This window comes from Vibrio sp. GJ43-1 (genome assembly GCF_055808835.1).
In genome coordinates, this window is sequence record NZ_CM147884.1 from 173,014 (window position 1) to 403,699 (window position 230,686).

The 230,686-nt window shown below is 45.5% G+C and carries 155 protein-coding genes, 11 tRNA genes, 9 rRNA genes, 49 pseudogenes and 1 riboswitch (1 of these 225 cut by a window edge); of the genes and pseudogenes, 136 read left to right on the top strand and 88 right to left on the bottom strand.

Annotated features, from left to right (window positions below; all coding sequences use genetic code 11):
- Positions 1–1,078: pseudogene (gene dnaA, locus AC0L66_RS00895) on the bottom strand (chromosomal replication initiator protein DnaA); it reaches 330 nt to the left of the window's first position.
- A 390-nt stretch (positions 1,079–1,468) separates the two neighbouring features.
- Between dnaA and AC0L66_RS00900 the strand changes: the two are divergent.
- From AC0L66_RS00900 to glmU, 23 genes and pseudogenes are all read left to right on the top strand, one after another.
- Positions 1,469–2,233, top strand: a complete 765-nt coding sequence (locus AC0L66_RS00900; protein WP_265676800.1) for an amino acid ABC transporter substrate-binding protein — start codon at positions 1,469–1,471, stop codon at positions 2,231–2,233.
- A gap of 71 nt (positions 2,234–2,304) precedes the next feature.
- Positions 2,305–2,976: an amino acid ABC transporter permease gene (locus AC0L66_RS00905; protein ID WP_250619306.1), complete on the top strand. Its 672-nt coding sequence runs from the start codon at positions 2,305–2,307 to the stop codon at positions 2,974–2,976.
- Positions 2,973–3,710: an amino acid ABC transporter ATP-binding protein gene (locus AC0L66_RS00910; RefSeq protein WP_473568100.1), complete on the top strand. Its 738-nt coding sequence runs from the start codon at positions 2,973–2,975 to the stop codon at positions 3,708–3,710. Before AC0L66_RS00905 ends, AC0L66_RS00910 begins: the two co-directional genes overlap by 4 nt.
- Positions 3,711–3,917: 207 nt before the next feature.
- The gene (rpmH, locus tag AC0L66_RS00915; RefSeq protein WP_102470009.1) at positions 3,918–4,055 is read left to right on the top strand and encodes a 50S ribosomal protein L34; all 138 of its coding nucleotides are present in this window, start codon (positions 3,918–3,920) and stop codon (positions 4,053–4,055) included.
- Complete coding sequence (gene rnpA, locus AC0L66_RS00920; RefSeq protein WP_473568101.1) at positions 4,056–4,424, top strand: ribonuclease P protein component; 369 nt, start codon at positions 4,056–4,058, stop codon at positions 4,422–4,424.
- Positions 4,391–4,648: a membrane protein insertion efficiency factor YidD gene (gene yidD, locus AC0L66_RS00925; RefSeq protein ID WP_265676797.1), complete on the top strand. Its 258-nt coding sequence runs from the start codon at positions 4,391–4,393 to the stop codon at positions 4,646–4,648. The genes rnpA and yidD overlap by 34 nt, the downstream gene beginning before the upstream one ends.
- A 2-nt stretch (positions 4,649–4,650) precedes the next feature.
- Positions 4,651–6,271: pseudogene (gene yidC, locus AC0L66_RS00930) on the top strand (membrane protein insertase YidC).
- A gap of 101 nt (positions 6,272–6,372) precedes the next feature.
- Positions 6,373–7,735, top strand: a pseudogene (gene mnmE / locus AC0L66_RS00935) (tRNA uridine-5-carboxymethylaminomethyl(34) synthesis GTPase MnmE).
- 10 nt (positions 7,736–7,745) lie between these two features.
- Complete coding sequence (mioC, locus tag AC0L66_RS00940) at positions 7,746–8,183, top strand: FMN-binding protein MioC (protein WP_265676794.1); 438 nt, start codon at positions 7,746–7,748, stop codon at positions 8,181–8,183.
- A 457-nt stretch (positions 8,184–8,640) separates the two neighbouring features.
- Positions 8,641–10,538 (top strand): annotated as a pseudogene (mnmG, locus tag AC0L66_RS00945) (tRNA uridine-5-carboxymethylaminomethyl(34) synthesis enzyme MnmG).
- On the top strand, positions 10,535–11,167 hold the full coding sequence (gene rsmG / locus AC0L66_RS00950; RefSeq protein ID WP_473568103.1) for a 16S rRNA (guanine(527)-N(7))-methyltransferase RsmG: 633 nt from the start codon (positions 10,535–10,537) through the stop codon (positions 11,165–11,167). The pseudogene mnmG and the gene rsmG overlap by 4 nt, the downstream one beginning before the upstream one ends.
- A 13-nt stretch (positions 11,168–11,180) precedes the next feature.
- Entirely contained in the window at positions 11,181–11,954 is a 774-nt protein-coding gene (locus AC0L66_RS00955; protein WP_265676791.1) for a ParA family protein, read from the top strand.
- Positions 11,955–11,975: 21 nt separating this feature from the next.
- Positions 11,976–12,857: a ParB/RepB/Spo0J family partition protein gene (locus tag AC0L66_RS00960; RefSeq protein WP_265676790.1), complete on the top strand. Its 882-nt coding sequence runs from the start codon at positions 11,976–11,978 to the stop codon at positions 12,855–12,857.
- Between the two features lie 189 nt (positions 12,858–13,046).
- Complete coding sequence (locus tag AC0L66_RS00965) at positions 13,047–13,436, top strand: F0F1 ATP synthase subunit I (protein WP_102470062.1); 390 nt, start codon at positions 13,047–13,049, stop codon at positions 13,434–13,436.
- An 8-nt stretch (positions 13,437–13,444) separates the two neighbouring features.
- The gene (gene atpB / locus AC0L66_RS00970; RefSeq protein WP_250619295.1) at positions 13,445–14,248 is read left to right on the top strand and encodes a F0F1 ATP synthase subunit A; all 804 of its coding nucleotides are present in this window, start codon (positions 13,445–13,447) and stop codon (positions 14,246–14,248) included.
- Positions 14,249–14,311: 63 nt separating this feature from the next.
- Complete coding sequence (gene atpE, locus AC0L66_RS00975) at positions 14,312–14,566, top strand: F0F1 ATP synthase subunit C (protein ID WP_102470019.1); 255 nt, start codon at positions 14,312–14,314, stop codon at positions 14,564–14,566.
- An 80-nt stretch (positions 14,567–14,646) separates the two neighbouring features.
- Positions 14,647–15,117, top strand: coding sequence for a F0F1 ATP synthase subunit B (gene atpF, locus AC0L66_RS00980; protein WP_250619294.1), 471 nt, complete (start codon positions 14,647–14,649; stop codon positions 15,115–15,117).
- Positions 15,118–15,131: 14 nt separating this feature from the next.
- Positions 15,132–15,665, top strand: a complete 534-nt coding sequence (atpH, locus tag AC0L66_RS00985; protein WP_265676789.1) for a F0F1 ATP synthase subunit delta — start codon at positions 15,132–15,134, stop codon at positions 15,663–15,665.
- A 13-nt stretch (positions 15,666–15,678) separates the two neighbouring features.
- Positions 15,679–17,221, top strand: a pseudogene (gene atpA / locus AC0L66_RS00990) (F0F1 ATP synthase subunit alpha).
- Between the two features lie 60 nt (positions 17,222–17,281).
- Positions 17,282–18,130 carry a F0F1 ATP synthase subunit gamma gene (gene atpG / locus AC0L66_RS00995; RefSeq protein ID WP_473569162.1) on the top strand — a complete coding sequence of 283 codons (849 nt, stop codon included), beginning with the start codon at positions 17,282–17,284 and terminating at the stop codon, positions 18,128–18,130.
- 34 nt (positions 18,131–18,164) lie between these two features.
- The gene (gene atpD, locus AC0L66_RS01000) at positions 18,165–19,568 is read left to right on the top strand and encodes a F0F1 ATP synthase subunit beta (protein WP_265676786.1); all 1,404 of its coding nucleotides are present in this window, start codon (positions 18,165–18,167) and stop codon (positions 19,566–19,568) included.
- Positions 19,569–19,586: 18 nt separating this feature from the next.
- A pseudogene (locus tag AC0L66_RS01005) lies at positions 19,587–20,008 on the top strand (F0F1 ATP synthase subunit epsilon).
- Between the two features lie 162 nt (positions 20,009–20,170).
- Positions 20,171–21,534, top strand: a pseudogene (glmU, locus tag AC0L66_RS01010) (bifunctional UDP-N-acetylglucosamine diphosphorylase/glucosamine-1-phosphate N-acetyltransferase GlmU).
- 73 nt (positions 21,535–21,607) lie between these two features.
- Here the strand turns inward: glmU and AC0L66_RS01015 are convergent.
- Positions 21,608–22,326, bottom strand: a pseudogene (locus AC0L66_RS01015) (amino acid ABC transporter permease).
- Between the two features lie 116 nt (positions 22,327–22,442).
- Here AC0L66_RS01015 and AC0L66_RS01020 point away from each other — a divergent pair.
- Entirely contained in the window at positions 22,443–23,219 is a 777-nt protein-coding gene (locus tag AC0L66_RS01020; protein WP_265676782.1) for a transporter substrate-binding domain-containing protein, read from the top strand.
- A 76-nt stretch (positions 23,220–23,295) separates the two neighbouring features.
- Here AC0L66_RS01020 and punC read toward each other — a convergent pair whose 3' ends face one another.
- The gene (gene punC / locus AC0L66_RS01025; protein WP_265676781.1) at positions 23,296–24,501 is read right to left on the bottom strand and encodes a purine nucleoside transporter PunC; all 1,206 of its coding nucleotides are present in this window, start codon (positions 24,499–24,501) and stop codon (positions 23,296–23,298) included.
- 140 nt (positions 24,502–24,641) lie between these two features.
- Between punC and punR the strand changes: the two genes are divergently transcribed.
- Together punR and AC0L66_RS01035 are read left to right on the top strand one after the other, a co-directional pair.
- Positions 24,642–25,544: a DNA-binding transcriptional activator PunR gene (gene punR / locus AC0L66_RS01030; RefSeq protein WP_265676780.1), complete on the top strand. Its 903-nt coding sequence runs from the start codon at positions 24,642–24,644 to the stop codon at positions 25,542–25,544.
- Between the two features lie 86 nt (positions 25,545–25,630).
- The gene (locus AC0L66_RS01035) at positions 25,631–27,298 is read left to right on the top strand and encodes a sensor domain-containing diguanylate cyclase (protein ID WP_265676779.1); all 1,668 of its coding nucleotides are present in this window, start codon (positions 25,631–25,633) and stop codon (positions 27,296–27,298) included.
- 108 nt (positions 27,299–27,406) lie between these two features.
- Here the strand turns inward: AC0L66_RS01035 and ilvA are convergent.
- From ilvA to ilvG, 5 genes and pseudogenes are all read right to left on the bottom strand, one after another.
- Positions 27,407–28,912 (bottom strand): annotated as a pseudogene (gene ilvA / locus AC0L66_RS01040) (threonine ammonia-lyase, biosynthetic); the annotation flags it as partial.
- 36 nt (positions 28,913–28,948) lie between these two features.
- Positions 28,949–30,792, bottom strand: a pseudogene (gene ilvD, locus AC0L66_RS01045) (dihydroxy-acid dehydratase).
- 12 nt (positions 30,793–30,804) lie between these two features.
- Positions 30,805–31,769 (bottom strand): annotated as a pseudogene (locus AC0L66_RS01050) (branched-chain amino acid transaminase).
- Positions 31,770–31,782: 13 nt separating this feature from the next.
- Positions 31,783–32,064: an acetolactate synthase 2 small subunit gene (ilvM, locus tag AC0L66_RS01055; protein ID WP_265676775.1), complete on the bottom strand. Its 282-nt coding sequence runs from the start codon at positions 32,062–32,064 to the stop codon at positions 31,783–31,785.
- Positions 32,064–33,713: pseudogene (gene ilvG, locus AC0L66_RS01060) on the bottom strand (acetolactate synthase 2 catalytic subunit). Before ilvG ends, ilvM begins: the two are co-directional and overlap by 1 nt.
- Before the next feature lie 489 nt (positions 33,714–34,202).
- Between ilvG and AC0L66_RS01065 the strand changes: the two are divergent.
- The gene (locus AC0L66_RS01065) at positions 34,203–35,726 is read left to right on the top strand and encodes a YifB family Mg chelatase-like AAA ATPase (protein ID WP_473568108.1); all 1,524 of its coding nucleotides are present in this window, start codon (positions 34,203–34,205) and stop codon (positions 35,724–35,726) included.
- Here the strand turns inward: AC0L66_RS01065 and AC0L66_RS01070 are convergent.
- From AC0L66_RS01070 to AC0L66_RS01100, 7 genes and pseudogenes are all read right to left on the bottom strand, one after another.
- Positions 35,723–36,700 (bottom strand): DUF2860 family protein, encoded by a 978-nt coding sequence (locus AC0L66_RS01070; protein WP_265676772.1) that lies wholly within the window; start codon positions 36,698–36,700, stop codon positions 35,723–35,725. The two genes, AC0L66_RS01065 and AC0L66_RS01070, sit on opposite strands and share 4 nt — an antisense overlap.
- A 144-nt stretch (positions 36,701–36,844) precedes the next feature.
- A pseudogene (locus AC0L66_RS01075) lies at positions 36,845–37,839 on the bottom strand (DUF2860 family protein).
- A gap of 183 nt (positions 37,840–38,022) precedes the next feature.
- Entirely contained in the window at positions 38,023–38,622 is a 600-nt protein-coding gene (locus AC0L66_RS01080) for a thiol:disulfide interchange protein DsbA/DsbL (protein ID WP_265676770.1), read from the bottom strand.
- 52 nt (positions 38,623–38,674) lie between these two features.
- A complete protein-coding gene (locus tag AC0L66_RS01085; protein ID WP_473569164.1) occupies positions 38,675–39,658 on the bottom strand; it encodes a serine/threonine protein kinase in 984 nt (327 codons plus the stop codon).
- A gap of 63 nt (positions 39,659–39,721) precedes the next feature.
- A complete protein-coding gene (ccoG, locus tag AC0L66_RS01090; protein ID WP_473568110.1) occupies positions 39,722–41,140 on the bottom strand; it encodes a cytochrome c oxidase accessory protein CcoG in 1,419 nt (472 codons plus the stop codon).
- A 268-nt stretch (positions 41,141–41,408) separates the two neighbouring features.
- Positions 41,409–41,675 carry a YihD family protein gene (locus AC0L66_RS01095; RefSeq protein ID WP_265676768.1) on the bottom strand — a complete coding sequence of 89 codons (267 nt, stop codon included), beginning with the start codon at positions 41,673–41,675 and terminating at the stop codon, positions 41,409–41,411.
- A 116-nt stretch (positions 41,676–41,791) separates the two neighbouring features.
- A complete protein-coding gene (locus AC0L66_RS01100) occupies positions 41,792–41,959 on the bottom strand; it encodes a hypothetical protein (protein ID WP_250619274.1) in 168 nt (55 codons plus the stop codon).
- Positions 41,960–42,244: 285 nt separating this feature from the next.
- Between AC0L66_RS01100 and AC0L66_RS01105 the strand changes: the two genes are divergently transcribed.
- The 3 genes from AC0L66_RS01105 (at position 42,245) to AC0L66_RS01115 (ending at position 43,777) form a co-directional block, all read left to right on the top strand.
- Positions 42,245–43,045 (top strand): sporulation protein, encoded by an 801-nt coding sequence (locus AC0L66_RS01105; protein ID WP_265676767.1) that lies wholly within the window; start codon positions 42,245–42,247, stop codon positions 43,043–43,045.
- 82 nt (positions 43,046–43,127) lie between these two features.
- On the top strand, positions 43,128–43,646 hold the full coding sequence (gene trhA / locus AC0L66_RS01110; RefSeq protein ID WP_473568113.1) for a PAQR family membrane homeostasis protein TrhA: 519 nt from the start codon (positions 43,128–43,130) through the stop codon (positions 43,644–43,646).
- Positions 43,622–43,777: a hemolysin III family protein gene (locus AC0L66_RS01115; RefSeq protein WP_473568115.1), complete on the top strand. Its 156-nt coding sequence runs from the start codon at positions 43,622–43,624 to the stop codon at positions 43,775–43,777. Before trhA ends, AC0L66_RS01115 begins: the two co-directional genes overlap by 25 nt.
- A gap of 18 nt (positions 43,778–43,795) precedes the next feature.
- On the opposite strand, the pseudogene AC0L66_RS01120 reads toward AC0L66_RS01115, so the two are convergent.
- The 5 genes and pseudogenes from AC0L66_RS01120 to def all read right to left on the bottom strand — a co-directional run bounded on the left by AC0L66_RS01120 (position 43,796) and on the right by def (position 49,544).
- Positions 43,796–45,242, bottom strand: a pseudogene (locus AC0L66_RS01120) (TrkH family potassium uptake protein).
- Between the two features lie 9 nt (positions 45,243–45,251).
- Complete coding sequence (trkA, locus tag AC0L66_RS01125) at positions 45,252–46,628, bottom strand: Trk system potassium transporter TrkA (RefSeq protein WP_265676764.1); 1,377 nt, start codon at positions 46,626–46,628, stop codon at positions 45,252–45,254.
- Positions 46,629–46,695: 67 nt separating this feature from the next.
- Positions 46,696–47,974: pseudogene (rsmB, locus tag AC0L66_RS01130) on the bottom strand (16S rRNA (cytosine(967)-C(5))-methyltransferase RsmB).
- Positions 47,975–48,064: 90 nt separating this feature from the next.
- Positions 48,065–49,015, bottom strand: a pseudogene (gene fmt, locus AC0L66_RS01135) (methionyl-tRNA formyltransferase).
- Positions 49,016–49,034: 19 nt separating this feature from the next.
- Positions 49,035–49,544 (bottom strand): peptide deformylase, encoded by a 510-nt coding sequence (gene def, locus AC0L66_RS01140; RefSeq protein ID WP_265676760.1) that lies wholly within the window; start codon positions 49,542–49,544, stop codon positions 49,035–49,037.
- 88 nt (positions 49,545–49,632) lie between these two features.
- On the opposite strand from def, the gene AC0L66_RS01145 reads away from it, so the two are divergent.
- From AC0L66_RS01145 to AC0L66_RS01160, 4 genes and pseudogenes are all read left to right on the top strand, one after another.
- On the top strand, positions 49,633–50,724 hold the full coding sequence (locus tag AC0L66_RS01145; protein ID WP_473568117.1) for a LysM peptidoglycan-binding domain-containing protein: 1,092 nt from the start codon (positions 49,633–49,635) through the stop codon (positions 50,722–50,724).
- An 8-nt stretch (positions 50,725–50,732) separates the two neighbouring features.
- Positions 50,733–51,871: pseudogene (gene dprA, locus AC0L66_RS01150) on the top strand (DNA-processing protein DprA).
- Entirely contained in the window at positions 51,868–52,344 is a 477-nt protein-coding gene (locus AC0L66_RS01155) for a DUF494 family protein (protein ID WP_279348332.1), read from the top strand. The pseudogene dprA and the gene AC0L66_RS01155 overlap by 4 nt, the downstream one beginning before the upstream one ends.
- Before the next feature lie 35 nt (positions 52,345–52,379).
- Positions 52,380–52,964 (top strand): topoisomerase DNA-binding C4 zinc finger domain-containing protein, encoded by a 585-nt coding sequence (locus tag AC0L66_RS01160; protein WP_265676758.1) that lies wholly within the window; start codon positions 52,380–52,382, stop codon positions 52,962–52,964.
- A gap of 56 nt (positions 52,965–53,020) precedes the next feature.
- Here AC0L66_RS01160 and AC0L66_RS01165 read toward each other — a convergent pair.
- Positions 53,021–54,152: pseudogene (locus AC0L66_RS01165) on the bottom strand (5-(carboxyamino)imidazole ribonucleotide synthase).
- 2 nt (positions 54,153–54,154) lie between these two features.
- On the bottom strand, positions 54,155–54,643 hold the full coding sequence (gene purE, locus AC0L66_RS01170) for a 5-(carboxyamino)imidazole ribonucleotide mutase (protein WP_473568119.1): 489 nt from the start codon (positions 54,641–54,643) through the stop codon (positions 54,155–54,157).
- Positions 54,644–54,824: 181 nt separating this feature from the next.
- Here purE and tsaC point away from each other — a divergent pair, with 181 nt between their 5' ends.
- The 4 genes from tsaC (at position 54,825) to AC0L66_RS01190 (ending at position 57,464) form a co-directional block, all read left to right on the top strand.
- Positions 54,825–55,382 (top strand): L-threonylcarbamoyladenylate synthase type 1 TsaC, encoded by a 558-nt coding sequence (gene tsaC / locus AC0L66_RS01175; RefSeq protein WP_473568121.1) that lies wholly within the window; start codon positions 54,825–54,827, stop codon positions 55,380–55,382.
- 15 nt (positions 55,383–55,397) lie between these two features.
- The gene (hemF, locus tag AC0L66_RS01180) at positions 55,398–56,303 is read left to right on the top strand and encodes an oxygen-dependent coproporphyrinogen oxidase (protein ID WP_473568123.1); all 906 of its coding nucleotides are present in this window, start codon (positions 55,398–55,400) and stop codon (positions 56,301–56,303) included.
- A gap of 65 nt (positions 56,304–56,368) precedes the next feature.
- Entirely contained in the window at positions 56,369–57,196 is an 828-nt protein-coding gene (gene aroE, locus AC0L66_RS01185; protein ID WP_265677962.1) for a shikimate dehydrogenase, read from the top strand.
- A gap of 4 nt (positions 57,197–57,200) precedes the next feature.
- On the top strand, positions 57,201–57,464 hold the full coding sequence (locus AC0L66_RS01190; protein ID WP_265677960.1) for a DUF1488 family protein: 264 nt from the start codon (positions 57,201–57,203) through the stop codon (positions 57,462–57,464).
- Here AC0L66_RS01190 and AC0L66_RS01195 read toward each other — a convergent pair.
- A complete protein-coding gene (locus AC0L66_RS01195; protein WP_265677959.1) occupies positions 57,461–58,009 on the bottom strand; it encodes a gamma carbonic anhydrase family protein in 549 nt (182 codons plus the stop codon). The two genes, AC0L66_RS01190 and AC0L66_RS01195, sit on opposite strands and share 4 nt — an antisense overlap.
- Before the next feature lie 579 nt (positions 58,010–58,588).
- Between AC0L66_RS01195 and AC0L66_RS01200 the strand changes: the two genes are divergently transcribed.
- The 14 genes and pseudogenes from AC0L66_RS01200 to thiH all read left to right on the top strand — a co-directional run bounded on the left by AC0L66_RS01200 (position 58,589) and on the right by thiH (position 71,321).
- Positions 58,589–60,142, top strand: a 16S ribosomal RNA gene (locus tag AC0L66_RS01200).
- 122 nt (positions 60,143–60,264) lie between these two features.
- A tRNA-Glu gene (locus AC0L66_RS01205) sits at positions 60,265–60,340 on the top strand.
- A 2-nt stretch (positions 60,341–60,342) separates the two neighbouring features.
- A tRNA-Lys gene (locus AC0L66_RS01210) sits at positions 60,343–60,418 on the top strand.
- A gap of 68 nt (positions 60,419–60,486) precedes the next feature.
- Positions 60,487–60,562: transfer RNA gene (locus AC0L66_RS01215), tRNA-Val, on the top strand.
- A 361-nt stretch (positions 60,563–60,923) separates the two neighbouring features.
- A 23S ribosomal RNA gene (locus AC0L66_RS01220) occupies positions 60,924–63,813 on the top strand.
- A gap of 93 nt (positions 63,814–63,906) precedes the next feature.
- Positions 63,907–64,022: ribosomal RNA gene (gene rrf, locus AC0L66_RS01225) — 5S ribosomal RNA — on the top strand.
- The 16S, 23S and 5S rRNA genes sit together here with 4 tRNA genes alongside, the layout of an rRNA operon.
- Positions 64,023–64,080: 58 nt before the next feature.
- A tRNA-Asp gene (locus AC0L66_RS01230) sits at positions 64,081–64,158 on the top strand.
- A gap of 479 nt (positions 64,159–64,637) precedes the next feature.
- Positions 64,638–65,021, top strand: a complete 384-nt coding sequence (gene crcB / locus AC0L66_RS01235; RefSeq protein ID WP_265677449.1) for a fluoride efflux transporter CrcB — start codon at positions 64,638–64,640, stop codon at positions 65,019–65,021.
- Positions 65,022–65,075: 54 nt separating this feature from the next.
- A riboswitch (TPP riboswitch) is annotated at positions 65,076–65,176 on the top strand.
- Positions 65,177–65,298: 122 nt separating this feature from the next.
- Positions 65,299–67,218, top strand: a complete 1,920-nt coding sequence (gene thiC / locus AC0L66_RS01240) for a phosphomethylpyrimidine synthase ThiC (protein WP_473568126.1) — start codon at positions 65,299–65,301, stop codon at positions 67,216–67,218.
- Positions 67,219–67,294: 76 nt separating this feature from the next.
- A complete protein-coding gene (locus tag AC0L66_RS01245) occupies positions 67,295–68,464 on the top strand; it encodes a thiamine phosphate synthase (protein ID WP_473568128.1) in 1,170 nt (389 codons plus the stop codon).
- The gene (locus AC0L66_RS01250) at positions 68,455–69,228 is read left to right on the top strand and encodes a HesA/MoeB/ThiF family protein (protein ID WP_265677446.1); all 774 of its coding nucleotides are present in this window, start codon (positions 68,455–68,457) and stop codon (positions 69,226–69,228) included. Before AC0L66_RS01245 ends, AC0L66_RS01250 begins: the two co-directional genes overlap by 10 nt.
- A complete protein-coding gene (thiS, locus tag AC0L66_RS01255) occupies positions 69,225–69,428 on the top strand; it encodes a sulfur carrier protein ThiS (protein WP_265677445.1) in 204 nt (67 codons plus the stop codon). The genes AC0L66_RS01250 and thiS overlap by 4 nt, the downstream gene beginning before the upstream one ends.
- Position 69,429: 1 nt before the next feature.
- Entirely contained in the window at positions 69,430–70,197 is a 768-nt protein-coding gene (locus AC0L66_RS01260; protein WP_473568130.1) for a thiazole synthase, read from the top strand.
- 9 nt (positions 70,198–70,206) lie between these two features.
- Positions 70,207–71,321: pseudogene (thiH, locus tag AC0L66_RS01265) on the top strand (2-iminoacetate synthase ThiH).
- Positions 71,322–71,407: 86 nt separating this feature from the next.
- Here thiH and AC0L66_RS01270 read toward each other — a convergent pair.
- Entirely contained in the window at positions 71,408–73,201 is a 1,794-nt protein-coding gene (locus AC0L66_RS01270; protein WP_473568132.1) for an aminopeptidase P family protein, read from the bottom strand.
- Between the two features lie 165 nt (positions 73,202–73,366).
- A pseudogene (locus tag AC0L66_RS01275) lies at positions 73,367–74,310 on the bottom strand (LysR family transcriptional regulator).
- Positions 74,311–74,458: 148 nt separating this feature from the next.
- On the opposite strand from AC0L66_RS01275, the gene AC0L66_RS01280 reads away from it, so the two are divergent.
- Together AC0L66_RS01280 and tsrA are read left to right on the top strand one after the other, a co-directional pair.
- Positions 74,459–75,607, top strand: a complete 1,149-nt coding sequence (locus AC0L66_RS01280) for a multidrug effflux MFS transporter (protein WP_473569165.1) — start codon at positions 74,459–74,461, stop codon at positions 75,605–75,607.
- Positions 75,608–75,708: 101 nt separating this feature from the next.
- Complete coding sequence (gene tsrA / locus AC0L66_RS01285; protein WP_265677440.1) at positions 75,709–75,993, top strand: H-NS-like global regulator TsrA; 285 nt, start codon at positions 75,709–75,711, stop codon at positions 75,991–75,993.
- Between the two features lie 98 nt (positions 75,994–76,091).
- Here the strand turns inward: tsrA and AC0L66_RS01290 are convergent, their stop codons facing one another.
- The 4 genes from AC0L66_RS01290 to AC0L66_RS01305 form a co-directional block, all read right to left on the bottom strand.
- Positions 76,092–76,544: a DoxX family protein gene (locus AC0L66_RS01290; protein ID WP_265677439.1), complete on the bottom strand. Its 453-nt coding sequence runs from the start codon at positions 76,542–76,544 to the stop codon at positions 76,092–76,094.
- Positions 76,545–76,556: 12 nt separating this feature from the next.
- Entirely contained in the window at positions 76,557–77,324 is a 768-nt protein-coding gene (locus AC0L66_RS01295) for an HvfC/BufC N-terminal domain-containing protein (RefSeq protein WP_473568134.1), read from the bottom strand.
- Positions 77,325–77,326: 2 nt separating this feature from the next.
- Positions 77,327–78,184: an MNIO family bufferin maturase gene (bufB, locus tag AC0L66_RS01300; RefSeq protein ID WP_473568136.1), complete on the bottom strand. Its 858-nt coding sequence runs from the start codon at positions 78,182–78,184 to the stop codon at positions 77,327–77,329.
- A gap of 161 nt (positions 78,185–78,345) precedes the next feature.
- Positions 78,346–78,606 carry a BufA1 family periplasmic bufferin-type metallophore gene (locus AC0L66_RS01305; protein WP_265677436.1) on the bottom strand — a complete coding sequence of 87 codons (261 nt, stop codon included), beginning with the start codon at positions 78,604–78,606 and terminating at the stop codon, positions 78,346–78,348.
- Positions 78,607–78,864: 258 nt separating this feature from the next.
- On the opposite strand from AC0L66_RS01305, the gene uvrD reads away from it, so the two are divergent.
- The gene (uvrD, locus tag AC0L66_RS01310) at positions 78,865–81,036 is read left to right on the top strand and encodes a DNA helicase II (protein ID WP_265677435.1); all 2,172 of its coding nucleotides are present in this window, start codon (positions 78,865–78,867) and stop codon (positions 81,034–81,036) included.
- A 759-nt stretch (positions 81,037–81,795) separates the two neighbouring features.
- Here the strand turns inward: uvrD and AC0L66_RS01315 are convergent.
- Both AC0L66_RS01315 and rarD read right to left on the bottom strand, forming a co-directional pair.
- The gene (locus AC0L66_RS01315; protein WP_473568138.1) at positions 81,796–82,452 is read right to left on the bottom strand and encodes a LysE family translocator; all 657 of its coding nucleotides are present in this window, start codon (positions 82,450–82,452) and stop codon (positions 81,796–81,798) included.
- 17 nt (positions 82,453–82,469) lie between these two features.
- A pseudogene (gene rarD, locus AC0L66_RS01320) lies at positions 82,470–83,365 on the bottom strand (EamA family transporter RarD).
- A gap of 202 nt (positions 83,366–83,567) precedes the next feature.
- On the opposite strand from rarD, the pseudogene recQ reads away from it, so the two are divergent.
- The 3 genes and pseudogenes from recQ to AC0L66_RS01335 form a co-directional block, all read left to right on the top strand.
- Positions 83,568–85,404, top strand: a pseudogene (recQ, locus tag AC0L66_RS01325) (ATP-dependent DNA helicase RecQ).
- Positions 85,397–85,699: a DUF3630 family protein gene (locus AC0L66_RS01330; RefSeq protein ID WP_265677431.1), complete on the top strand. Its 303-nt coding sequence runs from the start codon at positions 85,397–85,399 to the stop codon at positions 85,697–85,699. Before recQ ends, AC0L66_RS01330 begins: the two are co-directional and overlap by 8 nt.
- 191 nt (positions 85,700–85,890) lie before the next feature.
- A pseudogene (locus AC0L66_RS01335) lies at positions 85,891–86,559 on the top strand (7-cyano-7-deazaguanine/7-aminomethyl-7-deazaguanine transporter); the annotation flags it as partial.
- Between the two features lie 64 nt (positions 86,560–86,623).
- Here AC0L66_RS01335 and gppA read toward each other — a convergent pair.
- Positions 86,624–88,120: a guanosine-5'-triphosphate,3'-diphosphate diphosphatase gene (gene gppA, locus AC0L66_RS01340; RefSeq protein ID WP_473568139.1), complete on the bottom strand. Its 1,497-nt coding sequence runs from the start codon at positions 88,118–88,120 to the stop codon at positions 86,624–86,626.
- Between the two features lie 20 nt (positions 88,121–88,140).
- A pseudogene (rhlB, locus tag AC0L66_RS01345) lies at positions 88,141–89,438 on the bottom strand (ATP-dependent RNA helicase RhlB).
- A gap of 108 nt (positions 89,439–89,546) precedes the next feature.
- On the opposite strand from rhlB, the gene trxA reads away from it, so the two are divergent.
- From trxA to AC0L66_RS01425, 16 genes and pseudogenes are all read left to right on the top strand, one after another.
- The gene (gene trxA, locus AC0L66_RS01350; protein WP_102469969.1) at positions 89,547–89,873 is read left to right on the top strand and encodes a thioredoxin TrxA; all 327 of its coding nucleotides are present in this window, start codon (positions 89,547–89,549) and stop codon (positions 89,871–89,873) included.
- A 193-nt stretch (positions 89,874–90,066) separates the two neighbouring features.
- Positions 90,067–91,327, top strand: a pseudogene (gene rho, locus AC0L66_RS01355) (transcription termination factor Rho).
- Positions 91,328–91,436: 109 nt separating this feature from the next.
- Positions 91,437–92,435 (top strand): hypothetical protein, encoded by a 999-nt coding sequence (locus AC0L66_RS01360; RefSeq protein WP_473568141.1) that lies wholly within the window; start codon positions 91,437–91,439, stop codon positions 92,433–92,435.
- Positions 92,436–92,536: 101 nt separating this feature from the next.
- Positions 92,537–94,402 (top strand): 4-hydroxy-3-polyprenylbenzoate decarboxylase, encoded by a 1,866-nt coding sequence (gene ubiD / locus AC0L66_RS01365; RefSeq protein WP_473568142.1) that lies wholly within the window; start codon positions 92,537–92,539, stop codon positions 94,400–94,402.
- Positions 94,399–94,671 carry a 2Fe-2S iron-sulfur cluster-binding protein gene (locus AC0L66_RS01370; RefSeq protein WP_265677426.1) on the top strand — a complete coding sequence of 91 codons (273 nt, stop codon included), beginning with the start codon at positions 94,399–94,401 and terminating at the stop codon, positions 94,669–94,671. Before ubiD ends, AC0L66_RS01370 begins: the two co-directional genes overlap by 4 nt.
- Positions 94,672–94,683: 12 nt before the next feature.
- Entirely contained in the window at positions 94,684–95,397 is a 714-nt protein-coding gene (fre, locus tag AC0L66_RS01375; RefSeq protein ID WP_265677425.1) for an NAD(P)H-flavin reductase, read from the top strand.
- 586 nt (positions 95,398–95,983) lie between these two features.
- Positions 95,984–97,537: ribosomal RNA gene (locus AC0L66_RS01380) — 16S ribosomal RNA — on the top strand.
- A gap of 355 nt (positions 97,538–97,892) precedes the next feature.
- Positions 97,893–100,782, top strand: a 23S ribosomal RNA gene (locus AC0L66_RS01385).
- Positions 100,783–100,914: 132 nt separating this feature from the next.
- Positions 100,915–101,030, top strand: a 5S ribosomal RNA gene (gene rrf / locus AC0L66_RS01390).
- 408 nt (positions 101,031–101,438) lie between these two features.
- Positions 101,439–102,993 (top strand): 16S ribosomal RNA (locus AC0L66_RS01395).
- A 68-nt stretch (positions 102,994–103,061) separates the two neighbouring features.
- Positions 103,062–103,138, top strand: a tRNA-Ile gene (locus AC0L66_RS01400).
- 39 nt (positions 103,139–103,177) lie between these two features.
- A tRNA-Ala gene (locus AC0L66_RS01405) sits at positions 103,178–103,253 on the top strand.
- Positions 103,254–103,570: 317 nt separating this feature from the next.
- A 23S ribosomal RNA gene (locus AC0L66_RS01410) occupies positions 103,571–106,460 on the top strand.
- A 132-nt stretch (positions 106,461–106,592) separates the two neighbouring features.
- A 5S ribosomal RNA gene (gene rrf / locus AC0L66_RS01415) occupies positions 106,593–106,708 on the top strand.
- A 58-nt stretch (positions 106,709–106,766) separates the two neighbouring features.
- A tRNA-Ser gene (locus tag AC0L66_RS01420) sits at positions 106,767–106,859 on the top strand.
- Between the two features lie 176 nt (positions 106,860–107,035).
- A complete protein-coding gene (locus AC0L66_RS01425) occupies positions 107,036–108,031 on the top strand; it encodes a phosphotransferase (RefSeq protein WP_473568143.1) in 996 nt (331 codons plus the stop codon).
- A gap of 58 nt (positions 108,032–108,089) precedes the next feature.
- Here AC0L66_RS01425 and AC0L66_RS01430 read toward each other — a convergent pair whose 3' ends face one another.
- From AC0L66_RS01430 to hemC, 4 genes and pseudogenes are all read right to left on the bottom strand, one after another.
- On the bottom strand, positions 108,090–109,268 hold the full coding sequence (locus tag AC0L66_RS01430; protein WP_473568145.1) for a heme biosynthesis HemY N-terminal domain-containing protein: 1,179 nt from the start codon (positions 109,266–109,268) through the stop codon (positions 108,090–108,092).
- Positions 109,268–110,455 carry a uroporphyrinogen-III C-methyltransferase gene (locus AC0L66_RS01435; RefSeq protein ID WP_265676935.1) on the bottom strand — a complete coding sequence of 396 codons (1,188 nt, stop codon included), beginning with the start codon at positions 110,453–110,455 and terminating at the stop codon, positions 109,268–109,270. The genes AC0L66_RS01430 and AC0L66_RS01435 overlap by 1 nt, the downstream gene beginning before the upstream one ends.
- Entirely contained in the window at positions 110,439–111,197 is a 759-nt protein-coding gene (locus tag AC0L66_RS01440) for a uroporphyrinogen-III synthase (RefSeq protein WP_265676936.1), read from the bottom strand. The genes AC0L66_RS01435 and AC0L66_RS01440 overlap by 17 nt, the downstream gene beginning before the upstream one ends.
- A 6-nt stretch (positions 111,198–111,203) precedes the next feature.
- Positions 111,204–112,143: pseudogene (gene hemC, locus AC0L66_RS01445) on the bottom strand (hydroxymethylbilane synthase).
- A 343-nt stretch (positions 112,144–112,486) separates the two neighbouring features.
- Between hemC and AC0L66_RS01450 the strand changes: the two are divergent.
- Complete coding sequence (locus tag AC0L66_RS01450; protein WP_473568147.1) at positions 112,487–115,018, top strand: class I adenylate cyclase; 2,532 nt, start codon at positions 112,487–112,489, stop codon at positions 115,016–115,018.
- Here AC0L66_RS01450 and cyaY read toward each other — a convergent pair.
- Entirely contained in the window at positions 115,015–115,329 is a 315-nt protein-coding gene (gene cyaY, locus AC0L66_RS01455; protein ID WP_265676939.1) for an iron donor protein CyaY, read from the bottom strand. The two genes, AC0L66_RS01450 and cyaY, sit on opposite strands and share 4 nt — an antisense overlap.
- Positions 115,330–115,403: 74 nt before the next feature.
- Here cyaY and lptM point away from each other — a divergent pair, with 74 nt between their 5' ends.
- From lptM to yigB, 6 genes and pseudogenes are all read left to right on the top strand, one after another.
- On the top strand, positions 115,404–115,523 hold the full coding sequence (gene lptM / locus AC0L66_RS01460) for an LPS translocon maturation chaperone LptM (RefSeq protein WP_473568149.1): 120 nt from the start codon (positions 115,404–115,406) through the stop codon (positions 115,521–115,523).
- Between the two features lie 30 nt (positions 115,524–115,553).
- Positions 115,554–116,808 (top strand): annotated as a pseudogene (gene lysA, locus AC0L66_RS01465) (diaminopimelate decarboxylase).
- 10 nt (positions 116,809–116,818) lie between these two features.
- Positions 116,819–117,649 (top strand): diaminopimelate epimerase, encoded by an 831-nt coding sequence (gene dapF, locus AC0L66_RS01470; protein WP_265676941.1) that lies wholly within the window; start codon positions 116,819–116,821, stop codon positions 117,647–117,649.
- A gap of 122 nt (positions 117,650–117,771) precedes the next feature.
- A complete protein-coding gene (locus AC0L66_RS01475; RefSeq protein WP_428754848.1) occupies positions 117,772–118,473 on the top strand; it encodes a DUF484 family protein in 702 nt (233 codons plus the stop codon).
- A complete protein-coding gene (xerC, locus tag AC0L66_RS01480) occupies positions 118,451–119,368 on the top strand; it encodes a tyrosine recombinase XerC (RefSeq protein ID WP_473568150.1) in 918 nt (305 codons plus the stop codon). The genes AC0L66_RS01475 and xerC overlap by 23 nt, the downstream gene beginning before the upstream one ends.
- Before the next feature lie 10 nt (positions 119,369–119,378).
- A pseudogene (gene yigB, locus AC0L66_RS01485) lies at positions 119,379–120,094 on the top strand (5-amino-6-(5-phospho-D-ribitylamino)uracil phosphatase YigB).
- A 109-nt stretch (positions 120,095–120,203) separates the two neighbouring features.
- Here yigB and AC0L66_RS01490 read toward each other — a convergent pair.
- Genes AC0L66_RS01490 through AC0L66_RS01500 form a run of 3 tightly spaced genes read right to left on the bottom strand, consistent with a single transcriptional unit; the run spans position 120,204 to position 121,866 of the window.
- Entirely contained in the window at positions 120,204–120,344 is a 141-nt protein-coding gene (locus tag AC0L66_RS01490) for a hypothetical protein (protein ID WP_473569167.1), read from the bottom strand.
- Complete coding sequence (locus tag AC0L66_RS01495; protein ID WP_473568151.1) at positions 120,314–120,835, bottom strand: DTW domain-containing protein; 522 nt, start codon at positions 120,833–120,835, stop codon at positions 120,314–120,316. The genes AC0L66_RS01490 and AC0L66_RS01495 overlap by 31 nt, the downstream gene beginning before the upstream one ends.
- Positions 120,836–120,837: 2 nt before the next feature.
- The gene (locus AC0L66_RS01500) at positions 120,838–121,866 is read right to left on the bottom strand and encodes a COG3650 family protein (RefSeq protein WP_473568153.1); all 1,029 of its coding nucleotides are present in this window, start codon (positions 121,864–121,866) and stop codon (positions 120,838–120,840) included.
- 41 nt (positions 121,867–121,907) lie between these two features.
- Here AC0L66_RS01500 and AC0L66_RS01505 point away from each other — a divergent pair.
- A pseudogene (locus tag AC0L66_RS01505) lies at positions 121,908–122,367 on the top strand (EVE domain-containing protein).
- A gap of 178 nt (positions 122,368–122,545) precedes the next feature.
- On the opposite strand, the gene AC0L66_RS01510 reads toward AC0L66_RS01505, so the two are convergent.
- On the bottom strand, positions 122,546–123,376 hold the full coding sequence (locus tag AC0L66_RS01510; RefSeq protein WP_473568155.1) for a Cof-type HAD-IIB family hydrolase: 831 nt from the start codon (positions 123,374–123,376) through the stop codon (positions 122,546–122,548).
- 151 nt (positions 123,377–123,527) lie between these two features.
- Positions 123,528–124,529, bottom strand: coding sequence for an alpha/beta fold hydrolase (locus AC0L66_RS01515; protein ID WP_473568156.1), 1,002 nt, complete (start codon positions 124,527–124,529; stop codon positions 123,528–123,530).
- Positions 124,530–124,642: 113 nt separating this feature from the next.
- Between AC0L66_RS01515 and rhtB the strand changes: the two genes are divergently transcribed.
- Both rhtB and AC0L66_RS01525 read left to right on the top strand, forming a co-directional pair.
- Positions 124,643–125,260, top strand: coding sequence for a homoserine/homoserine lactone efflux protein (gene rhtB / locus AC0L66_RS01520; protein ID WP_265676949.1), 618 nt, complete (start codon positions 124,643–124,645; stop codon positions 125,258–125,260).
- A gap of 18 nt (positions 125,261–125,278) precedes the next feature.
- Positions 125,279–126,507 (top strand): annotated as a pseudogene (locus AC0L66_RS01525) (EAL and HDOD domain-containing protein).
- Here the strand turns inward: AC0L66_RS01525 and AC0L66_RS01530 are convergent.
- Positions 126,460–127,563 (bottom strand): amidohydrolase family protein, encoded by a 1,104-nt coding sequence (locus AC0L66_RS01530; RefSeq protein ID WP_473568158.1) that lies wholly within the window; start codon positions 127,561–127,563, stop codon positions 126,460–126,462. The pseudogene AC0L66_RS01525 and the gene AC0L66_RS01530 overlap by 48 nt on opposite strands.
- Positions 127,564–127,632: 69 nt before the next feature.
- Positions 127,633–127,953: a DUF2500 domain-containing protein gene (locus tag AC0L66_RS01535; RefSeq protein ID WP_265676951.1), complete on the bottom strand. Its 321-nt coding sequence runs from the start codon at positions 127,951–127,953 to the stop codon at positions 127,633–127,635.
- 260 nt (positions 127,954–128,213) lie between these two features.
- On the opposite strand from AC0L66_RS01535, the gene AC0L66_RS01540 reads away from it, so the two are divergent.
- The 4 genes from AC0L66_RS01540 to AC0L66_RS01555 all read left to right on the top strand — a co-directional run bounded on the left by AC0L66_RS01540 (position 128,214) and on the right by AC0L66_RS01555 (position 131,081).
- Positions 128,214–128,585 (top strand): DUF4145 domain-containing protein, encoded by a 372-nt coding sequence (locus AC0L66_RS01540; protein ID WP_250619609.1) that lies wholly within the window; start codon positions 128,214–128,216, stop codon positions 128,583–128,585.
- Between the two features lie 897 nt (positions 128,586–129,482).
- The gene (locus AC0L66_RS01545) at positions 129,483–130,112 is read left to right on the top strand and encodes a lysoplasmalogenase (RefSeq protein ID WP_265676952.1); all 630 of its coding nucleotides are present in this window, start codon (positions 129,483–129,485) and stop codon (positions 130,110–130,112) included.
- Positions 130,113–130,200: 88 nt separating this feature from the next.
- The gene (locus AC0L66_RS01550) at positions 130,201–130,437 is read left to right on the top strand and encodes a YecH family metal-binding protein (RefSeq protein WP_265676954.1); all 237 of its coding nucleotides are present in this window, start codon (positions 130,201–130,203) and stop codon (positions 130,435–130,437) included.
- Between the two features lie 59 nt (positions 130,438–130,496).
- Positions 130,497–131,081, top strand: coding sequence for a YhgN family NAAT transporter (locus AC0L66_RS01555; RefSeq protein ID WP_265676956.1), 585 nt, complete (start codon positions 130,497–130,499; stop codon positions 131,079–131,081).
- Between the two features lie 98 nt (positions 131,082–131,179).
- Here AC0L66_RS01555 and AC0L66_RS01560 read toward each other — a convergent pair whose 3' ends face one another.
- Together AC0L66_RS01560 and rsmD are read right to left on the bottom strand one after the other, a co-directional pair.
- The gene (locus AC0L66_RS01560) at positions 131,180–131,458 is read right to left on the bottom strand and encodes a DUF1145 domain-containing protein (RefSeq protein ID WP_102470760.1); all 279 of its coding nucleotides are present in this window, start codon (positions 131,456–131,458) and stop codon (positions 131,180–131,182) included.
- A complete protein-coding gene (rsmD, locus tag AC0L66_RS01565; protein ID WP_265676957.1) occupies positions 131,455–132,054 on the bottom strand; it encodes a 16S rRNA (guanine(966)-N(2))-methyltransferase RsmD in 600 nt (199 codons plus the stop codon). Before rsmD ends, AC0L66_RS01560 begins: the two co-directional genes overlap by 4 nt.
- 211 nt (positions 132,055–132,265) lie before the next feature.
- Here rsmD and ftsY point away from each other — a divergent pair.
- The 6 genes and pseudogenes from ftsY (at position 132,266) to glpG (ending at position 137,960) form a co-directional block, all read left to right on the top strand.
- Positions 132,266–133,512: pseudogene (gene ftsY / locus AC0L66_RS01570) on the top strand (signal recognition particle-docking protein FtsY).
- A 105-nt stretch (positions 133,513–133,617) separates the two neighbouring features.
- Positions 133,618–134,289 (top strand): cell division ATP-binding protein FtsE, encoded by a 672-nt coding sequence (ftsE, locus tag AC0L66_RS01575; RefSeq protein WP_265676960.1) that lies wholly within the window; start codon positions 133,618–133,620, stop codon positions 134,287–134,289.
- A pseudogene (gene ftsX / locus AC0L66_RS01580) lies at positions 134,279–135,245 on the top strand (permease-like cell division protein FtsX). The gene ftsE and the pseudogene ftsX overlap by 11 nt, the downstream one beginning before the upstream one ends.
- Positions 135,246–135,504: 259 nt before the next feature.
- Positions 135,505–136,362, top strand: coding sequence for an RNA polymerase sigma factor RpoH (gene rpoH, locus AC0L66_RS01585; RefSeq protein WP_265676965.1), 858 nt, complete (start codon positions 135,505–135,507; stop codon positions 136,360–136,362).
- A 441-nt stretch (positions 136,363–136,803) separates the two neighbouring features.
- The gene (glpE, locus tag AC0L66_RS01590; protein ID WP_473568163.1) at positions 136,804–137,130 is read left to right on the top strand and encodes a thiosulfate sulfurtransferase GlpE; all 327 of its coding nucleotides are present in this window, start codon (positions 136,804–136,806) and stop codon (positions 137,128–137,130) included.
- A complete protein-coding gene (gene glpG / locus AC0L66_RS01595; RefSeq protein ID WP_265676969.1) occupies positions 137,127–137,960 on the top strand; it encodes a rhomboid family intramembrane serine protease GlpG in 834 nt (277 codons plus the stop codon). The genes glpE and glpG overlap by 4 nt, the downstream gene beginning before the upstream one ends.
- 45 nt (positions 137,961–138,005) lie before the next feature.
- On the opposite strand, the gene AC0L66_RS01600 is transcribed toward glpG, so the two are convergent.
- The gene (locus AC0L66_RS01600) at positions 138,006–138,413 is read right to left on the bottom strand and encodes a flagellar basal body-associated protein FliL (RefSeq protein WP_265676970.1); all 408 of its coding nucleotides are present in this window, start codon (positions 138,411–138,413) and stop codon (positions 138,006–138,008) included.
- 160 nt (positions 138,414–138,573) lie between these two features.
- On the opposite strand from AC0L66_RS01600, the gene AC0L66_RS01605 reads away from it, so the two are divergent.
- A complete protein-coding gene (locus tag AC0L66_RS01605; RefSeq protein WP_265676971.1) occupies positions 138,574–139,113 on the top strand; it encodes a chorismate lyase in 540 nt (179 codons plus the stop codon).
- Positions 139,113–139,967 carry a 4-hydroxybenzoate octaprenyltransferase gene (ubiA, locus tag AC0L66_RS01610; RefSeq protein ID WP_473568165.1) on the top strand — a complete coding sequence of 285 codons (855 nt, stop codon included), beginning with the start codon at positions 139,113–139,115 and terminating at the stop codon, positions 139,965–139,967. Before AC0L66_RS01605 ends, ubiA begins: the two co-directional genes overlap by 1 nt.
- Before the next feature lie 112 nt (positions 139,968–140,079).
- Here ubiA and plsB read toward each other — a convergent pair.
- Positions 140,080–142,546: pseudogene (plsB, locus tag AC0L66_RS01615) on the bottom strand (glycerol-3-phosphate 1-O-acyltransferase PlsB).
- 283 nt (positions 142,547–142,829) lie between these two features.
- On the opposite strand from plsB, the gene lexA reads away from it, so the two are divergent.
- The 5 genes and pseudogenes from lexA to hemN all read left to right on the top strand — a co-directional run bounded on the left by lexA (position 142,830) and on the right by hemN (position 146,869).
- The gene (gene lexA / locus AC0L66_RS01620; protein ID WP_265676974.1) at positions 142,830–143,453 is read left to right on the top strand and encodes a transcriptional repressor LexA; all 624 of its coding nucleotides are present in this window, start codon (positions 142,830–142,832) and stop codon (positions 143,451–143,453) included.
- A gap of 146 nt (positions 143,454–143,599) precedes the next feature.
- Positions 143,600–144,238, top strand: a complete 639-nt coding sequence (locus AC0L66_RS01625) for a class I SAM-dependent methyltransferase (protein WP_265676975.1) — start codon at positions 143,600–143,602, stop codon at positions 144,236–144,238.
- Positions 144,238–144,799: pseudogene (gene yihI / locus AC0L66_RS01630) on the top strand (Der GTPase-activating protein YihI). Before AC0L66_RS01625 ends, yihI begins: the two are co-directional and overlap by 1 nt.
- A 15-nt stretch (positions 144,800–144,814) precedes the next feature.
- Entirely contained in the window at positions 144,815–145,309 is a 495-nt protein-coding gene (locus AC0L66_RS01635) for a DUF2489 domain-containing protein (RefSeq protein WP_265676977.1), read from the top strand.
- A gap of 168 nt (positions 145,310–145,477) precedes the next feature.
- The gene (hemN, locus tag AC0L66_RS01640) at positions 145,478–146,869 is read left to right on the top strand and encodes an oxygen-independent coproporphyrinogen III oxidase (RefSeq protein ID WP_473568167.1); all 1,392 of its coding nucleotides are present in this window, start codon (positions 145,478–145,480) and stop codon (positions 146,867–146,869) included.
- Positions 146,870–146,921: 52 nt separating this feature from the next.
- Here the strand turns inward: hemN and AC0L66_RS01645 are convergent, their stop codons facing one another.
- From AC0L66_RS01645 to glnA, 6 genes and pseudogenes are all read right to left on the bottom strand, one after another.
- Positions 146,922–147,218, bottom strand: a complete 297-nt coding sequence (locus AC0L66_RS01645; RefSeq protein ID WP_473569168.1) for an EAL domain-containing protein — start codon at positions 147,216–147,218, stop codon at positions 146,922–146,924.
- Positions 147,175–149,457 (bottom strand): EAL domain-containing protein, encoded by a 2,283-nt coding sequence (locus AC0L66_RS01650; protein ID WP_473568169.1) that lies wholly within the window; start codon positions 149,455–149,457, stop codon positions 147,175–147,177. Before AC0L66_RS01650 ends, AC0L66_RS01645 begins: the two co-directional genes overlap by 44 nt.
- Positions 149,458–149,630: 173 nt before the next feature.
- Positions 149,631–151,036: pseudogene (glnG, locus tag AC0L66_RS01655) on the bottom strand (nitrogen regulation protein NR(I)).
- 35 nt (positions 151,037–151,071) lie between these two features.
- Positions 151,072–152,121: a nitrogen regulation protein NR(II) gene (glnL, locus tag AC0L66_RS01660; RefSeq protein WP_265676981.1), complete on the bottom strand. Its 1,050-nt coding sequence runs from the start codon at positions 152,119–152,121 to the stop codon at positions 151,072–151,074.
- Positions 152,122–152,254: 133 nt separating this feature from the next.
- Positions 152,255–152,791, bottom strand: a complete 537-nt coding sequence (locus tag AC0L66_RS01665) for a DUF4124 domain-containing protein (protein ID WP_473568171.1) — start codon at positions 152,789–152,791, stop codon at positions 152,255–152,257.
- A 147-nt stretch (positions 152,792–152,938) separates the two neighbouring features.
- A complete protein-coding gene (gene glnA / locus AC0L66_RS01670; RefSeq protein ID WP_265676983.1) occupies positions 152,939–154,348 on the bottom strand; it encodes a glutamate--ammonia ligase in 1,410 nt (469 codons plus the stop codon).
- A 496-nt stretch (positions 154,349–154,844) separates the two neighbouring features.
- Between glnA and typA the strand changes: the two genes are divergently transcribed.
- Positions 154,845–156,677 carry a translational GTPase TypA gene (gene typA / locus AC0L66_RS01675; RefSeq protein ID WP_265676984.1) on the top strand — a complete coding sequence of 611 codons (1,833 nt, stop codon included), beginning with the start codon at positions 154,845–154,847 and terminating at the stop codon, positions 156,675–156,677.
- A gap of 93 nt (positions 156,678–156,770) precedes the next feature.
- On the opposite strand, the gene pssA is transcribed toward typA, so the two are convergent.
- Entirely contained in the window at positions 156,771–158,111 is a 1,341-nt protein-coding gene (gene pssA, locus AC0L66_RS01680) for a CDP-diacylglycerol--serine O-phosphatidyltransferase (protein ID WP_473568174.1), read from the bottom strand.
- A gap of 91 nt (positions 158,112–158,202) precedes the next feature.
- The gene (locus AC0L66_RS01685; protein WP_265677941.1) at positions 158,203–158,634 is read right to left on the bottom strand and encodes a GNAT family N-acetyltransferase; all 432 of its coding nucleotides are present in this window, start codon (positions 158,632–158,634) and stop codon (positions 158,203–158,205) included.
- A gap of 59 nt (positions 158,635–158,693) precedes the next feature.
- Between AC0L66_RS01685 and murB the strand changes: the two are divergent.
- Together murB and birA are read left to right on the top strand one after the other, a co-directional pair.
- A pseudogene (gene murB, locus AC0L66_RS01690) lies at positions 158,694–159,730 on the top strand (UDP-N-acetylmuramate dehydrogenase).
- Positions 159,727–160,687: pseudogene (gene birA / locus AC0L66_RS01695) on the top strand (bifunctional biotin--[acetyl-CoA-carboxylase] ligase/biotin operon repressor BirA). Before murB ends, birA begins: the two co-directional pseudogenes overlap by 4 nt.
- A gap of 123 nt (positions 160,688–160,810) precedes the next feature.
- Here the strand turns inward: birA and coaA are convergent.
- Positions 160,811–161,734 carry a type I pantothenate kinase gene (gene coaA / locus AC0L66_RS01700; protein WP_265677944.1) on the bottom strand — a complete coding sequence of 308 codons (924 nt, stop codon included), beginning with the start codon at positions 161,732–161,734 and terminating at the stop codon, positions 160,811–160,813.
- A gap of 211 nt (positions 161,735–161,945) precedes the next feature.
- On the opposite strand from coaA, the gene AC0L66_RS01705 reads away from it, so the two are divergent.
- The 13 genes and pseudogenes from AC0L66_RS01705 (at position 161,946) to rpoC (ending at position 175,888) form a co-directional block, all read left to right on the top strand.
- Positions 161,946–162,021, top strand: a tRNA-Thr gene (locus AC0L66_RS01705).
- Between the two features lie 50 nt (positions 162,022–162,071).
- Positions 162,072–162,156: transfer RNA gene (locus AC0L66_RS01710), tRNA-Tyr, on the top strand.
- A 36-nt stretch (positions 162,157–162,192) separates the two neighbouring features.
- Positions 162,193–162,267: transfer RNA gene (locus AC0L66_RS01715), tRNA-Gly, on the top strand.
- Positions 162,268–162,278: 11 nt separating this feature from the next.
- A tRNA-Thr gene (locus AC0L66_RS01720) sits at positions 162,279–162,354 on the top strand.
- Between the two features lie 102 nt (positions 162,355–162,456).
- Positions 162,457–163,641 carry an elongation factor Tu gene (gene tuf / locus AC0L66_RS01725; RefSeq protein WP_473568175.1) on the top strand — a complete coding sequence of 395 codons (1,185 nt, stop codon included), beginning with the start codon at positions 162,457–162,459 and terminating at the stop codon, positions 163,639–163,641.
- A gap of 258 nt (positions 163,642–163,899) precedes the next feature.
- Positions 163,900–164,277 carry a preprotein translocase subunit SecE gene (gene secE, locus AC0L66_RS01730; RefSeq protein ID WP_265676573.1) on the top strand — a complete coding sequence of 126 codons (378 nt, stop codon included), beginning with the start codon at positions 163,900–163,902 and terminating at the stop codon, positions 164,275–164,277.
- A 13-nt stretch (positions 164,278–164,290) separates the two neighbouring features.
- The gene (gene nusG / locus AC0L66_RS01735; RefSeq protein ID WP_250619767.1) at positions 164,291–164,839 is read left to right on the top strand and encodes a transcription termination/antitermination protein NusG; all 549 of its coding nucleotides are present in this window, start codon (positions 164,291–164,293) and stop codon (positions 164,837–164,839) included.
- 145 nt (positions 164,840–164,984) lie between these two features.
- Positions 164,985–165,413, top strand: coding sequence for a 50S ribosomal protein L11 (gene rplK, locus AC0L66_RS01740; protein WP_102471020.1), 429 nt, complete (start codon positions 164,985–164,987; stop codon positions 165,411–165,413).
- A 4-nt stretch (positions 165,414–165,417) separates the two neighbouring features.
- A complete protein-coding gene (gene rplA / locus AC0L66_RS01745) occupies positions 165,418–166,119 on the top strand; it encodes a 50S ribosomal protein L1 (RefSeq protein WP_250619766.1) in 702 nt (233 codons plus the stop codon).
- Between the two features lie 285 nt (positions 166,120–166,404).
- A complete protein-coding gene (rplJ, locus tag AC0L66_RS01750) occupies positions 166,405–166,899 on the top strand; it encodes a 50S ribosomal protein L10 (RefSeq protein ID WP_017077558.1) in 495 nt (164 codons plus the stop codon).
- A 57-nt stretch (positions 166,900–166,956) separates the two neighbouring features.
- Positions 166,957–167,325: a 50S ribosomal protein L7/L12 gene (rplL, locus tag AC0L66_RS01755; RefSeq protein ID WP_265676586.1), complete on the top strand. Its 369-nt coding sequence runs from the start codon at positions 166,957–166,959 to the stop codon at positions 167,323–167,325.
- A gap of 249 nt (positions 167,326–167,574) precedes the next feature.
- Positions 167,575–171,600 (top strand): DNA-directed RNA polymerase subunit beta, encoded by a 4,026-nt coding sequence (gene rpoB, locus AC0L66_RS01760; RefSeq protein ID WP_473568178.1) that lies wholly within the window; start codon positions 167,575–167,577, stop codon positions 171,598–171,600.
- 84 nt (positions 171,601–171,684) lie between these two features.
- A pseudogene (gene rpoC / locus AC0L66_RS01765) lies at positions 171,685–175,888 on the top strand (DNA-directed RNA polymerase subunit beta').
- Between the two features lie 188 nt (positions 175,889–176,076).
- On the opposite strand, the gene rsd reads toward rpoC, so the two are convergent.
- Positions 176,077–176,571 (bottom strand): sigma D regulator, encoded by a 495-nt coding sequence (gene rsd / locus AC0L66_RS01770; protein WP_428754555.1) that lies wholly within the window; start codon positions 176,569–176,571, stop codon positions 176,077–176,079.
- Between the two features lie 152 nt (positions 176,572–176,723).
- On the opposite strand from rsd, the gene nudC reads away from it, so the two are divergent.
- From nudC to AC0L66_RS01785, 3 genes are all read left to right on the top strand, one after another.
- Complete coding sequence (gene nudC, locus AC0L66_RS01775) at positions 176,724–177,551, top strand: NAD(+) diphosphatase (RefSeq protein WP_473568180.1); 828 nt, start codon at positions 176,724–176,726, stop codon at positions 177,549–177,551.
- A 307-nt stretch (positions 177,552–177,858) separates the two neighbouring features.
- Positions 177,859–178,926, top strand: coding sequence for a uroporphyrinogen decarboxylase (gene hemE / locus AC0L66_RS01780; RefSeq protein ID WP_265676590.1), 1,068 nt, complete (start codon positions 177,859–177,861; stop codon positions 178,924–178,926).
- A 173-nt stretch (positions 178,927–179,099) separates the two neighbouring features.
- A complete protein-coding gene (locus tag AC0L66_RS01785; RefSeq protein WP_473568182.1) occupies positions 179,100–179,633 on the top strand; it encodes a DUF4136 domain-containing protein in 534 nt (177 codons plus the stop codon).
- 186 nt (positions 179,634–179,819) lie between these two features.
- Here AC0L66_RS01785 and AC0L66_RS01790 read toward each other — a convergent pair whose 3' ends face one another.
- The gene (locus tag AC0L66_RS01790; RefSeq protein WP_473568185.1) at positions 179,820–180,746 is read right to left on the bottom strand and encodes a D-2-hydroxyacid dehydrogenase; all 927 of its coding nucleotides are present in this window, start codon (positions 180,744–180,746) and stop codon (positions 179,820–179,822) included.
- Positions 180,747–180,811: 65 nt separating this feature from the next.
- Here AC0L66_RS01790 and AC0L66_RS01795 point away from each other — a divergent pair, with 65 nt between their 5' ends.
- Positions 180,812–181,399, top strand: coding sequence for a YjaG family protein (locus AC0L66_RS01795; protein ID WP_473568187.1), 588 nt, complete (start codon positions 180,812–180,814; stop codon positions 181,397–181,399).
- A gap of 91 nt (positions 181,400–181,490) precedes the next feature.
- Here the strand turns inward: AC0L66_RS01795 and AC0L66_RS01800 are convergent, their stop codons facing one another.
- From AC0L66_RS01800 to AC0L66_RS01825, 6 genes and pseudogenes are all read right to left on the bottom strand, one after another.
- Positions 181,491–181,970, bottom strand: a complete 480-nt coding sequence (locus AC0L66_RS01800; RefSeq protein ID WP_265676594.1) for a hypothetical protein — start codon at positions 181,968–181,970, stop codon at positions 181,491–181,493.
- 36 nt (positions 181,971–182,006) lie between these two features.
- On the bottom strand, positions 182,007–182,714 hold the full coding sequence (locus AC0L66_RS01805; RefSeq protein ID WP_473568190.1) for a winged helix-turn-helix domain-containing protein: 708 nt from the start codon (positions 182,712–182,714) through the stop codon (positions 182,007–182,009).
- A gap of 3 nt (positions 182,715–182,717) precedes the next feature.
- Positions 182,718–185,049: pseudogene (locus AC0L66_RS01810) on the bottom strand (fimbria/pilus outer membrane usher protein).
- Positions 185,050–185,060: 11 nt separating this feature from the next.
- Entirely contained in the window at positions 185,061–185,720 is a 660-nt protein-coding gene (locus AC0L66_RS01815) for a fimbrial biogenesis chaperone (protein WP_265676598.1), read from the bottom strand.
- Positions 185,721–185,780: 60 nt separating this feature from the next.
- A complete protein-coding gene (locus AC0L66_RS01820) occupies positions 185,781–186,515 on the bottom strand; it encodes a hypothetical protein (RefSeq protein ID WP_473568191.1) in 735 nt (244 codons plus the stop codon).
- A 469-nt stretch (positions 186,516–186,984) separates the two neighbouring features.
- A complete protein-coding gene (locus tag AC0L66_RS01825) occupies positions 186,985–187,533 on the bottom strand; it encodes a hypothetical protein (protein ID WP_265676600.1) in 549 nt (182 codons plus the stop codon).
- Positions 187,534–187,815: 282 nt separating this feature from the next.
- On the opposite strand from AC0L66_RS01825, the gene greB reads away from it, so the two are divergent.
- Positions 187,816–188,301: a transcription elongation factor GreB gene (gene greB / locus AC0L66_RS01830; protein ID WP_006071280.1), complete on the top strand. Its 486-nt coding sequence runs from the start codon at positions 187,816–187,818 to the stop codon at positions 188,299–188,301.
- 61 nt (positions 188,302–188,362) lie between these two features.
- On the opposite strand, the gene AC0L66_RS01835 is transcribed toward greB, so the two are convergent.
- The gene (locus tag AC0L66_RS01835; RefSeq protein ID WP_265676602.1) at positions 188,363–189,226 is read right to left on the bottom strand and encodes a helix-turn-helix domain-containing protein; all 864 of its coding nucleotides are present in this window, start codon (positions 189,224–189,226) and stop codon (positions 188,363–188,365) included.
- 351 nt (positions 189,227–189,577) lie between these two features.
- On the opposite strand from AC0L66_RS01835, the gene ompR reads away from it, so the two are divergent.
- Together ompR and envZ are read left to right on the top strand one after the other, a co-directional pair.
- Positions 189,578–190,297 carry an osmolarity response regulator transcription factor OmpR gene (gene ompR / locus AC0L66_RS01840; RefSeq protein ID WP_265676603.1) on the top strand — a complete coding sequence of 240 codons (720 nt, stop codon included), beginning with the start codon at positions 189,578–189,580 and terminating at the stop codon, positions 190,295–190,297.
- A 92-nt stretch (positions 190,298–190,389) separates the two neighbouring features.
- Positions 190,390–191,710 (top strand): annotated as a pseudogene (envZ, locus tag AC0L66_RS01845) (two-component system sensor histidine kinase EnvZ).
- 191 nt (positions 191,711–191,901) lie between these two features.
- Here envZ and recG read toward each other — a convergent pair.
- From recG to gmk, 5 genes and pseudogenes are all read right to left on the bottom strand, one after another.
- Positions 191,902–193,982: pseudogene (gene recG, locus AC0L66_RS01850) on the bottom strand (ATP-dependent DNA helicase RecG).
- Between the two features lie 131 nt (positions 193,983–194,113).
- Positions 194,114–194,800 carry a tRNA (guanosine(18)-2'-O)-methyltransferase TrmH gene (trmH, locus tag AC0L66_RS01855; protein ID WP_473568194.1) on the bottom strand — a complete coding sequence of 229 codons (687 nt, stop codon included), beginning with the start codon at positions 194,798–194,800 and terminating at the stop codon, positions 194,114–194,116.
- Between the two features lie 65 nt (positions 194,801–194,865).
- A complete protein-coding gene (gene spoT / locus AC0L66_RS01860) occupies positions 194,866–196,983 on the bottom strand; it encodes a bifunctional GTP diphosphokinase/guanosine-3',5'-bis pyrophosphate 3'-pyrophosphohydrolase (protein ID WP_265676610.1) in 2,118 nt (705 codons plus the stop codon).
- A 106-nt stretch (positions 196,984–197,089) separates the two neighbouring features.
- Positions 197,090–197,362 carry a DNA-directed RNA polymerase subunit omega gene (gene rpoZ, locus AC0L66_RS01865; protein WP_250619773.1) on the bottom strand — a complete coding sequence of 91 codons (273 nt, stop codon included), beginning with the start codon at positions 197,360–197,362 and terminating at the stop codon, positions 197,090–197,092.
- Between the two features lie 222 nt (positions 197,363–197,584).
- On the bottom strand, positions 197,585–198,205 hold the full coding sequence (gene gmk / locus AC0L66_RS01870; RefSeq protein ID WP_265676614.1) for a guanylate kinase: 621 nt from the start codon (positions 198,203–198,205) through the stop codon (positions 197,585–197,587).
- 405 nt (positions 198,206–198,610) lie between these two features.
- Between gmk and AC0L66_RS01875 the strand changes: the two are divergent.
- A pseudogene (locus AC0L66_RS01875) lies at positions 198,611–199,982 on the top strand (NCS2 family permease).
- A gap of 163 nt (positions 199,983–200,145) precedes the next feature.
- The gene (locus AC0L66_RS01880; RefSeq protein WP_473568196.1) at positions 200,146–201,120 is read left to right on the top strand and encodes a WaaS/CpsH family glycosyltransferase; all 975 of its coding nucleotides are present in this window, start codon (positions 200,146–200,148) and stop codon (positions 201,118–201,120) included.
- 70 nt (positions 201,121–201,190) lie between these two features.
- On the opposite strand, the gene AC0L66_RS01885 is transcribed toward AC0L66_RS01880, so the two are convergent.
- Complete coding sequence (locus tag AC0L66_RS01885; RefSeq protein WP_473568198.1) at positions 201,191–202,057, bottom strand: YicC/YloC family endoribonuclease; 867 nt, start codon at positions 202,055–202,057, stop codon at positions 201,191–201,193.
- A 281-nt stretch (positions 202,058–202,338) separates the two neighbouring features.
- Between AC0L66_RS01885 and rph the strand changes: the two genes are divergently transcribed.
- Complete coding sequence (rph, locus tag AC0L66_RS01890; protein ID WP_265676618.1) at positions 202,339–203,055, top strand: ribonuclease PH; 717 nt, start codon at positions 202,339–202,341, stop codon at positions 203,053–203,055.
- Between the two features lie 171 nt (positions 203,056–203,226).
- Positions 203,227–203,869, top strand: a pseudogene (pyrE, locus tag AC0L66_RS01895) (orotate phosphoribosyltransferase).
- A gap of 157 nt (positions 203,870–204,026) precedes the next feature.
- Here pyrE and AC0L66_RS01900 read toward each other — a convergent pair.
- Complete coding sequence (locus AC0L66_RS01900) at positions 204,027–205,394, bottom strand: ArnT family glycosyltransferase (protein ID WP_473568200.1); 1,368 nt, start codon at positions 205,392–205,394, stop codon at positions 204,027–204,029.
- A 173-nt stretch (positions 205,395–205,567) separates the two neighbouring features.
- Positions 205,568–206,062 (bottom strand): pantetheine-phosphate adenylyltransferase, encoded by a 495-nt coding sequence (gene coaD / locus AC0L66_RS01905; protein WP_265676621.1) that lies wholly within the window; start codon positions 206,060–206,062, stop codon positions 205,568–205,570.
- A gap of 241 nt (positions 206,063–206,303) precedes the next feature.
- On the opposite strand from coaD, the pseudogene AC0L66_RS01910 reads away from it, so the two are divergent.
- Positions 206,304–207,341: pseudogene (locus tag AC0L66_RS01910) on the top strand (glycosyltransferase family 9 protein).
- A 161-nt stretch (positions 207,342–207,502) separates the two neighbouring features.
- Here the strand turns inward: AC0L66_RS01910 and AC0L66_RS01915 are convergent.
- From AC0L66_RS01915 to AC0L66_RS01930, 4 genes are all read right to left on the bottom strand, one after another.
- Positions 207,503–207,814, bottom strand: a complete 312-nt coding sequence (locus AC0L66_RS01915) for a hypothetical protein (protein ID WP_473568202.1) — start codon at positions 207,812–207,814, stop codon at positions 207,503–207,505.
- A complete protein-coding gene (locus AC0L66_RS01920) occupies positions 207,781–209,424 on the bottom strand; it encodes an LTA synthase family protein (protein WP_473568204.1) in 1,644 nt (547 codons plus the stop codon). Before AC0L66_RS01920 ends, AC0L66_RS01915 begins: the two co-directional genes overlap by 34 nt.
- Positions 209,425–209,447: 23 nt before the next feature.
- Positions 209,448–210,251 (bottom strand): glycosyltransferase family 2 protein, encoded by an 804-nt coding sequence (locus AC0L66_RS01925; RefSeq protein ID WP_473569169.1) that lies wholly within the window; start codon positions 210,249–210,251, stop codon positions 209,448–209,450.
- A gap of 270 nt (positions 210,252–210,521) precedes the next feature.
- Positions 210,522–211,574 carry a glycosyltransferase family 9 protein gene (locus AC0L66_RS01930; protein WP_473568205.1) on the bottom strand — a complete coding sequence of 351 codons (1,053 nt, stop codon included), beginning with the start codon at positions 211,572–211,574 and terminating at the stop codon, positions 210,522–210,524.
- Between the two features lie 132 nt (positions 211,575–211,706).
- Here AC0L66_RS01930 and AC0L66_RS01935 point away from each other — a divergent pair.
- The 3 genes and pseudogenes from AC0L66_RS01935 (at position 211,707) to AC0L66_RS01945 (ending at position 214,664) form a co-directional block, all read left to right on the top strand.
- Positions 211,707–212,412, top strand: a pseudogene (locus AC0L66_RS01935) (3-deoxy-D-manno-octulosonic acid kinase).
- Between the two features lie 292 nt (positions 212,413–212,704).
- Positions 212,705–213,841, top strand: coding sequence for an O-antigen ligase family protein (locus AC0L66_RS01940; RefSeq protein WP_473568207.1), 1,137 nt, complete (start codon positions 212,705–212,707; stop codon positions 213,839–213,841).
- On the top strand, positions 213,825–214,664 hold the full coding sequence (locus AC0L66_RS01945) for a glycosyltransferase (protein ID WP_473568208.1): 840 nt from the start codon (positions 213,825–213,827) through the stop codon (positions 214,662–214,664). The genes AC0L66_RS01940 and AC0L66_RS01945 overlap by 17 nt, the downstream gene beginning before the upstream one ends.
- A 60-nt stretch (positions 214,665–214,724) precedes the next feature.
- Here the strand turns inward: AC0L66_RS01945 and AC0L66_RS01950 are convergent, their stop codons facing one another.
- The 9 genes and pseudogenes from AC0L66_RS01950 to rfaD all read right to left on the bottom strand — a co-directional run bounded on the left by AC0L66_RS01950 (position 214,725) and on the right by rfaD (position 224,240).
- Complete coding sequence (locus AC0L66_RS01950) at positions 214,725–215,813, bottom strand: phosphoethanolamine transferase (protein ID WP_473568210.1); 1,089 nt, start codon at positions 215,811–215,813, stop codon at positions 214,725–214,727.
- Positions 215,704–216,342, bottom strand: a complete 639-nt coding sequence (locus tag AC0L66_RS01955) for a hypothetical protein (protein ID WP_473569294.1) — start codon at positions 216,340–216,342, stop codon at positions 215,704–215,706. The genes AC0L66_RS01950 and AC0L66_RS01955 overlap by 110 nt, the downstream gene beginning before the upstream one ends.
- 116 nt (positions 216,343–216,458) lie before the next feature.
- A pseudogene (gene waaA, locus AC0L66_RS01960) lies at positions 216,459–217,631 on the bottom strand (lipid IV(A) 3-deoxy-D-manno-octulosonic acid transferase); the annotation flags it as partial.
- A gap of 156 nt (positions 217,632–217,787) precedes the next feature.
- Positions 217,788–218,192 carry a GtrA family protein gene (locus tag AC0L66_RS01965; RefSeq protein WP_473568212.1) on the bottom strand — a complete coding sequence of 135 codons (405 nt, stop codon included), beginning with the start codon at positions 218,190–218,192 and terminating at the stop codon, positions 217,788–217,790.
- Complete coding sequence (locus AC0L66_RS01970) at positions 218,192–219,151, bottom strand: glycosyltransferase family 2 protein (protein ID WP_473568214.1); 960 nt, start codon at positions 219,149–219,151, stop codon at positions 218,192–218,194. Before AC0L66_RS01970 ends, AC0L66_RS01965 begins: the two co-directional genes overlap by 1 nt.
- Before the next feature lie 84 nt (positions 219,152–219,235).
- A complete protein-coding gene (waaF, locus tag AC0L66_RS01975; RefSeq protein ID WP_473568216.1) occupies positions 219,236–220,261 on the bottom strand; it encodes a lipopolysaccharide heptosyltransferase II in 1,026 nt (341 codons plus the stop codon).
- Positions 220,262–220,263: 2 nt separating this feature from the next.
- Positions 220,264–221,352, bottom strand: a complete 1,089-nt coding sequence (locus AC0L66_RS01980; RefSeq protein ID WP_473568217.1) for a glycosyltransferase family 9 protein — start codon at positions 221,350–221,352, stop codon at positions 220,264–220,266.
- A pseudogene (locus AC0L66_RS01985) lies at positions 221,352–223,123 on the bottom strand (bifunctional glycosyltransferase family 4 protein/polysaccharide deacetylase). The gene AC0L66_RS01980 and the pseudogene AC0L66_RS01985 overlap by 1 nt, the downstream one beginning before the upstream one ends.
- Positions 223,124–223,297: 174 nt before the next feature.
- Positions 223,298–224,240 (bottom strand): annotated as a pseudogene (gene rfaD / locus AC0L66_RS01990) (ADP-glyceromanno-heptose 6-epimerase).
- 443 nt (positions 224,241–224,683) lie between these two features.
- Between rfaD and AC0L66_RS01995 the strand changes: the two are divergent.
- From AC0L66_RS01995 to AC0L66_RS02010, 4 genes and pseudogenes are all read left to right on the top strand, one after another.
- Positions 224,684–224,908, top strand: a complete 225-nt coding sequence (locus tag AC0L66_RS01995; RefSeq protein WP_372076823.1) for a hypothetical protein — start codon at positions 224,684–224,686, stop codon at positions 224,906–224,908.
- A 328-nt stretch (positions 224,909–225,236) separates the two neighbouring features.
- Positions 225,237–225,878 (top strand): YjbF family lipoprotein, encoded by a 642-nt coding sequence (locus AC0L66_RS02000; RefSeq protein WP_473568219.1) that lies wholly within the window; start codon positions 225,237–225,239, stop codon positions 225,876–225,878.
- 459 nt (positions 225,879–226,337) lie between these two features.
- Complete coding sequence (locus AC0L66_RS02005; protein WP_473568221.1) at positions 226,338–227,111, top strand: capsule biosynthesis GfcC family protein; 774 nt, start codon at positions 226,338–226,340, stop codon at positions 227,109–227,111.
- Positions 227,104–229,342 (top strand): annotated as a pseudogene (locus tag AC0L66_RS02010) (YjbH domain-containing protein). The gene AC0L66_RS02005 and the pseudogene AC0L66_RS02010 overlap by 8 nt, the downstream one beginning before the upstream one ends.
- Positions 229,343–230,686 lie beyond the last annotated feature (1,344 nt).

Here is a 230,686-nt window from a genome sequence, read left to right on the forward strand (position 1 = left end):
AAAATCAATGGTGATAGGACGACCGGTAGAAATTCGCGTTCGCGATGACACGGTTAAGTGCCCCTTCCAGCTCACGCACATTTGAACGAAGACGCTTAGCAATAAAGAAGGCTACTTCATCAGCGAGATGAATTTGATGATCTTCTGCCTTTTTCATTAAAATCGCGACGCGAGTTTCTAATTCAGGAGGCTCTATGGCAACCGTCAGCCCCCAGCCAAAACGAGATTTAAGGCGATCTTCAACACCATTAATTTCTTTTGGATAGCGATCAGAGGTCAAAATAATCTGCTGGTTACCTTCAAGCAAAGCATTAAAGGTGTGAAAGAACTCTTCTTGAGAGCGTTCTTTGTTAGCAAAGAACTGAATATCATCGATAAGCAACGCATCAACACTACGGTAATAACGCTTAAACTCTTCAATCGCGTTGTTTTGTAGCGCTTTCACCATATCTTGCACAAAGCGTTCAGAGTGCATGTAAATCACTTTCGCATTGGGCTTATTATCGATAATAGCGTTACCAACGGCATGCAATAAGTGCGTTTTACCTAAGCCTGTACCGCCATATAAGAATAACGGGTTGTAGGCCGCTCCGGGATTATCCGCCACTTGGCGAGCAGCCGCTAAACCTAATTGGTTCGACTTACCTTCCACGAAGTTATTGAACTTATGCTTAATATTAACGTTGGAACGGTGATTGATGTCCGCTACTTCCACTTCATTATCCCACGTCTTATGCACTGGCTGTCTTGCTTGTAATCTTGCTGGTGCTGAAGATTCTGCTGCGACATCGGCCGCGCTCTTCACGGGTTTAGGTGGGGGCGGTGCCGATACTCGTCGGCTACCCACTTCAAGACGCAGGCTTGGGACATCGTTACCACAATATTCTTGCAGTAAGCGGTTAATACTATTGAGATAACGATCTCGAACCCAATCGAGTACAAAGCGATTCGGCGCAAATAGAGTTAGGGTATTGTCATTAAGCTCAGCTTGCAGTGGTCTTACCCACATGCTGAATTCGGTAGCTGGTAGCTCTTCTTGTAGTTGTTGCATGCATTGCAACCAAAGCGAAGATGACACGTTGCGCTCACTCTATTATTGAATTGGGGAAAGACTGCTAATTTTACCTGTTGATAACCAAGATCGCCAGCAAATGATCTCGCTTACGGTGAATAAGATCGAAGTTATTCACAATTTTTATGGCCATTTTACTTGGATCCACACAATTTGCCCTTATTTTACTCACACAGTCATACACAAAATGGCGATCTACTCACAATTACCACGATTGATCTAACTTGTGTATAGATCAGTGATTAATCTGTCACCGAATGATGGCAACTGATCAAAGCAGTGGTGAAAGCTTCATCATTCAACCGCGAGTTTGTTATGGTTAATAACAACTAGTTATTTAACTTATCGACAAGTTTGCCAGTAACATTCCTCCCTATAAACATAAGGAGTAGTAAAATGAAAAACTGGATTAAAGGCGCATTAACAGCCTTAGCACTTTCTGCAACCGTATCTCAAGCAGCATATGCTGCAGTCGCACAAGACGTGAAAGTGGGTATGTCTGGTCGCTACTTCCCATTTACGTTTGTGAAACAAGACAAACTACAAGGTTTTGAAGTCGATTTATGGGACGAGATTGGACGTCGTAATGACTACAATGTCGAATACGTGACGGCGAGCTTTTCAGGCCTGTTTGGGTTACTTGAAACGGGACGAATTGATACGATTTCAAATCAAATAACCATTACTGACGAGCGTAAAGCAAAATATCTCTTCGCTGACCCTTATGTCATCGATGGCGCGCAAATTACCGTCCGTAAAGGCAATGACAGTATTCAAGGTATTGATGACCTCGCCGGAAAAAATGTCGCGGTGAACTTAGGTTCGAACTTTGAACAGTTGCTGCGTCACTACGATAAAGATGGCAAAATCAATATCAAAACCTATGACACCGGTATTGAACATGATGTCGCACTGGGTCGCTCTGATGCATTTGTTATGGATCGCTTATCTGCCCTTGAACTGATTAAAAAGACAGGTCTTCCACTGCAGTTAGCTGGCGAACCATTTGAAACCATTGAAAACGCGTGGCCATTTGTTAATAACGACAAAGGCCAAAAATTACAGCAAGAGGTTAACACAGCACTAGCTGCAATGCGTGCAGACGGCACTTTAGCCGATATTTCTGAAAAGTGGTTTGGTGCTGATATCACTAAAAAGTAAGTGAACACTATGCATACGCCCACTACTCTTATCAGTAGTGGGCGTTTATTTTTCTAAGTTTTGGATGCGTTATGGGATTTGATTTTCAATACATGCTCGATCTATTGCCAATACTATTTAAGTACCTTGGAACCACAATGGAGATGGCAATATGGGGGCTGTTTTTCTCACTGATCCTATCAGTGATATTAGCCAATATTCGAGTATTCAAAATCCCGGTATTGGACCAGCTCAGCCAACTGTATATTAGCTTCTTCCGTGGCACGCCGCTGCTAGTGCAACTCTTTCTGCTCTATTACGGGTTACCGCAAGTTTTTCCGTGGATGGTAGGATTGAATGCCTTTAGCGCTGCGGTTATTGGTCTTACCTTGCACTTCGCCGCCTATATGGCAGAAAGTATTCGAGCCGCCATTATTGGTATTGATCGCAGTCAGATGGAAGCCAGTCTGTCTGTCGGCATGACGAAAAGTCAGGCCATGCGCCGTATTATTTTACCGCAAGCGACACGAGTCGCACTGCCATCATTAATGAACTACTTCATTGATATGATCAAATCGACATCACTTGCTTTTACCCTTGGTGTCGCCGAAATCATGGCCAAAGCTCAAATGGAAGCTTCTTCAAGCTTTCGATTTTTTGAAGCGTTTTTAGCCGTCGCTCTTATTTATTGGGGAGTTGTGTTAGTGCTCACTCGCGTTCAAGTATGGGCGGAACAAAGATTGAATAAGGCGTACCAACGATGATCAAATTACATAATATTCATAAACGCTTTGGGGATACCGAGGTCTTGAAAGGCATCGATATCGATATAAAACAAGGCGAAATCGTGGTGGTCATTGGTTCAAGTGGTACCGTAGAATCCACGCTGCTTCGTTGTGTTAATTTCCTCGAAGAAGCCAACCAAGGCACAATCTCTATTGATGATGTGACGGTTGATTGCCAAAATCACACCAAAGCAGAAGTATTGGCACTGCGCAGAAAAACAGGCTTTGTGTTCCAAAACTACGCCTTATTTGCCCATATGACGGCAAAACAAAACATTGCTGAAGGTTTAATTACCGTAAAAGGCTGGAAAAAGCCGCAAGCATTGGCACGAGCTCAACAGATTCTTGATGATATCGGTCTAGGGGACAAAGCGCAGCAATACCCAGCGTCACTTTCTGGTGGTCAACAACAACGAGTTGGAATTGGACGCGCCATGGCTCTGCAACCTGAATTATTGCTATTTGATGAGCCAACTTCCGCTCTTGATCCTGAATGGGTCGGTGAAGTATTAAATTTAATGAAAAAATTAGCCACGCAACATCAAACCATGTTAGTGGTTACTCACGAAATGCAATTTGCCCGCGAAGTCGCTGATAAAGTGATCTTTATGGCCAATGGTCACATCGTGGAACAAGGTCCACCAGAGCAAATTTTTAACGATCCACAGGATATACAGTTAAAAAAGTTCCTAAATCAGGTCGGGATCGAATAAGGATCCTTGCGCTCTGGCTCACAAAACGTATAATCCGCCGACCGGAATTGAAATTGAACTGATTATTGACTCTTTGAGCCACAGTGATTACAATTCCGCCTCTTTGTTGAGAGGCGTCGGATTTCCTCTTTATTTATAGAGAAGGGTATTTCTCCCACGCCGGGTTCAACGAGAACCTAAAACTACTGATCAGTAAAGGTAATAACCATGTCTAAACGCACTTTTCAACCTTCAGTTCTAAAGCGCAAGCGTACTCACGGCTTCCGTGCACGCATGGCGACTAAGAACGGTCGTAAAACAATTAATGCACGTCGTGCAAAAGGCCGTGCGCGTCTTTCAAAATAATTGACTATTTTGAATAAGAAGCACGCCTTTATTCGGGAGTTACGTTTGTTAACTCCCGAGCATTATCAAAACGTATTTAAGCAAGCTCATCGAGCTTACTCCCCTCATTTCACCATCATTGCTCGTAAAAACTCTCTTTCACACCCACGTCTCGGTCTTGCGGTTCCTAAAAAGCAGATAAAAACAGCTGTCGCTAGAAATCACTTTAAACGACTTACTCGTGAAAGCTTTCGTAACAAACAACATGAACTTCCAAACAAAGATTTTGTTGTTATTGCAAAGAAGAGCGCACAAACTCTTAGCAATGATGAAATGTTCCAACTTCTCGATAAACTATGGCATCGCCTGTCTCGCCCTTCGCGTGGTTAGCAATCGGACTTGTCTATCTTTATAGATGGACCATTAGTCCCCTAATCGGACCTCGCTGTCGGTTTACCCCAACTTGCTCCCGTTACGCTATAGAAGCCTTACAAGCTCACGGTTTTGTAAAAGGGTGTTGGCTATCTGGCAAACGTCTATTAAGATGTCATCCTTTGAATGAAGGGGGATACGACCCCATTCCACCAGTCCAAAAACAAGACAGAGATAAATAACGATGGATTCTCAACGTAATATTCTGTTAATCGGCTTGGCGTTAGTTTCTTTTTTGCTATTTAACCAATGGCAATCGTACAAGAATCCAGCACCAGTACCGACACAACAGGCTCAAGGTAGTACCCTACCTGCACCATCTTTCGCTGATGAACATGATCCAGCTCCTGGTCATACTTCAGCTGCAGAGAAAATCATCACAGTGAAAACTGATGTGCTAACGCTTGGCATCAATACGATCGGTGGCGATGTAGTAACAGCAGATCTTAACGAATACGCGATTGAGCAAGATTCAGCAGACCCTTTTGAACTTCTTAAAGATTCACAAGGTCATCAGTTTATTGCACAAAGTGGTCTTGTTGGCCCTCAAGGTATTGATTTAAGCAGTACCGACCGTCCGGCTTACCAAGTTTCAACAGAAAACTTGACGCTACAAGATGGTCAGGATGAACTTCGTATCCCTATGACGTTTACTGCGAATGGCATTAACTATGTTAAAACCTTCGTTCTTAAGCGTGGCAGCTATGCCGTTGATGTTGAATACAACATCGACAACCAATCTGGGCAAAACGCGACGTTTGGTATGTACGCTCACCTGAGACAAAATGTTCAGGATAAGGGCGGCAGCATCACGATGCCAACTTATAATGGCGGTGCTTACTCAACTCAAGACACGCGTTATAAAAAATACAGCTTTGAAGACATGCAAGATCGCAACCTGTCTCTTAACCTGACTGATGGTCAAGGTTGGGCAGCAATGATCCAACACTACTTTGCAGCCGCATGGATCCCACGCGAAGCACCGGGTACCAATCTCTATACCCGTGTTATTGGCAACCTTGCTGATATTGGTGTTCGCATGCCAAATCAGACCATTGGTAATGGCCAAACCGCTGAACTTAAAGCGACGCTTTGGGCGGGTCCTAAGCTACAAGACCAAATGGCCGCTACAGCGCCAAACCTTGACCTTGTAGTGGATTACGGTTGGTTATGGTTTATTGCAAAACCACTTCACACGCTATTGTCGTTTATTCAAGGCATTGTCGTGAACTGGGGTCTAGCGATTATCTGTTTAACCTTCATCGTACGTGGTGCTATGTACCCACTGACGAAGGCTCAATACACATCGATGGCAAAAATGCGCATGCTACAGCCTAAGCTGCAAGCAATGCGTGAACGTATTGGTGATGACCGCCAACGTATGAGCCAAGAAATGATGGAACTGTATAAGAAAGAGAAAGTGAACCCACTGGGTGGCTGTCTTCCAATTATCTTACAAATGCCAATCTTCATTTCGCTTTATTGGGCACTCATGGAATCTGTTGAACTGCGTCACTCGCCATTCTTTGGCTGGATCACTGACCTTTCAGCACAAGACCCTTACTACATCCTTCCATTATTGATGGGTGCGAGTATGTTCTTGATTCAAAAAATGAGCCCAACAACTGTGACGGATCCAATGCAGCAGAAGATCATGACCTTTATGCCTAGTTATGTTTACTTTCTTCTTCCTTTGGTTCCCATCTGGCCTAGTTCTATACTGGTTGGTTTCAAACATCGTGACTCTGATTCAACAAACTCTAATCTACCGAGCGTTGGAAAAGAAAGGATTGCACTCTAAGTAATCCAAAACGAGTAAATAACAATAAAAGGCGACCTTAAGGGTCGCCTTTTTTAGTCTCCATGATTACAATTTGGCTAACGTATTGCGATTAAGGCAAACCCCATGACAACAGACACTATTGTGGCACAAGCCACCGCACCTGGCCGTGGTGGCGTCGGTATTATCCGCGTCTCAGGCCCTGCGGCATCTCAGGTTGCGCTTGCCGTCACCGGACGTGAACTTAAACCGCGTTATGCAGAATACCTTGCCTTTAAATCTGACGATGATTCAGAAATTGACCAAGGCATCGCCCTGTATTTCCCAAACCCACATTCCTTTACGGGTGAAGATGTCCTAGAACTGCAGGGCCATGGTGGCCCGGTGGTCATGGATATGCTGATTAAGCGTATTTTGCTTATTCCAGGCGTTCGTCCAGCACGACCGGGAGAATTTTCCGAACGTGCCTTCATGAACGACAAAATGGATTTAACACAAGCAGAAGCGATTGCCGATCTTATTGATGCCAGTTCAGAAGAGGCGGCAAAATCGGCGCTTCAATCACTGCAAGGTGAATTCTCTAAACGTATACACGTGCTGGTGGAATCCCTAATTTACCTACGAATCTACGTAGAAGCCGCCATTGACTTTCCCGAAGAAGAAATTGACTTCTTAGCCGACGGTAAGGTCTCTAATGACTTACAGTCGATAATCGATAACCTTGAAGCCGTTAGAAAAGAGGCCAACCAGGGATCGATCATGCGTGAAGGCATGAAGGTCGTCATAGCCTAGTCGTCCAAATGCAGGTAAATCAAGCCTACTCAATGCCTTATCCGGTAAAGAGTCTGCCATCGTAACGGATATCGCAGGCACTACGCGAGATGTACTACGTGAGCATATCCACATTGATGGCATGCCACTGCATATAATCGATACCGCAGGTCTACGCGAAGCATCCGACGAAGTAGAAAAAATAGGCATTGAACGTGCTTGGGAAGAAATTAATCAAGCTGATCGTGTTCTCTTTATGGTTGATGGCACCACGACAGATGCCACGGATCCAAAAGAAATATGGCCTGATTTTATGGATCGTCTTCCAGAATCTATTGGCATCACCGTAATTCGCAATAAGGTGGATGAAACCAATGAGGCGCTTGGCATTTGTCACGTCAATGCACCAACACTGATTCGCCTATCGGCACGAACCGTTGAAGGTATCGATGCCCTTCGCGAACATTTAAAGTCTATCATGGGCTTTTCTGGTGCGAATGAAGGCGGCTTTATGGCTCGAAGACGCCACCTTGATGCATTGGAGCGTGCTGCCGAACACCTCAGTATTGGCCAACAACAGCTTGAAGGCTACATGGCAGGAGAAATTTTAGCAGAAGAGCTAAGAATAACTCAGCAGCATCTCAATGAAATTACGGGTGAGTTTAGCTCTGATGATCTACTAGGTCGTATTTTCTCATCGTTTTGTATCGGTAAATAAAGGAATGAGCATGATTCATATCATTACAGGTAGCACACTAGGTGGTGCGGAGTATGTGGGTGACCATCTAAGCGATCTACTCATAGAGCAAGGGTTCACCACAACAATTCATAATCAACCTCAACTCGCAGACATTGAAGCCGATGGTATCTGGTTCATAATCACCTCTACTCACGGTGCGGGCGATTATCCAGATAACATTCAACCGTTCATTGCAGACCTACAAAACACCCCACCCCGAATGTCGACAGTAAAATATGCCGTCATTGCGATTGGTGACTCAAGCTACGATACATTTTGTGCCGCAGGAAAACATGCCTTCGATCTTCTCGAAGACATAGGCGCAACACCAATCGCAGAAGGCCTAGAGATAGACATTCTTAATGATCAAGTCCCGGAGGATGCCGCTGAAGCTTGGCTTAACGAAAACATCAGCAAATTCCAATAAAGAAAAAGCGGCGAAAGCCGCTTTTTTTACAATTGTGCATAACTTCCCTCTAAATTTCCTTCCCAGAAACTAAAAAAATCACCAATCTTATGTGGATAAGTCATGCTATTTCCAGTGTAAAAGCTATATTTATCCAAATAGTAACTTTTTCTTGTTTTGCCCCCTGTGCATAAGTAGCCTTTTTGATCCCAGCTAATACAAGATTAGATCAAAGCAAGATCACAAGAACTGATCATAAAAAGATCCATGGTTTTGTTGATCATTTTTTAGTTATCCACAGAAATGGTCGATCCTAATAATAGATCTAATAAAAGATCATATATATAGATCCCTATTTAATAGTTCTTTTTAACAAGATCCAAAAGTTGCGAAAAGCGATGTTCTCGCTACAAGAAAAGCGGTAGAATACGTCTCCTTTTGGTTAGTCCATTTTGTCGATTGAATACGAGGTCGGTTCATGCTTTATCACGAAACATTTGATGTCATCATAGTCGGTGGCGGACATGCAGGAACGGAAGCCGCACTCGCATCTGCCCGCACCGGGCAAAAAACACTTTTACTGACACACAACATTGATACGTTGGGACAGATGTCATGTAACCCAGCAATAGGTGGTATTGGTAAGGGTCATCTGGTTAAAGAAGTCGATGCTCTGGGTGGTTTGATGGCCAAGGCAATCGATCATTCTGGTATTCAATTTCGAACATTAAACGCCTCTAAAGGACCAGCAGTAAGAGCAACACGAGCTCAAGCGGATCGAGCCCTATACAAGGCTTATGTTCGTAATGTGCTTGAGAACACACCTAACCTAACGTTATTTCAGCAATCTGTGGATGATTTGATCGTAGATAATGATCAAATTCGCGGCGTGGTGACAGAGATGGGTTTGAAGTTCCATGCACAAGCTGTCGTGTTAACGGTAGGGACATTCCTTGGCGGAAAGATCCATATTGGAATGGAAAGTTCATCTGGTGGACGTATGGGCGATCAACCGTCTATCGCGCTTGCGCATCGACTGCGTGATTTACCATTTAGAGTCGATCGTCTAAAAACAGGTACACCACCTCGTATCGATGCACGCAGTGTCGACTTCTCTGTGCTAGAAGCTCAACATGGCGACAATCCAACACCGGCTTTTTCTTTTGTTGGTAAGCGTGAACAGCATCCAACTCAAATCCCGTGTTTTATTACTCACACCAATGAGCAAACTCATGATGTGATTCGAGCAAACCTCGATCGTAGCCCAATGTATGCCTAGGTGTAATTGAAGGCATTGGTCCTCGATACTGTCCATCGATCGAAGACAAAGTCATGCGCTTTGCTGATAAAAATAGCCATCAGATATTTATTGAACCTGAAGGCCTAACAACACACGAATTATACCCAAATGGAATTTCGACCAGTCTTCCATTTGATGTACAGATCCAAATTGTTCGTTCCATGAAAGGGTTCGAAAATGCCCATATCGTTCGTCCTGGGTATGCGATTGAATATGATTTCTTTGATCCACGCGATTTGAAGCAAACGTATGAAACAAAATTTATCCAAGGCTTGTTCTTTGCCGGACAAATTAATGGAACAACTGGTTATGAGGAAGCCGCGGCCCAAGGGTTGATGGCTGGCTTAAACGCGAGTTTGTTCAGCCAAGGAAAAGAAGGGTGGAGCCCACGTCGTGATCAAGCCTACATGGGCGTATTGATTGATGATTTATCGACGATGGGAACGAAAGAACCTTATCGAATGTTTACTTCTCGTGCAGAGTATCGTTTGCTGCTGCGTGAAGATAATGCTGATATGCGATTAACAGAACAAGCGAGAACACTTGGGCTGATTGATGATCACCGTTGGCAACGTTTTAACGAAAAAATGGACAATCTAACGGCTGAGCGTCAACGCCTAAAAGAAACGTGGGTTAATCCAAAGTCGGACGGTATCGATGCGCTAAACGCATTGTTGAAAACCCCAATTTCTCGCGAAGCAAGCGGTGAAGATCTATTAAGACGTCCAGAGATCACTTATCAAACGCTGACTTCTTTGGATGCATTTTCACCTGCGATCGAAGATCAACAGGCGGCTGAGCAAGTTGAGATACAAGTAAAATACGAAGGTTATATTCAAAGGCAGCAAGACGAAATTGCCAAAGCAATGCGTCATGAAAATACCGCGATTCCTGAAAATATTCGTTATAGCGATGTAAGCGGTTTATCCAATGAGGTGGTCGCTAAATTGACAGAAGCTAAACCAGAAACGGTGGGCATTGCTTCTCGTATTTCCGGTATTACCCCTGCGGCTATTTCGATTATTCTTGTTTACCTCAAGAAGCAAGGTTTACTTAAAAAAGGTGAAGCAGCGTGAGCGCTCTACGAGAAAAATTAGATCTATTACTGTCAGAGACGTCACTGCAAGTGTCTGATCTTCAAAAAGAGCAGCTCGTCGGGTATGTTGAGTTGCTGCATAAGTGGAATAAGGCCTATAACCTGACTTCCGTTAGAAACCCTGAAGATATGTTAGTGAAACATATTCTTGATAGCATTGTGGTTGGTGAGCATATTATCGGTGAGCGGTTTATTGATGTGGGGACGGGGCCTGGTTTACCTGGGATTCCGTTGGCCATAATGCATCCAAATAAAACCTTTGTATTACTGGATAGCTTGGGAAAACGAATTCGTTTCATTAAGCAAGTTGTTCATGAGCTAGGCATTGAGAACGTTACGGCTGTTCAGTCTCGCGTTGAAGAATTTGACCCTAAAGGTGGATTTGATGGCGTCTTAAGTCGAGCTTTTGCATCGATGACAGATATGGTGAATTGGTGTAAACATTTACCCAAAGAATCAACAGGATGCTTCTACGCACTGAAAGGTCAGGTTCATGAACAAGAAGTTTCTGACTTACCTGAGTGGTGTTCTGTGACCGATATCAAACCTTTGCAAGTTCCTGAGTTGGAAGGTGACCGTCATCTTGTAATCTTGTCCAAACAGGGATGATGGAGAAGTTGTCGTGGGAAAAATTGTCGCTATCGCCAACCAGAAAGGTGGCGTAGGAAAAACAACTACATGTATTAATTTGGCGGCATCAATGGCTGCGACTAAACGTAAGGTTTTGGTGATCGATTTAGATCCTCAAGGCAATGCGACAATGGCCAGTGGCGTCGACAAGTATCAAATCGAAACAACTGCTTACGATTTGCTGGTTGATGAGCTTCCTTTTGAACAAGTAGTCTGTACGCACACATCTGGCCAGTATGATTTGATTGCGGCTAATGGTGATGTAACTGCTGCTGAAATCAAACTAATGGAAGTGTTTGCACGCGAAGTTCGCTTAAAACATGCTCTTGCGCCAATCCGCGATAACTATGATTTCATCTTTATCGATTGTCCTCCCTCTCTCAACCTACTTACAATTAACGCGATGGCTGCTGCAGATTCTGTATTAGTGCCAATGCAATGTGAGTATTTTGCATTAGAAGGACTTACGGCGTTAATGGATACCATTAGCAAATTGGCGGCAGTCGTGAATGATAATCTCAAAATCGAAGGCTTACTCCGAACCATGTACGACCCTCGCAATCGACTTTCGAATGAGGTGTCTGATCAGTTAAAGAAACATTTTGGTGACAAAGTTTACCGAACTGTCATTCCTAGGAATGTTCGTCTAGCAGAAGCACCGAGTCATGGTAAACCAGCAATGTATTACGATAAGTACTCTGCTGGTGCCAAGGCTTATCTTGCCCTTGCAGGTGAGATGCTTCGACGCGAAGAAACACTGGTATAACACTCTTAAGGAATTGATTGAATGTCTAAACGTGGTTTAGGAAAAGGACTCGATGCACTGCTGTCAACGAGCTCTATGGCAAGAGAGAAGCAGCAGGTTGCCACTCATAGCCAATCGCTTTCTTCGGACGGTGACTTAACCGATTTATCGATTAATAGCTTACGTCCAGGTGTCTATCAGCCTCGTAAGGATATGGCTCCTGAGGCGCTTGAAGAACTGTCTGCGTCAATCCAATCTCAAGGTATTATCCAGCCTATCGTGGTTCGACAGGTTGATCATGAGCAATATGAGATAATTGCAGGTGAGAGACGTTGGCGCGCAGCAAGACAAGCAGGCTTAAAACAGGTTCCGTGCATTATTAAAAATGTACAAGATAAAGCGGCCATTGCGATGGCGTTGATAGAAAATATTCAACGTGAAGACTTAAACGCCATCGAAGAAGCCCAAGCGTTAGAGCGCCTACAAGACGAATTTGAACTCACGCATCAGCAAGTTGCCGACGTGATTGGAAAGTCGCGAACCGCGGTGAGTAACTTACTTCGTCTTAATCAGCTTGAGTTGCCTGTTAAGGCGCTTGTCGAAAATAAAAAGATAGATATGGGACACGCAAGAGCATTACTTGCTCTTGAGGGTGAGCTTCAATGTGATATCGCCGCCAGCGTAGCTAAGAAGAGTCTCACAGTCCGTCAGACCGAAGATTTAGTGAAAAAGTGCTTAAAACCGAACTCTTCTGATAAAAAACAGTCAGAAGATAGCGCAGCACAAGAAATTTCACTGCGTTTGAGTGAAAAGTTAGGGGCTAAAGTATCTTTAACTCGAAATGCAAGCGGAAAAGCAAAACTTACTATAAGTCTTGATGAGGCTCACAAATTAGAGCAACTTATTGCCAAGCTTGAAAGCTAAATGAGATAATTGATGTAGGTCAATTATCTATAAATTGATTTTTTGTGCGAAAGTTATGGTTTTGTGAATAAAAGTGCACCTTTTTGATGTGCTTTGATTGCAAATACTTTGGTGAAACGTATAATTTTCGCAAATCTCTTTGCACAGTAGTAATAGGTGCGTAGTGGATATAAACAAAGGTAAGAATACATGGTAGCAGTGCTAGCTAAACCAGGACGAGAGCTCGCAAAGCGATTGTTGCTGATTCAAGTGTGCGCGGTTACGTTTGTAGCTGTTGGAATGACAGTTGCCGTAAATGCTGAGTGGGGAATTTCAGCGCTAATTGGAGGTGGCATTTTTGTTATCGCCAATGCAACATTTGCGTTTTGTGCATTTCTGTTTAGTGGGGCTCGTGCTGCTCAAAAGGTAGCCGCGTCGTTCTATGCAGGAGCTGCATTGAAAATCCTCATTACGGCGGCTCTATTTTCAATCGCTTACATGTATATTCAGGTGGAAGTACTTCCCTTGAATTTCACATTTTTACTGGCTCTCTTAATTAACCTTATGGCGCCAGTAATTGTCGTTAACAACAAAAAATAGGATGAGTTATGGCTGCGCCAGGTGAAGCGCTTACATCGGCCGGATACATCTCTCACCACTTAACTAACCTTTCTTTAGGAAGTTTAGGTCTAGTGGAGGAGACGAGTTTCTGGAACGTACATATCGATAGCCTGTTTTTTTCTGTGTTGACTGGTCTTATATTCCTAGGAGTATTTCGTTCAGTTGCTAAGAAAGCAACAGCTGGTGTGCCGGGCAAGCTGCAGTGTTTTGTTGAAATGGTCGTTGAATTCGTTGACGAAAACGTCAAAGAAACGTTTCATGGACGCAATGCATTAATAGCCCCCTTAGCACTAACTATCTTCTGTTGGGTATTTTTAATGAACGTCATGGATTTAGTTCCAATTGACTTCATTCCTTACTCTGCAGAGCAGATAGGCATCCCTTATATGAAAGTGGTTCCTTCTGCAGATGTTAATATCACCATGGCTATGGCGTTAGGTGTTTTTGCTCTGATGATTTACTACAGCATCAAAGTGAAAGGACCAGTAACGTTCATCAAGGAGTTGACACTCCACCCATTTAACAATCCAATCATGATTCCATTTAACATGCTTATCGAGGTTGTGTCTTTGCTTTCGAAGCCACTATCACTAGGTATGCGTTTGTTTGGTAACATGTTTGCGGGTGAAGTTGTCTTTATTCTTTGTGCTGCAATGCTACCGTGGTATTTACAATGGATGGGCTCATTACCATGGGCAATATTCCATATTCTAGTTATTTTGATCCAAGCTTTCGTGTTCATGATGTTAACAATTGTTTATCTATCAATGGCTCACGAAGACGATCACTAATTATTTAATTAACGCTTTTTATTTGGGCAACTTTAAGCCAACAACTATAAATTGGAGATAGTAATGGAAACTTTACTGAGCTTTTCTGCAATCGCCGTAGGTATCATGATCGGTATGGCAGCATTTGGTACGGCGATCGGCTTCGGTCTTTTAGGTGGTAAATTCCTTGAGGGCGCAGCTCGTCAACCTGAAATGGCTCCGATGCTTCAAGTTAAGATGTTTATCATCGCTGGTCTACTTGATGCGGTTCCTATGATCGGTGTGGTTATCGCACTGCTATTCACATTCGCGAACCCATTCGTTGGTCAGCTAGGTTAATCAGCTTTTCTCTGACAGGTTTTGGACTTGTCATCTGATTAATTTTAGCTAATCAATGAAATATTAGAGGGGTAGCTGTTGTGAATATGAACGCAACTCTGCTAGGTCAAGCAATCTCATTTGCTATGTTTGTTTGGTTCTGCATGAAATATGTATGGCCACCAATCATGAATGCGATTGAAGAACGTCAGAAAAAAATTGCTGACGGTCTTATGGCAGCTGAACGAGCTGCAAAGGACTTGGATCTAGCACAAGCCAACGCTTCTGACCAAATGAAAGAAGCGAAGCGCACTGCAACTGAGATCATTGAGCAGGCAAACAAGCGTAAAGCACAAATTGTTGACGAAGCACGTGAAGAAGCTCTGACTGAACGTCAGAACATCCTAACGCAAGCGGAAGCAGAAATTGAAGCTGAACGTAACCGTGCCCGCGATGAGCTGCGCAAACAAGTTGCAACTCTGGCTGTAGCTGGTGCTGAGAAAATCCTTGAGCGTAGTATCGATAAAGATGCGCAAAAAGATATTCTTGATAACATTACTGCAAAACTTTAAAGCGAGGGGCGCCCATGTCTGAACTGACAACAATTGCACGCCCCTATGCTAAAGCAGCTTTTGACTTTGCGGTTGAAAAGAACGCATTAGACCAGTGGGTCGACATGCTAACTTTCGCCGCGGAAATCGCCAGCAATGAAAATATCGCAGACCTGCTTTCAGGTTCTGTGACTGCAGATAAAATTGCAGAGATTTTCATTACGGTTGGCGGTGAACAGTTTGATGCTTTTGGTCATAACTTAATAAAAGTAATGGCTGAAAATGGTCGATTAGCGGTATTGCCTACCGTGTTAGTTGAGTTTGTTGCGCTGAAAAAACAGCACGAGAAACTCATCGATGTAGACGTCATGTCTGCAAGCGAGCTAACCGATGAGCAAATTGCTGAGATCAGTAGCAAACTTGAAACACGCTTTGAGCGTAAAGTTAAGCTGAATTGCAGTGTAGATGAGACCCTACTTGGTGGGGTTATTATTCGAGCCGGAGATCTTGTAATTGATAACTCAGCACGCGGTCGTTTGAACCGCCTGAGTGATGCAATGCAGTCTTGATGGGGATTGGAGCATGCAACTTAATTCCACAGAAATAAGCGACCTAATCAAGCAGCGTATCGAATCTTTCGATGTTGTGAGTGAAGCTCGTAATGAAGGTACAATCGTTTCGGTAAGCGACGGTATCATTCGCATTCACGGCCTAGCGGACGTGATGCAAGGTGAAATGATTGAATTACCGGGTGGCCGTTATGCACTCGCACTTAACCTCGAGCGTGACTCGGTTGGTGCAGTTGTAATGGGACCATATGCCGACCTTAGAGAAGGCATGAAAGTAACAGGTACTGGTCGTATTCTTGAAGTACCAGTTGGTCCTGAAATGCTTGGTCGTGTAGTAAACACACTAGGTGAGCCTATTGATGGCAAAGGCCCAATTGAAGCTAAGCTTACTTCACCAGTAGAAGTGATTGCACCTGGTGTAATCGACCGTAAATCGGTAGATCAACCAGTACAAACCTGACTATAAGTCTGTCGACTCAATGATCCCAATCGGTCGTGGTCAACGTGAACTTATCATCGGTGACCGTCAGATTGGTAAAACAGCACTGGCGATCGACTCAATCATTAACCAGAAAGATTCTGGTATCTTCTCTATCTACGTAGCGATTGGCCAAAAGGCATCAACAATTGCCAACGTAGTGCGTAAACTGGAAGAGCATGGTGCACTAGCGAATACTATCGTTGTTGTTGCATCAGCTTCTGAATCTGCTGCACTGCAATACCTAGCACCATATGCTGGTTGTGCAATGGGTGAATACTTCCGTGATCGTGGTGAAGATGCACTAATTGTTTATGATGACTTGTCTAAGCAAGCGGTAGCTTACCGTCAGATCTCTCTACTATTGAAGCGTCCACCTGGCCGTGAGGCTTTCCCTGGTGACGTATTCTACCTTCACTCTCGTCTTCTAGAGCGTGCAGCTCGTGTAAGCGAAGAGTACGTAGAGCGTTTCACTAATGGTGAAGTAAAAGGTAAGACTGGTTCTTTAACTGCTCTTCCTATTATCGAAACTCAAGCTGGTGACGTATCTGCATTCGTACCGACGAACGTAATCTCGATTACTGATGGTCAAATCTTCCTACAAACTGAAGCATTCAACTCGGGCGTACGCCCAGCGGTTGACCCTGGTATTTCAGTATCTCGTGTAGGTGGTGCAGCTCAGACTAAGATTATCAAGAAGCTATCTGGTGGTATTCGTACTGCACTAGCGGCTTATCGTGAGCTAGCAGCGTTTGCTCAGTTCTCATCGGATCTAGACGAAGCGACCAAGCGTCAGCTAAGTCATGGTCAGAAAGTGACTGAGTTGATGAAGCAGAAGCAATACGCTCCTATGTCAGTATTTGACCAAGCGCTTGTGATCTTTGCGGCGGAACGTGGTTACTTAGAAGATGTAGCAATCAATAAGATTCTAGACTTCGAAGCAGCTTTACTATCGTACGCTCAAATCCAGTATGCTGATCTTATTAAAGAGATCAACACAACGGGTGCTTACAACAAAGAAATCGAAGCTCAGTTGAAAAAGCTGACGGACGATTTCAAAGCAACCCAGACTTGGTAATTAGTGGGTGACCTTTAGGTCACCACTTATGGAGAGTAACGATGGCTTGACGCAAAAGAGATACGTAATAAAATCGGTAGTGTGAAGAGCACTCAGAAAATTACGAAAGCGATGGAAATGGTAGCAGCTTCAAAAATGCGTCGTTCGCAAGACTCGCGTGAAGCTTCTCGTCCATACGCTGAAACTATGCGTAAAGTGATCGGTCATTTGGCAAATGCAAATCTAGAGTACCAACATCCGTACCTAGAAGAGCGTGAAGCCAAGCGTGTTGGTTACGTCATTGTTTCTACCGACCGAGGCTTATGTGGCGGTTTGAACATTAACTTGTTCAAGAAGACTGTCCTTGAGCTTAAGGATTGGAAAGAAAAAGGTGCTGAAATTGAGTTGGCTGTTATCGGCTCAAAAGCAACGGCATTTTTTAATAATAGCGGCGCTAAAGTAGCGGCACAGGTTTCTGGTTTAGGCGATAGCCCAAGCTTAGAAGACCTTATCGGTACAGTTGGCGTTATGCTAAAGAAATATGACGACGGCGAATTGGATCGCCTGTACGTAGTGTATAACCACTTTGTGAACACTATGGTACAGGAACCAACGATCGATCAATTGCTACCTTTGCCTAAATCAGAAAGCGAAGAAATGCAGCGCAATCATTCTTGGGGTTACATTTATGAGCCTGAGCCAAAACCATTACTAGATGCACTATTGCTTCGTTATATCGAATCTCAAGTGTATCAGGGTGTGGTAGAGAACCTTGCTTGTGAGCAAGCGGCTCGAATGATTGCAATGAAAGCTGCAACAGATAACGCGAGCAACCTGATTGATGATTTAGAACTTGTGTACAACAAAGCGCGTCAAGCGGCTATTACACAAGAGCTATCAGAAATCGTTTCAGGTGCGGCTGCAGTTTAAGCTTAGGTAAAACGAAATAGATAGAGGATTAACGATGGCTACAGGTAAGATCGTACAGATCATCGGTGCGGTAGTCGACGTAGAGTTCCCACAGAGCGATGTACCTAGTATATACGACGCTCTAAACGTTACAGAATCTAAAGAGCGTCTCGTTCTTGAAGTTCAACAACAACTAGGCGGTGGCGTAGTTCGTTGTATCGTAATGGGTAGCTCTGATGGTTTACGTCGTGGTTTGACAGTAGAAAACACTGGCGCTCCAATCTCAGTACCAGTAGGTACTAAGACTCTTGGTCGTATCATGAATGTTCTTGGTGATGCGATTGATGAGTGTGGTGAGATCGGTGCGGAAGAAAGTTATGCGATTCACCGTGAAGCGCCAAGCTATGAAGAGCAATCTAGCGAGACATCTCTTCTAGAAACAGGTGTTAAAGTAATCGACTTGATTTGCCCATTCGCTAAGGGTGGTAAAATTGGTCTATTCGGTGGTGCTGGTGTAGGTAAGACCGTCAACATGATGGAACTTATTAACAACATCGCACTACAACACTCTGGTTTGTCTGTATTCGCAGGTGTTGGTGAGCGTACTCGTGAAGGTAACGATTTCTACTTTGAGATGCAGGAAGCTGGCGTTGTAAACGTTAAAAACCCTGAAGAATCAAAAGTAGCAATGGTTTACGGTCAGATGAACGAGCCACCGGGCAACCGTCTACGTGTTGCACTGACTGGTCTAACGATGGCAGAACGTTTCCGTGACGAAGGTCGTGACGTACTACTGTTCATCGATAACATCTACCGTTATACCCTAGCGGGAACAGAGGTATCGGCACTTCTAGGTCGTATGCCATCTGCGGTAGGTTACCAGCCAACTCTTGCAGAAGAGATGGGTGTACTACAGGAGCGTATCACGTCAACTAAGTCAGGATCGATTACGTCGATTCAAGCGGTATACGTACCTGCGGATGACTTGACGGATCCATCTCCAGCAACGACGTTCGCGCACTTGGATGCAACGGTTACACTAAACCGTAGTATTGCTGCAATGGGTCTATACCCTGCGATCGACCCACTGGATTCTACATCTCGTCAACTTGATCCACTTGTAGTAGGTCAAGAGCACTATGATGTGGCTCGTGGTGTTCAGCAAACGCTTCAGCGCTATAAAGAGCTGAAAGATATCATTGCGATTCTAGGTATGGATGAGCTGTCTGAAGAAGATAAGCAACTTGTATCTCGTGCTCGTAAGATTGAACGTTTCCTAACTCAGCCTTATCACGTAGCTGAAGTATTTACTGGCGACCCTGGCATCTATGTATCTCTTAAAGAGACACTACGTGGCTTTAAAGGTCTACTAGCTGGTGACTACGACGACATTCCAGAGCAAGCGTTTATGTACTGCGGTACTATCGACGATGCTATCGAGAATGCTAAGAAGCTATAAGGCTAAATAGGAGGCGATATGGCAGCAATAACCTTTCACCTAGACGTAGTAAGTGCTGAGAAAAAGCTTTTTCAGGTCTTGTTGAGACGTTTCAGGTGTCCGGTAGCGAAGGTGAACTTGGTATTTTCCATGGTCACACACCGCTGCTGACCGCTATTCAGCCTGGTATGGTGCGTATCGTTAAACAGCACGGCCACGAAGAGTTCATTTATGTCTCGGGTGGTATTGTTGAAGTTCAGCCTGGTACAGCGACTGTACTGGCTGATACAGCAATTCGTGCTGAAGAGCTAGACGCAGCAAAGGCAGAAGAAGCCAAACGCAAAGCTGAAGAGAATATTTCGAATCAGCATGGCGACATGGACTTCGCGCAAGCGGCCAGTGAACTGGCTAAAGCCATTGCTCAGCTTCGAGTAATTGAGCTGACAAAAAAACGTCGCTAATCTCGATTAGCAGCGATGAGAAAGGCGGCCTTATGGTCGCCTTTTTGCTTTCTGTCGATCATTTGTCTATTTAAAGAAAAAATATAGCGTTACCGAATTAACATCCTACTCAATCATCGCTAGAATGGTTGCAGCTTAAATAAACGTCAGTGGTTAATAATAATGAAATTTAGTGCAGTTGTGCTTGCCGCGGGTAAAGGTACTCGCATGTATTCCAATAAACCGAAAGTGTTACATACGCTTGCTGGAAAGCCGATGGTTAAGCATGTTATTGACACATGTGAAGGCTTAGGTTCGCAAAATATCCACTTGGTCTACGGCCATGGTGGAGAAATGATGCAATCAGAATTACAACAAGAGCGTGTTAACTGGGTATTGCAAGCCGATCAGCTAGGCACAGGTCATGCTGTTGACCAAGCCTCTCCCCACTTTGCTGATGATGAAAAGGTGTTGGTTCTTTACGGTGATGTGCCACTTATCTCAGAGCAGACCATTGAAAATTTATTAGATGCTCAACCAAATGGTGGAATTGCGTTGTTAACCGTGGTTCTGGATAACCCGATGGGCTATGGCCGTATCGTGCGTAAGAATGGCCCGGTAGTGGCGATTGTGGAGCAAAAAGATGCGACAGAAGAGCAGAAGCTAATTAAAGAGATCAATACGGGTGTGATGGTGGCGATCGTAGTGGTGATCTTAAACGTTGGTTGTCAGGCCTTAGTAATGATAATGCGCAAGGTGAATATTACCTGACGGATGTTATCGCGGCAGCACACAATGAAGGTCGCGCGGTAGAGGCGGTTCATCCCGCGAACCCGATTGAAGTGGAAGGGGTGAATGACCGAGCTCAACTGGCTCGTCTTGAACGTGCCTTCCAATCTATGCAAGCTCAAAAACTGCTGGAGCAGGGCGTGATGTTACGCGATCCAAGCCGTTTTGATCTGCGTGGTCAGTTGCAGTGTGGTATGGACGTAGAGATTGATGTGAACGTGGTAATTGAAGGGTCAGTTTCTTTGGGTGATAACGTGGTGATCGGTGCGGGTAGTGTACTGAAAGACTGTGAAATTGATGACAACACGATTGTTCGTCCATACAGTGTGATTGAAGGTGCCACAGTTGGTGAGGCGTGTACAGTTGGACCATTTACCCGTCTTCGTCCTGGCGCGGATCTTCGCAATGACTCACATGTGGGTAACTTTGTTGAAGTGAAGAATACTCGTTTGGGTGAAGGCTCTAAAGCCAACCATCTTACTTACCTTGGTGACGCAGAAATTGGTCAGCGAGTGAACGTTGGCGCCGGTGTGATTACGTGTAACTACGATGGTGCGAATAAATTCAAGACGTTAATTGGCGATGATGTTTTTGTTGGTTCTGACGCTCAGTTAATTGCACCTGTTGCGATTGCCGATGGGGCAACGGTAGGCGCTGGCGCAACCGTTACAAAAGACGTGGCAGCGGGTGAGTTAGTGATTACTCGCGCTAAAGAACGCCGCATCGCTGGCTGGGTACGCCCAGTAAAGAAAAAGTAGTCATCGCATTTTAATGGGTGGCTAGGTGACTCTCGGTATTTAGCAAAAGGCCTCTTTGAGGCCTTTTTTATTGTCAGTGGCTTGGGATAGCAATACGCTTTTCTACCCAGCGTACCCCTTGTGATACCACAAGAATAAGTACTAAATACTCCAGTACTAAAAAGCTATAGATCTCCAATGGTAAGTACTCATTGACCACTAACTCATTGGCACGTCGTGTGAGATCGCTTAAGCCTATCACACTAACGAGTGATGACATCTTGAGGATGTAGACAAACTGATTCCCAAGAGGGGCAATATTTGCCTAAAAGCTTGAGGTAAAATGACCAGTCGCATTTTTTGCCAATAGTTTAACCCTAAGGATTCGGATGCTTCATGCTGCCCTCTGGAGATCGCCTGAATCCCACCTCGAAAGACTTCAGCCATAAAGGCACTTTCTGCAATCGTCAAAGCAATCACGCCAGCCCAAAAATGATTGAGAGAAATATCCAGCAGGGTTGGCATGCCGTAGTACACCCAGAGCAATAGCACCAAAACAGGAATAGAGCGGATCACCTCAACATAGATTCGGTTTATGGCTTTGAGCCAGTTGTTATTGGAGAGAGCAGGAAAGGCCACCAGCAACCCAATGGACATTGCTAACAACATGCTGAGCAAAGAGACATAAATCGTGTCTTTGAAACCCGCAAGAAGAAATTTAAGATTGATTTGACCTTGTTCGGTGGCTGGATTTAACACATACCACCCCCACTCGTAGTCAGAGCAGCCTGATAATATGGGTAAGCACAGCATGATAGTTAGTATTCGGTAGCTCACAAACGTCCCTAATTTTCCCTGAAAATTCCATCTGTTACTGCTATGTTATCAAGGTTGTATTATAAATGTTTAATAATTTTAGGGACGCATCAATGAAGAAGTGGATTCTTGGTTTTATCATTGCGGCTTTGTCAATTGGACAGGCTGTGGCAGAGACAAGTCGATTACAAGCAATACTGGACGCTGGGGTGCTCAGAGTGGGGACCACTGGTGATTGGAATCCGATGACGATGAAAGATCCGGCAACCAACTCATATCGTGGTTTTGATATTGATGTAACGACCGAGCTAGCCAAGGATCTTGGCGTTAAGGTCGAGTATGTTGCGACGGATTGGAAAACACTGGTTAATGGGATCACCGCAAATAAATATGATATTACAGGAAGTGCTTCATTGAACATGTCGCGAGCGAAAGTTGCCGGATATAGTCAACCATATTTTTATTTAGCGTTTGTCCCCGTGGTACAGAAAAAAGATCTGCAGAAATTCTCCGATTGGTCAGACTTTAACAAGCCTGATGTAAAAGTGGCCGCGACACTTGGTACTGTGCAAGAAAAAATGGTTAAGGCCTTCTTTCCAGATGCAAAACACATTGTTATTGAAGCGCCAGCGCGAGATTTTCAAGAGCTGTTAGCTCGTCGTGCTGATGTGTCAGTCACCTCGAATGTTGAAGCGGCGACGTTGGTGACGAAATTTAAGCAGTTGGCGATAGTGCCGGTAAAAGCGCCACGCAAGCCTACGCCTATTTCCATGCTATTACCGCAAAAAGACCAGGTCTGGATTAACTACGTTAACCACTGGGTCGAATTGAAAAAGACTCAGGGCTTCTTTGATGAAACAGCGGCAAAGTGGGGGCTAAAAAGTCTTTGAGTAAAAAAGGGCGACATTGTCGCCCTTTTTTACTTTGTATGTTGCTTGTCTCAGGAGTGATAACACGCGTTATGGTTTACTCATCATTGGCCACACGTGAGTTATCAGGAATGGTCAGTTCGCTTGTTAATGCAGGGTTCGAAATGACATACCCTAGCCACATCAATACTAAACATCCTAAAATGACATAACCTACGGCCGTTTGCGCAATCACTGCGAATGTGGCGACGAGAGCACTGGCCAAGCTACTGACTCCTATCTGAATACTGTTTTGTAGTCCCGCTGCAGTGGCAGAGCAGTGTGGTGCGCTAGATAGCGCACGATTAACCACGATAGGATAGATTGCTCCGTTTGCTACCGCGAGTAAACAGAATGGCGCCAATATTGGCCAAACTGAGGTTAATTGCCATTGGCAAGCCGCAAACACCAGCAGAATAGCAACCGTTTCTAATCCGAGCAGTTGCTTAAGAACGGCTTCATCACCGAGTTTAGCCACTAACTTCTTACCCATGTAACCGCCGACCATAAAGGCGATAGTTTGCGGGATAAAGCTGAGTCCAATATCTTTCGCGGAGTAGCCTAGCTGGTTCATTATTTCTGGCATACCGGTTAAGTAAGCAAAAAATGCGGCCGAAGCGACGGCGTAAATAATGACATTACCGATATAGTCTCGTGATCCTAACAAGCTTTTTAGATCGGCAGAGACGGATGTTGTTTTGACCTTACTCGTGCTGCTATCTTTCATCGATAAAGTGATGAGCGCTAGCAATGCACCTGTCATCGCAAGGACGACAAAAATACTGTGCCAACCCCAAAATTCAGTGAGCAGTACGCCAAGTTGAGGTGCAAGTGCTGGAGATAGTGCCACTAACGGCATGATAGTCGCAAAGATTTGTTGGCTGGTCTTTTTATCAAACTTGTCGATAACCATCGATTGCCAAATGACCGCGGGAGCACAAACGCCAATGGCCTGAAGCATTCGTAATGTCAGCAATTGCCATACTTCTTGGCTCCAGGCGAGACCAATCGATGCGATGGTAAATACGACTAAGCCAGTAAAAAGGGTTTTTCTGTGGCCAAAACGGTCACTGGCTAAGCCCCAAACAAATTGTCCTAGTCCCATACCCACTAAAAAGACTGTCAGCGATAACGCGATCTGTTCTGGTCCAGTAGCAAAATCTTGCTCAATTAATTTGAACGCAGGCAAGTACATGTCTGTGGCAATAAAGCCAAGCATGGACAAGATGGAAAGATAGATAAGTTGCAGTTTTGAGATTTTCATTGTTATTCCTTTGAATTTTTTCACAGGAATGAGTTGGCGCCAGCCCATGCTGTTAGTGTGGTGTATTCTATTTTTGGAATTAGAAAAAATAAAACGCTATATTTTGTAGTTATAAATCAAAAAATTTGAAAGGTAAGGTTATGTACTCACGTCCGTCACTCGAAATGTTAGATATGATTGCACGACTCGGCAGTTTCAGTGCGGCAGCAGAAGCATTGCATAAAGTCCCGTCTGCAATCAGTTATAGCGTACGCCAGATAGAGCAAGAGATTGGTACTCCTTTATTTAGGCGATTGCCTCGTCGTGTGGAACTAACACCTGCGGGCGAGGTGTTTATTGCTGAGGCGAGGCGCTTGCTTCGTCAAATGGATGAATTGACACGCCATACTCGGCGTGCGGCTTCAGGGTGGCAGAAGCGACTCAAGTTGACCTTAGATAATATTGTAAAAGTCGATAAATTATCGGTGTTGATCGAAGACTTTTACGCAGAGTTTGAGTCGGCAGAATTGCAGATCAATATGGAAGTGTATAACGGATCCTGGGAAGCAATTTCAGAACAGCGAGCGGATATTGTGATTGGTGCGACATCGGCGATTCCGGTGAGTGGAGAGTATGGGGTGAGGCCGATGGGGGAGCTACAGTGGACCTTAGTGATGTCACCCCTCCATCCTTGTGCGCAAGTGGCTGAGTTAGATGAAGAGTTTGCCAGTCAGTTTCCAGCTATTTGCTTAGACGACACGTCACGTGTGTTGCCAAAGCGTCATACACAGCACAGCCCTAGACAGCGGCGACTATTGTTGCCCAATTGGTATTCGGCAATAGAGTGTTTGAAAAGTGGTGTCGGTATTGGCTATATGCCTCGCCATATAGCAGAGCCCCTTATTGATAGCGGCTCGCTGGTGGCGCGTTCGCTTAATAATGACACCATAGATAGCCAATGCTGTTTAGTTTGGCGTAAGGATGACAGTAATAAGTTGATTCACTGGATGCTTAACTATCTTGGTTCATCAAGCCAATTGCATTCGGACTGGTTAAAACACTGAGTGGCGCCATATTCTGATTGCCCTTGATTAAAAAGAACGCTATTTTGTTTATTGTTAATACGCTGTTCGGTAAAGGGTGTTTAAGAATGTCGAAGTTAATTGATAGGAAGTGGCAGCTGCTACCAGTAATGGCGCTTTCTGTGGTTATGATAGGTGGTTTATATGGATTTAATATTACCTTAGAACGCCTCGTTCATGGGTCAGTAAAGCGGACAACGGACTCTCTGTTGACCGATGTAATTTACGAAATTCACGAAGATAATCCGAGTTTTACCAGTCGCCTACAAATAGATGATTATATTGGCGATCTGACTCAGGCTGATGCAGACGCCAGAATTCAGGTGATCAATAGTAACGGGGTCGTGGTGGGCGATACCGCGCTATCTGACCGAGCGCTAGTGGATCTGGACAGTCATGCAAACCGACCCGAATTTATTCAAGCTTGGGAAAGCGGAGAAGGCGGAGATGTTCGTTTTAGTTCCGTGTTATCTGTCGACTTGTTGTATTCCTCCCGAAGGGTGACGATTGATCAGCAAGATTATGTCGTGGTTTTAGCCGTTCCAATGCATCATTTGGAGAATATGACCTTTCAGTTAATGAGCATCTTAGTGGGCTTAGCGCTGTTAAGTATCGCGATGCTGATTGCAACGTCTTTGCTTAGTCATCGCCAGATAGAAGCGAGCGTTACGGCGGAAAAGAATAAACAAGATGAACGGATTCATCAGCGAACTCTTGAAATAGAGCTGATGCATCGTTTAGCGAATATGCTAGCAGCGTGTCAAAACCTTGTAGAAGCCCAGCGTGTCGTTGAGGATATTGTGCCGCGCATTCTGGGCCAAGTGAATGGCAGTATTTCATTGATGCGTTCATCCAGAAACCAACTGGTTAATCAATTGGATTGGGGGGATAAGTGGCCTGGGAGCAAAAGTTTTGCTCCTGATGAATGCTGGTCACTACGTACAGGGCGTAGCCATTTATCTATTGAAGCGTTTCACCATTTATCGTGTGAGCATATGTCGTCGATTGATAACAATCAGACCTTGTGCATCCCGTTAACCGCACATGGTAATACCATCGGTATTATGCACTTATATTTTGGGCAGGGAGAGATAGAGGTCGAGGAACTCACCACACAACTGGCTTACAGTGTCGCGGAGCATCTTGGCCTAGCTCTGGCGAATTTAAGTTTACAAGAAAAATTACGTTCACAGGCACTAAGCGACCCATTAACGGGTCTATACAATCGTCGCTTCTTTGAACAAAAGCTGACAGAGCATACTAATAACTCAGCAACGAGCAGCGAGTCATTGTCACTACTCATGCTTGACCTCGACCACTTTAAGCGTTTTAACGACAATTTCGGCCATGATGCTGGAGATTATGTGCTAAAAGAGATCAGTTCTTTACTCAAAAGAACCGTCGCTGATGATGAAATAGCGTGCCGATTAGGGGGAGAAGAGCTCGCGGTGATCTTACCGCACTGCAATATGGCAGATGCCACGGAATACGCTAATAACATTGTTAACCTAATCCGAACCTTGCACCTAGAGCATAAGGGGTTATCTTTGGGGCAGTTGAGTGTGTCAATTGGTGTCGCGACGTACCCTGATCCGGCTTCCGATATTGAAGCGTTGGTTAAGATGGCAGATAAAGCCTTGTATCTAGCAAAAGATCAAGGGCGAGACAGAGTGGTAAACTACCAGCAGTACAATGAATTTAAATCTCCGGAGCTTGGACTGGTTGAAAACCAGTAAGAGGGGATTACTGAGAAACTTGCCATCAAAAAACGCCTCATCAGAGGCGTTTTTATTAGGTAAAGCGTCGATTCTAAATAGAAACTGAGCGCCCGTTACTGCAGCGTGTTAAGACAAGAAAAATTGATACGATGGGTTATCCGTTTCATCTTTACACTGGTAGCCTAGTTCACGCAGATGTGAAGAAAACTCGGCGAGATCACTGTCTTGTAGCTCAAAACCACACAGCACCCGACCGTAGTCAGCGCCATGGTTACGGTAGTTGAATAAGCTGATATTCCAATGCGTCCCCAGCGTGCTCAGGAACTTCAGTAGAGCACCTGGATATTCTGGGAACTCAAAGCTATACAAACGCTCTTGAAGTGGCTTAGAAGGCTTGCCACCAATCATATAACGGATATGTAGTTTGGCCATCTCATCATCTGACAGATCGACAACCGGGTAGCCACCAGCACGTAAATCTTTAATGATACCCTCGAGCTCTTCCTGACCACCAGCGAGACGCACACCGACAAAAATATTCGCCAGTTTGTCATCATTGTAGCGGTAGTTAAACTCAGTAACGGCTCGCCCACCAATGATATTACAGAACTCAAAGAATGCGCCCTGATGTTCCGGAATAGTCACGGCCAACAAACCTTCACGCTTTTCACCAAGCTCACAACGTTCGGAAACATAACGCAAGCCATGGAAATTAGTGTTGGCTCCAGAAAGCACGGTGCCTAGCTGTTTGTTCTGCAGTGCGTGTTTTTCGGCAAACTTTTTAAGTCCAGCCAGAGCAAGCGCGCCAGAAGGCTCAGCGATGGCGCGCGTGTCTTCGAAAATATCTTTTACAGCAGAGCAGATTTCATCACTGGAGACGGTAATATGCCCATCAATATATTCTTGGCATAGACGGAAGGTTTCTTGACCGATAATTTTAACCGCAACCCCATCAGCAAACATACTTACTTGATCTAAAGCGACGGGTTTTCCAGCGTCCAGCGCGGCTTTTAGACAGGCAGAATCTTCCGGTTCCACTGCAATCACTTTGATTTCTGGCATCAGTTGTTTAACTAATACCGCGACGCCAGCGGCTAACCCGCCGCCGCCGACTGGAACAAAAATATAGTCGAGGTGACCATTTTGCTGCAGCATTTCCATGCCGATAGTGCCTTGTCCTGCAATGACAAGGGGGTGATCAAAGGGCGGAACAAAAGTATAGCCATGTAAAGCCGATAAACGCTCTGCTTCGGCTTTTGCTTCATCAAAGTTGTTGCCGTGTAATACAACGTGACCGCCAAAGCTGCGTACCGCATCCACTTTAATGTCTGGCGTGGTCTTAGGCATCACGATAGTTGTACTAATACCCAGTTTGGTGCCAGACAACGCCATGCCCTGTGCGTGGTTGCCCGCGGAGGCTGCGATAACCCCTGCTTTTTTCTGCGCTTCAGTAAGGTTGGATACCATATTATAGGCACCACGTAGCTTAAATGAATGCACGGGCTGGCGATCTTCACGTTTGATTTGCACGTTATTATGAATACGAGCAGATAAGCGAGGCATATCTTGCAGTGGCGTTAATGTCGCCACTTCGTAAACAGGAGCGCGCAATACCTGGCGCAGGTACTCTGCGCTCGGCTTTTGGGATAACTTTCGCTACTCATTAGACTATCCCTCGAGTTTAGACTTATCTCGTACCGCACCTTTATCAGCACTCGTTGCCATGCTCGCATACGCTTTCAGCGCTAAAGAAACCACACGTTCACGATTGGCTGGTTTCCAACCAAGCTGATCTTGTGCTTCACGTCGAGCCGCCAATTCTTCCTCTGGGACGTCCAGTGAGATGGAGCGGGCTGGGATATTAATATCAATAATATCGCCATTGTTCACAAGGCCAATGGTGCCACCGTTAGCGGCTTCTGGGGACGCGTGGCCAATAGATAGGCCAGAAGTACCGCCAGAGAAGCGACCGTCGGTGAGTAGTGCACATTCTTTACCTAGACCCATAGATTTCAGGTACGTGGTTGGGTAAAGCATTTCCTGCATACCAGGACCACCTTTAGGCCCCTCATAACGGATGATGACCACATCGCCCGCTTTGACTTTGCCGCCTAAAATGCCATCTACCGCGTCTTCTTGGCTTTCGAAAACGACCGCTGGACCACGGAAGACTAGGCTACCTTCATCGACGCCAGCTGTTTTAACAATACAACCGTCGACGGCGATATTTCCGCTCAGTACCGCCAGTCCGCCTTCTTGGCTAAAGGCATTTTCCTTGGTACGAATACAGCCATCTTTGCGATCGTCATCAAGGCGATCCCAGCGACAATCTTGAGAGAAAGCTTTCGTCGTACGGATACCTGCAGGGCCCGCTCTGAAGAATTTTAATACTTCCTCATCCTCGGTTTGCATGATGTCGTATTGCGCTAGCTGCTCTTTCATAGAAAGACCCAGTACAGTACGTGTATCGCTATTGAGTAATCCTGCGCGATCAAGCTCACCAAGAATCGCCATCACGCCACCAGCACGGTGCACGTCTTCCATGTGATATTTTGGTGTCGATGGTGCCACTTTACATAAGTGTGGTACTCGGCGTGACATTTCATCGATATCATTCATGTCGAAGTCAATCTCACCTTCTTGTGCAGAGGCTAAAAGGTGTAAAACGGTATTACTTGAACCGCCCATAGCAATATCCAACGCCATGGCATTTTCAAATGCGGCACGGTTAGCGATATTACGTGGCAGCGCGGACTCGTCGTCTTGCTCATAGTAACGCTTGGTTAATTCGATAATGCGTTTACCTAAGCATTTAGGAATAACTGTTCACGGTCAGCGTGTGTTGCGAGCATAGAACCGTTGCCTGGTTGAGAAAGCCCCAGCGCTTCTGTTAGACAGTTCATTGAGTTGGCTGTAAACATGCCAGAACATGATCCACAAGTCGGGCAAGCGGAACGCTCCACTTGCTCACTTTGCTCATCAGAAATAGTTGGATCAGCCCCTTGGATCATGGCATCGACCAGATCCAGTTTGATGATCTGATCGGAAAGCTTGGTTTTACCCGCTTCCATTGGACCGCCAGAGACAAAGATTACGGGAATATTGAGGCGCATTGCCGCCATCATCATTCCAGGGGTGATTTTGTCACAGTTGGAGATACATACCATGGCGTCCGCGCAGTGCGCGTTAACCATGTATTCAACAGAGTCGGCAATTAGCTCACGTGATGGCAATGAATACAGCATGCCACCGTGTCCCATTGCGATACCATCATCAACGGCAATGGTGTTGAACTCTTTGGCAATACCGCCTGCTTTTTCAATTTCACCCGCCACCAGTTGACCCATATCTTTAAGATGGACGTGACCTGGGACAAATTGGGTGAACGAGTTTACGACGGCAATGATAGGCTTACCAAAGTCTTCGTCTTTCACACCCGTTGCTCGCCAAAGTGCACGAGCACCCGCCATGTTACGACCATGTGTTGAGGTCGCGGATTTGTAGATAGGCATTGTACTCGTTCCTTATTTTACTGATGCAGTGTTCTTGTCGGCGTCTTGTGGGTAGACATAATCGAGCCAACCCCATTTATCTTCGGTGGTACCGTTGAAAAGACCAAAGTAAGCATCCTGCATGACTTTAGTGATAGGGCCTCGTTTTCCTTCGCCCACTTCAATTTTATCAACCGAACGAACGGGTACGATTTCAGCAGCGGTACCCGTCATGAAAATTTCATCGGCAAGGTAGAGTGCTTCACGAGCAATGTTGGTCTCACGAACGTCGTAGCCCATATCTTTGGCCATGGTCATGATGCTGTCACGAGTGATGCCTGGAAGAATCGCGCTGGTGGCTGGTGGCGTCATGATAATGCCATCTTTAATGACAAAAATGTTTTCACCTAAGCACCTTCGGAGAGATAGCCATCAACACTCAGAGCGATACCTTCGTCATAGCCGTGACGACGCGCTTCACCACCCACAAGTAAAGATGATAGGTAGTTACCGCCTGCTTTTGCGGCTGTTGGGATAGTGTTAGGGGCAGCGCGATTCCAGCTAGATATCATAGCATCGACACCATTTGCGAGCGCTTCTTCACCCAGGTAAGAACCCCATGGGAAGGCCGCAATAATTAATTCCATGACAGAATCTTCAGGTGGGCAAACACCTAGCCCGACATTACCAACAAAACCTAGAGGACGAATGTACGCCGACTCGAGTTTATTTTGGCGAACCGTTTCACGTGTCGCTTCCATGATTTCTTCTTCCGTATAAGGAATAGGAAAGCGATAGATTTTTGCCGAGTTCTTTAGACGTTTGGCGTGCTCTGGGTGACGGAAGATCACCGGACCGTTCGGAGTATTGTAACAACGAACGCCTTCAAAAACCGACGTACCATAGTGCATAGCATGAGTAAGGACATGAACATTTGCCTCAGCCCATGGAACCATTTCACCATTAAACCAAATAAAATCTGCTGTACTTGTAGCCATTTAGCGTTCTTCCTTATGCACTTTGTTCTTGTAGGTTGTGATTGGTCAGCTGGTTAGTTTTGAGTTCAGTGACGTCAACAGTACGAATATCCCAGAGTTTTTCAATCTGATTGGTCAGCGTAGAAATCGGACGATCACTATCAACGATTATCTCTACACTGGCAATCTTGCTTTCATGATTTTGTGTCGCGGCAACTTGCTTGATGATAAATCCACGGTGGCGGATCACGCGCAATACTCGCTCAAGTAACACGCTTTTATCATCGGCTTTTATATCTAATAGGTATCGGTTCATTAGGTATTCTCCAACATGTCGCTGTTTGAGGCACCAGGTGGTACCAATGGCCATACGTTCTCTTCTTCGTCGATCAATACATGCAAGAGGTAAGCTGTTTTACTTTCTAGCATCTCTTTTAAAGCGGGTTCGACTTCTTCTTTTCGAGTAATGGTTTTGCCTGGAATATCGAACGCTTTCGCTAGCATGACGAAGTCAGGATTGTCATCCAAAATGGTTTCACTGTGGCGACCATCAAAAAATAGGGACTGCCATTGTCTAACCATACCTAACCGTTGGTTGTTCAGTAATACCATTTTGACGGGGATCTGGCGGCGCTTGAGCGTACCCAGCTCTTGTACATTCATCATAAACGAACCATCACCAGAAATGAGGATAGATTGGTCGTCAGGTCGCCCTACGGCGGCGCCCATTGAGGCTGGTAGGCCAAAGCCCATCGTGCCCAACCCTGCCGACGTAATAAAGTTTTCTGGCGATCGCGGTTGAATGTGTTGTGCTGCCCACATTTGGTGTTGCCCGACGTCCGTTGAGACGATAGAAGACTCAGGCATCATGTCAGACAGTTGCTTCAGTAGCAGTGGAGCAAAGATAAGATCGCCCGGATGGTCATAGCGCCATTTGAAGCCACTTCTTAGGCTTTCACTATGATGAGCCCAAGGGGAGATGTCTTTAGAGAGCTCTAGCTGGGATAAAATGACATTAATGTCACCGCGTAAAGCGGCATTCGCCGTTCTTAACTTGTTAAATTCCGCTGCATCGATATCAATATGAATCACTTTAGCGTGAGGAGCAAAGGTATCGAGCTTAATGGTGACTCGGTCATCAAATCGTGCCCCGACGACAATCAGCAGGTCACATTCCTGTACGACTAAGTTAGCCGCTTTAGTGCCATGCATGCCTAACATGCCCAAATAGTGCGGGTCGTTACGCTCAATCGTTCCAAGGCCTTTTAAGGTGCTGACTGATGGCATAGGGTTTAAACGTAGAAACTCGCGCACAGAGTCCGTGGCATGAGCAAGTTGTACTCCACCACCTACGTAGAGAACTGGACGGGAGCTTTGGTTGAGAAGTTGTTGTGCTAGCTGTATTTGCTCTGGGTTTGCTACCGAGCATTGCTGGTGGCGTAAATGGAGGTAAAACATCAACAGGGGTTTGAGCAAGTTGAACGTCTTTAGCAATATCGACGATAACAGGGCCAGGACGACCGAGCCTTCGCAACTTCAAACGCTTCCGCTAAGGTAGGCGCAAGGTCATTGATATCGGTAACTAAGTAGCTGTGTTTAGTACAAGACAATGACATACCAATCACATCCATTTCTTGGAAGGCATCGGTACCAATGTGGGAGCTGGCGACTTGACCAGTGATTGCGACGAGGGGGATGGAATCAAGAAAAGCATCGGCAAGGCCGAGTAACAAGGTTGGTGGCGCCGGGACCTGAGGTTGCCATACAGACGGCGACATCTTTGGTCGCTCTTGCCATACCGATAGCCGCCATTGCTGCCCCTTGCTCGTGTCGGCAGAGAATATGTTCTACCCCGCCATCATAGAGTGCATCGTAGATGGGCATGATGGCTCCACCGGGGTAACCAAACACAGTCTTAATACCTTGTTGCGCTAACGCAGCAACAACTAACTCAGCACCTGTCATTGCTTTCTCCTTGTTGACCGCATTGTGACTTGCGGTTTTCTATCGTTCGACTGCACATTGTGTGCTCCCATATCTTGCGTTTTGTCATTATAACGAAGTGACTCTCGTTTTCGTGACCGTCATCAAATTTGCGGTTTAGAGTTTGTAAAAAAACCCCGGACTTTTCAGTGCGGGGGTTTTTTTGAATCTTGCGGCTATTTTCTGCCCACATTCCCCCGTGTGTTCCTAATCAGGACCACAATAATCAGAGTAATCAGAGTGTGAGCATAAGCACTAAAAGTCATTTCAAATATCTAATCGTTTGCTTTGTGTTGAACAAAAGTATCTATGTCCTTAGTGGTATCACATATTTCTGTTACCTGACAAGCAAAACCTCATTCTTTTTTCACATTTTATCAGCATCAAATCAGGCTATATAACAAGGACTATTTATAAAACTCTGCATTTTTGAGGGTTTATCGAATGAATTTAGTTGGAAAAAGGAATGACATGGGATTATCGATTATTTATAGCCGAGCAAGTGTTGGCGTCGAAGCACCGCTCGTTACAGTGGAAGTACATATCAGTAATGGTATGCCTGGTTTTACCTTAGTTGGGTTGCCAGAAACGACTGTGAAGGAATCAAAGGACCGAGTTCGCAGCGCCATTATTAATTCACGATTTGAGTTTCCTGCTAAGCGCATCACGGTCAACCTAGCGCCTGCTGATTTACCTAAGGAAGGCGGGCGGTTTGATCTTCCTATTGCTTTAGGCATTTTAGCGGCCTCTGAACAGTTGCCCAAGAGTCTGTTGTTGCAGCATGAATTTATCGGGGAACTGGCTTTATCGGGATCATTACGAACGGTCAAAGGGGTACTGCCTGCTGCGCTAGCTGCGGATAAATCAGCACGCCAACTTATTGTGCCTGAAGGGAATGCTAATCAGGCAGCGCTTGTGGGCAAAGATAAGCATAAATCCGCCTCGGGATTACTGGAAGTGTGTGCCTATTTGATGGGGCAGCAGGCGTTGGGTTTGGTGACGTCACCAGCTATTAAAACAGTGAAACAAGACGTTAGAGATCTGCAAGATATCATAGGGCAGCAGCAAGGAAAGCGCGCGCTAGAGATAGCGGCGGCAGGCAATCATAATTTGCTGTTTTTGGGCCCTCCGGGTACTGGAAAAACAATGTTAGCGTCACGTTTGTGTGACTTATTACCGATTATGAGTGATATGGAAGCGATTGAAACCGCTTCGGTTGGCTCACTCACCCAGTTAGAGATTAATGAAGACAACTGGAAGCAAAGACCTTTTCGAGCTCCGCATCATTCAAGCTCTATGGCAGCGTTAGTTGGGGGAGGGAGTATTCCTAGACCGGGAGAGATTTCCTTAGCACACAACGGGCTACTGTTTTTAGATGAAATGCCTGAGTTTGAGCGTAAAGTCCTCGATTCATTGCGTGAGCCGCTAGAATCAGGGGAAATTGTGATTTCTCGTGCACAAGGAAAAACCCGCTTTCCAGCGCGCTTTCAATTAGTCGGTGCTCTGAATCCGAGTCCAACAGGTTACTATGATGAGAGTCAAGCTCGCGTTGCACCTCAGGCGATTCTGCGTTATCTAAGCCGTCTATCGGGTCCTCTGTTAGATCGGTTTGATATGTCGATTGAAATCCCCTTACTTCCTAAAGGCGTACTTGCTGAAGGGGGGGACCGAGGAGAATCGACAGCGGACGTGAAATTACGGGTTATTGAAGCTAGAGAGAAAATGTTAGCACGTTCAGGTAAAGCTAACGCGCTATTGCAAAGCCGCGAGATTGAACAGTATTGTCCGTTGGAGAAGTCAGATGCGGAATTTTTAGAAAGCGCTTTGCATCGACTCGGCTTATCCATTCGAGCCTATCACCGCATTATTAAAGTGGCGCGAACCATTGCAGATTTGTCTAATGAGCCCGAGATTCAACGAGCTCATTTAGCGGAAGCGTTAGGGTATCGCGCTATGGATCGCTTGCTAAAGCAGCTTACGGCGCAGTCGGTTTAAAAGGCGAAGTTCATACCAATCGAGGTGATCCAGTCTGCTGAATCATAAAAAGTGATACTTGAGTCAGTGGCATTGTATCCCGACAAAGAGATCAGTGAGAGTGACTCTATGTTCCATAAAGAAAGATACTCATAGGCTAAGAAAGCACTGTATTTGTCATCGATTCTGCCAGCATGGTCAAAAATGACATTGTAACCCTGATACTCATGGTTCATGTAACTTAGCGTCGCAGCAAAGCTGTGTTGGTTATGTGCAAACAGCGTGGTGAGCTCTGCGCCTGCGCCTTGGTTATTGACCGCGACCCCTTTGGTGTCATCCAGTATGTAGATAAGCGAAGGGAAAAGTACCCACGAGTCATTGACGGCTAAGGTGTAAGAACCTTTCGCATAGTAAAAATCACTGTTGCGATCATATTGCGTGGCGTGGGCTACTGGACTTTGGGTCGCGGATGCTTCTGCTGCAACAACCCGTGTCCCATAGGCCATATCTATAGTAAAGAGTGAGCCTGCAATGTTTTCTACTTGCAATCGAAACGCGTCGCCAGTGGCTTCTGCTTGCTCAAGTTGGTCTGCTGCCACGTATGGATTTTTCCAGATCGGCTCACCGACGACAGTTGGCAGATAGGAAAAACTCCAAATTGAGTTGTCAGCAAATTGCTGTCGGTATCCACCTTCAAGTACGAAGGTACCGACGGCGATATCATTACGTGATGTACCGATAAACCATTGCTTGTTTAGGGTAGGGCCATAGGTATAGTTTAAGGTGCCAAGCGGTAGCCAAAAATCATCGTATGCTTCTTCTGTCGTGCTAATGTTGGGGTTTTCACTAGCGATAAGGTTAGACTTGTCACCTATTTTGGCGCTACTTATTGAGACTTCTCCGCTAAATCCTTGTGTTGGAGCTAGAGTTGCAAATGCTGTTGGGGTACAAGCAATCGAAGTGAGGAGCGTAAGGAGAAGCAGCCGTGCAGTCATGAACCATCCATTGATTAGTGAATTGGATGATTGTGATTCACCCAATTAAACATTTAGGGTGGTACTGTAGCGATAAAAAATGGCTTAACAAAATGCCTTGTTAAGCCAACTATCACTCAAGTTAATGGGTCGTCAGGTAACCTATTAAAAGGCCCAGTTTAGACCAACGGCAGTAATCCAATTCTTTTCATCGTAAAACGCAATATTGGAAGTACTGTTGGTGACACCTCCGAAGGCAACAAGCGAAAGATTATTAGAATAAAAGATGCCAGGGTACTCATAAGCCAGGAAAGCTTTCCATTCATCGTCGCTGCGAGTGGTATCGTAGAGGGGTTGGTGGCGTCATAGTCTCGTCTTAAGTACCCCAAAGTAAAGGCCAACTTGTGGTTCCCAAGCGAGGCAAAAGAAGACACTTCCGCTCCGTAGGTGTTGTGCTTCATTGCACTGCCTTTGGCGTCTTGTTGGGTGTAGATCAAGGCTGGGTAGAGTAATACTTCTCGGCTGATTGGCAGCATCATTTTAAATTTACCGTAGAGAATGTCTGCATTACGGTTGAGTGTTTTCGCCTGTTCAGGTGTGATAGCAGCGTTAACGTTATTGCCTAAGCCAGATTTTTCTTCATCCAGCTCTCGCTTACCATAGGCGAGATCAAGGCTGAATAATGAGCCTGCAATATTGTCGAATTGCACTCGGTAGGCTGTGCCTTTTTCGTTGGTGGTGGTTCGAGCATCGCTGGTATATGGGTCTTGCCATACCTCACCTTCAAGAATGGTGGGCAAAATAGATAAACTGACCTTTGTGCGGTCTTTAAATAAGTATTTGTAGCCCGCTTCTAGTGCGACGGTACCGACGGCAATATCCGCTCTTGATGTGCCGAGAAACACCTGATGATTTGAACGGGAACCAAACGTGTATTGCACGTTACCCAGAGGTAAAACGAGGGCAGAACTGTTGTTTTGTTGGCCGCCATTATAAAGACGAAATTCATCGTCAGTGTTGGTTAAGTTAGAGGTGCTGCTGCTATAGGCAGCATTAATAGCAATCTCACCACTAAAGCCGTTACTTTCTCCAAGCTTGGCAATAGAAGGCGCTGAAACGCAGCTGACGGCAATTGCTATGACAGTCCATGTCAGATTCATACCTTTCCTTTTTTGTTTAAAGACGTTGTTAATCTAATTATATGTTTCTGTTAGCTTATTGGATCAGAATAAGTGTATTTTGTGTGACTAACAAGACAATAAATTCATCGGTTTGTGGTGAGGATTACTCTTGAGGTGAAAAAAAGCCGAGCGTAGTCGCTCGGCTTTATGTGTATGTCGTGGCTATTTTTTCAGTAGGAAGTTCACCAACGCAAAGTACTCATCGAGTGACTGAATGCCGCCTGCTTCGACAAGGTATTTGTTGTTGACGATGACCGCTGGAACGCCAGAAAGGCCGCTGTCTTTGAATTGTTTATCAAAACGACGAACCATGGAGTCGACGGCAAAACCGTTGAATGTCGCGTCGAATTTCTTCGCATCAACGCCTTCATCTAAGAAAATTTGGCGCAGCTCTTCGTCGTTACGAGGCGCTTGTTGCATGGTGTGAATGCGATTAAATAGTACTGGAACCATTTTATCTTCGACTTTCAAAGCAATCATGGTGGCGTACGCTTTGCTCATCGACATGCCCATGTTGCCACCCATGAATGACACATGGTTCTTTTGGAATTTGGCGTCAGCCGGAATTTTTGTTTTTAGCTGCTCTATGATTGGCTCAAAACTATGACAGTGTGGGCAATAAAAAGAGAAAAATTCAGTCACTGTCGGCTTAGTAGTTGGTTCTGTGTCTAGCACTTTATAATGAGTGCCTTCTTCAAATTGTGCAGCGCTTACACCTACACTCACAAGAAGCGTAGCAAATAATGCGATAAATCTTTTCATTGTTGTCTCCATGTACAATTTAAATCCTTAAAAACGGATAGTCGTTAGTTTGTCACCACTGTGGCTGTAATGAAAGTGGCTTTTCATTGAGTGCGGCCATTTGTTCTTTAAAGCCAAGCACTTGCCCTTCCCAATATTTAGGGTCATTGAACCAAGGAAAAGCCAAGGGGAAGGCAGGGTCATTCCAGCGCTTCGCAAGCCAAGCCATGTAATACACCATACGTAGACCGCGCAGAGGCTCAATTAGTTTCAGCTGGCTAGAAGGAAAGTCATTAAACTCTTGGTAGCCTTCAAGAATAATGTCTAACTGCATCATTTTATCTTGTCTGTCGCCACTTAATAACATCCATAAATCTTGTACGGCTGGACCATTTCTAGCGTCATCTAAATCGACAAACATCGGGCCATCGCGCCACAGAATATTACCTGGGTGGCAATCGCCGTGTAAGCGAATGATGCTGCTCGGCTCCCAATGCGTTTCAATTTGAGCAATGAGCATATCGAGGTCATTGAAGAAAGCGTTCTCGAGATGCATAGGGATAAAATTAGACGATTGCAGCAGCTTTCTCGGTTGATAGAGGTACTCTTCCAAACCAATGGTTGGGCGGTGCTCAAAAGGCTGTGCCGCCCCTACTTTGTGCATTCGACCCAGAAAGCGACCCACCCACTCTAGTTGCTCTAAGTTGTCGACTTCAAATTGTAAGCCTCCCTCGCTAATGAAGAGGGTAAAAAAGTAGCCTTCATATTGATGAATGGTTGTGCCATTTAGAACAAGAGGTGCTGAAATAGGCACATCATGCGCGACCAGTTCATGGGCGAAGTCGTGCTCTTCTTGAATCTGAGCAAGTGACCAACGCTGTGGACGATAAAACTTGACGACATACCGCTTTTTGTCTTCATCGGTAAACTGATAGACCCGGTTTTCGTAGCTGTTAAGTGGAAGAAGTCCGGATTCGGCTCTTATACCAATACTCTCTAGTGCATACCACATAAAGTCTGGTGTTAGAGCGTCAAAATTGAACGCTTGGTCTGTCATTATCCAACTAAAAAGGCTCATTACTGAGCCTTTTCCTATTATTGATGGTGAAGGGGTACTCGGCTAGAGTTTCTTAAGAAACCGGCTTTCCACTTCGATAGAAAAGTCATTATTGTCACTCAGTATAAACTGAATTGTGGCAACGGGTGAACTGAGTTGTTCTGGGTCAACGCCAAGGCTCATTGGCAGGTTTAACACTTCGCCAGGTTCAACCGTAATCATTTGTTTTCCATACCAAATAACGGACTCTAAGCCAGAAACAGAAAGAGTGTATTGTTGTTCTTGCTGTGTTTTGTTAATGATTTTTAGGGTGTAGGTATTTTCAACGAGACCATCACTGTTAGTCCGGGATAGCTGGCTGCGATCTCTTAACACGCTTAATCCGGCAGGGTCCACTGCGGATATTTGCACAAAGAATAGAGCAATCATCACAAGAAGAATGGCACCGTAACCTAGCAGTTTTGGTCGCATGACTTTCGTATGTTTACCCGATAGACGATGCTCTGTGGTGTAGTTAATCAAACCTTTTTCGTACCCCATGCGATCCATCGTTTTATCACAGGCGTCAATACAGGCACCACAGTTAATACATTCGTATTGCAGTCCGTCACGGATATCAATGCCGGTTGGACACACCTGAACGCACAAGTCGCAGTCAATGCAGTCGCCTAATCCGAGTGCTTTGTGGTCGGCTTTTCTAGGGCGTGGACCACGCTGTTCCCCGCGCTTAGGGTTGTAGCCGACAATAAACGTATCTTTATCAAACATCGCGGATTGGAAGCGTGCATAGGGGCACATGTGAATACACATGATAGAGCGCATCCAGCCAGCATTGCCATAGGTACAACCAGCAAAAAACAATACCCAAAAGGCGGGCCAAAAACTGGCGTTGAAACTAAAGAAATCGACCACTAAATCACTAATAGGAACGAAATACCCAGTGAAGGTAAAGCCAGTGGCGAGTGCGATAGCTAACCAGGCTATATGTTTTAGGGCTTTTCTTGCTGCGAGGTTTGTAGTGAGTTTATTTGAATCTTGTTTTCGTCTTTTGTTGGCGCTGCCTTCCAGTTTTTCTTCAAACCAGATGTACATAAAGGTCCAAACGGTTTGGGGACATAAGTACCCACACCATACGCGCCCTAAAAAGGTGGTAATAAAGAACAGTCCGAAGGCGGCGACCATAAACAACAGTGCAAGTAATGTTAAGTCTTGCGGATAAAGGGTGGTGCCAAAAAAGTTAAACTGCTGGTTGCCAATATCGAGGAGAATGGCTTGCCTTTCACCATATGGGATCCAAGGAACAATAGCGAATAGAACGAGTAGAAACCAACCGCCGTAGCGTCTTAGTTTTTGAAATGTCCCTTTACTTTCACGTACATAAATACGATTGCTAGGGTTAAAGCGATCTCCATTGCCTTTGTGTGTTTTAGGATTGAACGTTTTTGGCGTCACGTCCTTTATGTCAATCTTATCCTGACTCATGTGAAGCGGTCCTTCTTAGGCTGACGGCATGTTTTGACATGCTCTATTTTTCCGACATTGCGAGGTAACCTTTACCCATGAGCAGCGCTAAGAGCTAGCAATCATTGATAAAGTATAAGTTTCTACGTAAATAGAAAACGCGCCGATTATAACCTCGATAACAAACTCTTTTCTTTAAGGCTATCAACCTTTAACAAGAAATATGAAATCAATGGATATAAAAACGCTCCTACTAAGTGAGGAGCGTTTTGACAAAAGGTGAGTATGACTACTTGATAATACCGCGAGCTTTCAATAATGCGGTTTTAAAATCATCTTCTTGGTCTTTGGCAAGGCCAGGGATCATGTCGTCCTTTTGGCTATTACGCATCTTGAGATGATAAATGAGTACATCGTCAGTCAGTTCAGCAAGTTCGCCGTTATAGCCCGCTTCATTGGCGAGTTTAGCGATGAACTCCATTAGGTTGAGATCTGGCTCTTTTTGCCATTCCGGCTGCATAAGTTCGATGAGCTCGTTGAGGCGATGACACTTCATAAATTTCTCCACAATTCTTATAGTGATTTTTGCATCAAAATATCAAAGTTCATGACAATAACCAATATGAGAAAGCGCTAGGCATAAAAAAAGCGCAGGGTGTCTGCGCTTTTTTATTATGCTGCTTTAACGACTTTTGTTGGAGTCGGTGCCAAAAGAGCACTTTTTTCAACAAGCGTCATAGAAGGAGCGGCCTGTTTTGCGACAAAAGCAGGGGCAAAACCACTGCGACGACGCGACGCACCACGATTTGAGTGCGAAAACCTGACAGGAGTAGGGCGCATTGCTATACCTAACAGTCAGGCAATTCCATTGCCAATCTAATGGCCTGATTATTTATGAGTCATTGAAATACAATGGCTCTTTTTTGGCGGATGCCAGTCCTAATAAATAATCAGGAATAACGATATGCATGCATATCACGTATAGAATATCACCAAGTGTTATTTGGTTCGATAGCCTAGATAAAATTAATTGCTGCTTTTTTGCACATGTGGTTTTTTTTGCTATGTATATTTGTTTTATCGTATCAATTGCGATAAAACGGTGAGTAGTGAATGGAGGTGCGTATGTCTTTTTTTAAGAAAACCTTAGCAAGCTTTGGGATTGGTGCGGCGCGAGTGGACTCTGTATTGCACCAGGAGTTCCTTTATCCTGGCGAGAACGTCAAAGTGACGGTTCATGTTTATGGCGGCAAAACCGCCCAAACGGTCGATAATATTAATATGCGTTTATGCTGCCGTTATATTGATGAAGTCGCTCGTAGTCATCATGATAATCAGAATCAGCCAGGCAGTCCTAAGAAGCGTGTAGCGAAAACCTATGAATTGGAAACGTGGACGTTACCTTACGCGTTTACGATTGAGCCCGGTGAAACGCGAGATTTTGAAGTAGAATTGGCGGTTCCTTGGAATACTCCCGTCACGTTGGGTGATTCTAAAGTGTGGCTCGAGACAGGGCTTGATATCGCACTAGCCGCCGATCCCACAGATAAAGATTTACTTACCGTGAGACCCGATCCTTTGCTTGATGGAATTTTTTCTACGTTAGAGCATGAAGGGTTGCGAATTCGACAAGTTGAATGCGAAGCGGCAAAAGGGTTTGCGATGCCGTTTGTGCAAGAGTTTGAATTTGTGCCGACCACCGGGCCTTACCATGGTCGTTGGAGAGAGCTAGAAATCGTAGCTTACCGGGATGAAAGCGAACTTAAATTGTGGTTTGAAATTGATAGAAATAGAGATGGCATTGGCGGAATGCTTTCTAGCTTGATTGGGTTGGGGCAGTTAAAGCGTGAACTAACCCTACCAAGCTCAATGACCGCAGAAGAAGCGGGTAAGAAAGTGCTCGATTATCTCGATCAAACCTCTTAGAAAAGGAATGCTCAATCATTCAGCTTACATTTGTAAGCTGAATGTGTCATGCTGCAAACAAGTCCTATCTTGAGTATGTACCATGTCATCAGCTTCATTGTATAGTTTGCACGAAGAGCGCGCGAATAGTGTTACCCACGCACTTGGTGTCGCTTTGTCTGCCGTTGGCTTAGTGTTACTTGTATTGAAATCGATTCAAGCTAATGCCGATGCGCTCACATTCATTAGTATGAGTGTTTATGGCTGCAGCATGGTGACATTATTTCTGGCTTCGACACTCTACCATTCTATTGATGACCCCCACGCAAAACGTCGCCTGAAAACTTTTGACCATTGTGCTATCTACCTGTTGATCGCAGGGAGTTATACACCGTTTATGCTGGTGTGTTTGCGAACACCTCTTGCGGTGTCAGTTATGGTCATTGTTTGGTTGTTGGCAGTAGTGGGTGTTGTCATGAAGCTTTTTTATGCCCACCGTATTAAGCGTTTTTTCATTGCTGACTTATTTAACCATGGGTTGGCTATCGCTTATTCCGTTGTATCAGTTATCTCAAAGCTTAAGATCCGTCAGGTGTTATGTTGTTGGCGCTGGGCGGGGTGACGTATACCTTGGGTGCGGTATTTTATGCGTGTGAGCGCATTCCATTCAATCATGCTATTTGGCATGTGTTTGTTTTGGCAGGCGCGGCTTGTCACTTTTTCGCTATTTATTGGTATGTACAGCCTCGTTAAGTCATGAGGTTTCCCATGTTAACGACGCCAAAACGCAGGGAAAAAGAGCACAAGTAGTGTCAGAATTTCGAGGCGCCCCATTAACATGCCAAGGCTTAATAACCATTTAGCGGCATCGGGCAGTGATGAGAAATTGCTAGGTAGGGCCGATGATGGTCCCCATTCCTGGCCCGACGTTAGCCACGGCCGTAATTGCCCCTGAAATGCTGGTGACTGGGTCAAGTCCCATCGCGCTCAGTGATGCCGCAAGCACTATAATAGTAACAAAGAACATCAATACAAACGCGACAACAGAGCGAACAATATCATCATTGACGGGGCGATGGTTGTAGCGTTGTACGAAGACACCTGATGGATGGATAAGCTTCATCATCTGTTTGTTTAAGAGCGTAATGGCAATCTGAATACGGAATATTTTGATGCCACCAGACGTAGAACCAGAGCAAGCGCCTACCATCATTATAAATACAAAAATAACGCTGGGTAAGGCTCCCCACGCGGTAAAGTCTTCTAAACCAAAGCCAGTGGTTGTCACGACAGAGACGATGTTAAACATCGCGACTCGAAACGCATCACTCAATGCGTAATCGTTTTTGATAATGAGCCACAGTGCAACGATGGTGCTGGATACTAAGAACAAATAGGTGAAACCGCGAACTTGCGCGTCATTGATGATGACACGAAGATTACGTTTAGTGAGCGCAGAGACAAAGAGTAGGAAAGGCAACCCACCCAAAAACATAAAAATGGTGCCTACCCAATGGGCACCATTGGAGAAGTGGTTCATCGAACCATCGGAGGTGGAATAGCCTCCTGTAGACAGTGTTGTAAAGGCATGATTAATGCCATCAAACAATGACATTCCAGTTGCTAGGTATCCAAGCAGACACAGCGCGGTCAATACCAAATAGACTAAGACAATATTCTTTGCGACGGTTTTTGCTCTTGGGCTGCTTTTATCTGACCAATCGGACGATTCGGTTTGGAATAAGCGCATTCCCCCGACATTAAGCATCGGCAATACCGCTACCGCCATAACAATAAAGCCAATACCACCAAGCCATTGCAAAATAGAACGCCATAGCAAAATACTTGGTGCCATATTGTCGAGCCCGCTGAGAACGGTTGAGCCTGTCGTAGTAATGCCTGACATGGTTTCAAAGTACGCATCGGTAAAGCTGATATGGTTGATGAACACAAAAGGTAGTGCGGCAAATGCGCTGGTAATCATCCAGACGAGGCTGGTAATCAGGAACATATCACGCACACTTAGGTGAAAATTCTTGGTGCGACCTATTGATAGGCATAAAAATGCCACAAGATGGGTAATTGCTACCGCTAAGCCAAAATCAAGAAAACCATCGGTACCCGTGAAAAAGGCGACTAATGTCGGGACGTACATAAATAGGGCCAGTTTTGAAAGAACTAACCCAATAACGAACGCGACTGGACGAGCATTGACCATAAATGTGCCTTATAAGAAGAATGCACTTGGTTGGAATAGTGCTTCTACATCGGGAACATACTTTTTGTCCACAAGGAACATGACCACGTGGTCATCTTGCTCAATGACGGTACGATCGTGAGCAATCAGCACTTCTTCGCCACGGACAATAGCGCCAATGGTGGTGCCTGGTGGTAACTTGATCTCACCAATGGCTTTGCCTACCACTTTGGATGTGGTTTCATCACCACGAGCGACGGCTTCAATGGCTTCAGCAGCGCCGCGTCTTAATGACGATACATTAACGATGTCAGCACGTCTTACATGGGTTAGCAGCGCGGAAATAGTGGCTTGCTGGGGTGATATTGCTACGTCAATGGTGCCACCTTGAACGAGATCAACGTACGCGCCTCGTTGAATGAGCACCATCACTTTTTTAGCGCCCATCTTTTTCGCTAACATTGCAGACATGATGTTAGTTTCATCTTCATTGGTTAGCGCAATAAAGACGTCTACTTGGTCGATATTTTCTTCGGCAAGTAATTCTTGATCCGCCGCGTCACCGCAGAACACGATGGTGTTTTCGAGTTGCTCAGAAAGCTTCTCAGCTCGTTGATAGCTGCGTTCGATGAGCTTAACGCTGTAGTTTTGTTCTAGGCGTTTCGACAGGCTTGAACCGATGTTACCCCCACCAACAATCATGATGCGACGATAAGGTTTTTCGAGGCGTTGAAGCTCACTCATGACCGAACGAATATGGTTACTGGCCGCAACAAAAAACACCTCGTCATCAGCTTCAATAATGGTGGTGCCTTGGGGGCGAATAGGGCGACCTTGTCGAAAGATGGCAGCGACTCGCGTGTCGATGTGCGGCATGTGTTCACGCAATGTTGATAGGGCATTGCCTACCAGTGGACCGCCATAATAGGCCTTCACCGCTACTAGGCTGACCTTCTCATCGGCAAAACTGACCACTTGCAGCGCACCGGGATATTGAATTAAGCGCTCGATATAACTGGTGACCAGTTCCTCTGGCGCAATTAAGTGATCAACGGGTACAGCCCCTGAATTAAACAGTGTTTCTTTTTCAATGAGGTATTCACGTGAGCGAATACGAGCAACACGGTTTGGGGTGTTAAAGAGCGAGAACGCCACCTGACAGGCTGCCATATTGGTTTCGTCCATATTAGTGACGGCAACCAACATATCGGCGTCTTGGGCGCCAGCCTCACGCAATACGTCAGGGTGGCTGGCATAGCCGTTGACCACCCGTAAATCATACTTATCTTGTAGTTCACGCAGACGGTCACTGTTTTTATCTACAATGGTAATATCATTGTTTTCACCCACGAGGTTTTCTGCGAGTGTGCCACCGACTTGCCCTGCACCAAGAATGATGATTTTCATAACGTTTCGCTCTTTTGATTATGTCGACTCAACGAGTCGCTAGAATAACTATCAATACCTTAGCATTCTATGCTTTTTTTAATACTGCGTAATAGAAGCCATCCATATCTTCTTCTCCAGGCAAAATCTGACGTCCTGGGTGGTTGATATCTGAATCTACTAGCTGGGCATTGCTGGTTCGCGCCAAGAATGCTTTCACTTGTTCTACGTTTTCTTGCGGTGTAATTGAGCATGTTGCGTACACCATGGTGCCGCCAGTTTTGAGCTGTTGCCACATTGCATCAAATATTTCACGTTGCAGCTCAGCAAGAGCCGCAATGTCTTCAGCTCGACGCAGCCATTTGATATCAGGGTGGCGACGAATAACGCCCGTTGCAGAGCAAGGCGCATCCAACAAGATGCGGTCGAATTGTTCACCTTGCCACCACTCTTGCGGTGTTCTTGCATCACCACAAACGACGGTCGCTTGAAGTTGTAAACGCTGCAGGTTGTCGTGAACGCGCTTTAGGCGAGTTTCATCACAATCAATGGCAACGACTTTGCTGCCTGTTGTGCGCTCAAGAATATGAGCCGTTTTGCCACCTGGCGCGGCGCAGCAATCTAGAATTAACTCACCATCTTGAGGCTGGAGATAATTAAGAGAGAGTTGCGCTGCGGCATCTTGTACCGATACCCAGCCTTTATCAAAGCCTGGCAAGTTGTTGACGTCGCAAGGTGCGGCCAATTTTAGAGCATCTTGCGCTTCTGAGTGTGCTGTGCAATCAATGCCTTCATTTTTGAGCAGTTCTAAGTATTCATCTCTTGTGTGATGCTGGTGATTAACACGTAACCACATCGGTGCTTTGGTGTTGTTCGCTTCTAGAATATCCGCCCACTGCTCTGGGTAACTATTTTGGAGCAGTTTTAGCAGCCAGCCTGGGTGACCATATTTGCCGACATTGTGACTCATGGATATTTCATCGAGCTGTTCTTGATTACGTTGATAATTTCGCAATACCGCATTGATGAGTCCACGCAATTTCGGGCCTTTTAGCGTTTTCGTTGCTTCAACCGTTTCACCTACTGCGGCGTGTGCTGGGATGCGCATATTGCCAATTTGGTAAATGCCAACAAGGATCAGGTGATGAAAAACACGCTGTTTGCCTTTAAGCGGTTTTTCCATGAGTTCAGAAGCAATGGATTCCAAGCGAGGTAGGATTCGCAGGGCGCCAAAACAAATTTCTTGCAGTAAAGCTTGGTCACGTGGTTTGACCTGCTGTTGACGCTACAGGAAGCGCATTGGATAGGGATTGACCTTTATCAACCACTTGAAACAGGATGTTGGCCGCAACAGCGCGAACGTTCATGTTAGTTACCTAAAATTGTGTTGTTATTAAAACAAACTAGGGCCTGCACTGGTCAGTACTGGCCCTAAAGATTGTATGTAGGGAGTATCGTTAACCTAGGATACTGCCGACTTCAAACCAGCTGGCTTTGGAGTTTAGTACATCACTGACTAAGCATGGCTTTCTTTCCTGGGATCTGGATCTGCTCCAGAACTAAGGTGCCCTTTCCAGTAGCAATGTAAATTCCTGTTTTATCAGCCTTAAGGATAGTGCCTACTGCCATTTCTGTCGTACTTGCCTCTACACGAGATTGCCAAACTTTGATGTTGTTCTCTTCCACCGAGAAGAAACTCATTGGCCACGGGTTAAAGGCTCGCACGCAGCGCTCGATAAACTCCGCGTCTAGCGACCAGTCAATCTTCGCTTCGTCTTTGCTCAACTTACTGGCGTAATTGGCTTGCTCGTCGTCTTGCTTTACTGGTTTTGTATTGCCAGCAGCAATGTCACCTAAGCAGTCAACTAAAGCCTGCGGACCTAGCTCGGCGAGCTTGTCATACATAGTGGCACTAGTGTCGGTGGCTTCGATAGGAAGTGTCGCGATTTTTAGCATGTCACCAGTATCAAGACCGATATCCATCTGCATGATAGTCACGCCTGTTTCTGCATCGCCCGCCCAAATAGAGCGCTGGATTGGCGCTGCGCCACGCCAGCGAGGCAAAATAGAACCGTGAACATTGATGCAACCCAATTTAGGGGTATCAAGGACTGCTTGTGGGAGCAATAAACCATACGCAACGACGATCATAAGATCGGCGTTCAAATCTTTCAGCGTTTGTTTGGCTTCATCTGATTTAAAATTCACTGGCTGGTAGACAGGAATATCATGCTCAATCGCCATCGTTTTTACTGGGCTAGCGGTTAGCTTTTTGCCGCGCCCCAGCTGGTCGATCTGGTTGGGTGTAAACGGCAATAATGTCGTGCTCCGAAGACAATAACGCCGCCAAGTGACGGGCGGCGAAGTCTGGAGTACACGGCAAACACAATGCGTAATGATTGGCTCACAGAAACCTCACTTAAGTTATTATTGTTTCGCGTTGAAGCGCTGAATCTTTTCTAATTTATCTTTGATACGCTTACGCTTTAGAGGGGAAAGATAATCGACAAAAAGTTTGCCCTCTAAATGGTCCAATTCGTGCTGAACACAAATGGCGAGTAAGTCATCGGCTTCAAAGGAGAACGCTTCACCATCGCGGTTAAGCGCAGTGACGCTGACTTCTGCTGCGCGAGCAACGAGTGCGCGTGCGCCAGGCACGGACAAGCAACCCTCTTCAATACCGTCTTCACCGCGTTTTTCGGTGATTTCTGGATTGATAAGGACCATCGGTTCATCGCGTGTGTCGGAAATATCGATCACAACAATACGCTGGTGGAAGTCTACTTGCGTTGCCGCAAGACCAATTCCTTCTTCGTCGTACATGGTTTCAATCATGTCATCAACGACTTTTTGAATCTCCGGAGTGACTTCAGTGACAGGCTTTGCGACTGTTCTTAGGCGCTCATCCGGGAAAGTTAATACTTGTAATACAGACATATACACTCAAAATATTGAACTGTGCCGAATAGGCACGGACTTCGTTGGTTCAATTCTAGACATTTTCGCACCTAAATGACAGCATCCCATGAAACAAAGCAAGGGAATGCTGACGATGAAACAACAAATATTGAGATCGAAGTGGCATTTTATTCTGCTCACACTCTCTGTATTTCTTTGCTTTCCTGTGGATTCCGATGAATTAAAGATCAAACCTAATGTCCCTAGGTCTTATGTGGTTGTGGCAGGAGATACGTTGTGGGACATCTCTACATTATATCTGCAGTCACCATGGCGATGGCCTGAACTTTGGGGGCAAAACCAGCACATCGATAACCCACACCTCATCTACCCTGGCGATCGACTCTCGCTCATCTGGATTGATGGCAAGCCTCGTCTGACAAAGAAGGCCTTTGAAAAGTTATCACCTCGTATTCGTATTAACCAAAAAGTTGCCATTTCGGGCGCGGAGCGCGCTACGGTGACTCGTTATCTAGAAAAAGAAGGGCTTGTCGAATCCTCTCGATTAGAGACATTCCCGGTTGTTGCTGGGTCAAGTCGTGGCCTGGACTATGTGACGGATCGTGATGAGCTCTACATTCAATATGAAGGGGCAGAGCGTGAGTGGGGGATTTATCGGGTTGGCAAAGCGTATATATCGAGCGATGAGAAGGCTGAAATGACGGAAATTCGCCTATTGGCGGAAGCCCATACCGTTGATCAGAAAGAGGGAATGACGACGTTAATGATAACCAGCCTTAAAAGAGAGCTTAAAAAAGGTGATCTCGTTATTCCGTTTAGCGTCCATCAGGATATGTCTCTAGCCGCCAGTTTTTATCCTCAACCTGGACCTGATATTACGTCTAAGCCAGTTCAGCTTCTAGGTTCGCTAAATTCGTTGAACTATGCCGTGCAAGGACAGACAGTGGTGCTAAATGTGGGTGTATTGGATAGCGTGAAGCAGGGAAGTACTTACCTTATCAAGCGGCGTTCGGAAGGTTTTCGCTTTTCATCAGGGGAGAAAGGACTCACCAAAGCCACCAAGGTATCCACATTCCCTAAAGTTGAAATTGGGCAATTGATGGTGATTCGTCCGTATGCGCATTTTAGTATCGCCGTGATCACGACATCGACAGAACCAGTATCAATGATGGCAATCATTGAAGCGCCAGAACGGTAATGACACTGATGGTTGAGCGTAAATCGTTAGAAGACGAACTAGCCGCATGGCTGACGTTGGCCTTGTGTCCGGGTATTGGTTCGGTGACGTTTCATAAGTTATGCGCGATTGCGGCACCCTCAACGCTGATTGATTTTGATGAACTTCAGCTACGTGCCATTGGTCTAAAAGAAAAACAAATTCGTTTTATTCGCCATGATGCCACGAACGTCGTGCAAGCTTGCTTAGAATGGCAGAATCGCCCATACCACCATATATTGTTGTCGATAAACCCTCATTACCCTGCTTTACTTAAAGAAACAAAGGGGTATCCACCGATACTGTTCGTTATTGGTCATCCACAAGTATTGAGTGCTCCGCAAATTGCGATGGTTGGCAGCCGCAATGCCACAATAGAAGGGCTAGAGACAGCATCGAGTTATGCGCATACTTTTTCTGAACAAGGGTTTGTTGTCACGAGTGGCTTGGCGCTGGGTGTGGATGGACACGCTCATCAGGGGGCGTTGAATGCTTGGTGGTAAAACGGTGGCGGTATTGGGCTCTGGTTTAGAACATATTTATCCCCATCGACATAAAGGGCTTGCGAGCCGAATTCAGGAGCAGGGTGCACTAATTAGCGAACACCCTCCTTACAGCAAACCGAGACCGGAGTTTTTCCCACGTCGAAATCGTATTATTAGTGGCTTGGCGGCTGGTGTTGTTGTGGTTGAGGCAACAGAAAAAAGTGGCTCGTTAATTACAGCGCGATATGCTGCTGAGCAAGGCCGAGATGTGTTCGCTATTCCGGGCTCAATCCGACACCCTTTTCATAACGGGTGCCACTCATTGATAAAAAACGGTGCTTGTCTCGTACAATCACCAAAGGATGTGTTGGATGAAATAGAATCGCTGACAAATTGGTCTAAAGATCATCAACCGAGTTTTTTTGACTCACCACCTGAGAGGCAAGTGTCTGATAAAGAAGCATTGCCATATCCAGAACTGTTGGCTAACGTAGGAATAGAGCCGACACCTGTTGATATTTTGGCTCAAAAGACCCATATTCCTGTGCATGAGGTCATGCAACAGCTCCTTGAGCTTGAATTACTTGGCCATATTGTTGCCGTTACCGAGTGGTTATATTCTTAGTGGGAGAGGCAAGCTATGATGATGGACATACTGATGTACCTGTTTGAAACCTATATCCATAGCGATGCGGAACTACAGGTAGACCAAGACGAACTGGAAGATGAATTGCTTCGAGCAGGCTTTCAGCAAAAAGATATTTACAAAGCACTGCAATGGTTAGAAGACTTAGCGGAACTGCAAGATACCGATAAGCACTCTGCTATCTCGATGAGTGCATCCACCTCAACTCGTATTTACACCGCCAAAGAAATGTCTCGTATTGACGTTAAGAGCCGAGGCTTTTTGATGTTTTTAGAGCAAGTGGGTGTCTTGACGACAGAAACTCGTGAGATGGTGATAGATCGAGTGATGGGACTGGAAACAAGTGAATTTGAATTGGATGATCTAAAGTGGATTATCTTAATGGTATTGTTCAATGTTCCCGGTAATGAAAATGAATATACGCTTATGGAAGAGCTGATCTACACTACGGAACAAGGCATGGTTCATTAGAAATCCGGCCCCTAACGTTTATAGAAGAGAGTTTCATGAGCGGTAAAATTGATCATCAACTGTTTTCGGCTCATGAACATGCACTCGATAAAGAGTCATGTCCGCAATGCCAGCGCGGTACGTTACAGCTAAAGAATGGTAAGCACGGCCCTTTTCTAGGTTGCAGTGATTACCCTAGCTGTGAATTTATTAAGCCACTGCATCAAAATGATGGCCATATCATTAAATCATTAGGGGTGTCATGCCCGGACTGTGGTTGTGAGCTATTGCTTCGCCAAGGTCGTTACGGAATGTTTATTGGTTGTAGCGGGTACCCTGAATGTCACTTTATTCAATCGCCCAACAAACCAGAAGATAATGAACAGAATCGTGTTGCTGATGTTTCTTGTCCCGAGTGCCGGAAAGGGCACTTAATTGAGAGAAAATCACGATTTGGTAAAGCTTTTTACGCTTGCGATGCCTATCCTAAATGCAAGTTTGCGGTAAACCACCCGCCTGTGGTTGGCAACTGTGATGGTTGTGGTTATCCGTTATTGACGGAAAAGAAACGAGCGTCTGGAGCGGTACTTGAATGTGCTTCTCGCTCATGTCATAAAATTCAAAATGAAAACGGCTCTTAATGAGCCGTTTTTTATTGGAGTGAGATAATCACTGACCGGAGAGTATGCTTGGGCGCCTACAAAGCGTGCGCCGCAGGCTTTAGTGCCGGAAAGGCTGCAGGGTCTAGAACATCAGCGAGCTTAATGAGCGTCGCTTTCAGTTCTGTGTTGTCAGAGGCTGATACATTAATATGCCCCATCTTACGCCCAGCTCGTTTTTCTTTGCCATACCAATGTACATGACAGCCTGGTAACTGATGCACCGCTTCTGGGACGCAATCTTCGCCTAAGATGTTGACCATTGACGTTGTGCGGGTGAGCTGTGTTGAACCAAGTGGCATGTTACATACTGCACGTAAATGGTTTTCAAATTGGCAAGTATCGGCGCCTTGTTGTGTCCAGTGTCCAGAATTGTGCACGCGCGGGGCAATTTCATTGACGAGTAGAGCACCATTGACGTCAAAGAACTCTAATGCCAGCACGCCGACATAATCGAGAGACTCTGCAACGGCGGTGAACATTTTGGCTGCTTGTTGCTGTAGCTCAGTTTCATCAATCGCGGTTGATAGCGTTAATACGCCGTCGGTATGCACGTTTTCCGCCAAAGGATAAATCGCAATATCACCTTGTTGATTACGAGCGCCAATCAGTGAGACCTCACGCTGAAAAGGGACAAATTCTTCCGCGACAATCGCTTGGTTCTCTGACTGCTCGATACACGCTAGCATTTCCGCCCAAATTGATTCGACGTTATCGAGGGATTTAAGCCGCCATTGACCTTTACCGTCGTAGCCACCAAGCGCACTTTTTAGCACCATCGGCAAGCCGACATGAGAAATGGCCGTATCGAAATCTTGTCGTGAGCGGATAATGGTGTACTTGGCATTTTTTACACCTGCTTGATCAAGCAGGGCTTTTTCAATGCGTCGATCACCACTAAGCTTTGATCGCCTGCGTCGAAGGGAGAAACTTGCCACTTTTTTCACAGATGTCTAAAACTGCAAGCGGGATGTGCTCAAACTCAGCCGTAATCACGTCAGCAAGGTCGATAGCTTGCTGTAAACCGTTACCCAGCACTTCAAGTGTTAAGGGGTGGACGATGTCTTCGCTGTTTACGTCAAACGCCGATATCTTGATATTGAGAGGTGCGCCAGCCAGAGCCATCATTCGTGCTAACTGACCAGCTCCTAAAACCAATACGTGCTTCATGATCAATCCTCTGATGGATCAGGGTTTGCGAGTACAGTATCCGTTTGTGTTTGGCGGAATGCTTCGACCTTTTCCATCACCGCATGCGGTTGGTGAATGCCGATGATTTGGGCCGCTAGGATGCCCGCATTAGCAGCACCAGCTTCACCAATGGCTAAAGTACCGACTGCAATGCCTTTTGGCATTTGAACGATAGAGAGCAGTGAGTCCATTCCTTTTAGTGCACGACTTTGCACTGGCACACCTAATACAGGAATGCTCGTGAATGCTGCAGCCATACCTGGAAGGTGTGCCGCACCGCCAGCTCCTGCGATGATAACGGAAATACCGCGCTCTTTGGCAGAAGTCGCGTAGTCTGCTAGTAGTTGTGGTGTGCGGTGAGCGGAAACAACTTTCGTTTCATATTCCACACCAAATTGGTCTAGCATATCAGCAGCCAGTTGCATTGTTGGCCAGTCTGATTTTGAACCCATAATAATACCGACTTTCATCCGAAGCTCCTTCAAAGCATGTTCAAATGGACTAAATTGCGCGCATTATACGAGTATTTTTTTCATAGGAAAACGTTTGCGTGAGTTAAAGTTGGGTTTTTTTCTGGATTCTAGACTGGCTTTTGAGCATAGTGCGGTGAATTGTAAAAAAAATGTTTAGATTTAAGGGAAGGAAGGCGCAGTGAATAACGTTCTCGCTATTGTCGATACGCTCAAGTCGGGTGAGGTGATTGCTTATCCAACAGAAGGTGTGTTTGGTGTCGGTTGTGATCCGGACAACATAGAAGCGATTAAAAAGCTATTGGCGGTAAAAGAAAGACCTGTAGAGAAAGGTCTGATTTTAATTGCGAGTAGCTATGAACAGCTGCGTCCCTATATTGACGAGACTCAACTCAGCAAGACGCAACTTGAACGTGTGTTCTCTACTTGGCCAGGCCCTTATACTTGGGTGATGCCAGCCAGTAGAAAGGTATCTCCTTGGTTGAGTGGTCAGTTTGATACGATTGCAGTAAGGGTGACCGACCATGCTCTTGTTCAAGCGTTATGCCAAGAATTTGGTAAGCCAGTGACATCGACGAGCGCTAACTTAGCCGGCATGCCTTCATGTATGACGGTAAATGAAGTGAAGGTTCAACTTGGAGAGCGACTAGCGGGTATTCTTAATGGTGAAGTGGGTGGGCGTGAAAACCCGAGCGAAATTCGTGACGCAAGAACTGGGAAAATGATTAGGCAAGGGTAGAGAGGTCGATAGACAATGTCAGGTGTAGATAAACATCAAGTGAAAGCATTCTTGTTGCAATTACAAGATGCCATTTGTGAACAACTAACCAGCGTAGACGGTGTAGCGCAATTTGTTGAAGATGAATGGCAAAGAGAACTTGGCGGCGGCGGGCGAAGTCGCGTGCTTAAAGATGGCGGGGTGTTTGAACAAGGTGGCGTAAACTTTTCCCATGTCTTTGGAGATAAAATGCCAGCGTCTGCTACCGCTCACCGCCCAGAATTGGCGGGACGCAATTTCGAAGCCATGGGAGTCTCTTTAGTGTTGCACCCCAAAAATCCTTATGTGCCCACATCGCACGCCAATGTGCGCTTTTTTGTGGCAGAAAAAGAGGGTGAAGCACCCATCTGGTGGTTTGGTGGTGGCTTTGATTTAACACCGTTTTACCCTTTTGAGGAAGACGGTCAGCATTGGCATCAGGTAGCTAAGGATTTATGTGCGCCATTTGGCGATGACGTCTATGCCGAACACAAAAAGTGGTGTGATGACTACTTCTTCTTACCGCACCGAAATGAAACCCGCGGTATTGGGGGCTTGTTCTTTGATGATCTAAATCAGTGGGGCTTTGATAAGTCGTTTCAGTATATGCAGGCGGTTGGTAATGGTTACCTCGATGCGTACTTGCCGATAGTGAATAAACGTAAGAGTTTAGAGTTTGGCTCACGTGAACGTGACTTTCAACTCTATCGCCGTGGTCGATATGTCGAGTTCAACCTCGTTTATGACCGTGGAACTCTGTTCGGTTTGCAAAGTGGCGGACGGACAGAGTCGATACTAATGTCAATGCCACCATTAGCGCGCTGGGAATATAGTTATCAGCCTGAAGAAAATACACCAGAAGCGACGCTGTACTCGGACTATTTGAAGCCAAGAGACTGGTAACTTGGCGAAAGCATGCTGAAGTGATAGTGTCTTTAATATCACTTTAGTATGCAGCAGGCAGGGACATGAGCAAGCCAGATCAGTATGTTGTTTTCGGAAATCCTATCACTCAAAGTAAATCGCCTTTTATTCATACCTTGTTTGCTAAGCAAACTGCGCAAAATATGGAGTATGGCCGTCAGCAGCCGGATAACACAGAGTTTATATCTGCAGTTGAAGTGTTTTTTAATGAGGGTGGTAAAGGGTGCAACATCACCGCCCCCTTTAAAGAAGAAGCTTATCAATTTGCAAGCCGCCTAACAGAAAGAGCGCAATTGGCTGGAGCGGTTAACACGTTAAAGAAAGTCGATGATGGTGAGATCATTGGAGACAATACTGATGGTGAAGGATTAGTTCAGGACTTATTACAGCATCAAGTGATGCTCGAGGGCGCATCAATTCTTGTCATAGGGGCTGGTGGAGCCGCTCGTGGTGTGCTGAAACCGCTTTTAGATCAAAAACCGTCCTCAATCACCTTGACCAACCGCACTTTTGGAAAAGCAGAAGACTTAGTGGGTATTTTTTCCAGCTTTGGGGCTATCAATGCCATCGAAATGTCGAGTGTTTCGAAAAGCTATGATGTTGTTATCAACTCTACATCTGCAAGTCTGTACAACGAACGTCCAAGTATAAGTCACGCAATTTTTGGTCCGCAGACGGTGAGTTATGATATGGCCTACGGTCAAGGACTAACGACATTCAATCAGTGGGCCAGTCAATCAGGTGCTGCGGTCACTTATGACGGACTGGGTATGTTAGTGGGGCAAGCCGCTGAAAGCTTCATGCTATGGCGTGGGCTACGCCCGGGCTCTCGACAAATCTTGCGCGAACTTCGTAGAAATCTGGAAAGTTAGTAAAATGAATCAATCAATATTGTTTTCTGATGACATTGTATGGAATTCCCTCACGCAGACATTAGCATTTCATGCCAATCAGTCCGGCATGCTAATTACTTGTACTATTGATGCTGAAAAGCTAGGTCAGTTAGCCTCTATGCGAGTGAATAATGAAGAAGAGGCTATCGAAGCATATAAAAAAGCGCAGTTTGATATTGAAGAGTGCGCAGAAGCCCTCATTGAAGATGAGGACTTCGATGACCAAGGTAATATTAAAGTGGGCTAGCGAATAACGTCAACATGATTAATGTAGTCATTTTTGTTCTGTACATAATTGTTTGATGACGTCTGTAAAAATGTGGTTTCTTTTTCTGTTAGTGGACGAATTTGTTTTACCGGGCTTCCCACGTATAGGTAGCCCCTTTCGAGGCGCTTATTTGGTGGAACTAAACTTCCCGCACCAATCATTACATCGGATTCAATGATGGCACCATCTAATACGATGCTAGCCATTCCAATCAACACGCGGTCGTGAATGGTGCAGCCGTGAAGCATAACCTGATGACCAATAGTGACATCACTACCAATTAATAATGGATAACCCTCAGGGTTATCCATATTTCTGTGGGTAACATGTAAGACGGAGTTGTCTTGAATATTCGTTCTGTCTCCAATCTCAATACGATTGACATCGCCACGTGCAGAGACGAATGGCCAAATGCTCACATCCTTACCAAGGTGAACATCTCCTACGATAACGCTAGTCATATCTATATAGACAGAAGAGTCGAATTGCGGGCAAATTCCTTTGAAACTACGAACTGAAGTCATATTTATCTCTTAGTTGAGAGTTTGTAATGTGATTTATGCTGATTTTAAGCGGTTTTTTAACCATTAAGAATAAAAAACAATCAGACAGATAAAAAAAGTTGAAAAAGTGACTTTTAGGGCTTGCCAATGTGATTCGGATCTCTATAATGCACCCTCGCTGACACGGGAACGGTTCAACAAAAACCGAGAACGAGTCAGAAGGTTATTAAGCTCAATGAGCTTAGCAAAATAAGTTTTAAAAAGTGTTTGACACTGAAGCTTATCTAGCTAAAATGGCCGTCCGTTTTGAGCAAGCCTCGAAACAAGCTCTTTAACAATATAGACCTATATCAATCTGTGTGGACACTTGTTGATGATAATCATTATGTCTGCTTCTGCTGCAAAGTAGAAGCGAACCACTTCTTCGGAAGTAAAATGGTTTTCAATGAACACGTGACCTAAGGGTAGTAAGTTCGCTTACTGTCACACAGTCAAAATTCATTATCGTTCTGTTGGAACGATAATAGCTTTAAAATTACTTCTTACTTTTTAAGTAAGGGACAGTTTTGAAGTCAGTATTCATTGAGCCGACAAAATCTTAAATTGAAGAGTTTGATCATGGCTCAGATTGAACGCTGGCGGCAGGCCTAACACATGCAAGTCGAGCGGAAACGACAACATTGACCCTTCGGGTGATTTGTTGGGCGTCGAGCGGCGGACGGGTGAGTAATGCCTGGGAAATTGCCCTGATGTGGGGGATAACCATTGGAAACGATGGCTAATACCGCATAATGCCTTCGGGCCAAAGAGGGGGACCTTCGGGCCTCTCGCGTCAGGATATGCCCAGGTGGGATTAGCTAGTTGGTGAGGTAATGGCTCACCAAGGCGACGATCCCTAGCTGGTCTGAGAGGATGATCAGCCACACTGGAACTGAGACACGGTCCAGACTCCTACGGGAGGCAGCAGTGGGGAATATTGCACAATGGGCGCAAGCCTGATGCAGCCATGCCGCGTGTATGAAGAAGGCCTTCGGGTTGTAAAGTACTTTCAGCAGTGAGGAAGGTTCATACGTTAATAGCGTATGGATTTGACGTTAGCTGCAGAAGAAGCACCTAGCTAACTCCGTGCCAGCAGCCGCGGTAATACGGAGGGTGCGAGCGTTAATCGGAATTACTGGGCGTAAAGCGCATGCAGGTGGTTCGTTAAGTCAGATGTGAAAGCCCGAGGCTCAACCTCGGAACTGCATTTGAAACTGGCGGACTAGAGTACTGTAGAGGGGGTAGAATTTCAGGTGTAGCGGTGAAATGCGTAGAGATCTGAAGGAATACCAGTGGCGAAGGCGGCCCCCTGGACAGATACTGACACTCAGATGCGAAAGCGTGGGGAGCAAACAGGATTAGATACCCTGGTAGTCCACGCCGTAAACGATGTCTACTTGGAGGTTGTGGCCTTGAGCCGTGGCTTTCGGAGCTAACGCGTTAAGTAGACCGCCTGGGGAGTACGGTCGCAAGATTAAAACTCAAATGAATTGACGGGGGCCCGCACAAGCGGTGGAGCATGTGGTTTAATTCGATGCAACGCGAAGAACCTTACCTACTCTTGACATCTAGAGAAGCCAGCGGAGACGCAGGTGTGCCTTCGGGAACTCTAAGACAGGTGCTGCATGGCTGTCGTCAGCTCGTGTTGTGAAATGTTGGGTTAAGTCCCGCAACGAGCGCAACCCTTATCCTTGTTTGCCAGCACGTAATGGTGGGAACTCCAGGGAGACTGCTCGGTGATAAACCGGAGGAAGGTGGGGACGACGTCAAGTCATCATGGCCCTTACGAGTAGGGCTACACACGTGCTACAATGGCGCATACAGAGGGCAGCAAGCTAGCGATAGTGAGCGAATCCCAAAAAGTGCGTCGTAGTCCGGATTGGAGTCTGCAACTCGACTCCATGAAGTCGGAATCGCTAGTAATCGTGGATCAGAATGCCACGGTGAATACGTTCCCGGGCCTTGTACACACCGCCCGTCACACCATGGGAGTGGGCTGCAAAAGAAGTGGGTAGTTTAACCTTCGGGAGGACGCTCACCACTTTGTGGTTCATGACTGGGGTGAAGTCGTAACAAGGTAGCCCTAGGGGAACCTGGGGCTGGATCACCTCCTTATACGAAGATTGTCTTGATGAGTGTTCACACAGATTGATTAGGTTTATGATGTAAAAGAGTGTTTGTTTTTACTTGTTAAGTGAAAACAACAAACAGTAAGTGCCCAACACTTACTACTTAGTGTCCCGTTCGTCTAGAGGCCTAGGACACCGCCCTTTCACGGCGGTAACAGGGGTTCGACTCCCCTACGGGATACCATTGGGTCGTTAGCTCAGTTGGTAGAGCAGTTGACTTTTAATCAATTGGTCGCAGGTTCGAATCCTGCACGACCCACCATTCTTACTCACGAAGAATGGCTTTTATTTTCACTTTTTTGAAAGGTGAAGACAAAAGAAACTAAATGTGGGCGATTAGCTCAGTTGGGAGAGCACCTCCCTTACAAGGAGGGGGTCACTGGTTCGAGCCCGGTATCGCCCACCACTCTCTAAATATTTTTGGAAGTATCAATCCAAACCACTACTCTTGTTGTTGGTTTGCATTTTTGACTCTGAAAGTCGTTAGAAAGTGCTTTTTAGCACGCGTTTCGAAAGAAACTAGCTCTTTAACAATTTGGAAAGCTGACGAACAACATTTGATTTAATGTTGTTCAAATAAAAGTTCTCAAATCCTATGTCTTTAAGATGTAGGTACCAACACACATTCAAGTGTTCTTGGAAACAGCACAACTTCGGTTGTGAGGTTTATATTTGAGTCCGGCAAAATCGAATGCTATCTCGCTCATTCAAATAATGAGATAGCGACTTTGGTTGTTTGCCATACATAAGACCTTTTGGGGTTGTATGGTTAAGTGACTAAGCGTACACGGTGGATGCCTTGGCAGTCAGAGGCGATGAAGGACGTAATAACTTGCGATAAGCCCAGATTAGGTAGTAATAACCTGTGAGTCTGGGATTTCCGAATGGGGAAACCCACGTGCATAAGCACGTATCATTAACTGAATACATAGGTTAATGAAGCAAACCGGGGGAACTGAAACATCTAAGTACCCCGAGGAAGAGAAATCAACCGAGATTCCGAAAGTAGCGGCGAGCGAAATTGGACTAGCCCTTAAGCTTTTAATGATGCAGGTGAAGGCTCTGGAAAGTGCCGCAGTAAAGGGTGATAGCCCCGTAACCGACACATCATAATCAGTGAAAACGAGTAAGGCGGGACACGTGATATCCTGTTTGAATATGGGGGGACCATCCTCCAAGGCTAAATACTACTGACTGACCGATAGTGAACCAGTACCGTGAGGGAAAGGCGAAAAGAACCCCTGTGAGGGGAGTGAAATAGAACCTGAAACCGTGTACGTACAAGCAGTAGGAGCCCACTTGTTGGGTGACTGCGTACCTTTTGTATAATGGGTCAGCGACTTATATTCAGTGGCAAGGTTAACCGTTTAGGGGAGCCGTAGGGAAACCGAGTCTTAACTGGGCGTTCAGTCTCTGGATATAGACCCGAAACCAGGTGATCTAGCCATGGGCAGGTTGAAGGTTGAGTAACATCAACTGGAGGACCGAACCGACTAATGTTGAAAAATTAGCGGATGACTTGTGGCTAGGGGTGAAAGGCCAATCAAACCTGGAGATAGCTGGTTCTCCCCGAAAGCTATTTAGGTAGCGCCTCGGACGAATACTACTGGGGGTAGAGCACTGTTAAGGCTAGGGGGTCATCCCGACTTACCAACCCTTTGCAAACTCCGAATACCAGTAAGTAATATCCGGGAGACACACGGCGGGTGCTAACGTCCGTCGTGGAGAGGGAAACAACCCAGACCGCCAGCTAAGGTCCCAAAGTATAGCTAAGTGGGAAACGATGTGGGAAGGCTTAGACAGCTAGGATGTTGGCTTAGAAGCAGCCATCATTTAAAGAAAGCGTAATAGCTCACTAGTCGAGTCGGCCTGCGCGGAAGATGTAACGGGGCTAAGCTATACACCGAAGCTGCGGCAATATGATTTATCATATTGGGTAGGGGAGCGTTCTGTAAGCCGTTGAAGGTGAACTGTAAGGTTTGCTGGAGGTATCAGAAGTGCGAATGCTGACATGAGTAACGATAAAGGGGGTGAAAAACCTCCTCGCCGGAAGACCAAGGGTTCCTGTCCAACGTTAATCGGGGCAGGGTAAGTCGACCCCTAAGGCGAGGCCGAAAGGCGTAGTCGATGGGAAACGGGTTAATATTCCCGTACTTCTTATAATTGCGATGGGGGGACGGAGAAGGCTAGGTGGGCCTGGCGATGGTTGTCCAGGTTCAAGTACGTAGGCGGGTGGTTTAGGTAAATCCGGACCACTATTAACGCTGAGATACGATGTCGAGCTACTACGGTAGTGAAGTCATTGATGCCATGCTTCCAGGAAAAGCCTCTAAGCTTCAGATTATAAGAAATCGTACCCCAAACCGACACAGGTGGTCGGGTAGAGAATACCAAGGCGCTTGAGAGAACTCGGGTGAAGGAACTAGGCAAAATGGTACCGTAACTTCGGGAGAAGGTACGCTCTTGGCGGTGAAGTCCCTTGCGGATGGAGCTACTAGGAGTCGCAGATACCAGGTGGCTGCAACTGTTTATTAAAAACACAGCACTGTGCAAAATCGTAAGATGACGTATACGGTGTGACGCCTGCCCGGTGCCGGAAGGTTAATTGATGGGGTTAGACTTAGGTCGAAGCTCTTGATCGAAGCCCCGGTAAACGGCGGCCGTAACTATAACGGTCCTAAGGTAGCGAAATTCCTTGTCGGGTAAGTTCCGACCTGCACGAATGGCGTAATGATGGCCACGCTGTCTCCACCCGAGACTCAGTGAAATTGAAATCGCTGTGAAGATGCAGTGTACCCGCGGCTAGACGGAAAGACCCCGTGAACCTTTACTACAGCTTGGCACTGAACATTGACCCTACATGTGTAGGATAGGTGGGAGCCTTTGAAGCATGCACGCTAGTGTGTGTGGAGGCAATCTTGAAATACCACCCTTGTATGCTTGATGTTCTAACGTTGGTCCCTAATCGGGATTGCGGACAGTGCCTGGTGGGTAGTTTGACTGGGGCGGTCTCCTCCCAAAGAGTAACGGAGGAGCACGAAGGTGGGCTAAACACGGTTGGACATCGTGTGGTTAGTGCAATGGCATAAGCCCGCTTGACTGCGAGAATGACAATTCGAGCAGGTACGAAAGTAGGTCATAGTGATCCGGTGGTTCTGAATGGAAGGGCCATCGCTCAACGGATAAAAGGTACTCCGGGGATAACAGGCTGATACCGCCCAAGAGTTCATATCGACGGCGGTGTTTGGCACCTCGATGTCGGCTCATCACATCCTGGGGCTGAAGTCGGTCCCAAGGGTATGGCTGTTCGCCATTTAAAGTGGTACGCGAGCTGGGTTTAGAACGTCGTGAGACAGTTCGGTCCCTATCTGCCGTGGGCGTTGGAAGATTGAAGGGGGCTGCTCCTAGTACGAGAGGACCGGAGTGGACGAACCTCTGGTGTTCGGGTTGTCATGCCAATGGCATTGCCCGGTAGCTAAGTTCGGAATCGATAACCGCTGAAAGCATCTAAGCGGGAAGCGAGCCCTGAGATGAGTCTTCCCTGGCACTTTAAGTGTCCTAAAGGGTTGTTCAAGACTAGAACGTTGATAGGCAGGGTGTGTAAGTGCTGCGAGGCATTGAGCTAACCTGTACTAATTGCCCGTGAGGCTTAACCATACAACACCCAAAGGGTTTTGATGGACTCAAAGCAAGAACAGATTGAATGTGTATTAATAACTTTTATTAAGCTTTCCGAATTTTAAGAATTTGCTTGGCGACCATAGCGTTGCAGACCCACCTGATCCCATGCCGAACTCAGAAGTGAAATGCAGTAGCGCCGATGGTAGTGTGGGGTTTCCCCATGTGAGAGTAGGACATCGCCAGGCTTTGAACAGACATCTATTTGAAGCACAACTTAGGTAAGACTTTAGATAGAGCCACTGCGGAGTGGTAGTTCAGTTGGTTAGAATACTCGACCTGTCACGCCGGGGGTCGCGGGTTCGAGTCCCGTCCACTCCGCCATTTATACTAAGCCCTAGTCGAAAGACTGGGGCTTTTTTACGTCCAGAATAAATTATCAATGATGAATTTAGCTGCTAACTTTTTGCATTCACCGAATCGACAAGTGCGAATCCTGTCTTTTCCTATCCCTTACCTATATTAAAGCCAAAGAATAGTTTTATCGAAAGACGAGGTTTCTTGCGTCTGCAGTAGTTTACAGTGTTGGTACAGTCGATACTAAGGAATGGAGTCGGGTTAGCATCATCCAATCTATCGACATGGGGAGACTGCGTTTGACAGTCTTTTGCTAGCGCTGTTAATACAGGCTTAGCGATCTATTCTAAATACCACTAGAAGTGACGCATGTAACGTTTTAAATCTGTGAGATTTTGTCACTGGAGATATACTTATTATAACGACTAATTTCCAATACTAGTGTCGTAATCAGACTTCCTTCGTATATTATTACGGTATTGATTAAATTTATTGGTTAGCGAGTTATGGGACAATTTGCAATTTTGGGTTATATCGCATTAGGAGGGGCCTTTGGGGCTTGCTCCAGATATCTTATTTCCGAACTTTGTGTCGTACTTTTAGGGAGAGGGTTCCCATATGGGACACTGACGGTCAATGTCGTGGGATCCTTTATTATGGGATTACTGATTGCTGCATTTGAAGCAGAGCTAGTGGTCACAGAACCCTGGCGTCAAATCATTGGATTGGGATTCTTAGGTGCATTAACCACATTTTCTACATTCTCCATGGATAATGTCTTGCTTATGCAGCAAGGCGCCTTTTTCAAAATGGGTCTGAATGTACTGTTGAATGTGTTTTTGAGCATCACGGCAGCATGGATCGGTTTCCAGTTATTGATGAAAACTTGAGCAAGCTAACATTTGCTTCATAGCGTTATCATTGAATTTCGTTTATGATTATCGCAATACTTGTCGGAGTGCCCCTTTGGGCTGAGACCGTTTATTCGGGATCCGTTGAACCTGATCAGGCTAATACCTGCGAAGGGAACAGGAGAAAAGAATGGAATTTCCCTCTTTATCATATAGTGCATGCTGACTTTCTGCTCGCACTATTGCTGTTGATACCTCTTGTGTTCACATATCCGTCAAGCATTTATCTTTCTTATACGATAATAAAGGAAATGCTATGTCGACTCGTAAACAAACCAGGCTGGAAGCTAAACAATTTATCGACACCCTGTCGGTAACACCTTATCCGAACTCTGAAAAAACGTATATCCAGGGCTCCCGTGTAGATATACAAGTTCCAATGCGAACTATTCACCTCGCCGATAGTCTTGTTGGTGGCTCAAAATCCAACCCTGTCTTTGAAAAAAACGAATCTATTAACGTCTATGACACCTCAGGCGTATATACGGACCCCAACCACAGTATTGATCTTTACTCTGGTCTACCAAAGCTCAGAGAGCACTGGATAGATGAAAGAAGTGATACTGAAGTCCTTTCTGGTGTTACATCTAACTTTGCTCAGGAACGCTTGAATGACGAAACACTCGATGATCTTCGCTATGGACAATTACCTCGTATACGCCGAGCAAAGGATGGAGAGTGCGTCACTCAATTGCATTATGCCCGCAGAGGCATTGTAACTCCTGAAATGGAGTACATTGCTATTAGAGAAAATATGGGGCGACAAAAGATGGCTGATGAGATGTTAACTCAACAACATCCAGGGCAAAGTTTTGGCGCAAATCTACCAAAAGAAATTACCCCAGAATTTGTCCGAAAAGAGGTTGCTGAAGGTCGAGCAATTATTCCATCAAATATAAACCATCCAGAATCTGAACCAATGATCATTGGCCGCAATTTTTTGGTTAAAGTGAATGCCAACATTGGCAATTCATCGGTGTCATCGTCGATAGAAGAAGAGGTTGAAAAGCTCGTTTGGAGTACCCGCTGGGGTGGCGATACCGTTATGGATTTGTCGACCGGGCGTAATATTCATGAGACCCGTGAATGGATTCTGCGCAATAGCCCAGTTCCAATTGGTACCGTTCCTATGTATCAAGCGTTAGAAAAGGTGAATGGTATTGCTGAGGACCTAACATGGGAAGTGATGAGAGACACGTTAATAGAGCAGGCTGAACAAGGTGTTGATTACTTTACGATTCATGCCGGGTTACTCCTTCGTTATGTTCCTATGACAGCAAAGCGTGTCACGGGTATCGTCTCGCGAGGTGGGTCTATTATTGCCAAGTGGTGTTTAGCACACCATACAGAAAGTTTCCTTTATACCAACTTTAAGGAGATCTGTGAGATTTGTGCTAAGTATGATGTTGCGCTGTCATTGGGGGACGGGTTAAGACCAGGTTCTATCGCTGACGCTAACGACGAGGCTCAGTTTTCTGAATTACGGACATTGGGAGAGTTGACTAAAGTTGCTTGGGCTTATGACGTTCAGGTCATCATTGAAGGTCCCGGTCATGTACCTATGCACATGATAAAAGAGAACATGGAAGAGCAACTAGAGCACTGTCACGAAGCTCCATTCTATACATTAGGCCCTTTAACTACCGACATAGCACCTGGATATGACCATATTACTTCTGGTATTGGTGCTGCGATGATCGGTTGGTATGGCTGTGCCATGCTGTGTTATGTCACACCTAAAGAGCACTTAGGTCTACCCAATAAGGAAGATGTTAAGACAGGGCTTATTACCTATAAGCTTGCGGCTCATGCCGCGGATCTTGCTAAAGGTCATCCTGGCGCACAAATTCGAGATAATGCCTTGTCGAAAGCTCGTTTTGAATTTCGTTGGGAAGATCAGTTTAACCTCGCACTTGACCCTGATACTGCACGTCAATACCACGATGAAACCTTGCCTCAAGAATCAGGTAAAGTCGCTCATTTCTGTTCGATGTGTGGACCGAAGTTTTGTTCAATGAAGATTTCACAGGAAGTGAGGGAGTACGCCAAGGGTCTAGAAACTCAAGGTGATATAAGCATCAAATTAATTGAAGATCCTCTAGAAGGGATGCGACAGAAATCAGAAGAGTTTCTCGCTTCTGGCGCTGAACTCTATCACCCGGCTGTGACTGAATAAAATACTATAGGAGTATTCTTTGAAAATACTATTGTAGGCCAATAGCCTCGATATTGGCATCCATTTAACGTCGATTTTGTCCGTTGCGAAACAGGCTGGTTTTGATACCTCAGCGATTTCGATGGGCACAAGTACAACGTTGCAAGTAGAGCTTGTAGGGGTACAGCGTACAACGGTTTTAGCGACTGATTTACTTACGTCTGAGTTTTCCAATGACGTTGATTATGCGCTGCTCTATCAACATCAGAAGACTAAAGCTGAACTAGCCTGCGAGAATGATTTCGCTACCAATACTCAAATCTATTTAAATGTAATAGATGAACAACAATCGATGGATGTATGGTCGTGCAATAGTGAGTCTAGCCGAGCGTTAAAGAGTGCTTCGGAAATTGAAGAGACAAGTTACCATTTATCATGGTTCATTGTTTCATTAGTGCTTGATTTCCCCATTGAGGATGCATTGGTCTTGGCTCGTGCTGGGTGTGTTTCACGTGAAACATGGCCTTGTCTGAGCCAGCACTTTCCGACACCTGTGATAGAAGACGAGTTACTTAACATACAAGTGGGTTGGGCTGTGAAGGCGAGTACAACGTCTTTTTCTGTAATGACAAAGGCTAGTCTTGGTCTCTATCCAGTTGTGGACAGCGTTGAATGGATCAAAACGTTACTTCAGTTAGGTATTAAAACGATACAGTTAAGAATCAAAAATCCTGATGATGAGTACTTAGAATCTAAGGTCAAACAGGCCATTGAGCTAGGCAATCAATATAACGCGCAGGTGTTTATTAATGATTACTGGCAACTAGCGCTTAAGTACCAGGCCTACGGTGTGCATCTTGGTCAAGAGGACATAGAAACCGCAGACCTTAGAAAGATTGCCAACGCAGGTATTCGACTTGGACTCTCTACCCACGGTTACTATGAGCTATTAAGAATTATCCAAATTAATCCTAGCTATATCGCACTAGGCCATATTTTCCCAACAACGACTAAAGATATGCCATCGCGTCCACAAGGACTGGTTCGTTTAGCGTTGTATCAGAAGCTCATTGACACCATTAAATATGGCGATTCAGTGGGGTATCCAACCGTGGCCATCGGTGGTATCGATCTAGAGACTGCTCAACCAGTATGGAGTTGTGGAGTGTCGAGTTTAGCCGTGGTAAGGGCAATAACTCAAGCTGGCGACATACCAACCGTGATAAATCAATTTTCCGGCGTAATGAGGGATCGTCAGTGGTGCTAGATAACCAGTTTCAACGTTATGTTCGACAGATCAGCGTGCCAGAGATCGCTGAGCGAGGACAAGAACGATTATTATCTAGCCACGTATTGGTGATTGGGTGCGGTGGGTTGGGGACCGCTGCCTCACTATATCTGGCTGGTGCTGGCATTGGGCGACTTGTGATTGCGGATCAAGATATTGTTGAACTCTCTAACTTGCCTCGCCAAATTGCATACCGACAGGACGATGTTGGTGCCTCAAAGGTTACCGCATTAAGACAGCAGCTATTGGCACGAAATGATGATGTTTCAATAAGAACGGTAAAGACTTTCCTTAGCGGAGCTCAATTAAAGCTTGAGGTGTCTTTGGCTGATATTGTCATCGACTGCAGTGATAACTTGCCAACTCGCCATGCTATCAACCAAGCATGTTATGAGACAAAAACGAATCTTGTCTCTGGTGCAGCAATTGGTTGGAATGGCCAGCTAACCGTATTCGGCTTTGCTAGCCAACCTTCAGCACCGTGCTATCGGTGTCTTTATCCTTTTGATGATTTATCCGCACCAATAGACTGTTCTAGTAGCGGCGTGGTAGGTCCGGTAGTCGGAATGATTGGTGTCTACTCGGCTCTTGAAGCAATCAAAATAGCCAGCGGGCGAGTTCAAAGTATTACGCCAACGATAAAAATGTTTGACGGATTTAATGGTCATTGGCAATCACTAAAATTACAACACGACCCTGAATGCAGGGTGTGTGCATCTGGTCAAAAGGAGCACGTATCATGATAACGATTCAAGTAAATGGATCATCAATGGAAGTTGCAGCCACGGCGACATTGCAGCATGTTCTCGATACATTAGCTATCGATACTCATGGTTGTGCCGTAGCGATTGATGACAACATTGTTCCACGAACCACATGGGCGTCTTTCACGCTTACATCACATATGAACATCAACGTATTTCAAGCCATTGCCGGGGGCTAACATGTTAACGATCGCAGGAAAGAACTTCTCATCTCGCTTATTTACAGGGACGGGGAAATTTGCTGATAAGTCTCTGATGGTTGACGCCATCATTGAAAGTGGTTCTGAGCTCGCAACCATGGCGCTTAAGCGTGTCGACTTAGACACACAAGAAGACGATATTCTTCGCCCCCTGATCGAGCGAGGGGTAAATTTGTTGCCTAATACATCGGGCGCAAAAAATGCGAAGGACGCTATATTTGCAGCGCATCTAGCAAGGGAAGCCCTAGGTACCAATTGGCTAAAGTTGGAAATTCATCCCGACCCTAAGTATTTACTACCGGATCCAATTGAAACGCTCCTTGCTGCTGAGCAATTGGTAAAAGATGGCTTTATTGTGTTGCCGTATTGCTCCGCGGATCCAACGCTTTGTAAGCGATTGGAAGAGGTAGGTTGCGCCGCCGTCATGCCATTAGGTGCGCCAATTGGTAGTAACAAGGGGTTAGTGACACAAGACTTCTTGGAAATTATTATCGAGCAAGCGAATGTTCCTGTAGTCGTTGATGCAGGTATTGGTGCTCCTTCCCATGCGGCGCTGGCAATGGAACTCGGCGCTGATGCTGTATTGGTGAATACCGCCATAGCATCGGCTGCAAATCCTGCGCTAATGGCGAAGGCGTTTAAACTTGCTGTTGAGTCTGGTCGACTGGCTTATGAGAGTGGTTTAGCGGGTAGGGTTAATCATGCCATAGCGTCTAGTCCATTAACGTCGTTTCTGAGCAGTAATTAGGGGGCGACGATGAGCTTCGTTACTGAACATGAAAAATATGACTGGGACGATATTCGTTTATCGATTTATAGCAAGACAGCAGCAGATGTGGAGCGAGCCCTGACAAAAACCAGGCTTAACCTTGACGATTTTTCTGCGTTAATATCGCCAGCGGCAGAGCCTTATATAGAGCAAATGGCACAACGGTCTTATGCTTTGACGCGTCAGCGATTTGGCCACACGATGGGAATGTATATTCCACTCTATTTATCGAACTTGTGCGCTAACGCTTGTACGTATTGTGGCTTTTCTATGGAAAACCGAATTAAGCGAAAAACACTATCGATTGATGAAATACAAGCTGAGTCTATAGTAATAAAATCGATGGGGTTTGATAGCGTACTCTTAGTCATCGAGCGAGCATGAAACCAAAGTTGGAATGCGATATTTCCGCCAGGTGTTACCCTCAATTAAACAGCACTTCAGTTATCTAGCAATGGAAGTCCAACCGTTGGATACTGATGAGTACAAGGAACTCAAGTCGCTAGGGCTTGATGCGGTTATGGTGTATCAGGAAACCTACAATCGTCGCACTTACGCTGAGCACCACCTTAGAGGGAATAAAATGGACTTTGACTACCGATTAGAAACACCCGATCGGTTAGCTCAAGCTGGCGTTGATAAAGTAGGAATTGGCTCGTTGATAGGGCTAGAAGAATGGCGCACGGACTGCTTTTATGTCGCTGCGCATCTTCAGTATTTGGAAAAGCGCTATTGGAAAACACGTTACTCAATATCTTTTCCTAGGCTAAGACCTTGTGAAGGGGCGGTACAACCAAAATCCGTAATGTCAGATAAGCAGTTGGTGCAACTTATTTGTGCCTATCGTTTATTTAACAATGAAGTTGAATTATCGCTATCGACTCGTGAGTCTCCTGAGTTTCGAGACAATGTTTATCCGCTTGGGATCACCAGCATTAGTGCAGCGTCAAAAACGCAGCCAGGGGGATATGCTAATGATGCACAAGAGCTAGAGCAGTTCGAAATAAGCGATGAACGTAGTGCACAAGAAGTCGCTGTGTCAGTTAAGCAACGTGCGATGGAGTACGGTATGGAAAGACTGGCATCAGTCCTATTCTGGGTAAATGAGAATCAGATAAAGACGAGAAAACTTTGTTTCACGTGAAACAAAAAGAGCTGCAATTGCAGCTCTTTTTGTTGATGAGCCAAGTTAGCGGTTAATTGGTAGGCAAGCTTCGCGTAACCATTCAAGAGTTTCGCCAGTCACTAACGGAGAAATATCATCAAAAACGGTTTGATGATATTGGTTGAGCCAGTTAACTTCAGCCTCGCTTAATTGGTCTAACACAATATTGCGCTTGTCGATTGGGCAGCGTGTTAGCGATTCAAACCCAAGCATGGTTAGGTCACCTTGTGTCGTTTTCTCAACGACCAACTCTAGATTCTCGATTCGAATTCCAAATGCATCTGCTCGGTAATAACCCGGCTCATTAGATAATACCATTCCTGGTACGAGAGCGGTGTTGTTGACGACTTTTGCAATACGCTGTGGTCCTTCATGGACACTAAGGAAGTGACCCACACCATGTCCAGTACCGTGGTCGTAATCAAATCCATTTGCCCATAGGTGTTGTCGAGCCAAAATATCCAGTTGGTGTCCACACGTCCCATTCGGGAACAATGCTGACGCTAGTCCAATATGGCCCTTGAGCACGAGGGTGAATTGCTGCTTCATTTCATCGCTCGGTTGACCGATAGCAATTGTACGTGTGATGTCCGTTGTGCCATCAGGGTATTGACCGCCGGAGTCAACCAAATATAGGCTGTCATTTATTAGCGCCCCTGGTTGCTCTTGATTCATGTGATTATAGTGACACATCGCTGCGTTACCACCGGATGCAGAAATCGTATCAAAGCTTAGGTCGACAAGTGAAGTGTCTTCACGACGGAATGATTCTAACTGGTTAGACAAAGAGCCTTCATCGTGTGTCACCTTATATTCGACTTGGTTATCCAGCCAAGAAAGAAACTTGACCATCGCCACGCCATCACGAACATGGCTGGCTTTCATGCCAGCGATCTCCACACTGTTCTTAGCAGCTTTAGGCATTAAGCATGGATCTGCGAGTGGAAGAACGATAGCACCGACACGTTCGAGTTCAAGTTGGAACCAGGCATTACTTGTACCTGAGTCTAATGACACGACTTTTCCTGCTAGTGCTGCAAGCTCTTCAGATAAAGAATCAGGGGCATGGACGGTGACACGCTCACCAACGTGTTGGTCAAACCGTTGGCGATCGGTGATCCGTGCTGAGTCAATAAAGAACTTCACGCTACCATCATCAAAGAGAATGGCATGTGATAGCAGAACAGGGAGGCGAGAGACGTCGAGACCTCGAACATTCAAAAGCCAGCAGATAGAGTCTAGCTCGGTGATCACTGCAGCTGCCGCGCCGGATTGGGTTAAATTCTGACTGAGCTCACGTCGTTTATCTAAACTGGATTGTCCTACATAATCGAGAGGCATAAGCATCACATCACTGAGTTGAGGAGCAGGACGGTCAGCCCAGTGAAGATCAACAGGATTGGTGTCGCAAGGGACAAGCTGGAGTTGGCCTGCTACTTGGCTCTGTGCGCTGTGATACCAATTGCCTCGGTGCATACGTGGATCTATCCCCACTCTAGAACCCGCAGCAAGGTGCTCTAGTAGCCAAGTGACTGGTGGTGTTTCAATTAAGTGGCAATATTCAAACGTTTCAGCGGGGACTTGTTTGGTTACTTGGACGGTGTAACGACCATCAACAAAAATGACAGCGCGATCTTTAGTAATCACCGCTGCACCAGCTGAACCGGTAAAGCCAGTAAGCCAGTGCAGGCGTTCATTGTGCTCAGGTACATACTCACCCAAGTACTCATCTTCATGAGCGATGACAAAGGCGTCGAGTTGATTGGATTCCAACCACGCTTGAAGTGCGGAGACTCGTTGGGATGTGAAAGGTTGCATCGTTAATTCCTTCTATTGGGCGAGTGAGCTCGGCCTACTGTTATTTGCAGTATAAGCTAGCGCTTTTGATGAACAGTTACAATCCATTATGCAGTAGACATTGTTTACGATTTTCTGAACGCCGCTTTAACGACGTAATAGGTTGTCGGTAAACGAAGTTGACAACTAACGAAGATGGAGTGTTTTCTGCTTTATGATATCGATAAGCCAATTCAGAGCGGGGTCGTTATCTCGTTCTTTGTGCCAAAATAATGTGTAGGCCATTGGGGGAATTCTAATGGTAAGGGTAATACCACCAACCCCAACTGGTCGGCAACAAGATGAACAAAGTGACGAGGGGCAGTAAAAATAAAATCGGTGTATGAACATAACGCCGCTGCATTATTGAAGTCAGGCACGGTAATCGCGATATCTCTCTCTTTCCCCATATCGGAGAGGCGATAATCTAGTAACCAACGGTCGCTGCCATCGCAACGTACTTGTACGTGTCGCAATGACAAATAAGCGTCTAGACTCCAAGTCTTAGACAGAATGGGGTGGTTAGCCCTAACTAAGCACATTTGATTATCTCTATACACTTCTAGTTCACGAATATCTTCAGGGGGATACATGGTTCGAATAGCATCGCGAATATCAATATCTTTACCAGTAATGCCTAAGTCCAATTCTCCTTTCTGCATTTGTTCAAAGGTACGTTCATTCCAAGCATGTGTACTAATACTCAGGTTGGGGCCTTGGCTAAAAATAGCTCGAGTAAAAAATGAGGCATAATTAGTGGATAGACACTCTCTACTGCCGCAATGTGGAAGCGATATTCGCTGCTTGTTGGAGAAAACTCGGGTGGGTGAGTAATCGATTGTAAGTGACTGACTAGGGTATCAAGTTTTGGTTTTAGGTACATGGCCTTAGGTGTTGGGGCTAATCCGTGAGCTTGGCGAGTAAATAGCGGATCATTAAATAGCAGTCGTAGTTTAGCCAGTGACTTACTGACTGCTGATTGACTAACACATAGCTAGGCTCGCCGCGCGAGTGACGTTGCGCTCTTCTAGCAATACGCTTAAGCATAACAGTAGGTTAAGATCGACTTTGTTTAGCGCTTCCAAATTCATGAAATGAAATTCCATTTGGGAATAATACTAATGAGTATAAACCATTTCTGTTCATATCATATTGTCGTTATTATGCGGCAATTAACATTGAGAAGAGAAGTTTCACGTGGAACAGCGTACATCAAAGATACAGATAGCGGCCTTAGTCATGTTGGTTTTCTTTAGTCCTTTGGCTATCGATATTTATCTGCCCGCATTGCCGCAAATATCGACCGCGTTCCAAGTCGACCATACTCTTGCTCAAGACACAATCACATGGTTTTTGTTTGCAATGGGTGTCGGGCAGTTATTTGCAGGCCCACTTGCTGATAAGCTCGGACGTCGAACGGTTGCATTATGTGGTATCAGCATTTATGGCTTGAGTGCTTGCTTGGCGTGGGCTGCTCAATCAATAGACTGGATGTTGGCTGCTAGGTTGCTACAAGGCTTAGGCGCGTGCGCCACATCGGTAGCGGCCTTTGCAACCGTTCGCGACCTTTATGGGCCAGAAAAAAGTGGCAAGATGATTAGCTACCTAAACGGAGCCATTTGCTTTATACCGTACCTCGCTCCAATTCTAGGTAGTTACCTGACTCATCACTTTGGCTGGCGTGCAAATTTTAGCTTTATGGCTGGCTTTGCATTAGTGGTTGGTCTTATGGTTATCGTCAACATGAAAGAGACGAATCCAAAGCAGCAAAACGATCGCTATTTTGCACTGTCTCGCTATATTGATGTGTTGCGCACACCGACGTTTATTTTTCATGCAACGTTATGTCTACTCGCGATGGGCGTTATTTTAGCGTATGTGACGTCGGCTCCGGTACTCTTGATGGAGAATATGGGACTGAGCATGGCTGAGTTTACTTTTTGGTTTGGGCTTAACGCGGTCTTTAATATTGCTGCTTGTATGCTGGCGCCAAAATTTATGGATAAAATCGGCACCCACCAAACCTTGCAATGTGGCATCCTTGTACTGTTAGTTGCTGGTGCGCTGATGGCTCTGGGCTCGTCATTCAATACGCCATTATCGTTTATGTTGCCTGTTATTCTTGGTTCGATTGGCTTTGCATTTATTTTGGGTGCTGCAGCAGGTAAAGCGCTTGCTCCATTTGGCGATAAAGCAGGCACCGCAGCGGCGCTATTAGGCTTATTTCAAATGAGTGGTTCAGGTTTACTTGTTGGCACGATGCAGCGTACCGGGTTAGAGCCTCAGTCTATGATTGCGTTGTTAATGTGGTTGGTTCTTCCCGCTTTATTTGTCTTGCGTAGCCGCTCAGGAAAAGCGTGGCATCAGATAATAAATATTAGTGATTAGTAAAAAACGGTCAATTTGAAAACGATTTGGTTTTCCTATCGTGTAAACAGGTGTATATTTGAAGGTATATTCCTTTCTATTATTAACTGGATCGATAAAGCATGTCTTTGACTACTTACGAAATGGCTCGCATTCTTGAGCAAATGGAAGAGTCTCCAGAAAAAATCATGTTCGGTAAATTATTAACCGAACTTGGCAATCAAAGTGAAGAGCGAATCCGTAGCGCTGCAAAACAAGTACCAATTCACATGCTTAGAGATATCGTTTATCAATTTCAAAGAGTGATTGAGTCACGCAAAGGTGAACAAGTTCAATCTTTGGCAAAAGAGTTAGCAGACCAAGGTATTTCTGCAGAAGAGCTGCAGGCTTTTTTAGCAAGTAAATAACCTTGCCTCAAAATAAAAAAGCCCCGTCGAGTAATCGACGGGGCTTTTTTGTGGGTGGCGATAATTCGCGTATTGTTTATCGAGTATTAAAGTCTGTATTACTCGATAACATTACGTATTATTTTATCGGCAGAGAGTGGACCAGGCCCCCAAACGACAACAATTAGAATCATTAGCCCCCAGAGCTGATGATCATAAAAACCTTGTTCCCAAAGTACGGGGTAAGAAACGACAGCGGTAATATTAAAAACAAACAGAATCGCAGCCATTGGTCGGCACAGTAATCCCAATGCCAAAAATACTGGCAGTACTAACTCCGCAGCAGTACCCATGTAAGCCGCTAGCTGCCATGGTAGGAGAGGGACGTGATACTCATATTCAAAAAGATACAAAGTACTATCCCAAGAAGCGATTTTGGTTAACCCGGAATTAAAAAACACCCACGCGACCCAAATCCGACAGAAAAGTAGTAGCAGCGGAATGAAGCCTTTTTGAAAAGTTTCGAGTGTAGAGTCATACGTTTTGAGTAAACTTGCTAGTCCATTTGTCATCGTGTTACTCCTTTAGGTTGGTTCGCCATCGCTGACGCTAAATGACGTGACTATGTTCATAGACAACAATGTAGGAACTAAAGCTAGCTGTTCTGGCGGCAGAAATCGAAGGGGCGACGCTAGCATGAGTTGCGTGATGAGCTTGCTAAGGGGTACATCAATTTCACTTAAAGTTAGCGGTTGAGTTGTACTTCCTTGTAATAAGATCATTTGAGGGCGCTCAAAATTGAGCTGGTCATAGTGGTGGTTTTCCACGGCTTGCTTAAGATCAATGAGCGCATACTGTGATGATATGACTTGGGTGCTGGGGTTCAGGTGAAGTTGAATGTCACCGTGCAGCTCTTCAGGGACATTTGCTAGCCTAATAATCGGCTGCGATTTCCCGGAGGTTATTGGCAACTCAAATCGACTAGCTTGATCAATTTTCCATTCGAAGTTAATCACGTCAAGCAGGTAGGGCACAGCACTAGTGATATGCTCAAGTGCAGCTATTGACTGTTCGAATCCAGCGCCATAATCGAGAGTATTCGCCGACTCGGGTGGATGCTGAATAATGTGATACTTCGCGATGGCACGGAAACACTCTTCTCCAACGAGAGCGAATGTGATGGGATAGGTTGCTTGTAATACTTCGCTCAGACTGATAATGAAGTTATTACGATAGATCTGAATTCGCTCTTGTGCTGAGAAGTGATCACCAATGACGCCGCACATTTGAGTTGAGGTAGCATTAAGTAACGCATGAGAAAACTGTTGTTGTATGTCGGCTAACATCTTCATGGCTATGCGCTCCTTTTTGGTATAAGCGCACTATCCTGCAATATATCGATCGCTTTATCCGCCTCTTCAAGTAATACCTTGGGTTCTGGAATATCAAGATCCCACTCAATGAGTGTTGGGGTGGGTCCGTGACGAGCTACCCAACTGCGATAGAGCTGCCAGACTTCATCTCTGACGTGATCACTATGGGTATCTATCCAGATTTCACCTTGATCAAGTTGCTTCTTGGTGAATCCAGCGAGGTGGATTTCATCGACGGTACTAGCTTTTATTGCTGATAAATATTGTTGTGAGTCGTACTGATGGTTAAAGCATGAGACGTGAACGTTATTAAGGTCGAGCAATAAGCGGCAATCTGTGCGGGTTTGTACCTGAGTGAGGAATTCCCATTCAGGAATAGTGGAATGTTCAAATCGCAGATAACTTGAAGGGTTTTCGATAAGTAGTGGGCGTTGCAACGCATCTTGGACTTGCAGGACGTTGCGACAAAATACGTCAAGTGCTTCTTCGGTATAAGGCAATGGTAATAGGTCATTAAAGTGGTGACCGCCATATTCACTCCAGCTTAAATGATCAGAGACCATGGTGGGTTGGATCTCATTAACCAGATTCACCAATGACATTAAGTGCTGTTTATTCACGGTAGTGACTGAACCTAATGATAAGCCAATACCGTGACAGCTGATATCGGTATTCTGTCGGATCGCCCTTAACTGTTGCCGTGTGGATGATGTCTCGATGAAATAGTTTTCACTGTGAATCTCAAGCCAACTCGCTGCATTGCTGTGTTGTTGGAAATAGTCTAGGTGTGGGTGTCGTAGTCCCACGCCGACCCACTTGAATGCCGAGTCTCGATCCATGTCGATCTCCCTGATCAATGCTTAATTGTGCATAAACTGTAGAAAACTAAAAGGGCGCTTATTGACGCCCTTTTAGGATAAAAGCTTAAGAGTAGTGTCCCGACCAAGCGGTGATACTCTGGCAGCGTGCTAAATACGCTGCTGGGCTAGCTAAGGCGCGATTAAGCCGATTCTGTGCTTCCACCAGCCAACTTACCGCATACACCCTTAGGTAACACAACAAAGGCATCGGTCTGATTGTCTTCTTTTGCTGTCCCTGCACATGAGCTCGTTTTTGTGGCGCAGTCATTTTTCCCAGCTTTCGACACGCCATAACATTTTTCTTTTTCAGCAGCGACAGCTGGCGCTGCAGTGAGCATAGTGCCACCAAGAGCGATAAGACCTGTAACAGCAGCGGTGATAGCGAGATTAGATGATTTCATAGTAAGTTCCTCGAGACTTGATCCTTGTAATTATGTCCACAAGTGGTTATTTGCCGACTTGCTTAATCAATAGGATAGGAGAGCGAGCAAAAATCTTTCAAAGAAATGCTAAATATTTTAATAAAATGTTAATTGTTATTTCATGCTTCTGATTTTAATGGGTATTTTCTGGTGTGGTAAAATTGGTTTTTTTTCTCAAACACGGAGTTGTTTGAGTTATAATCAAACAATATGTATAAATAACCAGTAGCGATGCCCATGGACCCTTCTCTTCTTCTCGACGGCCTAAATGATAAACAGCGTGAAGCTGTTGCCGCCCCTCTTGAGCACCTTTTAATACTCGCTGGTGCAGGTAGTGGTAAAACACGTGTTCTGGTGCATCGTATTGCTTGGTTGATGTCAGTTGAAGCTGCGTCTCCGTTCTCTATTATGTCGGTAACGTTTACCAATAAAGCTGCCGCTGAAATGCGTGGTCGAATAGAAGAATTAATGATGGGTAGCGCATCCGGTATGTGGAATGGCACTTTCCATGGAATTTGCCACAGAATCCTGCGCGCACATTACCTAGATGCAAAGTTGCAAGAAGACTTCCAAATTATTGACTCAGATGATCAACAGCGCTTGCTTCGCCGCTTGATTAAAGCGCAGAATCTGGATGAAAAGCAATGGCCAGCAAGGCAAGCCGCCTGGTGGATCAATGGCAAGAAAGATGAAGGCTTAAGACCATCCCATATTGATAGCTATCAAGATCCAATAACCAAAACCTACCTGCAAATCTATACCGCTTATCAGGAAGCTTGTGATCGAGCAGGGCTGGTGGACTTTGCTGAAATATTGCTTCGTGCTCACGAATTATTACGAGATAACAAATTTATTAGAGAGCATTACCAAGCTCGCTTTAAGCATATTTTGGTCGATGAATTTCAAGATACCAACAACATCCAATATGCTTGGCTACGCATGATGGCAGGGCCGGATTGTAAAGTGATGATTGTAGGGGATGATGACCAATCCATTTATGGTTGGCGTGGCGCAAAAATTGAGAATATTCAAAAGTTTCTTGATGAATATCCGGGATCTAAGACGGTTCGGCTGGAGCAAAATTATCGTTCCACAAAAACTATCCTAGAGGCGGCAAATGAGCTCATTGCTAATAACACCGAACGTATGGGCAAAGAGCTTTGGACAGACGGTAATGAAGGCGAAAAGATTTCGGTCTATTCTGCCTACAATGAGCTCGATGAAGCTCGCTTCACCGTAAGTAAAATAAAAGAGTGGCAAGAAAATGGCGGCAGTTTAAGTGACTGCGCCATGTTGTATCGTAATAACGCACAATCTCGAGTATTAGAAGAAGCATTGATTCAAGCACAGCTGCCATATCGAATTTATGGCGGAATGCGATTCTTCGAGCGTCAAGAAATCAAAGATGCGCTGAGCTACCTAAGGTTGATGGGTAACCGTAATGACGATGCTGCCTTTGAGCGTATTGTAAATACACCAACCCGTGGGCTCGGCGACAAAACCTTAGAAACCATTCGTTACGCAGCAAGGGATCGTGGCGCGACCATGTGGGATACTTGTGTGGCGTTGTTGGATGAAAAAGTCTTAGCGGGTAGGGCTGCTGGAGCCTTATCTCGTTTCGTCGAGCTGATTAATGCATTAGAAGACGACACGATGGAGTTTCCTTTGCATGAACAAACCGACCATGTCATTAAAACCTCGGGTCTGTTTGCGATGTATGAACAGGAGAAAGGCGAAAAATCCAAAGCTCGTATTGAAAACTTGGAAGAATTGGTAACTGCGACCAGGCAGTATGAGAAACCAGAAGAGGCCGACGACATGACACTGTTGACGTCGTTTCTAACTCATGCGGCACTTGAAGCTGGTGAAGGTCAGGCGGATGAGTTTGACGACGCCGTGCAACTGATGACGTTGCACAGTGCAAAAGGCTTAGAGTTCCCAATGGTCTTTATGGTCGGTGTTGAAGAAGGGATGTTCCCAAGCCAAATGTCTGCAGAGGAAGCTGGGCGTTTAGAAGAAGAGCGTCGCCTTTGCTATGTGGGTATGACCCGAGCGATGGTGAAGCTGCATATAACGTATGCAGAAATGCGTCGCTTGTATGGGCAGGATAAATATCATAAACCCTCGAGATTTATCCGTGAGCTGCCACCAACGTGCTTAGAAGAAGTTCGGATGAAGGCTCAAGTGAGTCGACCAACTAGTACTGGGCGATTTAGCCAAGCAGAAGTGAAGCAAAACTTTAATGAGACTGGGTTTAATCTGGGAGCGCGTGTTAAACATCCTAAGTTTGGTGAGGGTACCATTATTAACTTTGAAGGCAGCGGTCCACAAAGTCGCGTGCAAGTGGCATTTAATGGTGAAGGGATAAAGTGGTTGGTGACACAATACGCCAAACTAGAGCAGCTTTAGGCTTGGTCTGTAGTACCTCGATCATCATAAAAAAGCAGCCGTCGCTGCTTTTTTTATGTCGTTGATTTGCCGCAGCGCTGATGAGGGCTCTCATTCAAACCAAGATTTATCTAGGGAGCGTTTATTCTGGGCAAAGAAAAACCCCGAGGGCTTGCGCCCTACGGGGTTATGGTCTTACTCGCAGCAATCCGGCTACTATAGGTGCTCCATGCATCTAATCCATGATAGTGTGCTGTATTCCTTCAGCGTATTCCTTTCATCGCCATCCTAGCGGTGTCCTTGGCCTTATCCTGACCTGCCAACAATCCTCGTTAGCGCGCTTCACTTGTTCCTTGAGCGGTGTCCCTGACATCATCCTGATGTTAAGTCCTTTCCTCATCCAGAGGTGTCCATTGTCTTTCCTTAGTAGTAACCATCCTAGTTACTATTGCGTCCATTCAATGTCCAATTCGCTTTCCTTGCCGACTATTCATCCTGAATAACCGTATCTTCTTCCTGAAGATGCCCAAATCCCTGAGCGTTTCCTGTTCCGTGTCAGCATCCTTCCGACACAGATAATAATAAACTAGTTGGCCTATAGAACAATCACCCGTTTAAGCAAATAAGGCCAGATAGAGTAATGTAACCGTTATGTAAGTGTATACTTATCAATGGTTTATATTCTTTTTGGGTTAAATGCTTGACGACTAAAGCGATAATGACCTACTGCTTTGTGAGAGATCTCGCACAAAGCGGATGTCGAAAAGCGTAAATGCGAGATTACAGTGAGACAGTCACTTGATACAAGATGATGAGCCCAATGCCAGAAAATAGGAATCCACACAGTGAATCTATATAAATTGAGACTGACAATAAGCGTTGTTGCAGCTTCTTAGTGGATAATGCCCAAGCTAAAAATGAGAACCAAACTAATGATAGAGCCCACAAAATAAGTAGGGCGCTGATTTTTCCTGGTATCGACATAGTCGCGGGAACTAAGCTCGACATTAGGCTAATAAAGAAGACCAGCGCTTTCGGATTGAGGATATTAGTCGTGAAGCCACGAGAAAAAGCTTGGCGACGATTGGCGAGTAATAGGCGGTCGTCGTTATTTATTACAGTTGGATCATTTTTTGCAGCCCAGCGTGAGATAACCGAGCGTAACGCGCCAACGCCTAAATATAAAAGGTATAATCCACCAGCACATTGCACTAAGGCAAATAACGTTGGATGTTGATGAATAATATAGCTCACGCCAGTTAGGCTAAAAATGGAATGGACTAAGATGCCAAATGATAGTCCAAGCGCAATATAGAAACCGGTTTGTCGCCCATATTGGGTGGCGTTTTGTACCACAAGCGCAAAGTCTGGTCCTGGGCTCATTAACGCGACAAAGTGTACCGTCGCTAGAGTCATTAAGAGGGTAATTTCATTCATAGTTTAACAATCCAACGCTATTTTGCTTTTTTTGTGCCGTTTTTAAGCCCATCAATACTGAATACCAGCAGTGCACCCCAAATAAAGGCGAATGTGAGCGCTTTATCTGTGGAAAAATTCTCTCCATAAATGAGAACCGCGAGCATAAACATCAGGCTTGGGCCGATATATTGAAAGAAACCGAGTGTAGAGAGCTTTAAGCGAGTCGCAGCGCCAGTAAAGCACAGTAAAGGTAAGGTTGTGATAACACCTACTGAAATCAGTAGGATGTTTAAATTTACGCTGTTATTGAACAGGTTTGAAGTGGCACTATCAGCAAATATTGCTAGGTAGATCGCAGCAACAGGAAGCAGTACTAAGGTCTCAATGAACAGCCCAGTTTGAGCGTCTAAATTGACTTTTTTTCGCAATAAACCGTAGAAACCAAAGCTTGTGGCTAATGCTAATGCCACAATCGGTACTGATCCGAAGACAAACAGCTGAATTAGTACACCGATGGTCGCAAGGCCAACAGCAAACCACTGTAGCTTTCGTAGTCGTTCTCCAAGAAATAGCATACCAAGAATGACGTTAAACAAAGGGTTAATATAATAACCAAGGCTTGCATCAAGCATATGATTAGAATTTACCGCCCATATGAAAATTAACCAGTTGGTACCCACCAGTAGCGAAGTGGTTAACAAGAAGCCCATTTTTTGCTTGGATTTGAGTACATCGCGCACACCACGCCAGCGACGACCATAGTGCAGTAATCCCGCAAGTAAAAAAACGACCAAAGAACGCGATGGCTCAATATCTCTAGCGGTGACACTTCCCCTAAAGCTTTAAAGTAGATAGGGGCAATACCCCACATGGTATAGGCGCCGACGGCAAGTAAAATGCCCTCTTTAGCGCGTTGTTGTTCTATGGACATGCAGTGATTCTCAGAAGCGTAGCCAATTTGGCCGAAAAGGGGAAGTTGGCTAGTATAGCGCTTCGGCGGCTGAGGCACTAATTATTGTATGAATGATAGACGGTGGTTAATTAATGGACTGAGTGATTTCCAGTTTCATTCCCCTCTGAACCCCTCTACAATGTAGCGTCTTTTTGCCCTTCATTTATTGTCAGGATATTGCATGACTGCTGTGTTACTTGCTGAACAGTCCGAATCATTACCAAGTTCACAGTCTGTCCTTGAGTCGGTTTTTGGCTATCAAGATTTTCGACCAGGCCAACAAGAAGTCATTGATAACGCGATTGCGGGCGCGGATGGTTTGGTCATCATGCCAACAGGGGCGGGTAAATCCCTGTGTTATCAAATTCCAGCTTTAGTTCGCTCCGGTGTCACTATCGTGATTTCACCGTTAATTTCTTTGATGAAAGATCAGGTCGACCAACTAAAGGCTAATGGTGTTGCCGCGGAGTGTATTAACTCTACGATGAGCCGTGAGGCTCTCGTTGAAACCTATCGCCGAATGAATACCGGATCAGGCAAAGCTCGTCTATGTTTCTCCTGAACGTGTGCTTATGCGAGATTTTATCGAGCGCTTGGAACATATCGAACTGTCGATGATTGCGGTTGACGAGGCACACTGTATATCGCAGTGGGGGCATGACTTTCGACCAGAATACGCATCACTAGGACGCTTGAAAGAGTTATTTCCTTTTGTTCCTGTCATCGCTTTAACCGCCACAGCGGATGATGCGACTCGTAAAGATATTATTCAACGCTTGAGCCTTCGAGATCACCATGAGTATCTCGGCAGTTTTGACCGACCGAATATTCGTTATACGCTGGTGGAAAAACACAAGCCAGTGTCTCAGGTTGTTCAATTTTTAGCAGAGAACAAAGGGGGCTGCGGCATTATTTACTGCGGCAGTCGTAAAAAAGTCGAAATGTTGACGGAAAAGCTGTGCAATAACCATGTCCGTGCTGCCAGTTATCATGCGGGGATTGATGCTGATGAGCGCGCCTATGTCCAAGAGGCGTTTCAGCGTGACGATATTCAAATAGTGGTGGCCACTGTTGCATTTGGTATGGGCATTAATAAACCGAACGTGCGATTTGTCGTTCATTTTGATATTCCGCGCAACATCGAGTCTTACTATCAAGAGACCGGGCGAGCTGGTCGTGATGGACTGCCAGCGGAAGCTATGATGTTGTATGACCCTGCGGACATGGGTTGGCTTCGCCGTATGTTGGATGAAAAAGATGAAGGCCCTCAAAAGCAAGTCGAGAGTCATAAGCTGAATGCGATGAGTGCATTTGCGGAGGCGCAAACCTGCCGACGCCAAGTACTGCTCAATTATTTTGGTGAGTATCGGGAGGAACCTTGCGGTAACTGCGATATTTGTCTTGATCCACCGAAGCGTTTTGATGCAACCGAGCAAGCACAAAAAGCGTTATCCTGCGTTTACCGAGTGAACCAAAGTTTTGGTATTGGCTATGTCGTTGAAGTGTTACGAGGCATGGCGAACATTCGAGTTCGAGAGCATGGCCATGACAAATTAACCACTTATGGTATTGGCCGCGATCATAGCCATGACTATTGGGTCAGTATTTTTAGGCAACTGATTCATAAAGGCCTACTCAATCAAAATATCACGCGAAATTCGACATTGCAGCTGACTGAAGAGGCGCGTCCGGTGCTGCGCGGTGAGATGTCATTAGAACTGGCGGTCCCTCGCTTGGATACCGCGGCAAGAAGTGCTAAATCTGAAAAGTTGGTGTCGAAGCATTATGATAAAAAGCTGTTCGCTAAGCTAAGAAAACTAAGAAAATCCATTGCTGATGAAGACGGCTTGCCGCCTTATGTGGTCTTTAGTGATGCGACCTTAATTGATATGGCTGAAATTCTACCTACGTCTTACGGCGAAATGTTGGCAGTGAACGGGGTGGGTGAGCGTAAATTAGATAAATATGCTGACCCATTTTTAGACTTAATTCAGGAGCATTTGACTAACCATGGCTGAGTTCGGTTTACGTGAATACATACGAGAGCAAGGTAAGCTACTCATTGTTACGCCTTCATTTGATTTCGATAGTTTTGATGAGCTAGCAGAAACGCTCGTGCGTTCATTATCTGCACAAGTGATAGAAAAACAATGGGATGCTGATCTTCACACCTGGCTCATTGATTTTGAAGGCTGTCGATTATTGCTAAAAGGAGAGCATTACAGCGAATCTATGTGGTTTGAAGCGTTAGATAAAACGAGTTCGATAGAAGAGTTGGATTTTCTTGCCACACTATTTAAACAGGGCTTTTAGCGAATTCAGAGTTTCAATTAGGCTATTTTACGAGTAAACGTTTGCCTTTATCGCGTCTGTTGCACCCTTAATTGATTAATGTATAATCGCCCGCCGCGAATCGGTGGAAACATCGATATTTTATTTCTGTCATTAGAGACGCTGTCTCACTTGGGTTCCCTCCACCCCAAGCAAAACGAAAAAGGTACAATATGAATCATTTTTCCCCTGCGCAACAGCGCAAAGCATTAACGCTTCTTGTTTTATTTCACCTTGTCATTATTGCGTCCAGTAACTATTTGGTCCAACTGCCATTTACTGTTTTTGGCTTTCATACGACCTGGGGTGCTTTTACCTTCCCGTTTATTTTTCTAGCGACCGATCTCACTGTTCGAATATTTGGCGCAGGAATGGCACGAAAAATCATTTTTCTGGTGATGTTACCAGCCTTAGCAGTGTCATACGGATTGTCTGTACTCTTTTTTGAGGGGCAATTTCAAGGTTTAGGTCAGTTGAGTGAATTTAACTTGTTTGTCGCGCGAATCGCTGCCGCGAGTTTTATGGCGTATTTACTGGGACAAATCTTGGATGTCCATGTCTTTAATCGACTACGTCAGATGAAACAGTGGTGGGTTGCGCCGACATGTTCAACTTTATTTGGTAATGCGCTTGATACGTTGGCGTTCTTCGCGATTGCCTTTTACCAAAGCCCGGATCCGTTTATGGCAGAGCATTGGACTGAAATTGCTTTGGTCGACTATGGCTTTAAGTTAATCATCAGTTTGGGACTATTTGTGCCGATGTATGGCGTGTTACTTAATTTCTTAGTGAAGAAGCTGACGGCCAATGACGCTGAATTTAAGATGTCTGGAGTGAAAAGCATAGATATAAAAAAACCGAACAAAAGTTCGGTTTTTTATGGATCGTTGTTTACTGACTGGGGCGCTAAACGGCCTTAATGAACAATGGCCAGCCTAAGTCAGATTGTCTATTTGACTCTATTTCGAGCTCTGCCGCGGTGAGTGGATTACGTTCAAGCCACTGTTTATCTAGCGTAAGTGTGAGGTGATCTCGATTACTCACTAGCGTGACATTAGGTTGCAAATCACGTTGTCGCCTATGGGTAATAATGACCGCAAGGCGCAGTAAGCGTAGAGCTCGTGTCGCACTCTCTGCTGATATAGCATGCTGTGGTGGTAGTGGACTTAATTGGTCTTTATAACGCCGGATCACTTCAGCTAAAAAGTGCTTTTGTGCTCGTGTATAGCCGGGGAGATCGATGTTTTTGAGTAGGTAAGCGCCATGTTCACCTGCTTTTTTAAAATCGAGAGTAAGACCAATTTCATGCAGTTTTGCTGCGGTTGTTAGCAGTGCTTCTCCGTGCGGCTCACGGATACAATTGTCACCACCACAAGCATTGAGAAGCTGCAGGGCTGTTGTTGCTACCTGCTCACCATAAGCCACATCGAGTTGGCAGCGAGATTGCACACTGTTAATGGTACGCGCTCGAATATCATCTTGTTGAAGCTCAGACACCATGTCGTAAACCATGCCTTCACGCAATGCACCGCCAGCCAATGTCATATACTCCAGCTCGAGTAGCTCAAAGATAGCGATGAGAATGGATAGCCCACTTGGGAACACTAAAGCGCGTTCTAGCGTCAGCCCTTCAATGTCTAGTTCTTCTAGGTGATCAGCTTGCATGGCTTGCTTTTGTAAGCGCTTTAGCTTGGCATGCGTGATGACTTCATCCATCCCCTGTGCCAGCATAATTTCTTGTAGCGCTTGAACGGTACCACTTGCACCAACACAGGTATCCCAGCCAATTTGTTGGTATTGGGCGAGGATAGGTGCAAGCGTGTCTTTCGCTGCACTGATCGCACAGTCGAAATTTTTCTTGTTTAATTGGCGGTCTTTAAAGTGACGTTCAAGCCAAGTAACACAGCCCATTTTTAAGCTGGTTAAGGCTTTAGGTTGGAAGCCCTCACCGATGATCAGCTCAGTACTGGCACCGCCAATATCAACAACCAGCCGACGACCTGTTCCACCAGACGTATGAGCCACACCTTTGTATATCGTTGCAGCTTCTTCTTCACCTGAAATCACCTGAATCGGATAGCCAAGAATATCATTGGCTTTATCGAGAAAAATATCGACATTGGTCGCGGTTCTAAGTGTAGCAGTACCAACAATACGGATATTTTCTTTAGGGATATCTTGTAGCCTCTCAGCGAAGAGGCTAAGGCAATCCCATCCACGTTGCATGGCTTCTGGGCTTAACGCCATGGTGTCATTCAACCCAGCAGCAAGGCGAACCTTGCGTTTTATTTTTGCCATGGTTTGAATGCTGCCGTCGATGTGTCGAACCACTAACATGTGGAAGCTGTTCGACCCTAAATCAATCGCGGCATAAAGAGGCGAAGAATTAACTGCGTGACTCATAAAATGTGGCTATGTCCTTATTAAGAGCGTGGCGCTCTTGGTCTTCTTTGAGGCTTACGGTTTGACTGTCTAGAACCACCAGTATTGGTACGACGTTGGCCAGAGTTACGAGGTCTCATCGTTGTCAAAGGTGCCGGTAGATCGGTCAATAGTGCGGTTGAGTCATAATCTGATACTGGGATTGAGTGTTCAATGTATTCTTCAATCGCAGGCAGATTAATAGCATAGTCTTCACACGCAAAGCTAATGGAGTGTCCACTCGCGCCAGCACGACCAGTACGACCAATGCGGTGAACGTAATCTTCGCAGTCGTCAGGTAGGTCAAAGTTGAAAACGTGTGTGACTTGTGGAATGTGCAACCCACGCGCAGCAACATCCGTTGCAACCAGAATATCAACGTCACCTTGGGTAAATTGTTCTAAGATTTTTTCACGTTTCTTTTGTGGTACATCGCCAGTTAGCAGTCCTACACGGTGCCCGTCTGCAGCAAGATGGCCCCAAACTTTGTCACACTTGTGTTTGGTGTTGGCAAACACAATGGCGCGATCTGGCCAGTCATTTTCAATCAAGGTCTGTAGCAGAGTCATCTTTTCAGTGTTTGATGGGTAGAAAAGTTCTTCTTGAATGCGATGACCTGTTTTTTGTTCAGGTTCAACGACCACATGTTCAGGGTTGTGCATATGCTCAAAGGCTAACTCTTGAACGCGATAAGACAAGGTTGCTGAAAATAGCATGTTCAGACGATCTTTTGGTTCCGGCATACGACGGAACAAAAAGCGAATGTCCTTAATAAAGCCTAAATCAAACATACGGTCAGCTTCGTCGAGAACGACGGCTTGAATGTTATTTAGGTTAAATACACGCTGTTTGTAAAAATCGATAATACGACCACAAGTACCGATAAGGATATCGACACCTTGTTCAAACTGAGCAAGTTGCTTATCGTAGCTATCGCCACCGTAAGCTAACGCTGTTTTTAGCCCAGTACTCTCGATAAGTGGTTTAGCATCATTGTGGATCTGAATGGCTAATTCACGAGTCGGAGCCATAATAATCGCACGAGGCTGGTTAGCCGTACGACCGTCATGTTCGGGAGTGATCAGTAAGTGGTTAAAGGTAGCAGCGAGAAACGCGAGCGTTTTTCCAGTCCCTGTTTGGGCTTGGCCTGCAATATCTTGGCTTCATGAGCAGTACTTAGCAACGCCAAGGCTTGGATAGGGGTACAGAATTCGAACCCTTTTTTTCCTAGTCCTTCAATGATTTGCGGTTGTAAATCCAAATCGGCGAATTTTTGCTCTGTGATATGCGTCTTTTTCATCGGCACAGAATATCAGCTTAAGCTTGCAATACGAAGTTAAATACTTTCCAATAGGAGAACTAATTGTTGGTGATTATCTCATCAACACGAAAAATATCGGAGTGAAAGATGAGTGAAAAGATTTTGCAGCTGACTGATGACGGTTTTGAAACTGACGTGATTAATGCTGCAGGCCCGGTTCTTGTTGACTTCTGGGCAGAGTGGTGTGGTCCTTGTAAAATGATTGCGCCTATTCTGGATGAAATTTCAACAGAGTACGAAGGCAAGCTCACTATCGGCAAACTTAACATTGACCAAAATGCAGGTACGCCACCAAAATTCGGTATTCGCGGTATCCCAACACTACTTTTATTTAAAGATGGTGCGGTTGCTGCGACGAAAGTCGGCGCATTATCAAAAACTCAATTGAAAGAGTTTTTGGACGCAAACCTATAATGATAAGTAACGAAAACCGTGTATCTTAACAAATACGCGGTTTTGTTTTTCCCAAAGCTAGACTAGAATGACTTTTAGTGCTAATTTATCGCACGTTAATTAAACAAACGTTCACTTCTTGGTCGTTCCTGAGACCAAATCCATCTTAAATAAGAAAATAGATCCTATTTTGACTAAACAAACATCCACCACAATGAATTTAACAGAATTAAAGAACAGACCTGTTTCTGAGCTCGTCAAGCTTGGCGAATCATTAGGCCTAGAAAACTTGGCTCGTTTGCGTAAGCAAGACATTATTTTCGCCATCTTAAAAGCGCATGCGAAAAGTGGTGAAGATATCTTTGGCGACGGGGTTCTAGAAATTCTTCAAGACGGGTTTGGCTTCCTGCGTAGCGCAGACAGCTCGTATCTAGCTGGTCCCGATGACATTTATGTCTCTCCAAGTCAGATTCGCCGTTTCAATTTGCGTACGGGTGATTCTATTGCTGTCTAAGATTCGTCCACCAAAAGACGGTGAACGCTACTTCGCATTATTGAAGGTTAATACGGTTAACCATGACAAGCCTGATAATGCGCGTAATAAAATTCTGTTTGAAAACCTAACCCCTCTGCACGCTAATGAGCGTATGGTTATGGAGCGCGGTAATGGTGCAACTGAAGATATTACGGCTCGTATTCTGGATCTAGCTTCTCCAATCGGTAAAGGTCAGCGTGGTCTGATTGTTGCACCGCCTAAAGCGGGTAAAACAATGCTACTGCAAAATATTGCACAGAGCATTGCGCACAACCATCCAGACTGTGAGTTGATGGTTTTACTTATCGATGAGCGTCCAGAAGAAGTGACCGAAATGCAACGCCTTGTAAAGGGTGAGGTTATCGCGTCAACATTCGATGAGCCTGCTTCTCGTCACGTTCAGGTCGCTGAAATGGTGATTGAAAAGGCGAAGCGTCTTGTCGAACACAAGAAAGACGTAGTTATCTTACTTGACTCTATTACACGTCTCGCTCGAGCATACAACACCGTGGTTCCTTCATCTGGCAAGGTACTGACAGGTGGTGTTGATGCCAATGCTCTACATCGTCCTAAGCGCTTCTTTGGTGCTGCTCGTAATGTAGAAGAAGGCGGCAGCTTAACGATCATCGCAACAGCGCTAGTTGATACTGGTTCTAAAATGGATGAAGTTATCTACGAAGAGTTTAAAGGTACAGGTAACATGGAACTGCACCTAAACCGTAAGATTGCTGAAAAGCGTGTCTTCCCTGCGATTGACTTTAATCGTTCAGGTACTCGTCGTGAGGAGCTTCTGACCAAGACTGATGAGCTACAGAAAATGTGGATTCTTCGTAAGATTGTTCATCCAATGGGTGAGATCGATGCAATGGAATTCCTTATCGACAAGCTTGCGATGACCAAGACGAATAATGAGTTCTTTGATGCAATGCGTCGTCAATAACTGACAGCATTTCTCAATTTTAAAACGCCACCCTTTTAGGGTGGCGTTTTTGTTTGCACTTCTTTTCTTTCCGGCGCACAATCAAAAGGAGTGTTAACGGGAGGTTAAAATGCTACAAGGATGGTTAGCATCGTTTCTCCTCGGCTTTGCGGTTGTGATTATGTCACCTGCAGTAGCATCTAAGGAGATGGCGAAAGAAGAGGTTGATTACTGGCTCAACAGTGAACAAGTAAAACTCAAGGTTTCTGAGTTTATTCGGTTGGTCGAAAAAGATGACATAGACAGTCTTAAGTTTTCTATTAGTCGGTTGGCGTTGCCGCAACAAGAGGTTGCGCGTTTCTTATTGCTGAAAAATATTGAGCAGCGCGACATTATATTGACATCTAAAATGGCCATCTTTGTTCGAGGTCAGCAATCATTACCCCCTACCTATACTGTTCTTGAGCGAGGGGAAGGGTACGAATTTTCGGTGCCAGCCTTCAATTATCCTGCCATTTCCTCACGACTGATAAAACAATGGCAAAACGATCAAAAAACCTTGGATTTCATCTTGCTCACAGAAAGTGGGCAGCTGAATCTGCGAGAGTGGCTTTCTGAAGGAAGTGACTACGATAACCAAAATCGTGAAAGCGTGTTAGTGAATGAATTTGATAGCTTATCTCCTAAAGGAAGTGACTTTTTAATTGGTCAGTTAACCAATACCAAAGTCACCGAGTGGTTGCCCTCAACGAGGGTGCTAGTGAGAATGGCTCAAGTGAGTGAAGATGAGCAGCTCTATCAACTATTATGGAAGATGCGGGCTGACCACAATAGCCAATCAGAACTCGAGCGTTTAGCAGCGCTTGAAACTCCGTTTTCGCAACAGCAAATCATGCTTGCTGCAATGAATCCTAGCCTAAAAAATCAAGCCCTATCTGAGTTAGCTCAAATCAATCCGCTTCCTGATGAGGTTAAGCAGTTTTTGGTTTCTAGGATGACGACTTCAGATGATGCCTCATTTGTTGCTCAACAGTTGGCTCAATATGGGCACAGTGGTTGGGTGAGAGATGTTGTTTCAACAAACAGTGATGTTAAAGAAAACTTGATACTTCGAGCTTTGTCTAATTGAAGTAGGTTTGTCGAGGGTAATCATCATTTTTGCTGCAAACTTCGCCAACTGGCGAAGTTTGCGTATATAATGCCTGCATCTTTCAAGGCGATGTATACCCTATGAATTTTAAGGATTTACGAGATTTTATCGATCATCTAGAGAGTAAACAGCTATTGAAGCGTATTACTCACCCTGTTGACCCGCATTACGAAATGACAGAGATCAGTGATCGTACGTTGCGCGCTGGTGGGCCAGCGTTGTTATTTGAAAACCCAATCGGGTACGACATGCCTGTATTGACGAACCTATTTGGTACGTCTGAGCGAGTAGCCATCGGTATGGGCAGGCAAGAGGTCAAAGAACTACGCGAAGTCGGTAAGTTGTTGGCGTATTTAAAAGAGCCGGAGCCTCCTAAAGGGTTTAAAGACGCTTTGGATAAACTGCCAGTCTTTCGACAAGTACTCAATATGCCAGTTAAACGCTTAAAGAGAGCGGCGTGCCAGCAGGTCGTCTGGCAGGGCGATCAAGTCGATCTAGACAAGATACCGGTAATGAGTTGCTGGCAAGATGACGTCGCTCCATTATTAACTTGGGGACTGACCGTCACCAAAGGTCCGAACAAAAACCGTCAAAACCTTGGTATCTACCGCCAGCAAAAGTTAACTAAGAATAAAGTCATTATGCGTTGGTTAGCACACCGAGGCGGCGCGCTCGATCTTCGTGATTGGATGGAAACCCACCCGGGCAAACCTTTTCCTGTCTCAGTCGCTTTTGGGGCCGACCCTGCAACGATTTTGGGGGCCGTGACCCCTGTTCCGGATACGTTATCGGAATATGCATTCGCAGGGTTGTTGCGGGGAGAGAAAACAGAAGTTGTAAAATCCGTTAGCAACGGACTTGAAGTTCCAGCTAGTGCTGAGATTGTCTTAGAAGGGTATATTGATCCGAACGAATTTGCGGACGAAGGTCCATATGGTGATCATACTGGTTACTATAATGAGGTCGAAAAACACCATGTCTTTACTATCACGCACATAACGATGAGAAAAGACCCTATCTACCACAGTACTTATACGGGGCGTCCACCTGATGAACCGACTGTGCTTGGTGTCGCACTGAATGAAGTGTTTGTCCCTATCTTGCAAAAACAGTTCCCTGAAATTGTAGATTTCTATTTGCCACCTGAAGGTTGTTCTTATCGAATGGCAGTGGTGACGATGAAGAAGCAATATCCTGGCCATGCTAAGAGGGTCATGATGGGAGTATGGTCTTTCTTACGTCAATTCATGTACACCAAGTTTGTCGTAGTCTGCGATGAAAGTGTCAACGCTCGAGATTGGGATGATGTGGTTCAAGCCATGAATACACATATGGACCCGGTAGGCGATACGCTACTTATCGATACGACTCCTATTGATTCCTTAGATTTTGCATCACCAGTGGTCGGTCTGGGTTCTAAAATGGGCCTTGATGCGACGACAAAGTGGGATGCGGAACTCGCGTTAAGAATAGCGAAGCAAGAAAAACATGGCGCGTACCAGCAGGTAGGTTGCTCTGACGATCAAAATTATAGCCAACAAGTGAAATCTCAGCTTCCAGAGGTTCTGGACTTTTACCTCGTGCCTGGAGCGGGGATTAATCGAATGGGAATTGTCATCGTTGATAAACAAAAGCCAGAGCAGGCCGTAGCGGTTATGAAGCAGATTTGGGCGTTATTGCAGCCTAGTATTAATGTTCAGTTTCTCATTGCGTGCGATGGTGACGTGAATGCACGTGATTGGAACGATGTCATTTGGGCTATTACCACCAGAATGGATCCTGCACGTGATACGTTAATGATTGACGATAATGGTTCGAGAGTTGGGTTTGATGCTACCAATAAAATAGGTCATGAAACGTTGCGCGAATGGGGAGTTCCAATTAAGAAAAACCCAGAAGTTGTCGAAAAAATTGACCAAATATGGGATGAATTAGATATCCTATGAGTCATAAAGTAACATTGTGGCCACAAAATATAGAGTTTATCGTAGCAAATGGGCAAACGGTATTAGATGCAGCGCTCAACCAAGATGTTGCATTTCCACATCGTTGCAAGGTTGGAGCTTGTGCCTCCTGCTTATGTCGAATAACTAGAGGGCAAGTCAGTTACGACCTTGAACCCATGTTAACTGAAAATGAAAAACAGCAAGGTTGGATGTTCTCCTGCCTTGCTCATACTGAAAGTGATTTAGTCATTACTTTTGGCGAAGAATAAAAGAGATAAAACATGACAATAAAATGTAAAGTAAAGTCGATAGAGCCTTTAGCCTCAAATACCTACCAGATTCTGTTGCACCCAGAGACGCCTGTAAACTTTAAAGCGGGTCAGTATTTAATGGTTGAGATGGGGGAGTCAGATAAGCGTCCTTTCTCTATTGCAAGTAGTCCTTGTCGGCATGAAGGCGAAGTCGAACTTCACATTGGTGCCGCTGAGCATAATGCGTACGCTATCGAAGTTGTTGATGCAATGAAGAGAGCCTTGGAAACCAATGGCGACATCAATATTGATGCACCACATGGTGATGCTTGGATTCGCGAAGACAGTCAACGCCCTATGTTATTGATCGCTGGGGGTACAGGTTTCAGCTACGTGCGTTCAATTCTCGATCACTGCATCAGTCAAAGTATCATCCAGCCAATCTATCTCTACTGGGGAGGCCGTGATGAGAAGCAGCTTTATGCTAAAGAAGAGCTAGTAGCCATTGCCAGTCAGCACGCGCACATTCAGTTCATTCCTGTTATTGAGCAGGCAGATGGTAATTGGAGTGGCAAGCAAGGAAATGTGCTACAAGCGGTCAGTGATGACTTTGAGTCATTAGAAAATTTTGATATCTATATTGCGGGTCGCTTTGAAATGGCGGGAGCAGCACGTGATCAGTTCACTCAAAACAAGCAAGTGACACCAGAACATATGTACTCTGATGCATTCGCTTTTATCTAAATCTTAATAAAATGACGCGAAAAGGAGAGTTTTTATACTCTCCTTTTGTTTTTCTGCTGTTCTTTTCATCAAAAGAACGTTTTTTCTAAAAAAAATCAAATTAGGGGTTGCGTACGAGTTCAATGTGCCTATAATGCGCCACTCCAGACGGGAAGGCAGCAAAGCAAGAGCCTGATTGGTCTGGAAGGGAATGAGCCAAAACAAAATAGTTTGAAAAAGTGTTTGACACGACAAGTTATTTAGATAAAATGGCCGCCCACTTCGACAGAGAGCTGAAAGGCTTAAAAACGAAAGTTTAGTCAGTCGAAGTTATGTTCTTTAAAAATTTAGACCTATATCAATCTGTGTGGACACTTGTTGATGATAATCATTATGTTTGCTTCTGCTGCAAAGCAGAAACGAACCACTTCTTCGGAAGTAAAATGGTTTCAATGAACACGTGACCTAAGGGTAGTAAGTTCGCTTACTGTCACACAGTCAAAATTCATTATCGTTCTGTTGGAACGATAATAGCTTTAAAATTACTTCTTACTTTTTAAGTAAGGGACAGTTTTGAAGTCAGTATTCATTGAGCCGACAAAATCTTAAATTGAAGAGTTTGATCATGGCTCAGATTGAACGCTGGCGGCAGGCCTAACACATGCAAGTCGAGCGGAAACGACAACATTGACCCTTCGGGTGATTTGTTGGGCGTCGAGCGGCGGACGGGTGAGTAATGCCTGGGAAATTGCCCTGATGTGGGGGATAACCATTGGAAACGATGGCTAATACCGCATAATGCCTTCGGGCCAAAGAGGGGGACCTTCGGGCCTCTCGCGTCAGGATATGCCCAGGTGGGATTAGCTAGTTGGTGAGGTAATGGCTCACCAAGGCGACGATCCCTAGCTGGTCTGAGAGGATGATCAGCCACACTGGAACTGAGACACGGTCCAGACTCCTACGGGAGGCAGCAGTGGGGAATATTGCACAATGGGCGCAAGCCTGATGCAGCCATGCCGCGTGTATGAAGAAGGCCTTCGGGTTGTAAAGTACTTTCAGCAGTGAGGAAGGTTCATACGTTAATAGCGTATGGATTTGACGTTAGCTGCAGAAGAAGCACTCAGCTAACTCCGTGCCAGCAGCCGCGGTAATACGGAGGGTGCGAGCGTTAATCGGAATTACTGGGCGTAAAGCGCATGCAGGTGGTTCGTTAAGTCAGATGTGAAAGCCCGAGGCTCAACCTCGGAACTGCATTTGAAACTGGCGGACTAGAGTACTGTAGAGGGGGGTAGAATTTCAGGTGTAGCGGTGAAATGCGTAGAGATCTGAAGGAATACCAGTGGCGAAGGCGGCCCCCTGGACAGATACTGACACTCAGATGCGAAAGCGTGGGGAGCAAACAGGATTAGATACCCTGGTAGTCCACGCCGTAAACGATGTCTACTTGGAGGTTGTGGCCTTGAGCCGTGGCTTTCGGAGCTAACGCGTTAAGTAGACCGCCTGGGGAGTACGGTCGCAAGATTAAAACTCAAATGAATTGACGGGGGCCCGCACAAGCGGTGGAGCATGTGGTTTAATTCGATGCAACGCGAAGAACCTTACCTACTCTTGACATCTAGAGAAGCCAGCGGAGACGCAGGTGTGCCTTCGGGAACTCTAAGACAGGTGCTGCATGGCTGTCGTCAGCTCGTGTTGTGAAATGTTGGGTTAAGTCCCGCAACGAGCGCAACCCTTATCCTTGTTTGCCAGCACGTAATGGTGGGAACTCCAGGGAGACTGCCGGTGATAAACCGGAGGAAGGTGGGGACGACGTCAAGTCATCATGGCCCTTACGAGTAGGGCTACACACGTGCTACAATGGCGCATACAGAGGGCAGCAAGCTAGCGATAGTGAGCGAATCCCAAAAAGTGCGTCGTAGTCCGGATTGGAGTCTGCAACTCGACTCCATGAAGTCGGAATCGCTAGTAATCGTGGATCAGAATGCCACGGTGAATACGTTCCCGGGCCTTGTACACACCGCCCGTCACACCATGGGAGTGGGCTGCAAAAGAAGTGGGTAGTTTAACCTTCGGGAGGACGCTCACCACTTTGTGGTTCATGACTGGGGTGAAGTCGTAACAAGGTAGCCCTAGGGGAACCTGGGGCTGGATCACCTCCTTATACGAAAGATTATCTTGATGAGTGTTCACACAGATTGATTAGGTTTGATTAGTTAAGAACAATAGAGCTTTAATTAATGTTTACTCATTGATTAAAGCTTTGTGCTTTATGCTCTTTAACAATTTGGAAAGCTGACGAACAACATTTGATTTAATGTTGTTCAAATAAAAGTTCTCAAATCCTATGTCTTTAAGATGTAGGTACCAACACACATTCAAGTGTTCTTGGAAACAGCACAACTTCGGTTGTGACGTTTATATTTGAGTCCGGCAAAATCGAATGCTATCTCGCTCATTCAAATAATGAGATAGCGACTTTGGTTGTTTGCCATACATAAGACCTTTTGGGGTTGTATGGTTAAGTGACTAAGCGTACACGGTGGATGCCTTGGCAGTCAGAGGCGATGAAGGACGTAATAACTTGCGATAAGCCCAGATTAGGTAGTAATAACCTGTGAGTCTGGGATTTCCGAATGGGGAAACCCACGTGCATAAGCACGTATCATTAACTGAATACATAGGTTAATGAAGCAAACCGGGGGAACTGAAACATCTAAGTACCCCGAGGAAGAGAAATCAACCGAGATTCCGAAAGTAGCGGCGAGCGAAATTGGACTAGCCCTTAAGCTTTTAATGATGCAGGTGAAGGCTCTGGAAAGTGCCGCAGTAAAGGGTGATAGCCCCGTAACCGACACATCATAATCAGTGAAAACGAGTAAGGCGGGACACGTGATATCCTGTTTGAATATGGGGGGACCATCCTCCAAGGCTAAATACTACTGACTGACCGATAGTGAACCAGTACCGTGAGGGAAAGGCGAAAAGAACCCCTGTGAGGGGAGTGAAATAGAACCTGAAACCGTGTACGTACAAGCAGTAGGAGCCCACTTGTTGGGTGACTGCGTACCTTTTGTATAATGGGTCAGCGACTTATATTCAGTGGCAAGGTTAACCGTTTAGGGGAGCCGTAGGGAAACCGAGTCTTAACTGGGCGTTCAGTCTCTGGATATAGACCCGAAACCAGGTGATCTAGCCATGGGCAGGTTGAAGGTTGAGTAACATCAACTGGAGGACCGAACCGACTAATGTTGAAAAATTAGCGGATGACTTGTGGCTAGGGGTGAAAGGCCAATCAAACCTGGAGATAGCTGGTTCTCCCCGAAAGCTATTTAGGTAGCGCCTCGGACGAATACTACTGGGGGTAGAGCACTGTTAAGGCTAGGGGGTCATCCCGACTTACCAACCCTTTGCAAACTCCGAATACCAGTAAGTAATATCCGGGAGACACACGGCGGGTGCTAACGTCCGTCGTGGAGAGGGAAACAACCCAGACCGCCAGCTAAGGTCCCAAAGTATAGCTAAGTGGGAAACGATGTGGGAAGGCTTAGACAGCTAGGATGTTGGCTTAGAAGCAGCCATCATTTAAAGAAAGCGTAATAGCTCACTAGTCGAGTCGGCCTGCGCGGAAGATGTAACGGGGCTAAGCTATACACCGAAGCTGCGGCAATATGATTTATCATATTGGGTAGGGGAGCGTTCTGTAAGCCGTTGAAGGTGGACTGTAAGGTTTGCTGGAGGTATCAGAAGTGCGAATGCTGACATGAGTAACGATAAAGGGGGTGAAAAACCTCCTCGCCGGAAGACCAAGGGTTCCTGTCCAACGTTAATCGGGGCAGGGTAAGTCGACCCCTAAGGCGAGGCCGAAAGGCGTAGTCGATGGGAAACGGGTTAATATTCCCGTACTTCTTATAATTGCGATGGGGGGACGGAGAAGGCTAGGTGGGCCTGGCGATGGTTGTCCAGGTTCAAGTACGTAGGCGGGTGGTTTAGGTAAATCCGGACCACTACTAACGCTGAGATACGATGTCGAGCTACTACGGTAGTGAAGTCATTGATGCCATGCTTCCAGGAAAAGCCTCTAAGCTTCAGATTATAAGAAATCGTACCCCAAACCGACACAGGTGGTCGGGTAGAGAATACCAAGGCGCTTGAGAGAACTCGGGTGAAGGAACTAGGCAAAATGGTACCGTAACTTCGGGAGAAGGTACGCTCTTGGCGGTGAAGTCCCTTGCGGATGGAGCTACTAGGAGTCGCAGATACCAGGTGGCTGCAACTGTTTATTAAAAACACAGCACTGTGCAAAATCGTAAGATGACGTATACGGTGTGACGCCTGCCCGGTGCCGGAAGGTTAATTGATGGGGTTAGACTTAGGTCGAAGCTCTTGATCGAAGCCCCGGTAAACGGCGGCCGTAACTATAACGGTCCTAAGGTAGCGAAATTCCTTGTCGGGTAAGTTCCGACCTGCACGAATGGCGTAATGATGGCCACGCTGTCTCCACCCGAGACTCAGTGAAATTGAAATCGCTGTGAAGATGCAGTGTACCCGCGGCTAGACGGAAAGACCCCGTGAACCTTTACTACAGCTTGGCACTGAACATTGACCCTACATGTGTAGGATAGGTGGGAGCCTTTGAAGCATGCACGCTAGTGTGTGTGGAGGCAATCTTGAAATACCACCCTTGTATGCTTGATGTTCTAACGTTGGTCCCTAATCGGGATTGCGGACAGTGCCTGGTGGGTAGTTTGACTGGGGCGGTCTCCTCCCAAAGAGTAACGGAGGAGCACGAAGGTGGGCTAAACACGGTTGGACATCGTGTGGTTAGTGCAATGGCATAAGCCCGCTTGACTGCGAGAATGACAATTCGAGCAGGTACGAAAGTAGGTCATAGTGATCCGGTGGTTCTGAATGGAAGGGCCATCGCTCAACGGATAAAAGGTACTCCGGGGATAACAGGCTGATACCGCCCAAGAGTTCATATCGACGGCGGTGTTTGGCACCTCGATGTCGGCTCATCACATCCTGGGGCTGAAGTCGGTCCCAAGGGTATGGCTGTTCGCCATTTAAAGTGGTACGCGAGCTGGGTTTAGAACGTCGTGAGACAGTTCGGTCCCTATCTGCCGTGGGCGTTGGAAGATTGAAGGGGGCTGCTCCTAGTACGAGAGGACCGGAGTGGACGAACCTCTGGTGTTCGGGTTGTCATGCCAATGGCATTGCCCGGTAGCTAAGTTCGGAATCGATAACCGCTGAAAGCATCTAAGCGGGAAGCGAGCCCTGAGATGAGTCTTCCCTGGCACTTTAAGTGTCCTAAAGGGTTGTTCAAGACTAGAACGTTGATAGGCAGGGTGTGTAAGTGCTGCGAGGCATTGAGCTAACCTGTACTAATTGCCCGTGAGGCTTAACCATACAACACCCAAAGGGTTTTGATGGACTCAAAGCAAGAACATAATTGAATGTGTATTAAGAACTTTTATTAAGCTTTCCAGATTAATTTTGCCTTCAGTTTTTATGAAAAGCTGAAAGTAAAAGAAGAATTTGCTTGGCGACCATAGCGTTGCAGACCCACCTGATCCCATGCCGAACTCAGAAGTGAAATGCAGTAGCGCCGATGGTAGTGTGGGGTTTCCCCATGTGAGAGTAGGACATCGCCAGGCTTTAATTTCGACTTTGCTTCTTATAGAAGCAAGTCACCATAAAGTTTTAAGTTTTCTTAGAATTTTATGTTGACTTTCAAAGTAGATAGCGTATTATACGCGTCCTGCTTAGGTGCTAAGGCATTGAAAGCAAAGCTCTTTAACAATTTAGACCTATATCAATCTGTGTGGACACTTGTTGATGATAATCATTATGTTTGCTTCTGCTGCAAAGCAGAAACGAACCACTTCTTCGGAAGTAAAATGGTTTTCAATGAACACGTGACCTAAGGGTAGTAAGCTCGCTTACTGTCACACAGTCAAAATTCATTATCGTTCTGTTGGAACGATAATAGCTTTAAAATTACTTCTTACTTTTTAAGTAAGGGACAGTTTTGAAGTCAGTATTCATTGAGCCGACAAAATCTTAAATTGAAGAGTTTGATCATGGCTCAGATTGAACGCTGGCGGCAGGCCTAACACATGCAAGTCGAGCGGAAACGACAACATTGACCCTTCGGGTGATTTGTTGGGCGTCGAGCGGCGGACGGGTGAGTAATGCCTGGGAAATTGCCCTGATGTGGGGGATAACCATTGGAAACGATGGCTAATACCGCATAATGCCTTCGGGCCAAAGAGGGGGACCTTCGGGCCTCTCGCGTCAGGATATGCCCAGGTGGGATTAGCTAGTTGGTGAGGTAATGGCTCACCAAGGCGACGATCCCTAGCTGGTCTGAGAGGATGATCAGCCACACTGGAACTGAGACACGGTCCAGACTCCTACGGGAGGCAGCAGTGGGGAATATTGCACAATGGGCGCAAGCCTGATGCAGCCATGCCGCGTGTATGAAGAAGGCCTTCGGGTTGTAAAGTACTTTCAGCAGTGAGGAAGGTTCATGCGTTAATAGCGTATGGATTTGACGTTAGCTGCAGAAGAAGCACCGGCTTAACTCCGTGCCAGCAGCCGCGGTAATACGGAGGGTGCGAGCGTTAATCGGAATTACTGGGCGTAAAGCGCATGCAGGTGGTTCGTTAAGTCAGATGTGAAAGCCCGAGGCTCAACCTCGGAACTGCATTTGAAACTGGCGGACTAGAGTACTGTAGAGGGGGGTAGAATTTCAGGTGTAGCGGTGAAATGCGTAGAGATCTGAAGGAATACCAGTGGCGAAGGCGGCCCCCTGGACAGATACTGACACTCAGATGCGAAAGCGTGGGGAGCAAACAGGATTAGATACCCTGGTAGTCCACGCCGTAAACGATGTCTACTTGGAGGTTGTGGCCTTGAGCCGTGGCTTTCGGAGCTAACGCGTTAAGTAGACCGCCTGGGGAGTACGGTCGCAAGATTAAAACTCAAATGAATTGACGGGGGCCCGCACAAGCGGTGGAGCATGTGGTTTAATTCGATGCAACGCGAAGAACCTTACCTACTCTTGACATCTAGAGAAGCCAGCGGAGACGCAGGTGTGCCTTCGGGAACTCTAAGACAGGTGCTGCATGGCTGTCGTCAGCTCGTGTTGTGAAATGTTGGGTTAAGTCCCGCAACGAGCGCAACCCTTATCCTTGTTTGCCAGCACATAATGGTGGGAACTCCAGGGAGACTGCTCGGTGATAAACCGGAGGAAGGTGGGGACGACGTCAAGTCATCATGGCCCTTACGAGTAGGGCTACACACGTGCTACAATGGCGCATACAGAGGGCAGCAAGCTAGCGATAGTGAGCGAATCCCAAAAAGTGCGTCGTAGTCCGGATTGGAGTCTGCAACTCGACTCCATGAAGTCGGAATCGCTAGTAATCGTGGATCAGAATGCCACGGTGAATACGTTCCCGGGCCTTGTACACACCGCCCGTCACACCATGGGAGTGGGCTGCAAAAGAAGTGGGTAGTTTAACCTTCGGGAGGACGCTCACCACTTTGTGGTTCATGACTGGGGTGAAGTCGTAACAAGGTAGCCCTAGGGGAACCTGGGGCTGGATCACCTCCTTATACGAAAGATTATCTTGATGAGTGTTCACACAGATTGATTAGGTTTAAAAAGTAAAAGAGACGATATTGGGTCTGTAGCTCAGCTGGTTAGAGCGCTCGCCTGATAAGCGGGAGGTCGGTGGTTCAAGTCCACTCAGACCCACCACTATCTCCTTAGGAGATACGGTACGATATCGACACAGATGGGGCTATAGCTCAGCTGGGAGAGCGCCTGCCTTGCACGCAGGAGGTCTGCGGTTCGATCCCGCATAGCTCCACCATCTTTAAGTATTTTCTTTAAATAGAAAGTCTCTTGAAAGTATTTAAAAATGGTTACTGTTTAAGTAACACATGCTCTTTAACAATTTGGAAAGCTGACGAACAACATTTGATTTAATGTTGTTCAAATAAAAGTTCTCAAATCCTATGTCTTTAAGATGTAGGTACCAACACACATTCAAGTGTTCTTGGAAACAGCACAACTTCGGTTGTGACGTTTATATTTGAGTCCGGCAAAATCGAATGCTATCTCGCTCATTCAAATAATGAGATAGCGACTTTGGTTGTTTGCCATACATAAGACCTTTTGGGGTTGTATGGTTAAGTGACTAAGCGTACACGGTGGATGCCTTGGCAGTCAGAGGCGATGAAGGACGTAATAACTTGCGATAAGCCCAGATTAGGTAGTAATAACCTGTGAGTCTGGGATTTCCGAATGGGGAAACCCACGTGCATAAGCACGTATCATTAACTGAATACATAGGTTAATGAGGCAAACCGGGGGAACTGAAACATCTAAGTACCCCGAGGAAGAGAAATCAACCGAGATTCCGAAAGTAGCGGCGAGCGAAATTGGATTAGCCCTTAAGCTTTTAATGATGCAGGTGAAGGCTCTGGAAAGTGCCGCAGTAAAGGGTGATAGCCCCGTAACCGACACATCATAATCAGTGAAAACGAGTAAGGCGGGACACGTGATATCCTGTTTGAATATGGGGGGACCATCCTCCAAGGCTAAATACTACTGACTGACCGATAGTGAACCAGTACCGTGAGGGAAAGGCGAAAAGAACCCCTGTGAGGGGAGTGAAATAGAACCTGAAACCGTGTACGTACAAGCAGTAGGAGCCCACTTGTTGGGTGACTGCGTACCTTTTGTATAATGGGTCAGCGACTTATATTCAGTGGCAAGGTTAACCGTTTAGGGGAGCCGTAGGGAAACCGAGTCTTAACTGGGCGTTCAGTCTCTGGATATAGACCCGAAACCAGGTGATCTAGCCATGGGCAGGTTGAAGGTTGAGTAACATCAACTGGAGGACCGAACCGACTAATGTTGAAAAATTAGCGGATGACTTGTGGCTAGGGGTGAAAGGCCAATCAAACCTGGAGATAGCTGGTTCTCCCCGAAAGCTATTTAGGTAGCGCCTCGGACGAATACTACTGGGGGTAGAGCACTGTTAAGGCTAGGGGGTCATCCCGACTTACCAACCCTTTGCAAACTCCGAATACCAGTAAGTAATATCCGGGAGACACACGGCGGGTGCTAACGTCCGTCGTGGAGAGGGAAACAACCCAGACCGCCAGCTAAGGTCCCAAAGTATAGCTAAGTGGGAAACGATGTGGGAAGGCTTAGACAGCTAGGATGTTGGCTTAGAAGCAGCCATCATTTAAAGAAAGCGTAATAGCTCACTAGTCGAGTCGGCCTGCGCGGAAGATGTAACGGGGCTAAGCTATACACCGAAGCTGCGGCAATATGATTTATCATATTGGGTAGGGGAGCGTTCTGTAAGCCGTTGAAGGTGGACTGTAAGGTTTGCTGGAGGTATCAGAAGTGCGAATGCTGACATGAGTAACGATAAAGGGGGTGAAAAACCTCCTCGCCGGAAGACCAAGGGTTCCTGTCCAACGTTAATCGGGGCAGGGTAAGTCGACCCCTAAGGCGAGGCCGAAAGGCGTAGTCGATGGGAAACGGGTTAATATTCCCGTACTTCTTATAATTGCGATGGGGGGACGGAGAAGGCTAGGTGGGCCTGGCGATGGTTGTCCAGGTTCAAGTACGTAGGCGGGTGGTTTAGGTAAATCCGGACCACTACTAACGCTGAGATACGATGTCGAGCTACTACGGTAGTGAAGTCATTGATGCCATGCTTCCAGGAAAAGCCTCTAAGCTTCAGATTATAAGAAATCGTACCCCAAACCGACACAGGTGGTCGGGTAGAGAATACCAAGGCGCTTGAGAGAACTCGGGTGAAGGAACTAGGCAAAATGGTACCGTAACTTCGGGAGAAGGTACGCTCTTGGCGGTGAAGTCCCTTGCGGATGGAGCTACTAGGAGTCGCAGATACCAGGTGGCTGCAACTGTTTATTAAAAACACAGCACTGTGCAAAATCGTAAGATGACGTATACGGTGTGACGCCTGCCCGGTGCCGGAAGGTTAATTGATGGGGTTAGACTTAGGTCGAAGCTCTTGATCGAAGCCCCGGTAAACGGCGGCCGTAACTATAACGGTCCTAAGGTAGCGAAATTCCTTGTCGGGTAAGTTCCGACCTGCACGAATGGCGTAATGATGGCCACGCTGTCTCCACCCGAGACTCAGTGAAATTGAAATCGCTGTGAAGATGCAGTGTACCCGCGGCTAGACGGAAAGACCCCGTGAACCTTTACTACAGCTTGGCACTGAACATTGACCCTACATGTGTAGGATAGGTGGGAGCCTTTGAAGCATGCACGCTAGTGTGTGTGGAGGCAATCTTGAAATACCACCCTTGTATGCTTGATGTTCTAACGTTGGTCCCTAATCGGGATTGCGGACAGTGCCTGGTGGGTAGTTTGACTGGGGCGGTCTCCTCCCAAAGAGTAACGGAGGAGCACGAAGGTGGGCTAAACACGGTTGGACATCGTGTGGTTAGTGCAATGGCATAAGCCCGCTTGACTGCGAGAATGACAATTCGAGCAGGTACGAAAGTAGGTCATAGTGATCCGGTGGTTCTGAATGGAAGGGCCATCGCTCAACGGATAAAAGGTACTCCGGGGATAACAGGCTGATACCGCCCAAGAGTTCATATCGACGGCGGTGTTTGGCACCTCGATGTCGGCTCATCACATCCTGGGGCTGAAGTCGGTCCCAAGGGTATGGCTGTTCGCCATTTAAAGTGGTACGCGAGCTGGGTTTAGAACGTCGTGAGACAGTTCGGTCCCTATCTGCCGTGGGCGTTGGAAGATTGAAGGGGGCTGCTCCTAGTACGAGAGGACCGGAGTGGACGAACCTCTGGTGTTCGGGTTGTCATGCCAATGGCATTGCCCGGTAGCTAAGTTCGGAATCGATAACCGCTGAAAGCATCTAAGCGGGAAGCGAGCCCTGAGATGAGTCTTCCCTGGCACTTTAAGTGTCCTAAAGGGTTGTTCAAGACTAGAACGTTGATAGGCAGGGTGTGTAAGTGCTGCGAGGCATTGAGCTAACCTGTACTAATTGCCCGTGAGGCTTAACCATACAACACCCAAAGGGTTTTGATGGACTCAAAGCAAGAACATAATTGAATGTGTATTAAGAACTTTTATTAAGCTTTCCAGATTAATTTTGCCTTCAGTTTTTATGAAAAGCTGAAAGTAAAAGAAGAATTTGCTTGGCGACCATAGCGTTGCAGACCCACCTGATCCCATGCCGAACTCAGAAGTGAAATGCAGTAGCGCCGATGGTAGTGTGGGGTTTCCCCATGTGAGAGTAGGACATCGCCAGGCTTTGAACAAATATCTACTAAAGCATACAAATTAAGACTTTATTTAGATAACAATTTGCGGAGGGATGGCTGAGTGGTCGAAAGCACCTAGTCTTGAAAACCTACGAAGGGTTAATAGCCCTTCTAGGGTTCAAATCCCTATCCCTCCGCCACTATTAAAAAAGCCCGCTGATTTTCAGCGGGCTTTTTGCTATCTAAAATATACCTCGCAAGCATTATCTATCTTCACTCGAGACCTCGTACAAAAAGACTTCTTCGATATCGGATCTACTGCCATTACAATAAGCACTTAATAGTAATCTTGTAATTGAGGCTAGGTGATAAATGTATGGATGTTGATGCTGTATGGTTAAACCGAAAAATATCTTCTTTGCTGAAGCCTGGCTACGCTATTGATTCAGTACAACCCATCCAACAGTTATGGGGCGGTTATGGTGGGTTATTACGAGTAGGGACTAAGAATGGTCACCATTCCAACCGCATTATTGTTAAGCATATTCAACTACCAGAGCTTGCACCGCTTACGCATCCTAGAGGGTGGAGTACGTTACTATCGCATCAGCGTAAACGACAGTCCTACCAAGTTGAGTTTCATTGGTATGCTCATTACGGTGAAAGAATGCCGATTGGCTGGATTCCTAAATGTTTAGGGAACTCAGAAGCCGAGAGTCATTATTTTTTGCTGTTACAAGATCTTCATCAGATTGGACGAGGCCGTGTGGTTACCAAACCGACTCAGGTAGAGGTGTTTTCGGTATTACATTGGCTTGCAGAGTTTCATGCATTTTGGTTAGGGGAAAATCCTCAGGGGTTGTGGGAGCAAGGTTCGTATTGGCATTTAGAGACTAGACCGGATGAACTTGCTGCAATGGCGGATAAACGCTATCAGCGGGCAGCGGCTACTTTAGATAAACTGATGGAAGCGTGTCCTTATCAAACTTTTATTCACGGTGACGCTAAACTTGCCAACTTCTGTTTTGATGACTCTGGAGAACTGGTGTCTGCTGTAGATTTTCAGTATGTTGGTGCTAGCGTGGGTGTTAAAGACGTTGTTCTATTTTTAACAAGCGTTGTTGATTTTGAAGACGAAAATCTGTCACTTGCGCCTTACTTATCTTGTTATTTCCATGCTTTAAAAGCTGCCTTGAAACGTCATCAGCCAGAAATTGATGGTGCCGTGGTATGTGATGCTTGGAGTGAACTTTTTGACGTGGCTTGGGCTGATTTTCAGCGCTTTTTACTAGGTTGGTGTCCGACTCATTGGAAGGTGAATGATTTTACCATGAGATTGACAAATCGAGCGCTAGAGCGGCATGGCTTGTGATCTATGTTAGAGACGAAAATGCCTCCACTTTTAGGAGGCATTGTATTGGTCATTAATTTTATCTTTCTATGAGCGTTAAGGCTTTGCGAGAAACTTCTCCAGCCGCTTTTGTCATGTTTTGTTTTTCTAGTGTGTCTGCTAGATACGCATAATCAGAGACATCTGGGCGTAGTGAAAGCGCTTGTTCTAAGTGGCGTTGAGAGTCAGCCCATTTTTCTTCACGGAAATAGAACTGAGCAAGCGCACTATGTGCGTTGGCACTATTTGGGTTCTTTTTCAGTGTATCCTCTAGCAACACAACGGCCGGGTAAGAGTCCGGCAGGTTAAGTTCTGGTAAAAGGGTATAAAGCTCATCATGAGATTGTTTCTTTAATGCTTCTTTGATGACAGTAAACGCTTCGGTATCTGATTTTCTCGCAATGAGTTGCTTGGTAAAGCAGCCTACAAGGTGGGCACTTTGCCGTGTCTTTCTTGGTAGCTTATCCCAATGAGAAATCAACCCTTCACTCCCTTGTTGGGAGGCAATATCTTCCAAAAGGCCGCACTGAGAGCGTTCTTCTAGTGCACTGAACTCAGACTCGTCGATCATTTTTGCTTTTTTAAGTTTAGGCAATAAATCAAGCAGAGCTTGCCATTCTTCTAAGGCGCGGTACGTTGTTTTAAGTAGGCCTAGCACGATGGTATTGTGCGGGTAATTCTGTTGTAAAGACTCCAATATTGGCAATGCGAGTTCATGTTCTTCTTCACGAACAGCCTGCTTTGCTTTGGTAAGGTCAACGGCAAGCTGAGAGTCTTGTTGCTTGGCTGCTAAGGCTAAATAGTAGTCTCGCTTAGCCTTGTCGCCTTGACCAAGTGCTGCCTCTGAAGCTACGAGGTAGCACAAAAGTGGCATATCATGATGATTTGCCCAGCGAGTCACTTTTTTCTCTGCTGCCTTCCAGTCCCCTTCAAGTAGTTTAATGATGCCTTCGTTAGTGTAACGGCGAGATCGGCGCATTTTTCTTACACTGAAGTAATTGAAGGTAGAAACACTGGTGTAGAAAATTTTCTTTACGATGTATTCCAGTAGAAAAAGAGCAGCTAGCGTTGCTATGACAAAAATGACCAGTGTGGTAACGCTCATCTCAATGGTCTGATTCGCTATAGATATTAAGACATAGCCCTGTTGACCGGAAAACTGCGTACCAGCAAATAGTCCCGCGCCTAAAACGGCGAAAAGAAATAGAATTCGAATCATTATTTCTCCTCCGTGATGATTGTGGTGACCTCACGACGTAGGCGATCTGTGATGACGTCAGAAAGTTGAGCTTGGGTTTCTAGCTTAACTGGGTAGTCGACTTGAATGTTTTGGGTGCTTAGCTTGCTAAGGGTGGCATCAAATTCTTTTACGGCATTATTATCTTGGTCAAAGAAAGATGTCGACCACTGTTCAGCCGCTTGTAATGATACTTTATAGATTTCACCTTGCTCTTGATAAATGGCGCGAATCGCCGTTTCAATTTTAGATTTAATATTCTCTCTCAGATAAAAGTGCTGAGATGGAGAGAGCAAAGGAATGACGTTGCCGTCACGAGAACGGAAGGTGATGAAGTTCTCAGAAAAGTCTTTTAGTGAGGTCATCAAGTTATCTTGCCAGTCGTAAATATCGCCCGAAACTTGCTGTTTCTGTACCTCTGGAGCTTCAGGCAGTATTGCATTGGCAAGAGGAAGGCTATCAACCTGTTGCTGTAAGGAAGTCAGTCGGAGTACTAGCCCATCACGATCGATGAGAGGGACCATCCTAAGTTTGGTAATATCGTTGGCCATAGATTGTCTTAAGGCGACTAGACTTGGGTCATTAAGCGCAGCAATACGTTGATCGGCAGACTCCATAAGACGAGTTGCGCTCACCACATCGTGTTCTAAAAACAGTTTACGTCCAGCGAGCTTAACCAAATAGTCAGCTTCAGCGAGTAGCCAATCATTAGGACGGCGTCCTTTTACGTCCGCAACGGCTAACTGCAGGCTTTGAATACTTTTCTGTTGCTGAGCTAAGATGACTTCGGCTTTATGGGCGACTGTTTTGGCTTGTTCTAGTGTTTGTGTTTTGATTTGTTCCATATCGCTAGAAACGTTGGTTTGAGTTGCCTTAAGTTGTGATTCTAGTTCGGCGATGCGGGTTTCATAGTTACTTGTTTGTTGTTGTATTTGATAACTGAGCCCACCACCAAAAATGACAGCAAGTACGATAGCGACAGTACCCAGTTTGACCCCGCGCTTACCTTGTTTTTCTTCAAACTCAGGCTCTTTCGATGACGGTGGTGTCTGAGGTGTTGTTATGGCGGGTTCGACTTGAGATTCTTTAGTTGAATTCTCAGGGGCTAGTGCCTTGACGTCTTGTTGATCGTTTGACGGAGATTGCTCGTCTTTATTCTTGTTCGTCATGCTTAAGTCCTGTATCTAAGCGCTGGAGAGCAGCAAGTATTGTTGAGTGTGATGCACCTTTTGTCGTTATTACGTTGCGAAATTCGTGCATCGTTGCAAACTTGGCGATTCGTTCACTCGGAACCAATAGCGTTAATTGGGTCAGCCAAGCGTAGGCTGGCTCTGGTGTTTGCGCGATCAAATAATCGAGTTGTTCACCACTTGTTACGATGATAGTTTCAAGTGATAGTGATTGCCATTTATCCAAGTTATTAGAAGAGATAGGGATAAATTGGCGTTGATAGACTTCAAGGTAGAGTACCTTAGCGCCTCTTTGAGTCAGTTGTTGATGAATCAACTCACGTCCGCCATTACCTCGAAGAATGACGATGGTTTTTCCCGAAACATCCTTTAATTCAGGTAGATTCAGCAGGTGCTCGCTATCACTTGTTGTCGGGTAGTGTACGTTTTGTTTACAAGTATTGCTTAATTCATGTGCGGTTTTTTGACCAACCCCAAGATAAATTCGGTTTGCAGGCCATGTCGAGCCAGATTCCAATAGGATGTGATGGGCATTGATGACAGCATGTTGGCTGACGGCAATAATGATGTCTGCATCTTGGATCTGACGGCTAACGTTGCCATTAGGTTTACAAGGTATGATGTCAATAAGAGGATGATGGAGGGCGAAGCCCCCCATATTTTCAATGAGTTGGCATAGTTCAAGCCCTTGCGCGCCAGGGCGTGTTACTAGCACTTTCACCAGTGATTACTCGTGGTCTTGGTAGAGTTTTTCTAAAATGTCTTTGGCTCCTTGGGCTAGTAGCTGGTTAGCTAGTTGGATACCAAGTGCTTCTGCATCTGAGCGTTTACCGTGAATCTCCCCACGCACAATTAAAGAACCGTCAGGTTCACCCACTAAGGCTCGTAGCCAGATGTTATCACCATCCAGTAGTGAGTAGCTGCCGATAGGAACTTGGCACCCACCTTCTAGTGTCAGATTCATTGCTCGCTCACACAGGACGCGATCGGCGGTATCTTTGTGGTTAAGAGGTTGCAGGAGATCGATTAACCTTTGATCATCAAGGCGACATTCAATACCAACGGCTCCTTGACCCACGGCTTGGTAATGATGCCTCTGGCTCAATGAAACTACGAATTCTGGATTCTAGTTTTAGGCGCTTTAATCCTGCTGCTGCAAGGATAATCGCGTCATAGTCACCGTTGTCTAGCTTTCCTAGGCGAGTCCCTACATTGCCGCGTAGTTCTTTGATTTCGATATCAGGACGACGTTCTTTAATTTGGCACTGGCGGCGGAGGCTACAAGTACCGACAACCGCACCTTTTGGCAGTGCATCGAGATCTTGATACGTATTGGATACAAATGCGTCGCGAGGGTCTTCTCGTTCACAAATAGTGACTAAACCAAGCCCTTCAGGAAAGTCGACAGGGACGTCTTTCATAGAATGGACCGCGAGATCTGCACGGCCCTCAAGCATGGCCACTTCAAGTTCTTTTACGAATAAGCCTTTACCGCCGACTTTCGCCAGTGGGGTATCAAGAATAATATCGCCTTTAGTGACCATAGTGACTAGCTCCACCTCAAGACCTGGGTGAGCGGCGATGAGAGCATCTTTTACATAGTGAGCTTGCCATAAGGCTAGGGGGCTTTTTCGGGTAGCAATTCGAATAGGTGTCGCTTGAGTCATGTCGTTCTCGTTTGCATTTCATCTTGGTAATGGGATTAATCCTATCACTGTCTCTATTAAATGATTAGTGATTTCCCCGCTCGCAAATTAGGGTCTTGTGTCTAATATCACAAAGATTACTAATAGTGTGAGATTAATCGCATTTGATGCGGCGACTACTGTTAGAATTGTAGGTGGTCGGCCCAGTCTCAGCACTCGTTGTCATCTGGGCTTAATGCTGGTGCTATCTAGCGGAGTATTGCTTTACCAGTCATGATAAAAGTGTTACATTGATCACGTTTTGAGGCGGTAATTGTTTAAGATCCACGCGAATTAGCAGTTGGGTCCAACCTAGGAATAACCTTTGCAGGCTTACACTGATACTCTTATCCAAAGGCTAGATAACCTTAATCAGCAGCGTATTGAGCGCGCGCTGGCGCTTATGGATCTGCAAGGGCAGCGTGTATTCCAGCTCATCCCGGCTTTATTCCATTTTAACCATCCAATTATTCCTGGCTATTTTGAAGGCTCTACTCCTAGTGGACTTTATGGCTTTGAATCTAATTCTCTTCAGCAGCAATTTATTGACGATATTCAGCTAGCGCTGGGTCAGCCTCTTCCCCCACCAAAGCAGACGGACATCCTTGGTCTTTATACCATGGGTAGTACATCGTCTATTGGTCAAAGTACATCAAGCGATCTTGATATTTGGGTGTGTATTTCCCCTGATATGCCGACGGATGCACGAGAAAAACTCAGTAATAAGTGCTTATTGATCACAGATTGGGCGCAAGGTCTAGGCGTTGAAGCGAACTTCTTTTTGATGGATGAAGAGCGTTTTCGTAGTAATGTTTCAGAAGAGATGACCGGAGATAATTGTGGTTCGTCTCAGCACCTTCTTTTATTAGATGAATTTTACCGTTCTGCTGTTCGACTGGGCGGACAACGTTTGTTGTGGCAAATCGTCCCACCAGAAATGGAAGAGTGCTACGATGAGTATGTCACACAGCTTTGTGACGGCGGCTACATCAACTGCGATGAGTGGATTGATTTTGGTAGATTGAATCGAATTCCTGCGGAAGAGTACTTTGGTTCCAGCTTATGGCAGCTTTATAAGAGTATCGACTCTCCATATAAATCCGTTTTAAAAGCGATTCTTCTTGAAGCATATTCATGGGAATACCCGCATACTCAGTTATTGAGTATTGATACTAAACGTCGATTTTTTGCCCATGAGCCTGACCTTTATGGGATGGATGCGTATTATTTAATGCTGGAAAAAGTCACGCGTTATTTAGTTCGAATTGGTGACCATACTCGCCTTGATCTCGTTCGCCGTTGTTTCTATTTGAAAACCCATGAAAAGCTTTCTAGGGAGCCGGGTGTGGGCTCTGTTCCTTGGCGTCGTGAAGCGTTGGGTTTAATGACGGCTGAATGGCAATGGCCGCAATCGGTATTAGAAGAGCTTGATAACCGACGTAATTGGAAAGTAGAGCAAGTCATGGTCGTGCATAACGCTTTGCTTGATGCGTTGATGCTGAGCTACCGAAACTTAATCCAGTTTGCTCGTCGCAACGATATTACTTCAGCGATTAGCCCCCAAGATATCAGTATTTTGGCGCGTAAGCTGTATGCCGCGTTTGAAGTGCTTCCTGGTAAAGTTACTTTATTGAATCCTCAGATCTCGCCTGATTTGCACGAGCCAGATCTCAGCTTCATTGAAGTGAAAGAAGGAAAGAACTATCAATCGGGATGGTATTTATATAAACAGCCTTTAATTGCTCATCGCTTATTAGGGCAACCTGCACTGCAGCACAATGAATATTTGAGTAAATTGGTATCGTGGGCCTTCTTTAATGGCCTTATTACGGAATCAACACACCTGAATTCAGTGGTTCGTGATGCGCACATCGATATTGATAAGTTTTATCAAATGGTGAGTGATCTGCGAAACACCTTCTCGCTTCGTAAACGTCGTCCAAGTATGCAAGCTTTGGCGAGCCCATGTGAAGTGAGTCAGCTAGCGATGTTCATCAATTTTGAAAGCGATCCAACAAGTACGTTATCGGGGAAATCATCGAAAGTTGACTTAAAAAGTGTCGATATTTTTAGTTTTGGTGAAGAGGGACAAAGCCTCGTGGGATCGGTCGATCTCGTGTACCGAAATTCATGGCATGAAGTTCGAACGCTACACTTTAAGGGCGATACAGCGATGTTGGATGCGCTAAAAACGATTTTGGGCAAAATGCACCAAGATGCGCTACCTCCAGAGTCTGTGGATGTCTTTTGTTATAGTAAGAACTTACGTGGTGTATTGCGAAATACTATTTATCAGCTGTTAGCTGAGTGTATTGAAATGCGCTTAAAGCCCGTTGACCAAGAGAAGCGTCGTCGCTTTAAAGCCATTAAATTGGCAAACCAAATGTATGGGTTGTTTTTTGAACGTCGCGGTGTCTCGGTTCAAAAACTTGAAAACTCTGTCGACTTTTACCGTAGTATTTCAACGAACAAGCTACAAGGCTCACCGTTGTTAATGCTCGACCGAGAAGATGAATTCCAATTGCCGCAAGCAGTAGATGGCTTTGCGAGTGAAGGGTTGATTCAGTTCTTTTTTGAAAATACTGATAATGGTTTCAATATCTTTGTTTTGGATGAAGCGAATCAGGTTGAGGTTTATCACCAAATGCGTGGTAGCAAAGATGAGATGATCGCCAGTGTGAATAGTTTTTATACCTCTAACGTCAATCAAAACGACGGAATGGCGAATAAGTTAATTAACTTCAACTTGCCGCAGTATTACCAGATTATTCATCCAGAAGAAGGGGAAGCATATGTCATCCCTTATCGAAATGACGCTTCACCCAACTCAAGAACGTCGAAGGCTGTAAACCTTTAAACCCATTCGATCTCTTCATCTGCATGCTTTTCGCATTCAGATTTAACCATTTTCATGAGTTCTTCACCTGAGCGAGAGCAGATCCAGTTGCTCTCCACCCATTTAAAGTGAAAGCCACCTGATTTAGACGCAAGCCAGATTTCATGCATTGGCTCTTGGCGATTGATGATGATCTGGCTGCGGTTTTCAAATTCCAACGTCATTACGTTGCCTGAGACCTCATAATCAATGTCTGCACCAGAATCATCGATAGCTTCTTCAATGATTTGCATTTGAGCATCGACGAGTTGATGAAATTCCGTGTCGTTCATTTTGTTATCCTATTGCTTTTCTATTTCGTGGTGCGATTATAGGGGGCATTGAATTAATAATCACGATATGCAAAATGAAAAAGACGATCACGGCAATATTTATGCTCGTGGCAGTAATGTTAACTGGTTGTGGGCAAACGGGTCCACTTTACATACCAGCTGATGAAGCCCCGGCAACAGAGCAGACGCAATAGTCATCGCCATATTTTAAAGGAATACTCGATTTGGATTACTTCAACTATCAGGACGATGGCCAGCTATGGGCTGAAAATACGTCACTAACACAACTTGCGCAGCAATATGGCACACCTTTGTATGTTTATTCTCGAGCGACGCTTGAACGCCACTGGAATGCGTTTGACAAATCGGTTGGTGAGCACCCACATTTGGTTTGTTATGCGGTAAAGGCTAACTCTAATTTAGGCGTGCTTAATACACTGGCCCGCCTTGGCTCTGGATTTGACATCGTTTCCGGTGGAGAGCTAGAACGTGTTGTTGCTGCTGGAGGGGATCCGGCTAAAGTGGTTTTTTCTGGTGTCGGTAAAACGGCTCAAGAAATGCGTCGTGCTTTAGAGCTGGGAATTAAGTGTTTCAATGTAGAATCAGAGCCAGAACTGGAGCGTTTAAATCAGGTGGCAAGTGAGCTGGATGTTATCGCGCCTATTTCTCTTCGAATTAACCCTGATGTTGATGCGCATACCCACCCTTACATTTCCACGGGTTTACGTGATAACAAGTTTGGTATTGCTTTTGATCGTGCTGCAGACGTGTATAAGTTTGCCCAGAGTTTAACGCACCTTTCGGTACAAGGCATTGATTGCCACATAGGCTCTCAGCTCACCGACATTGAACCTTTTATCGATGCGACGGATAGACTTTTAGCGCTCATTGACCAGCTGCGCGAAGATGGTGTCAACATTCGTCATTTAGATGTTGGTGGTGGGTTAGGGGTTGTGTATCGTGATGAACTTCCGCCACAGCCATCGGACTACGCAAAAGCCCTATTAGCCAGATTAGGAAACCATCCTGAATTGGAGCTCATCTTCGAGCCTGGACGTGCAATTGCAGCCAATGCTGGAGTGTTATTGACAAAAGTTGAATTCCTAAAGCATACCGAGCACAAGAATTTTGCCATTGTCGATGCGGCGATGAATGACTTGATGCGTCCAGCGTTGTATCAAGCGTGGCAAGATATTATCCCTGTCATCCCTCGTCAGGGTGACGCAGTAAGTTATGATTTAGTTGGTCCAATTTGTGAAACCGGTGACTTTATTGGTAAAGATCGAGCATTGGTATTGGAGCAAAATGATTTGTTAGCGGTGCGTTCTGCTTAGCGCTTACGGTTTTGTGATGTCATCGAACTATAATACACGGCCTCGAGTCGCTGAAGTGATGGTGGATGGCAACCAGTCTCATCTCGTGCGTCAGCGTGAAACATTAGCGAGTCTGTGGGAACTTGAGAGCATCTTACCGGAGTAAATAAACAACTATGCATTTCCATTTTTCTAAAATGCACGGATTGGGTAATGATTTTATGGTCGTTGACTGTATTACTCAGAATGTGTTTTTCTCGCCAGATCTCATTCGCCGCTTAGCGAATAGGCATACGGGTGTGGGGTTTGATCAGCTATTAATTGTTGAAGCGCCTTATGATCCGGAAACAGATTTTCATTACCGTATTTTTAATGCCGATGGCAGTGAAGTGGAACAATGTGGTAATGGTGCGCGTTGCTTCGCTCGTTTTGTACAAATGAAAGGGCTAACCAATAAGTACAGTATCAGTGTTAGCACTAAGAAAGGGAAAATGGTACTCAAGTTAGAAGAGAATGACTTAGTCACCGTTAACATGGGTCAACCAGAGTTTGAGCCGAGTAAAATCCCATTCAAAGCGAAGCAAAGAGAGAAAACTTACATTATGCGTGCCGAGGAGCAGACTTTGTTTTGTGGTGCGGTGAGTATGGGTAACCCACATGTTGTAACGGTGGTGGATGATACCGATACCGCTAATGTTGAGAAACTGGGTCCATTACTTGAATCACATGAACGTTTTCCAGAGAAAGTGAACGCTGGCTTTATGCAAGTAGTGAACCGCAATGAGATTAAGCTTCGTGTCTACGAGCGTGGTGCGGGGGAAACCCAAGCATGTGGAAGTGGTGCGTGTGGCGCGGTTGCCGTTGGTATCGCACAAGGCTTACTAGACGAAAAAGTCACGGTTCGACTCCCTGGTGGGGATTTGAGTATTGCGTGGCAAGGTGAGGGGCATCCGTTATTTATGACCGGGAGCGCAACACACGTTTTTGATGGACAGATTTCCTGCTAAGCAAATTTCCAGTTAACCAATAACCCATTATACTAATGGCGGACCCCGTTTTCGGGTCCGCCATTTTTTCGTGTCTTCATTAATGAATGACAAGTAGAGACAAAGAATCAAAGGGAAGCATTTTGTCTGAGTTTGAAGCTGATCACCTGACTGCAGAAGTGGTAGCACAGTACCTATTCGATCATCCGGATTTTTTCAAAGGTCGAGAAACCTTAGTAGAGAAGCTAGCGCTTCCACACCAACAGCAAGGCGCCGTCTCATTGGTTGGAATTCAACTGCAGCGACACCGTGAGCGGATTGAGGCATTAGAGGAAGAAATTACCACCCTAATGTCGCTCGCAGCACGCAATGATAAGACGTTTTATGAATTTATGTCGCTGCAAGAAAGTCTGTTGAAATGCCGTGACTTGCAGAGTGTACTGAGAGCCATTACGCAAACCGCGCTTGACTTAAACCTCAAGGGTTACGTCAAGCTACTCAATACTGAAAAAGGTGGTGACTCGTTATCAATGGAAAGTTGGCAGCGTTTTACGACCAATCACCTGAACGGTAAAGATGCTTACCTTGGTCGGTTAAGAAAGGCAGATAGAGAGTTACTTTTCGGTGATGCTAGCGTTCCTGAGCTTGGTTCGTACGTAGTATTACCCCTTAAACGCCAATTTGCTCAAGGCTTTTTAATCTTTTCTAGTGAAGATGGCGGCCACTTCCAACCTGATATGGATACGTTATTCCTAAGGCATCTTGCCTTGGTGTTGTCGTATTTGTGTGAGAGTTTAGAGTGGCGTCAACTTGAGGAAGACAATGTCAGACCAAGTACTGCCTAATTGTTTACAGAAACCGTTAGAGCGCTTTTACGAATATTTGCGCAGTGAGAAAGGGCTCAGCCTTCATACCCAACGAAACTACCGTCAACAGCTGGAGACGATGGGTGGGCACCTTTATGAGATGGGGGTGAGTGATTGGACTCAGGTCGATGCTGGTTGGGTTCGGCAATTAGCGGGCAAGGGTATGCGTGAAGGGATGAAAGCGAGCAGCATTGCCACTCGCCTGTCATCACTGCGCAGCTTTTTTGATTTTCTAATTCTTCGTGGGGAGCTGAACGCTAATCCTGCCAAGGGAGTCAGCGCGCCAAGAAAGCAGCGGCCATTGCCGAAAAATCTCGATGTTGATGAAATGGCTCAATTGCTCGAAGTGAACGAAGAGGATCCGTTAGCCGTTCGTGACCGAGCGATCATGGAGATGATGTATGGTGCGGGGTTACGTTTAGCTGAACTCGTCGGCATTGACGTGAAACACCTGAATATGTCCAGTGGTGAAATTCGAGTGATTGGTAAAGGCGATAAAGAGCGCAAGGTCCCTTTCTCCGGTCAAGCCGTTGAGTGGGCAAAGAAATGGCTCAAGCTACGCGGGAGTATTGCTAAGTCAGGGGAACCCGCGTTATTTGTCTCAAAATTAGGGACGAGAATTTCCCATCGAAGTGTACAAAAAAGAATGGCGGAATGGGGACAGAAACAGTCTCTTGCTAGCCATGTTAGTCCACATAAGTTGCGCCACTCTTTTGCAACCCACATGCTAGAGTCGAGTAATAACTTGCGGGCCGTACAAGAGTTATTAGGTCATGAAAATATCTCGACGACGCAGATATATACCCACTTAGACTTTCAGCATTTGGCGCAAGCTTATGATCAGGCTCACCCTCGTGCAAAAAAGAAAAACTAAGGACTGAATGATGCACTTTTACCGTAATGTGCCGACGATTAAGGCGATGACATTCGACCTTGATGATACCTTATATGACAACCACCCGGTGATCCGTAAGGTTGAGGAGCAAGCATCGCAGTGGCTGTATTCTCATCACCCTATTAGTCAGCGTTGGGATAAAACACAGTGGCAAGCCTTTAAGTTTCAGTTGCTTAAGCAAAATCCTGAGTTAAAGCATGACGTGACGCAGTGGCGTCAGCAGCAGGTTTTACAGGGATTAATGCAATTGGGTTACGATAGGCCCAATGCTCAGCACGCAGCTGATGAATTAATTCAACGGGTACTTGTTTGGCGCAGCGACTTTGATGTTCCACATGAAACACATCAAGTTTTGCAACGTTTGAGTCAAGTTATACCATTGGTGGCTATCACCAATGGTAACGTTAATGTGGAGGCCATCGGGCTAACGACATACTTTTCACAGGTGCTCAAAGCTGGTCCCGATGGACGAGCAAAGCCGTATGAAGATATGTTTGCTCAAGCCGCGGCGTACCTTAATGTCGACCGTCAACATATTTTGCATGTCGGTGATCATGTTATTACAGATGTATTGGGCGCCAAACGTCATGGCTTCAGTGCATGTTGGTTCAATGACAAAGAAAAAGTGCGAGAGCAACGCCTCGATTGAAGAACTTACCGGATATCGAAATTAACCAGTTAGCGTCGTTGCTGTCTTTAATATAACCCCAAGCGCGTTGTATTCTTATTTGTTGCTTAGTACACGGGTTAGGCAACGAATAAGACGTTCTACTTCTTATTTCAGCCTTTTTCTTGAATGCTGCAGCTTGTTTATTTATGGCCTGTCTAAACGATGACCACAGCGTTCGGCTTGATACCTTGCTAGGTAGTCTTTAAAAAAAGCGAGCATTGTTCGCGCTGTTTCGTCGCTTTCCAATTCGTTGATCATTTGAGCGACGACCTCAAAGGTACACAGATTGCCGCTTTGTTGGTTTCGTCTGAGTTGGTATTGCGAAGACGCTTAAGCGCGGTAATGCTGACTTGAGGGAGCGCTTGTAGCCACTCACTTCTGTTCAACATCTTCCTCGCTTCTTGCCAAGTGGCATCTAGCAAAATGAAGTGACTCCCGCGCGGATGCTGTGATTGCCATTGAGTCAACGGAACACTATTTTCTGAAGGAAACACCAAGACAGGCGTCGCGTTCCCTTTATGTTCGCAGATAGAGGGACGCTCTTTAGAGGCGATATATGACGGGATTGGCCCTTTTCGTTGCCATATATCAACATGAGTATTGGCCAATAACTGTTTGACGATTTGCCCTGTGTTGGTGGCTCGTGAGGTCTCATTGGGATGAGTTAATAGCGTGATGCTAAGATCACTGGTGATCGTAGGGATCGCGTCGCAGTAACAGTTGTGTTGAAAGCCACAACGTACACACGTTGTGGCGAGATGTGGGGATTGATTCATCTTCATTGGCTCTTATAGAGTCTTAGGCCACCATTACTTATTGGATAGAGGATGTTCCCTACCTTTTCTTCCGTTGCGACCAGTGAGCCTTCTTCTTGGGTAAAGATGCGCTGAGACACTAAGTACTGCTGCTGGTGGCGAGTCATCACAACTTGCACTTGTTGGTCATTGAGTTGCTGCCAAAATCCGCGCTCTTCTGTAGCAGGAGATTGGTCGGTGTAATCGTAGCGAGTAATGGCAGTGTGATCGGCATTAAGAGTCATTGAGACGGTAAAGCCAGTGTTCTCTGTTGATTGTGCCGTATAGGTGTTGACCCAGCTTAGTGTGCGATCGCGGTTGGATACGGTCGCGCATCCCTGACGAGGTTGGTCATCCATCACTAAGGCGGCGCTCCATCCATACACACTGTCACTCATGGTGTCGTTACAGAGTTTATTGCTCATCGTGAGATTGGCATCATCAAACTCATAACGACGAGTGTTTTGGGTGATCTGCTTGGATGCAAGCTCCAGTGTTTGAGGGTCATTACCCATTTGGCTAAATTGAGCCATTTTTGATGTATTGAATTTTAAATGCCAAAATGGTTCATTGCCTAACACTTGCGTTGGTCGCAATGGTTGGTCACAGCGGTTGGGATTTTCTGCCGTGATAAGGTTGACTTGTTTAACAACAAATCGACCGGTGTAATCAGAATCAAACCCGCGGTGGCTTGGTGCTTCTAGGTGACCAATCACTTCCGCATAAAGGGCTTGATAGGGCGTGCGAGACAACTTCTCTGCCGCTTCTCGTGCCTCTTTCGGCAGTTCAAGCCAATACTGTTGGGTACTGCCACAGGGTTGAATGGTTCGAGATTCATGACCAACGATCGCTTGTCCTCTTAGGACGTAGCTTTGTGGGGTAATAGTTTCTGGACGAGAAAGTTCCGCTCTAAGTGGCGTGGTGGTCGCTTCGTTTGATGTTGTATTGAAAGATGAGCACGCTTGCAGTATTAATACCAGTGGAACGGCGAATGACAGTCGTGACATTTTCATTGGATACTTTCCTTCGTCAGTAGATTTAAGTAAGGACTATTATGGCATATTGGTTATTTAAAACAGAGCCAGATGAATTTTCTATTGATACATTGCGTGTCCAAGGCACTTCATGTTGGGAAGGCGTACGCAATTATCAGGCTCGCAACATGATACGAGACGAAATGAAGGTCGGTGATCATGTTCTTATTTACCACTCGTCTTGTAAAACGATTGGTGTCGCGGGTGTTGCCATTATTAGTAAGGCCGCTTACGTTGACCATTTTCAGTTTGATCCCGAAAGTGATTACTACGATCCTAAGTCGACACGAGACAATCCACGCTGGTTAATGGTAGATATTGAATTTGTCGAAAAGTTCAATCGAGTGCTCACATTGAGCACTCTCAAAGCGATGGCAGAGCTAAATGATATGCCATTGGTGAAGCGGGGGAACCGACTATCAGTGATGCCAGTGTTACTCGGCACAGTGGCAGGCGATTCAGCATCGAGTCTCTCGTTAACGGAAAAAATAGTGCATTACAAAACGCGGCATAAACGACGGTTTACTCGGTAAACACTTGGAAGTCGGGTTGGCGTGGTCTTGAAACACATCCATTAGCTAAAAATTGCGAGAGGAAAATACTCCTATGCTCTAAACAGGTGACCAAACCTATAGGGGGGAGCACAGGAGTAGTATTGCTAAGCGCGTGTGAGAAGGTGCTTTTTCAGGTATTCAGCGACCGCATCGTCGGCATTCGTGCCAATGATTTCATTATTTGGCAGGGCTTTTTTGACTTTTTCGTGAGCGTTTTCCATCACAAGGCCTTTACCTGCCATGGTCAGCATTTCAGCATCATTCATACCATCACCAAAGGCGATGCAGTGTTCAAGCCCTAACCCCAGAGTTTCAGCGACCGCTTTTAGTGCTTCACCCTTGGACACTTCCTTTGCCATCACTTCTAAACACCATGGTGTAGAGAAAGCGATGTTGAGTGCATCACCAAACTTGGCGCGCAACGTATCTTCAAACTGTACTAAGTGCTCGTGATCGTTATCAGGGTGAGTCACAAAAATTTTAGCGATACCTTGTGTTGGTGCACGGTTAGCATCAAACAACTGGTAGTTAAACCCTGTTTCACTATGGAATTTAGCGAAGTACTCATCTTCTTGGCTGAGCAGCCACTGCTCATCTTGATACATATGAATAAACAGCTCACTGTCTACCTTAAACTCGTCGACAATACGTTGAACCAGCGACTCAGCAATATCTTGGCTATAGAGCAGGTTATCTTGCTTATCATGCACTCGCGCGCCGTTAGAGGTAATCATATAGGCTGGAATACCAACTGATTCACGAATACCTGCGACATCTACATGGTGACGACCTGTTGCGAAAATGAATGTGTAGCCTTTGTCGTGTAATTCTTTAAGTGTTTGCTTAGTGTTACTGCTGAGCAGGTGGTTGGGAGCAAGTAGTGTTCCATCTAGGTCAGAAGCAACAATACTGATTGAATCGTGATTAAGCGTCATAGGTCTCTCTAATAGGTTATGGTCATAGGCTAAGAAGTGAGCCTTATGGGTATTGTAGGGTAAATCATCGAATAAAAAGAGGGTAAACAGGAAGTGTAAATATTTCCTCATTTGCTAGGCAGAGAGGAAATATTATGAACACTAATTGCGCCTAGCCTGTGACGGATGGCGAGCAATCGAAAAATTGCAGAAGGGCATTCATCGCTTGATTTCGGTACTCATCTTTTTCAAATAATACTTCATGCTTAGCATGGTTGACGACGAGTATTTCCGCTTGATTGTTGGTTCTATGTAATCGGTTCATAAAGCGTTGTTGCGCCTGATTACTTACAATCACATCGCTTCCTGCTTGCAATAACAGTAAGGGGATTTGTATTTGTCTTGTCTGTTGAATGCACTGTTTCGCTGCCATGAGACCTTGCCAAACCCAGCGAGTACTTGGGCCGCCAATTTTTAGCTCTGGTTTCAGTTCATACAGTTCTCTAAACCAGTGATAACGTACTTTGCTCTGTGACAAAGGGTTAATATCAAAAGGTTTTGCGACATAACCCTGATAGCCAGGTGCGTACGTTGGTGTTGGGTGTATTGCCGTCATGATTTGAGCCGCAGAGATGGCAAATGGCTTTAGGTAGGGAGGAACATTCACGCCATACATGGGCGCGCTAAGGGCGATTTTATCAAAGTTATGATTCGCTCTCGTTTGTATATATCGAGTGGCGATCGCCCCACCCATGGAGTGCGCGAGTAAATGCCGCTTCTCGTAGTGCTTGAGGTCGAATTGTTCGAGTATGAGCTGCATATCATCAAGATAATCGGAGAATTCGCCAATATGACCCATTTCAGGATTCGGAGCTAAGTGTGTCGATAGTCCCTGCCCACGGTGATCAAAAGAATAAATGTCATAGCCAAGCTGGAAAAAATCATAGAACAATTCTTGATACTTCCACGCGGACTCAATTCTGCCGTTGACAACAACCAAGGCTTTTTTATGTTCAGGTCGGGTGAGTTTACACCAGTACAGTGTCGTACCATCTTTGGCTTTCTTATGACCTTCGTGTCGGCTCGCCCAAAACGTGGCAATTTGTGAGTGAATAACTTGCTCAAAATCTTGCTCTTGAGTATAAGGAACGTTAATTAATTTGGTATCGGTCATGAATTAACCTACAAGATAGTGTTGATGCCTCTGTTGACGACCAGTTAGATTTTGCCGAAAACAGAATAAAGACTCTTTTGCTGATAAGAGTAAATCAGTCGTAAGGAAATGCAATGGATTATCATGTTTGGCTTGCTTATGTTGTCACGGCGATTGTGTTCAGTCTCGCACCTGGCTCAGGTATGGTGAACTCAATCAGTAATGGCATTAATTATGGTACTAGGAAATCGCTTACTGCGATTTTAGGTCTACAGATTGGTTTGGCTGTTCATATTATATTGGTCGGTGCGGGTATCGGAGCGCTCATTGCCAAGTCAGCAATAGCATTTACCATTATTAAATGGGTAGGCGTGGTGTATTTGATTTGGTTGGGGATCCAGAAGTGGCGGGATACCTCAAGTTTGGTGGCCGATACGAGTCATGATGCACGTAGTGCGGGAACCTTGCTACGTAGCGCGGTGTTGATTAACTTAACAAATCCTAAATCAGTTGTATTTTTGGTGGCGTTATTTCCTCAGTTTATTGACCCTGCTGGTAATCAAGTCACGCAACTTATGATTTTGGGAGCGACAACGGTTGCGATCGATGCCACCGTGATGCTTGGTTACACGTCGCTGGCTTCTCAGATGGGGCGATATATTCGCTCTGGGCGCATTATGGAAAAAATCAATAAGCTGTTTGGTTCCATGTTTATTGGGTGCGGTGCATTACTCGCCGCCGCGAAGTCGTAAGGGTTACGCATCGTGAACATGAACCCCACGTATGTCGCTCGCCAGCCGATTTTTAATGCTCGTCGTCATACATTGGGGTATGAATTGCTTTTTCGCGATGGAGAAAATAATGCATTTCCAGGGCATATTGAAGCCAATAGAGCCACGTACCGACTGATCACTGAAAACTACCTTTCTCTCGGGGTAAATCCTGAAATCGCCTCGTCACGATGTTTTATTAACTTTCCTCATCAAAGCTTAGTTCGCCGTCTTCCATTAATGCTTCCCAAAGAGAAAGTGGTGGTGGAAATATTGGAAACCTGCACACCTGATCAGGAGCTGTACGAAGCGATTCGTGAATTATATCGTGCTTAGGTTATACCATTGCGCTTGATGACTTTGTATATACGTCAGCGTGGGAACCTTTTTTACCATTTGTGCAAATTGTTAAACTCGACATTATGGCGATGGGCGTGGAAAAAGCCTGTGCTTTTGTCAGACAGCAGAAAGGCAAAGGGAGTACCCGTCATTACCTAGCAGAACGGGTAGAAACTGAGCAGGAATTTAGGCTCACTAAGCAGGCAGGGTTTAAGTTCTTCCAAGGGTTTTTCTTTAGCAAACCTATTATGCAAAAACAGGTTTATATCAGCGCAGAGCAGCTGGTGGCGATGGAGTTGTTTCAGCAAGTTTGTTTGCCAGAAATCGATGTGGATAAGGTGGAACGAATTGTCGCGAAAGACGTTGTGCTGTCTTATAAACTACTGCAGTTCGTGAATACGATGAACCCTAGATTAGAAGCAGAAATCGCCTCTTTTCGTCAAGCGTTGATTTACCTTGGACAAGACAAGCTAAAGCTGTTTGTTTCCTTAACGGTAGCCTCGTTTATTTCCCACACTAAACCGAAAGCCTTGTACGGACTATCTCTCCAGCGTGCTCAATTCTGTCGTTTAATGACGGAGCATGCACCGTTTACTCAGTATCGAGATCAAGCGTTTATGATAGGGCTATTTTCCATCCTCGATGCCTTAATGGATCTTTCTTTAGAAAAACTGATTCAGCAATTACCGCTATGTTGTGAAATTAAAGGGGCTTTATTACAAAGGCAAGGGCCTTATGGTCAGTTGTTAGCGCTGGAAGAGTGCTTTGAAGCAGCAGATTGGAGCGGCATGGAAAAATACAGACAGCAGCTGGGGCTGACCCAGCAGGCTGTGTACTCGGCTTTAGCGGATGCACAGCGCTGGAGTCAAAACGTGCAGGCGGTGCACTAGCGTTATTTTGTCAGTGAAGATGATAGGCTTAATGGCTAACGTTTTTACTCGAGCTTGCGGTAATACCGCCAACATATTGCTATAGGCAACTTTTTGCGCGATATGTTTTGGTAACGCCGATAGCACTGGATCCCATGTTTTGAGCGCCGTTTTTTGATATCCAAATGTACCGACCACATCACTGCCTACCATAAACCGTTCTGGGTATGCTTCTATAAGGGATACCCAGCGTCTATCTAATGTCCCCTGTGGCATGACCACATCAATCAATGACCATGACGCCAAAATATAGAGGTTATCGTGCTCACTAAGTAACGAAGTGACGGTCTGATAAAGAAAGTTCATATCCAAATGGCGTGTGAGTGTGCTGGTGGTTCCAGCATGAGCCCATAAAAAACGAGTATCAGGGTGTTGCTGTAACGCTTCTTTAAGTTCATTGAGATAGAGTGGCTCGTTTTCTCGCTGCGATGTGATGTTGGCGTGCAGCAACACGGGAAGGTCATGTTTGGCGGCTAATTGATAAACTTTGTTTAAGGCAGGGTGGTTCGCCCTTGGTTTCTCACCCGAGGTTAGTGCCGTAAGGTGATCGTGACGAGTGATGATTTCACCAATGCCTTGCCAAAAGTTAGGTCGAAAGGTGAGCTCACGCTCTAGGTACTCTACCGCATTGAGGTCAGTGGTGTTAAAGCCACTTAAAAATGGATGAAGGCGGCTCTGTTGAGTTTTCGGTAATGATTCGACTTCCCGTGCGATGAGTTCGTCAGTGTGAGAGTAATAGTAAACAGGGGCGTCATCACCATATACAAAGCGCGGGGCTTTGGGCTGAGAGAGATCCCACTTTTTGATAACTGGTAACCCCATAACATAGGCGTGGTCAATGCCTAACGCATCCATATTCTCAATGAGAGCAGGCGCGCCAGCAGAACGCTGGAAATAGTCGACAAGATGAACTTCAGCATCGTTGACCTTACCTTGATAGGCTGCAGTGCAGCCCGCTGATGCGTAGGCAAACAGAGCCAGTAGCCACCATGGCTGACAGCGCTTCTTTAGCTGCATGAGATTACGTCCTTGTGGGGTGAGAACTCTAAGCTAACATGACTTGTTTATAGGGTAAATTTTTTAAAATCAGCGAGTAAGTGAGAAATGCAAAAACTTAGTGCCTTGATAGGTAAGGATACCTTTATCCCCTGGTGAAAGATGGTGGTAGTAGTGCACACCGATTTGAAACTCTCGTTTAGGTCCAAACCTGCCTTTTTGAACATAAATCCAGTATTCATCTTCTTCTGAGGGATCCGACGCAACAACAACCTGTTTATCTAAAATGGTGATAAGCGTTTTTTGTTCAGGAGCGTTGATACCATGAGTGTGCTGGCGCTGAGTTTGCAGGAATAGAAACACAGTGATAACAATTAGCACCGCCACGGCAATAACTAAAGAAAGGGGCATGTTTATCTCCAAACTCAAAACCTGATGGAATAAAGATCGCATAAAATACGCGGAAAATAAGGACAAATTTAACTTACGGTATGAAATTTGGGGTCATATCACACAAAATCTCTGCGACTTAGGCTTAAATCTTTACTTGAATTTACCGAACCGTTGTCGAAATTCTGATACAAATAGATAACAATAACAGAATGAGTACACAGGGTACTGACCAGCGATAGTTCAGTTCCACATATTAGGCTGGTTGTGGAGGGAAACATATGTCAGATATTGAAAGCGTGGTAATCAAAACGCGGCGCATTGAAAAACTATTAAGACAACAATATCGAGCGGATGGCAAAGGGTTACACCAACTGATCACGAGCTGTGAAGAGCGGTTACCTCATGATGTGGTTGGAAAGCTGCGGTATATCGCGACTATTCGCAATAAAATCGTTCATGAAGAAGATTATAAGCTTGATGATAAACAAGGCTTTATGCGTGCATGCGCTGAGTGTGAGCAAGAGTTGACACCAAGAAGCAGTCGATTTATTTGGCGGACGGCAGTGTGGCTAATGGCACTGATTACCTTACTGGCAATGGGCTTCTATTACGTTCATTGGGAAAAAGTACTGCACATTTTGTCGAAATAAATGCCATTAGATACAAAAAGGGCCGCTATCAAGCGGCCCTTTTTGTATCTAATGCAATGGCAATTAGTAAAGTATCGGCAGTGTCATTAGACCTACTACGACGGCGATCATCACTAATCCTTGCTTTTGAGAAGATGAAATCATAACACTGCTCCTTTATTTATTCTTCAGTATGTAAATTAGAATAGCATTGTTTTTGGTGGTTTTGCAACTGTTACTTTAGCTAGCTTTTGTTTTTGACAGTTTACTATCTTAATTGTGGCTATTTTTACAAAAGAAACAGTGTTTTTATCTTGCTGTTAATTTGTTCTTTATTGTCCTTGGCTTTAAATTGTGTTTTAACTTGTTGTTTTGTATTGATTTAATTGTTGTCTTTTATTGTTTGAATATTGTCCTTGTTGTTTTGGGGTTTTGGTCTACGTAGCGTTTGGGTTGCTGTTTTATAGCTTTTGTTTATTGAGTTTTTGGCAGATTCTCACGGTTTGAGAGTTTGTAATCGATAGAGATAGAAATTAAGAAGAGAAAAGTATAGTTTTATGGAGGTGTTTGCTCTCTTGGCTTTAGTTTTGGGCTATTTCAAATAATTGCCATTAAAGATACATTAAAACAGATAGTTACACTCTCTCTTAGGCTTGTGTCTTTACCTGAGTCTGCCGCTTAACGCCCAAAAATAGCCGGGGCTACATTTCCCGTATGGCACTTTATTTTAAACGCGCAAGGCAAACGTTTGCTATTTATTTGTGGTGAAAACCGCTTACTCACACTCCTTTGCAAAAAACGACGGCTGTCAATTTGGAACTTATTTAATTTAAGACAAGTCCAACTTTTCGGTCTAATGACTGGACATGAAAGTCGAGCTTCTTACACTGGTTTCGATAATAAGAAACAGGTGTGATTATGTGGAGTTGGCTTACGATAGGTTTATCGTCTTTGCTGTTTATTTATGCTGCTGAAAAGGGCGATACGAAGCGAACGATCACGTTCAGTGTGATGACGCATGGTTTGTTGTTGGCAATATTGCTAGGTTCAGAAGGCATCAGTGACTACCAGTTATGGCTATCATTCGGCCTAGTGCTATTTTTAATCAGTGATGTAGGCCATTTGTCGGGTCGTTTTGGACGAGCCAGTTTTGTGGGTTACGTGATTGCGCAACTGGTGTACAGCTTAGGATTATGGGGACAGGTTCAAAGCCATTTTGTTCTTTGGTTACCCGCGCTACTACTATGTGTCGCCATCGTAACTTTTTTCCTTTTGTTGCCTCGTTTGGATTCCTTTCTGCTTCCTGTTGCTATTATGGGGTTATCATTAGTCAATGTAGTGTGCGCCGCAGGTGAAGCGTGGCTGTATCATTCTGACGGGCCTTCTTTGCAAGCATTTATTGGTACCTTATGTCTTAGCGTATCAGCGATGATGTGGGGGTTGGATAAGTATCATTTTAAAAAGGTTCGCGCGCGATATGGTATTTCCGGAAGCTACTATTTATCACATGCTCTTATTGTGGCGTCGGCCATTGCACCAAACCTATAAGTTTTATGAGCGTGTTTTGCGATAGATCATTTCAAACCATTCACTGTCGGGTGATACTCCGCACTAAGATTAAAATGGGGATACGATAATGACAACAGCAATCCATGCACACAAAGTACTTAACCTTCTGCGTGAGAAGCCAATGTCACGAGATGAGCTAGTGAGCTTGGTCGAAGAACAGTTTGGTAAGAATGCAGAGTTTCGAACTTGCAGCCGAGAAGGCTTTGATTTGGAAGCGTTGCTCAGTTTCTTCATCGCAAAGCAGAAAGTGATTGAACAACAGGGTTTGTGGCAGCTCAATATTGAGCGTGTTTGTTCTCACTAAACGAGAAAGCATAAGCCTGCTATACTCACGCGAATTTCTCTCGCGAGCAGGCTTTACTCATGGACATACTATCTGCAGCAACCATGCTATTTCTTATCATGGACCCGCTTGGCAACCTTCCCATCATACTTTCTATATTGAAGCATCTCGATCCTAAACGTCGACGTATGGTGCTTGTACGGGAATTGTGTATCGCGCTCGCTATTCTAATGTTGTTCCTCTTTGCAGGAAAAAGCATTATGAGTTTTTTACACGTTGAACCAGAAACATTGAGTATTTCAGGCGGTATCATCTTGTTTATCATTGCGATCAAGATGATTTTTCCACAAGCAGGGAGTGTGACTGGCTTAGCGGCAGGTGAAGAGCCGTTTATTGTGCCGATGGCCGTTCCCATGTTGGCAGGACCTTCGGTCATTGCTTCTATTCTACTCCTCTCGACACAGCACCCTGATAAATTAAGTGAATTATCCATGGCGGTATTGCTTGCTTGGGGAGCGACTTTCTTTATTTTGATGTTCTATAATTTTTTCCACAAGCTTCTGGGCGAGCGTGGTCTAAAAGCGGTAGAGCGTCTGATGGGGTTATTACTGGTTATGATTTCAACGCAGATGTTCTTAAATGGGGTAAAAGGCTATATTGGATAGGCGGTGGATAATTTGTTCAGTGGGGTGACTGACTAAATAGGCCAGCTGTCTATGAATAGCCTTACCAATCATAAAAAAAGCCGCATCAGCGGCTTTTTTTACATCATATGTTTACGGCGTATATCGAGTAAGGCAAAGATACCGAAGGCCAAAATGGAGTATTTTTCCCACGTACTGAGCTTGAGATGCTCGCCGAATGCGCCCAAAAATATCGCCATTTGCACACCATGCATGATGAACAAAAAGGCGGTCATGATGTAAAGTCCGATCGCACCCTGGCGATCAACGAAACCGTCAAAGGCGCCAAAAATATTGAGGATTAAAATTAACCAGATAAAACCAAAGGCTATCTTGGCCAGTTTAATGAGTATGTTCATTCGTGGTTCCTTTTAAAAAGTCGATAACAGACCTGTCCTGCCGTTTTTTCTTTGAGTAGATCCCAATTTTCAGGAATAGCATCTAGAGTCAGTTCTTTTTCAGTCTCAATATAAACTAACGCATTTTCACTCAACCAGCCATTCTGTTCCAGTAATGCGACAGTTTCTGGTAGTAAGCCTTGACGAAAAGGAGGGTCGATAAAAACCAAATCGTGTGGACTACCAGGTTGCGTAAGAAAAGTAAGGGCACTGGTATTGTGGAGACGAATATTGTCCGCTTTGAGTAGAGCAGTGTTACTGACCAATTGCTGATAAGCCTTATTATTCAGCTCAATCATTTGAACTTGACTGGCTTGTCTTGATGCGGATTCAAAGCCTAGGCTTCCAGAGCCAGCAAAGACATCTAACACATGTGAGTGTGGGACATCTTGCGCGAGCCAGTTAAAAACGGTTTCCTTTACTCGGTCGGTGGTTGGGCGTAGACCCTCGGCATCATGGACGGGTAGTTTTCTACCGCGCCATAGTCCGCTAATAATACGCACACTCCCCATTGGGGCAGATTTTTGTGATGGAGTTTGCTTGCGACGTTTAACCATAGATTTTTTGACCGACAATAAAGTGATACTATACGTAGCCCTACGAAGAGCTTAAGTTAATAGTGACGAAGTGTACCAATCTCTGACGAAATTTTTCACTGCTTTGTCATATTTATTTTAGAGAGATTTTTCGCATTTAGCGATGCGTTGACTGACTTTGGCTCAGAGCCGATTTAAAACATTTGAAAGACAGCATTCAGGATAGTTTCAGATGACAGAAAAGAAAAAACGCGGATTACTTTCTTGGCTTGGTTTTGGTGACGAAGAGTCTCCCCAGCAGAAACCGCAACAGCAAGATGAGCAACTGGAGGACGAACAACGTCTTGAACAAGCGCCTCAAGAGCTTGTGGAAAAAGAAGAAGTTGTTGTCGATAAGGCGTCGGTAAAACAGCCTGAAGAAGCAGAAGCAGAAGCAGAAGCAGAAGCAGAAGCAGAGCATGTTGACGAAAGCGCTCAGATAACGGCTCAGGTGAGTGTTCAAGAAAGTGAAGAAGAAAGCGTTCAAGAGCGTATTCATGAACAAGAAAAACCAACAGAGAGCTTCTTTGCTCGTCTTAAACGCAGTTTAAGTCGCACGAAAGCAAATATTGGTGCTTAGCTTCTTTGGTTTATTTAAAGATAAGCAAATTGATGACGACTTGTTTGAAGAGTTGGAAGAGCAGCTACTGATTGCCGATGTTGGCATGGATACCACTTCAAAGATCATCGGTAATTTAACAGAGAAGGCATCGCGTCGTGACTTAAAAGACGGTGAAGCCTTGTATGGTTTACTAAAGGAAGAGATGGCTGAAATTCTTAGTCATGTTGAAAAGCCACTGGAAATCGATACGACTAAAACCCCGTATGTCATCTTGATGGTTGGTGTGAATGGCGTAGGTAAAACCACGACCATTGGTAAATTAGCAAAACAATTCCAAGGACAAGGCAAGAAGGTCATGTTAGCAGCGGGAGATACCTTCCGTGCCGCCGCGGTAGAACAACTGCAAGTATGGGGTGAGCGTAATAACGTTCCCGTTATCGCTCAGCATACCGGCTGCAGATAGTGCTTCGGTCATTTATGATGCGATTGAAGCGGCGAAAGCGCGTGGGGTGGATGTTGTCATTGCTGATACCGCAGGTCGATTGCAAAATAAAGCGAACTTAATGGAAGAGCTGCGTAAGATCGTTCGCGTTATGAAAAAAATTGATGACTCAGCGCCGCATGAAATTATGTTAACGCTCGATGCTGGCACTGGACAAAACGCGATAAGCCAAGCCAAGCTATTTAGTGACGTTGCGCCATTAACCGGCATTACATTGACCAAGCTAGATGGTACCGCGAAGGGCGGCGTGATTTTTGCTATTGCTGATCAGTTCCAAATCCCTATTCGTTACATCGGGGTCGGGGAAGGGATTGATGATCTTCGTCCGTTTGAGACTCAAGACTTTATTGACGCGTTGTTTAGTCGTGATGAATAAGCGAATACGAGCAAGGTGACAGTTGTCAGCGACAAAAACAACGGATAATAGGGATGCATAGCATCCCTTTTCAACACAGAATACCCAGATCAGAGGAATGATTCGGTGATCAAATTTGAGCAAGTGAGCAAGGCTTACCGAGGGGGACGACAAGCCCTTCAAAAGGTCGACTTTCACCTGAAACGAGGTGAAATGGCATTTCTAGGTGGTCATTCTGGTGCCGGAAAAAGTACTCTCCTGAAGTTGATTTGCGCATTGGAGCGCCCAACAGATGGTCGTATTTTGTTTAATGATCATGATATTAGTCGTATTCCTCCAAAGGATATTCCCTTCCTGCGTCGTAATATTGGCATCGTTTTCCAAGATCATCGCTTACTTATGGATAGAACCGTATTTGATAATGTGGCATTACCCATGCGTATAGAAGCGATCGCTGAAAATGAAATTAAACGTCGTGTTTCTGCGGCGTTGGATAAAACAGGCTTGCTAGATAAAGCGAAATGCTTGCCAAGCCAATTATCTGGTGGCGAACAACAACGAGTGGGCATCGCAAGAGCGGTGGTAAACCGACCTACGATGCTGCTGGCAGATGAACCTACAGGTAACTTAGACCCAGAGTTGTCAAATAAAGTTTTACAGTTATTTGAGGAGTTTAATCGAGCGGGTGTGTCCATTTTATTGGCAACGCATGATATTCATCTTGTGCGCTCTCGTCCTCAGTATCGCTACCTAGAGCTGAATCAGGGTTTCTTAAGTGAGGTGAGTGATGGTGTTTAAACGTAAAAATAAACAGCGTCCTAAGAAGCAGCGGTTAGCGTCGGATGGTTTTTTTGCCGTGCACTGGAAACAAGCAAAGTCGTCGTTACAAGAGCTTTGGCAGCGTCCTCTTGGCAATTTATTAACGTTGGCTGTCATTTCAATGGCTCTCACGATGCCTGCTTGTCTGTATTTGCTAGGTAAAAACGTGGCGGTTGCAGCTTGGTGATGTGACCAGCCACTCGCAAGTGACAGCTTACATCACAACGGGCGTACCCGATGCACGAGTATTGGTGTTAAAGGATGCAATTGAAGGTTGGGAAGAGGTTAAAGAGGTAGAATACATTACTCCTCAACAAGGTCTTGCTGAGCTTAGTGAGCATTCTGGACTCGATCAGGCGATAAGCTTGCTCGATGGTTATGCATTGCCTGGCGTTTTGGTGATTGAACCTGCCAATACCAGTGTCGAAACTGACCGTAGTCTGGTGTCAAAGTTACGAACGCAACCGGATGTGACGGATATTCGGCGAGATGAAGATTGGCTAAGCCGCTTTGATGCGATCAAGACACTATCGTCAACACTGGTTATTACCTTATCGGTTTTAATGCTGGCATCGGTCTTCCTTATTGTTGGTAACACGCTACGCTTTAATGTATTGGCAAATAAAGAAGCCATTCAGACCATGAAACTTATCGGCGCGACAGACAGCTACATCTTGAGGCCCTATTTATATTCAGGTATGTGGTTTGGCTTCCTTGGCGCTGCGATTGCTTGGTTATTGACGGCGTTAATTACCGTTGTCCTAAATCGAGCAGTAACGGATTTAGCGATGCTTTACGATAGCGACTTTAGACTGATAGGACTGAATTGGGATGAAACCTTGCTAATACTCATGGTTGGCGTATTTCTTGGTATTTGCGCGGCAAGAATTTCTGCCAAGCGTCATTTAAAAGAAATTGAACCGTATTTAATGTAAGCAGGTCTTAATGAAAGTGGCATGGCGGCATTTATAGAGCAACGAGTAATCGGTGGAGTATTCAACCACATAGCAAGATGAACGTCGCAAATATGTCAGTAATACCTATTAATGAGTGAAAATTAATCGTCTTTTGCTCTTGTTTAGTGCAACTGATTATGCATAATTACAACCCCCTTCTTGAATCTCTATTGGATTAGGTTCAGTATTGTTGGGTTAAGAAGGTGTTGTATCCCACTCAAAGTGAATGAGGAAGTGAATGACTAACCAAGCGTATTCAATGGCTTTAGTTACACAGGATAGCCTTGATGGCTATATCCGATCAGTGAACAGTTACCCTATGTTGACACCTGATGAGGAACGTGGGCTAGCTGAGCGATTACACTATAAAGGTGAAATTGATGCTGCGAAAGGGCTTATCCTTTCTCATCTTCGATTCGTTGTTCATGTTGCTCGTGGATATTCTGGCTATGGATTGCCAATGGCAGACTTAGTTCAGGAAGGCAACATTGGCCTAATGAAAGCGGTGAAGCGATTCAATCCTGAAGTCGGTGTTCGTCTTGTTTCTTTTGCTGTGCACTGGATTAAAGCTGAAATTCACGAATATGTGCTGAGAAACTGGCGCATTGTGAAAGTTGCGACGACTAAAGCGCAACGTAAGCTTTTCTTTAACCTGCGTAAATCTAAGAAGCGTTTAGGTTGGTTCAATAACGGTGAAGTTGAAACAGTTGCAAAAGAGCTCGGCGTAGAACCCTCAGAGGTTCGTGAAATGGAATCTCGACTGGCGGCGCAAGATCCGACGTTTGAGATGCCAACCGATGATGATGATACAGGCGTTTCTTACACCGCCCCGTCACTGTACCTCGAAGACCGTAGCTCTGATCTTGCTGACAATGTGGAAGCTGAGAATTGGGAAAATCACACCAATAATCGTTTAGGTCATGCATTATCAACGCTTGATGAACGCAGCCAGCATATTGTCCGCTCTCGTTGGTTAAATGATAACAAGTCGACGCTACAAGATCTTGCTGACAACTACGGTGTTTCTGCTGAGCGAATTCGACAGCTTGAAAAGAATGCCATGAAGAAATTAAAGGCGGCGGTTGGCGAGTTCTAACCGAGTCTTAACTCTTTTCGAAGGCCGCGATCTTATGATCGCGGCCTTTTTTATTGGGATCGAAAAAGGGATCGAAAAATCGATCGCAAACGTTCTCTTCTCTTGTGGATAACTCTGTGAGGAAATTATTCGCCAGCTGTCAGAAAGCGGCGAGTAATGGTACTTTCAACGGCTTTATGCCTTGGGGATACCTTTTACTTTACTCACAGCAAAATCAAGATCATCACTATATATAGTGGATCAAAAGATCAAAAAACACTTTATTCACGCAATCCACAGATTTACACACAGCTGGTGATTTATTAAACGTTAGTGGATAACCTTATTGATTGTCAGTACTTTATTAGCACTGAATAGTGATAATATGGACACAGAGAAATTACGAATGAAAATCGTCATAATTTGTGTGATGAAATGCCAAAAAGGTGAGGAATTAGCGTTATGGACCAGCTTCAACATATCGATGTACAGCGTGCTCAGCAGGCACTAATAGACAATCCAGAAGCACGCTTGGTCGACATACGAGACCCTCAAACATTTGCGACAGCTCATGCACCGGGAGCGTTTCATTTGACCAATGATTCCCTGGTCGAATTCATGCGTGAGGTTGACTTTGATGCGCCAGTATTCGTGATGTGTTATCACGGCATTAGCAGCCAAGGTGCTGGCCAGTATTTACTTAATCAAGGTTTTGATGACGTGTATAACGTTGATGGCGGCTTTGAAGCATGGCATAGAGCTGGCTTTCCTGTTGAGAGCTTTTTATGATTCGATTGATTACTCTTCAAAGCCCTAGAATGGGCCAAGCCTTTATCGACTATATGGCGACAAGGCAGATCGATATTCAAATGATGCCTGAGGGGAGTGGTCAATTTGCCCTGTGGCTGATGAAAGACGAAGACAAGATAGAGACAGAAGCGGAACTTAAATTGTTTCTCGAGGATCCAGGTAATAGCAAGTATCAAGCCTCTTCTTGGGATATGGCAGAAACTCGTCGTAATCCATTTAAATATTCTACGCCAAGTTTTCTCGCTATGCTCAAAGCAAAAGCGGGTGTCGTGACGTTAGGGATTATGCTGATATGCTCGGTTATTTTTGTGCTGCAGCAGGTTGGTCTCGCTCAAGCAATCTTTTCTGCGCTGCATTTTCCCGCCGAAGACGGTCAGCAATGGCAAATATGGCGTTGGTTTACTCATGGTCTACTGCATTTCTCTGCTATGCATATCATTTTCAACTTATTGTGGTGGTGGCAGTTCGGTGGAGATATAGAACAGAAACTGGGGAGTCGGAAGTTACTTGAAATCTTTTTAGTCTCCGCGGCGGTTTCTGGTACCGGACAATACTGGGTCGATGGTGCCAACTTTGGCGGCTTGTCTGGCGTGGTATATGCGCTTGTGGGCTATCTATGGGTGATCACTTGGAAGCGACCAGATATTGGTTTAGAAATGCCTAGACCGCTCATTGGCTTTATGTTGGTTTGGTTAGTCTTAGGCTTTGTTCAGCCGTTTATGGCGATAGCCAATACCGCGCACCTAGCCGGATTAATCAGTGGTGCGGCGCTCGGTATGATCGATAGCTCGCGTCTTACGCGTCGCTGAGATTGACGTAGGCTATGAACGTATTGGTATTGGAACCTATCACGCTTACTGATAAAGGTATTTCGTGAAAAGCAGATCAGCAATGACGGCTTTTCCTGTTTCAGCCAGTAGTAGGTTGTTCAGTTTGTCGACTAATGCATGGCGTATCTCTTCTCGCCCAGACAGCGATTTGATCACGTCGGCATTTTGTCGGCCAAGATGCTCAATAACCGCATCTCTAATGAGTGGCTGGTGGTGCTCAATAATGCCCAGGTCACCAGAGTCTGCCACCATGACATCAATGCGCACTTGAACGTAACCTAAGCGATTACCTTTGGTAAAAAAGTTCGTTGTCAGCTCTGGCTCCAATGTGAAGTACGCCAGTGATGGCACAGGCTCTTCAGAGGCAAGGCTGGACATTGAAACAGTCAAGCCTAGCATTAGGAAAAACTGGGTTAGGTAACGTTTACGCATATTTCCCTCTTGGAAATCCCATTAAGCCGATATTACAAGCGATTAACTTTGTTACAATGGCGCAATACAGCCTGAGTTAATTCACTCATAGAGTGATACAATACGGCCACTCAATATAATTATGATTGTACGCGCTAAGCGCGTGTTATTGAATAGTAAAATGAATGATTCAGTTTCCGATTATTTAAAAGCCTTAAGCCAAGCTCGCTGGCAATCTCCAGAACAATTCCAGTCGATGAGTACGAATGTACTGCAATGGCTGACTGAACAGGGTTCATTATCACATCGGCTTAATGCTGAATGTGACCATTTGTCTGTCGAAGTGGTCAGTAATACGAAAAGTTGCGCTGATAGAATCACTGAAGAAGAAATCGAACGGTTGGCGCATGAAGACTGTTGGTTGCGTGAAGTGGTCCTATTAGGGGATGAGCAACCATGGGTCATTGGTCGTACGCTCATGTCATTATCTGCCATGGGACAAGGGGATTATGACATATCCCAACAAGGGGATACGCCATTAGGAGTCACCGTGTTTTCAAATGCCGATACGAAGCGAGACGCATTAGAAATCGCTCAAATTACCACTTCGGAGGGGGTTTTATTTGCTCGCCGCTCTCGATTGTGGGTCGCAGGGCATCCTATTCTAGTCGCAGAACTCTTTTTGCCACATTCGCCAGTATATAAGAGAGAGAGCGCTTGATGACCTCAACGAAAGCCAAAGCGTACTGGCAATTAACTCGAATGGATAAGCCCATTGGCACCTTACTGCTGCTGTGGCCAACATTATGGGCTTTGATTTTGGCTGCGGAAGGCATGCCAAGTATTCATGTACTTATTGTATTTTGCCTCGGTGTCGTGATGATGCGCAGCGCAGGGTGTGTCATTAATGATTTCGCCGACAGAAATGTCGACGGGCTAGTGAAGCGAACTCAGCACAGACCGTTGCCGTCAGGGCTTGTATCGTCTAAAGAAGCCATCGGTTTGTTTCTGGTGTTATCTATTGCTTCATTTCTATTGGTCCTAACCATGAACACGCTAACGATTAAATTATCGTTAATGGGTTTAGTTCTGGCGTTTATTTACCCGTTTATGAAGCGTTTTACCCATTTGCCACAGCTCTTTTTAGGATTAGCATTTAGTTGGGCGATCCCAATGGCGTGGGCGGCTGAGGCCAATGAACTGCCCGTGGTGTTATGGTTTGTTTTTGCTTTGAATGCGCTGTGGACCATCGCTTACGACACCTTGTATGCCATGGTGGATCGTGATGATGACTTAAACGTTGGTATTAAATCGACAGCCATACTATTTGGCCGCAGAGATAAACTGGCAGTAGGTGTGCTGCAAATGACCGTGTTGGCGATGCTAATGGGATTAGGGCATTGGTATCAATTGAGCACGAGCTACTACTGGAGCCTGCTTGTGGTTGGTGCATTGTTTGTGTACCAACAATGGCTGATTCGACACAGGGAGCGTAGCCTTTGCTTTCAAGCATTTCTGAACAATAACTATGTAGGCATGGCGATTACGATTGGGTTGCTGGTTGCTATGTGGTAAAGCGAAAAGCGATCCATTGCTCTCCGTTAATATGTGTAAAAAAAGCGCCTAATTAGGCGCTTTTTCCGTTTTCACGGTTTATTGCTGTAAATTGGATCGAGTCTGTGAAGAATTACGATGCGGCTGGGCTGTCATCGTGAGATTCAACAGCTGGCTCATCTGATTGATGGACGCTTTCTTGAATGGTGAGTTTTACTTCCGGGTAAAGCAGGGTATAAAGCAAGCGAGCCAATGTATCGGTTTTAGTTGTGTCACAGTTGCCATCTACATCAATGTATTGCTGCTCTTTTAAGGTACTGAACAGCGAGGCAAAGACACCTTTATCAAAAAACTCAGGGGCATTGATGCCGTGCAAGCGACCCAAGCGCTGGGCGATATCTTGGGTTTTCTGTTCCAATTCTTGCTTATCGAGTTCTGGGTAAGTCGCCAATAAATTGAGTGCAATGGTATAGCGCTGTAGGGTTTCTGAAATCGTACGGCCCAATAGCATTAGCATTTGGGTATTGGACTGATTCATGGACACCACACCGTCTTCAATAAACAGCAATCTCTGACGGACCAATTCACCCACAATGCGATCGGTTAACTCAGCCAGTTCTGTAGGCTCAACACTCAAAAATAGCTCTTTTTGTAAGAATGGGTAGAGCTTCGCTACGTTGCACTTAATCGTTTCAAGCGGCATGGAGTGCTCACTGACTAGCATCTGTGCAATCAATGAAGGCAAGGCGAATAAGTGAATAATATTGTTGCGATAGTAGGTCATTAGAATCGATTGATGACGATCGAGAGAGATAATGTCACCCAGCGTATCGGACTCCACGACAAACTTATCTAAAGATTCCGCATGCGCGACCAAGTCTTCCGCTGGAGCTGACTGGTACCGTGGAGGTATCAGAGTAGGGAATGTTCTTAAGTAGTGCTAAGTAACAATCGATCTGATTGACGAGGCTATCACGAGTCAATGCACGTTGACGTGAAGCAAGCAACGCGGTGGCACATAACGTTAATGCGTTTGTCGCCGCAGCATCGTTAATATGTGTCATCATTTTGGTCGCTAGGTTATTCACAACAGGGTTCAGCCATTGTGGTTTGTTCACACCCATAGGGTCAATATCTTGCGACCAATTTGGCGCATTATCATTGAGGTACTGATTGAGTGGGATCGGCTCGCCGAAGTTGACATAGCCTTGACCGAAGTTACGCAACTTACGAATGGTCTTGAGGATTTGTCCAGCGTTCTCTTTTTCTTTACGCTTGCCTCTAAGCTCCTTAGCATAGGTGCTGACTTCCATGACATGCTCATAACCAATATAAACAGGAACCAGCGTCACCGGGCGATTAAGACCTCTTAGCATCGCTTGGATGGTCATCGCGAGCATCCCAGTCTTCGCTTGCAGCAATCGGCCAGTACGTGAGCGGCCGCCTTCACTGAAAAACTCCACCGAATAGCCTTTGGCAAACAGCTCAGCCAGATACTCTCTAAAAATGGTTGAGTACAGTTTGTTGCCTTTAAAGCTACGTCGAATGAAGAAGCCACCGCCACGTCTAAAAATAGGACCTGCGGGGAAAAAGTTTAAATTAACGCCAGCGGCAATGTGCGGTGGCACCATGCCTTCACGATACAAGATATAAGATAGTAATAAGTAGTCCATGTGGCTGCGATGGCAGGGAACATAAACTATTTCGTGCCCGTCTTGCGCTAAGCGTCGAACTTTAGCGGCATTGTTAACGTTAATGCCTTGGTACAACTTGCTCCAAAGCCAAGTCATGACCACATCGCCAATTTTGACCAGTCGATAGGAAAAGTCAGCGGCAATTTCGTCCATGATCTGCTGCGCTTCCTTACGAACTTTTTCGATAGGAATATCATTGCTTTGAGCATGATCTTGAATCGCTTGTTCAATAACCTGGGAATTCAATAGGCGTTGAAATAGCACTTGTCGATTAGGCAAGTTAGGTCCAGATGCCGCCAGCTTTTGTCGAGAAAAGTGAATTCTTGCGACACGAGCGAGTTTATGAGCGATCGACTCATCCGTGCCGTGCACATCTGCCATATAGCGCAATGAAACCACTGGGCTAAATCTCACCATGCAATCGCGACCAGACATGAATAACGCCTTGGCTTTTTGTGGGCCGTTCATTGCCTGTAAGTAAGGTTTAGTATCGGACTCTTTACCCGGTTTACGACCCCAAAGAACCGTGGTAGGGATAATCTGCACATCAAGTTTTGCGTCTTTTTCATGTTCTTTTAGTAAGTCAGAAAATAACGCAATGGAATCACTCGGTACGTCATCGTCACGAGTAAATAAAGTGGGTCTTGAGGCAATGAATACAAAACGATTTCGTTCTTCACCATTGAGCACGATAGGCTCGAGTGGATCGGGTAACCCAAGTGCGATCGCTTGCTTTTGCAAGGTGAGAAGATCGACGTTCGAATTAAACGGCAACGCATAGACCACGGGTTTCGTGATATCAATGTGCAGATCTTCGATAGGGTTAGATGGAATCGCCGTTCCTTTTACCAATACTGACATTGGTAACTTTAGAAAAGAACGGAAAAGTGAGTGTCCTGAAGACATAGGGTTCACAGCCTCAATTTGTTCGGAAAAAACGATGCCGAGGTGGAGCGTCGCAACAGCGCGTATGCATACCTTAATCCTAGACATCAATTTTGGAGCCGTGCAAGGATAACAGAAACTGGTCTTACCTTTTAATGAAAATAAAGCGAAACAGAGAATCGTTATGCTTGATGTGGCTGTAGAGGAATTCAGCGACTATTTGCTAAAAAACAACCGATTATCTTTGCAATTACCAACGTACTGGATATACTCACAGTTAACTGTATAAACAGACAGGTGATGCATGAAGCCGCTAACAGCACGACAACAGCAAGTATTTGATCTAATAAAAAAGAAAATAGACGATGTAGGTATGCCGCCCACTCGTGCCGAAATCGCGAAAGAACTGGGGTTTCGTTCAGCGAATGCAGCAGAAGAGCACCTGAAAGCCCTCGCACGCAAAAAGGCCATTGAAATTATTCCTGGTGCGTCTCGCGGGATTCGTATTCTTCTTGAACAGGCTGCGGCTAATGAAGATGAAGGACTACCTTTAATTGGTCAAGTGGCAGCAGGTGAGCCTATTTTGGCGCAAGAGCACGTTGAAGCTCATTACCAAGTTGATCCAAGCATGTTTAAGCCAGCGGCGGATTTTTTATTGCGCGTTAATGGCGAAAGTATGAAAGACATCGGCATTATGGATGGCGATTTGTTGGCTGTTCATAAAACGCAGGATGTTCGAGATGGACAAGTGGTCGTTGCTCGCGTTGATGATGACGTGACGGTAAAGCGTTTAGAGCGCAAAGGCTCGACAGTATTATTACATGCGGAAAATGAATCATTCTCGCCAATAGAAGTGGACTTAACCGCTCAGCACCTTGCTATTGAAGGTATTGCCGTTGGTATTATTCGCAATACCGATTGGATGTAATCGAAGCAATTAGGGGACTGAGTCCCCTTTTACCTGCTTCTCAGGGCTTTTTTCAACAAAATTGTAGAAAAAACACTCGATCACTCTCCCCTCTACGCTCACTTTCTGGTATGTTTCGCACCCTTGAATCGTTCAGGAGATAATGAGTGCAAACTTGCCCACTTTGTGCTGCTGAAAATGCATCACATTATCACAGCGATAAAAAACGAGACTACTTGCAGTGTCCTCGTTGTCAGTTGGTCTTTGTGCCTGCTGAGCAGCGACTTGATGCTCGAGCAGAAAAAGCCGTTTATGATCTGCATAATAATGATCCGAGTGATGCAGGTTATCGACGTTTTCTGTCTCGCTTAGCGTCACCGTTATCAGAACGATTACCACAAGGCTCAATGGGTTTAGATTTCGGTTGTGGACCGGGTCCAACACTTTCTGTGATGTTTGAAGAGAAAGGGTTCCCAATGTCACTGTATGACCTGTATTACTATCCAGAGTCAAAAGCGCTAGAATCAAAGTATGACTTTGTCACAGCGACCGAAGTGATTGAGCACTTGTATCAGCCAAACAAGATTTGGCAACAATGGTTAGCGCTCATTAAGCCAGGAGGATACCTGGGGTTAATGACAAAGATGGTTATTGATGTAGATGCGTTTTCAACGTGGCACTACAAAAGTGATCAGACACATGTCGTATTTTTTAGTCGCGCTACTTTCTTGTTTTTAGCCAAGAGAGACGGACTGGAAATCGAATTTATTGGTAATGATGTAATTTTATTGAGGAAGCTTACGTAATGAGTCGTAAGAAGAAATCGAGAAAGCCTGGAGCGGCGCCTGAGCCCGTTGCAGTCACACGTAATCGCACGCAAGCGGATGTGGATGGTCGCCTACAAAAGCGCCTGAAAAAACGTAAAGGTCAGAAAGCGGGTAGCCGTCATTCAGATGGCGGCGAAAGCCAACGTTCTGGAACGTCGGTTAATCGTGACCCTCGCTTAGGAAGCAAAAAGAAGATTCCTTTAATTGTCGCGGATGCGAAGAAGCCATCGAAGCAAGAGCGTAAGCTATCGGCTGAGAAAGAGTTAGAGCTACTGGAAAATGATGCACAACTGAACGTGTTGTTGGATCGCATTGAAAGTGGTGAAAATCTTGGTGCAGGACTACAAAAATACGTCGATGAAAAACTAGACCGTATGGAAGTCTTAATGAATCAACTCGGTCTTGTTCTACCTGAAGAAGACGACGATGATTTTGATGCACCTGTAGATGCACCTGTATCAAAGAAAAAAACGCCAAGCAAGTGATGATGAATTATTGTCACAGTTTGAAGGCATCAACATGGATCAGTTCAAGGACTAAGGAAGGGAAGCGTAGATGAATACCGTTACTGTGTTAGCAATTGTTGGTGTGCTTATTGTCACTGGTTTAGCTGGCTATGCGGGCTATTTGTTACTGCAACTCAAAAAGCAAAAGGAGTTGCTCAAGCAACACCAAGAACTGGCCATTAAAAAGCGTAACGCGAATATTTTTGAAAGTGTTGAGACGATTTGTCTTGCGACCATTCAGGGTCAATGCGAACTTTCAGAAGCCGCGATTAGGCTTTATAACATCATGGACTATGTGCAGGGTGACAAGCGAGTTGATTTTGACGCGCTATACCCTGCGACGTCAGAGCTTTTTCATATCGTGAAAGCAATGCCACGCGGCGAAGCAAGACAGACAATGAAAAAGCAAGATCGCATGCGCGATAACCTTGCTCGGCAGAAAGCCGAAGCTCGACTCAATGATGTTATTATTGAAGAGTTAAAAGCACTGCAAAGCAGTGTTCGCCCCCTTAATGATCAAATCAACATTAAGCTTGTCAGTTAGAGGTCTATCCTCTTTTTGGCGAACAAGTGATCGCGCTAGCATTTTTGCGTACTGCTTGTGTAAAAGTCACTGTCCGAGCGTTATCCGTTACAATCCTATGGCAAAATAGCGCTCATCTGACTCCTCATAGAGGAGCTTAAAGTAACACTGTTTATTGGAAGTATTACCATGTCTCAAAGTCACTCAGAAACGAAGCAGCAGATTGTATGGGATCAAACGATTCTCGATAAATACAATTATTCTGGGCCACGCTACACCTCATACCCTACAGCGGTAGAGTTTCACGAAGCGTACACTATTTCTGACTACGACATGGCGTGCACCCAGTACCCAGAACGCCCACTTTCTTTGTATGTGCACATCCCATTTTGTCATAAGCTTTGTTATTACTGCGGTTGTAATAAAGTGATTACTCGACACGCGCACAAGGCGGACGAGTATTTGGATGTTATCGAACATGAAATTCGTCAGCGTGCCACGTTATTACAAGGTCGAAAAGTCACACAGTTGCACTTCGGTGGTGGCACACCAACGTTTTTAACCAAAAGCCAGATCAGTCGACTTATGACGATTCTGCGAAGCGAGTTTGTGTTTGAAGACGGTGCAGAAATCAGTATTGAAGTCGACCCTCGTGAAATCGAACTGGACATGTTAGATCACCTGCGCCAAGAAGGCTTTAACCAGCTGAGTATCGGTGTACAAGATTTCAATAAAGAAGTGCAAGTCCTCGTTAACCGAGAGCAAGACGAAGCGTTCATTTTTGCCATGGTCAAGCGAGCAAAAGAGCTGGGTTTCCGTTCAACTAACCTAGATTTAATCTATGGTTTACCAAAGCAAACCAAGGCTTCGTTTGCAGACACTCTAGAGCAAGTGCTGTCGCTTCGCCCTGGACGCTTGTCGGTCTTTAACTATGCGCATATGCCTAATTTATTTGCTGCGCAACGAAAAATCAAAGATGAAGACTTACCTATCGCCGAAGAGAAAATGGCGATTTTACAAGATACGATTGGCACCTTAACCGATGCTGGTTATCAGTTTATCGGCATGGATCACTTTGCGTTGCCAGAAGATGAACTTGCTGTCGCGCAGCGTAATGGAGAGTTGCACCGCAATTTCCAAGGCTATACCACGCAAGGTGAATGCGATCTTGTTGGTTTTGGTGTGTCGGCTATCTCAATGATTGGTAACAGTTACGCGCAAAATCAAAAAGAGCTGAAAAAATACTATGCACAAGTCAATGAACTTCGTCATGCACTCTGGAAAGGCGTAGTGTTGGATAACGATGACTTAATTCGCCGTGAAGTCATTAAGCAGCTTATCTGTAACTTTAAGTTGGATGTCGCCTCGATTGAGCAAGGTTTCGGGGTCAAATTTACCCAGTACTTTGCTGAAGATATGACATTGCTACAGACGTTTATTGATGATGAACTGGTTACGGTCGGTGAGTCGTCGATAGAAGTGACGCTGAGAGGTCGCTTGTTGATTCGTAATATTTGTATGTGCTTCGACAAATACCTACGCCAACGCGCTCGTCAACAACAGTTTTCACGTGTGATTTAACGCCCCACTTATTTGACGACCTTGTGTGAGAATCAGCGCAAGGTCGACCTTTCTATGCGCTGGCTTTTAATTGCGGCCACTCTTCAAGTGGTTTCGGGGTACTAAATAGATAACCTTGCGCATAGTGACAACCCAATCGCTTGGCCAAGTCGGCTTGGAGCGGAGTTTCTACCCCTTCTGCAACAATACTGAATCCAAAACTCCTCGATAGCTTAGTGATGGCGGAAACCACGCTCTCATGCGCATTTTCTTTAGTCAGTTGGTCGATAAAGGCTTTGTCAATCTTAAGGCTATCAAAGGGTAGCTTATGCAAGTAGGCAAGAGATGAGTAGCCTGGTACCAAAGTCATCGATTGCAATGCGAATACCCAGGAATTTTAAACGCGTCATGTTCTCGATGATAATCGGGTCGTTGTCGGCAATTCTCGATTCAGTTAATTCCACAACGATTTGACTTGCCGGAAGTGCGGTTGCTATGAGTGCCGCTTGGAGAAAATCCACATAGTGGCCTGAGCGTAGTTCGCAAACAGAAACATTCAGGTGCAGTTGAAAGTCGGCGGCGAGTTGCTGAGCCTTTATCGCCTGTGAGACCGCTTGTATGCTTTGGGTCATCATCTGCTGACCAATGGCTTCAATAAGCCCGGAAGATTCCGCGAGTGGAATGAAGTCTAGCGGTGAAATAGGTTCGCCGTGCTCATCTTTAAGCCTTAACAATGCTTCCGCACCGATGGTTTTTCCGGTTTTTAAGTCGATAATCGGTTGAAAGTAGACGCGAAAAGTTTGGTTTTCAACCGCGTAGTACAGAGCCGCTAATAGGCGAGTTTTCTTTTTAGAGCTTTCGGCCATATCCGGGGTATAGACACAGGTTCGGTTGTTTTCTTCTTTTGCTTGGCTCAAAGCAATACTTGCATTTCGTAAGTTTAAATCGGCATCACGATTGTGGTCCGTGAGCGTAGCACCTACCGATATATGCAGTGATAACGATTCACCGGAGATAATAAACGGCGCAGTAAAGATCTGTCTGATTCTGTACAGGTAATCGAGCAGCTCGCGTTCATTGAGGTAGGGGAGATAAATGGCGAATTCATTCCCAACCGTGCGAGCCAGTACCCCACTTTCCACCACAACCCATGCTCTTAATCTTTCAGCAACGATGGTGAGTAAAATGTCGGCCTCTTGGTGTCCTAAGCAGTCATTGATGTCTCTAAACTGGTTAATATTGATGAGCAGCATCGCGCCTGAGCGTTCATTCAGTTGCTTGTCACACACTTCGATAAACCCAGAACGGCTATACAGCTTCGTTAATGGATCTCGGGTAAGTTGCTCACGCAATGCTCGAAAGGAGGACTCCAAATGCGTTCGCATTGAGGAGAAGTTCTTGATGAGTTGGTCCACCTCTCTGATTCGCGTAGAGTTTGGGAGTGGGTAGTCCCAGCGGCCATTTGCAATCTGTTGAGAAGCTCGTGCGGTTTCGGTAATCGGTATTGTGAGCTGGTTTAGGGTAAAGACACCAATGACGAGACCCAAAGCGCCCAGCAGAAGGCCAACGGCTAAGGTTTTCTGGCTCAGGAGGGGAATATCACCCATTAGATCGGATGCTGAGATTGTCACTACGACATACCAACTTAGGTTGGTCTCGGTTTGATAGTGGCTGACCATGACAAATTGAGTGCTGTTATTATGCTCAAAAGACAGCAGCGTCGGCGTGGCAAGGTCAGTATTAAGTGTGGTACTACTCAGGAATTGTAAAGTAGGATGAAGGCTGTTGTCTGCGGAAACTCGATGGCCTTGACTGTTTAAAATGGTTTGATCGATAGAGTGGGCAATGAGATCTCGGCTGGCATCGATGACAAAGACGTGTGCTTTATGGGTGCGTGTAATGCCTTCTAAAAAGTGATTAAAAGTGTTGATTTGGATATCAACCGCGGCAACGCCGACAAACTCGCGCTGGTTTTCATGGGCGTAGTAGACGGGAGATAAGGCGGAGATGGTAATGTCCTTTTGCTCATCAGCATTGGTATAAACTTGTGACCATTGTGGAGCGCGACTGTTTTTCATTGGCGTGTACCAAGGACGCGTTCTGGGGTCATAAGGACTGATGCTGTCTTCGATGGCATGCTGGCGCGAAGAGCCTGAGTAGACATTCAGCCTGTTTTCCGTAACGGCATCCTTTGCCATGAGGGTAAAGTGCTCACCTTCATGGTGTTGTTTAGAGGCTCTAACGCCAACAAACTCACCTTGTTCACCTCCAAAGCCGATTAGGTCAACCTGAGGGACATCTTGATATAATAATTGGAAGGTTGATAATAGATAGTTTTCAATGGCCGCTGTATCGTTAGGGTTATATAAATCATGATACTCAATGGCGTGAGCGATAGCGCTAACCGCATCCATTGGGCGGTCTAAATAGATATCTAAACGGCTGACGACATTATTGGTTAAACTGGACAGTTGTTTACGGCTGACTTCATTCGCAATATCCTCATAGCGCCCACTCTGCAACCACAGTATTGCACTAATTGACCCTATAAAAACCACAATAAAGGGCAAAATTAAGGCTTGTTTTAGAGACAGGTTAGCAAAAATCATAAACAATACGTCATTCTATATAATGGTGAGGTTACCTATCGCAACGTGGTAATAGGGTGTCTTTTACTGAGAAAGTGATACTTGATATATCGGCACCTCGTTGCGGATATTTAGGCGATTTTCTTACAAATTACCTAAATATCGTACGAGGTGTATTTTATGCAGGGAAGGGACTAATAGAGCTCTTTTAGTTTTCGGGTGAGTGTATTCCTACCCCAACCTAATACCTTAGCCGCATCTTGTTTATGACCGTTTGTATGGTTAAGCGCGGCTTCCAGTAGAATTCGTTCAAACTGTGGCAGTGATTTATTGAGAATTTCAGACTCGCCGGATTCTAACGCCCCTTTTGCCCAATTTGACAGCAGGTGTTGCCAGTCACCGTGTTCTGTCTCGGCGAATTTTTTTGGTTCATCAAGCAGCTCCGGGGGCAGATCGCTTGGCAGAATTTCACTGCCACTCGCCATTACCGTCAGCCAACGGCAGGTGTTCTCAAGCTGCCTGACATTCCCCGGCCATTCGAGCTTGTTGAGAATATCGACTGTGTCTGAGCTTAATGACTTACATTCGACAGCCAGTTCTTCAGCGGCGAGTGACAAAAAGTGGTAGGTGAGTTTTTCTATGTCTTGTTTACGCTCACGCAATGCGGGTATGTGTATTCGTATGACGTTAAGACGGTGATATAAGTCTTCACGAAATTCACCGTTAGTCACAAGCTTTTCAAGATGCTGATGGGTGGCGGCGACAATACGAACATCTACTTTTACCGCCGAGTGACCGCCTACTCGATAAAATTGCCCATCGGCGAGCACACGAAGTAAACGAGTTTGAATATCAAGCGGCATATCGCCAATTTCATCTAAAAATAGGGTGCCACCATTCGCTTGTTCAAAGCGCCCTTGGCGTACGCTATTTGCCCCAGTAAACGCGCCTTTCTCATGGCCAAATAATTCGGACTCAATGAGGTCTTTGGGTATCGCCGCCATGTTGAGAGCAATGAAAGGTTTGCTCGCGCGTGGACTGTGACGGTGTAGGGCGTGAGCAACCAGTTCTTTACCCGTGCCCGATTCACCATTAATCAGTACAGAGATGGAGGAGCGCGATAGTCGACCAATAGCACGAAATACTTCTTGCATTGCCTAGGCGCTTCACCGATGATCTCAGGCGCTTCAGTCGCAATGACTTCATCAGCCGTTAACGAACTTTTCTGTTCTTGACTATGCGCAATCGCTCGCTCGACGAGAGTCAGTGTTTCATCAATATCAAATGGTTTTGGTAAATACTCGAATGCGCCTTTTTGGTAGGCATTGACCGCGGCGTCTAAGTCTGAGTGCGCGGTCATGATAATGACGGGAAGATCAGGCGCTCTTTTTTGGACTTGATTTAACAGTTCGATGCCATCCATCCCCGGCATGCGAATGTCTGACACTAAAACATCAGGTACTTCTCTTTCGAGCGCCATTAACACACTTTCTGCGTCTGCGAAGGTTTCGCATTTTATATTTGCTGACGATAGGGTTTTGTCGATCACCCATCGTATTGAGCTGTCGTCATCGACGACCCATACATATCCTTTACTCATAGCCAAACGTCCTTACAGCAAGCCTAATCATCACGCTAGATAGGCAAATAAATAGTAAAAATGGTACGACCGGGCCAACTTTCTACGTCTATTTTTCCATTGTGTTGGTCGATCAAGTTTTGTGAAATTGAGAGTCCGAGCCCGGTGCCACCTTCGCGTCCGCTGACCATGGGATAAAATAAGGTATCTTGTAAATCGGCAGGAATACCGGGGCCGTTATCGATGATTTCAATACGAGCCGCCAGCTTGTGCCTTTGACCATGGATATTGGCCTGATGAACCGTGCGGGTGCGCAATGTGATTTTTGCATTATCTTGTTGCGCGAGGATCTGCGCGGCATTACTGGTAATGTTTAATAGCGCCTGTTCAATTTGGTCAGTATCCATGAGGATTGGTGGTAGGCTTGGATCATAGTCACGCTCAATACAGAGTTGAGTGCCTGCTTCTAATTCGACCAGTTGGCGCACCTTCTCTAAAATCAGGTGTAAGTTTTCTTCTTTTTTTGTTCCTGGCTTTTGTGGACCTAGTAGGCGATCCACTAAAGCTCTGAGTCTATCGGCTTGCTCAATAATAATGCTGGTGTATTCATTGAGGTTCGGGTCGGGCAACATTTTAGATAAGAGTTGTGCGGCTCCGCGTAACCCGCCAAGAGGGTTCTTTATTTCGTGTGCCAAACCTCGCACTAATAGTTTGGCAGCTTGTTGCTGAGCATGCTGATTCAGTTCCTGAGTGAGACGTTTTTGTTGACCAATCTTGCGCATTTCAATCAACAGCATTAGTTCTTTATTCCAAGACATCGGACTCACGGTCACCTCTAGAAGCAAGGGTTTACCATCAACAACAAAGGTGACATCACTGTCGGTAATACTTTGTCCACTTTGCAGCGGTTGAGTGAGAAGGGCTAAATCTAAAGATGCGTGCTGTATAAATTGAGAAAGGTGCGAATCCACCAAGCGTTTAGAGCTTTGAGCAAAAAGTTGCTCCGCTGCGGGATTAGCGTAGCGAACCGTTAGAGACTCATCCAACATGAGTGTTGCTGTCACGACATTATTTAATATGGCGTTAGTCAGTTCGTTATTTGGCACTCGCTTCCCTTACTCTGCTCGTTATTGGTGCACTGCACATGTTTGAATGTTACCAAGCACCAAAATGGTGCAACTGGTCATTCAAGTATGGCGCAATTTGTCAGCGAGTAAAGCGAGAACGCCGTCGGTATTGCTATTGCACCGTCGTGCGATGTAAATGCACAGTGATAGTATCGGATGATGCAATAACCTTGCCGTTTTTTTGAACTTGAATCATTAGCGTATGTGTACCACGGTCGACATACTTTAATGACCAGTAAGGGTTGGTCTTTGGCGCGCCGTAAGGCTTGCCGTCGAGTAATAATTGCAGTTTGTCGTCGATCGCCAGTGGACGGCTAATATCACCCGTGACTTCAATAAACCCTGGATTACTGCGAACGGTTGAGTCATGTGCAGGAGAAGTGATGCGGATGCTGAGAGCTTGAGGTTTAGCCTTTTGATGGTTGTCTCCAGCAAAAGGGAGATATTCACGGTCTTTAGTGCCTTCGACGTGAGTGATCTCAGGAGACGGTGGCGTCATATTGGGCATGTTGACTCGTTGGGCATTGGGGTGATCGGGTGTATCGCTAAAGTGCAGGACGCCTTGTTTATCGGTCCAGACAAACACATCAATACTGCTGCTGGCGTGTGAGAAAAGACTGATCAGTAATACTAACCAAAGGCCCTTCATATGATGATCTCCTACATGGTTTATGGGGATAGCGGAATTCATTCATAGGGTAGCGTGACTGGGTCTTTGACTGGATAAAAAAAAGCTCGCCTGCGAGGCGAGCTTTATTAATGATTGCAAGACTGCAACTTACAGCCGGAATTCGAATTATACAGAGTAGTAAAGTTCGAACTCTAGTGGGTGCGTTGTCATGTTGATCAGTTCAACATCTTTTGATTTCAGGTCGATGTAAGAATCGATGAAGTCATCAGAGAATACGCCGCCAGCTGTTAAGAACTCACGGTCTGCATCTAGAGCTTTAAGCGCCACTTCTAGAGATTCAGCAACGGTTGGGATTTCTGCTGCTTCTTCTGCTGGAAGGTCGTAAAGATCTTTATCCATTGCTTCGCCTGGGTGAATCTTGTTCTTGATTCCGTCAAGGCCAGCCATCAGCATTGCTGAGTAGCATAGGTACGGGTTCGCTGCTGGGTCACCAAAACGTAGCTCGATACGACGTGCTTTAGGGCTTGGTACCACAGGGATACGGATAGAAGCAGAACGGTTACGTGCAGAGTATGCAAGCATTACTGGAGCTTCGAATCCAGGTACAAGACGCTTGTACGAGTTTGTTGATGGGTTAGCAAACGCGTTGATTGCACGAGCGTGTTTGATGATACCGCCAATGTAGTAGATAGCCATCTCAGATAGGCCGCCGTACTTGTCACCAGCAAATAAGTTAACACCGTCTTTAGCAAGAGATTGGTGAACGTGCATACCAGAGCCGTTATCGCCAACCAGTGGTTTCGGCATGAAGGTTGCTGTTTTACCAAATGCATGAGCAACGTTATGAACCACGTACTTATAGATTTGAGTTTCATCCGCTTTCGCTGTTAGCGTGTTGAAGCGAGTTGCGATTTCGTTTTGACCCGCTGTTGCTACTTCATGGTGGTGAGCTTCAACAACAAGCCCCATCTCTTCCATGACTAGACACATTGCTGAACGGATATCTTGAGACGAATCAACAGGAGCAACTGGGAAGTAACCACCTTTAACGCCTGGACGGTGACCTTTGTTACCACCTTCGAAATCAGAACCTGTGTTCCAAGCTGCTTCGATGTCATCAATCTTGAAGAAAGAACCTGACATGTCAGTATTGAATTTCACGTCATCGAAAAGGAAGAATTCTGGCTCAGGACCAACAAGAACAGTATCTGCAATACCCGTTGCGCGTAGGTATTCTTCAGAACGTTTTGCGATAGAGCGTGGATCACGATCGTAGCCTTGCATTGTTGCAGGCTCAAGGATGTCACAACGGATGTTCAACGTTGAATCTTCTGTGAATGGGTCAAGAACTGCGCTTGCTGCGTCAGGCATCATGACCATGTCTGATTCGTTGATACCCTTCCAACCAGCAACAGATGAACCATCGAACATTTTACCTTCTTCAAAGAAGTCAGCGTCGATTTGGTGTGCAGGAATAGAGATGTGTTGCTCTTTACCTTTAGTATCAGTAAAGCGTAGGTCAACGAATTTCACTTCGTTTTCTTGGATCAGCGATAGAACATTTTCTACGGACATCTTGGATAACCTCCAGTGTTATTAATACGGTTTAATAGCTTCGATTTGAGTAATCGGCATTGATTAACGTCTGCTTAATGAAGTGCGTTAATCGATGCTGATTTCTATAAAGCTAAAACCGTGCCAAAAAATAAATCCTTTATTTTTCATTGGCTTGATTCTTTTGTGAACCAAATTGGTCCTTTCTGTGCACCAAAATGATCATTGTAAGCACTATTTTGGTGCAAAATTATTTTTTTGCACCAAGTTGAATCAAGCGCCCCTACATTCAGCATGGCTTTTGAATTGATGTCAACCTTAATCAAACGCTTAGCGCTGACAATACGAAGGAAGAGGGGCACAATTTTGCCAAGAAAAATGCTGAATTAGAAAAATTTCAACGAAGTTGATCACATATTTTTTGGGTCTAGCCTATTATCTGGTATATTATTGAGCGTTTTTGAAATCCAGCTAGCAGCAATCAAGCGGCAGCCTCTAATGAGTGAAAGAAAAACCCATGTCTACTCCACAGATTGATAAGTTAAGAAACATCGCGATCATCGCGCACGTTGACCACGGTAAAACTACCCTAGTTGATAAATTGCTACAGCAATCCGGTACTCTGGAATCTCGTGGTGAAGCAGAAGAACGCGTGATGGATTCGAACGATATCGAAAAAGAACGTGGTATTACCATTCTTGCTAAAAATACAGCGATCAACTGGAACGATTACCGTATTAATATCGTTGATACTCCTGGACACGCGGACTTCGGTGGTGAAGTTGAGCGTATTATGTCTATGGTTGACTCTGTATTGTTGATCGTTGACGCTGTTGACGGCCCAATGCCTCAAACGCGTTTCGTGACGCAAAAAGCTTTCGCTCACGGCCTTAAGCCAATTGTTGTTATCAACAAAATTGACCGCCCTGGCGCACGCCCTGATTGGGTTATGGACCAAATCTTTGATTTGTTCGACAACCTAGGTGCGACAGATGAGCAACTGGACTTCACTACGGTATACGCATCAGCACTTAACGGCTGGGCGACGATGGAAGAAGGCGTCACTGGCGAAAACATGGAACCATTGTTCCAAGCGGTTGTTGACACAGTAGATGCACCAGCTGTTGACCTAGATGGCCCACTTCAAATGCAAGTGTCTCAACTAGACTACAGTTCATATGTTGGTGTTATCGGTGTATGTCGTGTGACTCGTGGTAGCGTTAAGCCAAACCAACAAGTGTCTATCATCAATGCTGAAGGCAAGAAACGTAACGGTAAAGTCGGTACAGTTCTTGGTTACCTAGGTCTTGACCGCCATGAAGTTGATCAAGCAAATGCGGGTGATATTATTGCTATCACAGGTCTAGGCGAGCTTAAAATCTCAGACACTATCTGTGATGTGAACAATGTTGAAGCGATGACGCCACTGTCTGTTGATGAACCAACAGTAACAATGACATTCCAAGTAAACACTTCTCCGTTCGCGGGTAAAGAAGGTAAGTTCGTAACGTCACGTAACATTCTTGAGCGTCTAGAGAAAGAATTGGTACACAACGTTGCACTACGCGTTGAAGAAACAGATAACCCAGATCGTTTCCGTGTTTCAGGTCGTGGTGAGCTTCACCTTTCTATCCTGATCGAAAACATGCGTCGTGAAGGCTTCGAGCTAGCAGTATCTCGTCCAGAAGTTATCATCAAGAAAGATGAAGACGGCAACCTAACAGAACCATTTGAAACGGTAACGATTGATGTTCTAGAAGAGCACCAAGGCGGTATCATGGAAAATATCGGTCTACGTAAAGGTGAGCTGACAGATATGGCTCCAGATGGTAAAGGCCGTGTACGTATGGACTTTATGATGCCTTCTCGTGGTCTTATCGGTTTCCAAACTGAATTCCTAACACTGACATCAGGTTCAGGTCTTCTTTATCACTCATTTGATCACTACGGTCCACACAAAGGTGGCGTAATCGGTCAACGTAACAACGGCGTACTTATCTCTAACGCAACAGGTAAAGCTCTGACTTACGCATTGTTTAACCTACAAGAGCGTGGCCGTTTGTTTGCTGAGCACGCAGATGAAGTATACGAAGGTCAGATCATCGGTATTCATAACCGTTCAAACGACCTAACAGTAAACTGTCTGAAAGGTAAGCAACTAACTAACGTTCGTGCTTCTGGTACGGATGAAGCACAGGTTCTTTCGCCACCGATCAAGCACACACTAGAGCAAGCTCTAGAGTTTATTGATGAAGATGAACTAGTAGAAGTAACACCAGTTAGCATTCGTATTCGTAAGAAGCTTCTTACTGAAAACGAACGTAAACGTGCGGCTCGTCCAGCTAAGTAATTAGCCTCGACATCGCGAAAAAAGCCCTGCTAATGCAGGGCTTTTTCATGTCTGGTCATAATAGAATTAGGCGACATTGCTGCCACCTCGCGCTTAGAGTATTTGCTTCAACACCTTATCTGCGCTGACGCGAGTAATTTTCTTAATCAGTTTCTGTACTGGCTCTGGATAGTTTTCAATTTTTTCCAATTGCCTGTAAGTACAAATCAGCTGAGTATGTTGAAGGATATTCGCGACTTCTTTGTCAAACTTCTCCGTTAAGTGAGAATAATGATCTTGTATTAGGATCGCGTTTTCAAGATCCAGTTTCCAAGCACGTGGGTTAAGATTATTCCCCGTAATGAGCATATAGCGCTTGTCGACCCAAAGACCTTTAAGGTGGAAACTGTTGTCATCGTGTTTCCATAAATTGATGCTCAGATTACGACTAGCGATGTGCGCTTCATTCGCCTTGGCAAAGCGGCGAAGGTTCATTTCATACAGGTAAGGCAGCCCACCGATGGTTTTAAAGTCTTCTTCTGGTGAAATATAAAAATCATTTGCTGTCTTATCACCCACGACAATGGTCACTTTCACACCGCGCTTAAGCGCTCGCCTAATTTCTTTCGCGACGGGTTTTGGAAAATTAAAGTAAGGCGTACAAATGAAAATTTCATCTTTCGCCAACGCTAATAACTGCGTGATTCGATGATTGAGCTTGTTACGTCGCTTGCCAATCCCCACGAGTGGTGTCACAGATACTTGGTGTTCGTCAGCCGCTTCATTATCGAAGTGATATTGTGCCTGTGATAGCGAGGCTCGTAATTGGCGGATCTCTGCTTTAATGTCCTTTACGGTGGGTTTTGCTGATAAAGAAAGGTCATTAACCGCAGGGTTACTGATCATTTCATTTTGCACAAAGTCGACCATCGCGTTAGCCAGTTTAGCATTACCTAAAACATGGTAACGGTCAAAGCGATAGCGATCTTGGTAATTTAAATAGATATTATTGAGGCTAGCGCCGCTATAAATGACTTTATCATCAATGACAAAGCCTTTGAGGTGTAACACACCGAAGACTTCACGGCCGCGAACCGGGATACCGTAAATAGGAATACCATGTGTGTTCTTTTGACGAAACTCACGATACATGGTGGCATTGCCATCTGATTGAGCCGCGCCAATGAGCCCGCGCTGCGCTCGATGCCAGTCAACACAGACCGCGATATCCAGTTCAGGGTTGTTCTGCTTTGCTTGATACAGCTCGGACATTATTTCGCGTCCAGCATCATCGTCTTCAAGATAAAGTGCGACTAGGTAGATTCTTGATTGTGCCTCACGTATCGCTTGAATGAGATATTCACGATAGTCATTGGCCGAATACAAGACATCAAATTGGTTTGGATCTTGAGCCAAAGAGGGAAGCTGTTCAAACGAGTTCCTAAGAGCCATCATGTGGGAGACTTTACCTTTCTTAAGTGCAAAATTGCTAACCTAGAATTTTACCAAATTCTTATAGCGAATGGATAGTAAACCGTTGATAAGTTTAATTCGGATCAACGTATTGCATGGCAACCAGTGACTTTCCGCCTTGAATATAGCGTAAAAACAGCTGTTTTAGTGCGTTAGGGAGCGCATCTTTATCAATTGTCTGAAATCCATGCTGACAATAAAACGTTTCAAGATGTGCCAACGCAAAGCAAAAGTCTTGTTCCGCGAGCTCTTGTTGCACCAGATGCTGCATTAATTTATGTCCCACGCCTTGCAGACGATAGTCAGGTATCACCAACATTCCCGTCATTAAACGGCAGTTTTCAATGCTACGAAATCGCACCAGAGCGCACAGCTGACTGCCGACTTGAGCGGTGATAATGCGCTCATCGGATTTAGGCTTCGCTGCTGGATAGTGTGACTTATAGATTTTCTTTGCCAGCGGTAGCTTTATGGGAGCCAAAAGATCAAAATTTAACGTATCCATAGCCAATGCTTGCTCTGAAGGGATAGAATAGAGGAAGTGTAATCCATCAATGAATGCCCATGCAAACAGAACATAACGCTCAGTTAAGCCCGTTTCACACCTTCGCTATTTCGCAGACTTGTCAGCAATTGGTCACCGTGACCTCTGTCGACGATTTAGTGCAAGCCTATCAAGCCCCCGCATGGGCACACCTTCCTAAACTCATGCTGGGCAAAGGAAGTAATGTATTATTTACCGAGCATTTTGACGGGATAGTATTAGTTAATCAGCTCATGGGTATTAGCCACTCCAGTAGCGAGCAGCATCATCGCTTGCATATCATGCTGGTGGTGAAGATTGGCCAAAGCTGGTGGCGTGGTGTGTGGAGCAAGGTTATGCCGGGTTAGAGAACTTAGCGTTAATTCCTGGATGTGCAGGCAGTGCGCCAATCCAAAACATTGGTGCTTACGGGCTTGAATTTAAAGATGTTTGTGAGTATGTCGATTATCTTTGCTTAAACAGCTTTACAGTGAAGCGTTTACAGCAAAGTGACTGTGAATTTGGTTACCGAGATTCCATTTTTAAACAGGTGCTGCACAATAAAGCGATCGTTGTGGCAGTTGGCCTTAAATTGGAAAAGCGTTGGCAACCAAACTTGTCATATGGGCCGTTGCAGCGCCTTGACCCTAAGACCTGCACCCCGCGTGAGGTGTTTGACATTGTGGTGCAAGTTCGCCAAGACAAACTACCGGATCCAGCAAAAATCGGTAATGCGGGTAGCTTCTTCAAAAACCCTGTTGTTTGCGTTGAAAAGTATCAACATATTAAACAGCTGCATCCAGATCTTGTGGCTTATCCTTTTGAGGGGCAGATGAAGCTGGCAGCAGGGTGGTTGATTGATCAGTGTGGCTTAAAAGGCTGTAGCGTAGGAGGGGCAATGGTCCATCCAAATCAGGCTCTAGTGTTGGTGAATGCTAAGTGCGCAACTGCTCAAGACGTCACGTCGTTAGCAGCCATGGTTCGACAGCGAGTGATCGATAAATTTTCGGTTGAGTTGGAGCATGAAGTTCGCTTTATAGGGCGAACACATGAAATCACTCTCAAGGATTTGTTATGAAAGAGCATCAGGTAAAGCTTGCGATTCTACAACAATTGTCTGAAGGAGGGTTCCATTCAGGTGAAACCCTTGGTGAGTCACTTGGTGTTTCTCGAGCGGCAATTAGCAAACATATTCAGGGTATTCAGCAGTGGGGCGTGGATATTTTTCGCGTACAAGGCAAGGGCTACCAACTGGCTCAACCGATGGAGTTATTGAACGAAGCGCGATTAAGACAGACCTTAACCAGCCCCTTTGAGCTTATCCCAATAATTGACTCAACCAACCAGTATTTGCTGGATAAACAGCAAGCGTTGTCGTCCGGGCAGGTTTGCATCTCTGAGTATCAAGCGAAAGGGCGTGGTCGTCGTGGGCGAGAGTGGGTGTCTCCTTTTGGGGCCAATCTTTATTTATCGATGTATTGGCGACTCGAAGCGGGCATAGCTGCGGCGATGGGGCTGAGTCTTGTCGTTGGTGTCGCCATTGTCGAAGCGCTAGAAAGCCTAGGGATCGAGGGTGTTAAGCTAAAATGGCCAAATGACCTCTACCATAACGATCGCAAACTGGCTGGAATCTTAGTTGAAATGTCGGGTCAGGCGGGGGGCGCCGCAAACCTAGTTATTGGTATGGGCATGAACCTCAGAATGAGTCATCAAACGGAAGGGATCGGCCAGCCTTGGACGTCACTTAGCGATGTCGTGTCAACGCCGTTTAGTCGCAACGACCTCGTAGTCGCGTTTGTTAAAGCATGGCAGCAAGCATTAGAAGACTATGAGTTGAAAGGAATGCAAGGCTTTGTCGAGCGTTGGAATCGGCATGACAACTTCATGGGCAGAGAGGTTAAACTCATCATGGGGAGCAGAGAAATTAAAGGTAAGGTACGAGGAATCGACCCTACTCGGTGCGGTGTTATTGGAAACCGCTAATGGTATCGAACCTTTTATTGGTGGTGAAATCTCACTAAGACAAGCAGAGTAAGCTTCTTTGTGGTTCGTTTGTCGAGCAGGGCTTGACGTTGATTCAGCCCTGCCAATAATGCTAGAACCATAGAACCATAGAACCATAGAACCATAGAACCATAGAACCATAGAACCATAGAACCTATTTTCTCAAATACACCTTTTCCACACAGTGATTCGCGCCTTTTTCCAAAATCAGCTGCGCTCGTTCCCGTGTCGGCAGAATGTTTTGCACCAAATTCTTACCATTAATTGAGCGCCAAATGTTACTGGCCTTTTGCGCCGCTTCCGTTTCTGACAGCTGAGTGTAGTGGCTAAAGTAAGAGCCTGGTCGAGTAAACGCGCCATGGCGGAACTTCATAAAACGCTGCACGTACCAATGCTCAATTAATTCACTGTCGGCATCGACATAAAGCGAAAAGTCTAAAAAATCAGATAAGAATACTCGGTGTGGGTCATGTGGGTAGTCCATGCCGCTTTGTAGAACATTCAGCCCTTCAATAATGAGGACATCGGGCAAGTCCACCACCTTTTCCACGTCAGTGATGTCATAAGTAAGATGAGAGTATACTGGCGCGACTACGTCGCGTTTGCATGCTTTAACGTCAGAAACAAACTGAACCAATCGGCGCATATCGTAGGATTCAGGAAAGCCCTTTTTGGCCATTAGCCCTTTTTCCAACAGCACTTTGTTGGGATACAAAAAGCCATCTGTTGTAATCAGCTCCACTTTTGGATGATTTTCCCAGCGACTTAACAGCGCTTTAAGTAAACGTGCCGTGGTACTTTTCCCTACAGCAACACTGCCAGCAATGCCGATAATAAACGGCGGCATATGTTCATTTTGTCCGAGAAACTCTTGTAACACTGAGTTACGTCGCTGTCTTGCGGCAACATAGAGGTTAAGCAAGCGCGAAAGGGGTAAATACACGTCAGTGGCTTCGCGCATGGTGAGGTCTTCATTGATGCCTTGAAGTTCTTTCAAATCTTCTTCTGTCAGTGTCATAGGTACAGCATTTCTGCGTGCTGACCATTGCTCACGACTAAAGGACATAAAAGGGCTCATAACTCACCAAACATCAAGGTTTCCATATAAAGAGTGCTGAACATACCTCAAGCGACGAATAAATCAAATAAATCATGCAACAGAACACGCGGAATTGATGAAAATTCACGCAAAAAGGAGGTGAAAGAAAAGAATGTATAGGAAAAGCAATTTTTTTTTAAATTAACGGTTGCATCCACAGACTTCATTCAATAAAATGCGCTCCACTTATGCCGACTTAGCTCAGTAGGTAGAGCAACTGACTTGTAATCAGTAGGTCACCAGTTCGATTCCGGTAGTCGGCACCATTTTCTCCTTACCTAAGACGTAAGCAGATATTGAAAATGGATATAAGTATGGAGGGGTTCCCGAGTGGCCAAAGGGATCAGACTGTAAATCTGACGGCTCTGCCTTCGATGGTTCGAATCCATCTCCCTCCACCATATTCCTAAGGAAATAGCTCTTAGAGTTAACCTGTTGCGTGCATCGTATAATGGCTATTACCTCAGCCTTCCAAGCTGATGATGCGGGTTCGATTCCCGCTGCACGCTCCAACATTTCGAGCGCTGATATAGCTCAGTCGGTAGAGCGCACCCTTGGTAAGGGTGAGGTCCCCAGTTCAAATCTGGGTATCAGCACCAGCTCTCAAAGCAATTATTTCTTTTTGATATATACTTACTGCCAAACTATTTTGGTTGCGTGGTCATTTAAGCCACTTTAATCCGTACCTAGAGGGACAACTCATGTCTAAAGAAAAATTTGAACGTACGAAACCGCACGTAAACGTTGGTACTATCGGCCACGTTGACCACGGTAAAACAACTCTAACAGCTGCTATCTGTACTACACTTGCAAAAGTGTACGGCGGTGTTGCTAAAGACTTCGCATCTATCGATAACGCTCCAGAAGAGCGCGAGCGTGGTATCACAATCGCTACTTCTCACGTTGAGTACGATACTCCAGCGCGTCACTACGCACACGTTGACTGTCCAGGACACGCGGATTATGTTAAAAACATGATCACTGGTGCTGCACAAATGGATGGTGGTATCCTTGTTGTTGCTGCAACAGATGGCCCTATGCCTCAAACTCGTGAGCACATCCTACTAGGCCGTCAGGTTGGTATCCCTTACATCATCGTATTCATGAACAAATGTGACATGGTTGATGACGAAGAGCTACTAGAACTAGTAGAAATGGAAGTTCGTGAACTTCTTTCTGAGTACGAATTCCCAGGTGATGACCTACCAGTTATCCAAGGTTCTGCACTTGGCGCTCTAAACGGCGAGAAGCAGTGGGAAGACAAGATCGTTGAGCTTGCAGAAGCACTAGATTCTTACATCCCAGAACCAGAGCGTGCTGTTGACCAACCGTTCCTACTACCTATTGAAGATGTATTCTCAATCCAAGGTCGTGGTACTGTTGTTACTGGTCGTATCGAGCGCGGTATCCTACGCGTAGGTGACGAAGTAGAAATCGTTGGTATCAAAGAAACAACGACAACTACTTGTACTGGTGTTGAAATGTTCCGTAAACTGCTTGACGAAGGTCGTGCTGGTGAGAACGTTGGTGCACTTCTACGTGGTACTAAGCGTGATGACGTTGAACGTGGCCAAGTACTTGCTGCTAAAGGTTCTATCAACCCACACACTAAGTTCGAGTCTGAAGTATACGTACTTTCTAAAGACGAAGGCGGCCGTCATACTCCGTTCTTCAAAGGCTACCGTCCACAGTTCTACTTCCGTACAACTGACGTAACTGGTGATATCTCTCTACCAGAAGGCGTAGAAATGGTAATGCCTGGCGACAACATCCAAATGGTTGTTGAGCTAATCGCTCCAATCGCAATGGACGAAGGTCTACGTTTCGCTATCCGTGAAGGTGGCCGTACAGTAGGCGCTGGTGTTGTTGCTAAGATCTTTGCTTAATTTTTAGCAAAATCTTGACGAAGCACTAGTAAAAAGGGCATCATTTGATGCCCTTTTTATGCGCTACTATTTATAGAGGCGCAATATTCGCCAATTTGGTGAATAATTAAAGGATTTTGAAGGCTGAGGAAGTGTTTAAACACTTGCTGAGCTTTTTGTAGGGTGTTGGTTTGACTCATATTTCACCAGCACAAAGGAATAAGCCCTGCAGCAGCGGGGTTGTTGTCGTCTAATAAAGACTTGTCACAGGTTGGTTTTATGAAAGCAAACGCTGAAGCTCCTGAAAGCTCAAATGCAGCAGATGTAATGAAGTGGATTGTCGCTTTTGCTCTGTTGGCCGCCGCTGTTGTGGGTAATTACCTGTATGGAGAGCTTTCAGTAGTACTCCGTGCTGCAGGTGTCGTTGTATTGATTGCAGTAGCACTAGGTGTTGCCGCTACAACAACAAAAGGTAAAGCTGCGATTTTGTTTGCTCGTGAAGCGCGAGTAGAAGTGCGCAAAGTGGTATGGCCAACGCGCCAAGAAACGACGCAAACTACGTTAATCGTCCTAGCTGTAAGTGTTGTGATGGCACTAGCGCTATGGGGTATTGACGGCATTATGGTTCGCCTAGTGGCTTTAGTAACCGGGATATAGAGGGTCTTAATTCATGAGTGAAGCTCCGAAAAAACGCTGGTACGTTGTTCAAGCCTTCTCAGGTTTTGAAGGACGTGTGGCTCAGTCTCTTCGCGAACATATTAAAATGCACGCGATGGAAGACTACTTTGGCGAAGTGCTAGTACCAACTGAAGAAGTTGTGGAAATCCGCGCTGGTCAACGTCGTAAAAGTGAGCGTAAGTTCTTCCCAGGCTATGTTCTTGTTCAGATGTTGATGAACGATGAATCTTGGCACTTAGTGCGCAGTGTGCCACGTGTCATGGGCTTCATTGGTGGAACCTCTGACCGTCCTGCACCTATCACAGATAAAGAAGCGGATGCTATTCTTAACCGTTTAGAGAAAGCAAGTGAAGCACCTCGTCCAAGAACAATGTTCGAAGCGGGTGAAGTGGTACGTGTGAACGATGGTCCATTCGCAGACTTCAACGGTACCGTTGAAGAAGTGGATTACGACAAGAGCCGCATTAAAGTGTCTGTATCGATCTTTGGTCGTGCAACACCAGTTGAGCTTGAGTTTGGTCAAGTTGAAAAACTTGATTAAAAAAACACCTTTATAGGGTTGTTTAAGGCGCGAATTATGATTATAATTTCGCGCCTTTTTGCAGGTCTTGCTGCAAAAAGTATTTATTGAAAACTGGGGAGCTGATCGAATGGTTAGCGTCTGAACCCAAAAATTAGGAAATATCATGGCTAAGAAAGTTGAAGCTTATATCAAGTTGCAAGTTGCAGCAGGTATGGCGAACCCTAGTCCACCGGTTGGTCCTGCTCTAGGTCAACACGGTGTGAACATCATGGAATTCTGTAAAGCGTTTAACGCAAAAACAGAATCTGTTGAGAAAGGTCTACCGACTCCAGTAGTAATCACTGTTTACAGTGACCGCTCTTTCACATTCGTAACTAAAACTCCACCTGCTGCTGTTCTTCTTAAGAAAGCTGCTGGCGTTAAGTCTGGCTCTGGCCGTCCTAACACTGAAAAAGTGGGTACAGTTACAGATGCTCAAATCCAAGAAATCGCAGAAACTAAAGCTGCTGATATGACTGGTGCTGATATTGAAGCGATGAAGCGTTCTATTGCGGGTACTGCTCGTTCAATGGGCCTAGTGGTAGAGGGTTAAGATCATGGCAAAACTTACTAAGCGTATGCGCGTAATCCGCGACAAAGTTGAAGTAACTAAAGAATACGACATCAACGAAGCTGTAGCTCTTCTTAAAGAACTAGCAACAGCTAAATTCGTAGAGTCTGTAGACGTTGCTGTTAACCTAGGCATCGATGCTCGTAAATCTGACCAGAACGTACGTGGTGCAACTGTACTACCTCACGGTACTGGCCGCGAAATCCGCGTAGCAGTGTTCACTCAAGGTGCAAACGCTGAAGCAGCTAAAGCAGCTGGCGCAGACATCGTTGGTATGGAAGATCTTGCTGAGCAAGTGAAGAAGGGCGAAATGAACTTCGACGTAGTTGTTGCTTCTCCAGATGCAATGCGCGTTGTTGGTCAACTAGGTACTATCCTAGGTCCACGCGGCCTTATGCCAAACCCTAAAGTTGGTACTGTAACTCCTAACGTTGCTGAAGCGGTTAAGAACGCTAAAGCTGGTCAGGTTCGTTACCGTAACGACAAAAACGGCATCATCCACACTACAATCGGTAAAGTATCTTTCGAAGCTAACCAGCTTCAAGAGAACCTAGAGACTCTTCTAGTTGCTCTTAAGAAAGCTAAGCCGTCTTCAGCGAAAGGTGTTTTCCTGAAGAAAGTGAGCATCTCTACTACTATGGGTGCTGGCGTTACTGTGGATCAGGGTACCCTGAACACTCAAGCTTAATAGCCTAATCGCTTAAAAGCTTGCATAGGCGTAAAAATTATGTATAATTTTGCGCCTATCAAAATTTGTGGTTGAGGCTGATAATCCACTTGTGGAATGTCAGTCTCCGTCCAAGACCGTAGGCGTTCATTTTTCGATTTGAACTTAATTAAACCTACGTAGACGGTGCCCGACTTAAAGCGGGTTGATTTTTCGAAATCAATTGGCTTATGGGAATGCACCGTATTAGCTCTCGGCATCATTATGATGCTGGGTGGTGTAATAACAACCAGGAGTAAATCCCAAATGGCTTTAAACCTTCAAGACAAAAAAGCAATTGTTGCTGAAGTCAACGAAGCAGCCAGTGGTGCACTTTCTGCAGTTGTAGCTGACTCTCGTGGCGTTACTGTTGGCGCGATGACTTCTCTACGTAAACAAGCGCGTGAAGCGGGTGTTTACATGAGAGTTGTTCGTAACACACTAGCACGCCGTGCAGTAGAAGGTACTGAGTATGAGTGTCTACAAGACACATTTACTGGTCCTAGCCTACTTGCGTTCTCTAATGAGCACCCTGGTGCTGCAGCGCGTCTTTTCAAAGACTTCGCTAAAGAGAACAAAACATTCGAGATCAAAGCTGCTGCATTTGAAGGCGCAGTTACTGATGCTGATGTACTAGCGACACTACCAACTTACGACGAAGCAATTGCACGCCTAATGATGTGCATGAAAGAAGCTTCTGCTGGCAAGCTGGTTCGTACTATCGCTGCTGTTCGCGACCAAAAAGAAGAAGCTGCGGCTTAAGCCTTGCTTTTTACTGGTTGCTAAATAAACTTATTGTTGACTTAAAAGAGAATTGTTATGTCTATTACTAACGAGCAAATCCTAGACGCAGTTGCAGAAATGTCTGTAATGCAAGTTGTTGAGCTTATCGAAGCTATGGAAGAGAAATTCGGTGTTACTGCTGCTGCTGCAGTTGTAGCTGGTGGCGCAGCTGGCGGCGACGCTGCTGCTGAGCAAACTGAATTCGACGTAGTTCTTACTGCTGTTGGCGGTAACAAAGTATCTGTTATCAAAGCAGTACGTGGCGCAACTGGCCTAGGTCTTAAAGAAGCTAAAGCTCTTGTAGACGGCGCTCCTGCACCTCTTAAAGAAGGCGTAGAGAAAGCTGAAGCTGAAGCTCTTAAAGCTCAGCTAGAAGAAGCTGGTGCTACTGTTGAAATTAAGTAATTATTACTTAGTTTCATAGCCGACAGGCTAATGGCTGGTGGTTTATTAACCACCGGCCTTTTTGCGCTGTAGGGCATAGGTGAATTTTCCCGCTGTTTAAGCACCTATGTACCATGCAAAAAACGTTGCTCGACGCTTGAGTCAACGTCACTACAGTAAACAGTTGTTAGTCACTGTCCCATTACCCACCTTAAGTAACTAGGCTTGGGCGGACAGTTTGGGTCACTTATCAGCGAGCTGAGGAACCCCATGGTTTACTCTTATACCGAGAAAAAGCGCATCCGTAAGGACTTTGGTACTCGTCCACAAGTTTTGGACATTCCATACCTGCTATCGATCCAGCTTGATTCTTTCGACAAGTTTATCGAACAGGATCCTGAAGGACAATATGGACTTGAAGCTGCTTTTCGTTCTGTGTTTCCAATTCAGAGCTATAACGGCAATTCTGAGCTGCAATACGTTAGCTACCGTCTTGGCGAGCCAGTATTTGATGTTAAAGAATGTCAAATTCGTGGCGTAACTTATTCAAAACCACTTCGCGTAAAATTGCGCCTGGTTGTTTTTGATAAAGACGCACCAGCGGGTACTGTAAAAGATATTAAAGAACAAGAAGTCTACATGGGCGAAATTCCGCTTATGACAGACAATGGTACCTTCGTAATCAATGGTACCGAGAGGGTTATCGTATCCCAGCTGCACCGAAGCCCAGGCGTGTTCTTCGACAGCGATAAGGGTAAGACCCACTCTTCAGGTAAAGTTCTTTATAACGCACGTGTTATTCCTTACCGTGGTTCATGGCTCGACTTCGAGTTTGATCCTAAGGATAACTTGTACGTTCGAATCGACCGCCGTCGTAAACTACCAGCATCGATCATTCTTCGTGCACTAGGTAAAACGTCGGAAGAGATCCTCGATATCTTCTTCGATAAGATTAACTTCGAAGTAAAAGACCAAACTCTATTAATGGAGTTGGTACCGGAACGCCTACGTGGCGAGACCGCTTCTTTTGATATCGAAGCAAACGGCAAGACTTATGTTGAGACTGGCCGTCGCGTAACTGCGCGTCATATCCGTCAACTTGAGAAAGATGGCGTTGATTTCATTGAAGTACCTGTCGAGTACATCGTAGGGAAAGTAGCGTCTAAAGACTACATCAATGAAGCGACTGGCGAGATCATTGTTGGTGCAAACCACGAGATCAGCCTAGAAGCACTTGCGAACCTTTCGCAGGCTGGCCACAAGCAACTAGAAGTTCTATTTACGAACGATCTAGACCACGGTCCGTTCATGTCAGACACACTACGTGTCGACAGCACGGTAGACCGCATCTCTGCATTGGTAGAAATCTACCGCATGATGCGCCCGGGTGAGCCACCAACAAAAGAAGCGGCAGAATCGCTATTCGAAAGCCTATTCTTCGCTGAAGAGCGTTATGACCTATCGACTGTTGGTCGTATGAAGTTTAACAGCTCTATCGGTCGTGAAGACGCACTAGAGCAAGGCACACTTGACGAAACAGATATCGTTGAAGTGATGAAGAAACTGATTGCTATCCGTAACGGCATTGGCGAAGTGGACGATATCGACCACCTTGGCAACCGTCGTATCCGTAGCGTTGGTGAAATGGCTGAAAACCAATTCCGTGTTGGTCTAGTTCGTGTAGAACGCGCAGTGAAAGAACGCCTAAGCCTTGGTGACCTTGACGCTATCATGCCTCAAGATCTTATCAATGCTAAGCCAATTTCTGCAGCCGTTAAAGAATTCTTTGGCTCTTCACAGCTGTCTCAGTTTATGGACCAAAACAACCCGTTATCAGAAGTGACGCACAAACGTCGTATTTCTGCATTGGGTCCTGGCGGTCTAACTCGTGAGCGTGCTGGCTTTGAAGTACGTGACGTACACGTTACGCACTACGGTCGTCTATGTCCGATCGAAACGCCAGAAGGTCCAAACATCGGTTTGATTAACTCATTGTCAGCGTTTGCACGTTGTAACGAGTACGGTTTCCTAGAAACACCGTACCGTCGTGTTGTTGATGGTGTAGTTACTGACGAAGTTGATTACTTATCAGCTATCGAAGAAGGTCAATTCGTTATCGCACAGGCAAATGCTGCGTTAACAGCGGAAGGGACATTCGACGATGAACTGATCACAGCTCGTCAAAAAGGTGAATCTGGTCTTCACCCACGTGACCATGTTAACTACATGGACGTTGCAACCAACCAAGTAGTATCTATCGCTGCCTCGCTTATCCCGTTCCTAGAACACGATGATGCGAACCGTGCATTGATGGGTGCGAACATGCAACGTCAAGCCGTTCCAACACTGAAGGCTGATAAGCCACTTGTTGGTACTGGTATTGAGCGTAACGTAGCCGTTGACTCGGGCGTTACCGCGGTAGCGAAACGTGGCGGTATGGTGCAGTCTGTTGACGCATCTCGTATCGTAGTTAAGGTTAATGAAGATGAGCTGATTCCTGGTGAAGCAGGCATCGACATTTACAACCTGACTAAGTACACGCGTTCGAACCAGAACACTTGTATTAACCAACGTCCAACGGTACTTCCTGGTGAGCCTGTTGCTCGCGGTGATGTATTGGCTGATGGTCCTTCAACGGATCTCGGTGAATTGGCACTTGGTCAAAACATGCGTATCGCGTTCATGCCTTGGAACGGTTACAACTTCGAAGACTCGATCTTAGTATCTGAGCGCGTAGTTCAAGAAGACCGCTTCACGACTATCCACATCCAAGAGCTTTCTTGTGTGGCACGTGATACTAAGCTGGGTTCTGAAGAGATCACAGCGGATATTCCAAACGTAGGTGAGTCTGCTCTGTCTAAACTAGACGAGTCAGGTATCGTTTACATTGGTGCTGAAGTTAAGGGTGGCGACATCCTAGTTGGTAAAGTAACCCCTAAAGGTGAAACGCAACTAACGCCTGAAGAGAAGCTACTACGTGCGATCTTCGGTGAAAAAGCATCAGATGTTAAAGATACATCACTACGTGTACCAAACTCTGTTTCTGGTACCATCATCGACGTTCAAGTCTTTACTCGCGATGGCGTAGAAAAAGACAAACGTGCTCTAGAAATAGAGCAGATGCAGCTTAAAGAAGCGAAGAAAGACCTGACTGAAGAGTTCCAAATTCTTGAAGGTGGTCTACTAGCGCGTGTAAGAGCTGTACTTCTTCAAGGTGGTTACTCTGAAGAGAAGCTTGATACTATCGGTCGTAAGAGATGGCTAGAGCTAACGCTAGAAGATGACGCACTGCAAACTCAACTTGAGCAACTTGCAGAGCAAAACGACGAGCTTAAAGCAGACTTCGATAAGAAGTTTGAAACTAAGCGTCGTAAGATCACTCAAGGTGATGATCTAGCGCCTGGCGTTCTTAAGATTGTTAAAGTTTACCTAGCGGTTAAACGTCGTATCCAGCCTGGTGATAAGATGGTAGGTCGTCACGGTAACAAGGGTGTAATCTCTAAGATCAACCCTGTTGAAGACATGCCATATGATGGCAAAGGTCAGCCTGTTGACATCGTGCTTAACCCACTGGGTGTACCTTCGCGTATGAACATCGGTCAGATCCTAGAAGTTCACTTAGGTCTGGCGGCGAAAGGTATCGGTGACAAGATTAACCAGATGGTTAAAGAGCAACAAGAACTCGCGAAATTCCGTGAATTCTTGCAAAAAGTCTACGACCTAGGCGGTACTCGCCAGAACGTTGACATTGCTGAATTGTCCGACGACGAAGTTCGTACATTGGTGAAAAACCTACGTGGTGGTCTACCAATTGCGACACCAGTATTTGATGGTGCTACTGAAGGCTCTATTAAAGAACTATTGAAACTTGGCGACCTACCTGAATCTGGTCAGTTAACCTTGTTTGATGGTCGTACTGGTGACCAGTTTGAGCGTCCTGTAACTGTTGGTTACATGTACATGCTGAAACTGAACCACTTGGTTGACGATAAGATGCACGCTCGTTCTACTGGTTCGTACAGCCTAGTAACTCAGCAACCACTTGGTGGTAAAGCTCAGTTCGGTGGTCAGCGTTTCGGTGAGATGGAAGTATGGGCACTAGAAGCATACGGTGCGGCTTACACTCTACAAGAAATGCTAACGGTTAAGTCTGATGACGTTAACGGTCGTACGAAGATGTATAAGAACATCGTCGACGGCAACCACAGCATGGAACCTGGCATGCCAGAATCGTTCAACGTACTGTTGAAAGAGATCCGCTCGCTAGGTATCAACATCGAGCTAGAAGACGAATAATCCTTTATTAGGGTTATCTGGTAGGAAGGCGCTCGCTCTATAGTTTAAGAGCGGGCCCCTTTTAACTCCTCACAGGAGCTGATTGTGAAAGACTTATTAAACTTTCTAAAAGCACAGCATAAGACCGAAGAATTTGATGCAATCAAAATCGGTCTATCTTCACCTGACATGATTCGTTCATGGTCTTTTGGTGAAGTTAAGAAACCAGAAACGATCAACTATCGTACGTTCAAGCCTGAGCGTGATGGTCTATTCTGTGCGCGTATTTTTGGTCCAGTTAAAGACTACGAATGTCTTTGTGGCAAATACAAGCGTTTGAAACACCGCGGTGTTATCTGTGAAAAGTGTGGCGTTGAAGTAACGCAAACTAAAGTTCGTCGTGACCGTATGGGCCACATCGAGCTTGCTTCACCTGTTGCTCACATCTGGTTCCTAAAATCACTGCCGTCTCGTATCGGTTTGTTGATGGATATCCCTCTACGTGATATCGAACGCGTACTGTACTTTGAAATGTACGTCGTGACAGAACCAGGCATGACTGATCTAGAAAAATCACAGATGCTTACTGAAGATGAGTATCTTGATCGCCTAGAAGAGTGGGGTGATGAGTTCACAGCTAAGATGGGTGCAGAAGCGATCAAAGATCTGCTGTCTACTATGGACATGCACGCAGAAGCGGAACAAATGCGCGAAGAGTTAGAAACCACTAACTCTGAAACTAAGCGTAAAAAAATCACTAAGCGCCTGAAGCTAGTTGAAGCCTTCATTCAATCGGGTAACAACCCAGAATGGATGATCTTGACTGTTCTTCCGGTTCTACCGCCAGATCTACGTCCTCTAGTTCCACTAGATGGCGGTCGTTTTGCGACATCTGATCTGAACGACCTTTACCGTCGTGTGATTAACCGTAACAACCGTTTGAAGCGTCTTCTAGAGCTAGCGGCTCCAGACATCATCGTACGTAACGAAAAGCGTATGCTGCAAGAGTCTGTTGATGCCCTTCTAGATAACGGTCGTCGCGGTCGTGCGATCACAGGTTCGAACAAGCGTCCTCTGAAATCTCTTGCTGATATGATCAAGGGTAAACAAGGTCGTTTCCGTCAGAACCTTCTAGGTAAACGTGTAGACTACTCTGGCCGTTCTGTAATCACAGTAGGTCCATACCTTCGTCTACACCAGTGTGGTCTTCCTAAGAAGATGGCACTAGAGCTATTTAAACCATTCATCTATAGCAAGCTAGAAACTCGTGGCATGGCGACGACAATCAAAGCAGCGAAGAAAATGGTAGAGCGCGAAGAAGCGATCGTTTGGGATATCCTAGACGAAGTTATCCGCGAACACCCAGTACTGCTTAACCGTGCACCTACACTTCACCGTCTAGGTATCCAAGCGTTTGAACCAGTACTAATCGAAGGTAAAGCGATTCAGCTTCACCCACTAGTGTGTGCGGCTTATAACGCCGACTTCGATGGTGACCAAATGGCGGTTCACGTGCCTCTAACTTTAGAAGCACAGCTTGAAGCACGTACACTGATGATGTCGACGAATAACATTCTGTCTCCAGCATCAGGTGATCCGATCATCGTACCTTCTCAGGACGTTGTATTGGGTCTTTACTACATGACGCGTGACAAGATCAACGTTAAAGGTGAAGGTATGTACCTTGCTGGCCCTGAAGAGGCTGAGAAGGCATACCGTACTAAGAGCGCAGAGCTTCACGCTCGCGTAAAAGTACGTATCACTGAGACAGTGGTTGACGAAGATGGTAACAGCACAACAAGCACAGGCATGGTAGATACTACTGTTGGTCGTGCAATGTTGTGGCAAATCGTACCAACGGGTCTTCCATACAGCTTGGTAAACCAAAAGCTAGGTAAGAAGCAAATCTCTAACCTACTGAATGAGTGTTACCGTAAGCTGGGTCTGAAAGACACAGTAATTTTTGCTGACCAAATCATGTACGCTGGTTTCGCTTACGCGGCACTATCAGGCGTTTCAGTTGGTATCGATGACATGGTTGTACCTCAAGCGAAGTACGACGAAATCGAATCAGCAGAAGAAGAAGTTCGCGAAATTCAAGATCAGTTCCAATCTGGTCTAGTAACCGCGGGTGAGCGCTACAACAAAGTGATCGATATTTGGGCTTCGACCAATGATCGCGTAGCGAAAGCGATGATGGACAACCTTTCATCTGAAACGGTTATTAACCGTGACGGTGAAGAAGAGCAACAAGAGTCGTTTAACAGCATCTACATGATGGCTGACTCGGGCGCTCGTGGTTCTGCAGCTCAGATTCGTCAGCTTGCTGGTATGCGTGGTCTGATGGCACGTCCAGATGGTTCAATCATCGAGACACCAATCACCGCGAACTTTAAAGAAGGTCTAAACGTCCTTCAGTACTTTATCTCAACGCACGGTGCTCGTAAGGGTCTTGCGGATACAGCACTGAAAACAGCAAACTCGGGTTACCTAACTCGTCGTCTAGTAGACGTTGCTCAAGACGTTGTAGTTCACGAACATGACTGTGGCACCCATGAAGGTGTTGACATGATGCCTCACATCGAAGGTGGTGACGTTAAAGTTGCACTTTCTGAGTTGGCTCTTGGTCGTGTAGTGGCTGAAGACGTTCTTAAGCCGGGTACTGAAGATGTTCTGATTCCACGTAATACTCTGATTGATGAGAAGTGGTGTCAAATCATGGAAGATAACTCTGTAGATAGCATGAAAGTGCGCTCAGTAGTTACCTGTGATGCGGACTTCGGTTGTTGTGCACAGTGTTACGGTCGTGACCTAGCACGTGGTCACCTAGTGAACCAAGGTGAAGCAGTTGGCGTTATTGCTGCTCAGTCTATCGGTGAACCGGGTACACAGCTAACGATGCGTACGTTCCACATCGGTGGTGCAGCATCGACAGCGGCAGCAGAAAACAGCATCCAAGCGAAGACAACGGGTACCGTTAAACTTCATAACGCTAAGTTTGTTATCAACAAAGATAAGAAACTGGTTATCACTTCTCGTGCATCTGAGATGACGATTATTGATGAGTTTGGCCGTACTAAAGAGAAGCACAAACTTCCTTACGGTTCGATCCTAAGCAAAGCAGACAACGACGCAGTACAAGCTGGTGACGTTGTGGCTAACTGGGAAGCGCACACATTGCCAATCATCACTGAAGTGGCAGGTCGCATCCAGTTTGTTGACATGATCGATGGCGTAACTGTTTCTCGTCAAACAGATGACCTAACTGGTCTATCTTCAAGTGAAGTAACTGAACCAGCTGCTCGTCCAGCTGCAGGTAAAGATATGCGTCCAGCTATCAAACTTGTAGATGAGCAAGGTAAAGACGTAATGATCAGCGGCACTGATATGCCAGCACTTTACTTCCTACCTGGTAAAGCGATCGTTAACATTGAAGATGGCGCAGAAGTTGGCGTTGGTGACACGTTATCTCGTATTCCTCAGAAATCTGGCGGAAACCGAGACATCACCAAGTGGTCTACCTCGCGTAGCGGATCTATTTGAAGCTCGTAAGCCTAAAGAGCCAGCAATTCTTGCTGAGCACTCAGGTATGGTTTCATTTGGTAAAGAGACCAAGGGTAAACGTCGTCTAATTATCACTCGCGATGGCGGTGATAATTACGAAGAGATGATTCCTAAGCATCGTCAGTTGAACGTGTTCGAAGGTGAACGTGTTGAACGTGGTGACGTAATTGCTGATGGTCCAGAAACTCCACATGACATTCTACGTCTACGTGGCATTCACGCTGTGACTCAATACATCGCGAACGAAGTTCAAGAAGTATACCGTCTACAAGGCGTTAAGATTAACGATAAGCACATCGAGACTATCGTTCGTCAAATGCTACGTAAGTGTACAATCACACATGCTGGTGACTCTGAGTTCTTACCTGGTGAGCAAGTTGAATACCACAACGTTAAGATCGCTAACCGCGCTCTAGAAGCGGAAGGTAAAGAACTAGTACGTTTCGAACGTGACCTACTAGGTATTACTAAAGCCTCTCTTGCAACTGAGTCATTTATCTCAGCGGCATCGTTCCAAGAGACAACACGTGTACTAACAGAAGCGGCAGTTTCTGGTAAGCGTGATGATCTTCGTGGTCTGAAAGAGAACGTAATTGTTGGTCGTTTGATTCCAGCAGGTACAGGTTTTGCGTATCACCAAGACCGTCAAGCTAAGCGTAACGAAGTACAAGAAGGCCCGTCAGCTGAACAAGCAACGGATAACCTAGCAGCACTTCTAAATGCAGGCTTCTCTTCTGACGAGTAATCGTTGTTAGAGACATGAAAAAAGGCGCCGAAAGGCGCCTTTTTTGTATCTGTCTGGTAGGGAATAAAGGATAATGCTTCCTGCTTCCTGCTTCCTGCTTCCTGCTTCCTGCTTCCTGCTTCCTAGGGACGCGTTTCACCCCTTTCCTAGGAAAGAGGCGATGGCATTCTAATGTCGTTTGCTTAACTCTATGCCCCAGGCGGTATCGCTAAACTGTCGGCAATTAACTGTATCAGTCGGTCTTCAACTTCAAAGCGCAGTTCTAAAATCTCGCCCACTTTCGACATGTCCGGTTCAAAACCTGGCAAATCATTGTCTTGTGAAAGCCCGACATACTTATCGTTGAATTCAAGTAACGGCTCAGTGGTTAGAACGATTTTAGCGTACGTCCCATCAATTTCTTCATTGGTCTTAAAGCCCGTTGCTTTCCACTTGTCCATCACCATATCGTAGATCTTGAAATGACCTTCAGAGATATAGTCAACTAAGTGATTACAAAATGAGCCAATATCTGATGGAGCAGGAAGCTCAATGACATTCGATTGAGAAGAGGCGGGTTGCAGCGCGGCAAGCTTACAATATTCAACAATAAGCGCCTGTCTTGTTTCTAACCAATGATCGATGACTTCACTAGAGCCACCCCATTGTTCTTGTGCATTTTTAAATTTATTCAGCATGACCATGTCCTCATGATCGGGGCTACGATCTGCAGCCACACGTTTTGCAATAACCTTAAGTGTTGAAATAACACATGGTTAGTGAGAAATTGATTCCCTTGGTACCAGATTTAGAATTTCTAATTTTCCAGCTGGTATGAAATTAGATTGCCAGTAAAATGGATGAACTGCAAGCGCTGAGGATTCAAGATGTTAAAAAAAGTGAAGATGCTATTCATCCTGCCTATTGGTGTATTGTATCCGGAAGTGAGCTCTGGCTTCATGATGGTGTGCTTCCTTATGGTCCAGCGGAAGCATTTTCTCTTCCTGCATCAGAAGCGATCAAGATTGGTGAGTTTGAAGGCACGCCCGTGATGTGGATTAACGATGCCAACCTGGATGACCAGCGAACCATGACCTCCTTGCGAGAGCTGTTGTCTTTACCAGAAGCTCTATTTTGTCTGGTGTCGAAGGCAGTACAGTATGGGCATATGACTCAGACAATGCGTTTTTGCCCGCAGTGTGGCGGGCGGGCGCACTTAAATCATAATCAGTTGGCAATGCAGTGCCAAGATTGCCGTACACTGCATTACCCACGCATTTTTCCTTGTATCATCGTTGCCGTGCGTAAAGGCAACGAAATCTTACTTGCGCAGCATCAGCGGCATGCGGGAGGGATGTATACGGTTATCGCTGGGTTTCTCGAAGTCGGGGAAACGTTGGAAACCTGTGTCGCTCGTGAAGTTTATGAAGAAACAGGTATAAAAGTGAACAACATACGCTATGTCGGGAGCCAACCTTGGGCGTTTCCGAGCAGCATGATGATGGCATTTTTAGCCGACTACGAAAGTGGCGACGTGAAACCGGATTATCACGAACTCAAAGATGCGCAGTGGTTTGATACCAGCAAGTTGCCATTGGTTGCTCCAAAAGGCACCATCGCTCGGGCACTCATTGAAGAAACAGTGACTCAAGTGAGTATTGAGAAAAATGCAGCGAGAAAATAGATAAAAAAAACCCTCCGCAAGCGGAGGGGGTAAGTAAGATGTCGTTATGAGATGCTGAGTGTAACACTCAGTATATTATTGTAATTTTCGCTAGCAGATTGATTTTTAACACCCCCGATTAGCGGTTGCAAACACACTCAACGTTTAGTTGTTAATAATATGATCTCGCCTGCAAAGTGTTGTCTTTTTGAGCGATAGCGCACGCAAGCGGACGACACTCAAATTTTGGTAAAAGAAATGTTATCTATGACTGCAAACCGTCAATGATTAGCGGTAAACTATGGCCTTTCGAATTGGAGAAAAATGAATGACGGAACTGAAGAACGATCGCTACCTTAGAGCGCTATTAAAAGAGCCAGTAGACCACACCCCTGTATGGATGATGCGTCAAGCTGGTCGTTATCTCCCAGAGTATCGCGCAACACGTGGTGTGGCGGGTGATTTTATGTCGCTGTGTAAAAATGCCGAGTTGGCTTCTGAGGTGACTCTTCAACCGCTTCGTCGTTTTCCTCTTGATGCGGCGATTCTATTTTCCGACATTCTGACGATTCCAGATGCGATGGGACTGGGTCTTTACTTCGAAACCGGTGAAGGTCCTAAATTTGAACGCCCAATTACGTGTAAGGCTGATGTTGAAAAAATCGGCCTACCTGATCCTGAAGGTGAACTGCAATACGTCATGAATGCGGTTCGTCAGATCCGTAAGGATTTAAAAGGCGAAGTACCTCTCATAGGCTTCTCTGGTAGCCCTTGGACGCTGGCAACTTACATGGTAGAAGGTGGCAGCTCAAAAGCCTTCACTAAAATCAAAAAAATGATGTACGCGGAACCGCAAACCTTGCACTTGTTGCTCGATAAACTGGCGGACAGCGTGATTGAGTACTTGAACGCACAAATTAAAGCTGGCGCACAATCCGTCATGGTATTTGATACTTGGGGTGGCGTGTTGACACCGCGAGATTACAACCTGTTCTCACTGCAGTACATGCACAAGATTGTTGATGGTCTAATTCGTGAAAACGAAGGTCGTCGCGTACCCGTGACACTGTTCACTAAAAATGGCGGCATGTGGTTAGAGCAAATCGCCGCAACAGGGTGTGATGCTCTTGGCTTAGACTGGACGATCAATATCGCCGATGCTAAGAAACGAGTGGGCGATAAAGTCGCCCTGCAAGGTAATATGGATCCTTCGATTCTTTACGCGCAACCAGAGCGCATTCGTGAAGAAGTCGCAACCATCCTTGAAGGGTTTGGCGACGATGGAACCGGGCATGTCTTCAACCTCGGTCACGGTATTCATCTAGATGTACCGCCAGAAAACGCCGGTGTTTTTGTGGACGCCGTTCATGAACTATCAAAGCCTTACCATAAGTAATTGCTGGTTAGCTCCAGCGCGCTTGCTGGCGAAGTAATGATAAACGCTCAGGGTTTCCCTGAGCGTTTTTTTATGGGTGAAGGATCTTATTAGTGAGAAATGTTGCTAAAGGGCAGGAACCTTAAGCGAACTTAGCTAAGCTTATTTCAGCGAGTACGAATTATGGTGACAGTATGACTCTACAACTCCCCCTCTTTTTATCGATTGTCCTATTGGTCGTATCAGGGTGCGCGGCTGACGTGGCGACCGACTATGATGCTAACGCCAACTTTTCTTTATTCAAGACCTATCAATATCAAGAAAATCCCGATGTTGCCGTGGGGCTTGACGCGGCGCGTATCAAAAAAGCGGTGGATAGGGAACTGGCAAACAAAGGCTTTCAACAAGTGGAACGTGATAGCGACGTGCTAGTGCGCTACCGTATTTTAGAAGGGACAGAGTTACAAAGTAGCGGCCCCACCTTCGGGTTTGGTGTGGGTGGAGGAAGCTATGGGGGCGGTGGTTATGGGGTAGGAGTACGAACGCCAGAGCGAATTAAAGAGAAAAAATTTGGTAAATTGAACGTCGAGTTGATTGAAGCCAAAAATAATGAGGTGGTATGGAGTTCGGTGTCGCAAAGGCAGCTCACGGAAACCATGGAACCTGCGGATAGGGATGTGTTTGTGCAAGAGCAAGTGCATAAGATGTTTGAAGAGTATCCGAGGTAAGAGCGGATTAAGAGCGGAGCTGTGGCCCTGTGGGGTGTGACTAATTATAGTTTTATTAATTAGTTGATTCTTTGTGCCTTATGGGTTTTTGTGAACCATAGAACCATAGAACCATAGAACCATAGAACCATAGAACCATAGAACCATAGAACCATAGAACCATAGAACCATAGAACCATAGAACCACTAATACCCTTTATTAAAATCCACTAAATTCTGCAGCTGAAAGCCATCTCGCCAGCGTAAATAATTTTCTGCAAAGATATCGACGACTTGTTCGGGAAAGCTCAGGGCGGCAATGTGTGGCGTGACCGTCACTTGGCTGTGGTGCCAGTAAGGGCATTCCTGCGAGATCGGTTCGTTGATGAAGACATCGAGAAAAGCATGGTCAATTTGGCCTGCTTCAAGTGCAGTGAGCAGCGATGGGGTGTCTACCGTGGCGCCACGACCAACATTAAAGAACAAAACTCCCCGGCAATGAGCAAAGAGCTCACGATTGAATATGCCGTGTGTTGCTCTGGTGTTGGGCAGGGTGGATACGATAATGTCCACAGAGGCGAGCAGAGTGTTAACCTCATTGATGTGGTACGTTTCTGCAAATGCTGACTGTCTCGGTGGAATGCCCGTACGATTGATGCCAATTGGGATCATGCCCAGCGCTTTGACAACATTGGCAAGATGACTGCCAATCGCCCCGGTGCCGAAAATCGCCATACGCTTACCATTTAACGATTGATAGTGATGCTGTTGCCAGTCTCTGTTGGTTTGTTGCTGCTTATATAAAGCAAAGTGACGATAGTGATTAATGGTATGACCGAGCACGTATTCACTGATTTGCTGGCCAAATATGCCTTTAACATTGGTGAGCTGAAAACGCGGCGCGCTCCCTTTCTCCAGTATTGCATCAACGCCTGCGTAAGTGGATTGAATCCACTGCACTTTTGGATAGCAATCTAAGCTGTCTGCTAATTTTGGTGGCGCAGCCAGTACAATGGAAGCCGCGTGACCTTTGCTGCAAATTTCCAAATCGGGTAACTGTCGCTGTTTAAGCAACGACAAGTATTTGTCATTGTCTTCGGTAACAAGCGCTAAGGTGTGCTTTTGCATCGTCATTACTGGCTATTCCTCATCCTTGGGGTTACACTTTCGCGGTCTTTATCTACCATAGCAGAGCGACCATGTTACAGAACCCTATTCAGGTACGTATCGAAAAATTTGAGCCTTGGCAGCATATCACTTTTATGACTAGCTTGTGCGAGCGCATGTATCCAAACTTTGCGATGTTTTGCGAAAGCACACAGTTTGCCGAAGCGCGAATATACCGAGATATTTTGGATAGCGTCTGGGAATTGCTGACCGTGAAAACGGCAAAAATCAATTTTGAGAAACAACTCGAAAAACTAGAAGAAATTATCCCGAGCTCTGAGGATTTTGATTTTTACGGCGTGTACCCTGCGATCGACGCGTGTGTTGCCCTATCGACATTGCTACATGGTTTGTTGGATAGAGATTACCTACTAGAGTCGACGCTGAAAATCAGTCAGCAGTCCGTGGCTACCGTTGCGCAATTAGAAGAAGCGCAAGCCGGTATTGAGATCACCAACGACAACCAAAAAGACAACGAAGTGGTCTGTGAAGAGTGGGATGTTCAGTGGGCGATTTTCCGCCCACTACGTGATTGCACTGAGCGTGATATAGCGCTGATTAAAGATCTTCGCCTTGAGCTCAAGGAAGAGGGAGTCAGTAACATTGGTGTAAGTATCTAGCGTACGCCTTCAGGTTAGAAAAGTGCGTTCTCAGGAAAGTTATCAACGACCAGCCTGAGAACGACCTACCTAAACTTAATACCTTCTCGTATTAATCAAAAAAACTCGTCTTGCCAAACAACGTGATGTCGTAGCCGATATCAAATGGGTAATCAAACACAGAGACGTACTGATTAGGCTGTTTTGTCTCGAGCAGCAGCCCAACAATCAACAGCTGATTATCATAAAACGTATCGGCATACAGTGCTTGGTTCTTTGTGACCATTGCAGGTTTTACCTCTCTCTGGCTGATAAACAACGTGTAAATCTCCGACCCTCGTTTACCCCAAAGCATGGTCTTATTAATGACCCTCCCGCTGGCTTTGTTTTCAATATACACAGACAACACGCCCGAGCGGCATTTGCCCTTTTGCAAATTGAGCTCACCATCATGAGTAAACCTATAGCTACATCCCAAGCCATTAGCGAAGGGGTACAATAGCCAAACAACAGAAACCATTAGCAGTAAAGCAACGAAGCGTTTTGATGTCGCTATTGTTTGCAGGTTGGCCAGAGCATTGGTAGAGCGCATTCCGTATTCCTTACTATTCGAAGCTAAAATCTCGGTTCAGTGTTCTATTGGGACCAAGCGAATAATGCCATCTTCATCAGAAGTATCTCGAAAATACACCACATGACCCTCCGTCTCTTGAGACAGGGCGTGTACCGTGTTATCTGGCAGAGAGAATGAGCCGACTAAAGTGGTGTTGCCACGCTTATAGGTGTGCATACTTGGCTTTATCGATGACACGTAAAAAATCACTAAAGCACAAAACAACAAGGCGGTATAAAGTGCCATTAAAGGCACCTTTTTGACTAACTCAAACCGAGTTGGTGTCACAACTGCGTCGTTGGGTGAGGGGCATTCTTCGACTGGCTGAGCGGCTCGTTCAGAAGAGCTGGCGTCATTGTCATTAGCATTTGCGCTGGCTGAACTTACGTTCACGCTGACAAAAGGGACGTCATTGGTGATCAAAATGACATTAAGGTCTAACCGAAAACCAATGGTTGGAACGGTTTCTAAGCACATGACTAAACCAACTTTATCTAACGCTGTCCGAATGTTTCGGATGGCGACATTGAGCGAGTTAGCCACAACAATCTTGCCAGGCCAGCCAACGTCCAATAACTGTTGCTTGGTTAATGGGTGACCTTGGGCATTGCACAGAGCCTCTAGGATAAGTCGCTCACTGCTGTTTAATTTGGCGAAAGTAAGCCCGTCTTCCGCCAGGTGACCATTATTCGGGTTCAAGGTTATATTTGTGGTTGGTGTCATGATTTAGCTTCTTTTACTTGGGGACAGACACTCGGCTTCATAATAATCTAAGCCAGACATATCGATATAGCTGTCTTCAATAATGCTTACGTCACAGCTGAGCATAGGAACACTTAGGTGTTCCTCATTTTTGTCAAATGCCGCAATAAATACACGGCCATCACTGTCAAAGTAGCTACTAATCGGGGCATCATTACTATAAAGCTTAGTTCCTAATGAAACCTCTTGCCTCAGCTTAAGCATGGTGTCGCGCCCTTTTTTAACGTGATAAGTGACTAAGGTGAGAGCACCTTCACTTGGAATCGTATTTGCGACGGTATTGTCAAGGTAGACTCCATCAGGAATCGACTTGGATTCGACTGAAACTCGATTTTGACTGTACGCAGAGGCTGAAGGGATGAGCACAAAGCCATCCGCGTTTGTTTTACTCGGCATTTGTTATTTTTAACCCTTCCACATCGTCAACTCTGACTAATATATTGGTGTCAGATAGACGCCGAGTGGGAAGCGCGGTATTTTCCGCAACGACCAAGCCACCTTTTACGGTGCCTCTAACCTGTGAGCCCGATTGAGAGTTGGAGTATTGCAGAGAATAATCGTTATATTCACTATTGCTTGATAAAGACAACCCATGCCCAACAATGCCCTTCTTATCATCGAAACGCAGAGAGCCTGATACGGAGCTACTGTCGCCGAACCGCATACCACTAGACAACGAGGTACTCGCAGGGCGACCACTGCTGTGTGAGCGAGATAGGCTTACGCGCGATTTTCCCCAGTTGAGCGGCATCGAAAAATTCATTGAGAGTCGATTGTCGACGGCAAAGTCATTCTGGTTACTCTCTTTAGAATAGGCCTTTAGCGCGCTAACGGAGTATCGATAGTATTCATTACCAAATGAGTACCCTAAGCCAAAGCTTTGGAATTGTGCTTTGTCTGATCCTCCCAGAGACTGAAACAGACTGACGCTTCCAAGTTGAAAGGGCAGGCCGCTACTCGCTGACGTAGAGAGCTGATAGCCTTTTCTAACCATATCGGCAATATGGCTACTATTGATATCTCGGTACCCATTTCCCAAAAAATGACTCAGAGAGGTCTGAAAATTCAGCGACCAGAATGGCAAGCTTTTGGTTAAGCTTGAATTGATTTTAGTCCCTGACTGACCCGTTGGTAGGTAAGTAGAATGTGCAGCCGAAAAGCGAACACCACCCAATAGGTCGAAATTCATCGTACTAGCTACAGATAGGTTACTATAGTCGCGCTCGACAAAAAGCCCAGTAGTTAAAGATTGAGTGTCCGTTAGGCCATAGATCAATTCTCCTCCTAAAAAGGCGTGTGAGTTGGTTCGTTGCAGCCCTGTAAATAAGCTATGTTCGCTAGTGCCTTGCTTTAGGACACTGAGTACCAATTGACTAGGAACTGAAAAAACCGCTTCACGTCCATCTTCTTCTTTAATGCTGACCACGAAATCACTATTGGAGCGAATGTTCATATCGTTAATAGTAAATTCGCTTACCGCCACGTATTCAGTGTGAATCAGTTCGTTGTCTTGATAAACACGCACTTCGGCATTCGTTTCCGCATTGGCACGAATGGTCGTGGTGTCCGTCATTTGCCCTGATTGATACAAACGGCTATTACTGCTCAAGCTGACGCCTTGCATATCGACCGACCCCATGACTGCTGTGCTTTGACTTAGCTCACCAAACATAAATTTGCTGCGCAGTGAAGGAATGTTGGTATATCCATAGAGATATCCATTGGACATTGTCGTCTCTTGATTCACCATAGAGGCTGAGAGGCTACTCTTGAAGCGAAACCGTCCCACATTGAATTGTGGGCTTGCTGAACCGTAAGCTTGGTAGTTATCGTCAAACCTAGTCGTCATTCCAGCCGAATACGGTAACATTAATGCTGTGACACCATCATCATAATGAGCCAGAGCATACTGCTTTTCTGACAGCAAAAATCTGGAAGGAATGTTCATGGTTATTTCGAAACTGCCAAAATCAATATCCAAGCCAATTTCGCTGCTTAGCACACACGAGCTCTGTTTTAAGTTGATATCCGGTTTAATGCCGAACTCACTTAATTGTTGCTCTGAGAAGCATGGTGTGCTTTCTCCTTGCTCATTGCTGTAGAAGAGAATGGATTCAAAATACGTTCGCCTTTTATTAACGGTAATTTTAAAGTCATAGTTACCATCAGGGATGTGATTAACCAAGCTGCCGAAGGAGGCATCTTTAGAGATGCCATTAAGGAGAGAAAGATCAAAACCGCCCGCAAAAGATAGTAAAGGAGTAGTCAGAATGAACAGAATTAAGGAGCGTAACATAGGTAATATTTCTATAGTGAGCGTTTATCTTTAGCAAGGAACCCAAGGTCGTTGATGTAATTCAATTCAAAAGAACGTTGTGGGTTAAAATTACTACTTTTAGTAAATGTGATCTCCTGATAAGGGGCAATCATTTGTACTACCATTACCTCTTCTTTTCTTTGTTCAACTGAGGTGAGAGTGATATGCAATGGAGACTCATTTTTCACAGTAAAATCATCCCCTTGCTTGTTAACGACGAGTTTTTTTACTGCTTCTTCCATAGTCAATGTTGCAATAGAACTCGGTCTAATAAATAACTTGTAATGCATATCCATGCCAGCCACGACATCTGATGGAGTATCTGACTGCTCTTTTATAGAGACAGCACTAAGAGTCCGATATGTTTCTACCTCATTAGAGTCCATTACTGATTCTAAATTATAGATTCTGAATCCTGAGCGACTATCCGCTTTAGATAGAATGATATTCGGTGTTATTATTGGTAGCCTCTCTTCATCAAAGCTGTCATTTAATATGGAAAGCTGTACCAACGTAGCAGAATCTGAGTTATTAACGATTTCTCCTTGAAAGTATCTATTCCCTTCAATATAAACAACCCTAGCTCCGGGGATAGCAATGGCATAGCAAATGCTTGGTAATATTAGCATTAGTAATATATATTTTTTCATTTTTACATCTCTATATATTTGGAGTATATAAATACTCCAAATATAGGTCTTAAATAAATTTTATTGAATCTTGGCAGTAAAAGACATCACTTTATCGACTTTTTTATCTGCCGTGTTATTCCAAATGGCATACTTCCTATGGTCAATATTCATAATCGTTGTTAATGTAAGCATATTATCTTTAGCAAAGTCTTTCAGTCGGTGCCATTCTGATGTATCTCCTGCTTTTACAATCTTATAGCCATTCTCGATCTGGACTTTTTGATTGCCATCAATAGATGCTTTAACACCGATGTCTTGTTTCTTGATAACCGTTGTAAACCATACGCCAATATCATCCCCTAGTGCATACCAAGTCTGACCATTTTCGTTCCAATAGGCATCTTCAACGGGCCAGGCGAATTTCCCTTCTTCTGCACTTTTTCCTTTCATTGATGTATTTTCAATATTAAAAAACGCCATTTCACAGCCATTACCCTTTAAGTGTAAGTCTGTTTCTTTAGTATCAATAGTATTGTTTGCTCCGTTATTGAGTTTCACATCGCCAAAATTAACATCAAATCCGGTGTCACTCTCAAAAGCAAATGAACAAATGGCTCCTTCATACTCAACATTTGCTGTGATGTTTAATTCAATGTCTTTACTTTCCACGTTTCGAGTATTTATTTGGTCGTGAGAACCATATAAGCTTTCTTTGAACGCATATTGGTCTACAGCCATTGCTGATGATGTGCTTAGCGCTAATACAAGGCCAACGCTGCTAGCTAGAGTTTGTTTTGTTAGGTTAAGAGTCATGAGTTATTTTCCAAATTAAATAGTTTGTTGCTTGAGTAAGGTTAAATATGAATGTCAGTGTGTTCTGATTCGAGACGAAATTTATTGTTTTTTTGGAACTCAGTTAACTAATAAATGATTATAAAAAATAAAAGTCATCTATATCAGTCACTTATATTTTCTATTGTGTTTTTATACAACACTAATTCTTGTTGATGTTGAGCTTTTCGCCAGCTGTAGAGCCTATAGCACTAAAATAAACAAACTTGAGAGAGAAACTACTGAAAGTTAAATATTAGAATCTGGTATTAGTTTGCAGTTTGATATGGGGGGGCAACAATTGGATAAGTTGTTGGTTGGTGGAGTTATTTGAAATATGCTTCTAAAGTTGATAAATAAAAAGAGGTCAACGACTTTCGAAAAAAGAGTGCTAAGCGAAGTAAGATTTTCAGCACTCTATGGGGTTTATCTTCACGAAAGGATTGGTCAACTATCTAAAACTTCGTACTTTGGTGACTAAAGAGGGAATGGTTTGGAACATCGCTCTTACGTCTGAAACATATTGTGCAGGAACATAAATTGCGCAGATTCGCATTATGCTAATACCACCGATACTAACGGGATGTGAGGTAAACTTAGCACGCAGCGGGACAAATGAGTCTAAACCGATTAGCACTTCATAGTTGTCCTCATCGAGTAAACCGAGTTTGGCATAATGATTAAGGCTTTCGTGGTACCTGCGAGTATAATTTAGGCTAACACCTTGGCTTATGGGTTGATTGCGATACAAGTTGTCAAATGTATTCAACCTTTCTCCAGATTTTAGTCCCTCAGCCCGATGGAACCAAGGAGTGCAGTCTATTTCTTCAGCCGATAATAACGCTCGGAATTTTACCAACCCTTCTAAAGCGCTTGAATTGGTGCCATGAACAAAATGTACGCCTAATTGCTCCATATCCTCTAATTGAAGATCTCTTTTGGTAAGTTTAAGTTTGGTAAGTTTAAGTGGAGGTAGAAAAGAGGCTTTATTTCTAAACATGATGTTTTCCTTAACAGTGAATGTTCGAAAGTGATGCGTTGAGAATTCATTATTGGTATTAGTTAAGGGGGTAAGTAAAAGAATAAGTCCTAATAAAAAATAAAAACGATATAAATCATTGGTTAACCATGTTGATGATTAGGTTGTTTAAAGCGGTGTTTTGACGGTTTACTATCATTTCAGCAATTCGTTGGTGTACAAGGTGGGAGGATTTTGGGTTCATACAAAGTCAAATAGTTCGTTATAATCTCTCAGCAGCAGTTGCTATTAATAGAGAGCAAAATGAAGACCAAATTGATCACGCGTGAAGGCTACAACAAACTGAAACAAGAACATGATTACCTCTGGAACGAGCGACGCCCTGAAGTCACTAAGATAGTGACGTGGGCGGCGAGTCTAGGTGATCGCTCTGAAAACGCAGACTATACCTTCAATAAGCGTTTGCTTCGCCAAATCGATCGCCGTGTTCGCTTTCTGCGCAAGTTCTTACCTGAGGTCACCATCGTTGATTATTCACCTCAACAAGAAGGGAAGGTCTTTTTCGGTGCCTGGGTGGAGATTGAGAATGAAGAAGGTGAAACCATGCATTTCCGGATTGTTGGTCCCGAAGAGATTTACGGTGATGCAAAAGGTTATATATCGATTGATTCTCCTATGGCGAGGGCGCTGCTAAAAAAACAAGTGGATGATGAGGTAGTGGTGAAGACCCCTCAAGGAGATAAGGAGTGGTTTATTAACTCCATCACTTACCAACAGCACTCTGAATAAATAGAGCGATTTGAGCTCCTAAAGTGGTATGTCCTTGAGAGCTCAAATTGCGTGCTGTGATTTATGACAGAGCTAACTCGTCCGTTTTGTGTGTGGGAGCTGAGCGGCGGTTACGTTGAATCTTCTGATGATGGCTCAGTAACGTTAGGATTCGCCCTTCATCGTGAATTTGGTCGAAAAACGGATTGGCGGCTAGCGTGTCGACTTGGCATTCATACACAGTAATATGACCGCTTTGGTACTTTTCAGGAATATAGATATCCGAGATCAGAGTTTTAGCGTAAGGCTTGATCGCGGTGATCAGTAACGTTTTACCTTCAAACAACTCACACGCGTAGTTATGCACTAATCGATGCAGATCTTTATTAAGCGCGACATAGCTAAGTAGGCAGTTCTGCCCGTTAATATCCTTACCATGCACAATATGACCAACCACCGCGTTCCGGTGCTTAGCAAGAACCACGTTGATCTCTTGAATGGACATGACGTCTATCAGCTCTTGAAACGTGATAAAGCGATAGTGCTCTTGCGCGTAGACGATTTGCTCTCGATAGATCTCTGGCAGATTATCCCAACGATAGTTTTCATAAGTATCAATCGTATAAGGGTAGAGCGTGTCAAATCCTCTAAAGAAGTCGTCATATTTTTCGACCCCTTGAATGATGCGACGTTCATCTTCTGAATAATGGTAACTTTGCTGGAAAAACGTAGCGACCCCGATTCGGCGCATTAATGAAGGCTGTCCGTTGCCATGTTCCCACTTACTGAGCATTGGCTGGTTTATCCCTTGAAATGCACGATGGGATAAGCTCAGCGCTTCAACCAGTTCCAATTGAGACATGCCATTAAAATTGCGCCAATACTTCAGTGCTTGTGCGAAGTTATCGCGTGAAAACGGACTCTCCGATTGTGCTTCAAATGTCATAATCTCTCCTTGAGTTCGATAAACTAGTGATAGTGTACTTAGGTTATATGACATGGGCTTGGTGGGGCGCACAAAAGCATATTTTAAAACGTTACAAAGGGTTAGTAGACGTTGAATAGTTAGCGTGCAGGTTAACAAAGTTGCAGCAAGTAAAATTAGGCAACATTAGATATACATCACTTATATCACTTAGAGCAGTGACGGATGTGTCTGATATGAGCCATAATTAATAAACGTTAACAATTCTGTGCGCAATTTTTGCCCACGAAATGTTACATTTACCTTTGATATTGATGCCGCATTTCGCAGGCATGGATATGGTGATAGCTTTATTTAGTGGTGGAATCAAATATGCAAGAAAATCACAAGATTTTAGTTGTTGATGACGATGCGCGTTTGCGTGCGTTGTTAGAGCGTTACTTATCAGAGCAAGGATTCCAAGTACGCAGTGTTGCTAACAGTGAGCAGATGGACCGCCTGTTAACCCGTGAAAACTTTCATCTAATGGTATTGGATTTAATGCTACCAGGTGAAGATGGCTTGTCGATTTGTCGTCGTTTACGTAACGCCAACAATATGTTGCCTATTTTGATGCTGACAGCGAAGGGCGATGAAGTTGATCGTATCGTTGGGCTAGAAGTTGGAGCCGATGACTATCTACCAAAACCGTTTAATCCGCGTGAATTGTTAGCGCGAATCAAGGCGGTATTGCGTCGTCAAACCATAGAAGCCCCCGGCGCACCAAGCCAAGAAGAGTCTCAGGTGGAATTTGGTGAATTCCGTCTGAATTTAGGCACGCGAGAAATGTTCCGTGGTGAAGAGGCTATGCCTTTGACTTCCGGTGAGTTCGCCGTACTTAAAGCGCTGGTGACCAACGCTCGTGAGCCAATGTCACGTGACAAACTGATGAACATGGCTCGTGGTCGTGAATACTCGGCGATGGAACGCTCCATTGATGTACAGATTTCCCGCTTGCGTCGCATGTTAGAAGTGGATCCAAGCAAACCTCGTTATATCCAAACCGTATGGGGATTGGGTTATGTTTTCGTACCCGATGGTAAAGAAGCATAACGAGAAATAACGCGAAGGCTCTGGATGAATTCAGAGCCTTTTGTTTATGATACGCCTCAACCTTTCACTTTCATCTCCCCAAAGGAAGTTCTATGCGATTTCGCAGCTCATTTACGCAATCCATTCTATTGTTTTTTACTCTGCTGGTGGCGAGCCAAGTTTTTTCCTATTACGCCGTATACAACTATGCCTTGGTGCCAAGTTTGCAGCAGTTTAATAAAATCCTCGCCCATGAATTGAATTTCATTTTGGAAGACCAAGAGGCGGTGGATGAAAAACTAGAAATGGACGCGCCATTAAGGCGTCGCGTATTGGAGCAACTGGGCGTGACCATTCACGCGAAAGATAGCGCGATGGCAAATGAGTTTCATCATGCGATGTCTATCGACTTGATGAGTGAGGAAATGAGCGATGAATTAAACTCACCAACAGAAGTTCGGCTTATCCTCGGGTCGGAAAGCTATATTCTTTGGATGCAAATCGATGCACTGCCCAATTCCCTGATTCGTATTCCCTTGTCTGAATTACAAGAAGAAGACTTTGCACCGTTGTTTAGAAATAGTCTGATCATGGCTATCTTAGTGGTGATGGGAGGCTGGTTATTTATTCGTTTGCAAAATCGACCATTAATGGCGTTAGAGCATGCGGCAAAGTTAGTGGGTAAAGGCGAGATCCCGCCACCACTGCCAGAAAAAGGTGCCTCTGAAATTCGCTCGGTGACCAGAGCCTTTAACCAAATGGCTAAAGGCATTCAGGAGCTGGAAGAAGATCGAACCTTATTGATGGCGGGTATTAGCCATGACATCCGTACCCCACTGACGCGTATTCGTCTTGCCACAGAAATGATGTCGCCTGAAGACAGTTATTTAGCCGAAGGCATTATTAGCGATACCGAAGAGTGTAATGAAATCATTGGTCAGTTTATGGATTACCTCAAAGCCGGTGAACACGCAGAGCTTTGAAGCTCTTAGCTTAAATGACATTTCATCGGATATTGTCTCTTCAGAAGGCGGCTACGAAATTCAGATCGACTTTGAGCCAATGGAAGCGATTAAAGACATTAATGGCAGCCCGATAGCCATTAAGCGCGCCATCACCAATTTAGTGGTGAACTCAATTCGTTATGGGAATGGTTGGGTTAAGGTGAGTACTGGCATGACGGCGGATAAAAAATTGGCGTGGGTGTGCATTGAAGATAATGGCCCTGGTATTGAACCTGACCAAATTGGTCGCCTTTTTGAACCGTTTACTCGTGGTGATACGGCAAGAGGAAGTGAAGGAACTGGACTTGGTTTAGCGATTGTTAAGCGTATTATCGGTCAGCATTACGGCACGGTGAGTATTTCAAACCGCAGTCAGGGTGGCCTCATGGCTCAAGTCAGTTTCCCTGTCGCTAAGAATGGGTTGAGGTAGAGTGTCTTGCGGTTGTTTGGAGTGCGCCCTTTAAGTACGTGAAGGGCTGAAGAAGATCCCCTTATTCAAGGGGATGACGATTTTCTCTCACGGAATGGTGTTTAGAAAAAGTAGGTGTCATCCTCACGAAAGTGAGGATCTCCCAACGCGTATGGCTTATCAATGATGATCGGTTACGTAGTATGGTCACCCTACGCTTTAGCGTAAAACTCTTTATCGCCCAGCCAGCGGTCAATAATCTTCTTCGCATGTTCTGGGTATTGCTCATGCACATGCCGTGCGAGTCGTTGCACTTCAGGCACCAAGCGTTGATCTCGGACTAAATCGGCTATTTTAAAATCTGCCAGCCCGGTTTGTTTGGTGCCAAGTAGTTCTCCTGGGCCACGGATCTCTAAATCGCGCTGTGCAATCACAAACCCATCATTACTTTCTCGTAGCACGCCTAAGCGTTTCTGAGCCGTTTTAGACAACGGCGAGTGATAGAGCAGGACACAGTGACTCGCAACCGTTCCACGCCCGACACGGCCTCTTAGCTGGTGAAGCTGAGCTAAGCCTAGGCGTTCTGGGTTTTCAATGATCATTAAACTGGAGTTAGGTACATCAACGCCAACTTCAATCACAGTCGTGGCGACGAGAAGATGGAGCTCATTGGCTTTAAACTGCTGCATGACCGCCTGTTTTTCTGCTGGCTTCATTCGGCCATGCACCAAGCCGACTTTAACATCGGGCAGTTGACGTTGCAGGTCTTCAGCGGTATCGGCGGCTGCTTGTGCTTCCAGCACTTCCGATTCGTCAATAAGCGTACAGACCCAGTAGGCTTGCTTGCCTTCCGTTAGGCAGGCGTGTTTCACACGTTCGATAATCGCGTCTCGTTTGGTGTCCGGCAGCGCCACGGTTTGTATTGGTGTACGTCCGGGCGGCAGTTCATCAATGACCGAGGTTTCTAAGTCAGCGTAGGCCGTCATCGCCAGCGTTCGCGGTATCGGGGTCGCGGTCATAATAAGTTGATGAGGGTAATAGCCTTGCTTCGCGCCTTTCTCTCGTAGCTCCAAACGCTGATGAACCCCAAAACGATGCTGCTCATCAATAATGACCAACGCGAGATTATTAAACGCGACCGATTCTTGAAATAGCGCGTGAGTCCCCACCACCATTTGCGCCTCACCACTGGCAATGCGTGCTAACTCGGCCTCTTTTGCTTTGCCTTTTTGCTTGCCAGAGAGCCAGCCAACGTCAATTCCCATCGACTCAAACCAGTTAGCAAAGTTAATAGCATGCTGCTCAGCGAGCAGTTCAGTAGGGGCCATCATCGCCACCTGGTAGCCATGCTCAATAGCACGTAACGCCGCAAGCGCCGCAACGAGGGTTTTTCCTGAGCCAACATCACCTTGCACTAAGCGCATCATTGGCGCGGTTTTGAGCAGATCCTGCTCGATTTCATTAACCACACGATGTTGAGCATTGGTTGGCGAAAACGGCAACTGCTCGAGAAGTTGCTGTTTAAAGCGCCCCATTTCTGGCAGGGCAACGGCTTTGTCTTGTTGACCTTGACTGCGCACCGCAAGCATAGACAGATTTTGTGCCATGAGCTCTTCAATGATCAGTCGCTGCTGAGCGGGGTGCTTACCTTCGTCAAAATCGTCGATATTGATCGACGGTGGTGGTCGATGGATGGTGTGCAGGGCTTGCGTTAGGGTGATTTGCTGGTTGTACAATCCGCTGGGCAGCAGTTCGTCTACGGCACTTTTATCCATGAGCTCAAGTGCTTGGTCGGTGAGACTGCGCAGTGTCAGTTGGCGCAATCCATCCGTTGTTGGGTAGACCTAGGTGTTAGCGTTTGCTCAAGAGCAGGACTTCGCTCTGAAGTTTGAAATTTGTAGTCAGGGTGGATGATTTCCAGCCCCAAATGCCCTCGTTTGACTTCACCATAGGCAACGATCACTTTGCCATCCGCAAAGTTGTTCTTCATGGCAGCGGTAAAATTAAAGAAACGTAACGTAATGGTGCCATTGCCATCACTTACTTTGACCGTCAGCATTTTTTTGCGTCCAAAGCTGACATCGCTGCTCATGATTTTACCTTGAACCGACCCCCATAATCCCGCGTGCAGTTTTACAATGGGGTAAATGCGCGTACGGTCTTCATAGCGATGGGGTAGATGGAACAGTAAGTCCTGAACATTATGCAGACCGACCTTCGCCAGTTTTTCAGCGACCTTTGCGCCAACACCGTTGAGGGACGTGAGAGAAATTGCGGACAACAGCTGAGCCATATGACAAACCATTACTAAATGAGATACCGATATTCAAGCATTTTACTGTCTTTTTGTACAGGAGGGAATAAGAGCGGTTCTATGGTTCTATGGCCCTGTGGATAGTGTTGGCTTGAACCATAGAACCATGCCTATTTCTGTTGCATTTCCTTCCACCAATCTTCATCGGCGATAATCTGCCCTTGGTCATCCAATGGAGGATAAGGGAGGCGTTTTTTCTTAGCGACTTTCGCCAGAACGGGGTGGCCGCGTTCGAACAAGGTGCGGTGAATGGTCTCGGGCGGCAACGCGCTGACTTCTCGGTGGTACATGCCAGCCAATTGGCGTTGTCGTTGCGCTTCAAATAGAATGAGAGCACTGGCGACCGAGACATTGAGCGATTGCACCATACCAACCATCGGGATGATGATGTCTTGATCGGCGCCATTAAGCGCGTGACCGGATATGCCTTCTTTCTCACCGCCTAAAATAATCGCCGTCGGTTTGGTGTAGTCGATATCGCGAAAATCTACGGCATTTTCAGAAAGGTTCGTTGCTAAAATCTGCATGCCTTGCTGCTTCAGTTCACCAATCGCGTCTGAGACTGAGTGATGGGTGTCGACTTCAACCCAGTTACGAGCCCCTGCAGAAGTGTGGCTCAGCGTGCGCATTTGTTTGTTAGGCCAAACGGCATGCACTTTGTGAACACCTGCCGCATCTGCGGTACGAATGATGGCGGAGACATTATTAGGCTTGTGCACTTCTTCAAGTAACAGGGTTAGGTCGGTTTGGCGCGCGCGAAGTACGTCTTGAATTCGGTTGTATCGTTCAAGGTTCATGATTCTGTCCAAATAAAACGGGTTCGATATGACTATCGAACCCGTTGAAGTTTACTCATTAACAACTAGTTTTTACGTCGTCTGACTCGCAACGCATGCGGCATGACACGAATACGCTTCATGATACCAGCCAAGTGCACACGATCTTTCGTCGTGAGCAGTACTGTGACGGTATACAGGCGACCATCACGCTCCTCAGTCGAGATGCCGTGAATGTTGGAACCTGTTTTTGCAATGACGTTAGTCAAATCAGCCAGTGCGCCTTGGTGGTTATGTAAATCCACTTTGAGCTCAGCAGTAAATTCTTGCTCGTAGCTGTCACTCCATTCAACCGCCATATACTTATCGGGCTCTTTTTGATGACCCCTTACGTTAGGACAGGTTTCACGGTGCACCACTAACCCACGACCCGGAGAGACATGGGCAATAATGCTGTCGTCTGGAATCGGGTGGCAGCAGTTTGCAAATGTCAGCAAAATGCCTTCGGCGCCACGGATTGGCAGTCGCTTACCTGATGACGGAACAGAACTGGTCTGTGTTAATTCATCGGTATCACCTAATAGGCGTCGTGCAATGACGATACTCATGAGTTCACCCAAGCCAATGGCCGCGAGTAAGTCATCAATATTATCAAGGCGCAGATCTTTCAGCACTTCGTCGATATTCTCTGGATAGATGGTATCGACAGAGTGGCGACCTAACGCATGATTGAGCAAACGGCGACCGAGAACGACGGATTCTTCGCGACGCATGGTCTTAAGAACCTGACGGATCTTAGTACGAGCTCGGGACGTCACCACATAGTTCAACCAAGCGGCATTTGGACGCGCGCCCGGCGCACTGATGATTTCCACCGTTTGGCCATTTTTCAGCGCTTTACTCAATGGATAAGGCTGACGATCAACACGAGCACCAACACAGGTGTTACCCACATCAGTATGTACCGCGTAAGCAAAATCAACCGCAGTGGCCCCAAGCGGAAGCTCAACAATGCGACCTTTTGGTGTGAAGACGTAAATCTCATCTGGGAACAGATCGGATTTTACGTTTTCAATAAATTCAAAGGAGTTACCCGCACTTTGTTGCAGCTCAAGTAGGCTTTGCATCCAGCGCTGTGCTTTCACTTGCGCTGTCGTGCCTGAGCGATCCCCATTGCCTTTGTAAGCCCAATGCGCCGCGACACCTTTGTCTGCCATCTGGTTCATGTCTTCAGTACGAATTTGTACTTCAACCGGAACACCGTGAGGGCCAACCATAGAGGTATGCAGGGATTGATAGCCATTGGCTTTCGGTACCGCAATGTAATCTTTCATGCGGGCTGGACGCGGCTTATACAAGCTGTGTACCTGACCGAGAACGCGATAACAAGTATCGGCGGTATCGACAATTACGCGGAAGGCATAGATGTCCATAATAGTGTGAAAGCGCTGTTCTTTGGTTTTCATCTTGTTGTAGATGGAGAACAGATTCTTTTCACGACCCAGTACGCGAACCGTCAAGCCGACTTCTTCAAGGCGACCTTCAATTTCGCTGTGAATGCGCTGGATCATTTCTTTACGGTTACCACGCGCCGACTTAACCACTTCTTTAAGAACGCGGTATCGGTTGGGATACAAGGCTTCAAAGCCGAGCTCTTCTAGCTCAGTTTTAATGTTATGGATGCCAAGACGGTGGGCGAGTGGGGCATAAATTTCGAGAGTTTCGCGGGCAATACGACGCTTTTTATCTGGGCGTAGGGCACCAAGCGTGCGCATGTTATGCGTGCGGTCGCTAAGCTTTATCAAGATCACGCGAATGTCTTGCACCATAGCAAGGACCATCTTACGAAAGTTCTCGGCTTGGGCTTCTTTGCGATCTCGGAATTTAAGCTTGTCGAGTTTGGAAACGCCATCGACGAGCTCGGCAACGGTCGTACCGAATTGTTCTTCTAGCTCTTCTTTGGTGACTTCAGTGTCTTCAATAACATCATGCAGCAGCGCCGCTTGCAGTGTTTCAATATCCAAGCGCATTTCTGCGAGAATACGAGCAACCGCGACGGGGTGAATGATGTATGGTTCTCCGCTTGAGCGGGTCTGCCCTTCATGGGCATCTCTTGCTACCACATAAGATTGACGCAGAGCCTCAAGGTGAGGCTCTGTTAGGTATTCTTGGGCAACGTCTTTAAGGCTATCGAATAGGTACAAATTGTAGGCCCGAAAGTCGATGGAACTCGAACAGTGTCATGGCTTAAAGGGCAGATAACAACGAGTGACGATCTAACCCTTTACGCTTTAAACCATTCGGTTCGAATTAACGGTTGTGAGCGATGCTGCTAACAGCGGCTAGCTCAGCTGCTTCTTGCTCTTGCTGTTCTTGACGCTCACGAGCATCAAGGACTTCTTTAGTGATCAAACCTTCTTCGATTTCGCGCAGTGCGATAACCGTAGGCTTATCATTTTCTTCTGGCACTAATGCGTCTTTACCACCGATTTGCATTTGACGTGCGCGGCGAGACGAAATAAGAACTAGGTCGAAGCGGTTACCAACTTTTTCAACAGCGTCTTGAACAGTTACGCGTGCCATAAGAACTCCAATAATTAACTAAATTTTAGATGACGAGAAAGTATACAGGCTAATGGGTGTGGATACTAGATCACAAATGATCCCAAAATAGCCCGATGACTGTTCATTTACCCGTATTTTGTTGACGAGTATCGAGTACGTCGCTGACAAGTATATAGGTAAATGAGGATTTTATAACCTGATCATTGCGTTATGAATGATCAAGGTAAGCTAAACTTGCTATTAAGACAGCAGCGCGTCGAGCATACCTTTGTATTTAATGGTCTGTTTATCTTGCTTCAAACGTTCCGCACGTAAAATGGCTTTGAAGTCGATAAGTGCGACATCAAAGTCGTCATTGATAATGACATAATCGTACTCAGCGTAGTGTGATATTTCTGACTTAGCTTCACTCATGCGTTTGGCAATGACTTCATCACTGTCTTGACCACGAACGTTTAGACGACGCTCTAGCTCACCGTTTGATGGTGGCAGAATAAAGACACTCTTCGCTGCTGGCATTTGCTCACGAATTTGACGTGCGCCTTGCCAATCAATATCTAAGAAAACATCAATCCCTTTATTTAAGGTTTCTTCAATCCAAATTCGCGAGGTGCCGTAGTAGTTACCAAACACCTCAGCGTGTTCGAGAAAGGCCCCTTGCTCAATCAGAGATTCAAAATCGCATTTTTCAACAAAGTGATAGTGAATGCCGTGCTCTTCACCTGGGCGCATGTCGCGAGTCGTGTGCGAGACCGATACCTTCATAGCATACGTCGGATTCGTCTCCAGCATCGCTGAAATCAAGCTTGATTTACCTGCTCCGCTCGGTGCGGAAACGATATATAAAGTGCCTTTGCCCATAGGTGTGAGTCCATAGTTCAGGATTAATAATAGAAGCGTACCGTTAGCCACGCTTCACAATATAAATATAGTACCGACTGAAGTTGTTGAAAAATCAGTCAGAAAAATGGAGGCGAAGAGTAGCATAAGTTGGGGGTTTTCGACAAGTGACAGAGCTTGACTGCTCAACGAGCGGCTACATAGAAAAACAAAAGAGAGGATAAAGACGAAAGGTAAAAAAGGGTAAGGTTTGCGGCAAACGATTGCTTATTTATCAAGGTGTTGTTTTTTAAGAGATAAAAAAGATTACAAAAAAGAGCGAAATTGATTGAATTATTCACGCAGCTGATTAAAATCCGCGCCAACTTTTCAAGTTTAGTTGATGAACTGAACGACTTTTCTCAATCAAAGTAAGCAGGTTTTATCGTGAGTGTTGATGTAGCAGGCAAAAGCCCAGCGAAAACTTCGTTAATTGAAACAACGTTTAAAATTTCTGAGCGTAAATCCACTATTGGTACCGAAGTGTATGCCGGATTTATTACCTTTCTCGCGATGAGCTACATCCTCGCCGTTAACCCGGCGATTTTAGGCGACATACCGGGTATGGACAGAGGCTCTGTCTTTACCGCGACAGCATTGGCGGCAGGTATTGCGACTCTAATTATGGGCGTGTTTGGTAACTATCCAGTGATGCTAGCACCGGGCATGAGCATGAACGGCTTCTTTAAAGGCATGCTATTAAGTGGCTCTGTTGCATTGGTCTGGCATGAAGCGTTATTGGGGATTTTCTTTTCCGGCGTGATTTATCTCATTCTATCGATGACAAAAATACGCAAAGCGATGATTGAGTCTATCCCAGAAGATCTAAAACTCGCCATTACCGTTTCTCTTGGTTTGTTTATTGCTTTCCTTGGCCTAAAGAATGCGGGAATTATTGTTTCAAACCCATTTATTTTGGTCAGTATGGGCGATATTTCAGACCCGAAAGTGATCATCGCTTACATCAGTATCTTTGTGGCGCTTGGCTGCATGGTGCGTGATATTAAGCTAGCGACCTTTATTTCGTTTATCTCCGCGATTGTTCTAACGGTATTAGCCGATACCTTCATGGGCACATCAAACGCCCCATTGCCGGATCAATTGGTGTCGATGCCGCCGAGTATGGCGGGCAGTTTTGGCGCCATTTTTGATATCTCTGGTTTAACGGCAGAAAAGATGTTCGATCTGCTGTTTATTGTGATTATCTTCCTAATTGTTGATTTCTTTGACGGCTTGAGCACCATTGTTGGTGTCGGTAAAGACGCGGGCATTATCGATAAAGACGGCAAAGTGCCGAATGCCCGCTCTGCACTCGTGGCTGATGCTGGTGGTACGGTGATTGGTTCTATTTTGGGCACCACGTCTATTACCGCATTTTCGGAGTCGGGTATCGCTTCCTCCCAAGGCGCAAGAACCGGTTTAGCGGCCGTAGTAGTTGCAGGACTATTCTTTTTATCCTTGTTCTTATATCCGCTGTTTTCAGTATTCTCAGCAGCGATGGTTGCCCCTGCCATGGTGGTTGTGGGTATTTATATGATTGGCCGCCTAGGGCAGATTGATTGGGAAAAGAAAGAATCCCGCATTGCGGCCTTCTTTACCATCATGTTCACCGTGCTGAGCTTCTCACCAGCCAACGGCATGGCAATGGGCTTTATTAGCTACGCCTTTACCATGGTTGTCGTGCGGCAAGCGCAAAGAAGTACACCCAGTTATTTTTGTACTGTGTGCGCTGTTTATGACGTATTTGTTGTTGCTGTAGTGGTCAATTAAGTGCTGAGCCCCAAGATGTCGAGGTGTTAACAATACTAAGCATCAACTTCGAGTCTTGGGCGCTTTGTTGTGGCGATTAAATCTTCTTGTACCTATGTTTTAGCCATGTACACTAGTCTTAATTTCCCCGCTAATTATTGGAAGATATTCACTTGAAACTACTTTTTATTTGTCCCGATTGGGCTAATTTAGCTTCACCAATTGTGCGAGAAATGCGAGAGCAGGGGCATGAGGTCATTCACCTTGATAGCGGAGATCTGGCGAGTTTTCGGTACTATAGTGCCTCACATCGTATCATGTCGAAAATGCTAGATATGTTTGGTGGTAAAAAGTACAAGCACCAACGAACAGAAGAGCAAATTTTCTGGTCATTGAAAGGGTTGTTTAAGGGAAGTGGTCGGTTTGATGCAATTATTTGTACCGAGCCTAATGTTTTCAATCATGCCCACTTTGATTTGATGAAGAAAAACGCTGACCGAATGGTATTGTCATTATGGGACAGCTTAAGTCGAATGCCTCAAAACGGTACTCACCTTGATAGGTTTGATAAGATCTTTAGTTTTGAACCGATGGATTGTGAACAACACGGCTTTATCCAAACTTATAATTATATTCCGCCCATTGATATTACCCAAGAAGATACCTCGCAGTATGATCTGTTTTCGGTGATGAGTTTTACTAAGGCTCGATATCAAGCTGTGGCTAGATTCCTAGATCATAACCCTGAAATTGTCCCAAATATCTATTTTTATATCGATCATCCGAGAAAGCGAAAATATGCAACGCATCCAAAAATTAAGTTAATAGAGTCGTTGCTATTGGAAGGCGAGCTATCGAGTGAAATTAGAAAAAGCAAAGCAATTCTGGATCTTGGGCAGGGGCAGCAAAACGGTTTGTCATTTCGAGCGTATGAGGCATTGGCTTACGGTAAAAAACTAATAACGACGAGTTCCGAAATTGTCCACTATGATTTTTATGATGTACAGAATATAGCGGTGATTGATGATCCCTCTGCGAAAATCTCGGACGGCTTTTTCGATACGGCTTACTGTTCGCCAAAGAGCTCCGCAATAGAAAAGTATACGCTGAAGCGCTGGGTTGAAAATTTAATCAACAATCTAGATTAGTATGAAAAAAAGCCCGTTAAGGGCTTTTTTTCATTAAAAGTTATTATTATGGTACTAAGTGTCAGTCAATTTATTCAATATTCTGAATTTGTTCTCTCATCTGCTCAATCAACACTTTAAGCTCCACACCTGATGCGGTGATGTCCGTGCTGATGGATTTTGATGCCAGCGTATTTGACTCTCGGTTGAACTCTTGCATCATGAAGTCTAAACGACGGCCACATGCGCCACCTTTTTTCATGATAGCGGTGGTTTCTTTTACGTGAGAATCCAAACGGTCGAGCTCTTCAGCAACATCTGACTTTTGTGCCAGTAAAATTAATTCTTGCTCTACGCGACTCGCGTCTAAATCTACTTTTGCATCTTCAAACTTACCCAGTAAACGCTCACGCTGCCATTCAATGATTTCTGGCATACGAGCACGAACCTTTACTACTTCGCTAGTAATGGCTTCTAAGCGCTGGTCAATCAAAGCTTTCATATTGCTGCCTTCGCTTGCACGTGCGTCGATAAAGTCGCTTAATGCTGTTTCAAAGCCTGCCAGCAGTTCTTTGTTGATGGTGTCCATATCTTGTTCTGGAGTTTCCATTACGCCAGGCCAATTCATCACTTGGAATGGGTTAAGGCGGCTTTCTTCACCAGTTAAGCTCATGACTTGTTTCGCAGCGTTGATAACCTGAGTAGCAAGCGCTTCGTTAATATTAAGCTCGGTCTTTGCGGCAGGGTTGGCTTCAAAACGTAGGTTACATTCAACTTTTCCGCGCGCTAGGCGTTTACGGAAGCGCTCACGAAGTACAGGTTCAAGGCCTCTAAACTGCTCTGGAAGGCGGAAGTAGGTTTCGAGGTAACGTTGGTTTACTGAGCGGATTTCCCAAACGGCGCTGCCCCAGTCACCTTTAACTTCTTTACGAGCGTAAGCGGTCATGCTGTAAATCATGGATTGTTTCCTTGGATTCGATAATTGTTCAAACTGTCTCCATATTAGCACAGAGGGGTTAGAGAAGTAATGAGGGGATTTAGGGGGGAAGCGTTTAGTTTCTGGTTCCTAGTGCCTAGGTTTCTAGTTCCTAAGGGCCTTGCTCTTTCTAGGGACTAGGCACCTATTTTCTAGGTTCTTTGCTCTTTCTAGGAACTCGAAACCTATCCTCTAGCCACCCGTCCTCATCTTCGCTATAATCTTCGCCCAACCAAACCCCTCCCTTACTGAAGGTAATGTCCATGCGTCCAAATGACCGCGCAGCAGAGCAAGTGCGCCCAATTACAATTACTCGCAACTATACTGCTTATGCTGAAGGCTCTGTTCTTGTCGAGTTTGGCAATACCAAAGTGTTGTGTAATGCCACCGTGGAAGAAAATGTCCCGCGTTGGTTAAAAGGCAAAGGTAAGGGCTGGGTAACCGCTGAATACGGTATGTTGCCACGTTCAACGCATTCAAGAATGCGCCGTGAAGCAGCAAGCGGTAAGCAGGGTGGCCGTACCATGGAAATTCAACGCCTGATTGCTCGTAGCTTACGTGCCGTTGTAGACCTAGAGTCAATGGGCGAAATCATGGTCACCGTTGACTGTGATGTTATTCAAGCGGACGGTGGCACTCGTACTGCTGCTATTTCTGGCGCAAGTGTGGCAATGGCGGATGCGTTTGCTCACTTGGTGAAGAAAGGCTCCTTGAAAGCGAACCCAATGAAGAGCCACGTAGCGGCAGTGTCGGTAGGCATTCTTGGTGAAAACATCTTTTGCGACCTAGAGTACGTAGAAGATTCAGCCGCTGATACCGATATGAACGTGGTGATGACTGAAGATGGTCGCATGATTGAAATTCAAGGTACCGCAGAAGGCGAACCATTCTGTCATGAAGAGTTAATGGCGTTGCTGGAGTCGGCGAAAAACGGCATTGCCGAGATCGTCACCGCTCAGAAGGCGGCGTTAGAAGATTAGTATTTAAATGGCTCCCGTAAGGGGGCTATTTTTTTGTGCATAACGCACACTGAATAACTGTTAAAAAGATAACCGTCATCCTCACGAAAGTGAGGATCTCACAAAGCGCATGACTCGCTTTGGACGATCCCATTTTTAAGGGGATGACGAACACAACAAAAGAGAGAAAACATGAAAGCATACCAGCGTGATTTTATTGAATTTGCCTTAGAAAAAGAAGTGCTAAAGTTTGGTGAGTTTACCCTTAAGTCAGGTCGTAAAAGTCCTTATTTCTTTAACGCTGGTCTTTTCAATACAGGCCGTGATCTTGCGCGTTTAGGTCGCTTCTACGCAGCGGCACTCGCGGACTCTGCCATTCAATATGATGTGCTATTTGGCCCTGCATACAAAGGTATCCCTATCGCGACGACAACAGCCGTAGCACTTGCCGATCACTATGATGTTGATACGCCTTACTGTTTTAACCGTAAAGAAGCGAAAACGCACGGTGAAGGCGGCAGTCTAGTAGGTAGCCCACTCGAAGGCCGTATTATGCTGGTGGATGACGTAATCACCGCCGCGTACGGCAATTCGTGAGTCGATGGAAATCATCAAAGCGAACGGCGCCGATCTTGCGGGTGTATTGGTTGCCATTGATCGCCAAGAAAAAGGTAAAGGCGAGTTGTCTGCGATTCAAGAAGTGGAGCGTGACTTTGGTTGTGCCGTCATTTCTATCGTGAGCTTAACGGACTTAATCACTTACCTAGAAGACAAAGGCGACAATACTGAGCACCTTGAAGCGGTGAAAGCGTATCGTGCTGAGTACGGTATCTAATCTGGCGCTACGGTTGAACTCGCTGTTATGGTTTAACCCATAGCTACAGTTTAAATGAACGAAACAAAAAAAGGTCTGAATACTCAGACCTTTTTTATGTGCGCGGTTTATTAACGTCGTGCGTTACTCTGGTGTTTTACAGAGAATAGCCACACGGTCAAAGTTTTCTGCTACCGTATCCACTACATTGATAGCGCTCTTGGTACGGTGCAAAATCACGCTCGGCGCGTTCTTTATAAGTGATTAAGTAGAACTCGTTGTGCCCAACAAGTTGGTCATCTGATTTCAATTGCTTGGCTTGCCCAAAGCTATAAAACTGACCAGAGTACGAACGAGGTCGGAAATAGAATGTTTTCACTTCTGGGTCGAGCTCAGCAATCAGCCCTTTGTCACTGTTGTCGGCAACCTTTCCTGTCGCAAGAAGGTAGGTGGCGGCAATCCAGACAACAGGCACAATGAGAGCGGCGATAGACAGCCAAAGCATATCTTTCTTTTTCCAGAAAATAGCAATAAGCAGTGCCACACCAGAGGTACCCGGTAGTACATAGGTCGGTAGAATATTACTAGAAACCGTAAACAAAACTAATGGCGACAGTGCCCACCAAAGGGCAAAACTACTAAAACCATGGTTTTGCTTAGCTTGTTCAAGACCAAACTTGGCTCTAACCAGCATTAATACTGGTAAAATAAGTGACCACGGCAAAACGGCTAACACCCAAAAGAACCAGATTTTGCCTTTAGGCTCTTGGTGGCCTGAACCATAGAGATCGCCTGTCCAACCCGGTTCAACAAAGCGCTTAAAATGCTCACCAACAATAAAGTAATCAATAAAGCCCGGCGTTGCTTGTTCTGCCATTAAGTACCAAGGCAAAGCAATCACTAGCATCAACAACGTACCTTTGATCAGCGGGAAGCGACGCCATAGTTCAACAAATGCGCCAATGATGCCGTGTTGAATCACCATCCAAGGGAAGACGGCCAGACCAAAGAGCACAATGGCAATAGGCCCTTTCGCGAGTAGACCGACAGCAAGACCAATGAACCCGATATAGCCCATGAAGGTTTCGCCACGCCAACATTGGTAAAAACCAATCATCGCCATCGCAAGGCCTAAGGTCAGCGCCATGTCGGTCATGACGGCGCCAGCAGAAATAGAGAACACCAATGTGGTCGAGAGTACGACAGCCGCCACTAGCGGGTTGTAGCCATTTTTCTTGGCAAACCACGCGGTACCAATCACCACTAAGACACCAGCAATCCAATGAGGGAAGCGTAGGGTAAATTCAGATAAACCAAACAGTTCAACGCTGACCGCGCTCATCCAAGTAAAGAGTGGTGGCTTGCCCCAGAAAGGGACGCCGTAGTCGTAAAGGGGCGTGAGCCAATTCCCCGTTTCCACCATTAAACGAGCCATTTCACCGTATCGAGACTCGGTGGTATCCATCAAAGGATAGAGGCCTAGCGTCAACAAGCGAATGACTAACGCGCCAATCAGCAAAATCCAAAGGGTGCGCCCTTTAGCCATGATTTTCTACTCCTACAACATCAAAAAACGGTCGGTTATTATTACCGCGGTCGCAAAGTGGTGAAGTCTCACACACTATGTTTGCTATCGTCAACAACTTGTCTGGCAAACAAAGGTTAAGTTTGGCTCAAAATGTGTCAGTTGGAAAATAGCACAGATATACATGAATTTAATCAGACCACTTTTTTCGCGTTTAGTGCGGTTTCTACCAGTTTTGGCACAAATTGACTGACGTCACCGCCGTGGATCGCGACTTCTCGTACTAAGGTTGAAGAAATAAAAGCATGCTCTTCTGCCGGAGTTAAGAACACACTCTCAAGGCCCGGCATGAGGCGGCGGTACATATTGGTGAGGCCAAATTCGTACTCAAAATCGACGGTGGTTCTCAGGCCACGAATGAGGACGTTAGCTTGCTCGGTTTTAGCAAAATCCACCAGCAATCCAGAAAACCCTTTTGTGGAAACGTTATCCAGATGTGCCGTTGTCGCTTGCGTAAAGTGTACGCGTTCGTCTAACGTAAACATGGTGTTTTTGCTTGGGCTGGCGGCGATGGCGATAATCACTTCATCAAACATCGTCGCGGCACGTTCGATGAGATCAAGGTGACCGTTAGTAATAGGATCAAAGGTACCAGGGTAGACCACTCGAGAAAGGCGTTTTTGTGTCACGATATCAGCTCTGTATAAGGGTTTTATTTAGTGTAACACTTTATCGCTCATTCCTTTTTATTGGCACGCGGTTTTCTTCATTGGAGAAGAGGTTTTCATTACTGAGCATTGAACTCATAATAAATACGATAAGGGTAAGGGTAACAGTTATCATGCGCGCCACGAGTTGCTATTATTCGATAGTCAGTTGGCGTAGTACCGTTTGGTGTAATATCGCTTAGAAAATAAAAAGAGATGCTTGATGAAAAATATACTCGTGGTTCGAAATGACAAAATTGGTGACTTTATGTTGGCATGGCCAAGCTTTGCCATGCTAAAAGCATCGTTGCCCGAGTGCCGAATTACCGCTCTCGTGCCGAGTTATACCGTGGCGCTTGCCAGGGCATGCCCATGGATAGATGAAGTGATTGTGGACCTGCGGCCCCAAAGCCGACAAGCTTACTCAGCAATCGTTAGTCTCGACGTTAAAAACCGCCAAGTTTGACGCCTCGATCAACCTGTTCTCCACCACCTATAATGCCTTATTGGTGTGGAAGGCGAAGATCCCTTACCGTTTAGCGCCAGCCACGAAGCTAGCTCAGGTTTTTTATAACAAACGGATTAAGCAAAAGCGCTCGCAAAGCGCTAAGCCGGAGTTTGAATATAACCTAGACCTTGTTCGCGCGTTCCTTATTGATATTGGTCAGCCAATTATTGAGCCTAAAGCCCCGTATTTTTCATTCTCATTGGATGCGCTGGCTAAGCAAAAAGAAAAATTATCCGAGCAGTATCTACTGAATAAAGCACGTCCGTGGCTATTTGTTCATGCAGGGAGCGGAGGTTCGGCCAACAATTTGTCTATTGAACAATACGCCGATCTTGTTGCTCAGGTATGACGAGGGACGTTGAAGTCGTACTTACTGCGGGACCTGGCGAAGAAGAAAAAGCCAAGCAGCTTAAACTTGCGTTAGAGCAACGAAGCATTGCCAGCGTGGTGTACGATAAAAATGAGGGTCTTATTGATTTTTCATGCTCGATTGCCTGCGCGAGTGCCTTTATTGCTGGCTCTACGGGGCCGTTACGCATTGCCGCTGCCCTAGATGTCCCAACGGTAGGCTTTTTTCCTTCTAAACGTTCGGCGACACCACTGCGTTGGAAACCGATTAATTCTGAAGGGCGCCATCTCGCCTTTTGCCCACCTCAGGCACAGGACAAGTCTTCGCAGGAAGACATGTCTCGTATCGACGTGACATCACTACTGCCGACACTTAACCAATGGATTGCCAGCTACGTAAATTAGCGGTCAAGGTACAGCGCATTCAATGAAAGCACACTAAAAAATCAGCCCTCAATTGAGGGCTGATTTTGTATGACGAGTGCGCTATTGCGCTTGCTTTGCTTGCATGACGCGATAGTTAAGTTGCCATTGCAGCATCTTCACGTAATCATCCGCCTTTTTATCTATGTCCACCTAAGCACAGGTTGCTTTGCATTTGGATCGAGATAGAGCCCAGATTCAGGCCACGGGTAAAAACTGCGCGGTTTCTCTAGTGATGCGACACCTTTGTCTGATAACCACACCTTGGTGTTGGCACCAAATGCCAGTGTTGGATCATCGTGCTTAGCAACAATATTACGTCCGCCCACATTCAAATAACGCGCATTAGACAAGCTAGCATTATAGAGCGATGGCATGATGTCTTTGTGTGAGCCAATACGGTTTGCATCAAAGGTAATGTCTAAATGCGCTTGTATCGCTTCTGGGATGTACAAATAGAAAGGGACCCCTTTATCGAGCAAGATTTCCTGTGGCATGGTCGCAGCAATACGTCGCATCTGGTGATCGCTGCAGTCGCAGCGATGACCGTTGGTCTTTTCGGAGACTGTTTTACGTGGCTAATGAACTGACCCAAGCTATCGGCGGAATATTGGAAAGTAGTTTGAATACCTTCTGGCGCAATCTGTCCTTGCCCGGCGCGAGTGCGATAGTCATCCGACACGTGAGTAGGATAAGGCGAGTAATAGTCAGGCGTCTCGTACGGAGGGTGATTGGTTACCGACAGCAAGATAATAAACAACGGCTGTGTTTCTTCACTGAGCAGTTTTTCTACATACTTAAAGGCCACGTCATCCGGTAGCCCCCAATCGGTCATGTACTTTTCGGCTTCAGGGTATTGCGCCAGTAGCGTATTTTGATCGACGACTCTGTCCACGCCTTGTTTGGGCAGGTAGCTCATGTAATCACGCCATGCCATATTGCCCGGCGAGACAAAAATGGTCTTGTAACCCGCTTGTTTGTATGGCTGGAAGGCACTGCCTGCTAATGTTAAATTTTGCGCTGACGACTGACTGATAGATTGAACAGGGCTACTAAACATGATTTGCGCCATCGACGGCGCGGTGCCGTTATCGGCCGACAAGAAGCGGGTAAACAAGAAATCTTGGTTAAAGTGTTGACGCAAGCTGCCCAGCATATCGTTGGTTTTTGGGTCATCAAAGGCCAACATATTCGAGCCAAGGCTCTCCATCACCGCCAGAACCACATTTGGCTGGTTTTTCTCTAGGTATGGGTTCTCAGCGGTGTGAGTAAAGAGTTCATTACTCCCAACCACTTGTGAGAGCAATGCTTCCCCGTCTTGGAGGGACACATCAACAAATTTGGTATCCTCTTTACGCGCTTTTATCGCCCAATCTATCGCCATAAAGCCATTCGGAGTCAGCTTATTCAATACCACCAGTTCAGACACTTGTGCATTGGCTTGGCGCAGTGGAAAGGTGCCGATAGACCCGCGAGCAGCCACAAAAAACACCGTGATTGAAATGAGTCCGTAAACCACCGCAACAGGGCTAAACCAGCGCGTGACGTGTTTTGATGTGGCAGTGAGTCGGTGACTTATCCAAGCACCAAGTATGGCAACAGCAAGGGTTAGTAGGGTGCTTTGCACGATCGGGTAGTCTTGCCACATGTTCATGACAACGGCTTCGGTGTCATCTTCAAACAAGCCAAAGGCAAATAAGTCGTAGTGGTTATGGTACGTTTGGTAGTAGTAATAGTTGCCGACAGTGATGGCGGTGATAATAAACACAATAACCGTGCTATACGTTATCGCGATAGGTCGGAACGCACGCCAAATGGTGCTGTGGGCTGCTAGTAGCAAGCCAATCAGATATAAGGGCGCGAAGCCGATTGCGCTGACGCGAAGATCGTAGCGAAGCCCGGTAACCACCATGCGCCAAATATCAGCCGACTTGCCAGTCAGCTGATTAGTGTCGACAAAGTAAGCGAACATCACCGCTCGACCCACACACATAATGAGGGTGACAAACAGCACCTGAAACCAAACCAGTTTGGTGAGTTGTCTAAAGTGTTTTTGATACATCATAAAATTAACGACTACTTTTTATTTCAGAGAGTTTTATTCCAGAGAACGTTATTCAGGCGAATGGTCTTTTTGAGCCACCTGTGCTTAGGTTGTGTACTGGTACGAACCCACAGGTCAGCATACTTAACAAACGTTGAGTGAGCGGACAAAAGCGACAGCAAAAACCCTTGCTTGCCATCTAAGAAGCCTGCTTTAACGATGTACATTTTCACGAAGCAAGCTATAGCATGAATGATGCCTTGAGAAAGACTTGAACGCTTGCCGCGCTTTTCACGTTGTTCTGCCCACGCTTTGGCGTACCCTGCGGACTTCACCAAGTAATGGTGGATATCATCATAGGTATAATGAATTAGATCGCCCGTTAGTGTCTCTACTTTCATCGATTTATTCGTTTGCACTTTTTCATGCACCAGTGAATCATCGTATTGGGTGAGATTCGTAGGATAGAGCCTAAGAACCTTATCGGGATACCAACCACAATGCTTAATGAAGCGACCAAATACCCAGCTTAGGCGAGCAAACTGATAAATCGTCGAGGGCTGATTTTTCTCAACCGCTTGCAAAATACTTTGCTTAAGCTCTGGTGTGACTCGTTCATCTGCATCCAGCCAGAAAACAAAATCAGACTCAACATGGCTTTGTGCTAGTCGTCTTTGCGGACCAAATCCTGGCCATTCATGATTAACATGAAACTTCGCGCCAAAATCATGGGCGATGGCTTCGGTATTATCTGTGCTGCCTGAGTCTAAAATAACGATTTCATCCACCCAGCCTTGCACGGTTTCAAGGCAGGCTCGCAAATGCTTGGATTCATTTTTTACAATCATTGCGACAGCAAGTTTTGGTTTGGTCACTGTGATGATCCTTGGTTAGTTGGTATCCCCGCTTATTATAGGGGGATAATGTCATTCGTAAATTTTCGCCGTCCCTAATTCTCGCGCTATCCTCACTTCTCACGTCATCCTCACGAAAGTGAGGATCTCCCAAAGAGAGTGACTGCTTTAACAACGGCGTAGCAATCAAAGCATACTTAACTTCACGGCCCGTTTTATGAGATCCCCTTTTTCAAGGGGATGACGATGGATTTGCCAGTTGGACTAACCCAGCCCCTCCGCCTCGACAACGCGATCGAACATTTCAATCACATCATCGGAAGAAATTCGCTGCATCGCTGTTTTATCTTTAACTCGAGCTCGCCAACTCAACTCACTACTTGGTTTGCCCGTTTCAGCCATAATTGCTTCTTCATACACAGACACCACATAATCTTGGTAATTATACGGTCCAGTACGTTTAGGATTATGATGTGCATAAAGCCCAATGACAGGCGTACTCATGGCATTAGCCATATGAGTCGGACCTGTGTCCGGCGCGATAACTAAATCGGCTTGATCAAGAAGAGCAAGCATTTGGAGCAAGCTACTTTTGCCAATCAGATTGGTAATCGGTGATGAAATGTCTCTCTCAATCTTTTCACCAAGCTCAATTTCGATTTGAGCAGGACTCCCCGCGAGCATTATGTTCCAGCCTAGTTTTATCGCGTGTTCAATCACCGCCACATAGCCCTCAGCGGTCCAGTTCTTATAGCCTTTACTTGCCGCCGGGACGATAAGCAAATTTCGCTCGCTGGCAAGTTGTTGCTTCGCCCAAGTCAGATCGTCACTTGAATAATGCAATGTCCACTTGGCTTGAGTGGTTGGTATACCTAACGTTTCAGTGAACGCCATCAAGCCATCAAGGACATGCATTTTGGTGAACGAGGGCACGTTAACATTGGTAAACAGCCCCTGAAAATCTTGCGCACGCTCGCCATCAAAGCCCAGTTTATACTTCGTGTTGATTCCCAGCGTGGCAATACTCGCACGAAAGGCGTACTGCATGTGTAACAGTGCGTCAAAGTGATGGTGTCTGAGTTGCTTCCAAAGCGCTCGGTAGCCTTGCCAGCCTGCTTTTTTATCGAAAACCACGACCTCGATGCCTTCGATACTTTTTAGCAATTGCGCTTCCAGTTTACCCGTTACCCAAGTGATTTTAGTCTCAGGCCAATGGTGTTGAATTGCCTGTACGGCTGCGATGGTGTTACAGACATCACCAATAGCAGAAAGCCTTAAAATACACACAGAGTGAGGAGCAGAATCGAAAAGTGCCATAAATACACAACGCCAGAAACAGATGTAAAGATTATGCAGGGGGGCGGTTTGAATGTAAAATCAGAAACAGTGGAAAAATAGAAAAGATGGTGCTGGGTCCTTGGTCCTAGTTCCTAGGGGTAGGACTTAAGCGTGAAAACAGTGAACAGTAACAACACCACCTATTGGTTTGATGAGGTTTTATTGCAAGAGCCGATAGAGCAAGTGTTTGCAGCGGATTTTTGGCAATCACAAGGTAAGGTGATCGGCAGTGCGCAAGGGCGTGGAACCACATGGTTTGTGCAAACCCAAAGCCAGTGAAGCGGCGCTTAGACACTATCGCCGTGGCGGACTGTTTGGAAAACTGGTGAAAGACCAGTATTGGTTTACAGGCTGGGAGAAAACTCGCAGTTTCCAAGAATTTCAGCTGCTCAATACCTTAATAGAAGCAGGCGTCAACGTGCCAAGACCAATTGCGGCGCGAGCAGTCAAGGCAGGGCCTTACTATCGAGCTGACTTATTGAGTGAAAAAATTGCCAATGCCCGCGATCTTGTCGCCATCTTACAAGACAAACCGTTACCGAAAGAGATGTACCAAAAAATTGGTGCGGAAATTCGTAAAATGCACGACGCGCAAGTGAACCATACTGATTTGAATATTCACAATATCTTGATTGATGATCAAGATAAGGTTTGGATTATTGATTTTGATAAGTGTTGTTTAGAGTCAGGAGATGACTGGAAGGAGTTAAACTATGCACGCTTAAAGCGCTCTTTTGAGAAAGAAGTAGTACGCTTTAACATACGGTATAGAGTAGAAAATTTCTCCGATATTATTAATATAAATACTAAGGTTTAGACCTTTTATTAGCTGGAGGCGATACGATGACAATATCTAGATGTTGTTAGTTGGCTTTGATATCATCAGTACGTTTTCTCCAGTCATTATTCACTATTTCGCTAAAAGAGAGCCATATTTTGTCCAATATGCAAAAAGAAGTATTTAGTCACTCGATTTTTAGTTGGCTATTGGCCGGGCTCGCGTTATCCCTTGGGGTTTCAAAAGCAGGGCTAGGCATTTTTCTATTTTGCTGCTGCTCGTATTTATTGGTTTTAGTGTTAAATATCGAACTGAATTGAGTTTTCATTCAATGAGTCGAGTCTCCCAATGGCTACTGTTGTTATTTGCTGGTGGTTCGCTGCTTTCTTTACTGTCCTCTGGTGGTTTAGGCAGCATGAAAGACTTTATGAGCAAAGGTAGCTTGTTATTAGTGTTACCCATTTGTCTTCACTTACTACATGATGAAAAAAACAGACGTTTTGCCTTTTTTGCCTTGTTGCTAGGTGCCGTAATTGCATCGTTATATTCCTTATCTATGTGGGCCGAGACCCTAAATTCCGCTGAGCCTGCGGGTCGTATTGCGAGTTTTTGGGATCTAGGACGCTGGGGGAAGTACGTCTGCTACGTTTTAGTTTTTTTACTGCCTTTATTGTCTATGCCACAATCCCGAAAGCAGAGAGCCGCGATGATTCTGTGTTTTAGTTTAGTGCTGCTCGCGTTGCTGATTTCAGGAATGCGTGGCCCATTTTTAGCGATAGTGGTTTCATTCTTGGTCTACTTTTTAATTTTAAATCGCCACTACCTTCTGCACTTTGCCATACTTTCTGTTGTGAGTGCTGTTATTGTCTTTATTGCGGCACCAGGTGTGATTGAATTTGCTTGGTTGAGATTCATGTCGATATTTGATGTGACGCAGAACCTCTCTAACTTGGCACGCCTCAACATGTGGCAGTATGCAATTGAGTTCTTTAAGTACAATTTAGGTAACGATTGGCAAAGCATACTGTTCGGAAGTGGTTTTGAAAATTTAGAGCCGACCTTTACTGCATTTTTGGTGCATACCGGGAGTGTTGAGCACTTAGTGACGGTTACCGGAGGGGAGGCCTCTTTTAATGACCATCATAATGCGTTCTTGAACACACTCAATAAAATGGGTCTCGTTTATCTATGCATGCTTATGTTCGGTGTTTATTTGGTGCTGAAATCGTTGTGGTCACGTGTCACTCGTTGCAATGACCTACTTGGCAATGAAAAATCGGCAGCGTGGCTACATTCAGCATTGTTGGTCGTGTTGGCGTACGTAGTTATGGGAATATTCTATAGCAATGAACTCAATTACCAAACCTTGATGGCGGCTTTTATGTGCTGTCTTGCGGTTCGTTTTCATGATGCTGAAACCACTTTGGCTACAGACACGACGGATGGAGCAGATGGCACCCATGCATAAAGGAAAAGCAAACTACAAAGCCTCGGTGATAGTGGCATTTTATAACAATTTGGATGTGCTTTCGGTCGTTTTAAAAGCCTTACAGAATCAAACTGAATCCGATTTTGAGGTGGTTATCGCCGACGATGGTTCTCGACCGGAAGTGGTTGAGCAGCTCAAAATAAAAATTGATAACTCACCACTGTCCATACAGCACATATGGCATGAAGACGCAGGCTTTAGAAAAAACCGTTGCCTGAATCTTTGTGTAAAAGCCAGTCGTAGTGAGTATCTGATTTTTATTGACGGAGACTGTGTACCTCAATCTCATTTTGTTGAAGATCATTTGAGTGAAGCAAAGCTAAATCGGGTCGTGAATGGCAGGCGAGCGGATCTTTCCCCTCGTTGCAGCGAATTGCTGGTAGCGTCACCTTCTCCTGAGCATTTTGTCTCGAATCACTTTGGTAAAATGCTGATCGATGGTTTACGCAGCCAAGGGAAGAATGCTGAAAAGGGTTATCGCTTAGAAAATGAGTGGTTACGACAAAAACTACAAAATAAAAAGAAAGGACTTGTTGGCTGTAATCTGTCTTTACATAAGGCTGATTTATTGCGCATTAACGGCTTTGATATGCGCTATGAAGCGGCGGGTACGGGGGAAGACAGTGATATTGATTTTCGACTGCAATTGTTAGGCGTCGAGATCCATAACTGTTTTTACAAAGCCACACAGGTTCATATTTACCATAAAGAGCTCCCTCGTTTAGCTATCAATGATGAATTATTTGCAAAAGTACGGGCCGAAAAACAAGCTTATACAAAATTTGGTTATGATACGTTGTAAAAAAGGGGAGCGACTAAGCTCCCCCTTTTTATACCCAGCAAGAAAAGGACGTGATCTTTGCTATTTATACAGGCGCGTAGCGTTCAGTTCATTACTTTCCTGTTGTATGTACAAGAATCCATCGTCACCGGAAAGGCGTGAACCAGCGACATAACCGTCTTGACAATTAAGTTCACGATCGTAGGTAAAGCCGAGTAATTGGGTGACATAATACGATAGCTGAATTTGGAAGGCATTGTCACATTTCCCCATTAAGTTCTCTGCTAGTTCAACGGTTTTTTCCTCGCTAGACGCGACATAAATAGGCACAGTATAGTTTGCTTGATGATCAAAGCTACCATGTCCCTGCGTGGTTTTTGTTACGTACTGACCGTGATCCGATGTCATGATCAGCGTCCAGTTCCCGGGGACTTTTTCCTCTAACGTTTCTTGAACGTTCTTGATCATGTTATCTGTATAATGAACACTATTCATATACTCTTGGTAAGCCGATGTTGTACCAAAGGGTTTATAACTATCAGGTGTTCTCCCCGCATAAGGCATATGGGAACCAATTTGGTGTAAGACAATGAAATTCTTTTTCGTGAGGTCAACCTGCTCAAGCCACGTAACTAATTGGTCATCTAATACCCCTTCATAGCCGTCCCCAGTTATATCAAAGCCGTCTTTATAGTCATCTATCCACCCTTTTCCGAGGAGCGACACTAACGCAAGGCCGTAATTGGGCTGAGCTGAATAGAAGTGTGTGTTGTAGTGGTTTTGCTTAGCCAACTTGAAGATGCTGGTGTTTTCTGTGCCAATTTGTTTTATGCCATTTGGCTTTTCAATAGCGTTAAAGAAAAACGGGATGCTAACATCGGTGAAGAGCCCTCCAGAAAAACCTTGCTTGAAAAAACGATGAGGTTGTTCTTTCTGTGTATCAAGCCAAGGGGTTGTTGCTTCTTCAAAGCCGAAGGCGCTCATGTAGTGGGAGGAAAGGCTCTCGCCCATAATCAAAACTACCGTATCACTGAGACCTGGAGAAGTATGAGTAGGTGCTTTACTGGTAAATGAGGCAACCTTCGACAGTCCAAATAACTCTCCTGGCAATGTATGTGCAATAAAGTATCCCCAAGTATAAGAAGAGCTTTTTAATACAGAATGCTGCATAGCTAGGTATACGACCGAGCGTATTTTGGTTGTTGATAGTTTGTTTTATTGGATAAAAAGCAACCAGGCATACTGAGATGATACTTACCCAGTGGTATTTCTTGCGGATACTTTTTCGACACCTTACAAGAATGGCAAGAGTGATCAATACCGAGAATAGAGCTGTGATCGTGACCGCCATCGTTGAAAGGGCATCTTGACCAGAAATTAGCACTTCAAGAAATTTTTCAAACAGTAACCAAAGTTTGATTGGAGTGATGTAAGAACCATAGGTAGAGAGGCTAAAAAATTGTATACAATAAGAGAGTCCAATGTAACTGACCAGCAGTCCGACTGCAAAACTTGAGCGTGCGTAGCTGATCACTAAACCAAGGATTAAGAATATAAATATAATCAAGAGCGGTTCACCAAGAGGGATCACGCTATAGTGATTACGAACGACAGTCTCCGCGATTAGAGTGATAACACCTGCAATCAAAGAGCGCGCTATAACAGCGGACAGGTGGTGACCAAATACATATTTAAACATTGCTACTCTCAGTATACCCAAGCAACCCTACATTTAGGATAGTGTGTTTTATAAAAATGATGGAACGCTCTTAACCTCAGAGTTAGCTTGGTTAAGAAAATGGCGTGTATCTTATCCTAAATAGACACGGGAGGTTTAATCTTGTTGTCAGATAATGTCTGCAACGTTGCTGCTATCGCCCCTTGATTCCTCTTTACGACACATATTCCTGCTCTCCCCATCTCCTGACGGCGTTGCTTGTGCTGAAACAGTGTGGATAGCTGCTGTGAAAGCTGTTGTGAATCTTGCACGATAAGCAGAGCACGCTCGGTGTTAAGTTGGTTTACAATTTGGGTGAAGTTGAAGTAGCTTGGTCCAGTTAATACTGGAACACCTAATGCGGCAGGTTCCAAAACGTTGTGACCACCGACTTTATCTCCGATGAAGCTGCCACCCATAAAGCAGATGTCGGATGCCGCAAGATAAACCATCATCTCCCCCATAGAATCGCCAAGGAAGACTTGAGTGGTGTCTGGTACATTGGATAAAGCTTGGGTTCGTCTTGTGTAGCAAAAATCAGATTGCTGGCAGAGCTGGGCAACGGAGTTAAAACGTTCAGGGTGCCTTGGAACCAAAATCAAGAGTGCGTTAGGGACAGTTTTGAGCAATGTATGATGCGCGCTAAGTATTTGCTCATCTTCTCCTTGATGAGTGCTAGCGGCCACCCAAACGGGTCGATCTGTACCTAAAGATTCTCGAAGTATCGTACTCACCTGGTAAGTATTAGCGTTGACTGAAATGTCATATTTAATAGACCCCGAAACGGTGATTATCGTTGGGTCTATTCCTAGGCTGATAAAGCGACCCGCATCCTCTTCGTGTTGACAAACTAATTGAGATATCGGCTTTGTCGCCAACTGAAATAGGGGGTTGATAAGTAGGTAGCGCTGACGGGAACGCTCTGACAAGCGCGCATTAATCACCGTAATAGGAATGCTCGCTCTCGCCACCTGATTGATAGTATTAGGCCAAAGTTCCGTTTCCATAATGATTAACTGGCTTGGATTGATAGCCTTCAAAAAACCACGAATGGCAAAACCAAAATCTAAAGGCATGTATCGATGTGTTGCTATATGACTAAGCTTTTCTGCTTGCTCTGCACCTGTCGGTGTCGTGGTGGTGATCACAATGGTTTTGTCGCGGTGCGCTTCAGCGTAACGTTTGATTAATGGGGTTGCGGCGATGACCTCACCAACAGAAACGGTGTGAAACCATACGACAGGCTTTGTATCACTTTGTAGAGGAGGGGTGACACCAAAGTGCTCTTTCCAGCGAGAGCCTACGTTTGGTTTCCCTTCTTTTTTTGAATAAGCTGACTAGAAAAAAAGGTGCCAAGATTAGCAAAAGCAGCGTATACAGCATTCGAAGCATAATCATGTTTCTCAGTGTTAGTGAATAGAGGCTCGTTAATCGGTTGAGCTGGCGTTCTGCACGGAGTATGTCCAGGCTTTGTGAACCGTGTAGGTCACGATAGGAAGAATGACGACTACCATTAAGACCCGAAGGTAGCTATTCAGATCGGAAAAGCATTCACTTATCCCTTGTGAAACAAGCAAAGCCCCAAATTGCACAGCAAAAAAACGAGTGGCATTGCTCCAGTTTACCTTATTTCTAAATACGATAAGAGTTTGAGCGAAATAAGAGAAAATAAAAGCCAAAGAGAAGCCTGCGATATTAGCAAATAGAACGCTGTCTTGTATTAGGTGTAGAAAGCTAAACGCAACGGCGATATGAATCGCCGTTGCCATCCCACCAGTGAGAGCAAAGCGGACAAGGCGAAATTTCAGCAGTCTGTCCAAGAAGGTACGCATTACTTGTCTTCCTGGCCGGGTTGGTACTCAGCAAGGCTGTCTTCTTCAATAATGTAAGTAGGCCGACGCTTTGATTCCATATAAAGACGCCCAATGTATTCGCCCATCACGCCAATACCGATCAATTGTACGCCACCTAGAAACAGCACAACCGTAATCAAAGAGGCATAACCAGGAGAATCAATACCATAGATCAGGGTTTTGATTATAGTCGCGCTACCGTAAATAAAAGACAGGGCGGAGATAAGCCCACCCACATATAACCAAATACGCAGTGGTGCAGTGCTAAAGCTCGTGATGCCATCGAGAGCGAAGTTCCAAAGTTTCCAGCCGTTAAAGCTGGTTTCGCCAGCTTCTCTTGCTTCTCGTTTGTATTCCACTACAGCCGTTTTAAAGCCTACCCAGGAGAAAATACCTTTCATAAAGCGCTGATTCTCAGGAAGCAATTGAATCGCGTTGACCACACGGCGGTTGATTAAACGAAAGTCGCCGACGTTTTCCGGAATTTCGACTTGAGCAACCGCGTTATGGAACTTGTAGAACAGCTCAGCTGAGAACTTTTTCGCCCAAGAATCAGTACTGCGATCCACTCGCTTTGCGACCACCACATCATAGCCTTCTTCCCACTTGCGAAGAAAATCATGAATGAGCTCAGGTGGATCTTGCAGATCTGCATCAATAGGGATCAGTACTTCACCACGCGCACTATCAATGCCAGCCGTGAGCGCCGCTTCTTTACCAAAGTTGCGGGACAAATTGATAATACGAATTGCCGAGTATTGTTGCTGCAGTTGTTTGATGGTCGTTAATGTATTGTCTTTGCTACCGTCGTTGATAAAGATAACTTCGTAGCTATATTGGGAATCAGCAAGGACCTTACTGATCCGCTCCATAAATAGCCCGACGACTTGCTCTTCGTTATAGCAAGGGCACACAATTGAGATTGTTGGAGACGTCATCTTTATTACCTTATCTTATTAGCTATCAGGTGATTGCAACACATGGCACTCATGATGGATTGGATAGTGTTCATTGTGAAAAGTTCACGGTTTAAGTGAAAGTGCGTCAATGATAGTACTGGGTGCCAATTGCTTTAAACAGTTCATATGCCCGAAAGGGCACTCTCGTTTAAAGCATGGGCGGCATTCTATATCAGTATGAACAATCTGGACATGGTCACTGAGTGGTGGGGTATAGTCAGGAGAGCTAGAACCATAAATCGCGATGATTTTACACCCTACGGCTGCCGAGACATGCATTAAGCCAGAGTCGTTGCTGATGACGGTATCACACGTTGCCAGTAAGTCTACTGCTTCGGTGAGTGAGGTGTTGCCCGCAAGGTTAAAACAATGCGCTTGGGCTTCTACAGTTAGGCTTTGTTTGATTTTTTCCGTGACTTCTCGGTCTTTTACCGAGCCAAATAGCCAAACCTGTTGACCATTATCAATAATGTGTTGCGCCACTTCAGCGTAGTGCTGTTCTGGCCAACGCTTTGCCGGGCCAAACTCTGCCCCTGGGCACATGCCGATTGCGGTGCGTCCAGCAGTGAGTTGGAACTTATCCAGCGCTTGTTGCTGAACTGCACTATCAATAGAAAGCTGTGGGCGAGGACATGTTGCGAGAGAGACGTCATCAAGCATTTCGTCGCGTTTCGAGGCTAGCGCAACAAAACGCTCTACGTAATATTGGAAAATACGTTTGTTGGGGCGCAAGTCATTTAATAGACCATAACGCATCTCACCTTTCCAACCGATACGTTTAGGAATACCCGCAAACAAAGGAATAAGCGCAGATTTAGCCGAGTTTGGCAGCACGTAAGCGTGGGTATACCCTTCTTTTTTGAGGTGACGGCCAATCTTCCAGCGACCCATTAGATTAAAGGCGCCGTGACCAATCGGCATCTCAATGGCGTTAGCCACTTCCGGCATGCGCTGCAAAATAGGCTTGCACCATGCTGGGGCTAACACGTCTATTGTCGCAGTTGGGTTACGGCGCTTTAGCTCGGTGTAAAGGCTTTGCGACATGACCATGTCACCGACCCAAGAGGGGCCTATTACGAGAATTTTCATAGTTAAATATCGTTACTCTTAAGAATGAGCTGTGCTAATTTTTGCTCTACGTCTAACCAGTTTAGGGCATTTATATCGGGCACCGCGCAATGCATCGCCATGCTGGTAACAGCCAAATCCGAGTTAGGATGCCACTGCTTAAAATTTGCAGGGTCCGGGTTGTACAGTGCAAGCTGTGGAATACGTAATCCAGAGGCCATGTGTACAATGGCGGTATCCACCGTAATCACAAATTTAGCCGCAGCAATGAGGCTTGCTACATCAAATATCGTTTTACTGACATTATAGTGAATCGCGTCTAGATGGTGTTGTTTAATCATCTGCTCTGTTTGTTGAAACGTGTCGGGAGCGGAAATTAAGACAATGGCAATATCGGGTTGATGTTGTTTAATATGCTCAACTACTTTGGCCACAGAGTGCCCATTGAGTTTACGTGCGTTGCCGCTACCATAGGCATTGATAATACAAAACTTCTGCAAGGAATGAGCGTTAATAAATGCCTGAGCGCAGTGAGTAGAACTTTCTGTTTGTGGAACGATGTAGTGCTTTGGGTTGGCAGGAATATCAATTTTTTCCAATAGCGCCCCAAAACGTTCAGCAAAGTGAAGCGCTTGTGTCGCGGCCCCAAGTTTGATGTCAACAGCGTTGAGCGAGTCATCTAATCCTGCAATGTGTTTCGCTTTACATTGGTTAAGAAAAAACAAGTCTTTCATTTTAAGGTTAAGGTTAAGTGAAACTAATAAATCACACTCTCCAATCTCAATGCATGCCTTGGTGATTTCTTTGTAGCTCGGTCGCTTTTTGAGCTCAATGACTGAATCGGCGCCAAGGTGATTCAAGAATAAATCACGCATATTTGGCGCAGTAACGACCGTTAATTTGATATTGGGGTTGTGAGCTTTTATATCGCGAAACACAAAAGAGGAGACAAAAGCATCGCCAAATTTGGCATCCGTACGTAAAAAAACAATATGCTGCAATTGCTCTGTCTCGAGAGGCAGTGAAGACTGATGTCTATCGAATAAAATAATGCCTAACTTGCGCCTAACTTGATCGCGTAGTAACTGCAATCGAGAAATAAGAGCTCTCATTACGATTTCACCTTTCTAAATAAATAATTGCCACGCACTTTACGCCATAACCCTAGCACATCGGTTCTCGGGAAAATCGCAATACGGCGAATTTGGTATGGGTCTTCATGAAAACGCAATGACCCAGAATTGGTCGCCACGGCGTATTGATAGCCCACCTCTTTCGCAATAGTTTTCGAGGCTTGATTATGCTCGCCAAACGGGTAGGCGAACGAGGTAAGGGGTTTACCTAACAAGGCCTCGAGCGTTTGCTTATTCTCAAGAATTTCGGTGCGCTGTGCGTCATCGTTGAGCGTATCTAACTTAGGATGCGTTAGCGTATGGCCACCAATTTCAATATGTGGCGAGGCCGCAAGCTGCTTCACTTGATGGGCATTCATCAGTGGCACAGACTTTTCGGGGTTGCTTGGGTTTTCAACATCCCATCGGTTAAAGGTTTCTCCGGTGACCACATAAACCACCGCTTTAAAACCGTATTTTTCCAGCATGGGCAGCATTAGCTCAAGGTTATCGGCGTAGCCATCATCCACCGTAATCATGATATAGCGTTTGCCCGCTTCTAAGCGGCGAATAAGGCGGCCATCTTGCAAGTCTTCAAAAGTCAGGCTGTCAAAGCCCATGCGTTTTAGCAGCTTAAGGTGCTTTTCAAACATATCAATGTGCAGGTAAGTGCCATGCACACCTTTGCCACTATCATCGCTAATAAAGCGGTGATACATGATCACTGGCATTTCACGGCGTAGCGTATCGACATAGACATCTTGATAAATACGCTCAACTTGATTGACGACCTTAGTGAGTGTGTAATGTTCGCGAATGATGTCGCTGGTGGCTTCATCGCAATGTGGCGTCGACAACCCTTGCTCGATCATGCTTGGAATCGCTGTAAAATCGATATCCAGATCTTGTGGACCAATATCGCCAAAATTGCTCGCCATCGCCTGGGCGACGTTAGTGGTATCGACAATACCGATGCACTGCGCTTCACCCGCGGCAAGAGTCGGGCGACCACACAGCAAAGATTCCATCGCCACACGGCCCGCGCCAATCACCAAATCCGCTTCGCTGAGCATTTTCGGCACATCGTGGGTATAGCCAGTAAAGGTGACGCAATCTTTAAATTTTTCAAAGCGAGGCTCAAACGTTGAGCCAGACACCACTTGCACCTGATAGCGTTCCAAGTCCAAGCATTCATCTAGTAGGCGATAACAAAGCTCACCTTTTGGACCCGTTAATCGTCCGACAATGGTAATCACTGGCTTCGCATTTATAGGGGCAGGACGCCATTGAAAACGCTCAGTCTCAATACCATTTCGGCTGACTTCCATCTGCTCTAAAGGCACATTAAGGTCATTGGCTAACTGATCACGAATGGCTTCACAAACCTAAGCAGCGCTTTATTGCCCATCGCATGAAATTTTTTACGCGACGCATGCACAGGTTGACGACCATGAACCGTGGTCACCATCGGTGTACCTGTGAGCTTGCACGCCACATGACAGCTCCAGCTAGAGGCGCGAGAATGGGCATGCACCAATTGGATATTGTGCTTTTTGATAAGGTAAATCAGATACCCCACGTGCCAAAAGCGACGCGGCACACTGCGTTTATTAAAGCGCAATGAGAAGAAAGGGCCGTCATGAGGTTTGGTTAGTGTATCCGACACATAAAACACATTATGGCCTCGGGCGGTTAATTCATTGCCAACCGTCGTGGCGTAGACTTCCGCTCCCGTGACTTCAAGCTGGGAGAGAGCCATAAGAATGTTCATGGTGGTATCCTTAATAAGCGGTAAATAAAGAGTGGTTGTATGGTGGAAGAGTTAGAGCGGTCCTATGGTCCTGTGGCCCTATGGGGCTTAAGCGCTTGCCCTATAGAGCTTTCGGCTTATTATGAACCATAGAACCATAGAACCATAGAACCATAGAACCATAGAACCGTCGTCTTAACTATTCACAACCGCCAAATACTCCGCCACACCTTCCGCGACCGTCTTAAACTCAACATCGCAACCCGCTGCGCGCAGTTTGGTTAAGTCTGCTTGTGTGAACTCTTGGTATGCGCCTTTCAAATGATCAGGGAACGGAATGGTTTCAATCTCGCCTCTACCGTGGTGTTTAATCACCGCCTCTGCCACTACTTCAAAGCTTTCCGCATTACCGGTTCCGCAGTTGAAAATACCAGACACACCGTTTTCCAAGAACCATAGGTTCACTTTCGCCACATCACCCACATAGACAAAATCACGAATAAACTGTTCGCTACCAGCAAACAATTTAGGGTTCTCACCTAGCATTCATTTGGTTATTAAGGTGGAACGCGACCGACGCCATGCTGCCTTTGTGCTGTTCACGTGGGCCGTAAACATTGAAGTAACGGAAACCGGTAATTTGTGACAGTTTTTCGCCGTGCGCTTCTGCATCTGCAGTTAAGCGGCGAACATAGTTATCAAACTGCTGCTTTGAATAGCCGTAAACGTTTAATGCGCCTTCGTATTCACGCTCTTCTTTAAACACGGTTGTGTCGCCGTAAGTGGCGGCAGAAGAGGCGTACAAGAACGGGATTTCACGCTCTAAACAGAAATGAAGCAGCTCTTTAGAGTACTCGTAGTTGTTCAGCATGACATATTTGCCATCCCATTCAGTGGTTGCAGAGCACGCCCCTTCATGGAACACCGCTTCAATCGGACCAAAGTCATCGCCCGCCATCACTTGTGTTAGAAAGTCATCACGATCCATGTAATCAGTGATATCTAAATCAACCAAGTTCTTAAACTTACGGCCATTTTTAAGGTTGTCTACCACCAGGATGTCGTTTAAGCCCGCTGCGTTTAGCGCTTTGATAATGTTGCTGCCAATCATGCCAGCACCGCCAGTTACGATGATCATAAAACTCTTCCAATTGAATAGGATAATTAGTTTGAGTATATAAGATTTGAGGGGAAGGGGGAATAAGGGGAGGGAAGAGCGGGTTAGGAGTGGTGTTATGGAGGGGGAGTTAGTTTTTTGGCCTGTGGAAGTGTTTTAGATCTTATCTTTATGTTTTTTTATTGTATTGCTTTGTCATGTAGTGACGTTGGTTCTATTTTTGCCACAAAATTACGTATTCCCCCTCTAGGCCCCAGGGCCGCTTTTATTTCGCTCTTTCCCCTAGGACCACAGAACCATAGCCCCGCTTTTCCCAGGACCCAGGATCGCTCTTTCCCGCCGTTTGTCAGCAAATTGTAAAAAAATACTCATTTACAATGCTTTATACTTTCTACTAACATAACAGCTCAGGGTGCTCAACTGAGTGCACTGAATTATCGATAATTTAGTAAAGGAATATAATCATGAAAAAAATCGCATTAGTAATGGCGATTGCAGCGGGCATGGCTAGCCCAGCGTTTGCGGAAGCAGAAGCTGGCGCAGCGGGTGCTGGTGGCGCGGCTGGTGGTGCTGCAGGCGCAGCAACAACAGGTGCTATCGCTGTCGGTGCTGCAGCGGCAGTAACTGTAGTCGCGGCTGCATCTTCGGATGACAGCACAGCAACAACGGTTACGGCTCCAGCTAACTAAGCTTCGCTGTAATGAATAAGCTCCTCTTACATGTTGTATCGTAAGGGGGTTTTTAGAAGTAAGAGCGGTCCTATGGTAGAAGAGATAGAGCGGCCCTATGGCCCTGTGGGAATGCGCGATAAGTTGTGATTTTTAGTTGTTAAGTGTTTGACTTGTAGTGGTGTATGCCTTTTTGTGAACCATAGAACCATAGAACCATAGAACCATAGAACCATAGAACCATAGAACCATAGAACCATAGAACCATAGAACCATAGAACCATAGAACCATAGAACCATAGAACCATAGAACCATAGAACCCATTTATCCCCCCACAAGGACGTTAGTGTGAATGTTAAGCCGTATCTACTCGCGTGTGCTGTACTTTTTCTTACCGCTTGTTCGCAACGTTTCCAAGATGTGAATGCCACAATGGCAGAGGCCGTTTTTGGGGCGGATGACATTGAATTTACTGCGGAAAATATTCGCAAGCTCCCTTATGCCAGTGCCTACGTTCGCATTAATGACGGGCCACAAATTTTTATGGTCTTGGCGTTTGCCGAGCCCAACACCCAAACGGGTGAGACGCAATACAAATGGATGTCCTCTGACCGAGCGGTGATCATCACCGAATCGGGTCGCATCGTAAAAACCATTGGTTTATACGGCGACAACTTAGCAGGAAGCACCCGCCAACAACAAACCGACACCTCTTGGCAAGTCACGTACGACTGGATGCCAAAATACCGCTACGGCTACAACGGCATCGCGCTGCAAACACCGCGAGGCAGTGAAACCATCACCACCGTACTCAATACTTACGACACCCAAAAGCTCACAGAAACCGTCACGTTTGACGCCATCGACGGCAAGCTAGTGAATACCTATTGGAAAGATATAAAAACCGATAAAGTCATAAAAAGCATTGAACAGTTAGGGCCGGAGATGACCACGGTTGAAATGACATTGTTGAAGGTTCCGACGATTTAAGAGTGGGAAAGAGCGGGTTAAGAGCGGTCCTATGGTCCTATGGCCCTAGGGAGGAGCGGTTTCTAGCTTTTGGGTGGCTCTTATCGCAAATATAGAATAAATGGCTTGTTTTTGGTTGACAAAAACAGCTTTAAAAACATGATTCTGCAGGACCACAGGACCACAGGACCACAGGACCACAGGACCACAGGACCACAGGACCACAGGACCACAGGACCACAGGACCACAGGACCACAGGACCACAGGACCACAGGACCACAGGACCACAGGACCACAGGACCACAGGACCACAGGACCACAGGACCACAGGACCACAGGACCACAGGACCACAGGACCACAGGACCACAGGACCACAGGACCACAGGACCACAGGACCACAGGACCACAGGACCACAGGACCACAGGACCACAGGACCACAGGACCACAGGACCATTTTTAAACTCTCAAGGATCCCCCATGCTTCAAGGATGCAAAAAACTCATCACCGCTAGCGCCTTACTTTTCCTAGCTTTTCCTTCTATCGCAACGGATCTGTCGGCGAGTTTATCAGTATGGCTACCACAACAAAGCCTTCATTTCGATTACCCGCAGCCCACGCGCTTAGAGCAAGTATTAAAAGACACGCGCTTGCAAGCCAGTCATCAACAGCTTCAATTAGAGCCATTACAAGCCCAATTATTTGATGTGCAAAAACAGCCAAAAGTGGATGGCCAAAAGCGCGACGTCATTGCCCAGTTGCAACAGCTACACCTTGAAGAACCCCAGCTTGGCGCGGATAAGGTGATGGCTCAAATTAATGCGTTAGAGTTTAAATACCGAGAGTTTACTCCGCTCGACTACGACGTAGTGCAATCGCAACTCAAACAAAACCCATTGCTGGATGGCGAGTACCAATTAAACGTAGCGGTAAGAGATCCGCATCTCTACTTCTTCGGCGCGGTGAAACAACCAGAACAGCCCTTGCAGCGATCCCAATGGTTTTTGGCCGACTACTTCAAAGCGCTCGGCAAGCTAAGACTAGACAGCGCCAGTACCAGTTTAGCGCTCATCATCCAACCCGATGGCCATATAAACACTGCCCATTATGGCAATTGGAATTTCAAGCCGCATTTCATCGCGCCGGGCGCGACAGTGTTTGTGCCGTTTGACTCACTGCCCTCACAATTCACTTCACTCAACCAAGATATCGCGCAACTGCTTCGTCATAAGGTAATCAATAATAATGAATAATAACGCCCCTTCCTTACTGGCCTTGGCTATCTCATCGGCGCTAACGGGTAGTGTGTTGAGTAGCATGGTATTTGCCGACCCTTTTGAGCCTGCAACCCTTACCCCATCACAGTCTGATTTTGGTGGCGTAGGGTTAATGCAAATGCCCACGGGGCGAATGGCGCGTGAAGGGGAGTTCAGCATCAACGGGGACTGGAGCTCGCAATACCATAAATACAACATCAGCATGCAAGTGATGCCCTGGTTAGAAACCACAGTGCGTTACACCTTGGTGCAGGATCTATTCTATAGCAGCGACCCAAGTTTTAGTGGCGACACCAAATACACCGATAAAGGCATCGACTTTAAAATTAGGCTATGGCAAGAAGGCGATTACCTACCAGAAACGTCCGTCGGTTTTCGGGATTTTGGTGGCACCGGATTGTTTGATGGCGAATTTGTCGCGGCCACCAAACGCTATGGCAACCTAGACTTTACCTTAGGCATGGGCTGGGGGTATCTCGGCACCAGAAACAATATAGCCAACCCATTTTGTAAGATCAGCGAGGAATTTTGTAACCGCCCGTTAGATTACAAAGGTAAAGGCGGTATGGTGGATTATGAGCGTTGGTTTAAAGGCCCTGCGGCATTATTTGGCGGCGTAGAATACCAAACCCCATGGCAACCGCTACGCTTAAAACTAGAGTACGACAGCAACGATTACTCGCAAGACTTCCCTGTACGTCGGGCTGGGGTAAATATGACGCCAGCCACCCCGTGGAATGTCGGCGCGTTGTACCGACTTGGCGACTGGGGCGATGCACGCGTGAGCTACCAGCGCGGTAACGCGCTAGCCCTTGGCCTGACACTTCGCACCAATTTTAACGACATGAAAGCCGTTTGGTTAGATGAGCCGCAAGTACAACCTAGACCGAACGAGGCCGCCGCCGATGCGAGCAAGAACGTAGACGATGTCGATTGGCAAAAGGTCGCAAGCCAGTTAGAAAGCAATGCTGGCTATAAAGCGCCCACTATTACCGTGGACGGCGATAAAGCCATTATTACCGCCAGCCAAAGCAAATACCGCGACAGAAGCGAAGCACAAGAGCGCGCGTCGGCAATTTTGAGCAACGCCTTGCCAAGCAGCATTGAGCGCTATGAAATCGTCGAAACCGCAGAAAATATTCCGGTGACGTCCACCACCATTGATGCAAAAACCTACCAAACCATCGCCCTAAATCAAAGTATTGATCAAAGCTTTAGCGACGCCGCCACCGGGCGAGAAGAAATTGACTTAAGTGACAGCACGACGAAGAAAACCGTGTATGACGGCTTTGATGCCTTCGATTACCACGTGTCACCGACGCTGGCGCAATCTTTCGGCTCGGCGGAAAACTTCTACCTGTTTGAAATTGGGGTGGATGTGGGCGCGGAGTACTGGTTAACTCGCAATGTTAACGTCTCTGGTGGCATTCACTTTAATGTGGTGGATAACTACGACAGCTTTAACTACGAAGTGCCACCGGATGGCACCGATGTCCCAAGGGTGCGCACCTTATTCCGCTCGTACGTGACAGACAACCCAGTACGCATGAACAACCTGCAATTAACCTGGTTGGATGAGCTCGGCAACGGCTTTTACAGCCAAGCCTATGGCGGCTACTTAGAAAGCATGTTTGCGGGCGCGGGGGGCGAAGTGTTATATCGCCCACTGAACCAAAACTGGGCCATTGGCGCGGATGTGAACCTTATCTCGCAACGCGATCCCAATAGCTGGTTTGGCGTATTCACCGAAGAGCAGCAATACAGCGAACGCGATGGCCGTTACTACAAAGTACTGCCGCAAGGCACGACAGGCTTCTTAACCGGATCTACTACATGCCGCAGTGGAACTTTATTGATAACACGTTACTAAAAGTGGGCGTGGGTAAATTCCTCGCTGGTGATTTAGGCACCCGTGTGGATTTCTCCAAACAGTTTGACAGCGGTGTGATTGCTTCAGCGCGTACGCCAGCTTGACCAACATGAGCAGCGAAGACTTTGGCGAAGGCAGCTTTACTAAAGGCTTCTATGTCTCCATCCCCTTCGACATCATGACCGTGAAGCCAAGCGCCAACCGCGCCAATATTTCATGGCAGCCAATTACCCGTGACGGTGGGCAGATGTTAAGCCGTAAGTATCAGTTGTTTAATTTGACCGATGCGAGATCGCCGTGGTTGCAGAGGCCGAATGGGGTTGAAGAGCGGGAATAGAGCGGGTTTAGAAGCGGTTCTATGGTCCTATGGTCCTGGGGGAGAGCGGTTTAGGAGCGGGCTCCTAGGAAAGGGCGGTTCCTGGTTCCTAGGGGTGTTGCGGTATCGGTGTTAGAGTTGGTGAGGCTCTGATACCAAGCGAAGGAAGTCTTAAAAGAGTGCTATGACTCTATTGGGCGCATCTTCTTATTTTGTATAAGAAAACCCTATCCTATCTATATAACTAGGTTGTGGTATTTATCTGGTTGATATTATTGATGTCTATTAAATGGGCTTGATATAAAAACGTGATGAAGATCTCGTGCAGTGCAACTGATTTTCTATCAATGTGATATTGCTTCAGGGATAATACTGGCGTTTTATGAGTGCATGGCAGTCTAAGGTCCTGACTCGTAAGTCATTAAACAGATAACCGTTGGATTATGGGATGGCTTAAGCCCTTCTCTCGGTTGAACACTAACACGTCAGTTAATCGACTCATTATATCTTCCGCCTGTGAACCCAAAGCGGTAATACATCGTCATACTAACCATATCAAACAGTATGGCAAACTGTAAGTTAGAGGGTGTTATGTATGAAAGCATGCTTAACATCGCATGGGAGCGAGAGAAAAGAGGATAAATGAGCGCAAGGAATAATTAGAAATGATTTTTATGGGTTATTGCCCTGCTTGTGCCATGGAAATGCGCTTAGTTCGAATTTCACGTACGGCATTTGAGAAGCGTTTTTTCAGACGACATGAAATAAAATGCCAGTGTGAAAGTTGTAAAACGGTTTTCTTTGTTAATTTAGCGGATTGAGAGAGCGGGTTTAAGAGCGGACCTGTGGGGCTATGGCCCTATGGTAAGGGGATGTTGAGTGCGGTAAGGGTTTGACATGCTATGTTTTTGGTTTTTGCTAGGACCACAGGACCACAGGACCACAGGACCACAGGACCACAGGACCACAGGACCACAGGACCACAGGACCACAGGACCACCCTTCTCCCTAAAATGCGACTTAACTCTTATTATGTGATGCAATTTCACTTTAGTTTAACACTTATTTATAAAACAATAGATAGGGATAAGAGCGGGTTTAAGAGCGGACCTATGGTAGAAGAGATAGAGCGGCCCTATGGCCCTATGGAAATGCGCGATAAGTTGTGATTTTTAGTTGTTAAGTGTTTGAGTTGTAGTGGTGTATGCCTTTTTGTTAACCATAGGACCATAGGACCATAGGACCATAGGACCACAGAACCACAGAACCACAATACCTCTTACAATTGTCTACAAAACACGATACGCCTTAAACTTCGTGATTTGTAGCAAATTGAAAGAATAAAGAGAAAACGTATTAAGCCGC

What these genes read in the sequence shown, in the direction of transcription:
- AC0L66_RS01305 (WP_265677436.1), bottom strand. Translation starts at nt 78,606, where the DNA reads ATGAAATCATCTAATCTCGCTATCACCGCTGCTGTTACAGGTCTTATC.
- thiC (WP_473568126.1), top strand. Translation starts at nt 65,299, where the DNA reads ATGTCGACTCGTAAACAAACCAGGCTGGAAGCTAAACAATTTATCGAC.
- AC0L66_RS01500 (WP_473568153.1), bottom strand. Translation starts at nt 121,866, where the DNA reads ATGAAAATGTCACGACTGTCATTCGCCGTTCCACTGGTATTAATACTG.
- thiS (WP_265677445.1), top strand. Translation starts at nt 69,225, where the DNA reads ATGATAACGATTCAAGTAAATGGATCATCAATGGAAGTTGCAGCCACG.
- AC0L66_RS01425 (WP_473568143.1), top strand. Translation starts at nt 107,036, where the DNA reads ATGGATGTTGATGCTGTATGGTTAAACCGAAAAATATCTTCTTTGCTG.
- tsrA (WP_265677440.1), top strand. Translation starts at nt 75,709, where the DNA reads ATGTCTTTGACTACTTACGAAATGGCTCGCATTCTTGAGCAAATGGAA.
- nudC (WP_473568180.1), top strand. Translation starts at nt 176,724, where the DNA reads ATGGATGAACTGCAAGCGCTGAGGATTCAAGATGTTAAAAAAAGTGAA.
- rplL (WP_265676586.1), top strand. Translation starts at nt 166,957, where the DNA reads ATGTCTATTACTAACGAGCAAATCCTAGACGCAGTTGCAGAAATGTCT.
- uvrD (WP_265677435.1), top strand. Translation starts at nt 78,865, where the DNA reads ATGGACCCTTCTCTTCTTCTCGACGGCCTAAATGATAAACAGCGTGAA.
- AC0L66_RS01290 (WP_265677439.1), bottom strand. Translation starts at nt 76,544, where the DNA reads ATGACAAATGGACTAGCAAGTTTACTCAAAACGTATGACTCTACACTC.
- AC0L66_RS01330 (WP_265677431.1), top strand. Translation starts at nt 85,397, where the DNA reads ATGGCTGAGTTCGGTTTACGTGAATACATACGAGAGCAAGGTAAGCTA.
- crcB (WP_265677449.1), top strand. Translation starts at nt 64,638, where the DNA reads ATGGGACAATTTGCAATTTTGGGTTATATCGCATTAGGAGGGGCCTTT.
- punC (WP_265676781.1), bottom strand. Translation starts at nt 24,501, where the DNA reads ATGAAAATCTCAAAACTGCAACTTATCTATCTTTCCATCTTGTCCATG.
- gmk (WP_265676614.1), bottom strand. Translation starts at nt 198,205, where the DNA reads ATGGGCAAAGGCACTTTATATATCGTTTCCGCACCGAGCGGAGCAGGT.
- AC0L66_RS01545 (WP_265676952.1), top strand. Translation starts at nt 129,483, where the DNA reads ATGTGGAGTTGGCTTACGATAGGTTTATCGTCTTTGCTGTTTATTTAT.
- trhA (WP_473568113.1), top strand. Translation starts at nt 43,128, where the DNA reads ATGTCATCAGCTTCATTGTATAGTTTGCACGAAGAGCGCGCGAATAGT.
- def (WP_265676760.1), bottom strand. Translation starts at nt 49,544, where the DNA reads ATGTCTGTATTACAAGTATTAACTTTCCCGGATGAGCGCCTAAGAACA.
- ilvM (WP_265676775.1), bottom strand. Translation starts at nt 32,064, where the DNA reads ATGAACCGATACCTATTAGATATAAAAGCCGATGATAAAAGCGTGTTA.
- coaA (WP_265677944.1), bottom strand. Translation starts at nt 161,734, where the DNA reads ATGAGCCCTTTTATGTCCTTTAGTCGTGAGCAATGGTCAGCACGCAGA.
- AC0L66_RS01635 (WP_265676977.1), top strand. Translation starts at nt 144,815, where the DNA reads ATGAATACCGTTACTGTGTTAGCAATTGTTGGTGTGCTTATTGTCACT.
- dapF (WP_265676941.1), top strand. Translation starts at nt 116,819, where the DNA reads ATGCATTTCCATTTTTCTAAAATGCACGGATTGGGTAATGATTTTATG.
- AC0L66_RS01920 (WP_473568204.1), bottom strand. Translation starts at nt 209,424, where the DNA reads ATGATGTATCAAAAACACTTTAGACAACTCACCAAACTGGTTTGGTTT.
- trmH (WP_473568194.1), bottom strand. Translation starts at nt 194,800, where the DNA reads ATGAACCTTGAACGATACAACCGAATTCAAGACGTACTTCGCGCGCGC.
- trxA (WP_102469969.1), top strand. Translation starts at nt 89,547, where the DNA reads ATGAGTGAAAAGATTTTGCAGCTGACTGATGACGGTTTTGAAACTGAC.
- AC0L66_RS01820 (WP_473568191.1), bottom strand. Translation starts at nt 186,515, where the DNA reads ATGACTCTTAACCTAACAAAACAAACTCTAGCTAGCAGCGTTGGCCTT.
- AC0L66_RS01790 (WP_473568185.1), bottom strand. Translation starts at nt 180,746, where the DNA reads ATGACGATGCAAAAGCACACCTTAGCGCTTGTTACCGAAGACAATGAC.
- bufB (WP_473568136.1), bottom strand. Translation starts at nt 78,184, where the DNA reads ATGGATCGAGACTCGGCATTCAAGTGGGTCGGCGTGGGACTACGACAC.
- AC0L66_RS01435 (WP_265676935.1), bottom strand. Translation starts at nt 110,455, where the DNA reads ATGACGAACAAGAATAAAGACGAGCAATCTCCGTCAAACGATCAACAA.
- AC0L66_RS01155 (WP_279348332.1), top strand. Translation starts at nt 51,868, where the DNA reads ATGATGATGGACATACTGATGTACCTGTTTGAAACCTATATCCATAGC.
- rsd (WP_428754555.1), bottom strand. Translation starts at nt 176,571, where the DNA reads ATGGTCATGCTGAATAAATTTAAAAATGCACAAGAACAATGGGGTGGC.
- AC0L66_RS01930 (WP_473568205.1), bottom strand. Translation starts at nt 211,574, where the DNA reads ATGGCACTTTTCGATTCTGCTCCTCACTCTGTGTGTATTTTAAGGCTT.
- rpoB (WP_473568178.1), top strand. Translation starts at nt 167,575, where the DNA reads ATGGTTTACTCTTATACCGAGAAAAAGCGCATCCGTAAGGACTTTGGT.
- ubiA (WP_473568165.1), top strand. Translation starts at nt 139,113, where the DNA reads ATGACCTCAACGAAAGCCAAAGCGTACTGGCAATTAACTCGAATGGAT.
- AC0L66_RS01815 (WP_265676598.1), bottom strand. Translation starts at nt 185,720, where the DNA reads ATGAAAAAATATATATTACTAATGCTAATATTACCAAGCATTTGCTAT.
- AC0L66_RS01070 (WP_265676772.1), bottom strand. Translation starts at nt 36,700, where the DNA reads ATGACTGCACGGCTGCTTCTCCTTACGCTCCTCACTTCGATTGCTTGT.
- hemN (WP_473568167.1), top strand. Translation starts at nt 145,478, where the DNA reads ATGTCTCAAAGTCACTCAGAAACGAAGCAGCAGATTGTATGGGATCAA.
- rpoZ (WP_250619773.1), bottom strand. Translation starts at nt 197,362, where the DNA reads ATGGCACGCGTAACTGTTCAAGACGCTGTTGAAAAAGTTGGTAACCGC.
- ubiD (WP_473568142.1), top strand. Translation starts at nt 92,537, where the DNA reads ATGAATTTTAAGGATTTACGAGATTTTATCGATCATCTAGAGAGTAAA.
- AC0L66_RS01295 (WP_473568134.1), bottom strand. Translation starts at nt 77,324, where the DNA reads ATGAAGATGTTAGCCGACATACAACAACAGTTTTCTCATGCGTTACTT.
- AC0L66_RS00965 (WP_102470062.1), top strand. Translation starts at nt 13,047, where the DNA reads ATGGTAGCAGTGCTAGCTAAACCAGGACGAGAGCTCGCAAAGCGATTG.
- lptM (WP_473568149.1), top strand. Translation starts at nt 115,404, where the DNA reads ATGAAAAAGACGATCACGGCAATATTTATGCTCGTGGCAGTAATGTTA.
- AC0L66_RS01280 (WP_473569165.1), top strand. Translation starts at nt 74,459, where the DNA reads ATGTTGGTTTTCTTTAGTCCTTTGGCTATCGATATTTATCTGCCCGCA.
- AC0L66_RS01145 (WP_473568117.1), top strand. Translation starts at nt 49,633, where the DNA reads ATGAAACAAAGCAAGGGAATGCTGACGATGAAACAACAAATATTGAGA.
- AC0L66_RS01900 (WP_473568200.1), bottom strand. Translation starts at nt 205,394, where the DNA reads ATGGCTAAAGGGCGCACCCTTTGGATTTTGCTGATTGGCGCGTTAGTC.
- AC0L66_RS01080 (WP_265676770.1), bottom strand. Translation starts at nt 38,622, where the DNA reads ATGAAAAGATTTATCGCATTATTTGCTACGCTTCTTGTGAGTGTAGGT.
- AC0L66_RS01650 (WP_473568169.1), bottom strand. Translation starts at nt 149,457, where the DNA reads ATGATTTTTGCTAACCTGTCTCTAAAACAAGCCTTAATTTTGCCCTTT.
- waaF (WP_473568216.1), bottom strand. Translation starts at nt 220,261, where the DNA reads ATGAAAATTCTCGTAATAGGCCCCTCTTGGGTCGGTGACATGGTCATG.
- cyaY (WP_265676939.1), bottom strand. Translation starts at nt 115,329, where the DNA reads ATGAACGACACGGAATTTCATCAACTCGTCGATGCTCAAATGCAAATC.
- purE (WP_473568119.1), bottom strand. Translation starts at nt 54,643, where the DNA reads ATGAAAGTCGGTATTATTATGGGTTCAAAATCAGACTGGCCAACAATG.
- AC0L66_RS00910 (WP_473568100.1), top strand. Translation starts at nt 2,973, where the DNA reads ATGATCAAATTACATAATATTCATAAACGCTTTGGGGATACCGAGGTC.
- trkA (WP_265676764.1), bottom strand. Translation starts at nt 46,628, where the DNA reads ATGAAAATCATCATTCTTGGTGCAGGGCAAGTCGGTGGCACACTCGCA.
- AC0L66_RS01965 (WP_473568212.1), bottom strand. Translation starts at nt 218,192, where the DNA reads ATGCGTACCTTCTTGGACAGACTGCTGAAATTTCGCCTTGTCCGCTTT.
- ccoG (WP_473568110.1), bottom strand. Translation starts at nt 41,140, where the DNA reads ATGAGTCAGGATAAGATTGACATAAAGGACGTGACGCCAAAAACGTTC.
- tuf (WP_473568175.1), top strand. Translation starts at nt 162,457, where the DNA reads ATGTCTAAAGAAAAATTTGAACGTACGAAACCGCACGTAAACGTTGGT.
- yidD (WP_265676797.1), top strand. Translation starts at nt 4,391, where the DNA reads ATGGCATCGCCTGTCTCGCCCTTCGCGTGGTTAGCAATCGGACTTGTC.
- glnA (WP_265676983.1), bottom strand. Translation starts at nt 154,348, where the DNA reads ATGTCCGTAGAAAATGTTCTATCGCTGATCCAAGAAAACGAAGTGAAA.
- AC0L66_RS01795 (WP_473568187.1), top strand. Translation starts at nt 180,812, where the DNA reads ATGTTACAGAACCCTATTCAGGTACGTATCGAAAAATTTGAGCCTTGG.
- atpD (WP_265676786.1), top strand. Translation starts at nt 18,165, where the DNA reads ATGGCTACAGGTAAGATCGTACAGATCATCGGTGCGGTAGTCGACGTA.
- AC0L66_RS01995 (WP_372076823.1), top strand. Translation starts at nt 224,684, where the DNA reads ATGAAAAAAATCGCATTAGTAATGGCGATTGCAGCGGGCATGGCTAGC.
- AC0L66_RS01925 (WP_473569169.1), bottom strand. Translation starts at nt 210,251, where the DNA reads ATGATTGTAAAAAATGAATCCAAGCATTTGCGAGCCTGCCTTGAAACC.
- glpG (WP_265676969.1), top strand. Translation starts at nt 137,127, where the DNA reads ATGATTCGATTGATTACTCTTCAAAGCCCTAGAATGGGCCAAGCCTTT.
- AC0L66_RS01945 (WP_473568208.1), top strand. Translation starts at nt 213,825, where the DNA reads ATGGCACCCATGCATAAAGGAAAAGCAAACTACAAAGCCTCGGTGATA.
- AC0L66_RS02005 (WP_473568221.1), top strand. Translation starts at nt 226,338, where the DNA reads ATGCTTCAAGGATGCAAAAAACTCATCACCGCTAGCGCCTTACTTTTC.
- gppA (WP_473568139.1), bottom strand. Translation starts at nt 88,120, where the DNA reads ATGAGTCACGCAGTTAATTCTTCGCCTCTTTATGCCGCGATTGATTTA.
- aroE (WP_265677962.1), top strand. Translation starts at nt 56,369, where the DNA reads ATGAGCAAGCCAGATCAGTATGTTGTTTTCGGAAATCCTATCACTCAA.
- AC0L66_RS01190 (WP_265677960.1), top strand. Translation starts at nt 57,201, where the DNA reads ATGAATCAATCAATATTGTTTTCTGATGACATTGTATGGAATTCCCTC.
- AC0L66_RS01270 (WP_473568132.1), bottom strand. Translation starts at nt 73,201, where the DNA reads ATGCAACCTTTCACATCCCAACGAGTCTCCGCACTTCAAGCGTGGTTG.
- AC0L66_RS01785 (WP_473568182.1), top strand. Translation starts at nt 179,100, where the DNA reads ATGACTCTACAACTCCCCCTCTTTTTATCGATTGTCCTATTGGTCGTA.
- pssA (WP_473568174.1), bottom strand. Translation starts at nt 158,111, where the DNA reads ATGATGGCTCTTAGGAACTCGTTTGAACAGCTTCCCTCTTTGGCTCAA.
- AC0L66_RS01685 (WP_265677941.1), bottom strand. Translation starts at nt 158,634, where the DNA reads ATGGATACGTTAAATTTTGATCTTTTGGCTCCCATAAAGCTACCGCTG.
- AC0L66_RS01835 (WP_265676602.1), bottom strand. Translation starts at nt 189,226, where the DNA reads ATGACATTTGAAGCACAATCGGAGAGTCCGTTTTCACGCGATAACTTC.
- ompR (WP_265676603.1), top strand. Translation starts at nt 189,578, where the DNA reads ATGCAAGAAAATCACAAGATTTTAGTTGTTGATGACGATGCGCGTTTG.
- AC0L66_RS01020 (WP_265676782.1), top strand. Translation starts at nt 22,443, where the DNA reads ATGAAGAAGTGGATTCTTGGTTTTATCATTGCGGCTTTGTCAATTGGA.
- atpB (WP_250619295.1), top strand. Translation starts at nt 13,445, where the DNA reads ATGGCTGCGCCAGGTGAAGCGCTTACATCGGCCGGATACATCTCTCAC.
- rpoH (WP_265676965.1), top strand. Translation starts at nt 135,505, where the DNA reads ATGACTAACCAAGCGTATTCAATGGCTTTAGTTACACAGGATAGCCTT.
- AC0L66_RS01535 (WP_265676951.1), bottom strand. Translation starts at nt 127,953, where the DNA reads ATGCCCCTTTCTTTAGTTATTGCCGTGGCGGTGCTAATTGTTATCACT.
- secE (WP_265676573.1), top strand. Translation starts at nt 163,900, where the DNA reads ATGAAAGCAAACGCTGAAGCTCCTGAAAGCTCAAATGCAGCAGATGTA.
- AC0L66_RS01095 (WP_265676768.1), bottom strand. Translation starts at nt 41,675, where the DNA reads ATGAAGTGTCATCGCCTCAACGAGCTCATCGAACTTATGCAGCCGGAA.
- rph (WP_265676618.1), top strand. Translation starts at nt 202,339, where the DNA reads ATGCGTCCAAATGACCGCGCAGCAGAGCAAGTGCGCCCAATTACAATT.
- rplA (WP_250619766.1), top strand. Translation starts at nt 165,418, where the DNA reads ATGGCAAAACTTACTAAGCGTATGCGCGTAATCCGCGACAAAGTTGAA.
- AC0L66_RS01560 (WP_102470760.1), bottom strand. Translation starts at nt 131,458, where the DNA reads ATGAACATACTCATTAAACTGGCCAAGATAGCCTTTGGTTTTATCTGG.
- atpH (WP_265676789.1), top strand. Translation starts at nt 15,132, where the DNA reads ATGTCTGAACTGACAACAATTGCACGCCCCTATGCTAAAGCAGCTTTT.
- AC0L66_RS01530 (WP_473568158.1), bottom strand. Translation starts at nt 127,563, where the DNA reads ATGCAGCTAAAGAAGCGCTGTCAGCCATGGTGGCTACTGGCTCTGTTT.
- AC0L66_RS01115 (WP_473568115.1), top strand. Translation starts at nt 43,622, where the DNA reads ATGTTGTTGGCGCTGGGCGGGGTGACGTATACCTTGGGTGCGGTATTT.
- rhtB (WP_265676949.1), top strand. Translation starts at nt 124,643, where the DNA reads ATGGATTATCATGTTTGGCTTGCTTATGTTGTCACGGCGATTGTGTTC.
- rplK (WP_102471020.1), top strand. Translation starts at nt 164,985, where the DNA reads ATGGCTAAGAAAGTTGAAGCTTATATCAAGTTGCAAGTTGCAGCAGGT.
- AC0L66_RS01805 (WP_473568190.1), bottom strand. Translation starts at nt 182,714, where the DNA reads ATGACACCAACCACAAATATAACCTTGAACCCGAATAATGGTCACCTG.
- AC0L66_RS01360 (WP_473568141.1), top strand. Translation starts at nt 91,437, where the DNA reads ATGCTACAAGGATGGTTAGCATCGTTTCTCCTCGGCTTTGCGGTTGTG.
- AC0L66_RS00960 (WP_265676790.1), top strand. Translation starts at nt 11,976, where the DNA reads ATGTCTAAACGTGGTTTAGGAAAAGGACTCGATGCACTGCTGTCAACG.
- typA (WP_265676984.1), top strand. Translation starts at nt 154,845, where the DNA reads ATGTCTACTCCACAGATTGATAAGTTAAGAAACATCGCGATCATCGCG.
- hemE (WP_265676590.1), top strand. Translation starts at nt 177,859, where the DNA reads ATGACGGAACTGAAGAACGATCGCTACCTTAGAGCGCTATTAAAAGAG.
- AC0L66_RS01430 (WP_473568145.1), bottom strand. Translation starts at nt 109,268, where the DNA reads ATGATTCGAATTCTATTTCTTTTCGCCGTTTTAGGCGCGGGACTATTT.
- AC0L66_RS01885 (WP_473568198.1), bottom strand. Translation starts at nt 202,057, where the DNA reads ATGATTTACAGCATGACCGCTTACGCTCGTAAAGAAGTTAAAGGTGAC.
- punR (WP_265676780.1), top strand. Translation starts at nt 24,642, where the DNA reads ATGTACTCACGTCCGTCACTCGAAATGTTAGATATGATTGCACGACTC.
- AC0L66_RS01370 (WP_265677426.1), top strand. Translation starts at nt 94,399, where the DNA reads ATGAGTCATAAAGTAACATTGTGGCCACAAAATATAGAGTTTATCGTA.
- AC0L66_RS01600 (WP_265676970.1), bottom strand. Translation starts at nt 138,413, where the DNA reads ATGCGTAAACGTTACCTAACCCAGTTTTTCCTAATGCTAGGCTTGACT.
- rplJ (WP_017077558.1), top strand. Translation starts at nt 166,405, where the DNA reads ATGGCTTTAAACCTTCAAGACAAAAAAGCAATTGTTGCTGAAGTCAAC.
- AC0L66_RS01605 (WP_265676971.1), top strand. Translation starts at nt 138,574, where the DNA reads ATGAATGATTCAGTTTCCGATTATTTAAAAGCCTTAAGCCAAGCTCGC.
- nusG (WP_250619767.1), top strand. Translation starts at nt 164,291, where the DNA reads ATGAGTGAAGCTCCGAAAAAACGCTGGTACGTTGTTCAAGCCTTCTCA.
- AC0L66_RS01825 (WP_265676600.1), bottom strand. Translation starts at nt 187,533, where the DNA reads ATGTTTAGAAATAAAGCCTCTTTTCTACCTCCACTTAAACTTACCAAA.
- AC0L66_RS01495 (WP_473568151.1), bottom strand. Translation starts at nt 120,835, where the DNA reads ATGAATCAATCCCCACATCTCGCCACAACGTGTGTACGTTGTGGCTTT.
- AC0L66_RS01645 (WP_473569168.1), bottom strand. Translation starts at nt 147,218, where the DNA reads ATGACTTTGGTACCAGGCTACTCATCTCTTGCCTACTTGCATAAGCTA.
- AC0L66_RS01515 (WP_473568156.1), bottom strand. Translation starts at nt 124,529, where the DNA reads ATGACCGATACCAAATTAATTAACGTTCCTTATACTCAAGAGCAAGAT.
- AC0L66_RS01195 (WP_265677959.1), bottom strand. Translation starts at nt 58,009, where the DNA reads ATGACTTCAGTTCGTAGTTTCAAAGGAATTTGCCCGCAATTCGACTCT.
- AC0L66_RS01510 (WP_473568155.1), bottom strand. Translation starts at nt 123,376, where the DNA reads ATGACGCTTAATCACGATTCAATCAGTATTGTTGCTTCTGACCTAGAT.
- AC0L66_RS01085 (WP_473569164.1), bottom strand. Translation starts at nt 39,658, where the DNA reads ATGACAGACCAAGCGTTCAATTTTGACGCTCTAACACCAGACTTTATG.
- atpE (WP_102470019.1), top strand. Translation starts at nt 14,312, where the DNA reads ATGGAAACTTTACTGAGCTTTTCTGCAATCGCCGTAGGTATCATGATC.
- fre (WP_265677425.1), top strand. Translation starts at nt 94,684, where the DNA reads ATGACAATAAAATGTAAAGTAAAGTCGATAGAGCCTTTAGCCTCAAAT.
- mioC (WP_265676794.1), top strand. Translation starts at nt 7,746, where the DNA reads ATGATTCATATCATTACAGGTAGCACACTAGGTGGTGCGGAGTATGTG.
- greB (WP_006071280.1), top strand. Translation starts at nt 187,816, where the DNA reads ATGAAGACCAAATTGATCACGCGTGAAGGCTACAACAAACTGAAACAA.
- AC0L66_RS01100 (WP_250619274.1), bottom strand. Translation starts at nt 41,959, where the DNA reads ATGCGCCCTACTCCTGTCAGGTTTTCGCACTCAAATCGTGGTGCGTCG.
- AC0L66_RS01540 (WP_250619609.1), top strand. Translation starts at nt 128,214, where the DNA reads ATGTCAGATATTGAAAGCGTGGTAATCAAAACGCGGCGCATTGAAAAA.
- AC0L66_RS01950 (WP_473568210.1), bottom strand. Translation starts at nt 215,813, where the DNA reads ATGCAGCATTCTGTATTAAAAAGCTCTTCTTATACTTGGGGATACTTT.
- AC0L66_RS01035 (WP_265676779.1), top strand. Translation starts at nt 25,631, where the DNA reads ATGTCGAAGTTAATTGATAGGAAGTGGCAGCTGCTACCAGTAATGGCG.
- rpmH (WP_102470009.1), top strand. Translation starts at nt 3,918, where the DNA reads ATGTCTAAACGCACTTTTCAACCTTCAGTTCTAAAGCGCAAGCGTACT.
- AC0L66_RS00900 (WP_265676800.1), top strand. Translation starts at nt 1,469, where the DNA reads ATGAAAAACTGGATTAAAGGCGCATTAACAGCCTTAGCACTTTCTGCA.
- lexA (WP_265676974.1), top strand. Translation starts at nt 142,830, where the DNA reads ATGAAGCCGCTAACAGCACGACAACAGCAAGTATTTGATCTAATAAAA.
- AC0L66_RS00905 (WP_250619306.1), top strand. Translation starts at nt 2,305, where the DNA reads ATGGGATTTGATTTTCAATACATGCTCGATCTATTGCCAATACTATTT.
- AC0L66_RS01955 (WP_473569294.1), bottom strand. Translation starts at nt 216,342, where the DNA reads ATGTTTAAATATGTATTTGGTCACCACCTGTCCGCTGTTATAGCGCGC.
- AC0L66_RS01555 (WP_265676956.1), top strand. Translation starts at nt 130,497, where the DNA reads ATGGACATACTATCTGCAGCAACCATGCTATTTCTTATCATGGACCCG.
- AC0L66_RS01665 (WP_473568171.1), bottom strand. Translation starts at nt 152,791, where the DNA reads ATGAAGGGCCTTTGGTTAGTATTACTGATCAGTCTTTTCTCACACGCC.
- AC0L66_RS01800 (WP_265676594.1), bottom strand. Translation starts at nt 181,970, where the DNA reads ATGCGCTCTACCAATGCTCTGGCCAACCTGCAAACAATAGCGACATCA.
- AC0L66_RS01260 (WP_473568130.1), top strand. Translation starts at nt 69,430, where the DNA reads ATGTTAACGATCGCAGGAAAGAACTTCTCATCTCGCTTATTTACAGGG.
- hemF (WP_473568123.1), top strand. Translation starts at nt 55,398, where the DNA reads ATGTCAGGTGTAGATAAACATCAAGTGAAAGCATTCTTGTTGCAATTA.
- glpE (WP_473568163.1), top strand. Translation starts at nt 136,804, where the DNA reads ATGGACCAGCTTCAACATATCGATGTACAGCGTGCTCAGCAGGCACTA.
- AC0L66_RS01315 (WP_473568138.1), bottom strand. Translation starts at nt 82,452, where the DNA reads ATGAATGAAATTACCCTCTTAATGACTCTAGCGACGGTACACTTTGTC.
- AC0L66_RS01160 (WP_265676758.1), top strand. Translation starts at nt 52,380, where the DNA reads ATGAGCGGTAAAATTGATCATCAACTGTTTTCGGCTCATGAACATGCA.
- AC0L66_RS01980 (WP_473568217.1), bottom strand. Translation starts at nt 221,352, where the DNA reads ATGAGAGCTCTTATTTCTCGATTGCAGTTACTACGCGATCAAGTTAGG.
- AC0L66_RS01105 (WP_265676767.1), top strand. Translation starts at nt 42,245, where the DNA reads ATGTCTTTTTTTAAGAAAACCTTAGCAAGCTTTGGGATTGGTGCGGCG.
- AC0L66_RS01970 (WP_473568214.1), bottom strand. Translation starts at nt 219,151, where the DNA reads ATGACGTCTCCAACAATCTCAATTGTGTGCCCTTGCTATAACGAAGAG.
- xerC (WP_473568150.1), top strand. Translation starts at nt 118,451, where the DNA reads ATGTCAGACCAAGTACTGCCTAATTGTTTACAGAAACCGTTAGAGCGC.
- rsmD (WP_265676957.1), bottom strand. Translation starts at nt 132,054, where the DNA reads ATGGTTAAACGTCGCAAGCAAACTCCATCACAAAAATCTGCCCCAATG.
- AC0L66_RS01065 (WP_473568108.1), top strand. Translation starts at nt 34,203, where the DNA reads ATGGGATTATCGATTATTTATAGCCGAGCAAGTGTTGGCGTCGAAGCA.
- AC0L66_RS01940 (WP_473568207.1), top strand. Translation starts at nt 212,705, where the DNA reads ATGAGTCGAGTCTCCCAATGGCTACTGTTGTTATTTGCTGGTGGTTCG.
- AC0L66_RS01550 (WP_265676954.1), top strand. Translation starts at nt 130,201, where the DNA reads ATGACAACAGCAATCCATGCACACAAAGTACTTAACCTTCTGCGTGAG.